Origin of the sequence: Rhodococcus sp. ACPA1 (assembly GCF_002300195.1) — a bacterium.
GTDB lineage: Bacteria > Actinomycetota > Actinomycetes > Mycobacteriales > Mycobacteriaceae > Rhodococcus_F > Rhodococcus_F opacus.
In genome coordinates, this window is the sequence record NZ_NSDX01000003.1 from 114,342 (window position 1) to 345,027 (window position 230,686).

Sequence of the window (230,686 nt, forward strand, 5' to 3'; positions counted from 1 at the left end):
ATCGTCGGCATGTACATCCGACTGAAGGTCGAGGAGTCTCCGGTTTTCCTGGAAGCAAAGAAGGAGGCGCCGGCAGAGTCCGAGCGGAGGTTGCCGATTTTTTCCCTGATCAAGGAACAGCCAGGCCGCACCGTCGTCAGCATCCTGACCTACACGGGGCCGTTCATGGCGCAGGCGATCCTGACGACCTACGTGATTACCTATGCAACAACGGAGTTGGGGTTGCCGAGGCAGGTCTTCCTCAATGCCATGATGATCTCGTTGCTGGGCATGATGGCGATGGTCCCCGTGCTCGGTGCACTCTCCGACAGGATCGGACGTAGGGCGATCTACGTTCCGGCCTGCCTGGCCTTCGGTGTCTTCTCGTTCTTCACATTCCCGATGGTGGGAACGGGCCAAACGTGGGTCATTTTCCTGCTCTTCATCGTGGGGATGAGCTTCTTGAACGCCGCAACGCTCGGCGTGGTCGGGTCGATTCTCTCCGAGGTGTTCCCTACCCGGCACCGGTACACCGGTGCGTCTGTGGCATACCAGTTCGCCGGCCTGATCGGCGGTGGCCTGGGGCCGCTCGTCGCAGCGGCAATGGTCGGAAGCGGCATGCACGTGGTGTCGGTCGGAATCATGGTCGGGGTCTTCTGCCTGATCAGCGCGATCGCCTGCTACAGCCTCGGCGACACCCGCAAGCATGAACTCGCGGACTAGCTAGAGGTCGACACGCCGGCGACGCCCCAAGTGCCCCGAGCCCATTGGCTCGGGGCACTTGGGGTTGAACGGCGGATGACATCGACGACGTGTTCGTCCTCAGGGCACTTCTGGAGAGCCATGGCGAGAAGTCCCTGGACGACTGGGCCGGACACCGTGACGCCACCGGTCAGGTGTCGGGGCCAGAATCGAAGTTCTGACCTGCGACACCAGGGCTGACACCGGATCAGCCCTGTCGGTCAGCGACGTCCTCCCAGCGCTGCGCGAGCGAATCCATCATCGAAACGACAATGTCCATCCCCAGGGGACCGAAGCCCTCCATGAGCAGGCCGTCCAACTTCTGCGCACGTCCGACCAGATCCTTCACGGCCGCCTTGCCCTCATCGGTGAGGTACAGGAGCCGCTTGCGCCCGTCGTCGGCAGGGCGGATCCGAGAGATCAGTCCGCGCTCTTCCAAACGGGTGACGATGCTGGCCATGGTCGATCGATCCAACGAGATGGAAGCTCCGACCATCCCCTGTTCGACTCCCGGGTAGGTGCGGATGGCCATGAGGACTGCCACCTGTGGTCCGGTTGTCGTCGTGTCGACATGGGCGAGCCAAGCCGCTTGGTATGCCTGGTTGAGACGACGAAGAAGGTGCCCCGGTGCCGACATCATGTCGGGTGGGGTTGGGTACTCACGCTTCTGATCGTGATGGTTCATAGCCGGAGTCTCTCGCTGCTTGGCCATGGGCGGAGGGTACGCCTGCCTGTCGGTTGCTGGATGGCTCCCCCGGCATTTGAGTGCATCGATCGTCATATCGATCGCCCGGCCCGGACTCGACTTGCCGCCTCGACGACCAGTAAAGTCCGTGATACGGAGTCGGATTCAGCAGCCCCACCCGGTACCTCAACTTCGAGAACCGGCGTCGCAACGCGGCCAGAGGGCCGAGGAACGCCTGTACCCCCGACTCGACGTTTCGAGGGTCAGACCTCGCGAACCACGTCTCACGACCGGACCCGTCCACGGACGAGTCGGTACCCGAGAACAATCACCACTGTCGCCACCGTCGCCAGCGCAGCCGCACGGAGTGCCGGGCCCGCCGCAGCGCCGAGGATGTTGAGCGAATCCTCTTCCTCCGACGCATTGGCTGAGGCACCCGGCTCGCCCGTGGCCCCGTTGAGCTTGTCGGCCAGCCGTGCGGCGAACTGGCCGATGATCTTGTCGGCGACGTCCGACATGATGCCGCGGCCGAACTGTGCCGGCCGTCCGGTGATGTTGAGATCGGTCACCATGGTGACATTGGTCCGCGCGGCACCGGCGGACTCCATGGAGCCCGTGACGACCGCGCGCGCGGATCCATTGCCGCTGGTGTCTCGCCCCTCGGCCTCGATCACCAGGCGTCGGCTCGACTCGTCACGCTTGATGTAGACCCCGGCGCCTTTGTACTTCAACGAGACGGGGCCGAGCTTGACTCGCACACCGCCCGTGAACGAGTCACCTGTGTACTCGGTCAGGTCTGCACCCGGGAAGCAGGGTGCGACGAACTCCGGATCGTTGAACGCCCTCCACACATCGTCGATCGGCGCCTCGATGGTGAACGTGTTGGTCAGTTCCATGATGCTCTCCTGGGTCTTGTCGTGTCAGCGGCGCGACGCGGGCCGGAGCTCGGGGACCGCGAGGTCGCCTCTGTCGACGATCAGTTCGTCGTCGAGGTACAGCGAGCAGTTGCGCATCGGAATGTCCATGTGGCACGGCGTGTCGTTGGGGCCGCCGAGCTCGTTGTTGGGCCCGGTGGAGATCATTACGTTGCCATAGTACGAACGGGTCTCGACCCCGATCACGTTGGGATCCTGCACCATCCCATGCCAGCGCGCGCGCTCGTCGAGGCCCCAACCCACATGGCTCATGCCGAAGCCGCGCGGATCGGCGAAACCGTCGATGTGTGCCTTGACGAAGTCGGAATCGAGGCCGGAATGCCCGTCGACCCCTCGGATGTCCACGATGAAGCCTTTCTCGATCGTGAACTTGACCGGCGACTGCACGTAGGTGTCGAAGGGATGGATGATGTCACCCGGGCTGAGCACGATTGTGCCGTCCACGCCGTCGTCGTAGGCGCCGGTGAATGCGAACCCGCAGCCCCAGTGATCCCAGCGGCCGGGGGTGTCCGTGTAGCCGTACTCGGCCATCGCCGGGTACTTTCCGAGGCGGTAGGTGACATCGGTGCCGAGGTCATTGGTGATACGAAGGGACTTCGCCTCGGCCAGGTACTTCTGGGAGAGTTCGACGCGGTCTCGCAGTTCGTGTGTCGGGAAGAGACGTGCCAGTACCGGCACAGGCTCGATCGCGGAAAGCACACGTGTGCCGGCGCCCTGGATCTCGAACTGCTCGGGGCTGAAGAGCATCAGCGCACAGTCGACGACCATGTCGGCCTTCTTCAATGCGTCCACGGCCAGCGGGTTGGAGCCGAGCCCCACGTCGCCGACCTGCCAGGCACCAGCCGGGTCGCTGGGGGCCGGCAAGCGCAAGTGGTATGTCTGGGCGCCCAGACGCTGCGCCGCCCACATGAAGGAGTCTGCGTAGGCGGTCCTCTCGTCACCGCGTGTCAGAATGGCGATCGTCTCTGACTCGTTCACTCCGCAAAGCTTCAGTTCCTCCAGGCAAAGCTCGTTGAAGGCAGTCGGATTCATCGTGAAGACCCCTCTCGTGAGGTAGTAATTCGTACACGGACTATCGCATTGGATCCGATGTTTGTTTGCCGTCAATGTTTTGTCAAGCGGTATGGCGGCCTGCTCGAAGTCTCCGCACTGTGAGGCGTGTTTCAGCGCTGTCAATTACGCGAGGCAGGGAGGGTCGGGGGGTGGGGTTTTTCGTTCGAGGATGGCGAGTGTCGAGACATCTATTGCGAAACTCGTCAGTGTGCGTACTATCTAGGTGAGATAGTCGTCCTGGGAGGTAGTCATCAGAACCTCGGCACGGCACCCACCTTGTTTCAGGAGGTTCCATTGAGCAACCATATTCACAGAGTCGTCATCGCGGGCGGAGGCCTCGGTGGTCTCACCGCGGCCTACCTGCTGCGCAGTGTCGGCATGAAGGTCACCGTGCTGGAGCAGGCCAACGAACTCGGGGAGGTCGGTGCCGGCATCCAGACTGCGCCCAACGCGAGCCGGATCCTGATCAACGCCGGCCTGCGGCCCCAGCTGGAAGCGATCAAGACGCAACCCACCAGCCAGGTGCGTCGACGGTGGAGCGACGGCAAGATCCTGGCCAGTCGGCCGCTCGGCGACACCCTGTGGCAAGAGTTCGGGGCGCCGTACTGGCACTTCCACCGCGCGGACCTTCACCAGATGCTCGTCGATGTGTGCTCGGATCCCACGTTGCCCGGACCTGTTGTCGACCTGCACACGAACTCGAAGGTGGCTACCGCCGACCAGTCGAACCCGGCGCTTCCGGTGGCAATCACCGAGGACGGCCGCCGATACGAGGGTGATGTCCTCATCGGAGCTGACGGAGTGCATTCACGGGTGCGTGCCGCCATGGGTATGAGCGAGGAGGAGGACCTCCTCTTCTCCGGGCAGATGGTGTTCCGGGCGATGGTGCCGGGTGAGAAGTTGAAGGCGGACCCTGCTACCCGCTTCCTGTGGGACAGTTTCCATTCGACGATGTGGTACGGCCCTGGTAGGCATCTGGTCCACTACTTCATTCGTGGTGGGGAGTACCTGAACGTGGCTGCGGCCCTCTCCAGTGATGTGAACCTGGACAAGGGCTGGACCGAGGAGACGACAGCCGAGGAATTCATCAGGGCATTCGGCGACTGGGACTCGCGGATCGCTTCGATCCTGGAGAAGGCCGAGGGGCCGATCCTCAAGTGGGCCCTCTTCGCGCACCGGTGCAATCCGGTCTGGGTCCAGGGGCATGTCGGGCTCCTCGGCGATGCCGCACATGCGATGGTGCCGTTCCAGGCTCAGGGTGCCTCGCAGGCGATCGAGGATGCGGCCGTGCTCGCAGAGGAACTCGCCGTCGTCGACAAGGACCAGATCTCCGCTGCGCTGCTGCGCTACGGCGCAAAGCGCGCCAAGCGTGCAGGGATGGTGCAGGAGGCCTCGGCGCAGAACGCCCACCTCTACCAGCTGCCCGACGGACCCGAGCAGGAGCTCCGGGATGAGAAGCTGGCACGATTCGAGGGAGAGTCGGACGTCTCCTACGAGTGGCTCTGGAACGGAAGGCACGAGCCGATGTCTCCCGCGTATGTCTTCAGCAAGGGGGACCGCCCGGCTCTTGCGAGATTGCAGGACGAATGATCACTCCGTTTCATGCGACATTGCCTGTGTCGAGCGACCAGGCGCTCAACGCTCTCGCCGACCGAGAGTTTCTGGCCGAGTGCGTTCCTGACGTGAAGCTGGAAACCGGCGTCGCCGATGAACTACTGCGGGGCACTTTCACCAGCGACGACCCAGCAGCGGTGGCCACTTATCAGTTCGGGCTGCGCCTCATCGACTTCGACTCGGATGGACGCAGTCTGCGGTACGAGGCGCTGGCGCGTCAGGTCGATGGACGGGGCCTTGCGTCCCTGATCGTGGACGTGGATGTAACCGTCGAGGGCGAGGGGAGTGCGCTCGTGATGAACTCCTGTCTCAGCATGGCAGGAATCGGCAACCGCCGCTCCCACGCGGAGATCGAGCGGACCGTCTCCGCCAGGCTTTCGGAATTCGGCACCAGGGCCGTTGCGCTGCTCGGCGAGGACACCGGAAGAACCTGGCGGGCTCCCGGCGCTGCAGCGCATCAGAACCCGGCACCGCTTGCCGTGGAGCCGGGGGCCGCGAAGACTCTCGTCGACCCCAGGTTGAAGCGGGTCATTCTCCCACTCGGTACCTTCGGAGGGACAGCCTTGTTCACCTACTTGATCTGGCGTGCGATCCGCGCGGTTCGGGGCGACGGACGATTGCGGGGTGCGGGCTCGTGAAGCCTTCAAGATTCGATTACCTGCGGCCGGACAGCGTTGACGAAGCGCTCCGTATGCTCGCCGAGGATCCGGATGAGTCGAAGATCCTTGCCGGGGGCCAGAGCCTCATCCCGGTGCTGAACTTCCGTATGGCATCGCCTGAGCGCCTGATCGACATCAATCGATTGATCGATCTCGCGTACCTCAGATCCGTTGACGGATACCTGCAAATAGGTGCCCTGACCAGGCATGCCACCCTCGAGAAGTCCCGGCTGATCGAGCGCCGATGGCCGCTGTTGAAAGAGGCTGTCCACTGGGTGGCGCATGCCGCGATCAGAAACAGGGGAACAATCGGTGGCAGCGTTTCGCACGCCGATTCGGCTGCCGAGCTGCCGGTCGCATTGACCGCCCTGAATGCGACCATCGTGGCGCGTTCCAGCAGCCGGGGCGAGCGGTGCATCTCCGCGCAGGACTTCTTCGTGGGAACGATGACCACAGCTTTGGAGCCGGACGAACTACTCGTCGAGGTCCGTGTACCTCCGCTCCCCGCCGGTCACGGGTTCGCATTCGAGGAGATCTCACGACGGAACGGCGACTTCGGCCTTGCCGGTTCAGCCGTCGTCCTCACGGTCGAGCAGGGCAGGTGCTCGGACGCCAGGATCTCGCTTCTCGGGGCGGCGCAGACACCGTTGCGGGTCCCCCGAGCCGAAGAACGCCTGACAGGAAGCGTCATCGACGATGCTGCTGTCGAGGCGGCTGTTCAACTTGCGTGCGAAGCCAGCGAACCCACGGGAGATCTTCATGGCTCCGCAGAGTACCGACGATCACTCATCGGGGTGGTCGTGCGCCGGGCGATAAACAAAGCAGTCGAAAGAGCAAAGGAGGGCCGCGATGCAACTCCGCGCCATGACCACTAGCTTGAACGGGAAAGACTTCACTGCAGAAGTCGAGCCGCGGACGCTTCTGTCGGACTTCATCAGACACGAAGCCGGACTCACCGGCACCCATGTCGGGTGCGAGCACGGCGTGTGTGGCGCGTGCACGGTGGAGGTCGACGGCTCGCCCGTTCGGTCGTGTCTGATGTTCGCAGTCCAGGCCGAAGGTTGCCACGTCAGAACGGTCGAGGCCGTGGCAGGCACAGACGACGACTGGACTGTGCTCCAACAGGCCTTCCACGAGAATCATGCTCTTCAGTGTGGCTTTTGCACGCCAGGTTTCCTGATGGCCCTGCAGCCGCTGCTCCTCGAGAACAAGGAATTCACGGAGGAAGAAATTCGCGAGGCACTCTCGGGCAACCTCTGCCGGTGTACCGGATACGAGAGCATCGTGAAAGCGGTGACACAGGCTCTCGACACGTTGCGTGCCGCCCGAAAGTCGAGCGGGTCCACGGATAGCCTTCCATCCGAACAGGTTTCGGGGGAGTCGATGTCATGAATGCCAGTCCTGAACAGCACTCGGGGATGGTGGGACGGGCAACGCTTCGCGTCGAAGACCGCCCACTCCTCACCGGTACCGCAACCTTCCTGGACGATGTCCGGTTGCCCGGCGACGTACTCCATGTCGTGTATGTGCGGAGCACCATCGCGCACGGCATCATCAAGGAGATCCGGAGCGAGCATGCCGCAGCCATGGAAGGAGTGGTGGGTGTCTTCACGCGCGAAGACCTCGGTGACGTCCCCGACCTGGTGACGCCTGTCGCGAACGCGAGCAAGCCTCCGCGTCCCATTCTCCCGCACGAGCGGGTGCGTTACGTGGGCGAACCTATCGCCGCGGTCGTGGCGACCTCCCGCTACATCGCCGAAGATGCCGCCGGTCAGGTCGACGTGGACATCGAACCCCTACCGGTCGTGAGCCACATTGCCGATGCGCTGGACCCATCCAAGCCGATCCTGCACGAGTCCGAGGAGATCACCTCGAACGTGCTCTTCGACCGCCTGATCGAAGTGGGTGACCCGGACGGGGCCTTCGCCGAGGCCGCCCATGTCGTCGAGCGCGTCTTCCGGCACCCGCGGGTTGTTCCGTCGCCGATGGAGGGACGCGGTGCAGCGGCGTACGTCGACGACGGTGAAGTCGTGCTCTGGTCCTCGACCCAGTTCCCGCATGCGCTCATGGAATGCGTCAGGGACCTCTTCGGGTTCCGGGTGCGAGTCAAGTGCCCCGACATCGGAGGTGGGTTCGGGCTCAAGAGTGTGGTCTCCCCCGAGGAGCTCGTGGTGGCCTGGCTGGCCGTCAAGCTCGATCGATCCGTCAAGTGGGTCGAGGACCGCGCGGAAAATCTCATCGCCTCGGCGCACGCACGCGACTTCGAGGTCAAGGTTCGTGCTGCGGCGGACGCCGACGGCAACTTGCTCGCGATCGAGTTGGACTCCCTGGGCAATGGTGGGGCGTACTCGGTCTTCCCGATCACCCACGTGCTCGAGACGGCCGGGGTCCTTTCCATGACCCCGGGCCCGTACCGTCTGTCGAACTATCGTGCCCGCGGGCGGGCCGTCACCACGAATACCTGCCCGGCGGGACCGTACCGTGGCGTCGGACTACCCGTCTCCACGTTGATCCACGAGCGGATCATGGACATTCTCGCCAAGGAGGTCGGGATCAGCGCCGTCGAGATCCGCCGGCGAAACCTGATCACGCCGGAGGAACTTCCTTACACGACGGTCACGGACCAGAAGTACGACTGCGGTAACTACCCGGCTGCTCTCGAGGCGGCTGCCGAAATGCTGCGTGTGGACGACTTCGCGGCAGAGCAGGCGGCGGCTCGTGACGACGGGAAGATCCTGGGCCTGGGCATCGCCACCTATGTGGAGTGGACAGGGAACAACTCCAAGCTCTTCAAGCAGCGCGGCATGACGGCGATGAAGGGATGGGACAGCTGCCAGCTCAGCCTCGGGCAGGATGGGCGCACCAAGATCTGGACGTCGAGCCCGTCCATCGGACAGGGCAGTGCGACGACCTATTCGCAGGTCCTGGCCGACGCCAGTGGGATCGACTACGACGACATCGACGTGATCCAGAGTGACACGGGTTCCGGCGAGGTTGACGGAACAGGTACCGGCTCCTCGCGGAGTGCGTCGGTTACCGCCGGGGCGATCGTCACGGCCGGCGAGGAACTCAAGGGTCGCCTGCTGGAGGACGCGGCGGCACTGCTCGATGTTCCGGTTGATCGCCTGCAGATCCGCACCGGTCTGGTCTCCGTGGTCGATGACCCGACGGTGTCCGAATCTGTTCGGAGCTTGGCGGCCAAGGCACCGGAGGGGCGCTACACGCTCGGCCGGACGTATGAGGCCGAGACCGTCCTGTACTCGTACGCCACACACGCTTGCCGCGTGGAGGTGGATCCCGAGACAGGCTTCGTGAAGGTTCTCGACTGGGTCGTGGCCGAAGATTGTGGCCGGGTCATCAATCCTCTTGTCGTCGACGGGCAGACCAAGGGGGCCATCGCCCAGGGTATCGCCGGGGCTCTCTACGAGTCGTTCCAGTACGACAGTGAGGGACAGCCTCTGGCCGGGTCCTTCATGGACTACCTGATGCCGACGGCGAGCGAGCTGACGAACGTTACCGTCCGGCATCTTCCGGTCGCGGCGCCGGACGGCATCATCGGTGCGAAGGGAGTCGGCGAGGGTGGAACCATCGCGGCCGGCGCATGCCTGGCGAATGCGGTCACGAATGCCCTGGAATCGGAGTTCAACGAGCTCCCGATGCATCCCGAGGGAGTGCAGAAACAGGCTCAGTTGCTGCTGAGCCGGCTGTCAAGAGTGGAGACCGCGTCGTGACCCGAGCCGAAAATGCCGCAACTGTTTCGCACACCGCGCCCTTCTCCGGGCGAGTGGGATGGGGGCGCCGTCCGGCGTTCATCGTCGTGGATCTCGTGCATGCGTACACCGATGCGGACGGAATGTTTGCGCTGCCCGGGATGGAGGCAGTGGTCGAAGCGACGGAAACGCTCGTCGGTGTCATGCGTCGAGCGGGCTTTCCCATCGTCTGGACGGATGTCAGGTACGACGAGACGATGTCGGACGCGGGCCTGTTCGGCAAGAAAGTGCCGGGACTGGCCGCATTCGCAAAGGGTGCTCCCGAGCGCGGTGGCAAACTTGTGCTGCAGCCCGAACCCGGAGACGTGCGCATAACGAAGAACTATGCGAGTTCCTTCTTCGGAACCTCCTTGGCATCGACTCTGCACACTGCCGGCGTGGACACCGTCCTGGTCGGCGGCGTATCCACATCCGGTTGCGTGCGGGCTACGGCCACCGATGCCCTCAACCACGGTTTCAGGCCCCAGGTGGTTCGCGAGACGTGTGCCGACCGGAGTCCGGAGCTGCACGAGTCGAACCTCCGCGACCTCGATGCGAAGTATGCGGACGTATGCCATCTGGATGAGGCCATCGCCCGGGTTGCCGCTCTGCCCGGCCTTGAAGGCTAGTACTGCAACCAGTGCCAGACGTGAACGAGGACGTGTCACGGGCACGCGACGCGACTGACAGCCGCGTATCTCGTTGACTGGCAGAGAGGTCAGCTCTTACACATCGGTAGACCGGTCCGCCGCAAAGCGTGTCGTGTCATCTCGATGCCCTGATCCACGGCGTGGCGCTGTTGCTCGCCCCATCATTTTCACGTCAAATTCCAATGCGTGCAAGACATCTAGCGAAAGGGAACAGCATGGCCAATATGTTGAGTCGGGAGACGGTACCGGCGCCTCGTCGGTTGCGACAGGCGCTCGAGGAAGCACCGCGAACCGGACCTGTGATCGCCCCCGGCGCATACGACGCACTCACGGCGCGGTTGATCGAACTTGCGGGATTCGACGCTGTCTACTTGACCGGTTTCGGTGCGACGGCGTCGCTGCTGGGGATGCCGGATGTCGGCCTGCTGACGGGAACCGAAATGGCTGATCAAACACGTCGCTTGGTTTCCGCCGTCGATATCCCTGTCATCGCTGATGCTGACACCGGATATGGAAACGTCGTCAATGTAGCTCGAACTGTGAGTGTCTATGAACAGGCCGGGGCTGCTGCGATTCAACTCGAGGATCAGGTGAACCCGAAGAAGTGCGGGCACATGAGTGGCAAGGCACTCGTGTCGGCAGGCGAGATGATCGGCAAGATTCATTCGGCCGTGGACGCACGGCGCAATCCGGACACGGTACTGATCGCACGTACCGACGCTATTGCAGTCGACGGTGTGGAAGCCGCAATTGCGCGAGCTAGGGCATACCATGCGGCCGGCGCTGACGCATTGTTCGTCGAGGCACCGACCAGCGAGGCAGACATCGAGCGCCTGGCCGGAGAACTCGCGGCCGAGATGCCTCTTGTTTTCAATTGGGTCGAGGGCGGGAAAACGCCCCCTCTCACCTTCGAGCGAATGCGAGAACTGCAGTTTGCAATGGTCATTTATCCGATTGGAACCCTGCTCGCAGCAACCGCGCGTGCACGTTCCTACCTGGCGGACCTGAAGGAACACGGCACGCCTACGGCGGCGTCGTTGGCTGGACTTCCAAGCTTCGAGGATTTCACTTCGGTGGTTGGTTTGCAGGATGTGCGGGCTCTCGAGAACCGCTACGTGTCCGAGGAAGCAGTTCCCGCTGTGTAACAAAGGCAATGGTGGGCTCGGCCCGAAGAACTTCCCCCACAAAACATCTGGAGATTTGGAATCCGTCGCCTCATCCGCACGGTCATCGACAGATCCGGGCCGGCCAACAGAGATTGTTCCCATAGAACGCGGGAATCGGCCCGCATCAGCACCTTGCTCGGCGTTTGTGGCACAGGCGGCGGGCGGTGGTCACGGTTCGGATGACCAACCGCCCGTTCCACGGCGGATCCGCAGTCGTCGCGGCGGGTACTGCACTGCACCCGCGGTCGACACCCGGTTGATGACTGGATTATTGTTTCCATCAATACGACTATTGCGCTTGCTGTTACAGCCCTGTGCGATCGACTGCACTCCACCAGGCGTCGCTGTGTACGGAGAACGGCTTGTCGGATATCTGCAGGGCCAACGGTGCAGTCGGCGGGGATGCGGCCACCGGCCCGCGCATCTCCAGCCAACACAAACTGCTGGGACGAGATGGGCATCATTCTCGATACCGATGCCGATTTCAGCAACGCTACGCCCAACCGGAAGCACACAGGAGTTGGAAAAGTCAGATGACGGACAAACGCGTTGCGAAAGCATTTGTTCTCGATGAAATAGGTTATGACGGACTTGTCGAGATCGAGCGCGAGGTGCCGTCAGTGGGACCGACGCAGATCTTGGTCGAGATGAAAGCCGCTTCGCTTAACTTCCGCGATCTCAAAATTCTCAAAGGCGTCTACGCTGTGAAGCCCAATTTGCCCATCGTGCCTCTGTCCGATGGGTCTGCACAGGTGATCGAAACCGGAGTCGAGGTCAGTCGATTCAAGGCCGGTGACAGAGTTCTCCCGATTTACATGGAAGGCTGGTACAGCGGTCCCGCAACGAAGGATAGACGGGGCTGGAAAGCGAAGTCTGCCGATGTTGACGGTACGGCCATCCAGTATGCAGTTTATGATCAGGAAGACATACTCCCGATCCCCGCATCGCTTTCCTATGAGGAAGCTGCATGCCTGCCTTGTGCCGGCGCGACGGCTTGGCAGGCATTAGTTTATGTCGGCCAAGTCAAGACTGGCGATACCGTCCTGATCATGGGCAGTGGCGGCGTTTCGGTGTTGGGTTTACAAATCGCACTGATGAGCGGCGCGCGTGTGATCGCAACCTCCAGCGACGACGCGAAGCTTCAGCGACTGATCGACATGGGCGCCGGCGACGGTATCAATTACAAGAAGAACCCCAATTGGGAAGAAGAGGTTCTGAGGCTGACCAACGGTCGCGGCGTCGATCTCGTACTGGACGTGGTGGGCGCGGCGACGATCGGACAGTCGATGCGTGCGACGAAAGATGGGGGCTATGTCGGGAGTGTCGGGAACTTGAGTGGGGAATTCTCATCGGCCGACGCAACAGAGCGCGGAATTCGTGTCGCAACCATTCCAGTCGGCTCTCGCGAAATGACGGAAGACCTGATGAGGGCGCTTGATCTGCACAACGCGAAACCGGTCATCGACAGAAGGTTCCCGTTCAGGCAATTGAGGGAAGCCCTGCAATACCTGGAAAAGGGCCAGCATTTCGGCAAAGTGGTCATATCTTTCTAGACACCAAGTCGACCCAGCGTCGCCGATGGTCGAGTAAAGCTCGCTGTGGAAGACCGAGGTGCGGATTTGTAGAGCCCGATCACGCACTCCATCAGGCCGTTGCCAGACGTATCGGCAACCGAACCGATCGACGGCCGGATGCCCTCGTCGGCGAGGTGGTCGATGAAATTCATGGGATATAGCCGCCACGGGTCTCGACGACGTCAGTCCTCGGCGATCGTCTCCCATCGGCTTGCCAAAGACCTCAGTAGGTCGACAATCAGTTCTTGGCCGAGGGGCCCATATCCCTCCATGAGAAGGATGTCGAGCTCCTGGGCGCGTCGGACAATCGCGTCGATTGACTCATAGCCCGCGTCGGTGAGGAATAGCAGTCGTTTACGCCCATCTTCGGCGGGCCTTTTCCTCTCGAGCCAGCCCCGTTCCACAAGGCGCTTGACGATGCTTGCCATAGTTGATCGGTCGACGGCGACTGATGCTCCGAGAGCTCCCTGCTCGACGCCAGGGTTACTCCTTACTGCCATCAGTACGGCGGCCTGGGGTCCGGTAGCGACCGGATCGACATGTTTCAGCCATGCCGACTGGTAGGCCTGGTAAAGCCGCCGCAGGAGATAACCGGGAGCGGAGACCATGTCCGGAGGAGCGTCGAGCGCATTCCGATCGTTCGTCTTCAATGTGTTGTCAAATCTATCGATTGTCACGGGTTCAGCTAACCATGTGTGACCTACGGCGGGTTGGCTCGACTTGACGGTTCGGCACGTTCGAGTGTCGGTGAGATTGGCGTGCGGTTCAGCGGCGACAGCACGCGACCTCGACGAAGAGGGCAGGGCGGGAGTGTCGTGTGCGCGTGTGCTCTCGGTACATGACAACTGCGGCCGCATAGAAGGATCGGCCGGCTGGTGTGCTGGACCATTACGGGAGGCGGCGTCGTCACTCGGTCACTTGCTGGGCGTGCCCTTCGTCGTCGGTCCACGCTGGACACGGGACAGTGGTCGGTGTCGAACTTTGCCCCGAGCTTGGGCGGCGGCACGAGTTGCGGAGCATTGTCGATCACGCCAACGGCGCACTTCTCGGTTTCCTCTGTCTTGGGTATTCGGTCGTGGCGATTTGCTTGTTTCAGCCTTGGATATGACTTTCGGCATCCTTCCATTCGGAGTCGCGAAGTTCGTTCTTACGGGTCTTGCCTGTGGAGGTTTTGGGTAGTTCGACGAGGAATTCGACCGAACGGGGAGCCTTGTACGAGGCGATCCTGGTTTTGACGTGGGCAACGAGTTCTTCGGTGCTGCCGGCGGTACCAGGGTTGAGGACGACGAACGCTTTGGGCCGTTCTCCCCATTTCTCGTCGGGAACCCCGATGACAGCTACGTCGGCGACGGCGGGATGACTCATCAGCGCTTGTTCGACCTCGATGGTGGAGATGTTCTCTCCGCCCGAGATCACGACGTCCTTGGCGCGGTCGAGTAGCTGCACGTATCCGTCGGGGTGCATGACCCCGAGGTCACCGGAGTGGAACCATCCACCGCTGAAGGCAGTAGCGGTGCCGGCGGGGTCGCGGTAGTAACCCTTCATGACGTTGTTGCCGCGCATGACGATTTCGCCCATCTCGACGCCATCGGAGTCCACATCGGTGAGGCTGCCGTCATCGGCCAGCTTCTCGCGGACCACCCGCAGGTGGTCCGCCGTGAGGAAGCCGACTCCTTGCCGGGCCAGTAGACGGGATTGCTTCCCGGGGTCGAGGTCGGCCCATTCGGGCTTTTCCTCACAGACCGAGTACGGTCCGTACGTCTCGGTGAGACCGTAGACGTGCACTAACGTGGCTCCGAGGGAACGGATTTCATCGATTGTCGTGGGGCTCGGCGGTGCGCCGGCGGTGACGATCAGCAACGGGCTCGCGAGTGGGTGCGCTTGTGGTGCGGACGCCAGCAGCGAGAGCACGGTGGGTGCGCCTGCCAGGTGATTGATGTGCTCGGTGTCGATCAGGGTCCAGATCGCGTCGCCGCGGACCGCACGCAGGCAGACGTGGGTGCCCGCCGCTGCCGTGACGGCCCAGGCCGAGCACCAGCCGTTGCAGTGGAACATCGGCAGGGTCCACAGGTACTTGGTATCGAGCGCGAATCGCTGGTGATGCAGCTCGCCGAGCGCATTGAGGTAGGCGCCGCGGTGGGTATACATGACACCCTTGGGGCGGCCGGTGGTGCCGGAGGTGTAGTTGATCGCGATGGTGCGGGTCTCGTCGTCCACTTCCCATGCGATGGCTTCGCCGTGGCCGCGGGTCAACAGCCCCGTATAGCTGGTGGTGCCGGGCACCTGCTCGTAGGTGCCGTCCTGGCTGGGGGTTTCGACGATCTCTGCGACGGTGGCGAGATTCGGGTGTTCGCCGAGCCCCCGTAGAAGTGCGGCGTCACCGATGAGGATCCTGGCCTCGGAGTGATCGCAGATGTAGGTGATCTCCTCGGCGGACAGCCGGGTGTTGATCGCGACGAGGATGCCGCCGGTCAGCGGAACGGCGAAATGGGCGAACAGCATTTCGGCGCTGTTGGATGCAAGATAGGCCACCCGGTCGCCGACACGGATTCCCGAGGCGCGCAGGGCGTGCGCGAGTTGGGTGACATCGGCCGCGAATTCGGCGTACGTCCATGTGCGATCGCCGTCGATCACTGCGGTCTTGTTCGGGTGTACCTCCGCGGCCCGAGCGAGGAAACGAAGTGGGGTGAGAGGCGTATCAAGCCCAGACATGATTGATCCTTCGAAGTGGGGGGTCCGGCAAGTATCCGTCTGTTAAATCAAAACGGTGTCCGCAGCTGGATCAGCTCTACTGCGGGGAGTTCGGCACCTGATGCCGTGCAGAATGATCACCGCCGGATTGCGGGTGTGTAGGTCGATCGGCTCGCCTCGAACGTGGCGATGTCGAACTCGTGTCGAAGAGTCAATCCTATGTCGTCGAGGCCCTCGATCAAACGCCACCGGGTGTAGTCGTCGATGGTGAACGGCACAGTCAGATCATTCGTAGTGATCAGGCGCGCACCAAGATCGACCGTCAGTTCCATACCCGGACTGTGCTCGAGCCTGCTCCACAGCAGTTCGACGTCAGCCTGTTCGACAGTCGCGGCAAGGAGCCCCACCTTTGATGCGTTTCCCTTGAAGATTTCACCGAAGCGGGACGCGATCACGACTCGAAACCCATAGTCCATCAGTGCCCACACCGCATGTTCGCGGGACGATCCGGTTCCGAAGTCGGGACCGGCGACAAGCACGCTACCGCGAGAGAAGGGCTCGACGTTGAGGATGAATCCGGGGTCCGATCGCCAGGTGGCGAATAACGCGTCCTCGAATCCGGTTCGGGTGACTCTCTTCAGATATTCACCGGGGAGAATTTGGTCGGTGTCGACATCGGACGCGCGGAGTGGTGTTCCGACTCCGGTGTGGGTGGTGAAGGCGTGCATCTTGTCTCCTGGACCTATCCGACGCGGATCGGTCGGTGAGTTTCGGCGTGGTTCACGGGGACGAGGTCCGTCGGCGAGGAAAGCGTTCCGCGCACCGCAGTTGCGGCGGCCACGAGCGGTGAGACCAGGTGGGTGCGGGCAGACCTGCCCTGGCGCCCCTCGAAATTTCGGTTGGACGTGGATGCGCTGCGCTGTCCTGGTGAAAGCTGGTCAGGGTTCATGCCGAGACACATCGAACAGCCGGCCGCACGCCATTCCGCGCCCGCCTCGGTGAACACCCGATCGAGGCCTTCCCGTTCGGCCTGGGCTTTGACCGACATTGATCCTGGAACAACGAGCATCCTGACGGAGTCGGCGATACGTCGGCCGGAGAGCACCGACGCGGCGGCACGCAGATCCTCGATCCGGGCGTTGGTGCAGGATCCGATGAAGACGACGTCGATACCGATGTCGCGCAACGGGGTCCCTGGCGATAGACCCATGTAGTCGAGGGCCTTGCGGGCCGAGGTTGCTTCACGCTCGTCCGTGATGGTCGCTGGATCGGGTACGGCAGATTCGAGTGGAAGGCCCTGCGCGGGGTTGGTGCCCCAGGTGACGAACGGCGTCAACGAGGACGCGTCGATGTAGACGACTTGGTCGAATTCGGCGTCGTCGTCGGTGTGTAGCTCCCGCCACGTCTCGACTGCCCGATCCCATTCGTGGCCGCTCGGCGCGTAACGGCGGCCGCGAAGGTATGCGAAAGTGGTGTCATCGGGTGCAACCATCCCCGCTCGACCGCCCGCCTCGATAGTCATGTTGCACATTGTCATCCGCGCTTCCATCGACATCTTCCTCACCGCCTCACCCCGGTATTCGAGGACGTATCCGGCACCGCCGCCGGTACCGATCCGAGCGATGACGGCGAGGATGACGTCTTTGCTGGTCACGCCGGGAGGCAATTCTCCTTCGATCTCGACGGCCATGGTCTTGAAGGGCCGGATCGACAGGGTCTGGGTAGCGAGGACGTGTTCGACCTCCGACGTCCCAATGCCGAAGGCGAGTGCGCCGAAGGCACCGTGCGTGGAGGTGTGTGAGTCGCCACAGACCACGGTAGTTCCCGGATGAGTGAGTCCGAGTTGTGGACCGATGACGTGCACGATGCCCTGCCCCTCGTGTCCCATCGAGAACAGTTTGATGCCGAACTCCTCACAGTTACGGCGCAGCGTGGCAATCTGTGTCGCGGAGATCGGGTCGGCGATCGGAGCAAGGATGTCGACAGTGGGAACGTTGTGATCCTCAGTGGCAATCGTGAGGTCGGGTCGTCGAACCGTGCGACCGGCGAGGCGAAGGCCTTCGAACGCTTGCGGGCTGGTGACCTCGTGCACGAGATGGAGATCGATGTACAGGAGGTCTGGTTCTTGACCGGGCCCCGGGCGAACCACGTGCCGTGACCAGACCTTTTCTGCAAGTGTTCGACCGGAACCACTCGTCGACGTGGGCTGTTTCATTCTCGGTCACCTTTCAGGGATCGCCAGTGAATACCTTCTCCGGAACGCGTCGACAGAGCGATCGGAAGCGAGCGGGGGAGCGCTACCGGGTTAGCGCGGGGTGTCATGCGTCGCTGAGGTCGACGGTGCGGTTGTCGCCGATCCGGTATGCGCAGATGGCGCTGAGTGTGCAGAATGCTGCGAGCATGATCGAGACACCGATCGGTCCGATTCCGCCGGGGGCGACGAAGATCGAGGCGAGCAGTGGGCCGATGCCACCGCCGATGAGGCCGGCGAACTGGTACGCGACGCCGGCGCCGGTGTAGCGGAATTTGGTCGGGAAGAGCTCGGAAAGCAGGGTGGCGGAGGTTCCTGTCGCTGCCGAGTTGAGTATCGCCATTCCGATGATGAAGGTGGCCAGGATGATCAGCGGGGACCCCGACCCGACCATCGGGAACATGACGAACGCGAACACGGCGTAGCCGACCGCGGCGGGGATGAAGATCTGGCGCCGGCCGACCTTGTCGGAGATGAACGAGAAGAACGGGATGGTGAAGATCATGATGACCAGCGAGACGTTGAGCAGGGTCAGCAGGGTCGACCGGTGCAGACCGTAGTGCGTGGCGGCGTACGAGATCAGGAAGGTCGACACGATCGCCTGGGACATGAAGGTGCCCGAGACGGTGCCGATGCCGAGCAGAACCTTGCCGGGTCGTTCACGGAAGACCTCGATGAGCGGGATGGGCGGCTTCTCCGTTGCCTCGGAACTGTGCTGTTCGGATTCGAAGACCGGGCTTTCCTCGACCCGCAGCCGCACGTACAGACCGACGCCGACGACGACGACCGAGAAGAGGAACGGCAACCGCCATCCCCAGGTCAGGAAGGCCTCGTCGTCCAGGTTGTTCAGCAACGCGAACGCCCCGTAGGCCAGCAGCACTCCGGCTCCCGATCCCAAACTTGCCGCTCCGCCGAAGAATCCGCGTGACTTCTTGGGAGCGTGCTCGACGGCCATCAACACCGCGCCGCCCCACTCACCGCCCACGGCGATACCCTGGATGAGGCGGAGGGTGACCAGCAGGATCGGTGCGAGTGCGCCGATCTGCGCCGAGGACGGCAGGCATCCGATCAAGAAGGTGCTCAGCCCCATCAGAATCATCGTCCACAACAGCGTCGACTTGCGGCCCACCCGGTCCCCGAAGTGACCGAAGATGATCCCGCCGAGCGGTCGAGCCGCGTACCCGATCGCGAGAATCGCGAACGAGAGGATCGTCCCGAGCGACTCGGACGTCGACTCGAAGAAGACCTGCCCGAACACCAGGCTCGCCGCCACCCCGAACACGATGAAGTCGTAGAACTCGACCGTCGTGCCGATCAGGCTGGCGAAATACACGCGTCTGAGTTGCCGTCGATTCCCGACGGCGTCCTCAGCCCTCGGGTGGGCCATATCTCGAGTGTCGGTCATGACTGCCTCTCCTTCACCACGAACGCGGTCGACGCGAATCGGATCGCCAGGGGCGAGCTGCAGTGAGCCGCTCGACTCACGCGTGGCATACGTGGCGGGTGCCTGTGAATTGATGGAGATAATACGAACACAGATGAAGTCTCCGCGCAAGGGTGCGACACCAGTTGTCAACACCGACTTCGGGAATTCACATAACAGCAGTTCAAGCCGCCATGTGTACTGGCATGTCGAGCTCGACTGCGATCGGCAGCCTCGGGGTGGAGAAGCGAATCATCAGTAGTCAAACAAAAATGTGGTTTACGGGCGATCACCGGTGGTACTGTCCGCACCTACATCGCCGAGCTGCTGAATGTCCTGGCAGGCACCGGGAGTCCGGTCGCGGCCGCTACGTCTTCGCAACACGTGCGCAATAACCGTTCCGCGTCCGGAAGTGCGCCGTACTCGAGTGCTGAAACCAACTACCCTTACTCATGGTTGCGGACTCCGGGTTCTCTTCGCTCACGGGATGCCAGCGATCCGTGCGGTCGCGAGGAGTCGGCCTCGGGCAGGTCGTCGGTCCGGACAAGGGCAGCTGCCTTGGGGCGGTAACCAGTTCCTTTGCAGGCAGGGCGGTCCGGTGGCATCGGCGGTCATTGGGACCGCCGTCGGCGTACCGACTCGGCTTACTGGATTGATATACGGAAAGGGCGGCGCGATGACGGCAGTGGAGATGGGGATTCCGTCTGTGCGGTCGGCCTCACTCGAAGGGCGCCCGGACGTCGCGCACCTCGTTGATCGTTTCGCCAGGGTGGCCAGGGACCTACGGGTGTCGATCACGGAGAAGTGCTCGCTGCGGTGCACGTACTGTATGCCCGAGGCGGGCCTGCCCGCGATCCCGGCGGAGCGGTTGCTCACCGCAGGTGAGATCGTCCGGTTGGTCGAGATCGCCGTGCATCGACTCGGGGTGCGTGAGGTGCGGTTCACCGGTGGTGAGCCGCTCATGCGCGCGGACCTCGAGCACATTATCGGCGGGTGCGCAGAGAAGGTGCCGGGCATTCCGCTGGCGATGACGACGAACGCGGTCGGGCTCGAGCACCGGGTGCGCAGGCTCGCCGACGCCGGCCTGACCCGGATCAACGTCTCCCTCGACACCATCGACCGTGACCACTTCGCGTCGTTGACCCGGCGGGATCGGCTGCCCTCGGTGCTCGCCGGGATCCGCGCCGCCGTCGCAGTCGGGCTCGCCCCGGTGAAGGTCAACGCGGTCCTCATGCCGGAGACGCTGAGCGGAGCGCCGGATCTGTTGCAGTGGTGCCTCGACGAGGGCGTCGCGCTGCGCTTCATCGAGGAGATGCCGCTCGACGCCGACCACGAATGGGCGCGGGGGAGCATGGTGCCGGCCGAGTGTCTGTTGTCGGTGCTTGGTGCGCGCTTCGATCTCGATGAGATCGGGCGGGACGACCCGTCCGCCCCGGCGGTCCAGTGGCGGGTGGACGGAGGCGCCGCGACGGTGGGGATCATCGCGTCGGTCACGCGGTCGTTCTGCGCCGACTGTGATCGCACTCGGCTCACCGCCGAGGGGACCGTTCGGTCGTGCCTGTTCAGCGACTCCGAGATCGATCTACGCGGTGCGTTGCGGTCCGGCGCGGACGACGAGGAGTTGGCGCACTTGTGGCGTGGGGCTATGTGGAACAAGTCGGCGGGGCACGGCATCGACGCCGCTGGGTTCGTTCCGCCCCTGCGGAGTATGGGAGCGATCGGTGGCTGACACGGATTCTGCGGCAACGGAATCGGGTTCCGTCCGGCACGTTGCGGAGGTCGAACTCCGGATCAGGATTCTTCGGCTTCCAGGACTGCGGTAGGAGGCCGTCGATCGGGTCGGCGGCGGGCTAGGTGTCGCTACCTTCATCGGGCCGCAGTGAGATTGGTATTTCCACCACACCCTGGCGGATCCCGGGTCCTCGGTGGGTGGATTGATAGATACTGAGACACCGGAGTGTCTGGCGACACCAGCGATGTTCGCGGTCACCCGCCCGTCTTGATTGAATTCGGATATTGAATCGAAAAGCGGAGTACTACTGCAGATTACATTCGATCGGCTCGTCGGGACCCCCGGGTAGGGTGCACACCGTGTGCTCGCGGGGTCCTGCGCCGACAGCGATCGACGGTCGGTGGATCGGGCCCGAGAGTAATCGGAGTTCTCCACCGGTACTTCCACGAATGGTCTTCATCATTTCGGCGAGAATCGACACTGCGGTTTCCTCGGGTGTCTGCGCGCCCAAGTCGAGCCCGATCGGCGAATGTAGGCGTGCAAGGTCGGCGGTGGAGAGTCCACGCTCCCGCAATGCCTTGACGCGGCGCTCATGGGTAGGCCGACTTCCCATCGCACCGATGTACGCGGCGTGCGAGCGGAGGGCACGCTCGAGGAGAGGGAGATCGAACTTCTCATCGTGGGTGAGCACTGCGATTACGGTCCGCCGGTCAATGGGCGCAGATTCGAGGAATTTGTGCGGCCACATCACCACGATGTCGTCAGCATCCGGGAATCTGGCTGGGGTTGCGAACACCGGTCGGGCATCGATGACAGTTACGTGATAACCCGCGAATGCTCCGAGCCTACAGAGGGCGGCGGCGAAGTCGATGGCTCCGAAAATATACATTCGAGGCAGAGGTACGAAGACCTCCACCATAAGTGTGCGGGTCGAATTCGCCCTTCCCGGCACCTCGACTACGTATACAGCGGAGTCTCCCGAATCCAGGCCGCGCTTTACATCTGCAACGTCGTCACGAGCGATGGATAGATCGCCGAACTGCTCATGACGAGATAGCACGCAGTGGCGGGTGGGATATTCGGCGCTTGTGTCGGTGACAACCGCCACCGGGTTTCCCTCACGGATTCGATCTGCGAGTTCGACGAATTGCGGAAAACTCGTACGATCGACGCGCTGGACAAAGACCTCGATGGTTCCACCGCAGGTCAGGCCGACACCGAACGCGTCATCGTCGGTGACACGAAATACGTCTGTCCGACTGCGTCCGTCGGCGAGCACCTCTAGGGCTGTCTCGTACAGGGCGCCCTCCACACAGCCGCCAGAAACACTGCCGATCACTTCGCCCGATTGCGATACCGCCATGGCCGCGCCGGGCGCGCGGGGTGACGACTTCCAAGTGCGCACTATGGTGGCGAGCGCGAACGGCACGTCGCGGTCGTACCAGGCTGTCAGCCCGGCCAAGATGTCGCGCATCGTTTGTTCTCCTCGGGTGTCTGTTGGCTGAGTACTGCCTGGCTGCGGCACGCCTCGTCGAGCACCTTGCGGTACATGATGCCTCGATCGAGCCATACTCGTCCAATGACGGACGAAATTTGACGTCTTCCGGATATTTGCCAATGCCTCGCATCATCTGCCGAGAGGCATTCGATGCCAACTACCAGGCATCTCCGACTTTCTGGGGCTTGTGTTAACAACTGGTGTCGCACCCTTGCGCGGAGACTTCATCTGTGTTCGTATTATCTCCATCAATTCACAGGCACCCGCCACGTATGCCACGCGTGAGTCGAGCGGCTCACTGCAGCTCGCCCCTGGCGATCCGATTCGCGTCGACCGCGTTCGTGGTGAAGGAGAGGCAGTCATGACCGACACTCGAGATATGGCCCACCCGAGGGCTGAGGACGCCGTCGGGAATCGACGGCAACTCAGACGCGTGTATTTCGCCAGCCTGATCGGCACGACGGTCGAGTTCTACGACTTCATCGTGTTCGGGGTGGCGGCGAGCCTGGTGTTCGGGCAGGTCTTCTTCGAGTCGACGTCCGAGTCGCTCGGGACGATCCTCTCGTTCGCGATTCTCGCGATCGGGTACGCGGCTCGACCGCTCGGCGGGATCATCTTCGGTCACTTCGGGGACCGGGTGGGCCGCAAGTCGACGCTGTTGTGGACGATGATTCTGATGGGGCTGAGCACCTTCTTGATCGGATGCCTGCCGTCCTCGGCGCAGATCGGCGCACTCGCACCGATCCTGCTGGTCACCCTCCGCCTCATCCAGGGTATCGCCGTGGGCGGTGAGTGGGGCGGCGCGGTGTTGATGGCCGTCGAGCACGCTCCCAAGAAGTCACGCGGATTCTTCGGCGGAGCGGCAAGTTTGGGATCGGGAGCCGGAGTGCTGCTGGCCTACGGGGCGTTCGCGTTGCTGAACAACCTGGACGACGAGGCCTTCCTGACCTGGGGATGGCGGTTGCCGTTCCTCTTCTCGGTCGTCGTCGTCGGCGTCGGTCTGTACGTGCGGCTGCGGGTCGAGGAAAGCCCGGTCTTCGAATCCGAACAGCACAGTTCCGAGGCAACGGAGAAGCCGCCCATCCCGCTCATCGAGGTCTTCCGTGAACGACCCGGCAAGGTTCTGCTCGGCATCGGCACCGTCTCGGGCACCTTCATGTCCCAGGCGATCGTGTCGACCTTCCTGATCTCGTACGCCGCCACGCACTACGGTCTGCACCGGTCGACCCTGCTGACCCTGCTCAACGTCTCGCTGGTCATCATGATCTTCACCATCCCGTTCTTCTCGTTCATCTCCGACAAGGTCGGCCGGCGCCAGATCTTCATCCCCGCCGCGGTCGGCTACGCCGTGTTCGCGTTCGTCATGTTCCCGATGGTCGGGTCGGGGTCCCCGCTGATCATCCTGGCCACCTTCATCATCGGAATGGCGATACTCAACTCGGCAGCGACAGGAACCTCCGCCACCCTGCTTTCCGAGCTCTTCCCGACCAAATTCCGCTACACCGGCGCCGGCGTCGCGTACCAGTTCGCCGGCCTCATCGGCGGTGGCATCGGCCCACTGCTCGCCTCGATCTTCGTCGCCCCCGGCGGAATCGGACCGATCGGTGTCTCGATCATGCTCGCAGCATTCTGCACACTCAGCGCCATCTGCGCATACCGGATCGGCGACAACCGCACCGTCGACCTCAGCGACGCATGACACAAACCACCCCGGCAGCCGGCCGACGTGCACATTCACTGTGCTGCTGAAGTCAGAATTGATCAGAAGACAAACGATTGCAACAGAAGAGGGATAGATCATGACTCGCATGATGAATTTGATCGGATACCTGAAGACTGGCCCGACTGCGTTGCACTCGGGTGGATGGCGGCACCCCGAGGCGACTTTGGACGACATTTTCGATCCGGTCCGTTACGAACACATGGCCCAGACATTAGAGGCAGCGAAGTTCGACGGCGCATTCTTCGCCGACCTTTTCGGTGTGGCCGACACCTACAAGGGACTCGAGATGTTTATTCGCTCGGGCGGACAGAACAGCTATCTCGATCCTCTGACGGTTCTTCCGATCATGGCGCGAGTTACGACGCGGCTTGGTCTGGGCGTGACAATCTCGACCAGCTTCCACAACGCATTCCATATCGCGCGCTCCCTAGCCTCGATCGACATGTTGAGCAAGGGGCGTGTGGCTTGGAATGTCGTAACATCCACCAGCGAACTCGAGGCAGCCAACGCCGGGCTCGACGGATTGCCTCCGCATGGTGAGCGCTACGACCGGGCGGACGAGGTACTGGAGGCATGTAGCGCTCTGTGGAACACGTGGGACGACGATCCGTTCATTTTCGACAAGCGTCGCGGAGTTTTCGGAGATACAGACAAGGTTCACTACGCCGATTATCAAGGCAAGTGGGTGAAGTCGCGCGGTCCGCTCCCGACACCACGCAGCCCTCAAGGACATCCGGTCATTATGCAGGCAGGTAGTTCTGATCGGGGACGGGAGTTCGCGGCTCGATGGGCGGAAGTCGTCTTCACTCGACCAGGCGGTCGAGCGGAGATGGTTGCCTTCTACGAAGATATGAAACGCCAGGTCGTGGAGGCCGGTCGAGATCCAATCTCATGCAAGATCCTTCCCGGAGTGACACCGATCCTGGGTGAGACCGACTCGATCGCTCGCGAACGTGCCGATTACCTGGATAGTCTGCAGCACAGCGAGTATGACCTGGCGTATGCGTCGCTATCGGTCGGTGCCGACCTGAGCAAGCATCAGACCCTCGAAGAAGTCAGCAACGTTCGAGGAAACCAGGGCACCCGGGGCAGGACTGACGAGCTCAACCAGTTCGCAGAGAAGAGTGGGGTCACACTGGCGGAGGCAGCTGCAAAGCGCTCGCGCGGAGGTTCATTGGTCGGTACGCCAGAAAGCGTCGCCGATGAACTCCAGGACCTGTTCGAATCGGGCGCGTGCGACGGGTTCGTTATCATGCCGACAACCTTCCCCGGCTCGCATGAACAGTTCTGCCGCTCGGTCGTGCCCGAGCTTCAACGCCGCGGAGTGTTCCGCAAGGAGTACAGTGCGTCCACTCTCCGCGGGAACCTTCTCAGCTGATTCGCCCCGCTGGCGGTGGTGAAAGTTGGTTCGCTTTCACCACCCACCACCAACATCGGGTGGCTCCGGTGACCCCCACGCCCCGTGCCCACAGCACGCGCGTGACCACGACCTCCTCCTCCATCAGGTGCGCCCCTTCCCTTGGGGGCGCAACTACACCGACGGTGGACCCGACTCGGAAACGTGAGGTACATATACATGGAAACGACCGTGATGACAGGCGACGCTATCCGGAAATCCTCCGGGAGGGAGCACGCATGATCGCGCAGTCGGCCCTGGACGGGCCAACCCTTCGAGAGGCGTTCGGCCAATACCCGAGTGGAGTGGTTGCGGTGTGTGCGGAGATCGGTGGTGAACGGATCGGTATGGCGGCGAGTAGCTTTGTCTCGGTGTCGCTGGACCCTCCGCTAGTTGCTGTCTGCCCGCAGAACACCTCGGCGACGTGGCCACGACTACAAGAATCGCCGCGCATTGGAATCAGCATTCTCGGGGAGACACACGATGGGGCGGTGCGATCACTGTCAGCGAAGATCGGAGACCGATTCGAGGGGTTGACCACTCAGACACATGAGGGCGGCGCCGTCTTCATCGAGGGAGCCAGTGTGTGGTTGAACACCTCGGTCGAGCAGGAACTTCCAGCAGGCGACCATACGATCATCGTGCTGCGCATCAACGATCTGAGTCTTCAGCCCAACGTCGCACCGATCGTGTTTCACCGCAGTGGTCTTCACCGGATCCAACAGGAATCAGCATGAGAGTCGATGCGGCGCTGGCCTCACTACGGGAGGGACGACCGGTGTTCACTGTTGATTCGACCGGTGCCGGCGCCGTAGTCCTGGCCGCACACGGGGTAGACATGAAGTGGGTTGCATGGACTGTGCGGCACACCTCTGGCCTGCTCTGCGCGCCGATGTCAGAAGCTCGAGCCGACGAGCTCGACCTTCCTCCGATGGTGCCGCGCAACCAAGTTACCCTCGACGACCAATACACCGTGAGCGTGGACGCCCGGCACGGAGTAACCACCGGGATCAGTGCCGTGGATCGCGCCCGCACGTTCCGCACGTTGGCGGCTCCCTGCACAAGCCCCGCCGACTTGGTTCGGCCGGGCCACGTGCTACCGCTATGCACCCACTCGGGCGGCGTGTTCGAACGCCTCACGCATCCGGAAGCTGCCGTCGATCTGTGCACACTAGCCGGACTGCCCCAGGTCGCCGTACTGGCCACGCTCGTAGCCGACCAGGGTCACGTGCTGCCGCGGGCCGGAATCGAAGACCTCGCAGCCAAACACACCCTCCCTGTTCTGGACATCGCCGAGCTGCTCACGTATCCCCGGGCGGAGTATGCCCATCGAGGGGCCCGTGGTGCAGCGAGATTGGAGAACCGCGCCGTCCCCGCACACCTCTTCCCGTAATGCCCCCCTTGCACGAGATGTCTTGTTCGACTTTGCCGGCCGCACGTGTACCGCCTCCAGCTCGGGGGCCGCCACTCCGAAAGGCGATGCAGCGGCATTTTCAATCGGTATCAGGAAGCCGAGCCAGCGGCTCCAAGGCGCTGTGAGGCCAGTTGGCTTGATCGATATCCAAGAATACTTCGTACAGCGTGACGGGATCATTCCGTGATTCGTTTTCCTCGGTGCTGTGCACACCAGTGATGACTCCGCCGAATACGACACAAGTCCCTGGCCGCGCGAATGTGACAATGCGACAGAATAGTGATGGAGAAACGCATGACCATTGACCTCGTCACGGCGAGAAGAATCATCGAGGCGGCTCGAACATGTGCCAGCGACAAAGGGTTCGAGCCGCTCACAATTGTTGTCCTCGACGCAGGGGGGCACGTGCTGGCAGCTGAACGCGAGGACGGGGCTTCGAACAAGAGATTTGACATCGCGTTCGGCAAGGCCCACGGAGCACTTGCACTCGGGATCGGCTCCCGTTCGCTCATGGGCAGGGCAGAGCAGCAGCCATACTTTATTGCCGCGGCAACCGCCGCAATCGGTGGTTCGCTGGTGCCTGTCCCTGGCGGCGTTCTCGTACGTGAGACCGAGGGGTCCCTAGTGGGTGCCGTCGGAGTTTCCGGGGACACCTCCGACAACGACGAGGCCGTCGCAGTAGCAGGCATTGAGGCCGCAGGTCTGGTCCCCCAACCTTGATCGGTCGCCATCCGACGCCTGTCAGTGGCGAACCAGCGAGCATCCGATTCCTGCCAACACGGCCGGCGGTAGGACGCGTCTGCCCCGCGCGGCACTGGTGGCGGCGGACATACAATGACGATCCTTCACTGTTGCCACACGCCTGATCTGCGGCGGCAGTTCGACTATTTGACTACCTGGACATTCGGAGGTGCAAGTTGGACCAGATCACCACTGACGACGACGTTGTGGTATCGATGTCGGAGCGCTTCGTTGGGCAAGTCCCGCATCAGGTCTACGTACAGCACTGGCGTCCGTCTCCGGGAGCCAAGGTGTCAAGGGGCCCGCTCGTCATGGTCCATGGCGGCTTCCACACCGGGACCGCGTGGACGACGACTCCCGATGGTCGCGCGGGCTGGGCACTCAGGTTCGCTGCGTTTGGGTGGGACGTCTTCGTAGTCGACTGGCCGGGAACCGGGCGCTCGAGCGGCCTCACACTGGACAACGTCGCAGTTTCCGCCAACGACGTTGTCGACGGCCTCATCGCACTTTTGGAACAGACAGGCCCGGTCGTGTTGGTCGGGCACAGCATCGGCGCCGCATTGTCTCTGAAAGTGGCCGAGCGTCACCCAGGCAAGATTCGTGCCATCGCAGCGCTTGCCCCGGCCTCCGTGGAGAGCCCTGTCGCAGGTGACGACGCTCGGCGAAAGTGCTCAGACTTGCTCGGTGAATGTGCCCACCTGTGAGCGGTGATTACTGTAGCGGTTGGCGGGGTGTGGTGGTGGCTTTGCGGAGGTTTTCGGAGCGGGCGTGATGATCCCGAAGGCGGTAGGAGTCCCCGTCCAGGTTGAGCACCACGGACCGGTGCAGGAGCCGGTCGAGCATGGCCGCGGCGACGGTGGTGTCACCGAGGACCTGACCCCACTCGCCGACACTGCGGTTTGTCGTCATGATGATCGAGGTCTTCAAATACCGTTGCGTGACAACCTGAAACAGCGCCGACGCCGCCTCGCCGGGCAACGGGAGATAGCCCAGTTCATCGACGACCAGCAGGGTGGGGCCGGCGAAGAACCGCATCGTCGTCGCCCACCGGCCCTCGATCGCGGCCCGGTGGCAGCGGGCGGCGAGGTCCGCGGCGGTGGTGAAGTAGGTGCGGTAGCCGGCGTGCACCGCGGCCCGCGCCAGCCCGACCGCGAGGTGTGTCTTGCCGACCCCCGGCGGGCCGATGAGCAGGAGGTTCGTCGCGGTTTCGAGGTAGCGGCAGGTCCCGAGCTCGGCGATCAGCTTCCGGTCGAGGCCCGCGGCGGCGTCGAAGTCGAAGTCCTCGAGCGACGCTGGTGTCGGCAGGCACGCAAACCGCAATCGTCCGGCGAGTCGGCGGGCCTCGGTAGCGTCGACCTCGATCGAGAGCAACTCCTCCAGGGTGGCGGTCATCGACAGGTTGGTTTGTTGCGCGCGGTCGAGGACCGCGGGCAGGGCTTCGGCGGCGTCGTGGAGTTTGAGTACCGCCAGATGGCCGCGCAGGCGTTGGTAGAGGCTGGCCGCCTCGGCGGTGTTCGGCGCCGGCACCGCATCGGGGATCGGGGTGGTGGTCATGCGAGGGTGTTCCTTCCGCGGGCGGCCCGCTCGTAGGTGGACAGGTCGATGACCGTCGAGGCCGTTGCAGCCGAGGGTTCGACCGCACTCGATGTTGTGGTGGTGGTGCGGCGCAACACGTCCGCGGCCTCGATCGCGGCGGGTCCGGGTGGGATCCGTTCTTTCCGGCGGTGCGGGCGCCCGGCGGACCCGGCGGCGGCCATGGCCACTTGCTCGAGCGCGTAGACATGGCCGTGGTCGCGGACGATCACCCCGGCGCCGTCCGGGGCGAGGCGGTGGCGGGCGATGGTGATCTGCGCGGTGGTGACGATGTCGATCACCTCCGATCCGAGGACTTGGGTGACGGTGACCTGCGCCGACGCCAGCTCCGGGGGCACCGAGTACCGGTTGCCGCGGTAGGACACCAGCGCCTGCCGCGATGCGGTCCGGGGTTCGGTGAGGATCGCCGGATACGGCGTGGCCGGCAGCACGGTCAACGGTTCGGCGGCCGCCACCGTCGCCACCGATGCCTTGCCATTGGCGGTGGCCCGCATCCGGGTGTCGCCCCGCAGCCGGCAGAATTCGTCCACGCGTTGTTGGGCCTGTTCGACGGTGACGTCGTCCGGAAGGGTGCGCCACCATCGTTGCGCGGCAGTATGATTGGCCTTCTCGACCACACCTTTGCGGTTCCCGGATTTGGGTGGGCAGATCGCCACCGAGACGCCGTAGTGCTTCGCGACGCCGGCGAAGCTCGCGGTCACCCGGCCCGACTCGGGATGGCAGACGGTGGCCATCCGATCGAACCGCCACACCCTCGTCACGCCGTCGAGCTTGCGGCTGACCCGGTCGAGGCCGTCGACGAGGTGCGGTTGGGTCATCGCCGGTGCCAGGATCCCGCGCCAGCGCCCCGAATGCGCCAGGGAGCCGACCAGCAGGTGCGCCATCCCGCCCCAGCCCCAGGAGGCGGGTGGATTCGGCAGATCGACCCAGTCCCACTGAGTTTCCTCGCCGGGCGGATGGTCGATCATCGCGTTCGCCCGGTCGGTGGCGTTCGCGCAGGCCTCGCACACCGGGCGGAGTTTGCGGTCGCGGATCTGTCGGGTCAGCGTCGGATACGACAACCGGTAGCCGAGATCCTCGAGCTCGTCGCACAGGGTGCGGGCCCACAGGTGCGGGTCCTCCCGCAGCCGGCAGGTGACGTACTCGACGAACGGTTCGAAGGGGTCCTCACGTGCGGGTTTGCGGATACCGGGGGTGGTGACACCGTTGATGTAGTTGCGGATGGTGCGGCGGTTGCGGCCGGTGTGGCGGGCGATCGCCGAGATCGTCCAACCCTGTTTGTGCAGTGCGTGTACTTCCACGTCTTCCTCCCATGTCAGCATGAGATTGCGGGTCTCCTTCGAATCGCTGGTGTGTGGTCAGAGACCACCAGCATCGAGGGAGACCCGCCCTCATCGGCGGAGCCACACGGGTGAGCACTTTCGGTAAGCAGAACTGAGCATTTTCAGCGAGCGCCGTCAGCAGGCTGGGATCCAGCTCCCCTGGACCAATGTGTGGTCTTCACGGATGAGATGGTTCGTTCGCTGTTCGCCAACAGCGAGTGCTTTCCACAGCAGGCGATTGGCAACTATCGATCATCACTCGTGCCGTTGACCCCCCGAATCTTCAACGCATCCCTCGGGCTGAATATGGATCTGAAAACAGATCCCGCTGTCGCGCCAGGTTGGGGGAGTCAGATCCCCGTGCTCCTACTTGTCGCGGACCAAGATCAGCTCATACCAGAGGCGAGGGCGGAGGAGACGTCGACAGCGTTAGGGGTACCGATTACCCGACTTGCCACGGACTGGGGACTGTCGGGCCATGGGCACAACTTCATCATCGAGATGGGGTCTGAGGAAATCGCACAGCGTGTCGATGCGTGGCTGAGTTCTGTCTGCTAATTGTGCAGTCGGTGGGGTTGTGATCGTTGAGGCGAGGAGTACTCCGCCGAGGTTGGTGATGGCGTACTTGTCGTAGCGGGTTGAGCACCGCGCCGGTGTTCGAGTCGGTTCAAACCACGCTCGACGGTGTTGCGGGGACGGCAGAGCGCGGTATCGGACCGGCGGTCGCCCACCTCGGGAGCCCTTCTCGGGCCGTGGTTCGGTCCGACTCCGTTTCGTTCAGGGGTTCCGCAACTAGGCAACGGGCAACGAGGACAAGCACGGTCCGTCGGATATATATCCACCCCCTGGGTCGGAAGGTCTGCCTTCAGAAAGAAGACCTAGGCCGAATAGATGACTGTGGCCTTGCCCGCGGAGTTCCTTGGCGTGCGACGACTGCGCAACCCTGGTTTCGCAATCCGGGTGGACGGGCTGTCTCGCGGCAGCGCGCCGGCTCGGCGACCTTGCTGAAGCGGTCATGTTCGCCCTCTGCCTCCTCCACTGCGACGCATCTGGCGTGGGGGTGCTCGTACGGTGCTAGCGAGTAAGAAAGGCGGTCACGTAACTGGCGAATTCCGTGCTTCGTTCTTGCTGTAGCCAGTGGCCCGTTTCCGGAAACACGAGCAATTCGGACCGCCGAAGCGCAGACAAGTAGTGAAATGCGTCGTCGGTCGGACAGAACCTGTCGTCACGCCCCCAAAGGACGAGTGTCATCTTGTCGATGGTGCCGATCCACTGAGCTGGGGTTCGGCGCTCGTAATCCTCAACCCAGCCGCCGCTGGCAAGGCGTTGGCTTGCCGCCTCGATCCCGGGCCTCAGCGTGCCTTCGTACCGCGAGGCGACAGCCGTGTCGAGGTGGGGAACCGTGCTCACGTCGGCCACCAGCCGGGTGAGCAAGTGCCGCATCTTGTTTGGCGACGGGTGGGGGTAATAGTCGTGAAGAAGCGCTGCCCCCTCTGAAGGAGGCGCAAGAAATTGCGGGCAGAATCCGCGAACGAATGGAGCTATGAGGACGATGCGGTCTACGAGATCCGGATACTCGAGCGCCATTCGCAGCGCGACGCCCCCGCCCAGCGAGTTTCCCGACACGTAAACCCGCCCGATATCGAGATGGCTGAGCAGTTCGGCCATGGCCTTCGCGGAGATGGCGTTATAAGGGAGTCCGCTGTCCTCGACGAGATGAGACTGTCCGAAACCGGGTTGGTCCGGAACGATTACTCTGAACCTGGCCCGCAGAACCTCGATGCAGGCAGCAAAGCTGTCCCATCCCGTTTCCCCTGGAGCTCCTCCGTGAAGGAGCAGGAGGGTGGGCCCCGACCCGAGGTCTCGGTACGAGATGTGAGCCTCAGAGGTCCGATAGGAATGGGCCGCGGGGATCTCAGGCACGAGTGCGTTCTCCTTTGTCACGTGGACTACGGTCTCCTTGCCTCGCATGCGCCTGTTCTGCCGGTTCGGTTGTTATCCCGTCGCCGACCAAACTAGGAGTCACTTCGATTGTCACGCGAGGCACCTCCGGCTCGCCGGTAATACGAACACAGACTATCTCCCTGGCGCAAGAGCTGCGGGCGGACAAACCCGTCGCCAAGTCGTTCGAAGCGGGGACTAGGTGTTCGGGTGCCAGGCCGGGGCTGGTCGCCCGCTCAGCTGCCGGCACCCGGCGCGCCGGCCCTCGTGGGATGGCGGCGGACGTGACGGAGACCGAACCTGCACCTGGCCGTGCGGTGGCACCTCAGGCCGATTGATCGCGGTGTCGCCGTCGCTGGGCTTCTCGAAATAGATTGCGCAAAAACATATCTTGGACACCCACCGAGGTCTGAACACGGCGCCTGCAGTTCATGGACGGAAGGGCGGCCGAGAGGATTCGTCGGCTTGCTACTGGCTCCGCCGGGGCGTGCCCTGGGCGGCCACGCAGTAAGTTGGGCACCGCCGAGACTTCGCGATTCACGCCCGGAGTGATCGGGTTGTGGGGGCTTCTTCGCGTGTTTCAAACAGGAAAAATTCTCCACGGATTTGTTTGAACCCTTGCCACCGTGGATCGTCTGTGTTCGTATTATTGTCGTAGAGGGTGGCGACAACCCGAGCGCTGGCTCGGCACCGGCTCCTCGGATGGGTTGTCAGGCAGCGGGAATCGCCTTCTTACTGCTGACAGGGGCGTTCGGGCGAGCGCTTCGCAAACGGCGAAATGCACTTGCGGTTCAAGTACGCCGACCGATCGTTTCAACAGGCCAGTTCAGCATTCGTGAGCCGGCGACAACCGGCCAGGCCGCGCAACCTCGTCTGCGCACACGCAGTACGGGGGTCGGGCCCCGCACATCGGCGTGCAGGTCGTCTGAAGCTTCGTTGTATTCCAATTCGAAAGGAAATCCGTGAAGCACATCACCAAGTCAGTCACTACGGTTGTCGGGGCATTGAGCCTCGTCGCTCTGGCATCATGCGCGGGCGGCGGTTCTGACAGCCAAAGTTCGGCGGGAGCAGACACCAACGGGTCCTCCATTGCCCTCCCGGAGAGCGTCGAGGCCAAGGGCGCGCTCGATGTCGCCGTGTACGTGCCTTACCCGCCGTACACCACGGTTGGCACCGATGGGGAGCCGGGAGGTCTGGAGCCTGACCTGTTGAGGGCTGTCGCACAGAAGTTGGGGGTCACCCCGAAGTTTCATTCGATGAAGTTCGAAGCCATGATTCCCTCTGTTGTGAGCGGACGAAACGACGTCATGATCGGCGTCATGGCCGACACGGAGGAACGCCGAGAGGTGGTCAGCTTCACTGACCTGTACACCGCAGGTTTCAAAGTCGTGACGGCCGCGGGAAACCCAGCATCTATCGATGCAACCAACCTGTGTGGGGCGACGCTCGGCGAAGCACCGGTGAGCGTTCAGCACGACATTGTCAGCCGGCTGTCCGAGGACTGCATCGCTGCTGGCAAACCGGCGATTGAGATCTTGGATCTGGTCAACCCCGCGGACAACCTGGTCACGATTACCAACGGGCGGACCGACGCCACGCTTATCGACGTCATCATGGCGGCGGAACTCGTCAAGACGAATGACGACTTCGAAGCCCTCGACGAGGTCATCGAGGGCCCGGATGTGTACACCGGTTGGCTGTACAAGAAGGACAATCACGTCATGATCAACGCTGTGTGCGAGGCGGTTTCGGCGCTGATCGAGGATGGGACCTGGGCGGACATCATGGGGCGGTACGGAGCGGGCGATGTGGCTCTGACCCCGATTCGCATCAACACCGAGACGGCGGACTGCTGACCATGATCAACAAATTGGATGCGCCCTCGCCCTCCGCAAAAGAGGGGGTGGCAGACGTGCCATCGCCCGGCGATGCGACTCTTCCTATCGTCAAGCTAGGTCACCCGTACCGGTGGATGGCGGCTGTGGTCATCCTGTTGCTGGCGGCTTGGTCTGTGCGGATCCTCGTGGTAACGCCGACGTTCGAGTGGGACGTAGTCTGGGACTACCTCTTCGACACGGACGTCCTCCTCGGTGTTCTCCGGACGCTTCAGATGACTGTTATCTGCATGGTAGTGGGAGTAATTCTCGGGACCGTCATCGCTATCATGCGTCTATCGCCGAATCCGATCTTGAAGGGCGTTGCTTCGTTCTACCAGTGGTTCTTTCGGGGAACGCCCACCCTCATCCAACTAATCTTCTGGTTCAATCTCTCCAGCGTCTTCCCATCCATCGAAATCGAGATGTTCGGGTTCACCTTCGTGAGTTGGAATACCAATGAACTCATGACGCCGTTCCTGGCGGCGGTGCTTGGACTCAGCCTGAATTTTGCGGCCTATCACTCGGAAATCGTCAGGGCGGGCATTCTTTCGGTCGACGAAGGGCAGTCCGATGCGGCCGACGCGTACGGGTTGAGTCGCGCTCAGACGCTGCGCTTCATCGTGCTGCCGCAAGCGATGCGAGTGATTATTCCCCCGACGGCGAACGAGACCATCGGGATGTTGAAGTGGACGTCACTCGCGAGCATCGTTTCGTACACGGAGCTTCTTACCACAGTAGGCAACATTTACAACACGACCTACCAAGTAATTCCGCTGCTGATCGTCGCCGCTCTCTGGTATCTGTTCATGACCACAATTCTCAGCATCGGCCAGATCTTCATCGAGAAGCGGTTTGCTCGCGGGACGACCCGGAGTGCCAAGAAGTCTGCCATTGGGGACATCCTCGGCAGTATGCGGAGAGGAGTGCGCGCATGAATCCCATGATTTCTGCCCGATCGATCAGTAAGCACTACGGTCATCAACAGGTTCTGAAGGATGTGTCACTGGACGTTTCCAAGGGTGAGGTCTGCTGCTTGATCGGACCCTCCGGGGCCGGGAAGAGCACGTTGCTGCGCTGCGTCAATCACCTCGAGCACCTCGATGGCGGACGTCTCATGGTGGACGGTGAGACCGTTGGCTACCGCGAGCGAGGGGGCAAGCTGCGGGAGATGAAGGGGCGGGACGTGGCGAAGCAGCGTGCCAAGATCGGCATGGTGTTTCAGCACTTCAACCTATATCCGCACTTGACGGCGGAGCAAAACGTAAGTCTCGCACCCCTCACGGTCCACGGTAAGGAAAAGGGGGCGGCGCGGGCGAGGAGCGTCGAGTTGCTCGAGCGCGTCGGCCTGGGCTCGAAGACTGGCAAGTACCCGCGGCAGCTTTCCGGTGGCGAGCAGCAGCGAGTCGCGATCGCCCGCGCCTTGGCGATCGACCCGAAGTTGATCCTGTTCGATGAGCCTACGAGTGCGTTGGACCCGGAACTCGTGGGTGAGGTGTTGTCGGTCATTCGCGACGTCGCGGATGAGGGAATGACCTTGCTGGTCGTTACGCATGAGATTGCATTTGCTCGCGAGGTAGCCAACCGCGTGGTTTTCATGGATGGAGGAACGATTGTGGAGCAAGGCAGCCCAGAAGAGGTCACCCTGCGCCCCCGCGCCGAGCGAACCAAGGCCTTCTTGGAGCGCGTCCTATAGGCGTAATGAGTTGCACCGCCCCGCCCGCCACGCGGTCATGTAGTCAGGCGGCATCTTTACCCCGACTGGAGGAATCCCTTGTCAAATACCGATGTGCACATGAATCTAGTCTTGTTCTTCAATCCTGGAGGCAGGCTCCCATCGAGTTGGCGTCGGCCGGAAAGCCGCGTCGAAGATCTCTACAAGCTCGACTTCGCGATCGAGGTGGCGCAGCGAGCCGAGCGCGCCGGGTTCGACGCGCTCTTCTTGGCGGACGTCTTCTACGAGGCCCACCTCGGTAGGGACCCCTTCTCCACGGGCGTCGAGCCGTTGACGCTGATGAGCGCGCTCTGTCCAGTCACCACGCAAATCGGCCTGATCGGCACGGTGTCGACGTCGTTTGTGAATCCCTACAACCTGGCCCGCTACCTGGCCAGCATCGACCACATGAGCAAGGGCCGGGTCGGCTGGAATGTGGTGACGTCGTCCGCGGGTGGCGAGGTGTTCGGTGTCGAGCTGCCGCCGCGCGCGGAACGATACTTGCGCGCCGATGAGTTCGTGCGAGTAGCCGAAGAACTCTGGGACGCCTGGGACGACGATGCGGTCGTGAACGATCGTGACTCCCGAGTCTGGGCCCGACGCGATGGTATTCACCCGGTCAACTTTCAGGGTGAGTACTTCAGCGTGCAAGGCCAGCTCAAGATGCCGCGATCACCCCAGGGCAGGCCGGTCATTGTGCAGGCGGGGCAGTCCAGCGACGGGATGGACTTCGCGGCACGCCATGCCGAGGTCGTCTTCACGGCTCAGACCGATATCGAAGAGGCGCAACAGTTCTACTCGGATGTCAAAGGCCGTGCGGCGGCCCTCGGACGCGATCCGTCGACGATCAAGATCCTTCCGGGCATAGCGCCGATCATCGGTGAAAGCTTCGCTGCGGCGCAGCAGATCGCTGCGGAGCTGGCAACGCTTGTGGACATGGAGGTCGGCCGAAAGGCAATGGAGATCACCCTGCAAGGGGCAGACCTTACCGGTCTCCCGTTGGACGCACCGATCCCGCCGGACCGCCTTGCGGATCCCGAGGTAGCAGGCTCGGCCGGAGGGCTCGGAGCGAGTCGGTACAAGAACTTCTACGCCATGGCGGTACGCGACAAGATGACGCTGAGGGACCTCATCTTCGAGAGTGAGCGAGGACTGGGTCACAGCACGGTGACCGACTCCGTGGCTCGGGTAGCAGACAGATTCGAGGAATGGTTCACCACGGGGGCCTGTGATGGCTTCGCCATCACCCCCGTTTACATGCCGGACGGGCTCGACGTCATCTGCGACAGCCTTCTTCCTGAACTGCAGCGGCGAGGGCTGCATTCCTCGGAGTACACCGGGTCCACGCTGCGCGATAATCTTGGCCTCGCGAGGCCCGAAGTCCTCAGGGGGTCCGAAGACGACCCAGCACACCGTCGGCTCGCCTGATGGCGCAGCCAGCTCGTCTGCTGGCGACAGAGGGGCTGGCCTGCCATTACTACAAGGATGTATCTCGTCCGTGTTCCCGATGAGCACATGAGCGATATCGCCGGCATCCGCGCCCAACATGGTTGACGGCAACCCCTTCGCCCAGCGTTGGCGTAGGGGCTCGGTCAAGCGGATCTCGAGGCGGTGTCGTCCAGGCGCGAGCAGACGAGGGCGGAGACGACGTTGCCGCCAACGTAGGCGGCCCGGAGCTGATCGAGCGAATGCGACACCGTGGTGCTGCGGACGGCACCGAGTCGGGACCGTTCCACGGCAAGCGGCTCGGAGGCGGTCGACATGCCCAGCGCCCACGGCGCCGACTCGACCGGTGTCAGTCCACACCGTTGGGAGTGGTCCGATAGCCGGCCGATGGCACTGTCGAGCGCGGTGATCTGCGCGGAGTCCGCGTGGGGATCAGGACCGCCTCGGTGATGACGGTCAGAGTCTCACCAATAGCCCGTCCGTGCGAACCGGGACCGAGCCGTGCCGGCGAACCCTTTCGCTCCCCACTTGTACGCGACGTACCGGTCATTCGAGCGCACCGAAAAACGCGATGACGTCCTCGGCGAGCGCCTGCGGCTGTTCCAGCGCGGCGAAATGTCCGCCCTTCGTCATGCGGGTCCAGCGACGGATGTCGCCGAAGGATTGTTCCGCGAGCGAGCGCGGCGGCGTGAGGTTTTCGCGCGGGAATTCCGCGTATCCCATCGGAGCCTCGACGATCTCGCCCTCCGGCACCGGCCACGGGCTGTGCATGCGCGCGTAATACGGCCAGAACGACGAGCCGATCGCACCCGTGAACCAGTAGAGCGAAATGTTGGCGAGCATCTCGTCGCGCGTGACGGCGTCTTCGGGGCTGCCGTTGTTGTCGGTCCACGCGCGGAATTTCTCCACGATCCAGGCCGCGAGGCCGGCCGGCGAGTCGGTCAGGCCGAACGCAAGCGTCTGCGGTCGCGTTCCCTGCATCCACTGATAGCCCGTCTCCTCTTTGACGAAATTGTCGAGCTGATCGAGATACCTTCTCTCTTCGGGATTCGGATTCGGTGGCATTTTCAGATCGCGCCGCAACGGAAGCATATTGAGATGGATGCCGGACGTGCGGGCCGCGAAACGATGGCCCAGTACCGAGGTGATGAAACTGCCCCAGTCGCCGCCCTGCGCGCCGAATCTTCCGTAGCCTAGCGTCGTCATCAGCTCGGCGAAGACTTCGGCGATCTCGACGAGGCCGAAGCGTTGCTGGCCCGGCGTGAACGACAGCGTATAACCGGGGAGCGAGGGCGCGACGACGGTGAAGTGCTCGGTGAGCAGCGGGATCAACTTGTGAAACTCGAACACCGAACCCGGCCAGCCGTGTGACAGCAGCAGCGGCATCGCGCCCGGCTTCTTGCTCGGTGCGTGGATGAAATGCACCTCGATGCCGCGGACCGGCAGTGTGAACTGTGGAAACGAATTGAGCTTCGTTTCCCACGCGCGCCAGTCGAAGTCATTCTGCCAGTAGTCGGTGAGCGATTTCAGATATGCGACGCTCGTCCCCGTGGACCATGGCGCAAGCGGCGGCTCGTCAGGAAAGCGCGTGCGTGCGAGCCGTTCGCGCAGGTCCGCGATCTCGGCGTCGGGGATCCGCAGGGTGAAGGGCTTGGGGGTGCTCATCGCTGAATCCTAGCCCGAACAATTCGTGAGGCAGCGATGGATCAGGGCGTGTACAGGAACGAAAGAGACTGTCTTGCAACGCGCCATTACAACAGTGCGGAACCCAATCAACTATAAAGTGGCTCGAAACATTGAGGCTGGGTTCTGTCTGCTAATTGCGCAGTCGGTGAGGTGTGACTGTCGAGGCGAGGAGTATGCCGCCGAGGTACGTGATGGCGTACTCGTCGTAGCGGGTTGCGACACCGCGCCAGTGCTCGAGTCGGTTGAAGCCCCGCTCGACGGTGTTGCGGTGTCGGTAGAGCGCGACATCGAAGGCCGGTGGTCGCCCACCTCGGGAGCCCTTCTCCTTCCGTCGTGCGATCTGATCGGATCGTTCCGGGATCGTGTGCGAGATGTGTTTGGTCCGCAGTAGTTTCCGAGGCGAGGGATGGGAGTACGCCTTGCCTGCCAGCAACCGCATCGTGCAACCGTGCCGATCCGGATAGATCTCGAGCAGCGGCGCCAGCTGTGGGTTGTCGCCGACCTGACCGGCGGTCAGCAACACGGCGACCGGAGGGCAGGTGCCGTCGACGAGGGCGCGGATCTTCGTGGTCCACCCGCCTCGGGAAGATCCCAGTGCGTGATCGGCGGGCTCGCTCGCAATCGTGCAATTCGACTCAGACACTGTGGGTCCCGCAGCCGGTGAACCCGCCGCGTGCTGGTGGGCCAGCACGCTAATCGAGTCGATCGCGACCAGAGCCACGCACAACTCCGCCCACTCGTCTGTGTTAGATCCTTCCTCACGCGCGAGAGGTGCTAGGCGTCAGAGAAGCGCCCGCTCCTCCGTCTTCGATCTAGTAGAGAGGCGCCGTCCAGCCGGAGGCGCTCAGCTATGAAGAGGCCGCTGGATCAAGTGCCCTGCTGGAGGTCTCGGGCGCCCAGATATAGCCCACGACGCCCCCGGCCAGCAGAACTGCAACGCACATTGCCAACGCGGCCACAACCCCGAAGTTGCCAACCACGATCGGCATGAAGAAGGTCAGCGCGGATGCACCGAACCGGCTCGATGCCACCGCAAGACCAACCCCACGCCCCCTCAGCTCGGTCGAGAACAATTCAGACGGATATACATACCCAACTGTGCTGGTTGCCTTTGTGACCAGCGCGAAGGTAGCGAAGACGAGGACAATGAACAGTGGACTCGCACCGGATATCATCAACGGAAGCAGGAGGAGCCCAGAAACAAGGAAGCCGCCGAAGGCCATCGTTCTGCGTGAAAGGCGGTCTATCACAAGGAGTCCCAGGAATGGCCCTATGGCGGCGCAACAGTAATATCCAAGTGAACCCGTGTATGGGTTTTCTACCCCCAGTGTTTCTACGACACGTGGTAGGAACGTACCGAGAGCAAAGGTGGGCATGACTGCAACGGTATACACCAAACACGCTATGAAAGTGCTTCTCGCAGTGTCGGAACGGAAAAGCGCTCGCAGGCTCGGCTCGACCGACTTCGGGGCAGTCTCCGGCAAATTGTAGTTCGCACCCATCCGGCTAGTCACAATTTTTCGAGCCTCGGCCACGCGTCCGTTCTGGACAAGCCAACGAGGCGACTCGGGTGCGCCGATACGTAGAGCGAAACTGATGATTGATGGAATTGCAGATGTGGCGAGTATCCACTTCCAGGAATCAGGCCCCAGGTCGCGCATGAGTAGCCCGACAATGTAGGCGGCCGCGAATCCCAATGTCCATGCGAATCCGAGTGCGCCCAATGCTCGGCCACGCCAATGGCGTGGGGATACCTCCGCGAGCAGCGCTTTCGACGAAACATAGTCTCCCCCGAGGAGAAGTCCCATGATGAATCGAACGATCAACAATGACCAATCGGGACTCGTCAGAAGCTGCAGGAGGGAGACCAGGGTGAAAATTAACATCAGGGGACCAAAAAATGGCTGTCGTCCGAAGCGGTCCACCAATCTTCCACAGATCAATGCGCCGAAAAATAGCCCGGCAAGTGTGGACGACCCGAGAAGCCCCTGCCACGTATCGCTGATGTCCATCGTGTCCGTTGCGACCGCCAACGCGATCCCGGTCACGCCGAGTACATAGCCGTCGGAAAACGAACCAGATGATGCGCTGAGGACGAGCCGCCTATGGAACGGTAGTACGGGGCCGGCGTCATACTCGACCATCCTGGTTGCAGTTTCTTCTGTCACTACAAAACCTTCCATCGTCTGCATCCTGTGTGGGCACAGCATTCTGAGCTGGTGTGGCAGGTGCGGATCTGTCAACGCACCGGTGCCTGTTGCAGTGTTTATACCGGGATGTCATCGGGCAAGCTAATACGGCTTTGCAAGTAATTCCATACGAAAGTCGTATGCGTGCAGGTGGGGTGCCTGTAGAGGTGCGCGGTCAGGTTGCAGGCGTTTGGGCGGAGCAACCACCGGGGCTACGTTCACAACGCGCGTGAGTTGATCACATGGTCCGAGGAAGAATGGGTTGGCATCTAATATGTCTTTGCAACAGAAGTCCGTCGACTACCGTGGCTATCGGACGGCTGGAATAAGGCTTTCCGAGGAGCTTTGGACCGATAGGTTATTTGCGTCTCGAAACCATGAACGAGCACCGTTGAAGTCGATTCTCGACTTCGATAAGGCCCACTTGGTGATGTTGGTGGAAACGGGCCTGGTGGAGAAGGGCGACGGACGCAAGATGCTGGCTGAAATCCGTGATATCGAGGCGAATGGCGTTCTGCTCGGCGAATGGGACGGGGGGATGCATTGGACCGAGCAGCAGTTGATTCAGCGCCTCGGTGAGCAAATTGGGGGATGGATCAATCTGGGAAGGAGTACGGGCGATATATCAGAGGTTTCACGGAGACTGAATGCCAGGAGACTAATTTTTTGCAATATTCACATGCTAAATAGTCTCCGGGAGGTACTACTGAAACTTGCGATGAAGTTTGTCGAGACTGTCGTGCCCGGTCAGACGTTTTTTCAGCATGCACAACCGACTACGCTCGGTCACTGGCTGAGCATGTGGGCGGCGACACTCGATCGTGACGTTCAGCGTTATATGGAGCTCGCAGTTCGGGTGAACCAGTCGCCGGCGGGTGCTGGGATATTGAGCACAACCGATTTCGAGATAGACCGAGAGCGCGTGTCAGAACTCTTGGGCTTCGATCGTCCCATCGCAAATAGCTTGGACGCGATCATGAGCCATGATGTAGGTCTGGAGACGATAAGCGTCGTGACCATCGCTGCTATGAACCTTGCGAGAATCGCCGATGATTTGGAACTCTGGATGTCTACCGAGTACCGATACGTAGACTTCCCGGACAGGTTCTGTGCGACCTCGAGCATTATGCCTCAGAAGAGGAACCCAAATATCCCGCAGCAGATCAAGGCGCAGTGCGCAAAGGCAATCGGCGCAATGTCTCTCGGAATCGCGTCGGAACGAGGTGCCACTGGTCAGCCGATGCTGGAGCGCTTCGAATGCGACGTAGTCCTCTGGGAGTTGCTCGAAGATCTGCCTCGGATCATGGGGGACTTGTCTACGATGCTCGATGCCATCGAGGTCGACGACAGGCGAATGCGGGAGAGTTCGGAACGTTACTGGGCCTCGGCTAGTGATCTGGCATCATTGATCGTTACCGAATGCGGTCTGTCTTGGCGTACCGCGCATCAGATCTGCGCCGTTGTCATCCGACTCTGTTACGAGCGTGGTCTTGAACCTCGAGATCTGACGTCGGCGATAGTGGACGAAGCTGCGTGCATGTACAGAGGAGAGCCATTGTCGCTTTCGTCGAATTCTCTTCGCTCAGCGCTCGATCCGATCACATCAGTGCACCGGCGAACGGTGCGTGGTGGCTCGGCACCGAGTGCGGTGTCTCGGGAGATCGCGTGTATGCAGGAACGCCTTGGGCACGACGTTCGTGCGGCATCAGTGTGCGAGCGCAATATCGCAGAATCTGAGGTAAGGCTCACCGCAGTGATTGACCGGATGCTTGCGGGATAGTTTGAACAAGCCTAACTACCCACAGAACCGAAAAGGTCGAGGTGCGCGATGAGCCTGACGCGTTTGAAGTACTTCGTTGTCGTCGCGGAGGAACTGAGCTTCACGAGGGCGTCCGCGCGTCTGCACATCTCACAGCCGCCACTCACGCAGCAGATCAGAACGTTGGAGCGTGAGGTCAACCAAGAGTTGTTCAAACGTAGTTCGCGAAGAATTTCGTTGACCCCGGCCGGTGAAGCGCTGTTGCCCGAAGCTAGGCGGATCCTGGAACGGTATCAGCGCTTGCCTGGATTGTTGCATGAGGCCGCCACCGAGAGCACCCGAACTCTGACGGTGGGTTGTGTGGCGTCAGCTGTGATCGGTCTTGTCCCACAGATTCTATGCGAACTCGGGCGCGCGAATCCGCGCGTTGCGGTGAGAATTCAGGAGGCGGGTGTCGAGACCCAAATGGACCGGCTGAGGTCCGGTGATCTCGACGCAGGTTTGTTGCGAGTCCGAGAGTTGGGGGAAGAGTGGTTCTGGGTAGACGCAGCGCCGGAATACTATTGTGCCGCAGTGCCGATATCGCATCCGTTGGCGCGACGAGGGGTCGTTCAATGGCGAGAGCTTGCGGATGAGGTTCTCGTAATCGCCGACCGGAGCCGCGCGTCGTTGGAATTCGATACCGTCATCGCAGCTTGCTCGAAGAATGGTTTTACGCCAATCGTGGTCGCCGAGGCCATTTCCGGATACAACATCATTCCATTGATATCAGGTAATCGTGGAATCGGGATTGTTCCCGAGCGCGTGTCCGCGTTCAAAATGGACGGGGTTGCGTACTGTCCGCTGAGCCCACGGATCGCGACTGTACCGATGCGGTTGGTTGTTCGGAAGAACAAAATCGACGCGAGCATCAATCGACTCGGCGAGCTTGTGAGAACAGCGTCGGTGCCGCTGTGTAGGTCAGAGGTATAGCAAGGATTGCCGGTGCGGGGGATTCTGCTTCACACTCACTGGGTCTCAGCCTGGATCCAACGATGTCTTGTTGGTCGGGTAGTGGGTTCGGGGGTGTCCGTTTTTGGCTCTGGGGTGTGGATGATCGTCTCCGTTCGATTTCCAGGGCCACCGGTGTGGGAGGTGCAGGGTCAGCCTTCGCGCTCGAGAACGCGATACGGGCTAGGAAGGTGATCAGGGTTGCCCGCCGTCTGCCGGTGATGGCTCGAATCGGTCTATCCGCCGCCGGTCCCCGGGGGATGTCAGGTTCGGTGGTCGTCCTGCCTCTGTCCGGGGTGCGTGGAGGGCTCGGATTCCGCGGGTGTGTGGGTGGTTGCGACCCAGCTGCGTAGCAGGTCGAGGGCGTCAGCCGACGGAGTTCCGGGGTCGGCAAGGTAGGTGGCGATTCGGACATCGGGGGTCGAGCCGAGGGCCAGGGTCTCGAATGCAACTGTGAGTTCACCGACCACGGGGTGGCGGATCGATTTGGTTCCGCTGGTGTGGACCGCGACCGTGTGCCCTGCCCACCAGGTGCGGAATTCGGGGCTGTGGGTGGCGAGCTCGCCAACGAGGGCCATGAGGGCACGGTCGCCGGGGTCGCGGCCGGCGAGGAGACGCAAGCCCGACACACTCTGCCGGGCGCTGCGTTCCCAGTTGACGTAAAACTCCCGGGAGCGGTCGTCGAGGAAGAGATAGCGCGTGTGGTTGAGCGGTTCACCGTTCTCGGGAAATAGATGTGGGAACAGGGCTCGTCCGAGGCTGTTGGCTCCGACCAAGTCGCCGAGCCGTCCGAGCGCTACGGCCGGGACATCGCCCATCGCGTCGAGGAGTTGCGTTGCTCGCTGCGGGAGGGACGACTGGGGTTTGGCACGTGACGTCCGCGCGCCTTCGGATGCTCGTGCGAGGTCGAACAGATGCTGGGTCTCCACCTCGTTCATGTGCAATGTGCGGGCCAGCGATTGCAGCACGCTCTCCGATACTCCACGGAGGTTCCCGCGTTCCATCCTGGTGTAATACGTTGTGCTCACTCCGGCGAGCTGCGCGACCTCCTCGCGGCGGAGTCCGGGTACGCGGCGTTCGCCGCCGAAGATCGTCACACCTGCCTCCTCGGGAGTAAGGCGCGCCCGCATCCCGGTGAGGAATTGCTGTACTTCGCGGCGGAGATCCATGGAATCGACGGTAGCCCTCGCGGTGGGCTGCGTGGGAGTGCATGGAAGTGCCTGTCAGCATGGACCGAGCTCGCTTCTGGGGGATAACGACAGTGACTCTCACACTGCTGGACGAGTACCTACTGTCGAGGCGTGCCTCAGAAGACGCTCACCTCGAACACCGGTGTCGAGATGCCGGCAATCGGGCTCGGTGTCTTCCAGACCCCGCCGGACTCCACGACCGCTGCGGTCGAGGAAGCTTTCCGCCTCGGCTACCGCCACATCGACACGCCCGCCGTGTACCTCAACGAGAAGCCTGCCCGCATCGCCGAGGACTTCGACGTCTTCGCCTTGGAGCTCCCACCGAGCCGCTCGCCGCGATCGACGCGTTCGACCCCGGAGTACGCGGCGGGCCGGACCGGACAGCGTCACTCTCGAAACGAACGGCAGATACCCGAGGCGTGAGTCCACGCCGTCGCCGACCGCGGTGACGACAGAGTTCAACAACTGACCAGGAGAGCGCAGTGCACAGCAACCCGACCGATCGCGGTCGCCGCAAGTTTTTGATGGGAGCGGCGGGGTTGGCCGCAGCCCCGCTGGTCGCCGGGATGGCGGCTAGCTGCACGTCGGCCGAGCAAACCCCGCAGTCCGGTGCCGTCGGCACGAGCGGCGCCGGCGAGGGTGCAGGGCTGGTGACTGCGGCCACAACGGTCACCGGGCGCCGCACAATCGGGTCCTTGGAAGTCTCGAGCATCGGGCTCGGATGCCAAACCATGCCCGGCAAGCTCTACGGCCCCGTCAGTGGTCGTGCGGACATGATCACCCTCACTCGAGCAGCTGTCGACCAAGGAGTGACCTTCTTCGACACGGCCGAAGCGTATGGGCCGCTCGAGTCCGAGCGAATCGTCGGGGAAGCTCTTGAACCCGTCCGCGATCAGGTAGTGATCGCGACAAAGTTCGGGTTCGACTTCGACCCACAATCCGGTGAGAGACGCGGCGGCCCGAACAGCCGCCCGGACCACATCCGGCAAGTGGTCGACGAGATGTTGCAGCGTCTGCGAACCGATCGCATCGACCTGCTCTACCAGCATCGAGTGGATCCCACAGTCCCGATCGAAGACGTGGCAGGCACTGTGAAAGATCTGATAGGCGAGGGCAAAGTCCTGCACTTCGGCCTGTCCGAACCAGGGCCCGATACCATCCGCCGCGCACACGCGGTCCAGCCGCTCACCGCGATCCAAAACGAGTACTCGATGCTCTGGCGTGGACCCGAGGACGTAATCCTGCCGCTGTGCGAAGAGCTCGGGATCGGATTCGTATGCTGGGCTCCTCTGGGAATGGGCGTCACGACCGGGACGATCAATCCCTACACCCGGTTCGCTGAGGGAGACTTCCGCGCCGCGGTGCCCCGGAACGCGCCCGACGCCTTGGCAGCGAACATGCCCCTGGTCCAGCTGATCCAGGAGTGGGCTGTGCGTAAGGGCGCCACTGCCGCGCAGATCTCCCTGGCTTGGCTGATGGCGCAGCGACCGTGGATCGTCCCGATTCCGAGCGCCACGAGAACCGCCCACCTTCTGGAGGATCTCGGAGCGGAGGAAGTCGCCTTCAGCGATGACGAGCTTCAGGAGCTGAACACTGCTTTGGCAGGAATCACGATCCACGGCGACCGGCTACCACCGGCAGTACTCGCCCAGACCGGTGTCGAAGCACCCGCCCTTTAGCGAAAGGCAAGAACAGCTGAGCGCCGCCCGGACGGAGATCCGGGCGGCGCTCGAGGTTCTGCTAGTCGAGATTGATGTAGACGGCCTTCGGATACAGGTAGCCCTCCACGTGTTCGCGGGCTCCCTTCCAGCCGTAACCGCTCATCTTGGTGCCGCCGAAGCCGATGGCCGGGTCGAGGACGCCGTAGCAGTTGACCCAGATCGTTCCGGCCTTGATGTTCTGCGAGACCTTGTGTGCGGTGGACAGACTGCGGGTCCACACACCGCCCGCGAGCCCGAACGGTGTGTCGTTCGCGAGCTGCAGCGCGTCGTCCATGTCGTCGAACGGGATCACCGAGGCGACCGGCCCGAAGATCTCCTCTCTGGCGATGGTCATGTCGTTGGACGCGCCGGCGAAGACGGTCGGCTCGACGAAGTAACCCGATGCGAGTTCGCCGCCGAGGCGGTTGCCGCCGCTCGCCAGCCTCGCACCTTCGTCGCCGCCGAGGTTGATGTAGTGCATGACCCGCTCGAGCTGACGCTCCGAAATCAGCGGCCCCAACTGGGTATTCGGGTCGAGTCCGTCTCCCACGCGGATGGTCTTCGTGAATTCCTGCATGCGCTCGACGAACTCGTCGTGGATCGAACGTTGAACGAAGATCCGCGTGCCTGCGACACAGACCTGGCCGCTGTTGGTGAACACACCCATGGCGGCGCCGGGCACGGCCTTGTCCAGATCGGCATCGGCGAAGACGATGTCGGGCGACTTGCCGCCCAGCTCCAGTTGCAGACGCTTGAGGTTGCCGGCGGACGCGCGGACGATGGTCTGCGCGGTGCCGATCGATCCGGTGAACGCGATCCGGTCGACGTCCCGATGTTCCGCCAGAGCCTGGCCCGCATCGGCGCCGTACCCTGTCACGACGTTGATCACGCCGTCGGGCACACCGGCTTCCATCATCAGCTCGGCCACCCGCAGCACCGACAGCGAGGCATCCTCGGCAGGCTTGAGAACCGCGGTGCATCCGGTAGCGAGTGCCGGGCCGAAGATCCACCACAGGCCGATCAGGGGGCCGTTCCAGGGAATGATCCCGCCGACCACGCCGACGGGGGCGAGGGATTTGAGCGTGAGGAAATCCCCGGGAAGCGAGTTCGGTGGTGTCGCCACGGTCGCGGCGTCGCACTGGGAGGCGAAGAACTGCAGAACCTGCGAGGTCCACTCGGCGAGTCCTCGAGTCCGGGACAGCGGCGCGCCCATGTCCATCGTCTCGATCAGTGCCAGTTCGTCGAAGTGATCGAGGACGATGTCATGAATCTTCAGTATCAACTTGCGGCGCTGATGCGGCGTCCATCGACTCCATTCACCCTCGAATGCTTGGCGGGCCGCCGAGACGGCACGGTCGACATCCGTCGCGTCACCCCTGGCGATACTGCAGAGCACTTGCCCTGTCGCCGGATTGACGGTGTCGATCTGCCGGCCGGATGTCGCTTCTATCCACTTGCCACCGATCAGATTCTTCTTCGCGCCCTGAATGAAATCAGGTACTGCAAGTGGTGTTTCGTCTTGTGTCAGCATTCGTTCTCCTCCCGTCCGGCCGCAGGCCGAAACGGTCGTGGTCGGCCGGTGCGGCCGAGGGTTGTCGTTGATTCGGTGGCCGGGCCGGGTGTCAGAATTCGAAGACCCCCTTGCCGTCGGATTGCTTGTCGAACCACTCGTACGCCTCGGCGGCCTGGTCCAGCGACCAGCTGTGGGTGTAGAGGTCGTCGATCGGGAGTCCGTGCTCGACGACGAACTCGGCGCAGCGCCGCTGCTGGATCGTGGACATCGTCCAGGACGTCATGATCGTCCACTGCTTCTTGTACTGTTCCTCGGTCCGGAAGTGCACTTCCCCGGGGAGTCCGATGAAGCAGGCCCGTCCCCACTTTCCGAGGATGCTCAGCGCGTCGCCGCCGGCTACTCCGGAGGTTTCCAGGATCAGCTCCACGCCCCGGCGGCCGGCGAGATCGGCGATTGTCGTGGCCAGGTCCACCTCGGCCGAGTTGACGACCTCACTCGCGCCGAACTTGCGTGCGCGTTCCAGTCTCGAATTGTTGACGTCGACCGCGATGACCCGGGCCCCGAGTGCCGAGGCGAGCATGGTCCCGGACAGTCCGACCGGGCCCTGCCCGAAGACGACCAGCGTTTTCCCGCCGATGTCGCCCAGCCGCATGAGACCTCCCCACGCCGTTCCGGTGCCGCAGCCGATCGCTGCGCCCGCCTTGTAGCTGAGGCCGTCGGGAAGCGGCAGGAGTGTCCTGGCAGGCACGACGGCGTACGGTGCGTGCCCGCCGTGGGTGGTGATGCTCATCGTCTGGGCGTCTCCGCGGTCGCACATCTGCGGCCATCCGGAGCGACACTGCTCGCACACGTCGCAACCCCAGTAGTGGTGGATCATGACGCGGTCGCCGACGGCAGCCGTGCCGGGGGACACCCCCTCCCCGACAGCGTGTACGTCACCGCAGGGCTCGTGCCCCTGAATGGTGTCGGCGCTCCCTCCGAAAGACACCGCGCCCCGGTAGAAATGGAGATCGCTGCCGCACATCCCGGACGCCCGCATCCGAACGACTACTTCTCCCGGCCCCGGTTGGGGTGCCGGGAACTCCTTGAGAACGACTCGGCCATCCCCCGGAAACGTGATTCCCTGCATTGTCTTCTTCCTCCTCGTGTCAGGTAGAGCAACTGCTCGGGCCGCACACACTCAGCTCGGCCGGTTTCGGAGCGCCGCCGTGGCCTGCACGTCGACGCGCAGCTCCTCGGGATCGGACCGCGGGTCGCCGATCACGACGACGCCGTAGTCGCGAGCCGCGCCCGCCACGCTGACGTACTCGTTGCGGACATCGGCGAGCACACGCTCGGGCTCGCGGGCGAACGGGTCGCCCCAACCGCCGCCGCCGTTGGTCAGGCACCGCAGGATCGACCCGGTCTTCGTCTGCCACACTTGCTGACTGGCGAAATAGTGGTAGACGCCGTCGTCCGGATCCAGGGCCTTCGTCTCGGGGTCGAGCACCCCGGCGACCGGGACGCTGTCGGTGTAGACGTCGGCGGACGTGCCGATCATCCGCGGCCGATCACCCTCCTCGTCCTCCGGCGGGAAGATCCAGATGGCGCCGTTCGGGCCCGGTTCACCGCCGTTGGCGCCGACTCCACTCGGGACCTTGGTGCGGAACGGCGACAGGTAGTGGTTGCCCTCGCTCAGCCAGAGCGTGTCCTTGAGGTTGGCGGCGCCGCCGCGGAACGTGCCGGGACCGCCGGTGTCGATCGCGTGTTCCTTGCGGAGCATCACTACGGGGGAGTCGTGCTCGATGGTTTCGGTGGCGGGGTCGAGATTGTTGAGGAAGAACAGGACGGTGTAGCTGTCACCGTCGCCCTCTTTCGTCGCGCCCCAGGGGCCGTGCTCACCGCCGCACTGGGTGGCACTGGTCCACGGCGATCCGTCGGCAGTCACGCCGGAGGCGTTGTGGGTGTTGGTGGAACCGTAGTCGCCGGCCACACCCTTCTCTCCGAGAGCGGGATTGAGCGCATCGAAGACGGCGGACACGACCGCCCCGGACGCTTCCCAGAACATCATGATTCCGCCGTCGGGCGGTAGCGACGAGACCAACGTGCCCGGCGGAGTGGCGAGGTCGATGTTGCGCCAGGTTCCGGACGTGAACGGAACCTCGGGGTCCAGCAGCATCGTCAGAGCGACGCCGACGGCCGTCTTGGTGTCGAGCACACCGCAGTTGATGCAGGTGCGTGCTTGCGGAGAGGTGCCGGACAGGTCGACTTCGACGTCCCGGCCACGTTTGCGGAGCGTCACCTTGACCGTGTAGTCGATGCTGTCGTCGACACCGTCGGCGTCGATCACGGCCGATCCCTCGTAGTCGCCATCGGGTACGAGTGCGATCGCGTCGCGCATACGTTCCGCCGACGTGTCGCAGGCGTAGGTCAGTGTCCCCAGATAGGCGTCGAGACCGTAGCGTGCGATATTCTCGAGCACGAGCTGCTCGCCCAGCTCGAGCTGCTGGTAGATGCTCTTGAAGTCGGGCAGCAGCATCCCGCCCCACCGCGTGTTGTCGAAGATCAAACTGAACGTCGAGCGGACTGGTTCGTCCTTGGACCACAACAGCATCGGCGGGATGACGAGACCGTTCTCGTACACGTTCGCCTTCGTGGCGGAGAATCCACCCGGCACGGTGCCGCCCATGTCGAGTTGGTGAGCGCGCATGTTCACGAACGAGACGATCTTGCCGTCGACGAAGACCGGGCGGATGAAACACACGTCGTTGACGTGGGTTCCGCCGCGGTATGGGTCGTTGCAGATGAGCACGTCGCCGGGGGACAGGTTTTCGGGTCCGAACTCCTCGACCGTGTTGCGCACGGCGTCGCCGAGTGTGCCGAGGAAGACCACGAGGCTGTTGCTGACGACGGCCATCGGATAGTTGTGATCGGGCGGACCGCTGATGGTGCAGGCGAAGTCGTACCAGTCGCGGATGATCGGGGAGAAGGCTTCACGCATGAATCCGGTGGACATGTGTTCCACCGCGTACCGCAGCCTGTTGAGAATCACTGCCGCCGTGAAGCGGTCGCAGCCGTAGGCGTCGGTGAACTGGGAGTCCGAGATGTCACGCAGCCGAGCCTGGTCGGCCGCATTCGCCGCGGACGTTTCGAGAGTGGTCATGGGTTCACTTCCTCCGGATGATCAGTTCGCCGTAGCGGCCGACGGTCGCCCGCTGGGTGGCACCGATGTGCGTCGTCGACAGGCCTTCGTCGACGATCGCCGGGCCTTCCACGACGTCTCCGGCGCACAGGGTGTCGCGGTCGTACACGTCGGCGGTCTGTGCTCCTTCACCGTCGGCGTCGATGTCGCCGAGGTAGCGCAGAACCGTCGTCCGGACCGGTTTCAGCGGGGCGTCGCCGCGCCGTGGGGCTTCGGGGTAGGCGACCTTCGGGGTGTCGAGGACCGCCCGGACCCGGAACGTCACGCCTTCGACGGGCATCGATTCGAATCGGTTGCCCGACCGGTTCTCGTAGGTGTCGTGGAAGGACTGGACCATGGTGGTGATCGCGTCGGCGTCGATGACGCCGTCCGGAACCGGGACGAACGGTGTCTCCCAGCTCTGCCCGGCGAGGTGGGCGTCCATGCTGCGGTGGAACGTCACGCCGGTGCCCTCGTCGAGCCCTTCGCGCAGCTGCGATTCCATCTCGCCGAGCAACGTGTCGATCGTCGGGGCGGCCTCGGGAGTGAGCAGCATGTAGGCGCTGCGGTTGGCGGTGAACACCTGGTCCGCGGACAGCAGGCCCAACGCCGAGAACAGGCCCGGATTCGGTGGCACGATCACCTGCTTGCAATGCACCGTGTCGAGCACTGCGGGCAACAGCATCGGGCCGGCCGCTCCGAACGCGACGAGGCTGTAGTCGCGGGGGTCCACACCGTTCTTGATCGCGACGTTGAACACGCCCTCCGCCATGTTGTTGACGGCCATTTCGTAGGCGTAGCGGACCTTCTGCGCCAGCGTGAACTCCGAATCGAGGTTCTCGAAGGCCTGCAGGGACAGTGCCGGATCGAGGTTCACCGCGCCGCCGGCGAACCGGGCGGGGTCGATGATCCCGATCATCAGGCACGTGTCGGTGGTGGTCGGCTGGGTGCCGCCGCGTCCGTAGCAGGCGGGGCCGGGGGAGGATCCTGCGCTGTCCGGGCCGACCTGAATTTCGCCCGCAGGCCCGATCGCGACGATGCTGCCGCCACCGGCGCCGATGCTGGAGATGTCGTTCGCCAGTGCATTCACGACGAGGTCGTGCTCGAGTTCGAAGCTGGTGTTGACGAACGGTTCACCCGCCGTGACCACACTGATGTCGATCGACGTGCCGCCGACGTCCGCGCAGAGCAGGTTGTTCTCTCCGATCAACCCGCCGAAATGGGCACACCCGACGGTTCCGGCAGCAGGGCCGGAGAAGACGATGCGGAAGGGTAGTTCCATCGCACGACTGGACGGAACGAGGGTGGCGGCACAGTCGGCGAAGTTGAGCTCCCCACTGAACCCGAGGTCGGCGAGGCTCTTCTCCAATTTGGCCGTGTAGTCGGTGTAGATGATCTTCATCAGCGTGTCGATCACCGTGGTCGATGCCCGTGCGTACTCCTTGGCGAGAGGAGAGACCTCGCTGGAGATCGAGCAGGGAACGTCGCCGAGGACCTCGCGGACCAGTTCGCGCAGGCGCACCTCGTGCGCCGGATTCACGTAGGCGTTGATCAGGCAGATGGCAACACCGGTGACGCCGCAGCTTCGGAGCACTTCCAGTTCGCTGCGGGCCTGGGCTTCGTCCAGCTCGAAGAGCACGCCGCCGTCGGCGGTGATCCGCTCGTGGATGCCGCGCCGCAGGTACCGCTCAACCAGCGGACGCGCGGCGTCACCGAAGCTTCGCCGCCAGCGCGAGTCCAGGATGGCGTGCGCCGGACGCCACACCCGTCCCATGTCGAGGATGTCGCGGTGCCCCTCGGTCGTGAGAAAACCGATCTTGGGCAGCCGCCGAGTGATCACCGCGTTCAGGCCGTGAGTGCTCGCGTGGTTGAAGACGCTGGCGTCCTCAACGCCGAGCGCCGCGGCGCCCTCGAGGACCGGCCCGAACACCTCGGCGTAATCGGTGGTGACCTTCGCGGTCTTGATCTGTCCGTCGCGTAGTGCGACAACGTCGGTGAATGTGCCGCCGACATCGACTGCAATCATCGTGGAATCCTTCGTTAGAGCAGGTCGGTGAGAAGTTGGATCGGCCCGAGCCGGGACCACGGTGACCGATCCAGGGACAGCAGGCAGTTCTGGCATTTGAGGACCTGGAACCAGCCGCCCTCGGACACCACGGGGTAGCGGCGGAGTTCCTCGGCGCCGCATCGTGGGCAGTAGCCGTCTGCGGGGGTTCGTTCGAGAACCAATGTCGTTGGGGTGTCGTGATCTTCGGTCATGGTGGGCACAGCTCCATGTGTTCGGGGGCGGCCACAACGCGGATGCGCTGGTCGTCACGACGGTAGGTTCGATGGGATCTGGGTCACAATCCTTCTGGCGAAGGTCGACGTCCACTTTTCGTACCGGGGAAACTGGAATGCGTGCGCGACCTGCACAGACTCGTGAATATGATGTATTATCCGTAGTCGAGCCGTTCGAGGCCGTCGGGCTACGACGGTCGGAGGAGGTAACAGCGCGTGCATCGCCGACACGCCGGCGCAGACCGGCAGCTCAGCTTCCGCACGGCGGATCTCGATACCGCACACGCACAGGTCGCGGAGACGTTTGCGGGCCACGACGTCCACGCCGACGGCCGCGGTGATCGGCGCCGCAACGCTCGGCGCCGAGACCAGCGTCTGGTACGGTTCCGAACAGCCGAGAACTGGATTTCCGACTCGATCTCGCTCCTGCGCCGCGGTTGACGATCGGTCGGATGTCGTACGGAGCCGCGGCGACCCTGACCGGGCCGCCGATGCGGCTCTGCTACCACGTCAATCTGCCGGTGACGGGTGAGAGCACCGTGGAGCAGAGTGGCGTACGGCGGAGCTTCGTCGCCGGCGAAGCGGGTGTGGCGTTCGGTCCGCAGGCGCCCGTGCTGGTGCAGTGGAGTGCGGATTCCTGGCAGTACCACATCAAGTTGCCGAAGGATCCGCTCGAAGCCCATGCGGCGAAGCTGGCCGGACGCCCGATCGGTGAGGAGATCCGGTTCGACCTGACGTTCGACCTGACGTCCAGTTCGGGTCAGGCGCTCGTCGCGACCGCCGGGTTCCTGTATGCCGAGCTCACCAGGCCGGATGGCATCTCCACGATTCCGGCGGCCTGTCACGAGCTCGAGTCGGCGCTCATGACTCAACTGCTCATGACCGTGCCGAGCCAGCTCACCCCGGAGTTGCACGGAAAGCCCGCCCACACCCGGCGATCCAAGATTCGCGAGATCGTCGACTACATCGACCGGCATCCGGAAGACGACATCACCACCGCCGATCTCGCGACGATGGCCGGAGTGAGCGAGCGCGCGTTGCAGGCGGGATTTCGGGAAGTGGTCGGAATGTCACCCACCGCCTACCTGCGCGGCGTACGACTCGACCGGGTACACCGCGAACTCATCTGCAGCGCAGCGGGATCTGTCACCGATATCGCGGCGCGGTGGGGCTTCTTTCATCCCGGTCGCTTCGCCCAGCAATACCGATCGCGGTTCGGATTCCTACCCTCGGAAACGGTGCAGCGCGCGCGGCGCTGAGAACGGGGACGGCGGCAGGCTGCTCATCAGCCCGCGTTCGCCTCGTCGTCGGCATCCCACAGCCCGCGCTGCTCGAGTTCCTCGATCAGGTGATCCGCGCCGTCCAGGATGTGCGATTCCATGAGCGTCTTCGCCTTCTTGCCCGCGTGCTTCCGCAACGCCTCGAGCAGCACGGGGTGCTCCTCCTGCGTGGTGGTGATGTGGCCCTCGATGGTGGCGTAGAAGCGGTTGGGAAGATTCGTGACGACGGAGCCCAGGAGGCGGGCAAGGCGCGGAGAGTCCGCGGTCAGATTGATCTTGCGGTGGAATGCGTGACCGAGGGAGGCGATACGTTCGGTGTCGCCCTTGGCGATGGCGTCCTGGTGCTGCTGGAGGATTCCCTCGAGCTCTGCGATCTGCTGGGGGGTGATGTTCTTCGCGGCCCGGGCGGCCAGTTCACCGGCCAGTTGCGCCTGAGCCCAGAAGAGGTCGCGCACGTCTTGCTTGGTGAACGGGGCCACGACGAAGCCGCGCCGGGGAACCATCTCGACGAAGCCTTCGCTCCGGAGCGCAAGGAGCCCCTCTCGCACGGGTGTCGTGCTGACTCCCACGGCTTCGGCAATCCGCTCGATGCGGAGGAAATCGCCCGCGCGCACCTCGCCGGAAATGATCATCTCGCGTACGTACGAGGCAACTTCCTCTGGAAGTTGCTGTCGCCTTGATCTGTCATTCAGGGCCATCGTCGGTCGCACCTTCCCGGATTCAGAGACTCGACATAATGTACCATTCGCGCCCCGCTGCTCGACCGCGGCGCCCGGCAAGGCTGACCTGCCGGCCGCTGTCGTGCGGCGTCGCGCCTTCCTGTGAGTCGATGCTCGTACCACCGCCGGGAAATATTGCGCATCACCTGGACATAATCCACAACGCATCATATATTTCTTCACTGTGATCCAGATCGCATGTGCCGCGGGGGTCGGTCGTTCCTGACGGACTGCGCGCGGACACGTCGACGAGTCGAGTGAGAGGGACCTGATGCCCGGTACGAAGGATGGGACGGCGAGGGCGGGTGTGCGCCCGTATCAGATTGCGACCGTGTTCTTCTGCATGTTCCTGAACATGCTGGACGGCTATGACGTCCTCGTCATGGGTTTTGCGATGCCGCACCTACCGGAAGGGTTTGCCACCAATCCGCAGAAGGGCTATCTGATCAGCGCCGCGCTCGCCGGAATGGCGGTGGGCGCGATCGGCCTCGCCCGCTTCGCGGATGTCATCGGCCGACGGCGCGTCCTGCTGGCCGGCCTTGCCGCCAACACGGTCGGACTGGCGGCGTCGGCGCTCTCGACCGGTTTCGAGACGCTCCTCGTGACCCGGTTCGTCACGGGCATCGCGATCGGGACCATCAGCGTCGTCATCATCGTCCTGTGCCAGGAGGCCGTCCCGCCCAATCGGCGAAGTGTGGCGCTCGGGCTGGTCATGATCGGGTACCCGCTCGGCACGATGCTCGCCGGGTTCGCCGGCGCGGGACTCGTCTCGGTGGCGGGTGGGGCATGGCAGGGCATGTTCTGGATCGGCTCCGTGCTGGGGGTCCTGTCGTTCGTCGTGACCGCCGCGTTCCTCCGGGAATCGGAGGACTTCCTCGCACGGAAGGGCACGAAGGGGCAGTCCGATCCGGCGGTCGCCGCACCGGATCGCGCGACCCGTTTGCTCGGCAGGGAACTGCGATCTCGTACCGTGCTCCTGGCGTTCGGGTATTCGATGCTCACCGCCGGGTACTACTTCGTGAGCACCTGGACACCGCAGCTCATCAAGGACGCCAGTGGTGACGCGGGCAGCGGCGCTCTCGCCGGCATCATGATCAGCTTCGGTGCGGTAGTCGGGGGATGCTTGTTCGGTGCCTTCGGGTTGCGGTTCCCCGGGGCGCGGATCGCGCTCGTCACCTCCGTCGTGTCCGCCGTGGCAATCGCGGGTTTCGCGGTCACGCTCCAAGGCCCGTTCGCACTGGCGATGGCGGGGTTGCTCGGCGGCGGCACCTACGCCGCCATGTCCGGGTACACCTCGACCTCGACGGCGGTCTACCCCGTGCTCGCCCGTGCCCAGGGATACGGCGCGATGATGGGTGTCGCGCGCGGTGGAGCCATTCTGTCGCCGATCATCGCGGGTTACGCGCTCAGCGTGATGACGCCGCGCACGATGTACCTCGCGGTCATCGTGCCTCTCGTGCTGGCGGCGGTGGTGGCGACGGCTCTCATACGCGTCACCCGTGCCGTCGAGACCGAGACGTCGAGCCTGGAACCCCGCTTACTCGTTGCTCCGGAGTAGCCGAAGGACCGCCCGGGATCCTCCCGGGCGGTCCTTCGGTCTCGAACGGTCATCCTCAGTCGAACAGGATGACGCCTCGGATGTTCTTGCCGTCTTTCAGATCTCGGTATCCCTGGTTGATGTCGTCGAGCCGGTAGGTGCGGGTGATCATGTCGTCGAGGTTGAGCTGGCCGGCCTTGTACATGTTCAGCAGCCGGTTGACGTCCCAGGTGCCGTTGGTCGAGCCGAAGACGCATCCCTGCAGCCGCTTCTGGGACAGGGTCAGGTCGGCGATCGGGATCGGCAGACCGACGCGGGAGTGTTCGCCGACGGCGGTGACGACGACGGTGCCGGCCTTGCGGACCGCGGCCAGTGCCTGGGCGACGTGTTCGGGTTCGAGGACGCCGACGGTGATGACGAGGGCGTCCGCGCCCTGCCCGTTGGTGGACTGTTTGGCGAGTTCGGCCGCTTCCTCGATGGTCGCGACGGCGTGGGTCGCGCCGAACGTCTTCGCGCTGTCCCGTTTGAAGGCGACGGGGTCGACGGCGATGACGTGCGACGCTCCGGCGTGCCGGGCGCCCTGCAGTGCGGCGGATCCGAGTCCGCCGATGCCCATGACGATGACGGTGTGCCCGGGTTCGACGTTGCCGAGGTTCACCGCCGATCCCCAGCCGGTGCTCACCCCGCATCCGACGAGGCAGGCCTTGTCGAGGGGGATGTCCTTGTCGATCTTGACCACCGAGTTGATGGAGACCGTCGTGGTCTCGAGGAAGGTCGAGATCCCGCACATCTGACCGACCGGCGTCCCGTCCGTCGTGTGCACCCGGAACGTGCCGTCCGTCCAGCGCGGTCCGGCGAGGATGCCGGCGGCGAGATTGCACAGACTCTGCAGATTGCTCGAACACCAGCGGCAGTGGCCGCAGGACGGGATCGCGGAGAAGACGACGTGGTCGCCGACCTCGATGCCCTTGTAGTTGGGGGAGGCCTTCGTGACGATGCCTGCGCCCTCGTGGCCGAGGGCGAACGGGTACATGCCGACCGGAATGTCCCCGGTGACGTGGTGGTCGTCGGAGTGGCACATGCCGCTCGCGACGAGCTTGACCTGCACCTCGTCTTCGCGGGGATCCTCCAGTTCGAGGTCGATGACCTCGAGTTCGCCGGGGATCTGCCGAATGACTGCGCCGCGGGTTCTCATGCTTTCTCCTTGGGGTCGGTGGATGGGATGTTCTGGGGTCAGTCGGAGAGCCGGGTGACCACGGACTTCGTCTCGAGGTATTCGGCCAGTGCCTCGGCACCGTTCTCGCGGCCCCAGCCGGACTGCTTGTAACCGCCGACCGGCATCTGCACACCGCCCGCCCGGTGGACGTTGATGCCGATCCGGCTCGCCCGCAGCCGATGAGCGATCGAATGGGCGCGGGCGACGTCCCGCGTCCAGACGCTGCCGGCGAGGCCGTACTCGGTGTCGTTGGCGGCGGCGACGGCAGCGTCGATGTCGGTGAACTTCATGACGCCGAGCACCGGACCGAAGATCTCTTCGCGGATCATCGCCATCGAGGGGTCGGCGTCGACCACCACGGTCGGCTCGTAGAAGTAGCCCTTGTCGCCGATTCGCTTGCCGCCGGCCACGACCCGGGCCCCGGCCGCGATCCCGCCCTCGACATATCCGTTCACCCGGTCGAGGTGGCGCTGCGAGATGAGGGGCCCCAGGTCGGCGTCCGGGTCGGCGCCGTAACCGACCTTCAGGTTTCGGCTGAACTCGGCGACCCCGTCGGCCACCTCGTCGGCGATGTCGCGGTGGACGAACAGCCGGGAGCCGGACGTGCAGATCTGGCCGGAATTCCAGAAGATCCCGATCCCGACGCCGGGGATCACGGTGTCGAGGTCCGCGTCCGGCAGCACGATCATCGCCGACTTGCCGCCGAGTTCGAGCGAGACCTTCTTGAGGTTGCCTGCGGCGGCCTGCACGATCTGCCTACCGACCTGGGTCGACCCGGTGAAGCTCACCTTGTCGACGCCGGGGTGCGCGGCGAGCGGAGCGCCGACCCGCGGCCCGAATCCGGTGACGACGTTGACGACGCCGGGCGGCAGTCCCGCGTCGAGGACCAGCCGGCCCACGGCCAGCGCGGTCAGTGACGCCTCCTCCGACGGTTTGAGCACACACGAGCACCCGGCGGCGAGCGCGGGCGCCAGTTTCTGCGCGATCGCGACGATCGGCGCGTTCCACGGCACGATCAGTGCGGCCACACCGACCGCTTCCTTGCGGGTGTATCCCTGGAAACGCATGTCGGCGGGGCCGATCTCGACGCTCTTCCCCTCGACCTTGTCGGCCCAGCCGGCGAAATACCGGAACTGATTGACCGCCTCGCCGACCATGAGGCGCGCCTGCGAGACCGGCATGCCCGCGTCCATGCTCTCCAGCGCGGCGAGTTCGTCGACCCTGCTCTCGAGCGTCTCGGCGATGCGCCACAGGATCACCGACCGTTGCTGGCCCGACAATCGCAGCCACCGCCCCTCGCCGAAGGAGCGGCGGGCGGCGGACACCGCGGCGTCGACGTCGGCCTCGGAGCCTTCGGCCACCCGGGCCACCTGCTCTCCGGTACCGGGATCGATCGCCGGGAACGACGCACCCTCGGCCGCGGGCACCCACGAACCGTCGATCAGCAGTCGTTCCGGCTCGATGAGTTCTTTCAACGCCTGAACACCGGTAGTCGGCGTCATCTGCTACCTCCGAGTGATTCTGTGACCGATCGCGCCACAACGTTGCAAGTGCATAGTACAGAATATATAAAATTCGTGTGACGCATGGCGCTTTGTATGTCATGCGTGGCGTAGCGCACTCGTGAGCGCGAGAAGGTCGACAAGAGCATCATGATCTTGGGCGCGGGCGGCGAGCTGGTGTCCCTGCCCGCGCCCTCGTTCCTGATCGAGCACCCGGAGCACGGATTGCTCCTCTTCGACACCGGTCTCGCCGGTGCCGGCGATCCCGCCTCCACGTACGGCCCGCTCGCGGAGATTTTCACCATCGAATTCCCTGCGGAACGCGCACTCGACCGCCAACTCGAGTCGCTCGGATTCGGCACGGCCGACGTGAAACGGGTGGTGATCTCGCATCTCCACTTCGATCACACCGGCGGCCTGGAGCATTTCGCCGGGGCGCAGGGATACATCGGATCCGGGGAGCTCCGGTACGCGCGCACGCCCGACAACCACGTCACGGCCTTCTTCCGTCAGGAGGATCTCGACGCGGCCGATCGGATCGACTGGATGGAGGTGCCCGCCGGATACGACCACGACATGTTCGGGGACGGCAGTGTCGTCGTGCTGTCGATGCCCGGGCACACACCGGGTTCACTCGGGCTGCAGCTCCGCCTGCCGGACGGGAGCACGCTGGTCCTGTCCGGCGACGTCGCGCACATCCAGGACAACATCAGCTGTTGCGTCGGCATGCCGGCCGACTCCGACACCGCCGACGCGATCGAATCGTTGAAGAAGTTGAAGTTGCTGCGCAGCCAACCGAATACGACAGTGTGCGTCAATCACGACATCGACGATTGGAACCGGCTCCGTGTGAACGGGCGGCAGGTCGTCTAGACCGACGGAGGCGACGGCTGGCCGCTTCGGCCCTCGCGATGGCTAGACTCGACTGGTGGACATCCGGGACGCCGAGTACCTCGTCGCCGTGGCCGATCACGGCAGCATCACCGAGGCCGCGCGGGCGCTGTTCATCGCGCAGCCGTCGCTGTCGCAGGCGATCCGGACTCTCGAGCGCGATCTGGGTGTCGAACTGTTCGATCGTGGAGGACGGAAGCTGCGGATCACCCCGGCGGGCACGTCGTTCGCGCATGCGGCGCGGCAGGTCCTCGCCGATGTGGAGCGGGCGCGGGCCGTCGTGCACGACGTCGCCGAACTGCGGTCCGGCACCCTCACGATCGCAGTTCTCAATTCTCTTGCCGCCGATCCGCTTCCGCGGATCGTCGGCCGGTTCCATCGGCAGTACCCGCGCGTGGTCCTGGCCACGGTGTCGGCGGACGTTCCGGACGGTGTGGGCCGCGCGGTCCGGTCGGGTGAGTGCGACCTCGGGCTCACCGAACTGCTCGTCGACCACCAGGGGCTCGAGTTCCGGATGGTGGGGGAACAGGAAATCGTGCTCGCGCTCCACGCCGATCTGGCGATCGAGCTACCCGATCCGGTGCCCGTCGACCTGCTTGCCGACATTCCCATGATCGTCGAGATCGGGTCGCGGCCACGACTGCCGGTGAACAACATCGCCGTCGAGTGTGCGCATCGTCAGTCGATGTGGGAACTGGTCGTCCAGGGCGCGGGGGCGACCCTGCTCCCGCGGCGCGTCGCCGAGCAGGAACTGCCGGGCGTCGTGGTGCGCTCGCTCGCACCGCCGGAGGTGCGCACCATCGGTCTCGTCCATCGACCGGATCCGCTTCCGCCCGCGGCGGCGGCGTTCATCGCCGCGCTCGACGAGGCTCACGGCGCGAGCGTATCGAGGAACGCGCGTCCGGCCGGAGACAGCCGGGCTTCGTCGTAGATCACCCCGTACGGGACGGTGATCGGCGGGTCGAGGGTACAGATCCGGGCGCCGCCGACCGCGGCCCGTTCCGCGAGGGTGCGTTCCATGAACGACATTCCTACGCCCTCGACGACGAACGCGCCGACGGCTTCCCGCTGCTCGACGACGGCCGACATGATCGTCCGGCTCCCAGCGGCCTGCAGTGCCTTCTCGATGACGGTGCGCGACGACGACTCCTTGGGCAACCCCACCACGGGAATATTCGGAAGGTCGTCGAGGGGGAACGGATCCCGCCAGTCGATCTCGGCGTCGTGCGGAACCACCAGCCAGTACTCGTGGATTCCGAGGACGCGCGTCGTCAATCCGGCTGCAGCGAAGGGGAAATGGCTGAAGGCGATCTCGCAGTGTCCGTCGCGGATCAGCGAGGCGATGACGTCGACCGGCCGCAGGTCGGCGAGCCGGACGACCACGCCGGGATACTGCTTGCGGAAGGACCCGATCAGTTCCGTGACAGGGCCTTCCGCGACGTGCGCCGACGCGCAGATGTCGAGCCGGCCGCGCGGCAGTCCCGAGACATCGACGAGTGAACTCTCGGCGGCCACCAGGTCTCGCACGATCTTCCGCGCCGGACCGACGAATGCCTTTCCCGCCGCACTGAGCACCAGGCCGCGGCCAACGCGGTGGAACAGTTCGACGCCGAGGTCACGCTCGAGATTGCGCAGCCCCTTCGACAACGACGGCTTGGTGACGCCCAGGGCCTCGGCCGCGAGCGCGAGGCCGTCGTTGTCGACGGTGGCGAGAAAGTACTCGACGTGACGCGACTCCACCAGTGCAGACTACTGCGTACGAGTCGTCGATCCGCCGGACGTCAGATGTGACGTCCGCCGGTGACTTCGAGAACGGTGCCCGTCATGTAGCTGGACAGATCGGACGCGAGGAACAGTGCGACGTTCGCGATCTCCTCCGGCTCGGCACCGCGGCCCATCGGGACCTCCTTGAGCTTCGCCTCGATGATGTCGGCGCGCAGGGCGCGGATCATGTCGGTGTTCACCACGCCGGGCTGGATCGCGTTGACCCGGACCCCGAGGTGGGCGACCTCCTTCGCGGCCGCCTTGGTCAGGCCCACCATGCCGGCCTTCGCGGCGCTGTAGTTCGTCTGCCCGACCATGCCGACCTTGCCCGAGATCGACGAGATGTTCACGATCGAACCCTTGCCGGCCTCCCGCATCGCGATCGACGCGATCTGAGTGCCCAGCCATGCGCCCTGCAAGTGCACGTCGATGACGGAGCGGAAATCGGCGAGCGACATCTTGCGCAGCGTCGCGTCGCGGGTGATGCCGGCGTTGTTGACCCACACGTCCATCGAGCCGAACGCGTCGAGCGCCGTTTTTCCCAGGTTCTGCATCTGATCCGGATCGGTCACGTCACAGGCGACGGCGACGGCCTGGAAGCCGTCGGCCTCCAGCTTTCCGGCGGCGGCCTTGACGTTCTCGGCGTGCATGTCGCCGAGGACGACCGACGCGCCCTCACTCGCAAACTTCCGGGCCATCTCGAAACCGATGCCCTGGGCCGCGCCCGTGACGACGGCGACCCGTCCCTCGAGAAGTGTCATTGATTCTTCCTTCCTCAGTTGTACGAACGCAGCAGCCCGCGGCTGATGATCTGCTTCTGAATGTCGCTGGTGCCCTCGCCGATGAGGAGGAACGGTGCCTCCCGCATGAGGCGTTCGATCTCGTATTCCTTGGAATAGCCGTAGCCGCCGTGGATCCGGAAGCTGTCCTGCGTCACCTCCGAGCAGAACTCGCTCGCGAGGTACTTGGCCATCCCGGCCGCGACGTCGTTGCGTTCCCCGGAGTCCTTGAGCCGCGCCGCATTCACCATCATCAGGTGTGCCGCCTCGACCTTGGTCGCCATCTCCGCGATCCGGAACGCGATCGCCTGGTGTTCGGCGATCGGCGAACCGAACGTCTCCCGAGTCTTCGCATATTTCACGCCGAGTTCGAATGCGCGCTGTGCGATCCCGCACGCGCGGGCGGCGACGTTGACGCGGCCGACCTCGACGCCGTCCATCATCTGCCGGAAGCCGCGGCCCGGGTCGCCGCCGAGGATCGTGTCCGCCGCGGCCTGGTAACCGCTGAACACCATCTCGGTGGTGTCGATGCCCTTGTAGCCCATCTTGTCGATCTTCCCGGGGATCGTGAGCCCGGGAAGCACCTCGCCGAACCCGGCGGGCTTCTCGATCAGGAACGCGGTGAGGTTGTCGTGGGGCTTCGCCGCACCCTCCTCGGTGCGGACCAGCACCGCCACCAGCGTCGACGACCCGCCGTTGGTCAGCCACATCTTCTGGCCGTCGATCACGTAGTTGCCGTCCGCTGCCCGGGCCGCCTTGGTCCGGATGGCGGCGACGTCGGAACCCAGTTCGGGCTCGGACATCGAGAACGCGCCGCGCAGTTCACCCGTCGCCATGCGCGGCAGGTAGTGGGCCTTCTGTTCGGGTGTGCCGTGATTCGCGATCATGTGCGCCACGATGAAATGGGTGTTGATCACCCCGGACACGCTCATCCATCCCCGCGCGATCTCCTCGACGCACAGTGCGTAGGTGAGGAGGGATTCCCCGATGCCGCCGTACTCCTCGGGGATGGTGAGCCCGAACAGGCCCATCTCCTTCATCTGCTCGACGATGGCCGTCGGGTACGTGTCGGAATGTTCGAGCTCCTGCGCCTGCGGAATGATCGCCTTGTCCACGAACTCACGTACCGCCGAGACGATCTCGCCCTGGGTATCCGTGAGCCCGGCGGTCTGCGCCAGTCGTGTCATCGTTCCACCTGTCCCGTATTCATCATTTCTCCGTACTCTGCTCGGCGTGCACGTCGTTCAGACGGTCGCGCAACGCGGACCGCAGGACCGCACCCCGTGGGGACAGGGGCAACTCGTCGACGAAGACCACCTCGCGCACCTTCTTGTACGGCGGCACCGTGGCCGCCACGAACTCGATCAGTTCCTCGGCGGTGATGTGCGCCGTGGTTTCTGCCACCACGAATGCGACGGGCATCTCCCCGACCCCGGGAACGGAGCGGCCGACCACCACGACGTCGAGAATGCCTCGTCGTGACAGCAACAGCTGTTCCAATTCGTGCGGATCGACGGTGTAGCCCTTGTAGAGGAGTGCGTCCTCGGGTCTGCCAACCATGTCGAATATCGAGTTCCATCTCGCCGGGAAATTTCATTGTTCGTGAATATGCCCGGACAATTCCTCCGGACACTGACACCTATTGAAGTGCCTCGGACCGCCGTGGTCAAAGACGCTGTAGGAAACCGACAGTTTCCCTCTTCCTATGGGTCGTAAATGCCGTCTGCGCTGCGCGTTCTCGTTCGTGGCACTCGCTTGACAGCGAGGCCGGGTTGCTGGATATTCACCTTCATGGCTGAACGCGAAGTGAGTGACGAAGACTTCAAGGACATTCTCGCGCAGACGAGAACCTTTATTCAGAAGGAAGTAATTCCCAGGGAAAATGAAATCGCGGAAAAGGACCTGATTCCGGACGACATTCGCCGCAAGGCGGCGGAGATGGGTCTGTTCGGGTACGCCATCCCGCAGCAGTGGGGCGGGCTCGGACTCGACCTCACGCAGGACGTGGAACTGGCCATGGAGTTCGGGTACACGAGCCTGGCGTTGCGGTCGATGTTCGGCACCAACAACGGGATCGCGGGCCAGGTGCTGGTGAATTTCGGTACGGACGAACAGAAGTCGGAATGGCTCGAGCGCATCGCGTCCGGTGACGTGGTCGCGTCGTTCGCGCTGACCGAGCCGGAGGCCGGGTCGAACCCGGCGGGCCTGACCACCCGCGCCGTCCTGAAGGACGGCAAGTGGACGATCAACGGCACCAAGCGGTTCATCACCAACGCGCCGTTGGCCGATCTGTTCGTGGTCTTCGCCCGCACCCGTCCCGCCGACGAGACCGGCACCGGCACCGGCATCGCGGTGTTCCTCGTCCCCGCCGACACCGCCGGTGTCGTGGTCGGGCCGAAGGACAAGAAGATGGGCCAGGAGGGTGCCTGGACCGCGGAGGTCGCGTTCGACGACGTCACCGTCCCCGAATCCGCTCTGGTCGGCGGCAGTGAGGAGGCCGGCTACCGCGCCGCCATGACGTCGCTGGCCCGGGGTCGCGTGCACATTGCCGCCCTCGCCGTCGGTAGCGCTCAGCGGGCGCTCGACGAGTCCGTCGCCTTCGCGGCGGTCACGAAGCAGGGCGGCACCCCGATCGGTGACTTCCAGTTGGTGCAGGCCATGCTCGCCGACCAGCAGGTGGGCGTGTCCGCGGGCCGCGCGCTGGTGCGGGACGCGGCGCAGAAGTATGTCAGCGGTGAGGATCGTCGTATCTCTCCGTCCGTGGCGAAGCTGTACTGCACGGAGATGGCCGGCAAGGTCGCCGACCTCGCGGTGCAGGTACACGGCGGCACCGGTTACATGAGAGACGTTCCGGTGGAACGGATCTACCGTGAGGTCCGGTTGCTGCGCCTGTACGAGGGCACCAGCGAGATTCAGCGCCTGATCATCGGCGGCGGCCTCGTCCGCGAAGCGAAGAAAGCACTCTGAGCCCATGTACGAAGCAGTGATCTGTGAACCCGTCCGCACCCCCGTCGGGGGATTCGGCGGCATGTACCGCGACGTCCCCGTCACCACCCTCGCGTCGACGGTGTTGAAGGGCCTGATCGAACGGACGTCGATCACGTCCGACGACATCGACGACGTCATCTTCGGTCAGGGCTACGCCAACGGCGAGGCGGCGGCCATCGGCCGGATCGCTGCGCTCGACGCCGGCCTCGACGTCACCGTGCCCGGGATCCAACTCGACCGCCGCTGCGGCTCCGGGTTGCAGGCGGTCATCTATGCGGCCATGCAGGTGCAGACCGGGATGAGCGATCTGGTGATCGCGGGCGGCGCCGAGTCGATGAGCCAGACCGAGTTCTACAGCACCGGAATGCGCTGGGGCGTCAAGGGTGCGTCGGTAGAGTTCCACGACCGGTTGGCCAAGCCCCGCACCAACTCCGGCGGCGTGAACTTCCCCGTCGAGGGCGGCATGATCGAAACCGCGGAGAACCTCCGGCGCGAGTACTCGATCAGCCGCGAGGAGCAGGACGCGTACGCCGCCGAATCCCACGCGCGCGCTGTCCGGGCGCAGGACGGCGGACTGTTCGACGCCGAGACGATCCCGGTGACCGTGCCGGGCAAGCGCGGCAAGGACCCCGTCGTCCACACCACCGACGAGCACCCGCGCCGCGACGTCACGGCCGAGTCGTTGTCGGCGCTGCGGCCCATCCGGTCGCGGGTCGACCCGGAGGCCACCGTCACCGCGGGCAACGCGTGCGGTCAGAACGACGCCGCCGCAGCCGCGATCGTCACCACCCCCGAGAACGCGGAACGTCTGGGCCTGCGCCCGTTCGCCCGGCTCGTGAGCTGGGGTGTCGCCGGAGTGGAGCCGAACCGGATGGGCATCGGCCCGGTCCCGGCCGTCGACAAGGCCCTCACCCGGGCGAAGCTCACCCTCGACGACATCGACCTCCTCGAGATCAACGAGGCGTTCGCAGCGCAGGTACTGGCGTGCGCGCGGGAGTGGAAGTTCGACGGGTCCGACATGCGAGACCGGTTCAACGTCAACGGATCCGGAATCTCCCTCGGCCACCCCGTCGGCGCCACCGGCGGTCGCATCCTGGCCAATCTGCTCCGCGAACTGGATCGTCGCCAGGCCCGCTACGGCATCGAGACGATGTGCATCGGCGGTGGGCAGGGCATCGCGGCCGTGTTCGAGAACGTCAACATCTAGCCGTTTCCCCTTCCGCCCGGTACCGGGCCGACCCGAAAAGAGTGTCATGCGTGTATTCCAGGGAATCGACGACGTCGAATCCGCAGTCGGCGAACATCTCGGCCACAGCGACTGGCTCGAGATCACGCAGGAACGCGTGAACGTGTTCGCCGACGCCACCGGTGACCACCAGTGGATCCACGTCGATCCCGAGCGTGCCGCCGAGGGCCCGTTCGGCGCCGCCATTGCCCACGGCTACCTCACGCTGTCACTGCTGCCGAAGCTCGGCGCCGACCTCATGCGCGTCGACGGCGTGAAGCTGGTGATCAACTACGGTCTCAACAAGGTTCGCTTCCCTCAGCCGGTGAAGGTCGGGGCGAAGGTGCGGGCCGGGGGCGAGATCGTGTCGGTCGAGCAGACGAAGCAGGGCGCACAAGTGGTCGTCAAGTACACCATCGAGATCCAGGGTGAGGGCAAGCCGGCGTGTGTCGCCGAGACTGTCCGCGTCCTGGTTCCCTGAGACACGAGGAAAGAACATGCGAAGAGCAGCACTGGTCGCCCCGGTCCGCACCGCGGTCGGCCGTTTCGGCGGCGCACTGCGTGACGTTCCGGCAGAGACGTTGGCCGCCACCGTGATCAAAGAGACCGTGGCCCGGTCGGGGATCGACCCACTCCTCATCGAGGACGTCGTGATGGGGCAGTCGTACGCCAACTCCGAGGCCCCGTGCATCGGGCGGTGGGCGGCCCTCGAAGCGGGACTGCCGATCCACGTCGCCGGGCTCCAGACCGACCGCCGGTGCGGCACCGGACTACAGGCACTCGTGACCGCGTCGATGATGGTGCAGACCGGCGCAGCCGACGTCGTGCTCGCCGGCGGCGTCGAGTCGATGAGTAACATCGAGCACTACACCACCGGTGCCCGCTGGGGTACTCGCGCCGGGTCGCTGAACCTCTACGATCGCCTCGACCGCGGGCGGGAACGCTCCCAGCCGGAATGGCGGTTCGGGAAGATCAGCGGAATGATCGAGACCGCCGAGAACGTCGCGTCGCGGTGCGGAATCGGCCGCGAGGAGTCGGACGCGTTCGCCGCCGAAAGCCACGCGAAGGCCCACGCCGCGTGGGAGGCAGGCAAGTTCGATGACGAGGTGATCGAGGTGAAGATCACCGACCGGAAGGGCAACGTCGCCGTCGTCTCCCGGGACGAGGGCATCCGCCCCGAAACCACGCCCGAGACGCTGGCGCGGCTGCGCAGCGCTCTCCCGGACGGCGTCGTCACCGCGGGCAACGCGAGTCAGCAGAACGACGCGGCGTCGTCGATGCTCGTCGTCGCCGAGGACCAACTCGACGAACTCGGGCTCGAGCCGCTGGGCTTCCTCACCGGGTGGGCCGCAGCCGGGTGCGAACCGGGACTGATGGGCCTCGGACCGGTCGCGGCCGCGTCGAAGCTGTTCCGCAGAACCGGCGCGAGCTTCGACGATTTCACGCTGATCGAGCTGAACGAGGCGTTCGCGTGCCAGGTGCTCGGCGTCCTGAAGGAGTGGGGTTTAGAGGATCGGGACCGACTCAACGTCAACGGGTCCGGTATCTCGCTCGGGCATCCCATCGGTGCCACCGGTGCGCGGATGACGACCACGGCCCTGCATGAATTGCGGAGGCGCGGCGGCGGCAAGGCGCTTCTCACGATGTGCATCGGTGGCGGGCAGGGAATGGCCGCCATCGTCGAGGGTGCGTAGGGCGTGTCTCCCGATCCCCATTTCGGCGCTCCTGGCGCCCAATCGCCAGGTGCATCCGAGAGGGATCGGGAAACACGCCCTATAGCCGACTGATATGCGCGTCCGCCGGCTCCGACACCGGGGTCGGCGGACGCGACATCACGTGATTGACGAGGAGCGCGACGAAGACGACCGCGCACCCGATGGCACCCACGGCGAGAGCGAGCCTGATTCCGTTTTCGGTGGGAAGTAGGTCCGGTGCCAGGTTGGCGGCGAGCACCGCACCTGCGAGGGCGCTGCCGAACGAGCCGCCGACGGTACGCAGCACCTGGTTGAAGCTCACTGCGCTGCCGAGTTCGGTGTCGGCGACGCTGCGGGCGATCAGGGCCGGCATCGCCGCGTACGTCATGCCCATCCCGGCCCCGAATCCCAACATCCCGATCAGGATTTCCCACAGCGCGTTGTGGGCGACCCAGAGGAGCATGCTCGAGGCCGTCACGAGGCCTGCACCGACGAGCAGCAGAGTCCTCATGCGGATCCGGTGCGAGACCGCGCGGACGAGTCGATTCGCGCCGAAACTCGCCACCGACAGGGGAAGCATCACGAATCCGGCCCAGAACAGGGGCAGCGCGATCCCGTATCCGGTCGAGGCGGGCGCCTGGGCGATGAGGCTGCCGATCGAGAGTCCGATGTACATCGCGGCGCCGAGGCCGATCGCGGTGCTGTTCGCGACCAGCACGTCACCGTTGCGCAGTACCCGCAGGTTGATCAGCGGGTAGGGGGTGCGCAGTTCGACGAGGGACCACGCCGTCAGCAGTGTCGCCGCCCCGGCGAAGAATCCGAGGGTCCACGGCGAGCCCCAGCCCCACCGGGAGCCCTCGCTGACGGCGACGAGGAGGGACGCGAGTCCGGTACCCACCAGCAGTGCGCCCGGTACGTCGAGGGTGTTGCGTGGTGCCTGCTCGTCGGGGCCTGCGGGAACGACACGCCACACGACGAGGATGGTGGTGATCAGGAACAGCGCCGCGAACCAGAAGGCGAAACGGAACCCGAGCAGATCGGCGAGGATGCCGGTCAGGGGGTATCCGAGTCCCAGGCCTGTCGTCACCGTCACCGACAGGCTGGAGATGCCGAGCCGGGCCTGGTTCTCGGGGAGATAGCGGCGGGCCAGAGCGATCGTCACCGGAACGATTCCGTAGGTGAGTCCCTGCAACGCGCGTCCGATCAGGAAGACGGTGAAGTTGGGAGCGGCGGCCGCAACGATCGACCCGACGAGGATCGTGGTCAGGGAGAACAGGAGCAGGCGCTTCTTGTGGGGGCCGTCGCTCAGCCGGCCCATGATCGGTGTTGCGACCGCGCCGACCAGGAGGTTGACAGTGAGCATCCATTGACCGGTGCTCACCTCGACGTGCATGTCGTGGGAGATCGTGGGCACCAGGAGCATGCCGAGTGAACTGACGATCGCGGTCGTCAGGGCGGCATACGCCAGGGCCGGCAGTAATCGGGGACGCGTGGTGGAATCAGTCGACTGGGGCATCGTCCACCAACTTGCGCAGAATCGGGACGACGGAGTCGAGAGTCTTCTTCTCCTCGTCCGTCAGCCGTTCCGCGATGGCGTGTTCCAGCCAGTCCAGGCCTTGCGACCGCTCCTGCGCCAGCCTCTCCCGACCGGCATCGGTGAGTTCGATCCAGATTCGGCGTCGATCCTGCTCGTCGGGGGTGCGCACAACCAGGCCGAGACTCTCGAGTTCGCGCACCGCATTGGCTATTGCCTGTGGGCTGATCTTCTCGGCAGCAGCGAGTGTCGAGGCAGACGTTTGTCCGTGCTTCGACAGGTAGGCGAGCACGCCGATCTTGCCGACCGAGATCGACCTGCCTGCGGTGAGCTGTCGCCAGATCGGGCGCAGTGCTTCCCGCAGGACCTGCGCGGTGGCCTGTTCGGTGATCATGAGCAAAGCGTACAATCAAATTGATCAATTTGATTGACTAAATGGGGAGGCTCACACCGGCAGCGGCCAGGATCGCCCGCACCGATCACCGTCAGCGATATCCTCAGAAGGACGCCATCGAGAGGTGAGTCCACGGTTGTATCCGCGCTGGTCGTGCCGTCGGAGCCAGGGCGCGGGATCGATGAGCCGACGGGGTGAGTAGACCGTCCGATGGGTGAAGGTGATCCGCTCGACACTCAGCGGTACCCGCCGCCGTCCCCGGCCGCCGAACTCGGTGGAGCTGGTTTCGCTGATGTTCAGGAGATCGGCCGCGGCGGTTTCGGCGTCGTCTACCGCTGCTCCCAGGCGGACCTGGATCGCACGGTCGCGGTGAAGGTGCTCACCGTCGAACTCGACGACGAGAACAAGGCCCGATTCTTCCGGGAACAGCGGGCGATGGGGCGGCTGACCGGGCACCCGAACATCGTCAACATTCTGCAGGTCGGTGCCACCGACGGCGGCCGTCCCTACATCGTGATGCCGTATCACCCGCAGGATTCGCTGGAGGCCCGGGTCCGGCAGGGCGGTCCGCTGCCGTTGGATCAGGTGCTTCGGGTGGGGGTGAAGATGGCGGGTGCGGTGGAGACGGCGCACCGGCTCGGCATCCTGCATCGCGACGTCAAACCGGCGAACATTCTGCTTTCCGAGTACGGCGAGCCGGAGTTGGCGGATTTCGGTATCGCGCACATTTCCGGTGGTTTCGAGACGGCCACCGGTGCGGTCACCGGGTCGCCGGCGTACACCGCGCCGGAGGTGCTCGGCGGTGACCCGCCGAGTCCGGCCGCCGACGTCTACGGGCTCGGCGCCACCCTGTTCAGCGCCCTCACCGGCCATGCCGCGTTCGAGCGGCGCAGCGGTGAGCAGGTGGTCGCGCAGTTTCTGCGGATCACCACGCAGGCGGTGCCGGATCTGCGTGAGCACGGGATTCCCGAGGATGTGTCCGCGGTGATCGCCCGGGCGATGTCCCGCGAGCCCGGTCAGCGCCCGGCCACTGCCGCCGACTTCGGGGAACAGCTGCGAGGTCTGCAACGCGACCACGGCCTCCCGGTCGACGAGATGGCGCTACGAGCCGAACTCGATGCGCAGGGGGACGGGGAGCCATCGACCTCGCGCGGCGGGCGAGGATCGCCGGCGCCCTCCACAGGGGGCGCGACGGGAAGTCTTCCCTTGGAGCTGACCAGTTTCGTCGGCCGCCGCTACGAGTTGACCGAGGCGAAGAATCTGCTGGCCGGGTCGCGGCTGGTGACGTTGACCGGGATCGGGGGTGTCGGCAAGACGCGGCTGGCGATGCGGGTCGCGTCCGCCGTGCAGCGCGAGTACGCCGACGGTGTTCGCCTGGTCGAGTTGGGTGAACTGCGTGACGGGTCGTCGCTGGTCGATGCGGTGGCCTCCGCCGTCGGGGTGCGGGACCATTCGGCACGGCCGTTGCGTGAGGTCCTTCTCGAGCACCTGGCGGTACAGGAAATGCTGTTGGTTCTCGACAATTGTGAGCAGGTGGTGGATGCCGTCGCCGAACTCGCCGCCCACCTGCTGCGGGTGAGTCCGCGGTTGCGGATGCTGGCCACCAGCCGTGAACCCCTCGGCATCGGCGGGGAGGCAGTGCTGCGGGTCCCCCCGCTGGCCGTCCCGGATCCCGACCGGAAGCCCTCGCTGCGGGGTTTGCCGAAATACGATGCGGTGACGTTGTTCGTCGAGCGTGCCGCTGCCGCGGTTCCGGGTTTCGCGGTCACCGAGGAGAACGCGGTGGCGGTGGCGGGGATATGCCGTCGTCTCGACGGGTTGCCGTTGCCGATCGAGTTGGCGGCGGCGCGGTTGCGGGCGATGTCGCCGGAGCAGATCCTGGGGCGGCTGACCGACCGCTATACCCTGCTGACTCGGGGCAGCCGGGGTGCGCCGACGCGGCAACAGACCCTGCGGTTGTGCATCGACTGGAGTTTCGAGTTGTGCACCGCCGGTGAACAACTGGTGTGGGGACGGGTGGCGGTGTTCGCGGGAAGCTTCGAACTCGATGCCGCGGAGCAGGTGTGTGGCGAGGGCCTCGACTCGGACGAACTGTTGGACACGCTGACCTCGTTGGTGGAGAAGTCGATCCTGATCCGCGAAGAGCACGGGTCGGTGGTGCGGTTCCGGATGCTCGAGACCCTCCGCGAGTACGGCTTCGAGAAACTCGAGCAGACCGGTGAGGCTGTGGCTTTGCGTCGACGGCACCGGGACTGGTACGAGGCATTGGCGCTCGATGCGGAAGCCGAGTGGATCAGCGCCCGCCAACTCGACTGGATCGCCCGGCTGAAGCGGGAACACGCGAATCTGCGGGAGGCCCTCGAGTTCAGCGTCGACGACGACCCCGCCGCCGGCCTACGCATCGCCGTGGCACTGTTCCTGTTCTGGAGCTCCCAAGGCCTCTACAGCGAGGGGCGACGGTGGTACGACCAACTGCTCGTCCGCCAGAGCGGCCCGCCCACCCTGGATTCGATCAAGGCGCTCTACAGCCACAGCGTAATGGCTTTCGCTCAGGGCGACCTTCAGGCCGCGACAGCGCTCGTCGAGGAGGCGCGGACTCTCACCGCCGACACGAGGGATCCCCTCCTGCGCGCCTACGTCGACTGCGCCGACGGCATGCTGGCCCTCTACAGCGGTGATCTCGCGCGAGCGTGCTCGCAACTGGACATCGCGCTCGCCGAGTTCACCGAACGCGGAGATCAACTGCTCCAAGTAGCCATCCTGTACCCGTTAGGTCTGGCCTATGGACTGTCCGGCCGGACGGACCAGGCGATCGAGTGCCACGAACGTGCGCTCGCGATCACGGAAGCGCACGGTGAGACGATGTACCGATCGCATTCGCTGTGGGCCTTGGGAATTGCTGTGTGGAAGCAGGGTGATGCAAGTCGTTCGGTGCAGCTTATCGAACAATCACTGAAACTGACCAAGCAGGTGCGCAGCCCCCGCGTCGCTGCAGCCTGCCTCGAAGCGCTCGCCTGGATCAGCTTCGAACGTCGCGAGGCACTCCGGGCCGCAGTTCTGATGGGAGCCGCGGACGGGCTGGCGCGGTCGATCAGCAGTACGGCGGTCATACATACCAATCTGATTCTCTACCAAGAAGAATATGCACAGAAGGCCCGGCAGGAGCTCGGGGACAAAGCATTCGGCGCGGCCCACCGCAAGGGCGAACAACTCGGCTTCGACGCGGCGATCGCCTACGCCCTCCACGAGCAACAGGCCGACACCTCCACACCCGCCACCGCCGCGTCGACGCGACTGACCAAGCGGGAACGCCAAGTCGCCGACCTGATCGCCGAAGGCCTGACCAATCAGGCCATCGCCGACCGACTGGTGATCTCACCCCGCACCGCACAAGGACATGTGGAGCACATCCTGGCCAAACTGGGCTTCACCTCCCGGACCCAGGTCGCGGCCTGGGTCGTGGAGCGGGCACACGATTAGGCCGTGCGAGAGCGGGAGAAATTAGCGCCGTCCGACTACCGCTCGAAAGCGTCGGCCATCTCGTACAACCGTTTTAGTTCGGGAGATGAGAGAACCATCCTCGCGGCGCGAGAGTGGAGCAACCGACTGGCAGGGAGGGGGTGATCTCGGCGAAGTCGACGAAGATGATCGTGACGACGAGGAGCCGCATGCTGATGCTCAGCGCCACTCCACGCAGGATCCCGGCGGTCAACAAGCCGATGAAGGGAATGGGGAGGATGAGCCACCACAGTCCGTGTAAGAGGATCCCGGTGGCCGCGGCGAAGATCTCGGCTGTTCCGGTGAGGACGGCTGCTCCCAGACCGGAGCGGTTGTGTGGCATCAAGGATGCGATGCCCCCGAGGAACGCACCGACACAGATCAGGACCTGCTCTCCGAAGTCGTGCAGTAAGTAGCCGCCGATCGCCGCGACGATCATGCCGACTGCCACGCGCAGCAGACGGGCAGGATCCTGGAGGGGCGGTCCGGGCTTCAGCCCCCGCAGCGCAGCGCGGCCGAGTGCCTCGCGGTGCATCACATGCCGCCTGTCGGTGGCGTGTGCCGGCCGCTCCGAGCCTGTCATGAGGTGTTTTCGCACTATTCGACCTTCGCGGGCGTGCCCTCTTCTCCAGGATCCGGCCGGTGAAAGATCTCGGTGGGATCCTGGGGCCAGTGCGTGCGCGCTGATCTGGAGGGGCAGCTGTCAGGCACTACGGAAGATCGTTTTGAGCTCCAGGTACGGTTCGAGGCTGCTGGGCCCGAGTTCTCTACCCATGCCGCTGTTCTTGACGCCGCCGAATGGAGCCTCCGTCGGGAACGACGCGCTGTTGACTCCGATCGTGCCGGTCACGATGCGTCGGGCGACGGCGGTGGCGTGCTCGCGGTCCGGAGAGAAGACCCCGCCGCCGAGGCCGTACTCGGAGTCGTTGGCGATGGCGATGGCCTCGTCCTCGTTCTCGTAGGCGATGACGACGAGGACCGGGCCGAAGATCTCTTCACGGGCGATGCGCATGTCGTTGGTGACGTCACGGAAGACGGTCGGCTCGATGTAGAAACCCCGGTCGTTCGCCGTGGATCGGCCCCCGCCGACGACGACCTTCGCTCCTTCGCGTTGTCCCAGCTCCAGGTACGACTCGACGCGATCCCGCTGCCGTTCGGACACCAGGGGGCCGAACAGGTTGGCGGGATCGGTGGGATCGCCGATCGGGATCTCGCTCATCGCGGCACTGACAGCGTCGACTACTTCGTCGTACCGCGATCGGGGTGCGAGCACCCGGGTCAGGGACCGGCAAATCTGGCCGGTGTTCGGTGAGCACGCGGTTGCCACGAACGGCTTGAAGGCGTCGAGATCGACGTCCTCGAGCAGGATGGCGGCCGACTTGCCGCCCAGTTCGAGCGTTACCCGCTTGAGGTCCCTACCGCAGGTCTCGGCGATGGCCTTGCCGGCGACGGTGGAGCCGGTGAAGGCGATCTTGCGGACCAGCGGATGCTCGACGAGGGCGGTGCCGGTCTCGCGGCCTCCCGTGACGACGTTGACGACGCCGGCGGGGATACCCGCTTCGGTGGCGATTTCCGCGAAGAGAAAAGCATCGAGCGAAGTTTCTGGTGCCGGCTTGATCACGGCGGTGCATCCTGCCGCGAGTGCCGGTCCGATCTTCCACGCGAGCAGGGGCTGGGGGCCGTTCCACGGGGTGATCGCCCCCACCACGCCGACCGGCCGCCGCTGCAGGAGCGCGTCACCGATGGACGTTTCCAGTGGTTCCTCTTCGACGAGGGTGTCGGCGAGCGAGGCGAAATACCGGTAGTACCGCGGAACTTGCTGCTGCATCGCCCGGGACACGCTGATCGGAGTGCCGTTCTGCCGCGTCACCAGCGCAGCGATCTCATCGATACGGCCTTCGTAAGTGTCGGCCAGCCGGCGCAGGGAAGCGGCTCGTTCGGACGGAGGGGTGGCGGCCCACGTGACACCGGCGGTGTCGGCGACCTGTACGGCCGCGTCGATATCGGAGGAGTCACCGTCGACGATGGAGGCAAAGACTTCCTCCGTCGACGGATTGACGACGGAGATTGTCTCGGTGGAGTGGGCGGCCCGGTACTCGCCGCCGACGTAATGGGATTCGTGGTTCGTGACCATTCTTGTGTCCTCCTGGTCCCACCGCATTGTGATGGCGGCAAGAAATGATGGATGCCCCGACCTGAACGTCGGCACGGGTAATGCGACGTCTGCCGATGTCGGATGAGGGCCGAGTGATCCGACGAATTCAATTCGGCGAGCCGATCGAGTGTGCCCTCTGGCCTGATCTTACGTATCTCGAAGCCGACGTGGGAGGGGCCACCAGCACCCCCATGGCCGCGACAATTGATCGGCTATCTTTGCCATCGACTCCACTTGCGCGCGGCGCGAAGCTCGTTCGGGTTCAGGCCACCCCAGATTCCGTGTTGCTCTCCGAAATGAATCGCGCTTGTTCGGCATTCGCTGATCACCGGGCATTGGCGGCAGATCGCCTTCGCTTGCTGCTCCTGACGGCGTGAACATGTGCGATTGTCTTCGCCATCCATATAGAAGACGGCGATGTCCATGCCACGGCAACGCGCCTGTGGTCGCCAATCGTCACGATCGACGTGTGATGCGAGATTCATGGTTCACAGTGCTTTCCTGGCTTCGCGGCGTGCGTTAGGCCTTTGGGAATTATCTCCTTCTGAACAATGATTCTCGCCTGCACGAGAAGAGTTCAGCCACAGGTGAATATTCGGCAATGCGGCGTAAGTGTCAAGAGTGGGCTTAAGCACACAGAAACGCAAGGGGGAGTGAAAGTTACGATCCATAGGGTGAGGCTTACCTCGGGTTAGCTTCCGCATCTTTGACTTTCGGAACAATTCTGCAGAAAATGCTCAGTGCGGGCACCGAGGGTGCTCGGGCGCAGGTGAACTGAGCGATGGATTGCCCGAGACGGAAACGGACGATTCACATGCATATCGCGCACGTCGATCATTTCGTGCTGACTGTTGCCGACATCGACACCACCGTCGAGTTCTATACGACGATTCTGGGGATGTCCGAACATCGCTACGGCGACGATCGCCGGGCATTGCTGTTCGGTCGCAGCAAGATCAATTTGCACCAGCACGGGAACGAGGTCGAACCGAACGCTCGGCACGCGCAACCAGGCAGTGCCGACGTCTGCTTGATCGTCGAAGAGTCCATCGACGTGGTTGTCGGCGAGCTGTCCGGCAGAGGTGTGCCGGTGGAAGTAGGTCCTGTCCAGCGCCACGGCGCTCGAGGGCTGATGACGAGTGTGTACATCCGCGATCCGGACGGAAATCTCATCGAGCTATCGGAATACCAGCCGGGCACCTCTCTCAGGGTCTGATCTTCAGCACTTCGGGAAGTTGGTCGTTGTCCGCCCCGATGTCGCGGGCCGCATGCAGGGGCGGCGGACGGCGGCCGTCGAACGACAGGGGCAGACCGACCAGACCGATCTCGTCCTCGGACGGCGAGCCGATGATTCCCAGCGCGTGGGTGTGCTCGTGGGCGAGGACTTCGGCGGTGGTCTGGATCGGTGCCGACGGGATGCCGGCACCCTGCAGCAGTTCCTGCCAGTGGGCGCGTGTTTCCTTCCCCAGTTGCTCACCGATCAGCCGGTCGATCTCGGCCCGGTTCTGCAACCGTCCCGCGTTGGTGGCGAAGCGGTCGTCGGTCGACCACTCCGGATGTCCGAGTGCCGCACAGAGGCGCGCGAACAGCGCATCGTTGGCGCAACTGACGATCAGATCGCCGTCGCTGGTCGAGTACGCGCGGTGCGGGACGATGAAAGCGACACCCGACCCGTGGCGGCCACCGGGTTCGCCGTCGGCGTTGTAGTTCGCCACGCCGATCGACATCCAGGCCATGGCAGTCTCGAGGAGCGACGCGTTGACCGTCGCACCGGAGTGCTTCACCTGACGGCGGTGCAGCGCCGACAGGATGCCGATCACCGCCCACATCGCGGACCCGAAGTCGATGATGGACACCCCTGCCCGTACCGGGGGCTGTCCCTCCTCACCCGTGATGCTCATGATTCCGGAGAACGCCTGCATCAGCGGGTCGTATCCGGGGAGCGTGTTCAGCGGGCCGACGTGTCCGAACGCGCCGATCTCGCAATAGATCAACTCCGGCTTCGTCACCCGGAGGCTGTCGGCGTCCAGACCGTATTTCGCGCTGGAACCCGGCCGGAGGTTGTGGATGAAGACGTCGGCGCGTTCGGCGATCAGCGTGTGCAGCGTCTTCAGCTGGTCTCGATCCTTGATGTCGATGCTGATGCAGCGCTTGCCGCGATTGAGCGCATGGAAGGCGGCGCCGCTGCCCTTCCAGGTGCTGGGTCCCCAGCCACGGGCGGAGTCGCCCGACGGGCGCTCCACCTTCCACACCTCGGCGCCGAGTTCCGCGAGGATCTTCCCACTGAACGGTGCCGAGGCACTGTCGCCCAGCTCGACCACGACAACTCCCGATAACGGCAGATCACGCAGCATCGTCTTACTCCTCTTGGTCAGTTGACCGTGTGTGCGGCGCGCACTTCGGGTGAGTACGTGGCGCCGGAACTCAACAGCTCATCGATTTCATCTCGGTCGAAACCCGCCTCGGTGAGCAACTCCACGGAATGTTCGCCGAGACGCGGCGCCGGGTACCGCAGGTCCGGCGCGCTCTCACTCCACCGCTGCGGAATCGCCATCGTCTTGAGCGGTCCCTCGGAGGGGTGGTCCTGGTCGACGAAGAAGCCGACCTCTCGCATGTGCGGATCATCCAGCAACGATTCTGGGGTGTTCATCTCGATGACCGGAATATCCGCGTCGGTCAGAAGCTTCATCCACTCCGCGGTCGTCTTCGTCTCGAACACCTGCCCCAGGAAGTCGTACAGGATTCCGATGTTCTGGGTCCGTCCGTTGATGTCGGCGAAACGCGGATCGTTCACCATCTCCGGGTGTCCGGAAATCTCGAAGAAACGCTGCCAGTGCTTGTCGATGTAGACGTTCACCCCGAGGTAACCGCCGTCGAGCGTCCGATACGGGCGGCGGTCCGGGTTCATCATCCGCCCGTACCCCCAATCGTCGATCGGCGGATCGAAGGTGTGCCCGTACAGGTGATCACCCATGACGAAGTGCGTGAACGTCTCGAACATCGGCACCTGGACTTCCTGTCCGACGCCGGTCTTCTCGCGCCGGAACAGTGCCATCGACACGGCCGTGCTCGCGGCCATGCCGACGACGCGGTCCGCGATGGCGGTGGCCACGTACGCCGGTGGACCCGACTTGCGGCTCTGGAGTACCGGCATACCGACCGCCGCCTGGATCAGGTCGTCGTATGCCGGCCGGTCGGCGTAGGGGCCGTTCTGACCGAAACCGTAAGCGCCGCAGTAGATGATCCGTGGATTGATCGCGCGCGCCTCCTCGTAGCTCAGCCCCAGCCTGGCCATGGCCTTCGGCCGCAGGCTGTACAGCAGCACGTCCGCGGAACGGATCATGCGCTTGAGTGCGGCGGCACCCCCGTCCGTCTTGAGATCGAGGACGAGGCTGCGCTTGTTGCGGTTGAGGTGCAGAAAGATCGCGCTCATCCCGCGGTTGCGGTACGGCCCGACACCGCGCGTCGTGTCGCCATCGCGTGACTCGATCTTCCAGACGTCTGCGCCCATGTCGGCGAGCAGGAGCGACCCGTACGGGCCCATGAAGTTCGATGTCAGGTCCAGGATGCGCACACCCTCCAACGGTCCGGTCATGTCACTGCTCCTACTGGTGGTCCGTCATGGTGAATACGGGGAGTTTCTGCTCCCCGCGCTGTACAAAGCGCATCGTGACCGGTTTTCCGATCGCGATCGCGTCCGGTTCGCCGTCGATCTGTGCGAACAGGGTGTAGCCGTCGTCCATCTGCACGAAGCCGACCGTGTACGGCACGATCGTGGACCAGACGGGTGTCGGTCCGCGCATGATCGTGCTGTACGAGTAAATCGTCCCGCTCCCGGTCGACTGTGTCCACGACAATGCCGCGGATCCGCAGTACGGGCAGGACGAGTGCGCCGGCCAGACCGCCTCCTCGCAGTCTCCGCAACGCTGGAATGTCAGTCGCTCGTCGGTGAGCGCCTCCCAGTACGGCTCGGCGTCGAGGAGTCGATACGGCTGCGGCCAGTCGTTCGATACGTGCGTGTCGGTCATGCTGTGCTCCATTTCGTGGTTCATGCAGCGGAGGACAGGACCATGACGCTGCCGGCTGCGAGCATTCCGCCGGCACCCTGGACCAGCGCGGTATCCGGCCGGCGTGCGGGCGCGAGCCCGAGCGGTTTCCCGCGCAGTTGCCGGACTGCCTCGACCAGGCTGTCCATGTTGCAGGAGATGCCGGGCTGACCGAACGACAGCCAGCCACCGTTCGTGTCGGTGGGTAGGTCGCCGTCGATTCCGGTGTGCCCACCCCGGTAGAGGTCGATTCCGCGGCCCTTCTCGGCGAAGCCGAGGTCCTCCATGATGATCGGGCCCATGTGCGCGAAGTTCATCGAGATCTGTGCCATGTCGATGTCGGACGGGCCGAGCCCCGACATCAGGTACGCCTGCCGTGCGGCCTCGACCGTCGCCGTGTGCGTCAGGTTGGGGAACGCACCCATGTCCGGAAACTTGCAACTGCGCATGTTCATGCGGTCGGTCAGATATTCGTGCGTCGATGCCGAACCGTAGCCGAGGACGTAGATCGGATCCTGGCCTTCTCGAACGTTGTCGGGCGAGGTGACGATCAGGGCGCCCCCGGTGCCGCCGCCCCAGGTAGAGCACATCCACCGCCGCAGCGGCGTCGCGACGTACGGGGACGACAGCACCTTCTCGCGGTCGATCTCACCGAACTTCGCCTTCGCTGCATGCGGATGGTGTGCGCCCCAGCGCTGGTTCGCGACGGCGACGTCCGCGAGATCCTCTTCGGTGATCCCGAACTCGTGGAAGTAACGGTGAGCGGCCTGAGCGTAGAGGGCCGGGATCGTCGGTCCGTAGGGGGCCTCGAACTGAGGATCCGCGTCCGCCTCCGCGCCCATCGCCACGGCGTCGACGAACAACTCCGTCGCATCGCTCTGCAGGCACAGCACGTACTCGGCCTTGCCTGCGGCGATCATCTGCGACGCGACGGCGATCGTCGAAGTGAGCCCTGCACCGTGCATCGTGAGCTCACTCGAGAACGTCACGTGCATCTGCATGTGTGAGGCGAAGATGTTGTTCCACTGCGAGCGCTTGTCCGCCCACGGGGAGCGTCCGGTGAAGATCGCATCCACCTGGTTCTTGTGGATGCCGGCATCGGCAAGTGCTGCGACGGTGGATTCCGCTGCGAGTTGCAGCGGATCTTTTCGGTTCTCACGCGATGCATACGCATCGCCCATGCCGACGATCGCTGCGACGGGTTTCGACGACATACTCAGTCCTTCGCGCGCTCGGTGGGCAGCGACGCGCCGACCAGGGCCTCGAGATCCTCGCGCTTGCGCAGCATCAGCAGGCTCCATTCGCTCTTCTGGCACACGTCGCCGTCCTGGTTGAGCGCCTTCATCAGCAGGGTGATGACGCCGTACTTGTCGTCCTTGTCCTTCTTGGCGAGGACCTCGGCGGTGACGTAGATGGTGTCGTTGATGTGCACCGGAGTGAGATACCGGAGGTTGTTGATCCCGTAGTTCGCCTGGATCGGCGGACCGAAGGTGATCAGGCCGGTCATGATGGAGTAGGTCAGCGACCCCTGGACCAGGCGCTCACCGAAACGGGTCTGCGACGCGTAGTGGATGTTCGAGTGGATCTCGATCCAGTTGCCGGTCAGCGCGCAGTAGTTGACCACGTCGGTCTCGGTGATGGTGCGACCACCGCTGCGAAAGACCGTGCCGACCTCGATCTCGTCGAGCGGCATGTCGATGCGGTTGTTGATGGTGGCGGGATTCGTCGTTGTCATCGCTGCTTCCTTGGGACGTGATGGTGATCGGGGCAGATTCAGGCGTTGGTCAGGCGCATCGACTTGGCGATGATCGTGCGCTGAATCTGCGACGTTCCGCCGCCGATCGTGCACTGGATGCTCTCGCGCAGGTAGCGCTCCATGTCGGCCTCGGGGAGGTTGGCGTACCCACCGAGAATCTGCATACCGTCGAGCGCACACTGCTTGAGGGTCTCCGACGCGTACAGCTTGGCCATCGAGGTCTCACGGGCGGCGGGACGATCCTGCGCCTTCAACTGGGCGGCGCGGTAGCAGAGCAGCCGCGCGGCGTCGACACGGGTCTGATTCTCGGCCAGCATGTGCTTGAGCACCTGGAACTCGTAGATCGGCTTGCCGAACTGGATGCGCTGGTGCGCATAGCGGTTGGCGTTGTTGACCGCTTCCTGCGCGTTGCCCATATAGGCCGCAGCGACCGCGCAGCGCTCCAGTTCGAGGTGCTCGGTGATGACCTTCCAACCCTCGCCCTCGGCGCCGAGCAGCGCGTCACCGGGCACCCGCACCTCGTCGAGGAAGATCTCGGTGGTGCCGGTCGCGTGCCGCGACAGAGTCGGCAGCTTGCGGATGTCCAGGCCCGGAGTGTCATTCGGAATCAGCAGCACGGACAAACCCTTGTGCTTGTCGCTGGTGTCGGTCCGCACCAGCATCGCGATGACGGTGTCCTTCGCGGCGGCGCCACTGCACCACAGCTTCTGTCCGCTGACGATCCAGTCTCCGTTGTCGTCACGGCGGGCGCGGGTCTTGGTGTTGGCGGCGTCCGAACCGGCATCGGGCTCGGAGATCGACACCGAGAAGCGGATCTGCCCGTCGATGAACGGCTTGACGTACTGCCGCTTCTGCTCGGGCGTTCCGTACTTGATGATGTTCATCGCCGTGAACGTCGGCACCAGCACCGAACACGCGAAGTCGAAACCGAACTTACCGAGCCCCTCGGCCATCAGCGAGTAGTCGAAGATGTCGCCGCCCGAACCGCCCTCCTCCTCGGGGAACAGGATGCCGAGCCAGCCCTGCTTGGCGATCTTCTCGTACGCCTCGTACGGGTACAGGCGATTCTCGTCGCAATTCCGGACGTACTCGACGGTGATTTCGTTGTCCATGAAGTCGTTGACGACGTCGAGCCACGCGGCCTGGGATTCGTCGAGGAAATTCGAGTTCATAATTCTCTCCAGATCGGAAGGAATGGTGCCCGCGTTTTCGGTTGCACCGCTTGAATAAATGTTAGAACTGCGTGACTGCCGAACCTAGTGATTCTTTTCGAATCCGCGATTCGACGAATACGAATCGTGTTCGCGGCAGCGCAACAGATCAGGTGATTGCCCCCGCCGCGCGGAGCGCAGCGAGTTGCTCGGCGGTGAAACCCCAGTCGCCGAGAACGTCGTCGGTGTGCTGTCCGGGCGCAGCCGGGGGGCCCTGGATCGCGCCCGGAGTCCGGCTGAACCGCGGCGCCGGAGCCGGCTGCACTACACCGGCGACCTCCGTGAACGTGCCACGCGCAACGAGGTGCTCGTGCCGCGGCGCTTCGGTCAACGACAGCACCGGCGCCCAGCACGCGTCCTCGCCCTCGGCGAGGGCGCACCATTCGTCGCGGGTGCGGGTCCGGAACACCGCAGCGAGCCGTTCCTGCATCTCCGGCCAGCGGGCCCGGTCGTGCTGATCCGGCATCTCGGTCTCGTTCAATCCGAGAAGTCGAAGTGTGTTGCGCCAGAACCGATACTCGTTGCACGCCACGCTCAACCAACGTCCATCCGAGGTCTCGTACACGTTGTACCAGGGTGCGCCCGAATCGAGCCGATTGGTTCCACGCTCGTCGTGCCAGTACCCGGCGGCGTGAAGGCCGTAGAACAGGGCCATCAACGACGCCGACCCGTCCACCATCGCCGCATCGATCACTTGGCCACGACCGGACAGCCGACTCTCGAGAAGCGCCGAGACCACTCCCAATGCCAGATACAGCGAACCGCCACCGAAGTCACCGGCAAGATTCAGCGGTAACGTCGGTGGCCCATCCTTGGCGCCGATGGCATGGAGGACGCCGGTCAGCGAGATGTAATTGGCGTCGTGCCCCGCGGCCTGCGCCAGCGGTCCGTCCTGACCCCACCCCGTCATCCGCCCGTACACCAGCGCGGGATTCACTGCGAGACAGTCGTCCGGGCCGATCCCCAACTTCTCCGCCACACCGGGCCGAAATCCCTCCACGAGCACGTCGGCCCGCCGCACGAGGTCGAGGACCGCCCCGACTGCCGCCTCGTTCTTCAGATCCATTGCTGCACTGCGACGCCCGCGATTGAGAAGATTGAAGCGTGGATCCACCGGCGCGCCGCCGTCGTAGCCGGGCGGCCGGTCGATCCGGATGATGTCCGCCCCCAGGTCGGACAGGAGCATGCAGCAGAACGGAACCGGTCCGACTCCACCCAGTTCGACGATCTTGATGCCCGCGAGGGGGCCTCTGGAATTTTCCATGACTTTCTGGCTCCAATCGAATACTTCCGAGCGTATCCGGCCCTATTGGCACTGCCAATTGAAGAATCGCGAAGCGGCGATTCGAACGGCCCGAATCGCATCGATGCCGATTTTCTGCATCCATTCTTGCTATTGACGGCCTCGACCGGAGACAGGCAATATAACCGGAGTCGTCTTCGGCACATTGTCACCGCTGCGATGACCCCCCACGTGCAGCTACGGTGCCCCGCGTTCGGCGCTCCGAAACTGGACGCTGTTCCCGGATCGCCCGAATGCTGCCGTCCACCAGCCAAGCTTCGTCACCGAGGAGTGCAACAGTCATGAGGAAATGCAGATATCGCACGGTTACCCACGGTTGTGGGGAGATGCGACCGTGCTGACGCGGGGAGGGGTTCTTCGGCAGTCGCCAGGTGAGTACGAGGTCGTGGAGTTGGAGGTCGACGACCCCCGGCCCGGTGAGATCCGCGTCAAGATGGTGGCCAGCGGCCTGTGCCACTCGGACGACCACTTCGCGACCGGAGACCAGCAACCCGGGATCCTGCCGATCGCAGGCGGCCACGAAGGTTCCGGCATCGTCGAAGCAGTCGGACCGGGCACCACAGGCTTCGCCGAAGGCGACCACGTGGTCTTCTCCTTCCTGCCGGTCTGCGGTCGCTGCCGATGGTGCGCCACCGGTCATCAAAATCTGTGCGACCTCGGCCGCTTTCTCGCCACCGGCGCCCGCTTCGACGACCCCACCTCGTTCCGCCTTTCGCTCGACGGCACACCGGTCGGGCAGCTCGCCGGCCTCGGTACGTTCTGCGAATACGTGACCGTCTCCACGGCATCGGCGATCAAGATCGATCCCTCGATCCCGCTGGACATCGCGTGTCTGACCGGGTGCAGCGTGGGGACCGGGTGGGGTGCGGCGGTCAACTCCGCACAGATCAGGCCGGGGCACGTTGTCATCGTGATGGGCATCGGAGGGATCGGCATCAACGCCGTCCAGGGTGCCGCACACGCCGGGGCAGGCGCGGTCATCGCCGTCGATCCGGTCGCCTTCAAACGCGAATCGGCGTTGAAGCTCGGGGCCACCCACGCCGTATCGGATATCGAGGAGGCCACCGAGGTCGCCCGGTCGATGACCAACGGTCAGGGCGCGGACGCCACCATTGTCACCGTCGGCGTCACCAGCGGACGTCACGTGGGGCAGGGCCTGCAGTCCGTCCGCAAGGCCGGGACCTGCGTCGTGGTCGGTCTCGGCGACACCCACGTGCGTGACGGTGACATCAACCTGCACGAGCTGGTCCTGTACCAGAAGCGTCTGCAGGGTTCCCTGTTCGGCGCCAGCTGTCCCACTGCCGACATCCCGGCACAGCTCGAGATGTACCAGCACGGGCAGCTTCGGCTCGACGAGCTCGTCACCACCCGCTATTCCCTCGACGACATCACCACGGGATTCGACGACATGAAAGCCAGCCGGAACCTTCGCGGCGTCATCGTCCACGACGCCTGATCATCCGAGTGTTCCCGCAACAGCAGGCGGGGCGGAGCGCGTCGCCGCTCCGCCCCGCCTGCTGTCGTCGGGTTCGTATCAGTGAATGGTCAAGCCGCCGGTGGGGCTGACAACAGTTCCGGTGAGGTAGTGCGCATCGTCGGATGCCAGGAAGGTCACCACGTCGCCGATGTCCTGAGGAGCCGCGACTCCCAGCGGACTGCGCTCGACGATCTTCTCGTACTGTTTCCGGTGATGGTCGGACACCCCGCCTTCACGCTGGAACGCCGCTTCCCACGACGGCGAATCCCGCACCACGGTCACGCACACACAATTCACCCTGATCCGATGTCTCGCCAACTCCTTGGACAGCACCTTGCTCGCCATGATCACTCCGCCGGAGAAGGTGGCGATTGCGGTCTGTCCTGGCGTCGGCACCCGGCCGCCCTCGGATGTCACGAAGACGACGCTTCCGCCGCCGCGCTCCCGCATGTAGGGAACAGCGGCCTGCACGACAAGGAGTTTCGCTGCCACCGCCTGCCCGATGAAGGCCGTCACCCGATCGAGGTCGATGTCGGAGAAGGGGCCGCGAACTGCGGGGGAGCGGGCTTCGTCGTCGTTGCCTCCGGCGTTGGGGACCACGATGTCGACACCACCGAAGCGGCGGGCGGCTTCCGCGGCGACCTCGTCCATGTCGGACTTCGAGCGCACGTCCCCGGCGATGAAACCTCCGGTTCCGCCCAGCCGTCGAATCTCGGCCAGTACTGCCTCGGCCTTGCGTTCGTCCCTGCCGTTGAGGGCCACGGTTGCTCCGCGCCCGGCAAGCCGCAGAGCGACTCCTTTGCCGATGCCCCCGGTGCCACCGGTGACGATAGCGACCTTGTCTTCGAGACTGTTCATTGCACACCTTGAATTGTTGAACGAAACGTCGACCGTGAATCACGGGACGTATACCGGCGCCCGGTGCGTGCTGCACTCGCGCCACCGATCAGACATGGCAGAGCGGCGACCGGAATTTCAGTCGAATCCGTTGACCACCAACGTAATGACCTCCGGAAGACGGGACGTCGACGCGGACCGCCAGCAGCTCGGCCGCATGCTCGACTTCGCGGACCTGGGGATCGAAGTCCGGCGCGGTGCACAGGAACAAAGTCCGCCCGTCACTTCCACCGAGAGCGCAGGCGAAGACACCTGTGGACGTCTGAATCTCGTCGACGATTCGACCGTTCTGTACCCGCACCACCCGTCCACCACCGAAGTCGGCGAACCACAATGCTCCCTCCGCGTCGAGGGTGCACCCGTCGGCGGCCACATTCATCATGGCGGTGACTGTGGCGATGTCGCGCTCACTCGTGGGTTCCCCGAACTTCGCCCACGTGTTCCGGTTCGTCAGGGAACCGTCGGTGGCGATGTCGAAGGCGGTACCATCTCGGTCCCTCCAGGAAGGAATAACCCGTACTGACAGTGGTGATCTCGCGGATCATCAAATCCTCCCGGGGAACGAACGGAGTTGTCGTCTCGACACGTAGCGAGCGGGCAACCTCATTTGCAGCGCCCACGCGGTATCTACCAGTTCGGCGCAGAATTCATTGATTTCAATATTATCGCCCGTTCCGGGAGGTTCCAATTGAAAACCTTCGAATCGGCAATTCGACCAGGCCGAATTGCTCTCGAAGTGCTCTTCCGGAGATTGTCGATTCTCCCATCATCGACGCATGGACATCGACGAATTACAAGCTATACTCCGGATTAGCGTCACTCTCGGTGCGAGCGAATATGCTTTAAGCGACAGCTCAGTCCTTTCCTGACATATCGTCACGCTCTAGGTGATCGAAGCCAAATGTGTGGAATTTCGATGTGGCGCTCATTCATACCGGACGACAAGGAAGCCCTCATGGCATCAGCTCCTTTCTCGGCGCACTACTGGAGTGCGGTCGAGGCTATTTCACCCAAGGACGCGCGAGCGGTCCAGAACGAGCGACTACAGGAGCAACTCGCCTACCTGTCCGCCCACAGCGCGTTCTACCGCACGAAGTTCGCCGAGCACGGAGTCGACGTCACGAAGGTCAGGACGGTAGAGGACCTGGCGGGTCTGCCGTTCACGGAAAAGCAGGAATTGCGGGACAGCCTGACCGCGGCGCCGCCGCTCGGAAACCATGTCGCGGCCGACCAGGCCGACATCGTGCAAATCCAGGCGTCCTCCGGTACCACCGGCAGCCCGTCCTACGTCGGGTTGACGCGGAGTGACATCGACGTGTGGTGCGAGCTGGGGGCGCGGGCGCTGTACGCCAACGGCTTCCGCCCGGGCGACCGGCTGTTGCACGGGTTCGGAATGAGCAAGGGATTCGTCGGTGGCATCCCGGTGGTGCAGATGGCCCAGTACATGGGCATCGTCGACATCCCGATCGGTGCCGAGGCCGGCGCCGACCGGCTGCTGCGGGTGCAGGCCGATCAGCGGCCGAGTGCCCTGATCGGAACGCCGAACTTCCTGGCTCACCTCGCCGAACAGGCACCGTCGATCGTGGGCCTGCCCGCTCACGAACTCGGGGTGCGCGCCATCAGCGTCGGCGGTGAGCCCGGCGGGGGACTGCCCGCGGTGCGGAACAAGCTCGAGGCCCTGTGGGGTGCCACCTCGCGGGAGATGCTGGGCGGCACCGATATCGCGTGCATCTACTGGGGTGAGTGCGAGGCCGGCGACGGCATGCACTTCCTCTCGCCAGACTTGATGGTGGCCGAGCTGATCGACCCCGACACGGACGAGCTGATCGAACCGGTCGACGGCGCGCAGGGAGAACTCGTCTACACGGCACTCCGGCGCCAGGCCTCACCGCTGCTTCGCTTCCGCACCCGCGACCACGTGGTGGTCACAGGGACCGACTGCGCGTGCGGCCGCACCGGGTACAAGGTTCGCTGCATCGGCCGAACCGACGACATGCTCATCGTCCGCGGGATCAATCTCTTCCCGTCCGCGGTCAAGCAGCTCGTGTCCGAGCTGACGCCCGCCACCACCGGGGAGATGCGCATCCGCGCAGACTTCGAGGGCCACTCCACCCAGCGTCCACTTCCCCTGGTCGTCGAGCACGCCAACGGCCTGACCGCCGAGCAGCAGTCCGAACTGCGCACCACCATCGAGCAGCGAGTCCGCTCGGCGCTCAACGTGAAAACGGTCGTCGACCTCGTCCCCGACGGAACCCTGAAGCGCCCCGACCACGTGAAGGTCGCCCTGATCGAACGAGTGAACTCATGAGGACCTACGAAGAGTTTCCGACACTGGCAATCGACCGCCCGTCCGACCACGTCCTGCGCATCGTGCTCGACGGGCCGGACCTGCACGCCGTCGGCCCGGACATGCACCGCGACCTGGCCGACGTGTGGACGGCGATCGACCGCGACGACTCCGTCCGCGCCGTACTCATCCGCGGCGCCGGCGACCGCGCCTTCTCCGCAGGGGGAAGCTTCGACCTGGTGGAGTCGATGGTGGAGGACTGGCAGGTGCGCACCCGCATCCTCCGGGAGGCCCGCGACCTCGTGCGCAACCTCATCGAATGCTCGAAGCCGATCGTCTCCGCCGTCAACGGTCCCGCGGTGGGAGCGGGACTGGTCGCCGCGCTCCTCGCGGATGTGTCCGTTGCCGGTCGGCGCGCGAAGATCGTCGACGGCCACGTCCGCCTCGGGGTCGCCGCCGGCGACCACGCGGCCATCTGCTGGCCGATGCTGTGCGGAATGGCGAAAGCCAAGTACCACCTGCTGATGAACGAAGTCCTCACCGGTGAGGAAGCGGAGCGTATCGGCCTCGTCTCCCTCTGCGTCGACGACGACCAGGTGCAGAGTCGCGCCCTGGAAATCGCCACCACCCTGGCCACCGGCGCACCGAGCGCGCTGCAGTGGACCAAGCACGCCCTGAACAACTGGTACCGGCAGGCGATGCCGATCTTCGACGCATCCCTCGGGCTCGAGTTCTACGGATTCGGCGGACCGGAAGTCGTCGAGGGCGTCGCCGCCCACCGCGAGAAGCGCGCACCGAGGTTCGCATGAGCGCGCCACTCGCGGGTGTGACCGTGGTGAGTCTCGAACAGGCCATCTCCGCTCCGCTGTGCACCCGCCATCTCGCCGATCTCGGTGCCCGGGTGATCAAGATCGAAAACCCCAACGGAGGCGACAGCACCCGCCACTACGACGGCGTGGTTCGCGGGATGGCCGCTCACTTCGTCTGGCTGAACCACGGCAAGGAATCGGCCGCGCTCGACCTCACCGACCCCACCGATCTCGAGGTGTTCACCGGACTCCTCGATCGCGCCGACGTCCTGGTCAGCAACCTCGCACCCGGTGCGCTGGGCCGGCTGGGGCTGGCACCCGCCACCCTCGCCGACACCTACCCCCGTCTCATCGTGGTCGACATCTCCGGATACGGCACCGGAGGTGTCCTCGACGACAAGCGCGCGTACGACCTGCTCGTGCAGGCCGAGGGCGGGTCCTGCTCGATCACCGGCTGGCCGGGACGGCCGGTGAAGTCCGGGATTCCGAGCGCCGACGTCGGCACCGCCCTGTACGCATATTCGGCGGTGCTCGCCGCACTGTACGACCGCAGATCCACCGGACGGGGCGCCGTCATCCCCATTGCGATGTTCGATGTCGTGGCCGAGATGATGGGTTTCGCGCTCAACCAGGTCGTCCACGCCCGCACCGAACCGGAGCCGGTCGGCATGGGGTCGCCGATGATCGCCCCGTACGGGGCGTTCGGCACGGCGGACGGGCAGACAGTGGTCCTCGGTACCACCAGCGACCGCGAGTGGCGCAGACTTGCCACCGACTTGCTGGACCGCCCTGACCTCGCCGACGACCCGCGTTACGCCCGCAATGCCGACCGGGTCACGCGTCGGGCCGAGCTCGACGAACTGCTCGGTGACTGGTGCCGGCAACGCACGCTCACCGACATCCAGTCGCTGGCCGACCGGGTGGGGATCGGCAACGCCCGCCTCAACACGGTGAGCGAACTCGCGACTCACCCACAGCTCACCGAACGTGGCCGCTGGCGTGACGTCGGGTCGCCCGTGGGCCCGGTACCGGCGCTCAAACCGCCCGCCATGGCGCTCGACTGGGCCATCCGCGCCGGCACCGTCCCCGCTCTCGGCGAGCACACCGCAGCCCTGCGCGCGGAGGTTCTGGACGCGCGGGCGAACCCGACGGTGGGCTGATCCGAGCGCACGAACGATAGACGAGGTGGGCACGAAGCACACAGGGACCTCACGATTCCCAGTGGTTCGTGCCCACGATGCGTCTCAATTGGGTGTGTCTTCTCCGGTCGTGGCAGGGGCAGGCGATGGTGACGCCGCCCCGGCGAACGGCGGTGTCGGGCCTGCAGGCGTCATGATCTTCGGAACGAGAGCGACGAAGACTGCTGCGATCAGTGCCGGGAGCGCGAACGCGTAGAAGTTCCATTCGTGTCCGATGTTCGAGCCGAGGATCCATCCGCCGAGCAAGGGGCCGAGAATCGCCCCGAAGCGGGCCAGTCCCATGACCGCACCGACGGCGGATCCTCGGCACGACGCCGGAAAATGTTCTGCGACATATCCGTACGTCAGCGTGGAAGTCCCGATCGTGCCGAGTCCGGCGCCGGCGACCGCGACCATCAGGAATACGATATCCAGCTTCTGGCTGAGCACGAGGAGCGAGAGTGCCCCCACGAGGAAGAACGGGATGACCACTCGTTTGGAGCCGAAGCGATCAGCAAGCAAGGAACCGCCGACCGCGCCGATGATGGCACCGACCTGAAGTACGAGTAGGAACTGCAACGACGAACCGAGCGGGTAGCCGGCTTCCCGCATGAGCTGCGGCAGCCAGGTATTGAGGCCGTAGACGATCAGCTGTGCGCAGAAACCTGTGAGCACGAACAGGATCGCCGACATCCGGAAGCGATGCGAGAGCAACAGGCGGTAGCCGCGCCGACCCTCCGTTTCCTCACTCGCCGCGGCGGCCTGTTCCGCATGCTCGGCCGCCATGGCGTCGAAGTCGAGGCGATACTGGTCCGCCAGCGCCCTCGCCTCCGACGTCCTGCCTTGGACCACGAAGTAGTTGACCGATTCAGGAAGCCTGAGGTACATCACGGGCAGCACCACCACATAGAGGGCTGCGATGGTGTACATCAGGCGCCAGCTGTGTTCGGGAAGAAGGGCGATCGCCGCGAGGGCGGAGATGATGCCTCCGACGGAGTACCCCGTCAGCATGAGTCCGTTGTAGAGTTGCCGGCGCCCCTTCGGCGCGAATTCGATGGTCAGCGCGACTGCCGAGGGCACCACCCCGCCGAGACCGATCCCGGTGAGAAATCTGGCGAAGCCGAAGAACTCGGGAGACTGCGCCAACGCGCACGCAGCCGAGCCGGCCGAGAACCAGAGGACGCCGACCATCATGACGTTGCGGCGGCCGATTCGATCGGTGATCGGACCCGCGAGGAGGAAACCGACCATCAGGCCGGCCAGCGTCCAGCTGCCGATCAAACCCGCACTGCCGTGCGACATCTCCCATCCGGGCTCGTCGAGCAGGCTGGGAACGGTCGCGCCGTAGACGATCAGGTCGAAACCGTCCGCAACGATGGTCATGAAGCACAGGGCGACCACGAACAGCCCACTGCGTGTGTTCGGCACAGAGGGTGCCATATTGTTCTCCTGGTTGTGCTTGAATCGGATGTTCAGAGAGAGCTTTTCAGCTACTGCCGGTCGATGTTGCGCATCGCGCGATGCCGTTTGATCGTATTTCTCGTCACACCCGCTTCCAATTGAAAAGATATGAAGTGATGATTCGAGCCTTGCGAATTATCCTGGTGCAGGACCGTATCGGAGTGGCACGAGCGACCCTGGCCGAAGCGAAGCCGCTGGAGAGCGGCGCCTCGTCACTGGGAGTACTGCAGCGTCAACCACCCCGCGTGCTTTCCTGGAAGGAAATTCTCTGTTCGCAGAATGGGAATCAGACGACTTCATTTCTGGGAAATGAGCGATTCGAGAATGTGAAATTGACGCGGAGTCTGCGGAATGGATAGCCTGAAGCGATTGTGAGACAGGCCGGATGAGTAGCGAACTCGAGTCGATACTCGCGTCGAAGCCGCGGCCGTCGACGGCCGGCAGTTGGAGTGCACACTGAAGTAGGCACCCACTCGAATCGTCCGATTCGAACTTTGACGAGGGAGATCCGTAGATGACATCCGCGTTCTTCAGTCTGGCCCCGGGTCGTGATGTGCGCTCCGAGGAACTTCTGCCCCACGCTCCCGCCGGAAGCGGTTGGGGCAGTGAGCACATGCGAGGCATGGCCGTCAGCGGGGCTCTCGCGCGTGCGGCCGAGAGGGCTGTAGAGGCGCTCGGGCGTCAGGACCTCCAACCGGTCCGGTGGACGCTCGACCTCTTCCGCCCCGCGGGGATGAAACCGTCCGTCACGTCCACCACCGTTGTTCGCGAAGGACGCCGCCTGTGCCTCGTCGACGCGGTGATGACCCAGGACGGGGAAGCGGTCGCGCGGGCCAGCGCGCTGTATCTGAGTCCCACCACGACACCGGAGGGGATTGTGTGGGCTTCGGGTAATAGTCCGCAGCCGCCCCACGACGACTGCCGGCGGTCCGCGGGCAGCGCCGAAAGGCTGTACTACAGCGCCGGCGCGGGCTGGACACCGCCCGCGGACGCACCGCAGAACGGTGATCGCAAGCAGATCTGGCAGTTTGCGATCCCGGTGGTCGAGGGCGAAGCACTGACTGCGTTCCAGATGGCCGCTAGCGTCGCGGATGCCGCGAATGTCGTAAGCAATTTGGGCAGTGCGGGACTCGAGTACATCAACGCCGATGTGACTCTTGCGCTTGCGCGTCTGCCGGAGAGTCTAGAGCTTGGACTGGCTGCACTGGACCGCTCAGAGCAGCACGGCATCTCCGTCGGCACGGGGCTGGTGTTCGACCGACTGGGTGTGGTCGGTTCGGTCACCGTCTCCGCGGTCGGTAACGCACGGCGCGCCGTCGACCTCCGGATGTTCGGACACGGTGACGACGCGCGGGGGCAGCCGAAATCGGGTGCTGCGACCTAAGCTTCCGCCGCTACTGTGCCGTCAGGCGCTCTGCGACGTGGCGTGCCTCGGTGATCGCGGCGTCGGCGATCTCCTCGAGGCGGAGGTCGATCCGTGTTCGCGGCCCGGCGACGGTCAGGACCGCAACGTGCTTCTCGCCGTGGAAGACCGGGGCAGCCACGCCGCCGAGGTCGGGGGTCACCTCTTTGCTCGCGAACGCGATTCCGTCACGTGTGATGCGCTCGAGTTCCTCGTGTGCCAGTCGGCGCTTCTCGGGCTCCTCGATGTGGGTGTCGAGATAGGTGTCGCGGAACCGCTGATCCGTGTAGGCCAGGAAGCATTTGCCGGCGGTCGATGGGAAGAGCGGGCGCCGGACGTGGAGTGCGGGCGAGAACCGAATCGGCTGCGTCGACTCGATGATGTCGATGTTCACGACGGATTCCCCGATTCGCACGCAGAGCGTGACCGTTTCGTCGAAGCGACTGTGCAAGGACTCCATGCTCTCCCGCGCTACCCGGTCCACCTGAGGCGTGTGCGCCGAGAGGAGTGTGCCGACGGCGGGGCCGAGAGTGTAGGCGCCGTTCTCGGTGAGGTATCCGGTGGCGACCAAGCCCTTCACGATGTAGTGCACCGACGAACGGGGGGCGTCCAGCGCCGCGGCGAGCTGGGCGAGCGACAGCCCGTTCGCACTCCGGGAAACGAGCTCGAGGATCGTCATGACACGGGAGACCGTGCGATGCTCTTTCGCCTCACCAGGGACCGGCGGCACGTGGCTCTCCCTCTTCTCGATCACCGATCGACTCAGACTACAGGTGGCTGGGGCACTGCCACGCCGGGCAGTGCCCCAACCGAGTCACCGCGCGGCCGGAGCGCTTTCGGTAGCACTGGTGTGATTGCTGATGCTGATGGTGCGGCACTGGTCGCCGAGTGCAGCGCCCGCGATGAGTATCGCGCCGACGATGAAGATCAGGGAGACGCCCCAGGTGGAGTGGGTCGGGGAGAGGGTGACCATGGTCAGTGCCGCGAGCGGAGCGAGGCCACCGGCGAGGGCACCGCTGACTTCCCGTCCGGCGCCGAGGCCCGAGGCGCGGACTTCGGGTGGGAACTGCCGGGCGAGGAAGGACCCGGAAGCCGCGAGCAGGGTGGGCTGGACGATGCCGACGGTGAGGATGAGTGCGAGCCAGATGTAGACCGGTCGGTCGGTGTTCAGGAGCCAGAAGAAGGGGAAGGCCAGCCCTGCCACACACCCGGCGCCGGTCAGCATGATGCGGCGTGTCCCGGCGCTGTCGCAGAGCCGTCCGGCGATGGGGATGGTCACGAGCGCGACGGCACTGGCCAGGCTGATGCCGAACGCGCCGACGTTGGCGGCGACGTCGCGGAATTCGGAGAGATAGGACAGCGAGAACGTCTTGAAGATGTAGCTGATGCCGTTGACGCCGATGGTGGACACGGCGACGACGGTCAAACCACGCCAGTGGTTCTTCAGCAGGTTACGGAACGGCTGCGCCTTCTTGCGGGTTTGAGCCTGGGCGGCGACCTTTTCGAAGTCGGGGGTCTCGGGCAGGTTCCGCCGCATCCAGTAGCCCAGAGCAACGAGGACGAAGCTGGCCAGGAATGGGATCCGCCAGCCCCAGCTGTAGAGGTCAGCTTTGTCGAGGCTCGTCACGGCAGCCACTGCCAGGGACGACGCCAGAAGGCCGACGCTCACTCCCATGGCGGGCCACGCGCCCTGCCGTCCGCGGGACTTCTCGTCGGCGTGCTCGTAGGACATCGCGATGGCGCTGCCGAATTCTGCGCCGGCACCGAGTCCCTGGACGATGCGGAACAGAACCAGCAGCACGGGTGCGGCAATCCCGATCGTCTCGTACGACGGGATCAGGCCGATACAGCCACTGGCCAGGCCCATCAGTAGGAGGTTGAACGACAGCACCGCCTTGCGCCCGATCTTGTCGCCGAGGATGCCGAACACGATTCCGCCGAGCGGGCGGGCGAGGAATCCGACCGCGAACGTGGAGAACGCGGCGAGAGTGCTGACCGTGGAGTTCTCCGAGGGAAAGAAGAGCGGGCCGAACACCAGTGCGGCCATCGATGCGTAGAGGTAGAAGTCGAACAGCTCGAGCGCTGTGCCGACCACTACGGCGGGACCGACGTTCTTCGGCTTCCGTCGGGGCGGATTAGGGGAGCTGTGGGGCGATGCCGGTGGCTGTGTCACGGGTCGAGCCTCTTCTCTTGCTTCGGACGAAGACTGTCATGTTCATATATATGAACATCGGATTCGTAACTACGATGATATGATCTGGAACACTAGGGAGTGAGCTAGGCCACGTCAACCCTGTTCCGGTACTTGTCTCTCGCGGTCTCGGTCGCGCAGACACGGCTCGATTGGCGTGGCCGAGTGCGCGTTTCGGAGATCGTGAGGGCGGCATGGCTATGTTCAACAGACTTCATCTGATTCGACAGGTCGATCTGTTCACGTTGCGACTGTTTCTTTCCGCGATCGAAGAGCAGCAGATCGGACTGGCCGCGATCAGGGAAAACATCGCCGCATCCACGGCGACCAAGCGCATCCAAGTTTTGGAGGACATTGCCGGGATCAAACTTCTCGATCGTGGCCCCAAGGGCGTTGTCCCCAGCCCCGCCGGTGCGGTCCTCGAAAGATATGTGCGCTCGATCTTCGGCAGCCTCGAGGAGATGCGATCAGAGATAGCGTCGTTGACCGAAGGCGTGCAGGGGGACCTGACGATCGTCTCGGCCCGATCGATCATCGTTCCGTTCCTGGCGCGAGAGCTGGGCGAGTACACCCGTGAGTTCCCACTCGTCGACCTGGCCGTGCGCGAGACCGAGAACGCCGAGATCGTTCAGCAAGTCGCGCGCGGCGAAGCGGACCTCGGGGTATTCGCCGCCGCACACGAACTCGATCTCGACGGCGTCGACGTCACGCCCTACCGGCGAGACCGGTTGGTCGCTGTGGTGCCGCTGGGCCACCGGCTCACCGAGCAGTCGGCTGTGACGTTTCAGGAGCTGCTGCCCGAAAACCTGTTCGCGGCACGCGCGATGGTCCCCGCGTTCCGGGCCGCGGCGAACCGGCTGGGCGAGCAATTCGATTCCAAGCACTCCGTACGGAGCGGAGAAGTCGCGATCAGTCTCGTCCAGGCGGGTATGGGTGTCACTGTGCAGCCGGAGTGCCTACTCAGTCACGAAATGACGAGCCGTGTCGCGGTGATGGAATTCGCCGAGCCGTGGGCGGTGCGCAGGATCCACCTCGCCACCGCACACGGGCGAGGCCCGAGCCCCGCGGCGCGCGCACTGGTCAAGCAGCTGCTCGACCGCCCGCACGACGAGTTCGACGACGTGAATTCGTCCTGAGCGAACCGGGGGTTTCCCGAGCGTGCGCGTTTGTCATGACGTGGACCGGGTGATCCGACTGATCGGTACTATGCTCCAACCATGCAGTGGCAGGTCGACCTTTTCAGCCTGAGGCTCTTTCTTTCGGCCGTCGAAGAACGTCAGATAGGGCTCGCGGCAGCACGGGAGCATATCGCCCCGTCGACCGCCACGAAGCGAATTCAGGCGCTCGAAGCCATGTTCGGCCTCCCTCTCCTGCACCGGGCACGAACAGGCGTGGCGCCTACCGAGGCGGGTGCGGTCCTGGCCCGGTACGCGCAGAAAATGCTCGCCGACTTCGACGATCTGCACTCGGAACTGACCACCCTCACCGCGCAGGTGGAGGATCGACTGGTGGTCGCCGCGGCGCACTCGGTGATCATCGATCTCCTGGCGCCGGCGGTCCGAATGTTCATCAACGAGCGTCCGTTCGTCGAGCTGTCGCTGCGCGAGGTGGACAACAGCGAAGTGATTCGCCAGATCGAAGCCGGGGACTGCGATATCGGTGTGTTCGCCAGCGTCGGCGAACCGCAGTGCGCCGCCGCCGAGATGGAACTCCTCGGCAGCGAGCCTCTCGTTGCCGTACTGCCACGAGAACACCGTCTCGCACATCGGAGTTCCGTGAGATTCGGCGAACTTGCCACCGAGGGGCTGATCGCAACACACACGACGGTGTCGATCTTCCAGGCTCACGGAGCAGAAGCCCGCGATCTCCGACATGTGGTGCGCACGGGTGAGGTGGCACTCGGTATGGTCCGGGCCGGCCTGGGAGCCACGGTTGTCCCGCAGCGAATGGCTGCCCAGGCAACAGACTCCGAGATGCTGGTGCGGCCGCTGGACGAGAGTTGGGCGGTGCGACGCATCAACGTCGCCACGACGACGCGGATGTTGGGTGCCCCGACGGTCGCCGCTTTCCTCGGGTGCTTGATCAGACAGGTGCCGCGGACGTCCGCAGAGTAGATTTACGCCGCAGCCATCGGCGAGCCATGCTCTGAGCTGCACACTTCGACGCCCGCGAAGGGACCTTGCCGAATCGCCAATTGACTGTCGTGATCAGCCGTTCGATAGTTGTGGAGGCGTAGGTCACAACAGGTCGGGTTTGTGAATTGAACCTGATCGCCGTGCGAAAGTATCTGACGGCCGAAGGTGAATCACAGTGCGGCAGGCGAATTCCGGGCCCTTCTTCATCGTCGGTGACTGGCAGAACGTGGCGGTGAGCTGCGCCAGGCCGCATGGCGGATAGAGCAGTCGTCTTCAATCCAACAATTGGCAGGAGTTACGTCATGGTGTGGCAGGGCAACTACACGAGCTTGTTCATCGGTGGGGAGTGGGTTGAACCCGCCACCGATGACACCATTGGAGTCGTGTCGCCGTTCACGGAACAGGCGCTAGCCCGGATTCCCGCTGGTTCGGGGGCGGACGTCGACCGCGCGGTACGTGCTGCGCGTGAGGCTTTCGACCACGGCCCGTGGCCGCGCATGAGCCTGTCGGAGCGTATGGATGTGGTCCGCAGATTCGGCAAAACGATCACCGAGAATCGCGAATCGATCGCGGCGTTGATCACGGACGAGATGGGCTGTCCGATCACGCAGACGGTCGCATCCCAGTCCGGCGCCGCCATTGCGTTGATCGATACCAACCTCGAACTCGTCGAGCAGTACCCGTGGCGGACCGTGCGCCGTTCGAACACCGGCAACGCGCTCGTCACCCGTGTGCCGATCGGAGTGGTCGCGGCGGTTGTGCCGTGGAACGCACCACTGTCGGTCGCGATGCTCAAGCTCGTCCCCGCACTACTGTCAGGCTGCACTGTCATCCTGAAGCCGTCCCCCGAGGCTCCGCTGAGTTCCTACCTTCTCGCGGAAATGGTTCAGGCCGCGGGCTTCCCGGCCGGCGTGATGAGCATCGTCACCGCCGACCGGGCCGAGAGTGAATACCTCGTCACCCACCCCGGCGTGAACAAGGTGTCGTTCACCGGTTCGACCCTCGCCGGCCGACGCATAGCGTCGTTGTGTGGCAACGACCTCCGGCGCTACACACTCGAACTGGGCGGGAAGTCCGCCGCGATCGTCCTCGACGACGCCGACCTCGATGGTGCGGTGCAGTCCCTCCGGACGCAGTCGTTCCGTTACAACGGTCAGGCATGCACGAACAAGACGCGGATCATCGTGTCGCGGCGTCGCGAGAAGGACCTGACCGACCGGCTGGCGGCAATGGTCGAGGATCTTCGCGTAGGTGATCCCTTCGACGAGTCGACGGAGATCGGCCCCCTCGTGAGCCTGCAACATCGCGAGCGCGTCGAAGGCTACATCGCCGCGGGTCGGGAGGAAGGCGCAACCGTCGTCGTCGGCGGTGGCCGCCCCGCCGAGTTCCAGCGCGGCGTGTTCGTCGAACCGACGCTGTTCACCAACGTCACCCCCGACATGAAGATCGCGCAGGAGGAAATCTTCGGTCCGGTCGTGGGCGTCCTCGTCGTCGACGACGAGGAAGAGGCGATCGCCGTCGCGAACGACTCGGCATACGGGCTCAGCGGTGCCGTCTACGGCGCGGATCCTGACCACGCACTCGCGGTCGCCCGGCGGATCCAGACCGGCACCGTCGAGATCAACGGGAACAGCGCCGGCTTCCACGCCCCGTTCGGTGGATTCAAACACAGCGGGATCGGCCGCGAGGCCGGCCTCGAAGGATTCGACGCGTTCGTCGAGCTGAAGTCCTACGGCATCTCCGCGGAGGTCGCCGACACCCTCGGCTGACATGGCCGTCGCCCACTCTCTTGTCCCGCAACCTCGAAAGGTTATGTCCATGACGGCAAATCGACTCTGGCCCCTGGCCGGAGCATCCATCACACTCGACAGTGGCTTGATCACCATGGGCCACCACGGAACGCTCTCGGTCCCGATTCCGACCTTCCTCATCGAGCACGATCGGGGCCTGGTCCTCTTCGACACCGGCCTGGCCCCGGAGGCGTGGAACGACCCCCGCTCGGTGTACGGCGACCTGGTCGATGTGTTCGCCCTCGACTGCCCGCCGGGGAACACCCTGGAATTGCAGATCCAGAAGTGCGGTTTCGAGCTCTCCGACATCACTCACGTCGTCATCTCCCACTCCCACTTCGACCACACCGGAGGCATGTACCTCTTCCCGGATGCCGAGTTCTACATGTCGGAAGTGGATCTGCGCTACGCATTCTGGCCGGACCCGCCTTACCGCGGCTTCTACCGGACGCAGGATCTCGAGCTGACACGGTCGTTCAAGTGGAATCCGCTGCGTGAGGACTACGACCTGTTCGGCGACGGAAGCCTCGTCATCTACCAGACTCCGGGGCATACCCCCGGCGAGGTCAGCCTGTTGGTCAAGCTCCCGTCGCGGTCGTTCCTGATCACCGGCGACTCGGTTCATCTCCGCTCCGGTCTGGAATCGGAATGCCCGTGCCCGGTGGACGTCAATGCGATTCAGACCGTGCAATCCATCCAGCGGATCAAGCAGATCAGTGCGAGCCTGCAGGCCGAGATCTGGGTGTTGCACGACCCGGACGACTGGGAACGGCTCGGCAATGTCGAAGGCGGCTACAAGTGACGACGCCGCGCCAGCCAATTCTTCGTCTCGGGGGCGTAGTAGTGAGAGAGAGTAATGAACACGACCGAGAATGAGTCCGGATTCGCCGGTCTCACAGCGCGACTGGCGGATCACGTCGCCCACGTGGCGAACTCGCCATTGACTGAAGAGGACGTCGAAGCGGTCCGACGGTTGTTCCTCGACGGTTTCGTCGTCTCGCTGTGGGGGAGCACCCGTCCCGCGGCCAAGCAGATCGCCGAGTGGTCGCGCAGGTTTGCGGGCACCGGGGACAGTGTCGTGCTCGGCGGTGACTGGACCACCGAGGCGTCCACCGCTGCTCTGGTCCACGGCACCGCGGGGCACAGCTACGAACTCGACGACACGCATGACGTGACGACGAGCCACCCGGGTTGCGTGATCATTCCGGCAGCGCTTGCCGTCGCCGCGGAGACGAACGCGTCGCAGTCGGAACTGTTCCGCGCAGTCGCCGCCGGCTACGAAGCCATGGCGCTGATCGGCACGACTGCCGGTGGGTTGGAGACGGTTCACCGCGGATTCCACCCCACCTCCGTCTTCGGATCGTTCGGTGCTGCGGCGGCGGTGTTGAGCCTTCGGGCATACCGGAACAAGCAGCCCGTCGATCCCGGCGTCCTCGTGACCGCCTGGGGTCATGCCCTCTCCCAAGCCAGCGGTTCCATGCAGTTCTCGGTCGAGCCGACCGGGGGCGAGGTGAAACGCGTGCACGCCGGACTGGGCGCCCGCAACGGTGTTCTCGCAGCAGACTTCGCGATGCTGCCCGATGTGACGGCACCGCAGCTGTCGGTCGAGGGAACCTACGGCGCCGCCGCCAGCTTCGGCGGGCCGCTACGCGACGTCACGCCGGACGAAAAACTGCAGATTCACCTAATCAGCTTCAAGCCCTATTCGTGCTGCCGGCTGTTCCACTCGACGATCGACGCCCTGCGGGAGGTGACCGACGACTTCAGCGCCTCCACCGACGGCATCGAGGAGGTTCTCGTCACCGGGCCCCAGCTCATCGCCGACCAGCACATGACCAAGGCCGAGTCCACGATGACGGCACAGTACAGCTGCCCGTACATCGTCGGAGCCACGCTCGCCTACGGACCCACCCGATACGACGCCTACGGCGAGGCCTTCCTCGACGACGAACGAATCCTGCGTATCGCCGGCAAGGTCCGGTTCGAAGTCGATCCCGACCTCGAGGAGAAGTACTACCCACAGCACTTCGCGACCGGCGTGCGCATGCGTTTCACCGACGGCAGCACCAGGTCGGCGACAGTGGTCGACAGCGTCGGCACGGCGCAACACCCCATGACCAAGGAGCAGATCATCGCCAAGGGCGACGGGCTTGCATCTCAGGGCAACTTTCCGACCGGGGACGAACTGGCGGCCGTGATCTGGGACGACGCCAACGGCGGCGTCGAGCTGGCCAAGGCCCTGGTTTCACGGTAGCCGACGCCGGCACCATTCGGCGGCAGCGAGGCGCGCAACGGAGCGCTGGCACCGTGTCCGCGGGCCTGCCGAAACACACGTTTCTCCACCGAGAAGCCTTGCTGTAGAACACGATTTCTTGATGCGCGCTTGGTGCTCCACCACATGGTCCTGGAAGGACTGGGTATGATCTACGCAATTTCCGTTCTCGTCCTGGCGGCGATCTTCACGGTCGCCACCGTCACGCCGGTCAACATGGGCATCCTCGCGTTCGCCGCGGCATTCATCGTGGGTGCCTGGGTTTCCGACATCCCTATCGAGGACGTGGTCGACGCCTTCCCCGCGGGAGCCTTCCTCATCGTCGGCGGCATCACCCTCCTGTTTGCGATCGCGAAGGCAAACGGCACCCTCGACTACATCATGGACAGATGTCTGCACCTCGTCCGCGGCAGACGCTGGGCCATCGTGTGGATGCTGTTCGCACTGTCCGGTCTGCTCATGTCGATGGGGGCCGTCCTGGCGGTGGGAATGCTCGCCCCGATCGCGATGCCCCTTGCCGCCAGAAACCGCATCAATCCCTTCCTGATGGGCATGATGATCACGCACGGGGGATTGGCCTGTGTATTCTCTCCGATCAATCTGTATGGCGCGTTGGTCACCGGCATCATGAAATCCGCTGGCCTGCCGACAAATCCGGGCGCCATCTTCCTGGTGCCGTTCGTGCTGAATCTGGCGATCGGTGTGGTGCTCTTCCTGGTCTTCGGTCGTGACCTCATTCGCGGCGGACGCCGCGGCGACGACGTAACAGCCTCGGATGGACCGATCGGCGGGATCGGTGTGGGGACACTGTCGTCCCCGTCCCCCGCATCCGACGGCTCGGGTGTCTCGACCGCAGTGTTGAGTCGGAGCACGACCGGCACTGCCGTCGAGGCAGCACCCCCGCGTCCCCGGCTGGACCGCCACCAGTGCGCGACCCTGGCCGGGATCCTCTTCCTGGCCGTGGGTTCGGTCGGGTTCGGAATCGACATCGGTGTCAGTGCAATCTGTGTGAGTGCCGCGTTGCTGCTGATGGCGCCCAAGTCGCACCCGAAGATCGTGGACAACGTGGCGTGGCCGGCGGTGGTCCTGGTCTGCGGAATGCTCACTTACATGACGGTTCTGACCCAGAATGGAACTTTGGACTTCCTGGGCAACACCGTCTCCGCGGCGGTAGCTCCTCTGTTCACTGCGCTGATCCTCTGCTACGCGGTCGGCATCCTCTCGGCGTTCGCGTCGTCGACGGCGACGATCGGCATCGCCTTGCCGCTCGCGATGCCGCTGCTTCTCGGCGGTGAGGTAGGCGTCCTGGGCTTCGTCGCCGCAATCGTCTTCTCGGCGACTGTTGTCGACGTGAGTCCCTTCTCCCTGCACGGAGTCATGATTCTGGCGAATGCAGAAGTCGAGGACAAGATTCGATTCCAGCGAAAAATGCTTGCCTACTGTGGAATCGTCGTGCTGTTCGCTCCCCTCATCGTGTGGGCGCTCGTCGTCGTGCCCACCTCCGTCTAGCGGATCGCGCAGGTTGGTGCTGTGTGCAGTTGCCCGAACCGACGAATCCAAAGAGAAGGAGCGACATGACAGAACAAGCAGTTACCCCGCAGGAGAGAATCCGGTGGGTGATCGACATCGAAGAAATCAAGATGTTGATGTCGAAGTACTGCCACGGCATCGACAAGCAGGACGAAGAGACGTTCATGAGCATCTGGTCCGACGACGCGGACTATGTGCTACCCCGAGGCGAGGGGCAAGGGATCGACGGAATCCGCGCACTGGTGCACAAAGTATGGGATCAGGTGCCAAAAAGCCACCACCACATCACCAATCCGATAATCGACATCGACGGTGACACCGCGAGTGCGAAAACCGACGTCTTCTACTTCCGGCTCACCGACGACGGCGTCAACCAACTGTTGTCGGGTGGCTATGCGCTGGAATTCGTCCGGCGCGAAGGCGAATGGCGGACGCGCCGAATGGAGTTCAGCCCGTTCGTCTCCACCAGCCCGATCTTCGCCACGAACGTATAGGTCGCCGCGGTCGCCTAGCGGGGACCGACCTCCGCACCACCGGTCAGGCACGTCCGAGCCCGCGAGCGGTGCGCCACGGTGGACATATCGTCGCCGATTGCCTCCCCGCCCCGCACGCGCTGACGGCAGACTCGTCACTAGTTCGGGGTCGGCCGGGCGGGCGGAGCTCCACCGGATGAAGGCCGCGGCCGCCGTCAGTGGAACGGACGTGCCTGGCTTCTTCCGAGGCGAATCCGACGGCTTCGCGAAAATGGTCGAGCAGGCCGGTCGGCTTCTCGGCTGACATTCTGCCGCGCATCACGCCGTCGATCGGTTTCGAATGGGCACCCGAACCGTATGCCTTGCGTTCCTATCTCCGGTCCCTCGAACTCGTTCGAGGTCTTCCCGATACCGCACTACTGCCTTCTCATGGCCCCGCCACCTCCAGCACCCACGATCGAGTCGACGAACTTCTCCACCACCACCGTGAGCGGCTCGACGAAGTTTGTGAGCACATCGCCGCCGGGGCGACCACTGCCTACCAAGTGGCCACGTCCATGCCATGGACCCGCCGAAGACGGCAACTCGACGAACTGCCACCCGAGCACCAACTGTCCGCCGTCATGGAGATCAGCGCCCACCTCGACGTACTCACGCTTCACGGCAAGCTGAACCAGAGTGACGGCACCACGACGCGTCATTACACGCTCTCCCGCTGATCGGCTACGTGGCAACCGGTCTGAGTTGGTCAATGCCCGAGCGCGCCCGACCGGCTCAGGGGAACCATTTCCACGGCTTGTCCCAGTGGCCGGGTGGCGGCACGAACGGCAGCTGCCCCAATTGGCCCGGCGGTGGGATGAACGGCAGCTGTCCCAGCTGTCCAGGTGGCGGAACCACGTCGGGTACCGAGATACCGGGAATCGATTGTGGCCACGGATCAGCATTTGCCGTGCCGGCGCCGAGCCCCAGTGCGCTGAAGCCCAGCGCACCGGCGATCACGGCTCCCGCCACGGTCTTCTTCGAATTCATCGTGAACTCCTTCTGCGGCTGCTCTACCTCGTGCTGTGGAGGGGCGCGCCGGTTGCACCCTTCTATTGTGCGCACTTCTGGGGGCGCTGTCGCCTGCCCGGGGCGGACGTTCCGGTGTGCTCACGCGCAGCGCGCACCTGGATCCACCTGTCCGATCCCGCTCGCCGGACGGACGCTGCGGCTTACGATTGAGATTCAAGCCCTGCGGCTCATTCCCTCTGGTCGCGTGCCCAGCCGAGTACATCCCACGGAATCCGACAGCCGGTCTCGCCCCAGAGCGAGTAGCCGGTGCGTCGAGTATCGGAGGGATGCAATGAGTGCAACACCCACCTTGAAGAAGGCGCTGAGCCAGCGGCAGCTGACGATGATTGCGATCGGCGGGGTGATCGGCGCAGGCCTGTTCGTCGGCTCGGGCGTCGTCATCGGCGACACCGGTCCGGGGGCCTTCATTACCTATGGGCTTGCCGGGGTCCTGATCATCATGGTTATGCGGATGCTGGCCGAGATGGCGGTGGCCAACCCGTCGACCGGATCGTTCGCCGATTATGCCCGCGCCGCGTTGGGCAACTGGGCCGGCTTCTCCGTCGGCTGGTTGTACTGGTACTTCTGGGTGATCGTCGTCGGGTTCGAGGCGATCGCCGGCGCGACGATCATCCAGTACTGGATCGACATCCCGTTGTGGTTGTCGGCGTTGGTTCTGATGATTCTGATGACGGCGACGAATCTGTTCTCGGTGTCGTCGTTCGGCGAGTTCGAATTCTGGTTCGCCGGCATCAAGGTGGCCGCGATCGTGGTGTTCATCGGGCTGGGCGCGCTGTTCGTGTTGGGGGTGTGGCCGAACAAATCGCTCGATTTCTCGAACCTGTGGAGCCATGACGGGTTCCTGCCATTCGGCGCCATGGCCATTACCGTCGGTGTGGTCACGGTGATCTTCTCCATGGTCGGCGCCGAAATCGCGACGATCGCCGCCGCGGAGTCGGCGGATCCGGAGCGGGCGGTGACCAAGGCCGCGAACTCGGTGATCGTGCGGATCGCCGTGTTCTTCGTCGGCTCGACGTTCCTGCTGGCGACGATCCTGCCGTGGAACGACGAGGATGCGGCCGCGTCCCCCTTCGTCGCCGCGTTCACCGAAATGGGGATTCCGTACGCCGACCACATCATGAACGCCGTGGTGTTGACGGCGGTGCTGAGCTGTCTCAACTCGGGTATGTACACCGCCTCCCGCATGTTGTTCGTGCTCGCTGCGCGCCGGGAGGCACCCGCACAGCTGGTCAGGGTGACGCGTCGAGGGGTGCCTGCCATTGCGATCCTCGCGTCCTCGGTGGTCGGTTTTCTGTGTGTCATCGCGGCGGCCGTCTCACCGGACACCGTCTTCGTCTTCCTGCTGAACTCCAGCGGTGCGGTCATCCTGTTCGTGTACCTGCTCATCGCCGTCTCCCAGATCGTGCTGCGGTACCGCACCCCCGACTCGGAGCTTCGGGTCAAGATGTGGCTGTTCCCGGTGTTGTCGATCATCACTGCGGCCGCGATCGTGGGGATCCTGGTGCAGATGTATCTGCAGGACGACGTGCGGTCGCAACTGATGCTGAGCCTGTTGTCGTGGGCCGTCGTCATCGTGTTGTTCCTCGCCAACAAGTGGTTCGTGGGCCGGCGACCCGTCGTGGAAGGGGTCGCGGCGACGACACGACCGCACCGCGTGCTGGTGCTCGCGAACCAGACCGTGCAGTCCAAGGAAATGCTCGACGAGCTTCGTCGCATCGACGCGGATCGGGATGCCACCTACTTCGTGGTCGTGCCGGCCAGTCCGATCGAGACCGGAACTGCCGCCACCCACGGTCCACTCGACGTCGCGGAAGCGACCCGAGAGGTCGCACAACAGCGGTTGGACGACACACTGGCGACACTTCGCGCGGAGAACCTCGAAGCCGACGGCGAGTTGGGCGACTACCGGCCGCTGCGGGCGCTGGCCGCCGCCGTCGACTCGTTCCGTCCGGATCAGATCGTCATCTCGACACTGCCACCCGAAGAGTCGGTGTGGCACCGCTTCGACGTCGTGGACCGCGCACGCGCCGAGCACAGCGTGCCAGTGACGCACGTCGTCGTCACCCCGGTCGCCGCAGGGAGAGCCCCCCGATGACGATCATCGCCGGCTTCAGCTCGAGCCGTCAGGGCACCGCACCCCTCAACCTGGCGGTACAGATATCACGCTGGACCGGCGACAAGGTTGTGGCCGCGGCGATCGTGGAACGGCCGTGGCCGGCGAAGGACGACCCCATCGAACGCGAATACCTGGGCTACGTCACCGAGCAGGCTTCGCAGGCACTGGACAGGGTGGTCGGCCAGCTGCCCGGGGGCCTGGACATTCCCCGCGTCGTCCACCAATCCGATTCCATTCCAACAGGGTTGATCGAACTGGTCACCGCCCACGACGCGCGTCTCGTCGTTGTCGGGTCGTCGTCGTCCGGGTTGCTGGGCAGGGTGACGCTGGGCAGCGTCACCGAACGGCTGGTCCACACCGCGGCAGTGCCCGTCGCGATCGCTCCGCGCGGCTACCCGCCGGTGCCGGAGTCCATCCGGCGGATCACGGTCGCGTACGGAGGCGAGGCCGACGTCAACGGCCTCGTTGCTGCCACCGCCGAACTGGCCAGGCAGTGGCCGGTGCAGCTGCGGATCGTGTCGTTCACGGTGCGGCCGATGACGATGTTCGGCGGCGCGATCGAGCGATCGACGGAGGACCTCGTCGTACAACAGTGGGCACGCCGGACGCGCGACGATATCGTCAAGCAACTCAATGCAGTTCGCGCCCGAATCCCGGTTTCCGACGTGGATGTCGTGGTCGGCAGCGGCCACGACTGGCGCGAAGCGGTGGAGGCCGTCTCCTGGGAAGCCGGCGACATGCTGGCGCTGGGTTCGGGCGCGGCCGGACCCGCGGCCCACGTATTCCTCGGCTCGGCCGCCTCGAAGATTCTGCGTCACGCTCCGGTGCCCGTGCTGATCGTTCCCAGAAACAAGGTGACGGCCTAGGCGTCGTTCGCGCCCATCCGGGAGAAAACATGCCGTGAAACGACTAGCCCGCTCGTTCATGGGTACTACTTCCGTACCGAACCGTGTAGCAGGGGAGGGACCATGACAGCCGAGAACGAGGGTCACCGCACCGACGTCGACAAGGCGCTGCTCGGGCACGCCACCTATCGCAGTCTCGGTGAACAGCAGCTCTCACCCGCGGAGGAGCGGTTCGAGAAGGGGCGCCGTACCATCGGGCTGTTTCTGGCGCCGCTGATCACGATCGTCTTCCTCGCCCTGCCGATCGACATACCGCCCAACCAGCAGACATTGGCCGGCGTGCTGCTCGGCGTCATCGTGCTGTGGGTGACCGAGGCGGTGCCGATCCCGATCGGCGGGCTGCTCGGGGTGGCGATCGTGGTGTTTCTGGGCGTGGCGCCGGCCGACGAAGTTCTCGCCGCGTTCGGGTCGTCGACGATCTTCACGTTCATCGGAGCGTTCATCCTCGCCCAGGCGATGCTCAAACACGGCGTCGCACGGCGCTTCGCGTTTCGGATCCTGACCCTGCCGCGTGTCGGCCAGTCCACCACCGGCGTGATCGTCGCGTTCGGCGCGATCACGTGCGGGCTCTCGGCGTTCGTATCCAACACCGCGACCGTGGCCATGCTGCTGCCCACCGCCCTGGGCATCCTCGGCGTCATCGCGAAACTCATGCAGCGCCGCGGCGTCGTCGCCGAGGACTTCGACCCGTTGCGTCTCCGGGTGGGTGCCGCGATCATGCTGATGCTCGCGTACAGCGCAAGCGTGGGCGGCCTGCTGACACCGGTCGGGAGCCCACCCAACCTCATCGGACGCGGGCTCATCGAGGAGGCCACGGGGGAGCGGATCAGCTTCGGGCAATGGATGGCGATGGCCATCCCGATCTGCCTGCTGATGTTCATCGCGCTCGCCATCATCCTGCTGCGCATCAACAAACCGGAGATCCGGCGCATCGAAGGCGTCGCCGACTACCTGGCGGAGCAGCGGGCAGAGATGGGTCCCCTGTCGCGTGCGGAGAAGAACACGCTCATCGCGTTCGGAGTCACGGTGACGCTGTGGATCCTGCCCGGTGTCGTCGCGGTGATCGCCGGCAACGACTCGGATCTCTACGGCACGATCAGCGACCGACTCGACGAGGGCATGGTCGCGGTCTTCGGGGCGGCGTTGCTCTACCTTCTGCCGACCGATTGGGAGAATCGGGAGTTCACGCTGACCTGGCGGGACGCAGCAGAGATCGACTGGGGCACGATCGTGCTGTTCGGCAGCGGCATCATCTTCGGCGCACTGCTCGCCGACACCGGACTGGCCGAGACGATCGGCACCTCCGTCGCGGACTCACTGGGCCTGACGAGCGTCGTCGCCATCACCGTGTTCGCGGTGCTGCTGGCCATCGCAGTATCGGAGACGACGAGCAACACGGCGTCGGCGGCGGTCGTGGTGCCGATCGTGATCCCGGTGGCGTTGGCGGCCGGGGTCAACCCCTTCGTGCCTGCGCTCGCGGCCACGTTCGCCGCCTCGTTCGGCTTCATGCTGCCGGTCTCGACGCCGCAGAACGCCGTGGTCTACGGCTCCGGAGCCGTCCGGATCACCACGATGATCCGAAGCGGAATAACCTTCGACATCGTCGGCGCGATCCTGATCATCGTCTTCCTGCCCTTGATGATCGCCGTGGTCGGCCTCGGCGGTGGGTGAACAGGCGGGGTAGTCGGGGGCAGTCGTCGAGACCGACTTGGCGGATCAAGTCGCGGATGTCACCTCGTGACCGCGACGACCGGTCTCTTCGATGCCGCTCCCGAGGGCCAAGAGTCGCTCCACGCGACTCGGGTGCCCGATGAGCTGGATGCCGAGCGGCATGCCCTGCCCGTCGAGGCGACCGGGGACCGTCAGGGCAGGAAGCCCCAGCAGTTGCCAGGGTCGGCTCAGAATGGGAGACCCGGTAGCGGACAGTCCTTCGGGTGCCGCGCCGGGTGCGGCGGGGCCGATGATGGCGTCGACGTCCGTGAGCAAGGTCAGTATCGCCGATCGTGCCCGTGCAGCCACGGCGAGAGCATCCTGGTAGTCGCGGTCGGTGATACTCCGGCCCTGCGTGAGGAGATCGTTGAGCGGTGCGCTCAGTTGTGTCGGATGCCGTCCTTCGGACGCCAGTGCGCGGCTTGCCTCGTACGCCATGACCGTGCCGTGTGCTTCGACGAGGCGAGGTGTCAGTGCAGGCCAGTCGAAGTCGACGAGTTCGGCGCCTTCGGCGACGGCCGCCTCGACGGTGTGTCTCACCGCCGTCTGCATGTCGTCGGAGATGTCGACGAGTTCGATGCCGGACCACGCCGCGAGTCGGGGACGCTCCAGATTCCGTACCGGATCGGCGAGCCGGTCGGAGCCCGTCAATGCCAGGTAGGCGAGTCGGACGTCCGTGACACTGCGGGTGAGAATCCCGGCCGCGTCGAGGGTGTGGGACAGGCCGGCGAATCCGGTGGTGTCGAGCGGTCCGCCGACCGGAGCGACCAGTCCCGCGACGCCGCAATAGGAGGCGGGCCGGGTCAGCGAACCGGCGGTCTGGCTGCCGAGGGCCAGGGGGACCACGCCGGCTGCGACCGCGGCCGCGGATCCACTCGACGAGCCGCCCGGGGTGTGCGAGAGCCGGTTCGGGTTCCGCGTGGGTCCGGGGGCGAAGTAGGCGAATTCGGTGGTGACCGTCTTGCCCAGCGGGATCGCTCCGAGTTCCCGGAGTCGGGCGACGAGGGGCGCGTCGTCGTCGGCCTCCACCCGTCCTCGCCGCAACGGTGATCCGCATTCGGTCGGGAGGCCGCGCACGTCGATGATGTCCTTGACTCCGAAAGGAATTCCATGGAGAGGACTTTTTCGAACCGTACTGTCGAGGCGCCGGGCGGCCTCCAGCGCCCGTGCTCGGTCGACGCGGACCCAGGCCCGGATATCGGGTTCCGTGCGGTCGACCCGCTCGAGTGCATCGGCCACCACCTCGCTCGGGCGCAATTCGTCAGAAGTCACGCTCGCAATGAGAGCGGACAGGCTGGTGTCCATCGGGGCTCTCCTCGGAATCCGTCGGTGGGCGGTCGTCATAGTTCCAGTACCAACCGTGCGGTCTTCGCCCGCGACACGCAGGTGGCGATCTGGTCGCCGGACTCTTTCTCCTTGCGAGTCAGGCAGTTGTCGCGGTGGTCCGGCACACCGTCGAGCACGGTCAGCACGCAGGTACCGCAGATGCCCTCCCGGCACGACGTGTCGACGTCGATGCCCGCGTCTCCGAGGACCTCGACGATGCTTCGCCCGGACGGGATGGCGAACACCTCACCGGTGTCGAGTTCGACTTCGAACTCGCCGCCTTCGTGCGTGGTCGGCTCGAGAGGCTGGAAGTGCTCGATGTGGACCTGATCGTCCGGCAGCGATCGGGTGGCCACCTCGACGACACGCTGCATGAACTCCTTTGGACCGCAGGAGTAGACGTGTGCTCCGGGTTCGGCACCGGCGAGAATCGACTCGAGGACGTCGGGCTGCTCGCTTCGGTCGATTCCGAAATGGAACTCGACCGAGGAGGCGAACATCTCGTTCTCGAGTACCCGAACGAACGCCGCTTGCTCCCGCCGGGATGCGAAGTAATGCAACCGGTACGGCACGCAGTCGGTAGACAGCTTGTAGGCCATGCTCAGGAGAGGGGTGATACCGATGCCGGCCGCCACCAGGACGTGGGTGTCGGCTTCCGGGGCGAGGGCGAACAAGTTCCGCGGTTCGCTGATCGTGAGTTCGTCGCCCACTGCAACCTGGTCGTGCAGTGCCGCGGACCCGCCGCGGGAGCAGTCCTCCCGCTTGACCGCGATCTGATAGCTGTCGGTGCGATGGGGTGGGCCGCACAGTGAGTACTGGCGCGTGATTCCGCCCGGGCCCGTGACGTCCACGTGGGCTCCCGCCGCGTATGACGCGAAGGGAGCGCCGTTGCTGCGACGCAATGAAAAGCGCTTGACCGAAGCGGTTTCGGTCGTGATGTCGGTAACCGTCACTGTGATCATCGTCGGTCTCCTACAGCAGGAATCCGGACGCGTTCACGGCGCCCGTAGAGTTGATCAGCCGGACGACCTTCTCCTCGATGAGTGGCTCGGCCCCGTCGACCCGGATGCGGTGGGTCACGTCCGCGCCGAGCACGAATGTCTCCTCCCGCCGGTAGCCCACCAGTACCTGTGCCGAACTCAATTCGACGGTCTCGTCGTCGCGGTGCTGGACCACGAACCGGGAGAGTGTCCGCACCGTTCGCGCGGCGGCGGTCGCCGAGATCGAATAACCGGACGTCAGCCGCTCGATCCGCATCCTCCGCATGCGGTCGTCGTCGTAGACCATGTTCAGCGCGGCCGCGAAGTCCTCGGTGTCCGGATCGATGGGGATCACATACCGGCTGCCGGGCGCCCACAAGCGGTCCCACTCCCGGTACTCCTTGCGGTCCAGCAGGTGCGCTTCGCGCCAGATCAGTTCGATCGCCGGAGCGATCCGCGGATCGGAGAGTTGCACGGCCTCATAGGTTTCAACGGACATCGGTCATCATCGCCTTCCACATCGTGTACGCCTCGCGCATGCCGGTCTCGTCGGTGGCGTGTGAGACGCGACCCTTCAATTCGTCCTGCTCCCGCCCCAGCCCGCGGTTCACCATGATCGGCAGTCCCGGTCCGGCGGCGGCGCCGCGCTGGACTCGGTCCCAGGCCTCGGAGTCGTCAGTGGTGCCGAACCCGAACGGGCCCTGGAAGTGCTCGTGGATTCGCAGCCGCTCACGGTTGACGACCTCCGGTGCACCGTCCAAACCGAGCGCCAGGTGTCGAATTTCGGTCTCGGTCACCGAGACCGGTTGCAGCACACGGAAGAACGACATCGACATCGCCACGTTCGGAAACAGGTTCAGATTGAACCCGGCGCCGTGCATCGAGCGCACGATTCGCCGCACCTTCGCCGGTTCGAACTCCTTCGACAGTTCCTCGACGATGTGGCCGAAGCGTTCCTGCAGTTGTTCGGTGCCGTCGTCCTCGTCGAGGTCGACATGCTCGGGCACCATGATCATGACGCTGTGTCCGTTGCCGAGCGAATGTGTGAGCGCCTTGTCGTCGGTCATGAAAGACAGCATGTCGGCGGTTTCCTCGTCCACCGAGGACATCCAGGACCGGTGCACGATCGGGAAGTGATACCCGTCGGTGGTGTTCTCGAGCTGGATCTTCCAGTTGCCGTTGAACCGGAACTTGTGCTCGCCCTGCACCTTGATCGGATACCCGGCCCCCTGCTTCATGAACAGGTCGATCCACTGCTTGGCCGGTCCCAGAAACTCTGCCAGGGGTTCCACGTCGTGGTTGAAGCTCGCGAAAATCATGCCCGCATAGCTGTCCACCTGTAGTCGGTGCAGTGGAAAGTCCTTCTTCTCCAGAACTTCCTCGTAGCCGTCCGGGTACGGTATGCCGCGCAGCTTCCCGTCCAGTGCGTACGACCACGCGTGGTACGGGCACGTGAATCCGTTGGCGTTGCCCCGAGGGACCTCGCACAGACTCGCGCCGCGGTGTCGGCAACGGTTCAGCAGCACGTTGATTCCGCCGCGGCGGTCGCGCGTGACGATTACCGGCTGCCTGCCGACCATCGCGGTCTTGAAGTCACCGGCATCGGGGATCTCGCTCTCGTGGGCCACCCACACCCAGGTTCGGTTGAAGATGCGATCCATCTCGAGTTCGAACAGTTCGGGGTCGGTGTAGAGGGAGACATCCACGCGGTCGCTGTGCACGAGCCCGGCGATGTCGGTGCCACTGGGGTCAATCGAGGTTGGTGTGTTCATGTCGTAACTTCCTCTGAGTTGTCAGGTTCGGGGCGTTCGTCCCATTCGGCTCGGGCGCTCCAGTAGTCACTGCCGTCGGCCCGGATGCCGTGCTGCCACTCGGTGATTCGGCGCAACGTGGGTTCGACGGACGCGCACGCGGCGTCCGCGCCGTCGGGGCCTTCCTCGGGAGTTCCCCAATGGACCCAGTTCAGTTCTCGGCCTTCGCGGTCGTGCAGAAACAGGTCCACGTGGTACCAGCCGTAGTAGCGGATGTCCCGGTAGCAGGTGAGGAGCATCGTTCGGCCGTCCTGCGCGGTCATCGCGTGGTCGCCTCCTGAACGTGGGCGGCCGTCGCCGGTACCAGGTCGGTGTCGAAGACACGTTCGGTGCGGAACCGGGAGATCCGGGCTCTGCTGCCGTCGATCCGGAAGGTCACGCTGAGCCTGGCCACGACGAGTTCGGTTGCACCGGAATGGAACCGGGACAACTGCTGCATCAGCCACCTGCCGTCGACCTCGTCGCCGTCGAGGGTCGTTGTGCCCTGGTGAAGCAGGTGGACGTTGGACAGGAAGTTCCCGTGCGGGGGTAAGTGGGCAGAGAGCATCGTCGCGATCGCCTCGGCGCCCGTCGTCCGTCCGAACTTCTCGGTGTAGAGAGGACCGACGCCCTCCCACACGGCGTCCGGCGTGAACAGGTCGTCGAGCCGACCGGTCACGGCCGGTGGTCGGGGGACGTCGCAGAGTTCCAGGTAGCGGGTCAGCACTTCGTGTGCCAGGCGCTCTGGTGACGGTGAGACGGCACTGGTGATGGGCATGCTTCTTCGGCCTCCTTTCGAGGATGGTGTGCCGGTGCCGGCGAGTGGTGTGGTGATTCCTGGTGAGAATGGTCCGAGGGCAGATCAGCCTGTCCGGACCTCGGTGTCGGCCTCTGCTGTGTCTGCACGGTCGTGCTCGTCGATGTCTTTCGCGTTGGTCTCGGGCGCGGCCGCGACGGACACGACGGTGATGACACCCATGCCGATCAGGAACAGGGCGATCGGCCACGATGCTCCTGCCCACGCGAACAGGGCGGTTGCGATGATCGGGGAGAACCCGCCGGCGACAACCGACGCGAGCTCGTGTCCCAGGGCGACTCCGCTGTAGCGCACGCGGCTGTCGAACAGCTCGGTGAAGAAGGCCGGTTGGGTGCCGATCATCGCCCCGTGGCAGATCACGACCGCCACGAGCACAGCCAGGAATACCAGTACCGGATTGCCCGAATCGAACAGCGCGAAGAACGGGTAGGCCCAGGCGATCATCGCGATCGCGCCACCCAGATACACCGGACGGCGTCCGACACGGTCGGACAGCGCTCCCCACGCAGGCATCGCGAACGACTCGATCAACATCCCCACTACGACTGCGGCCAGGACGAGCCCGCTGTCCAGACCGATCTTGGCCGCGTAGGCAAGACTGAATGTGAGGAATACATACATCGCGCCGTTCTCTGCGATGCGCGCACCGAACGTGATCAGAACCGACTTCCGGTGGCTGCGGAGCACCTCGAGAATCGGCGGCCTCGCGGGCTTGGTGGCCGCAGCGCTCTGCCGGGCCACCGGTGTCTCCATGACCCGGAGCCGGATCAGCAGACCCACGGCGGTGAGCACGATGCCGGCCAGGAAGGGGATCCGCCATCCCCAAGCGAGGAAGGCTTCCGTGGTGGTCGTCGTCTGGACCAATGCGTACACCGACGCGGAGAGCACGAACCCCAGCCCGACGCCCGTCTGGCTCCACGCCGAGTAGAAACCGCGGCGGTGGCTCGGAGCCTGCTCGCTGACGATGAGTACGCCGCCGCCCCACTCTCCGCCCACGGCGATGCCCTGCACGATGCGCAGCACTATCAGCAGTACCGCCGCCCACACTCCGATGGAATGGTAGGTCGGCAGGACGCCGATCAGGAATGTCGCCACTCCCATGATCATCAGAGTGACCACCAGCATCGATTTTCGGCCGACCCGGTCGCCGAAATGACCGAAGATCACGCCACCCAACGGTCTGGCGAGAAACCCTGCCGCGTTCGTTCCGAAGGCGGCGATCGTGCCGACCAAGGGATCGAAAGTGGGGAAGAACAGTGTGTTGAAGACGAGCGCCGCAGCGGTGCCGTAGAGGAAGAAGTCGTACCACTCCAATGCGCTGCCGACCAGGCTCGCGATCGCCGCCGTGCGTACCTGACGCGGCGTACGCTGCGTTCCTGTCATAGGGGTCCTCCATGGGCCGTTGTCGAGATCGGTAGCTGTGGTTCAGCTGCACGGAGTGTTCACGACGGATTCACTCGAGAGAATGCGATCGGTCCGGTGCTCGGACCGAAAAGTCAGCGACGGTCAGTTGTTTACATGTTCGAAATCCCGGGTGAGAGCGGCAGCTGCCGCTGTGACCACGGGAGCGAGACGCGAGACTTGTATGCGGTCGATCGGACCGACCACGGTCAACGTCGCCACGGCGACACCGTGCGAGAGGACCGGTGCCGCGACGGCCCCGTAGCCGACGACGAGTTCCTGCCGATCCACGGCAAAGCCTTGCCGCCGCGCCTGGTCCAGCTCGGCGGTCAGCCGAGCCGGATCCGCGATGGTCCACCGGGTACGGCGCGGCAGTGTCGACGCCATGACACGCTCGCGGATCGCCGCATCACCGAAGGCGAGCAGCGCCTTACCGGATGCCCCGCAGTGGAATGGAACCCGGCCCTCGACCTGGGTGAAGGTGACACCGCCTCCACGCTGGCTGAAGTACTTCTCGGCGAAGAGGACCGCCTGATCGCCGGGAAAGGCGAGCACCACCGTCTCCCGGGTGGTGAGCGCCAGGTCCTCGAGGTAGCGCGCCGCGATCAGTCGCAGGTCTCTGGTCCGCGGTACGCGCTGGCCGAGCTCGAAGAGCAACGATCCCAGCTCGTAACGGCGGCCGTGCCGGTTCAGCAGACCGACCTCGACCATTTCCGTGGCTACCCGATGGACTGTCGTCTTGGCGAGCTGGGTCCGTCGCGCCAGTTCCGACAGTCCGAGCACCGGCGCGCCGGTGTCGAAGGCGTCCAGAATTCTCCGCACCTTCCGCAGTAATGATTCGCCTTCCGGCTCGGTCGTTGCCACAGCTACCCTTCTCGCTCGGGCGCGGTACCCCAGCGGGCGTGGAGTTCGGCCATGTACGCACCGAACTCCTCGACCATGGACACCCGGCCTGGATGCAGCAGCCACTGCTGTTGCAGCCCGTCCACCAGTGCGATCGTGCGGTGAGCCAGGACGAGGCCTGGGGCGTCGGCTCGAATGTCACCGCGGGCCTGGCCGACACGGACGGCATCCGTCAGCCACGCCTCCATTCCGGCGTAGTGATCCTTGATCCACGTGTGAGCGGGATGCCCCACCTCTACCGCCTCCGCGGACAGTCGGACGAAGAGGCCGACCAGCTGCGGTCGCGTCGAGTTGCGCGCCACCAACGCCTCGAGCGCGTCGAACGCGTCCCAGCCCAGCGGCGCCTCGCCGTCCTCGTTGGTGAGGAACACGCCGTCCTCGGCGTCGCGCTCCTCGAGGACGGCCGAGAGCAGCGCCACCTTGCTCGGAAAGTGATGCAGCAGACCGGATTGAGACAGCCCGCTCTCCGCCGCCACCTTCGCGATCGACGTGCCCTTGAAGCCCGAGGTGGCAAAGAGTTCCAGTGCCGTGCGCACTGCCTTGGCCCGCGACACCTCGCCGGACAACTCACGCTGCGACTTCGCGCGCGCTGTGTGATAACTGGGTGGAAAGGACATGCACGCTCCCTATCGTTGTCCGGCTACGGGCAGAGTGACCCGGATGTCGCCGAGGCCACGAGCGATCAGCACTTCGCCGGTGAGCGGTAACGGCTGCCACCCACCTCGGTGCCACCGACGCAGTACCCGCCCATCGATGGGTACTTCGACCGAGACGGCCTGTCCTGGCTCGACGTCGACGCCGGCCCATCCGATGAGCCGCACGGGATCACCGTCCGGTCGCCAGTACGCCTGGACGACCTCATGTCCGGCTCGGGAGCCGGCATTGGTCACCTCCACCGTCACCGCGCGAATCGCATCGTCGACGGTCAAATTCGCTTCGCCGTAAGCCCATTCCGTGTAGCCCAGTCCGTGTCCGAACCAGAACAACGGCTCGGCCTGCCAGCCGCGGTACCCCACGGCGCTGCCCTCGCTGTACGGCAGTTCGCCGTGCACCGGTACCGGCGACCAGGCCGGGCCGTCCCCGTCCCGTGCCGGGAAGGTGGTGACGAGTCGACCGGCGGGTTCCACCTCGCCGGTCAGGACCGCTGCCACCGCAGCCCCCGCCTCCTGGCCGGGCAGCCCGGCCCACAGCACTGCGTCCACCCGATCCAGCCACGGCATCAGCACCGGTGTCGCCGCGTTGACCACGACAACGGTGTGTTGCGCCACGGCCGCGACCGCGGCGACCAGGGCGTCCTGCTCTCCGGGAAGGGCGAGGGTGATCTTGTCGACCTCCTCGGTCTCCTGCTCCGGGGTGAGTCCGACAACCACCACCGCGACATCGGCGTTGCGCGCTGCCCGCGTGGCGGCGCTGATCCCAACCGCGGGAGGTTTCGTCGCCACGCGAGCAGCCAGTCCGAGGACCGGTCCGCCCGGTGCGGCCGTCGCGACCGCGGTGATCGTCGCGCCAGGTTCCAGATCGAGGACCACGGTGCGGTACGGCAGTCGCAACACTTCACCTGCGTCGTCGACGCGGTCCAGGTGAACCCGTTCGAAGTGGCCCGGCGCCGCGAATGTCCAGTCCCCACGGCCGCGCACGCCGACTTGCATACGCGTCGCCTGCTCCACGACGACCTCGGCGGTGAGTTCGATTGTGGCGGCCGACTTCAACCACGGGCTCTCCCGCAGGGAGACCTCGCTCCAGTCGACGTACCGCGACTCGATCACCTCGCCCCGGGCGTCGCGAGTGGTGACGCGCATACCGAACTCGCCCGTCTCCGGGTCGCGCAGGGAGTGCTGGGCGGCGGCCAGCGGATCCGTGCTGATCTCGACTCCGTCGACGACGGATACCAGGGCCGCGCCGAGAGCCTCCACGATGCCGTCCGCGATGCTGATCGCATGGGGTGGCCGCACCTGCGACGAACCGGCGCCCTGCACAACGGTTTCCGTCGCGTGCCGTCCGATGAGTGCGACGGTGCCCTCGGTCGTCAGCGGGAGGGTCGACTGTCGGTTGACGAGCACGGTCATACCACGGGCGGCCAGATTCCGGAGAGCCTCGCGCCGGCTTGGACTGTCAGGTGCGGGCACAGTGGACAGCCACTCCCGCTCCGAGCCGAGCGCGCCGACCCGCCCTGCCAATCTCAGTAGCCGGCGCACGTGCTCGTCGACCGTCGTCTCCGCCACTTCACCGGCTCGGACTGCGGCGACGAGGGCGTCACCCCACGGACCCGAAGGGCCTGGCATCGAGAGGTCCAGTCCGGCGTTGGCGCTGTCGGCGGTCGAGCCGGTGGCGTACCAGTCGGACATGACCAGCCCGTCGTATCCCCACTCGCCCTTCAGAACTCCCTCGATGAGCGCGGTGTTCGCGGTGGCGGGAACGCCGTTGATGTCGTTGTAGGCGGCCATGATCGCCCAGGGGTTCGCGTCGGCGACCGCCATCTCGAACGGCAGGAGATACACCTCGCGCAAGGTCCGCTCGTCCACGACGGAGTTCACGGTCTTGCGGTCGGTCTCCGACTCGTTGGCAACGAAATGTTTCAGAGTTGCCCCGATGCCGTTGTCCTGCAGTCCTTTGATGTATGCCGAGGCGAGCGCCCCGGTCAGCAACGGGTCCTCGCTGAACGACTCGAACAGTCGTCCGGCCAGGGGGGTGCGATGCAGATTGACCGTCGGGCCGAGCACGACATGGACGTGCTGCGCGCCCGCCTCCTCGGCGAGCAGCGCCCCGACGTCCTCCGCGACCGCTGTGTCCCATTGCTGGGCAAGCAAGGTGGCGTTGGGTAGCAGGCAGGCGATGCGCCCGCCGGTGAAGCGCTCGCCGCGTACGCCGGTCGGCCCGTCGGAGAGTACGACCTCGGCGAGTTCTACCGTCGGGTCCGGGTACAGGGTGAAGTTCGTTGCGCCCGTCAGCAACCGGACCTTGGACCCGAGATCCAGAGTCGCGATCGCCTTGTCGATTCGCGTCTCCAGATCGTGGCGGGTGTTCGTGGAAGCGTCGTCGGCAAGCGGATTCCGAGTGTTCACCATCGCCTAGCGCACCTTTCTGATCGGGAGAATGAGGAGCGCACCCACCGCGCAGGCGGCGGCGGCAGTGCTCAACAACAGGTCGTAGTTGTGCCCGCCGATCCCGATCAGCAAGGCGCCGATTCCGGGAGCGAGGGTCTGCGGCAGGACGTTGGCCATGTTGAGCACACCCAGGTTCTTCGCCGAGTAGTCGAGTCCGGGCAGGACGTCGATGACCAGCGCGAGGTCGACACCCATGTAGATGCCGAAACCGAGCCCGAGCACCACTTCGGCAACGTAGAAACCAGCGGCGGTGTGGGCTTGGGTGAGCATCACCAACCCGATGCCGAAGATCAGGCACGCGGTGATGACGAACGGCTTGCGTCTGCCCACCCTGTCCGAGAGCCAGCCGGCGACCTGCCCCGCCGCCGCGAGCGTGATGGTGTAGAGCAGCACACCGGTGGCCATCACCGCGGTCGCTCGGGCGATCGACAGCCCCAGCTCGTGCTGCATATACAGCAGGCGGTACGTCATGAACAGGTACAACGCCATCGTGATCATGAAGCGTGACGACCAGGCGTAGGCGAAGTCGGGGTAGCGACGCGGCGAGAGCCAGAACGTCTTCAGTACCGCACGGAAACCTTCGCTCGGTGGGCGCTCGAGAAGCGGCTTGTCGGGCAGCAGGAGGAGGAACGGCAGGAGGAACACGACGCCGATCACGGCCGGTATCAGGAACATCAGCAGCATGTTCGCCACCAGGAACTGGGCCGCGTAGGCGGCACCGAGCTTGCTGCTCTGCTGCATGACACCGATGAGACCGCTCACCCTGCCGCGCTGTTGCGGTGGTATCTGGTCGGCGATGGATGCCATCAGCGCGGCCTGCGCCGCGTTGGCGAACGCCTGCGCCGCGAACCAGGCAATCGCGATTCCGATGATGCTGGGCACGAGAGCAAGGATGAGTTCGCTCACGGCGAGGCCGACGATCCCTATGAGAAGCCAGGGCCGGCGGCGGCCGAACCGCCCGGTCGTCCGGTCGCTGATCCGGCCGAAGATGGGATTCGCCAGAAACGCGGCGACGGCGCCGATGCTGCTGACCGCACCGAACACGGCGATCACGTTGTCCGTGCCGACGAGCGATTGCACCTTGATCGTCAGGCTCGCGGTCACTGGGGTGAGCAGTGCGATGGACAGACCGAACTGGGCCAGCGCCATGGACCCGACGAGTTTCGGCGTGGCTTTCTCGGTCGGTGGGGAGATGACGGCGGCGACGGGTACTGCTTCGCCTGTCGTGGTCATGGGTCCTCCTTCAGCACCCACGCAGCGGCGTGGGCGGAGAGATGAGTGTGACAGACCGAGTACTCGGTCTGCATGTTGGAGCGAGACTGCTGTGGCCCTTGGTGGGGGGTGTGAAGACTGTGGCGAGGGCGTGAACGGAAATCAAACGCAATGGTCCGCTGTGCGGGCCGGGGCTCCGGATGCAATCAATCTTTAACAGATCGGACACCAAGGGCGGCCCACACAAGGGGCGTACACCGGAAGATGCACTCCGTTGTTACAGCCCCGGCAGTTCGTTCCGGGTGACGTTTTGGCTCCCCTAGGGTGCCTGGTGTGCGTGGCGGCACGACCACATTCTTGAAACCGATCACGACGATCCCGGTCTCGAACGACCGGCATCACGGGGTACATATCCCAGTCGGGTTTTCGGAATGGAGGAATGGATGTCGCCGAATTGTCATGTCGTTTCTGCGGGTGTGGGAACGGTGGAAGGCCGTCTCGACCGGTCCCGGCTGGAGGAGGACGGGTACGTCGTCGTCCACGACGTACCCGACCGCACCGCTGCAGCGGAAGTGGTTGGCTCGCTGGGTGATCTGGTCCCGCAATACAACGGTCTGCTCACCCACGAGGTGACGCACCGCCCCGGCAACGATCATCGGGCGTACTCGCAGAGCGCGAACACGATTCTGGCGCACACCGAGGCCCCGGGCTGGGATCCCAGCCCGGCGTACCTGGCGCTGTTCTGCCACCGGCAGGCGCGCTGCGGCGGCGGCCACACCGATCTGCTCGACATCCGGCGGCTCGTCGACGCACTGGAACCGGCCGAGCTCACCTTGATGACGGACGCCGAACTGACCTTCCCGGGCCCGGACGGGGGTGTACGCACCGCGATGCTGGGCGCGGACGACACCGGCCGCACCGCCCTGCGCTTCAGCTACAACCTGCTCACCGCGGCCGACTACGACCCACACCACGACTCCGACGTCGACGACTCTCGGCTGCCGCTCGGCCGGGCCGGTCGCAGGTTGGCGCATCGCGTCAGCGACCTGTTCCACGAACTGCGCACCCGCGTGCTGATCCCCGAGAATGCACTGCTCATCTGGGACAACCAGCGCATGCTGCACGCGCGCTCGGAGTACGCCGACCGCGCCCGTCACCTCACTCGTTTCTGGGCCGGCGACCGGACTCGCGCATGATCATCGACGACCTGCAGTGCTCCGACGCCGACGGGCTGGTCCACCTGCCCGGACTGCCGTCGTTCGACCCCGCCGACGAAGCCGAGAATGCCGTCATCAGCCGCCTCGCCGGCAATTGGCACCGACGGTCGACGGTGAAGCGCGACGAGCCCGACCTCGACGAGTTGTTCGACGCCGGCCGGGCCGACTACCCCGAGGCAATCGTGCCGTTCCGCGACCATCCGACGTGGCAGGCAATGCCCGACGCGCTGCGGTCGCGGCTGCTGAGCTGGGCCTGGATCGCGTACAACCGGCACACGGTGCTCGCCGAGCAGCGCGTCGCCAACCCGGCGTTCGCGCTCGTGATGGACGGGGAGTTCCCGGGTCTCGGCGGCCAGGACATGGATATCGCACTCGCCCAGGCCATGGTCGACGAGCAGTACCACACCCTGATGCACATCAACGCGAGCGCGCTGACCAGACGGAAACGGGGGAACCCGTTCCCCGACAGCGCCTTACCCGAATCGCACACCTCGCGGGCACACCGTCGGCTGCGTGCCCATGCCGCCGAACGCTGGCAGCGCAGCCTGACCACGCTGGCCTTCGCCACGGTGTCCGAGATCTCGATCAACGCGTACCTCGATCTGCTCGCCGACGATCACGACATCCAGGTGGTCAACTCCACCACCGCAAAGCTGCACAACCGGGACGAGTACTGCCACGCATCCATTTCCGACGAGATGGCGAAGCTGGTGTACGACGTGCTGGACCCCGTCAAACGCCGCTTCTTCCTGGACATGCTGGTCGCCGGACTGGACGCGTTCGTCGCCACGGACTACTCGACGTGGGAAGCGATCTTCCGGATCGAGAAGGTCACCGGATGGGAGAAGATGCTCGCCGACGTGCGGGCCGAGAAATCCGGTTCGCGACTCGTGCGCGACTACAGCGGTCTGTATTCGCTGATGTCGGACATGAATGTTCTGGGCGATGTCGACTTCGACTGGGGTCTGGCGGTGACGGACAAATGACACTGCTCGATCTCGACACCCGCACAGCCCTCGCTCCGCGATCGATCAGCGGCGACCGGCTCCGCAAGCTCGTCGCCGAGCGCACCGGCGACCCGATCCTGGGGCACGAGGCACACGTGGTGTCCCAGGTGCTGCCGTTCAAGGTCAGCAGCTACGTCGTCGACGAACTGATCGACTGGGACCGTGCGCCGGACGACCCGATGTACCGCCTGACCTTCCCGCACCGCGACATGCTCGAGCCCGAGCACTTCGCGCTGATCGAGCAGGCCGTGGCGCAGGGAGATCGGGGCACCGTCCGGCAGGCGGTCGACACGGTCCGGGCCGCGCTGAACCCGCATCCCGGCGACCAGCTGAGCATGAACGTTCCGCAGCACGACGACATCGACGGTTCGGGCATGCAGCACAAGTACGCCGAGACCCTGCTGGTGTTTCCCCGCCAGGGGCAGACGTGCCACAGCTATTGCGGCTACTGCTTCCGCTGGGCCCAGTTCGTGGACACCCCCGACCTGAAGATGGCCATGTCCGGGCCGGAGGCGATGACCCGGTACCTCGACCTGCACCCGGGCATCACCGACGTGCTGTTGACCGGCGGCGACCCGCTGGTCATGCGGACCGAGTTGCTGGCATCGTATCTGGAGCCGCTGCTCGAACCGGGGCGGGAACACGTCGAGACGATCCGGATCGGCACGAAGGCCGTCTCGTTCTGGCCGTACCGGCTGTTGGCCGGGCCGGAAGCCGACGACCTGCTGCGGTTGCTCGAGCGGCTGACCGCCGCCGGCAAGCACGTCGCGATGATGCTGCACCTGTCGCACGTCGCGGAACTGCAGACCGATGCCGCCCGGACGGCGCTGGCCCGGTTGGCATCGACCGGCGCGGTGCTCCGCGCTCAGGCCCCGGTGGTGCGTCACGTCAACGACGACCCGCGCACGTGGGCCGACCTCTGGCAGGCGCAGGTCCGCAACCGGGTCGTGCCGTACTACATGTTCGTCGAGCGGGACACCGGTGCGCGACCGTATTTCGGTCTGCCACTGGCGCGAGCGGTCGACATCTACCGCGAAGCGCTGCAACGGGTCTCCGGACTCGGGCGGACCGCGCGGGGTCCGGTGATGTCGGCGTCGCCGGGGAAGGTCGTGATCGACGGCGTCGTCGACCTCGACGGCGGACGTGCGTTTGCGCTGCGGTTCCTGCAGGCACGCCGGCCGGATCTGGTCGGCAAGCCGTTCTTCGCGAAGTTCGACGCGCACGCGCAGTGGTGGGACGACCTCCGCCCGCACGGCCCGCGCGACCGCGAATTCTTCGGTGTCGGAGGCACCGCGTGAAGGTCACCGCGCACGAGATCAGCGTGACGCAACGGCATCTGTGGCGCTCTGCCAGAGAAGCGATTCCGGTGCAGCGGGGACTGGTGGTGGAGGTGGAGCAGGACGGTGTCGCCGGGTTCGGCGAGGCATCCGCGTTCATGACCGACCACTACAATTCGGGCCTGGACCGGATGCACGCGGATCTGCGACGGATTGCGCCGTTGCTGATCGACCTCGGTCCCGACGACCCGTTCGCGGTGTGGCGAGCGTTGTCCGCGGAGCTGCCCGATTCGCCGTTCGTCCTCGCCGCCCTCGACACCGCGGTGCACGACCTGCGGGCACGGCTGCTCGGTGTGCCGCTGTGGCAGTCTCTCGGGCTGGAACGCCCGCGGGAGTTGCGCTCCAGCTTCAGTATCGGGCTCGACGAGACCGAGGTGATGGTCCGCAAACTCCGCGAGCGGCCCGGGTGGTCGGCGTACAAGATCAAGCTCGCCGACCCGGGCGACCTCACCGTCGTCAAGGAACTCCGCTGCCACACGACCGCACCGTTCTACGTGGACGGCAACTGCGGCTGGGAGCTGTCCCGACTGCTCCCCGTCCTGCCCGCCCTGCAGGAACTCGGCGTGCAGCTGATCGAGCAGCCGTTTCCGCGCTCGGCGTGGCGCGACGCCCGGATCCTGAAGGAGCGCAGCCCGATCCCGGTGATCGCGGACGAGAGCATCGCGTCGCCGCAGGACCTGGAGGCCTGCACCGACGCGTTCGACGGCATCAACGTCAAGCCGATGAAGGCCGGAGGAATCACCCCGTCCCTCGCGCTGCTGCGCCGAGCCCGAGAACGCGGTCTGCTCACCATGCTCGGCTGCATGCCGGAATCCGCGGCCGGGGTGTCGGCCACGGCCCACCTCGGGGGATTGGCCGACCACCTGGATGTGGACGCAGTCGACCTTCTCGCGGTGAACACGGGCCGCGGACTGACGCTCGACGGCGCCGGCCGCGTCACCCTGCCGGATCGTCCCGGTTCCGGCTACCTTCCCGATCCGGCCGCCCACGGCTGGCGGGTTCGGCCGGTGTCCGCCGCCGACGTGCGACCGATCCGGCATACCGTGCTCCGGCCCGGTCAACCGGCCGAGACCTGCGTCTACCCCGAGGACGCGCACGTCGGCACCCGGCACTTCGCCACACTCGTCGCGGGGCGCCCGATCGGCGTGGCCTCGCTGTATCACGAGGATCCACCCGAAGCGCACGCCGTGCCGGGTCTTCTCCCGGGCCGGGGTTGGCGCCTCCGCGGTATGGCCACCCTCGAGGAGGTTCGCGGTACCGGTGCGGGGACCACACTCCTGCGCACCGTACTCACGAACGCCGCACTGGCCGGCGCCGACGCGGTGTGGTGTAACGCCCGCACCACCGCAGCCGGCTTCTACGTCAAGCAGGGCTTCCGGATTCTGGGCCCGGAGTTCGACATCCCGGGCATCGGGCCCCACGTCTTCATGCATTGGAGTACTTCATGATCCACCAGACACCGAACCCTGGTTCGCTGATCGACGAGCAGGAGGCGCGCTGGCTCGCCTCGATCGCACTCGTCGAGGCCGGAGTGCCGGAGGACGACGCCGATCAGGTGGCTGCCGCGCTCGTCGACACCTCGCTGTGCGGCATCGACACCCACGGTCTGCGGTTGCTGCCGCAATACCTGGACGAACTCGCGACCGGCGTAGCGAATGCAGCGGCGTGCCCGACCGTGGTCCGGGACCGTGGGGCCGGACTGCTGCTGGATGCGGACGGCGCACTCGGCGTGCTCGCCGGACTCGCCGCCGCCCGCCTGGCAGCCGACCGGGCCAAGGCTTTCGGCGTCGCGGCGGTGGGCGTGCGCAATTCCAACCACTTCGGCGCGGCGTCGGTCTACACCCGGCACCTGGCCGGGCAGGGGATGATCGGTATCGCGGTCACGTCCGCCGCGTCCCGGGTCGCTCCGTACGGCGGGGTCGAGCCGCTGTTCGGCACCAACCCGATCAGCGTGGCCGCGGGCACGGGGGACGACGGGCTCGCCCTCGACATGGCCACCAGCCAGGTGTGTTTCGGTGAGGTGAAGCACCGCCGGGCCGAGGGACGACCGCTGAACAGCGGCTGGGCCACCGATCGCGACGGGCGGCCCACCGCGGAGCCCGACGAGGCGTACGCCCTGTCGCCACTCGGCGGATACAAGGGACAGGGCCTGGCAATGGCGGTCACTCTGCTGGGGGCCGTGTTGACCGGGTCGCCGCCCGACTGGCAGCTCGAGCAAGTCGGTGAGGGAACCCCCGGTCGAAGCCGAGGGGTCGGACACTTCGTCCTCGCCCTGGACCCCGGAGCGTTCAGTGGGCATGCGCAATTCACGGCCGGGCTGGCGGATCTCCTCGGCACCGTCCGCGGGGCGACGCCCGCCGCGGGGACTCCGGTGGTGGCCCCGGGCGATCCGCAACGCGCCCACGAGCGCGAACGACGGGCGCGGGGGATACCGCTCGACGCCCGGACGGCGGAGGTCTTCGCCACGTTGGAAACAACTTTCGATGGATTTGCCGTGACGAGGAAGGAAGCTTCTCGATGATTCTCGTACTGATCAGCCCGCGTGCCGCCGGGTTGCCCTTCGCCCAGTGGCTGCCGGAGAAGCGCGGACGGCTGGTGGCGGTCTGCGCCGAGGGAACGGATCCGGGTGAGGGATTCGCCGAGATCGTCACGGTCACCGACTATCACGACGACGACGCGGTGCTGGGCGCCGCTCGGGAACTCGCCGGACGGCACCGGCCGAAAGCGGTCGTCGCCCTGGCCGAGGTCGATGTGGAACGGGCTGCCACAGTGCGCGGCGAACTCGGCCTCCCGGGCCTTGACACCGTTACGGCAGGCGGCTACCGCGACAAGATTCTGATGAAGGAATTGGCGCAGGCCGCAGGGCTTCTCGTTCCGGCTTTCGCGCCGGTGCGCCACCCGGCGGACATCGTCGACTTCATGGCCGCGAACCCGGGCCGAGTCGTCGTCAAACCGCGCAGTGGTTCCGGCTCCACCGGCGTGTACGTGCTCGATTCGCCGGCGCAGGCAGCCGGACTCGCCGACATCGTCACGGCGACACCGTACGAAGTCGAGGAATTCGTCGACGGCGCGGTGCACCATGTGGACGCGTTCCGCGTCGCCGGAGACCCGGTGGCCGCCATCGCGTCCCGCTACACCGGCCAGGGGTGCCTCGAGCACTGGACCGACGCCCCGTTCGGCTCCCGCTCGGTCGACACCACCGACCCGGTGTGCGCACGACTGGTGGACGAGACCTGGCGGCTCGTCGATGCACTGGGCTCGCCGCCCACCGTCTGCGTGCACGCCGAGTTCTTCGTCACCGCCGGCGGCGACATCGTGCTCTGTGAAGTGGCGGCACGGATCGGCGGCGGACCGATACCGACGATGCTTCGCCATGTCCTGGGCATCGACCCCCGGCATCTCTGGGCGCGGGTGGAATGCGGGCTGCCGACCGACCTGGACGCGGTCCGGGACCGGGTGGCGGCCGCCCCGCACGCAGCGTTCTACGGCGTGCCGCCGCGCCGGGGCCGGGTGCTGCGACTGCCGGACGCACCGCCGGGCGTGCACGACTTCACGCTGAACACCCACGTCGGGGACGACTGGACCCCTGCCCGGTACAACGAGCGCAAGTCGGCGGACTTCCTCGCCTACTGGGTGGTGACCGACCCCGATTTCACGGCGCTGGGAAACCGGCTGATCGCCACCGCCGAACAGGTGAGCGCCGGATTCGCATGGGACCGTGCCGAAAGCGAGGACGCAGCATGACCGCCACCGATGTCGACGGGATCACCGGCCACGTCCTGCCCCGCGGCGCCCGCCCCACCGCCGCCGACTTCGCGGGCATCGCCGACCCGGACATCATCTGGGAGGACGCGCGGTGGTGGCGGTTCACCGAACGCACCGACCTGCACGAGGTGCGTTACCTCGAGGTGCGCGCGGACGGCCGCACCGTCGCGGTCGCGCCGCTGCTGTTCACGGCGCGGCCCGGGGGCCTGCTCTTCTACGACCCGCCCCGGCTGGCGGGAACCGCAGGCCCGATGGCCGAACCGGAGTTGCTCGATCACCCCGATCGGCTGCGCTGGGCCGAGCTCACCGAGGCGCTGCCCGATGCCCGCGAGGATCAGTACCCGTCGGTGGCGCTCGCCACGTTCGGAAACCACCACGGTGTCGCGCACGAGCCCGGCCGTTCGCACGATCAGCGCCGCGCGGTCATGGCGGCCCTGCCCGAACTGCTCCATCAGGCCGGTGACGAACTCGGCTGCCGCAGTGAAGCATTGCTGTACGTCGGAGAGGCGGAGGCCGAGGACGTCGACGGTTCCGCGACCCGCGCCGGGTACACGGCGGCCCTGCTGGGCGCCGAGGGTGTGCAGGACCTGAGCGGACACAGCTGGGCGGAGTACGTCGCGAGCCTGAGCAAGCGCCGGCGCGTCCGGCTCCGCAAGGAGGTCGCGGACTACACCGCCGCCGGCCTGCGCACAGTGGCCCGCTGGGGTCCCGCGGCGATCGACGACGAGGTCGTCGCCCTCCAGGTCGCGCACCGGGCCAAGTACGGGCTGCCCGGCGGCGAGGACCGGGTCCGACGCGATTTCGACTCCGTCCGTGAGGAATTGGGCGATTCCTGTGTGGTGCTCGGTGCCGAACTCGACGGTCAGCTCGTGGGTTTCGTGCTCTACCTCCGCACCCCCGACACGTTGTTCGCCAGGACCGCCGGATTCGCCCCGGGGATTCGTGGCTGCTACCTGACGCTGACCTACCACGAGACGGCGCGGTGGGCGGTGGAGCACGGCATCCGTCGCGTCCACTACGGCCTCGCCGCCTACGAGGCCAAGATCGCCCGCGGATGCCGACTGCGACCCCGCTGGGGCTGGTTCGCCTTCCGCGGCGAAGGCGCCGACAAGTATCGCGAGGCTCTGACGCTGCAGTCGCGCAGCATCGAGCGGCGGCTGAACCTGGTCGGTGCACCGGCAGCCCCTGTCCCGTCCCGGCGGCCCGCCGCCACCGAACCGAAAGCAGAACAATGGAACTGATCCCGACCAGCACCGTCTGGATGGACGGTGAATTCGTCGCCTGGGACCAGGCACAGGTCCACGTGCTGACGCCGAGTCTGCACTACGGATGGGGTGTCTACGAGGGCATCCGGGCCTACGCGACAGACCGCGGTCCGGCCGTGTTCCGGCTGCGCGACCACCTGCGACGGCTGCACGACTCGGCACGGGTGTACCTGATGGACCCCGGGTGGTCGGTGGACGAGCTCACCGAGATCTCGCTCGAACTGCTCCGCCGCACCGGCCTGGACTCCGGCTATCTGCGACCGATCGTCTACCTCGGCTACGGCTCGATGGGGGTCGCGCCCGCACTGGACACCGCCCGGGTGGCGATCGCGGCGTGGCCGTGGGGTTCGTACCTCGGTGAAACCGCGGACCAGGAGGGCTGCCGACTCCTCGTCAGCAGCTGGCAACGCAACGGGGTCCACTCGGTCCCTCCGCTCGCCAAAGCGACCGGAGCCTATGTCAATTCGGCTCTGGCGAAGGTCGGCGCGCTGCGCGCCGGATACGACGACGCACTGATGCTCACCTCCACCGGGCACGTGGCCGAAGCGTCCGCCGCGAACATCTTCGCCGTCCGCGACGGTGAACTGATCACCCCTCCGGTCGGCGACAACATCCTGCCCGGTCTCACCCGCGACACCGTGATCACGCTCGCCCGCGACCTGGGGATCACGGTGAGGGAGCAGAGTCTGACCCGCAGCGAGCTCTACGTCGCCGACGAGGCGTTTCTCACCGGCACGGCCGCCGAGGTGGTCCCGGTGGCGTCGGTCGACGACCGCCCGGTGGCGGCGGGCGGGTGCGGCCCGATCACCAAGCAACTGCGCGACGTCTTCCACGACGTGGTCCGCGGGCGTGAGCCCACCTACCGTCACTGGCTGGAGTTCGCATGAGCACACGTTCACTGCCCTCGGCCGTACCCGATCGGGTCGCGGCGATCTGGGACGCCGAAGGCCTCGGAATCCTGGAGGGTGCCGTCACCGGATTCGCGAGCGCGGCAGACCTGCTCGACGGCAGCGCGTGGGCGAATGCGCGTCGCGAGGAGATCGCCGACCGGGTGGTCGACGTGATGGCCGTCCGGGCCTGGCACGCCCTTCCTCAGCTGTCGCACGGTCGCGCCCGGAGGGTGTCCCGGCGCTGCATCGCCTACTCGCTTGCAGCGGACACCGTCCGCGCCGACGGGAGCGGCACCGCCCGGTCGGACTGCTGGACCCTGACCACCCATGCGTTGGAACTGCTGACGATTCGCGAACACTTCGACGCGGCGGCCCACCGGCCCAGAGAGCTTCTCGGAGTCGCTCCCCGGGGAAGGTTGCTCGCTGCCTGGCAGATGGTGGACGACGCGCTCGGAGCCCTCGGCACCACCCGCCACGAATGGGTGGGTGCAGACCCCGCGACCGTCGCCGCCGCCGGGTGGGTGCTGGTCGACCGGATGAGCCGACTCCTTCTCGCGGCGGCGCTGGTCGCGCAGTCCGCGGCAGCCGAGTCGGCTCAGGATGCCGAACTACTCGTCAACGCGGCCCGTCGGTACGCGTGGAACCACCTGCGGCGTCCGGCGCCCGAGGCGGCGACACCCACCCATGTGCAGCGGTCGGCCGATCTCGTGCACGCCTTCCTGACGCCGGGGAGCATCCCGTGACCGCCCGCCTGCGGCGGCTGGGTGATGCGGTGCTTCCCGACAGCCCGGCCGGTCGCACGCTCGCCGTCGGCGCCGGCGTCGACTCGCTGGGTACCGGGATGTTCTTCGCGTCGTTCGCCCTGTACTTCATCGGCGTGGTCGGTCTCACCGCGAACCAGATCGCCCTGGCCACAACGACAGCGGGTGCGCTCGCCCTTCTCGCCCCGGTGCCCCTGGGCAGGGTGGCCGACCGGGTGGGGCCCGGCCGGTTCTACGTGGCCCTCCTGCTGTTGCGCGGCATCGGCTACGGATGCTTCGCGCTCGTATCCGATTTCACCGCCTACCTCGTGCTCACCGTGCTGCTCACCGCGGCCGACCGGGCGAGCAGCCCGATCCAGCAGGCCGTCGTGACGGCGGTGATCGGCGGCCACGACCGGACCCGGACCATGGCGACCATCCGCGCCATCCGGAACGTGGGTCTCACCGCGGGGTTCCTGCTGGCGGGCGTCGTCTTCGCGACCGGCACCTCCGCCGCGTTCACGGCGCTGTTCCTGGGCAACGGAATCTCCTTCGTGGTCATCGCGTTCGCAGTCCGGCTCGTACTCCGGAGGACGGGAACGGTCGTGCAACGCACGCCTCTCCCCGCTGGTCCCAGGCCGGCCGAAACCGCGGTGCGCTCGCCGTTCCGCGACCGGTGGTTCATGGTCTTCACGGTCGGCAACGGTGTCCTGTCGCTGTACGACACCGTGCTGATCGTTCTGCTCCCGATCTGGGTCATCGAGTACACGTCGGTGCCGCTCGCGTGGGTGCCGGTGCTCATGGCGGTCAACACCGTGCTGACGGTGGTCCTGCAGGTCTACGTCGCCCGGTTCGCCGAGGGCACGTCCGCGGCGGCGCGACTCCTGACGTGGACCGGGGCGCTGATGGCCTTCTGCTGCGGTGCACTCGCCGTCGGCCAGATGGCCGACACCGGTCCGGCGATCGCCGCTGTTGTCGTTGCGGTGGTGGCACTGTCGATCGCCGAGAACATCCACTCCGTGGCCGCCTGGGAACTGTCGGCCGTACTGTCCCCGCAGCCGGCTGTGGCCCGCTATCTGGGCGCGTTCAGCCTCGGGATGACGGGCCAGAAGGTGCTCGGCCCCACCATTCTGGTCGTCGTCCTGTTGCCGACCGGTCTCCTGGCGTGGCCCGTCCTGGCCGGGACGTTCGGGGCCGCGGCACTGGTCTCCCGGACGGCGGCGCATCGCAGTCTCGCGGAACGCGCACGGACGAAGGAACACCCGGCCGGCGACCTTCCTGCACTGTCTCCCTTCTCGATACTCGAGGTGAAGAAATGACCGAACACGTCCTCGTCGTCGGCAGCGGCCGCGACCTCCCGGGCCGGGTCCGTGACGCCCTTCCCGGCACACAGACCTCGGTGATATGCCGACTGGAATTCGTCGCCAAGCTTCGCCGTCTGACCGAGCACTCGCGGGTCATCGCCGTGCGGCACGACGCGCCGGACGAGGAGTGGATCGCGTTGGCCGCGGCCGCGCATGCACAGCATCCGTTCACCCGGATCGCCACGTTCGGCGAACGCGACCAGGACCGCTGCGCCGCGATCGGGGAGGCCCTCGGCCTTTCCACCCACTCGCGCCGCACGGTGACGTCGGTCCACGACAAGAACGCCATGCGGGCCGAGCTTCGCGAATCGGGCGTCGACGCCACCGCCTCCGCCGTCGTCGCCGACGTGGATGCGTTGCGTGCCTTCGCGTTCGAACACGGCTTTCCCTGCGTGGTGAAACCGGTGTGTGGCGCGGGCAGTGCCGGGGTGGCCGTGGTTCGGGAGGAGAGCGCACTGGCCGCGGCGTTTGCACGCGCCGGGGGCGACTTCGACGGCCTGACCACCAGCGGGGTGCTCGTCGAGCAGTTCCACGAGGGCCCGCAATTCAGCGTGGAGGCCTTCTCGGAATGCGGCGAACACCAGATCGTCGCCGTCACCCGCAAGTTCTCCGACCCGGCGAACTTCGTCGAACTCGGGCACGTCGCGCCGGCAGCCCTCTCGGCGGAGCACGAAGAACGGATCCACACGTACGTGACGAGTGTGCTCGACGCCGTCGGTGTGGAGTTCGGGGCAACCCACACCGAGATCGTGCTCACCCCGACCGGTCCCCGGGCGATCGAAACCCATGTGCGGATGGGCGGCGACGAGATTCCGTCCCTGGCCCTCGACGCCACCGGCGTGGACCTCGCCGAATGCGTCGTGCGGCAGACCGTCGGGGAGAAGGTTCTACCCGGGATCCGGGCCGTCCTCGCCGAGGAGCGGCCGGCCCGCTGTTCCGCGATCTGGTTCGCCGCCGCACCGGTCGCGGGTGTCCTCACCGACGTCAGCGGCATCGACGACGCCCGGAAGGTCGACGGCGTGACCGACGTGCAACTCCTGGTCCGCCCGGGGGGCGCGGTCACCGTCCTGGAATCGTCCGATTCACGTGTCGCGTACGCACGCGCGGTCGGGGACACCGCCGAACAGGCGCTCGACGCCGCCCGGGAGGCCATGGCACGCCTCGAATTTCAGGTGCGCGTGGCCGCCGCGAACACGGTGACGGTCTGATCCCGCAGATGTTTTCTCGAGTTCACAGTCCGACAGCGGTTTCGAGGAGATCGAGTTCGGCGTCGAGCTGATCGAGCATGGGGTGCAGGTCCGGGACGGTGCGGCGGCAGCCGGTGAGGCCGAAGACGATCTGGTCGTCGCTGCTGGTGCAGGTGATGTTGAGTGCCTGCCCGGTGGTGGGGATGGACAGCGGGTAGAGGGATTCGAGTCGGGCCCCGTTCCAGTACAACGGAGTTCGGGGGCCGGCGACGTTGGAGATGACGACGTTGAACGGTGGCCGCAGCGGACCCCGGCGGCCGAGGAACATCTCGACTCCGAGCGGGGCGGCGCCGAGTGCGCTCATCGCGAGCACCTGGGCCGGACTCATCGCCTGAAGCGCCGCCTTGCCCTCGTTCATGCAGTTGCGCACGGTCTCGAGGCGGTGCGCGGGGTCGGAGAGGTGGGTGGCCAGGTTGCACATGAGCACTCCCACCCGATTGCCTCCGGCCCCGGTATTCGGCGCGCGGAGGGAGACGGGGACCATCGCGATCAGGGGATTGTCCGGCAACGCGTCGCGGGTGTGCAGGTAGGCCCGGAGGGTGCCCGCGCACATCGTCAGCACGATGTCGTTGATGGTGGCGTCGGCGTGCTTGGCCAGCAGACGGATCCGTTCGAGGGGGAAGGACCGGGCGGCGACATGCCGGGCTCCGCTGATCGGCACGTTGAACAGGGTGTGCGGTGCGGTCAGCGACACCGCACCCCCCTTGCCGTGCAGGGCGCGATCCACGGTACCGACCGCTGCGGGCAGGAGTCCGGCCACCTCGCCGACCGCCGCGCGGGCGGCGTCCCACGCCATCGCGGGCAGTGCCGAGCCGAGCCCTCCCGAAACCACGACCGCGTCCGGCACGGCCGTCAGCGGGTTGCGGGGTTGCCAGGGCGTGGGCATGTTCCGACGATGCGGGTCCTCGCTCATGCTGTCGCGGAGCAGCCTCATCGCGGATGCACCGTCGGCGAGGGCGTGGTGGATCTTGGTGTAGATCGCGTAGCGGCCGTCGGCGAGGCCCTCGATCAGGTGCATCTCCCACAGGGGGCGGCTGCGGTCGAGCAGGGTGCCGTGCAGCCTCGACACCAGAGTCATCAGTTCGGCCATTCCGCCCGGCTGGGGCAGGGCGTCCCGGCGCACGTGGTGCTCCAGATCGACCTCGTGGTGCGGGAGGGTGTCCCAGCCCCACTGGCCGAGCGACGTCACCGAACGGCGGGCCCGCTTGCGGAACGGCGCCGCCACCTGGTCACCGATCAGCGCGGCATCGAACATCGCACGCACGTCGGCCGCGGACGCCCCCTCGGGTGGCGTGAACACTGCCAGGCCGCCGACGTGCATCGGATGCTCGCGGGACTCGCCGAGCAGAAACAGTGAATCGGTCGGTGCCATCGGCAACAGCATGTGGTGTCCTTACCGTTCCCGAATCCGGATCCACCTGCGCGGATCCGTTCCCCCCGGAACTGTTGTTCATGTCTGTGTAGTGGTGTCGCAAAGTAACGTTTAGATGTGGTTCATGTCACAAACCGGTCTCGCTGTTTGTAGTTCTACAGCACAACCACGCTTTCCGCCACATGCACGAACGTCCAACAGGACGATTGGGTACCCCGGGGTTGCCGGCCGTCAGAGTTCGATGTACAGGAAGTTGTCGGCCCAATTCGTTTCGCCGCTCGTCGTCGCGAAGTAGAAGATGCGCTCCGAGAATCCGCAATCGAAGTATTCGGCGATCTTCGATTCGCCGGGGGCGAGCGTGCCGAGGTTCCTGCTCTCGTAAACGAGCGGAGTGTGGACCGTGACTCCGGTGGCGGTCCCGTCGCCCTCATTCGTGACACGCACGGCGCACGCGTTGACACCCTCGGCGTTCGCCTGCGTGATCACGAGGTCGGGTCCGTCGCCGAGAGAGCCGAACGGAGCGGCGGACGCCGTTGCCGCCCCGGCAGTCATCAGTCCCGCGATCATGGCTCCCGCCACTGCCGTACGTCGAAAATTGCGCATGGTTGTGTCCTTTCCTCGGTTGTCCGGATTGCCCCGATCGGTACGCTACAGCCGCCCACCCGCACGAGGCGTGCACCGGGTGCGCTCACATCGTCGGGGCGGCGTCCCTCGAAGGTGGCGGGGCGCCGTCACGGATGCGGGCGAGTTCGGACCGGGCAAACGCGACACGGTCGGTGTCCGCGCCGCGGGCGGCGGCAAGTTCGTCGGCAAGTTCGTCGGCAGCGTCGAGGACATGTACGGCGCGGGTCCGCTCCTGTCGTCCGACTCCGGCCTTGCGGAACGCCTTTCGCGCCTTGCGGTCGCCGCACATCGCCTCGAGTTCGGTGGCGGTCAGCACGCCCCGGGCGACCTCGGGCGCCATGATCGCGCGCAAGAACTGTCGTTCTGCCGGGACCGTCATCGCGAAGACTTTGATCGCGACTACCAGGGCGATGACGATGACCGCGAACATCAGCACGAAGAGCAGCGCCGTGTGCCCCCGCACGAGAGCACCCATGGAGTCCCACACCCCGTGCAACAGCATCGCCGTCGCCATCAGTGCGAGTCCCCGCCCGGCCTTGCGGGGTTCGGCCGGCCGGCCGAGGAGGTAGACGAGCCCGGCGCAGAAGACGGCGCTGTAGAGAATGTGTGCGCTGACTCCGGTGGCCATCCGCATCCACACCGTCGACATCGCCGACTCGACCTGACTGGCGCCGAACTGCGAGCCCGCGGATCCCAGCGCATACGCGACGTCTTCGACGATTTGGAATCCCAGGCCGATGAACGCGCCCAGGATGAACCCGTCGAAGGCGGTACGGACCAGGCGAGGAGCCAACGAGATCAGCAGGAGCAGCCCGACGCCTTTGGCGATCTCCTCGTCGAACGGCGCCGCCAGTCCCGCGCCCCAGTCCAGTGCCCAGGACTGGCCGAATGCCTTGGCGTACAGAGCGCGAACCGCATCGTTGGCGTGCGCCGCCATGGTCCAGGTGGCGGCGAGGCCACCCCACAGGAACGCCACGACGACCAGCGCGGCGGGCTGCCGGGCGTAGCGGTCGATGTGGTGGGTGAACCACCAGAAGATCGCACCGTAGACGGCGAACAGAACCAACGCCACCACGATCGCCTGCCGGTACGCGGCGTACTGACCGGCCAGCATCGAGGCGAAGGAGAACAGGCCCGTGACGACGAGCATCAGATACGCCCAGAAAGCGAGGTTGCGGGGCTGGAAGAAAGTGAACGACCTTCCCCACCCGGAGTTGTCGATCGCTGCGACCCGGTCGGCGTCGAGATCGTCGAGTTGCGGTGTGGTCACGAGCCCTCCCCGGTGCGGTGGCCGATGCTGGTGATCATGCGGGCAATGGTGACGGTGCTGTCGCCGGAGACCTCGGCGGGGCCGGTGGCCACCACTTCGACACCACGGCCGTCGAGGACGAAGGCCGCGATCACGCCGTCGGAGTGGGTGCCGGAGTACCCGGCGATCACTCCCCGGTCACCGGTGTCGGTGACGATCGTTTCGGGGCTGCCGGTGACGTGCAATCCCTGCGCGCCGTGCAGGGCGTCGGTGGTGTCGGCGATCTGGGCGAGCAAGGCTTCGGCGTTGCCGTCGAACTCGCCGGTGTGGACGGTGAACGCCACGTCGCAGTCGACGACGGTGGCGGTGTCGGGGTATTCGCCCGAGACCGGTCTGTCGCCGACCCGCACTCCCGATGTGATGCCCCACCCGGTGGCCGGGGTGAAGGTGACATCGCCCTTGACCTCGAGCACGTCGCCGGCGGCGACCGTGTCGTCGTAGGGCACCGCGCGATCGATCGCCGGCAGAATCAGTGCCATCACCGACGCGACGGCGATGACGATCAGCGCTGGGGCGATCGTCGCGCGGTCCAGGCCGAACCATCTCCGATCGACCGGAACCCAACGGTCGTCAGGCTCGAACGGGCGTGGGGGAGCATCGCGTGGGTCGTCGATCTTTGTTCCAGTTGTCACGGTCACCATCCCTCGATGGACATTTGTTCAGAAAATACGGGCTCGATTCCGGATCCGCGATTCAGACACCGGCCGGTTCGCGAACTCGATACACGTTGATCTCCGTGTCGCTGGGAAGTCGATCACCCCTCCACTGACCGACTTGCCGAGCGTGCGAAGAGACATGGTGCTCCGGATCTGCGGACGTCTCATGGTTTGATCGAGTTATGACCGAGGAGAACGGAATTCCCACCGTCGTGACCGCCGGCCGCATTATCGCAGCCCCGGCACGGACGGTCTTCGAACTGATTGCCGACCCGGCGCAACAGCCGCGTTGGGACGGCAACGACAACCTGGCCGAGGCCGCCGCCGGGCAGCGGGTGCGCGCCGTCGGTGACGTGTTCACCATGACGCTCACCAACGGCGGCATCCGCGACAACCACGTGGTGGAATTCGAGGAGGGGCGCCTGATCGCCTGGCTGCCCTCGGTGCAAGGCGATCAGCCGCCGGGTCATCTGTGGCGCTGGGAACTCGACCGAGTCGACGAGGCGAGCGTCCGCGTCACGCATACCTACGATTGGTCGCGATTGACCGACGAGAAGCGCCTCGAGCGCGCCCGGGCCACCACGTCGGACAGCCTTCTGGCCTCCGTCGACAGGCTTGCCGAACTCGCCGAGGCGAACGACCGACGGCCTCCCGCCTGACCTGTAGCCGGGTGACGTCCGACGTCACCGACCGGGCACGACGGAAATCGTCCCCTGGCAGACGGCGTTCTGAGAATTGACGAACCACCATCCCGCGCCGGTCTGGACGGTCACGGTGAACGACACCGTCCCGGTTCCCGTCCAGGTTCGGTTGATCGGGATGCCGGGCTTCTGCTGCCAGGCTGCCTCATCGCTTTCGCTGTGTCCGGTCGCGCCGGTTGTCGTGTTGTGCCAGTCGACCGACACCCGCGTGCCGTACCAGTTGACGCCGATGCTCGGGATGAGACCGCCGGGCGGCGTCGGCAGTTCGTTGCCGCCGCTCAGCAGAATCGCCGGCTCCAGTGCGGACCCACCCGGTCGCAGCGACTCCCCGGACGCGGCGTTGATGGTCCACGTGAACGGCGGTGCCCAGACGAGGGGATTCGCGCTCGAGCACGTCATTGTCGTCGATGTCGGTGGCGCGGGCTGAGCACTCGCGACAGCGCCTCCTCCGGTCGCCACCGCGGTTCCCAGTCCGACAGCAGTGAGTGCCGCAGCACAGACCCGTCGTCCCAGTTGCTTGTTCATGAGCGCTCCATTCCTTCGTTACCGCGAGAATTGAGACGTCCGTCGCCCCCCATTCCATTTCGGCAGCGGGACAGGATCTGTTACAGATCGCGCGAACTGGACCGCCACTCACGCAGCTGTATTCGGCAACCAGCGCTGCCCGGAGGGACCTCGAACGGCGGGCTCGTAGTTGCCTGTTGCCGGTACTCGTCGATTTCACCGCGGCGTATGGATGGCTCGCACACTGACATCTTTCCTTTCGACAGCAGTGGCGGGGGAGTAGGCGGCGGGCTGTTCCTTCTCGTCTACACCGCCATCCCCGGCAGCGAAAGCCACGAAAAACTAGAGCTTCTCTCCGTCATCGGACCCCGACACGTCGTCCCGCAGACGCCCCCGAACGCGTGACCAACCTGACGATCACCGTCGTCCGAGCCCGATTCAAGGGGTGGAACTGCCCGCCAACTCGCCGGCAGTAACGGCCCACGGCGGCTCTCGATGTACATGGCAGTTGCCCGATGCAGAGCGCGGGGTGTCAGGAGGTCGGCAGTGGAGATCTGGTGTCGAAGACGGCGTGCACCTCTCGCACAAGTAATTGTTCTGGCGGTGTTGATCTTCGGGCTTGTTGCGTTCAACGCGTCTGCAGCATCTGCGGCGCCAACCGACACGACGGACGAGACCACAGTGCCGTTCCAGGTGTCGTCGCCCTATCTGTCTCGGTGTGGCGGGCTCGCCACGTGCATGCTCCCGTGGGTGGTCGCGATGACTCCCACAGCGACTTCGGGCGGGGAATCCGGAATGGTCGTATTCGAAGCGCGAGAACCGCTTCCCACGGGCGCGTACTGCGAGAGCGCATGGGTTCATTGGCTCAACCTCGAGACCGGCGCTCGCGGGTCCGTCCTACTGGAACCGGTCGCCCTCTATTCGTGCGAACGTCGATCGGCCGCGGTACGAACGGGAGACGGTCAGGTTGTAGCGGTGGCAACGCTGAACTCTCCATGGCCCGTTCTCCATCCGGCCGGTGGGACGTTCGTCGTCCCCTGACGCGCGCGGCGGAGGCCCTCGAGCAGGCAGTGATTCAGCCAAGGCAGCGATCGCGTCCCAACGTGAACGGAGTGCAAGTGAAAAGGTGTATCGCAGTGGCGATCCTATCCCTGATCCCGCTGGGCATCTGTGTGCCGGCGGCATTCGCCGACCCCGTCGATCCCGACCCGTTCGGTTACAAGGACCGGACATCCGACTTCGTCATGCCTCTGGATCCCGGGGTGTTCGGAGTGAACGCAGGCAAACCGATCATCCTGAGTCCGTACGGGACGAGCCGAACCATCGAGTGTGCGTCCTTTCACGGGCAGAGTTGGTGTCGCCAGTTCGATCACGTCGGGAATGAACACGAGCTGTACCAGGTGAAGATTCCGACGGGCCCGACCGAGTGGGATTACCGCGGTGTCTGGATCTACAACCCGTTCTGACACCGACCCCGGTGAGCCTGCGGAACGGCCGAACGTAGCGAAGTGAGTGTCCACGGCGTCCGGATCGGCGAGAATTGGTGCCGTGCGAGTTCCGGTCGGTCAGCTCCCGAGCCGGCCACACGATGAGGCATTGTCCCGCGCAACAGGGGGTATCGAGCATGGTGCAACCAGCGAGGCGATTCCGCGTGCGAAGGATCGGCAGTAGCACCCCTCTCGCCATCCTCGCGATCATCCTGGCAGGCGTCCTGTTCGCGACTGGGTGTGGGCAGCAGGACACGCAGTCTGATGCCGAATCGCAGCCGGAGGCGACGACATCCGAGGCGATCCTGTTGCCTCAGGAGGCTCTGGTGGGATTGGACGTCGTACAGACGTACTTCCCGGAGATAGAACAGCAGACGGCGACGAGCGAGAACTCCACTGCGTCCGGCACCCCCGACGCGACGAGAATGGTGATCTACGAAGGGGGCGACGGCAGAAGGATAACCGTCTCCGTCGATCGATATCCCAGCCCCGACGCAGCCGCGACCGCATTCGAGCAAGCGATCGACAAGAGTGAAGTCGTCCCGGGATTCGCGGCGCTACCGGCGCCGGCCGATGTCGGCGACAAGGCATTCGCCGGTTCCGTGACGCAGGGAGACGACACGCATGTCGGGTACGGCGCGCTCGCCGGCGAGTACATCATCGGGGTGACTTCGGCCGGCTATCCGGCTACCACCGAGAATGTCGAGAAACTGGCCGGCCTCACGCGCGACGCGGTCGAGAAGGCAACGGCATAGCCACGGCGACCCCCGCGGCGCCAACACCGCGTCAGGATCGCGGCCCACGGAGTCATGGTGCCGTCAAGAACGGCCGCGGCCTCGCGTGTCGGGGGTAGATCTGGAACTGAATCCCCGAGGAGGTTCCGATGACGCTTCATCTTCCCCACCGGTTCGTGCACGAGCAGCCACGGCAGAACACGGTGCTCGACCTCTCGGCACTCGGCACGGACAACTCGAGCATCGAGGACGCGCTGCGTGCGGTGATGGAGCAGCCGCAACTGCGGCTGATCGGTTTCCGCTGCGCTGCCGGTTCCGGGGCCATCGACGACGCGATCGGGATGATGGAACAGGTCCGGCGCGACTACGGGGTGATCCTGACGGAACTGGTCCTGCAGGACGACGACCGGGTGGATCTGAGGGCGGTCGTCGACGAGGCGCTGGACGAGGCCTGTGCCCGCAACCGGTATCCCCGCCCGAGCGTCGCGTTCACCGGGCACCCGGCCGAGCCGGGTCTTCCCGCCTTGACGAAATCTTGACGCCCTCACCCCTTGCGCCGGGTTGAACGCACGTTTAGCGTATTAAACATGCGTTCAACCAGTGCCGGTTCCGAGATTCCGCAACCCGATATGACCACGCGTGCCCGAGTGCGTGACGCGGCCATCACGGTGTTCGGCAATCACGGCTTCAGTACCGGAGTGCGGGCGATCGCCACCGCAGCCGGAGTGTCACCTGGTCTGGTGATTCACCATTTCGGTTCGAAGGACGGCCTGCGCGCCGAATGCGACGAGCACGTCCTGCGGATCATCCGGGAGCAGAAGGCGGAGGCGATTTCGACCCCCGGGCCGGCGGGTGCAATGCGCGCCCTCGCCGAGATCGAGCAGTACGCCCCGCTCGTCGCCTACATCGTGCGGAGTTTTCAGGCAGGGGGAGGTCTCGGCGAATCCCTCTTCGAGCACATGGTGGAAGACACCGAGCAGTATCTCGCGTTGGGCGTGGCGGCCGGAAGCGTCCGGCCCAGCCGCAACCCGAAGGCGCGGGCGCGCTACCTCACCCTCTACAACGTGGGCGCCATGCTGCTCTACCTGCAGATGCGCGCCGACAAGGAAACTCCGCTCGATTACGCCACGGCCATCCGCGACCTCGCCACCGACGTCACGCTGCCCGCCCTCGAGATGTACACCGAGGGGCTGCTGCCGGATTCGTCGACGCTCGAGGCATATCTGGCCACCGAAGACGGCGCCGCGCAGGCGGGCGCGGCTCCCGCAGAACATACCGACTCCCCGAACTAGGAGCAGCAGCTATGAGTGCGATCATCGAAGTGCGCAACCTGGTGAAGACGTTCGGACGAACCCGGGCGTTGGACGGACTCGACCTCGAGGTCGGCGAAGGGGAGGTGCACGGGTTCCTCGGGCCGAACGGCGCCGGTAAATCCACCACCATCCGCGTCCTCCTCGGCAGCCTGCACTCCGACAGCGGTGAGGCCACCGTGTTCGGTCGCGATCCGTGGCGCGACGCCGTCGCCCTGCACCTCGACATGGCGTACGTCCCCGGGGACGTGACCCTGTGGCCGTCGTTGTCCGGCGGCGAGACCATCGACCTCCTCGCGCGGATGCGCGGCGGACTGGACGAGACCCGCAAGCAGGATCTGATCGAACGCTTCGACCTCGACCCGCGGAAGAAGGGGCGGGCGTATTCGAAGGGCAATCGTCAGAAGGTGGCATTGGTGTCGGCGTTCTCGTCCGATGCGCGCCTGCTGCTGCTCGACGAACCGACGTCGGGTCTGGATCCGTTGATGGAACAGGTTTTCCGTGAGTGTGTCGCCGAGGCCCGCGACCGCGGTGTGACGGTGCTGCTGTCCAGTCACATCCTGTCCGAGGTGGAGGCGCTGTGCGAGCGGGTCACCATCATCCGGGCGGGTCGGACGGTCGAATCCGGGACACTGGCGTCGATGCGGCATCTCAGCCGTACGTCGATCACCGCCGAACTTCTCGGTGACCCCGGCGATCTGAGCCGCATCGACGGCGTGGCGGACATCGAGTTCGACGGGTCGACGCTGCACTGCCAGGTCGACAGCGAACATCTCGGCGAACTCATCCGGGTGCTCGGCGACACCGGGGTACGCAGCCTCGTCAGTCAGCCGCCGACCCTCGAAGAACTCTTCCTGCGGCACTACGAGATCGACGACGGTACGACGTCGTCCGACACGGTGGAGAAGGTGCGGGCATGAGTACCGCAACGGTGTCCCGGTACCGGCCGGTGGAGCCGGCGCCGGTGTCTTCCTCGGATTTCAAGGGGACACTGCACTTTCTGCGGTTGTTCCTGCGCCGGGATCGGATCGCGCTGCCGCTGTGGATCCTGATCTTCGCGTTCGCACCCGCGCTGTACGTCGCGAGCATCGCCGACATCTACACCTCCGACGCTCAGCTGGCGGAGTTCGCGGCCACCACGGCGGCCAGCCCCGCGCAGATCGCCATGTACGGGCCGATCTTCAACTCCAGCCTCGGCTCGGTGGGGGTCTGGAAGGCTGGTATCTACTACACGCTGATCGGGCTGGTGGTGATCCTGACGGTCATCCGGCACACCCGCGCGGAGGAGGAGACCGGCCGTGCGGAGCTTCTCGACTCCACCTCCGTCGGACGGTACTCGGGCCTGACCGCGGCGCTGCTCCTCGCCGGCGGCGCGTCCGTCGTCACCGGGATCCTGTGTGCGGCAGCGTTGCTCGCCCGCGACCTTCCGGCGGGCGGTTCGGTCGCCTTCGGAACGTCACTGGCCTGCTCCGGTCTGGTGTTCACTGCGGTCGCCGCCGTTGCGGCGCAGGTGAGCACCGGCGCCCGCGTCGCACGCGGCGTCGCGTTGACGGTGCTCGGGGTCGCGTTCGCGCTGCGCGCGGTCGGTGACGCCGGGTCCGGCACCCTGTCGTGGTTGTCACCGCTCGGCTGGGATCTGCAGATCCGTCCGTATGCCGACGAACGCTGGTGGGTCGTCGTCCCCAGTCTCGTCATGGCAGTCGTACTCACCTGGGCGGCATACGCTCTCCTGCGTCGACGTGATGTCGGCGCCGGTCTGATCGCCGAACGCCCCGGCCCCACGGACGCGTCGCCGGCGCTCGCCGGAACTCTGGGACTGGCGTGGCGGATGCACCGCGGGACGCTCGCGGCCTGGACCGCCGGGCTCGGACTGTACGGCCTGCTGATCGGCAGCGCCGCGAAGGGGATCGGTGGCCAGGTCGGCGACAGCCAGACGATCCGGGACATCATCACCCGGATGGGCGGTTCGCAGTCGCTGGAGGAATCGTTCATCGGCTACGCGTTCACGATGCTCGCGGTCGCCGCCGCGGCCTACGCGATCTCCGCGTCGTTGCGGCTGTACTCCGAGGAGAACGCCCAGCGCCTCGAACCCGTGACGGCCGGTTCCGTCGGCCGCGTCCGGTGGGCGTCGAGCCACATCCTGTTCGCGTTGCTCGGACCTGCGGTCGCGATGATCGTGGCCGGAGTGGCCGCCGGACTCACGTACGGCGCATCCATCGGCGACGTGGGGGGAGCCCTGCCCGACGTGATCGGGGCGGCGCTCGTGCAACTTCCCGCGATCTGGATGCTCGCCGGCGTGACGGTCCTGCTGTTCGGTGTGGTCCCGCGGTTCACGCCGGTGGCGTGGGGTGTGCTCGTCGCGTTCCTCCTGATCTTCATGGTCGGGTCGATCGCGCAGTTCCCGCAGGCGGTGCTGAATCTGGAGCCGTTCAGCCACGCCCCGAAGCTGCCGGGTGGGCAGTTCGAGGCGACGCCGATCGTGTGGCTGCTCCTGATCACGGTCGTGCTGCTCGTGGTGGGCGTGGCGGCGTTCCGGCGGCGCGACCTGCGGTGAGCGCCGGCCGGTGTGCACACTGAAGGCATGGCACGTGTGCACACCGGCGAGTCCGTCCTGGCCCGGACGGTGCGGATAGTCGAATCGTTCCGTTCGGACGATTCGCTGCTCACGGTGTCCGAGATCGCGCGACGGTCCGGTCTCCACATCTCCACGACGTCCCGGTTGATCGACGAACTGGTGGGGTGCGGCTGGCTCGAGCGTGAGGATCGGAAGGTGCGGATCGGGGTCCGCCTGTGGGAGGTGGCGTCGCGGGCGTCCCCGACACTCGGGCTCAGGGAAGCGGCGATGCCGTTCATGGAGGACCTGCACGCCGTCGTCGGGCAGCACACTCAGCTCGGTGTCCTCGAAGGTGACGAGGTGTTGTTCATCGAGCGGCTCACGGCACCGGGTGCCGTGGTCAACTACACGCGCATCGCGGGCCGGATGCCGCTCCACGTGTCTTCGTCCGGGCTGGTCCTGCTCGCGCACGGACCGTCGGAGCTTCAGGAGCGCATCCTGAGCGAGCCGTTGAAGGTATACACCGACAACACGATTCGCACCGCACGACAGCTGCGAGGTGTCCTGGCCGACGTGCGTCGGCACGGCTACATCCTCTGCGCCGGCCACCTCTACCCGGACACCACGGGCGTCGCGGTCCCGGTGCGGGACGGCAGCGGCAAGGTGGCCGCCGCGCTGTCGGTCATCGTGCCGAACGACGAGAAGGCGTACGCGCAGATCCCCGCGCTGCAGGCCGCGGCGAAGGGCATCACCCGGGTGATGGCGGCGGCGCCGAAATGAGGCAAGCCCCGGTGGCAGACGCTCACGGATCTGCCGGAATCCGGCGCAATTGCGCGGGCGGCCGACCAATGTCTGTGACGCTGTGCGCGGTGGACTATCCGCCTCGCCCGTGCCACGGTGGAATCGGAACCACTTCTCCCAGAAAGCGCAGCATCATGGAAAGCACCTCGCAACCCAGCCCCCGGGAATGCCCGGACTGCCACGCGCTCACCGCGGACCTCGAAGCACACAAACTCTGGCACTCCCGGCTCGTCCACGACATCGCCACCGCCGTCGACAAAGACATCAGCCGGAGGGCGCACACCTGATAACTCAGCCTCGGCGGCGTCCGGGCGGGCAGCCTAGTCGAGTGACCCCGGTAACATCTCGACTTTCAACTATTGAAAATGATCTGGCGGCTCACCCCCGGCTCGGAAGATCCTCGAACAAACGCGAGATCGAGGAGTCGAGATGCCACAGAACCCGGTTTGTTCCGGTGCGCCAGCGGACGCGGCGCTGCGAGTTGTCGCCAAAGAGCTTGTCGCGGACGGTGTTGTCGCACTGACCCTGCGTCACCCCGACGGGCGGCGCCTCCCGGACTGGGCCCCGGGGGCCCACATCGACCTGCTGCTCCCGAACGGGCTGACGCGGCAGTACTCGCTGTGCGGCGACCGGTGGGACGCGTACAGCTACCGCGTCGGAGTGCTGCGGGAACCGGCGGGCCGGGGCGGTTCGGCGTACGTCCACGACGCACTCGCGGAGGGTGACCTCGTCGGGATCGGCGGTCCGCGCAACAACTTCCCGCTCGTCCCCGCACCGGAGTACTTGTTCATCGCGGGTGGTATCGGGATCACCCCGCTGCTCCCGATGGTCCGCCAGGCGGAACTGATGGGCATCGACTGGCAGCTTCTGTACGGCGGCCGCACCCGCACGTCCATGGCGTTCCGGGACGAACTCGCCGCCTACGGCGATCGGGTGTCCGTCGTGCCGCGGGACGAGCGGGGCCACCTCGACCTGTCGGCGCATCTCGCCGCCGCCGACGACGACGCGAAGGTCTACGTGTGCGGGCCCGGGCCACTGCTCTCCGCCGTCGAAAAGTGTTGCGCGGACTGGCCCGTCGGCACGCTGAGGACGGAACGCTTCGTCCCGGAGGACCGCGGCGCGCCGCTGCGCGACGAACCGTTCGAGGTCGAACTCGCGCGCTCCGGCCTCGCGGTCACGGTGACACCCGGCGCCAGCGTCCTCGACGCCGTGCAGGCGGCCGGGGTCAACGTCCTGTCCTCGTGCCGCGAGGGCACGTGCGGGACCTGTGAGACCACCGTCCTCGCCGGCGCCCCCGACCACCGCGATTCCGTCCTCGACGACGAGGAGCGGTCCGCCGGCGACTGCATGCTCATCTGCGTCTCCCGGTCCTGCTCCGACCGCCTCGTGCTCGACCTCTGACACCCCCACCCCGAAGGGACTCACCGTGACGATGTTCGCCCCCGCTCCCGCGTTGCCCGTCAGCGACGCCGACCCGTTCGCCCTCGACGTCCTGCAGGACCCGTTACCGTTCCAGGCCGAACTGCGGGACGCCGGACCCGTCGTGTACCTGCGGCGATACGACGTCTTCGCGCTGGGCCGCTACGAGCAGGTCCATGCCGCGCTGACCGACTGGCAGTCGTTCCAATCCGCCGCCGGGGTCGGCCTGAGCAACTTCCGGGACGAGACCCCGTGGCGTCCCCCGAGTGTCCTGCTCGAGGCCGACCCGCCGCACCACGACGCTCCACGGGCGGTGCTGAGCAAGATTCTCGGCCCCCGCGCGCTGCAGGAGCTCAGGGTGTCGTGGTTCCAGGACGCGGAGGTTCTCGTCGACCAGTTGCTCGCGAACACAACTGAATTCGACGCGGTCACCGACCTCGCCGCCGCCTTCCCGCTGCGGGTCTTCCCGGATGCCGTCGGCATTTCCGACGCCGGACGCGAGAACCTGCTGCCCTACGGGGACCACGCATTCAACGCGTTCGGTCCCGTCAACAGTCTGGTGGAGAAGGGGGCGCCGCGGGTGGCCGAACTGGTGGGCTGGGTGAACGGGCAATGCGCCCGTGAGGCGCTCACCGGCGACGGGTTCGGTGCGCAGATCTGGGCGGCGGCGGACCGCGGTGACATCACGTACGAGCAGGCGCCGCTCGTCGTGCGCTCGCTGCTGACGGCCGGGGTGGACACCACGGTCAACGGACTCGCGGCCGTGCTCTACGCGTTCGCGACGCATCCGGAGCAGTGGGTGAGGCTGCGGGAGAACCGCACGCTGGCCCGGACCGCATTCGACGAGGCGGTCCGGTGGGAGTCGCCGGTCCAGACGTTCTTCCGCACCGCCACCCGCGACACCGAGATCGGCGGTACGACCATCCCGGACGGCAGGAAGATCCTGATGTTGCTCGGCGCCGCGAATCGGGACCCCCGCAGGTGGGAGAACCCGGACGCGTTCGACCTGGGCCGCAACCCGTCCGGGCACGTGGGGTACGGGATGGGAATTCACCAGTGCGTCGGCCAGCACGTCGCCCGGCTCGAATCGGAGGCACTGCTGACGGCACTGGCATCCCGAGTGGACTCATTGGAGATCGCCGGGCCGGTGCACCGGCACCTCAACAACACGCTGCGGTCGTGGGAATCCGTGCCGGTCAAGGTGCGGTTGTCGTAGGCGAGAAAACCATACGTACGTATGTATTGACCGTCGAACCGACGGTCCCGCCGACACGATGCTCCCCCCGGCCGCCGCGGTGATCACCGAGCAAGCCGCGGCGGCCGGGGGTAGCAGCTGGTTACGACGTGGCGGAGGTCGACTCGTCGATGTCGAAGAGTTCGCCGATCAGGCCGCCGAGGAATCGTCGGTGTTGTGACGATATTTCGGCGGCCGCTGCTTCGTCCCGGGCCGCGCACAGTGTGATCAGGTTGTCGTGGTGTTCGATGGCGTCCTGCCAGCCGCGGAGGCTGGAGAACTTGCGGTAGTAGATCCGGTGGATCTGCGGGTGCACCTGGTGCATGAGGCGCTTGAGCAGTGGGTTGCCGGCAGCGTCGACGATGACGCAGTGGAAGGTGTCGTCCGCAGCGAGGGCGGCACCGATGTTGTCGGTCCTGATCGCCTGCGCGAGGTCGTCGTTGGCGGTGCGCATCACGTCGATCATGTCGTCGGTGAGGTTGGGCACGCCCGTTTTCACGGCCAGTTGATCCAAGACCTCCATCACCGCCAGCGTCGCCTCGACATCGGCCCGGTTCAGCGGGGTGATCCGGGTGAAGGCGGCGGGTTTGGCCTCGACGAGTCCGGTGTCGATCAGCCGTGTCAGAGCCTCGCGCACCGGGGTGCGGCTCAGGCCCAGATGTTCGGCCAGCTCGCTGTCCTTGACCTTGGATCCGGGCGCGAGCTCACCGGTGACGATCGCGTCGCAGATCCGCTCGAACGCGACGTCGCTCATGCGGGGGCGCTCCACCGGATTATCACGCAACATACTGGATACTGTACTCTGCACGCCGCACGCTCCTGGGGCCCGCGTGGGTGAGTGCCGGGTGCCTTGTCGCGACGATACCGAGTGTGTCTTCGTCGACTGTTCATGGTCCGGGCCCCGACTACCCATCCGCGCTGCGTCGCCCGGCGAGAACCTTGTCGCCGAGTTCGGCGGCAGGTGTTGCGGCGGACCGAGCGGCCTTCGCCTCGGCCTTCTCCTCGGACTTGTCGATCACCGACGCGGCGAGGGAGTTTCCGACGACGTTGACCGCGGTGCGGGCCATGTCGGCGATGAAGTCCACCCCCAGCAGGAGTGCGACGGCTTCTGCCGGAAGGCCGATGGTGTTACCTGCGGCGATGAGCACCACGATCGAAGCGGAGGCAACGCCGGCCATGCCCTTGGACAAGATGACCAGCACGCCGACCATCAGCAGCAGGGTGGGGATCGAGGTGTCGACGCCGTAGGCGTTGGCGAGGAAGACCAGGGCGACTGCCTGGTAGAGGACGGAGCCGTCGGTGTTGAACGAGTAGCCGAGCGGCACGACGAACGAGGTCGTCGAGCGGCTGACGCCGAGCCCCTCGAGCTTGAGCAGCAGGGGCGCGAGCACTGCCTCGGAGCTGCGGGTGACGAACGCAAGTCCGACCAGATTTCCGATGGCCTTGAGCATGGTGACGTACTCGACGCGGAAGATCGCGGCGATGATCGGAAAGATGATGCCGAGGATGATCGCCATCCCGACGTAGACGACGGCGAGGAAGCCGAGCAGGCTCGACAGGTTCCCGAACCCGTAGTGCGCGACGTCGTAGCTGATGAAACCCAGCACCCCGAGGGGCGCGAGGCGAATGACGTAGCCGACCACCTTGAACATCGCGTTGGCGAGCGAGTCGAGCACGGCCGTCATCGGCTTCGACTGCTCACCGATCGCGGCGAGTGCCACGCCGACGAATCCGGCGAACACGATCACTGCCAGCAGGTTCCCCTCCGCGAAGGCGGCGAAGACGTTCTTCGGGACAGCGTGCAGGAGTAGTTCGTGGAAGTCGATGCCCTGCTCGAGGGTCTCGACGGAGGCTTCGTCGGCGCCGGCGACGGGGGCGCCGGAACCGATGTCGAGCAGCTTCGCCAGCGCGACGGCCATCAGCAGGATGATCGTGGTGACGACCTCGAAGTACAGGATCGCCTTGGCGGCCATGCGCCCGACCTTCTTCGCCGAATCCATGCGCGCGATGCCGAGCACGATGAGCGGGAAGACCAGGGGGACGACGATCATCTGAACCAGGTTGAGGAACACGTCGCCGGCCAGTTTGAGCTGCTCGCCGACGGCGGGGGCGAACGTGCCGATGAGTGCGCCGACGCCGACGGCGATCAGTGACTGCACACCGATCGGCAGCTTCCAGAACTTCCACCACCTGCGTGGTGTGCGAGACGTATCGGCGCCCTCGGGTGCTGTCGCCGAGTCGGCAGGGATGGCGGGGGATGTCGTCATTCAGCAGCTCCGATATATTGGATGTGGTGTACTGTGCGACAACAGTGATCGACGTCATAGGCCCTGTCAAGTAGAACGGCGAAATAGGTGTTGGTGGAAAAGTTGAGCGACAGCGATGTGCGGATCGAGCACGACTCGATCGGAGATCTGGCGGTACCGGCGGCGGCGTACTACGGCGTCCACACCGCCCGGGCGATGGAGAATTTTGCGATCACCGGGTCCACCATCGGTCAGTACCCGGCACTGGTCGCGGCGTTGGCGACGGTGAAACAGGCTGCCTGCCTGGCCAACCGGGACCTGGGTCTCCTCGATGACCGGCGGGCCGACGCGATTGTGGCCGCGTGCACGGAGATTCGCAATGGGGCACTTCTCGACCAGTTTCCGATCGATCCGATCCAGGGTGGCGCGGGCACCTCGTCGAACATGAACGTCAACGAGGTCATCGCGAACCGCGCACTCGAGATCCTGGGGTTCGGACGCGGTGCCTACACCGAGCTCGACCCCCTCACTCACGTGAACCTGGGGCAGTCCACCAACGATGTGTATCCGACCGCGATCAAACTCGCGCTGGTCGAACATCTCCGACTGTTGATCGCCTCGCTCGGTCGGCTCGCGGAGTCATTCGAGCGCAAGTCGATCGAATTCGACGACATCGTCAAAATGGGTCGTACCCAGCTGCAGGACGCGGTTCCGATGACCCTGGGGCAGGAGTTCGCCGCCTACTCGATCATGCTGAACGAGGACTGCGCCCGGCTCTCCGAGGGGGCGCTTCTGCTGTTGGAATCGAACCTCGGCGGCACCGCCATCGGCACCGGGATCAACGGCCATCCCGAGTACTCCGCGCTCGCCTGCAACTACCTGCGCGAGCTGACCGGTGAACCGGTCGTCCCGGCGGGCAATCTGATCGAGGCAACCCAGGACTGCGGAGCATTCGTGCAGGTCTCCGGCATCCTCAAACGCGTCGCCGTGAAGTTGTCCAAGACGTGCAACGATCTGCGGCTCACTTCCTCCGGGCCGACCGCCGGGCTCGGTGAGATCAATCTGCCTCCGGCCCAAGCGGGTTCGTCGATCATGCCCGGCAAGGTCAACCCGGTCATCCCCGAAATGGTCAATCAGGTCGCGTTCGAGGTGATCGGCAACGATCTGACGGTCACGATGGCCGCCGAGGGTGGGCAACTCCAGCTCAACGCGTTCGAACCCGTCATCGTCTACAGTTTGCTGCGCTCGACGACGCACCTGGCCGCGGCATCGGACGCCCTGGCTGTGAAGTGCGTCGACGGGATCACCGCCAACCGCGACCGCCTCGAGCAGGGTGTTCGGCGCTCGATCGGCATCGTCACCGCGCTCTCGCCGTTCATCGGATATGCCGCCAGCGCGGATATCGCCAAGAGGGCCCTGGCGACCGGCGCCTACGTCGGCGACCTCGCCGTCGACGACGGTCTGCTCACCCGCGCGCAGGTCGACGACATCCTGTCCCCCCGTAGACTCGCCGGCCTGCTCACCGCACCCACGGTGGACCGCGAATTCTCCGCACTCGACCATCTCACCGGTGTCGCCGCGCACTGATCGACGCATCACACCCAGCACCTCGAATGCAGGACAGCGCGTCCTCGCCCGAGGAGAAATACACATCGAGAGGAAACGAGAATCGGATGACCCTCACATCGTCGGCACAAGCCGCCATGGTCCCCGCGACACATGCGCGCTCCTGGCTCCTGGTCGCGGGCTCACGTCCGGACGGGTTCGCCGCAGCCGCGAACTCGGCGGCAGACGCGGTGATCTTCGACCTCGAGGACGGTGTCGTTCCGTCCTCGAAAACACAAGCCCGCGAAGCCGTCAGGCGTTTCCTCGCCGGTGGGGGCACCGGGTGGGTGCGCATCAACGACGTCACCACCGCGGACTGGACCGCTGATCTGGACGCGATCCGGGGGCTCCCGGGACTGAGTGGCGTGATGCTCGCCAAGACCGAATCCGCGGACCACATCGATCGCACGGCTGCGGAGCTGCCCCACATCCCGATCCTCGCCCTGGTCGAATCGGCGCGTGGCGTCGAATTCGCCTTCGACATCGCCTCTGCCGACGCCACGACCCGAATTGCATTCGGCACCGGAGACTTCCGTCGGGACACCGATGCGGGCGCCGAACCCGACGCGCTGGCCTACGCGCGGGGACGGCTCGTCGTCGCCAGTCGTGCGGCCGGCCTCCCCGGTCCCGTCGACGGCCCGTGCCTGACCGGCGAACCCGATCTGTCCGAGGCCTTGGCCGTCACCAGGTCGATGGGCATGACCGGCAAGCTCTGCATGCACGTCGGCCACACACCGATCGTCAATCGCGAACTGTCCCCGCTACAGAGCGATGTGGCCTGGGCTGCCGAGGTCATCGCACATCTCGGCGCGCAGGGTGAGAATATCGCCGACGGCAGCGATCGCCCGAAGCTCGCGCGTGCCCTGCGAATCACCCACCTGGCCGACGTCTTCTCGGTGTCGGCCTGAGATTGTCAGCGGTGGGCGCCTTCTCGGTCGGACGATCCCTCGACCTTGCGGATGCGATACATGAGGGTCTGACAACGCCACCACGGCGTCGCTGATCGTCGGATCCACCTACCCCGGTGCCGAGAAACCATGGCTACCCGGTAGCACGGTCGCGCACCTGGATCTAGCGAAGCGGCGGTCCGACGTCGTCGAGGTGGCTCCGGCCTTCGATCATTCCGAGATCGCCTGTGTTGCAGCGTCTACCGTGGTGTTCGACCTCGTCTCGCCCATGGTCGCTGTGCGACGGTATGAAACTACTCCGCGCTGTCACTGGACGGCTCGGAGCCTGCCTCCACCCGCGGAGGCAGGCTCCTCGAGGTCGTCGTTCTCGAACCGGATGAGTGGGGACTGTCACGAGGGCGGCTCTCAGCCTGTCTCGCCGGACGGGTCACGAATAGCCTTCGACGTCAGCGGATACATTGTCGAGAGGCCGGCTACGGGTGGAGGATCGAAGGTACTTCTGCGGGCCAGTTCTGGAGTCACGATCACGTCGTATGTCATGTCTCACGCACTGGACTGGCCGGTCTTCTCTGCGCCCATACCTGAGAACCCCACCGAGTAGCCGCCGTCCACTGGCATCACAACGCCGGTCATGTAGGAGGATTCATCGCTTGCCAAGAACAATGCTGCAGAGGCGATCTCATCAGATAGACCCCAACGATCCATAGGGATTCCGGCGACTCGGGATGTGCCTGGCGGCGGAGTTGGGAACAGTCGGGCGTGCGGCACAAGGCCCGTCCAGATCGTGCCGGGGCACACTGCATTCACCCGGATGTTGTCGTCGGCGTAGTCGAGTGCGGCGGCCTTCGTGAGCTGGTTGACGCCCGCCTTCGCCGCGCTGTACACGCCGTGATGCTTCCAGCCGACGACCGCCGTTGCCGATGAAATATTGACAATGGATCCGCCGCCGGACTCACGCATGGAGAGGATGCCGTACTTCATACAGAAGAAGACCCCTCTGAGGTTTACTCCATGAACACGGTCCCAATTCTCGGTGGTCTGCTCGTGCAGTGGCATCAGCCCGCCGCCAAATCCCGCGTTGTTCACAAGGATGTCGATCCGGCCGAATTCTTCCTCGGCCGTCGCGATGAAGCGCCGAACATCCGCTTCCTCGCTGACATCTGCTTGAACTCCGACCGCCGCGGCACCGATCTCGTCGGCGACGTCGATGCCATTGCGGCTGATGCTTACGCAGACGACCTTCGCCCCTTCACTGGCGAATCGATGTGTCATGGCCTTTCCGATGCCCGAACCCGCGCCGGTGATGACTGCGACCCTGTCCTCTAGACGCATTAGCGTTTCCCTCCTTCGCTGCGGACTCAGCCGGCGCGCATGTTGACTTCATCGGTCATATCCATAGCGGCGTCCGCATCTCATCGCTCATTTTTCGACAGAGGCTCTTTCCGACCTGGGAGGTGGCGAACCACACGCTATCGGGCTTGCACGTCACCTCTTCCGTGCTCGGGCTCATGGATTTCAGGACAGCGCCTCCGCGATGTGCTTCGCTCGGTAGGTTTAATGTACCGTCCGGTCGAAACTTCCGCTAGAGCGGCCGTGGGGAATCTGGAAGGGTCCGACGTGTCAGTGAGCGGAGGCATCTCGCTTCGCTCCGGCCGGGGGCACCGCTCCGGCAGTGGGGATTTGCCGGTCGGTGCCTGCGTCTGCCGGCAGGACCTGGATCGCACAGGGCGTTCGCGGGCAGATGCGGAAGTGCTGCCTATTCTCTTCACCCAGGTTCGAGGCCCGCCAACACGAGGCGGACGTGTTCACGGACGGCATCGTCATCGAGCGGCCTGTGGCCGACGACAAGGCGGAAATAGAGGGGTGCATAGAGCAAGTCGAGTACGACGTCAGGGTCGGCAGGTCGGATCTGTCCGGCGGCGATGGCTGCGCGCACAATATCCAACCCGTGGCGTCGTCGTTCGTTGATGTAGCCCTCGCGGAAGGCTTGGGCAATCTCTGGATCGAACTGTCCCGCGGCGATGAGGGCGGCCATGGCGGTGCCTGTGGCGCCGCGGAAGGACTCGGCCATCTGCAGCAGCCGGTCCTCGAGCTGATCGAGCTGGAAGTCGTCCGGGTACGGCAACATGTCACCCGATTCGCGAAGAAACGCCGACATTATGACCGCGGCTCGGTTCGGCCACCACTTGTAGACGGTTACCTTGCTGACGCCGGCTTTCGCGGCGATGGCCTCGACTGTCGCGGCCTCCAGGCCCTGCTCCAGTAGCAGCTCATAGGCCGCGTCGAGGATCGCTGATTCGGCACGCGGACCGTTCTGGGTTCGCCGTGGGCGCTTGGTCCCAGGTTTGGTCGACTCGGCTTCTGTCGGAGTTGGCATTGAGGCACCTCACTGCATTGTCTGAACGTACAGTTCAGTTCAATTGTCCGCCCGTCACCGGTAGACGGCCAGTCGTAGATTGCCTATTTTGCTCGCGCAGCCCTGAGCGGCCGTCTGATACACGGCGGTCCACGGCCGGCTCCGGTGCAGAGGAACTGCGTCGAAGCCGTCTGTCCGCGTGCTCCTGCGCGCCTCGATCGCTGTTCTCCTTCTGTCGGGTGTTGACATCGAGCCATCCGCCTCCGACAATAAGAGCACTTATATGAACTGTACGTTCAGTTCTATTCCAAGCGGGCAGACCTCCCGAAAAGAAGAGAGCCAATGTCTACTGTCACCAAATCCGGAGTACTCCACCTTCGAATTGCCAGTCACTCGAAGGGAAGACGCCGGCCCGATCTCGGATGCAGAGCTCGCCGTCCGCCGTGACTTGGCCGCCGCTTATCGACTCTGTGCACTATTCGGCTGGGACGACCTGATCTACACCCACATCTCAGCGCGCGTCCCGGGGCCGGAACATCATTTCCTTGTGAATCCTCTCGGCCTCGGCTTCGACGAGGTCACCGCCTCGAGCCTGGTCAAGATCGACCTCGACGGCAACGTCATCGGTGACAGCCCGCACCGGCCAAACGCCGCTGGCTTCGTCATCCACGGTGCGATCCACGGCGCGCGGGAAGATGCCGAGTGCGTGATGCATCTACACACCGAAGCGGGCATGGCCCTGTCCACCTTGGAGGACGGACTGCTGCCGCTGACCCAGCACGCGATGCGCTTCCACGGTCGTCTCGGATATCACGACTACGAAGGCATTGCCCTCAGCGCGGACGAGCAGCAGCGATTCATCACCGACCTCGGTGACAATATTGGTCTGATCCTGCGCAACCACGGCACCCTCACGGTTGGCCGCAGTGTGGGGCATGCGTTCACCGAAACCTATTACCTGGACAAGTCCGCTCGGACCCAGCTACTCGCACTGTCCGCCGGCCGGCCCCTGATCATTCCTCCAACGGAGGTAGTCGAACTGACCGTCCGGCAGTGGCTAAACGATCTCGGCACTTCCAACGATCGCGAGTGGCCGTCTCTGCTACGCAAGCTCGACCGCTCCGATCCGTCGTACCTGGACTGAGGCGGGTGTTGTGGATCTCGATGGCAAACTGCTGAATTCGCCGACGGGCATCGCCGGCGCCGGGCCTTCTATGCCGCTTGCGAGTAACCGACTGACCGGAGCCAAATCATGAGGGGCCAAAGCTACCGCAGAACGTTCAACGAGCACTGGGATACTGCCGTCGCCGCGCACGGCGACCAACCGTTCCTGGTGTTTCACGACGACACCGGCACAACGACGTATACCTACCGAGACTTCGACCAGATCATTGCTGGGACCGCGGGCACGCTCTTCCGGCACGGGGTCCGGCGGGGGTCCGCGGTACACGTCGCCCTGCGAAACAGTCCCGCGTTCGTGGCGCTCTGGCTCGCAACAGCCCGACTCGGTGCCTTCCTGGTGCCGGTTGACCCCGCCTCTGCGGCGCGCGATATCGCCAGCCAGATTCGACGGACCCAACCCACGGTAGGGGTCTGCGCCCAATCCCGGGCGGAGACGTACTGGGGCGGGGCACAGGGAATGGTCCCAGCAATTCTCGCGATGACCGAAACGACCGCCGACGTAGCCCCTGGCGGGCCACTTGTCGCTGACTCACCCGTCACCGTGGCGGCCGGTGACGTAGCACTGTCCGATCGGCTCGCGGTGATGTTTACGTCAGGCACGACTTCTGAGCCGAAGGGCGTAGTCCTCAGCCAGGAGAACTACAGCACGGTTGGAGAAACCATGGCAGCTGCCGTCGGTCTCCGTCCAGAGCACCGCTGGCTGGTGGCACTGCCGCTCTTCCATGCCAACGCTCAGTACTACTGCTTCGCCCCTGCCATCGTGACCGGAGCGAGTGTTGCCCTGACCCAAACCTTCTCGGCCTCGCGGTGGGTTCACCAAGCACACGAACTGAGTGCCACCCACGCCAGTCTGTTCGCCGCACCCATTCGCATGATTCTCGCTCGATGCGACATCGATCGTCCGCCGCTGCATCTCGAACATGTATGGTTCGCCCAGAGCCTCGGCCGTGGGCACTACGAGCAATTCGGCGAGCTTGTGGGTTGCCGTCCTCGCCAGCTCTACGGCATGACGGAGACGGTTGCCGCGGTGACGAGCGACACCAGCGTCCCGTTGCGTCATGACGTCATCGGACAACCGATAGGCAGTCGTGTGGTGGACGTTGTCGATGCCCGAGATGGCCTACCGAGTCCACCCGGCACGCAGGGAAAGCTGCGCGTACGGGGAATCCGAGGTTCTGATCTCTTTCAGTGCTATCTGGACGACCCGGAGACGACGAACCGAGCCTTCACCGATCTTCCGGACGGCACGAGCTGGTTCGACACCGGCGACCTCGTCGTCGCCGATCCGGACAGTGGCATGTACCGCTTCGTGGGACGTGCCGACGACGTCATCAAGGTATCTGGCGAAAATGTCAGTCTGACCGAGGTGGAGTCAGTGCTCGCGCAAGCGCCGGGAGTGTTGGAGGCCGCCGTGATCGCGCAACCGGACCCCATCCGCGATCATGTTCCTGTGGCCTACGTGGTGCCGCGGGACAGCACACAACCACCAGAGGTCGATGTCCTGGCGCAATGGGCGGCCAACAACTTGACCCCCGCAGCGAGGCCGCGATCGTGGCACGTCATTGATGAACTCCCACGTACCAGCGTTGGCAAGGTTCGGCGTTTCCGAATTACCGCGGGCACTGCGAGTGCTCACCCCGGTTGTCGACCTGGTGGGGCGGGTACCTGACCGTTGGCGAACGTCTATACAGTCGCGCCCGAGACATTTTGTGGGACAGCCCATGTCGTGGGAGCATTGGTGGGTGAGAGTTACCGTGATAGGTGTCGGCCGGTTGGGAGAGGCGCTCGTAGCAGGACTGTGTCGAGCGGGGATGCCCGCCGATTCGATCACCGTCATCGGCCGCAGCGTGGAGAGAACTTTCGAGGTCGCGCATCGGCACGGGGTACGTGTGGCCGATCTGCGCGATCTTCCCGACGAATGCGACGTTCTGGTCGTGGCGGTGAAACCGCAGCAGATCGAAGGTGTGTTGACCGGACTCGGATCGGCGTTGCACGGATCGACTATTCGCCCAATTGTGCTGTCGGTGGTGGCCGGGGTGGCCACCGATCGGATCGAGCAATTTCTTCCCTCCGTGGTGCCGGTGATACGCGCGATGCCGAACACGCCGATGACAGTGGGTGCGGCGATCACAGCGATCGCGCCTGGCGCCGCGGCAACCGAACACGATCTGCGGCTTGTCGAGTCCGTGCTGGGATCGGTCGGTGAAGTACTGCGCGTTTCCGAGGATCAACTCGACGCTGTCACCGCAGTCTCCGGATCGGGTCCTGCATACGTGTTCCTCGTTGCGGAGATGATGATCGACGCCGCGATGTCACTGGGGCTGGACCGGGTGACGGCGGACCGGTTGGTTATCGGAACTTTGGCCGGCTCATCCGCGATGCTCGGTGTCGGTGACGTCGACCCGGTCGAACTACGGGCAGCTGTGACATCGCCCGCAGGGACGACTGCCGCGGCGTTGGAGGTCTTCGAACGATCCGCGATTCGACGGACGTTCCAGCAAGCGCTGACGGTTGCACGTGACCGTTCCCTGGAATTGTCCGGCATGATGCGACCGCCCCTGGAGCGGATCTCTGCTGATCAGAACTGAGTGAAGGGCGCGGCCACATCGTCGTGGGAGCCGTCAGATGAGTTCGCCTGGGTCGGGGTGTGGAGGGTGGCGCACCTTACGGTGTAGGTACAGCAGTTTTCCTCTGGGAGAGGTAATCCCGCATACGATCCTCGAGGTCGTCCACCAGATATTCGGGAGTGCGGAATCCGGAGACGAGGGTGGCGCAGTATTCGCGGGAGAGGGTCTCTGCGTCCCACTCGCCGCCCGGTTCCACCCACTGATAGGTGTGGTTGTGCATGTTGAGGAACTGCAGCATCGCCAGGCGTGGGTCGAGCAAGCGGAACGAACCATCCTCCATCGCGGCGTTGAGCAGGTCCTCGACGATTGCCTCGAACTCCCGACGCTGGCGAAGCAGACGTGAGAGGTTTGCACCGCGCAGGCTCTTGTAATCGTGCTCGTAGACCCAGACGTGATCCAGCCTGGCCATGATGTTCTCGAGTAGAGTTTGTGACAACATCCGGAGGCGCAACACCGGATCCACGTCCAGAGCAGCGATCCGGCGAACCGAGACGAGGAGGGGGCGCATGACTCGGTTCTGAATCTCGATCAGAAGGTTCTCCTTCGATCCTATGTAGTAATACAACGCACCCCTCGCCATCCCGGTGGCTTCACCGATCTCCGCGATGCCGGTAGCGGCATACCCTTTCTTGGCGAACAGTGCGGCCGACTTGTCGATGATCTCTTGGTGTTTGATCTCGTAACTCGGTCCGTGCCCCTGTGGTCTCGGCATGAGTCAGCAGCCTGTTCTGCATGGTGTGGACGGGAAAAAGCGCGCGACCCCGGGCCGATACTGTTGTGTGGTCCGCTCGGATCTGAGTTTGTGATTCGCCTGATTCGGCGCGCATTTCACACTAATGCGGAACGTCATCGTCCCCTTCAGTTCAGTCGGGCCAAGGAAGTCGGTCTCTCCGCGACAACTTTGCGGGCGGGCGTACGAATGAGCAGCGCGAGAAGTAGAGCGGCAAGACTGCATACGCCGATGAGAGCGAAAACCTGCAGAAAGGCGCTTTCCGTGCTGAAGTTTGTTCCCGGAACAACGGACATGCTCAGAATCATCGTGGAGATCGAGGTTCCTACTCCGGCGAAGGCCTGGCGGACAACTGCGTTGACGCCGGTGGCTTCGCTGGTGTTCTCTGCCGGAACGGCTTCGACGACGAGGTTTGGCAACGACGAGAGGATGAATGATGTGGCCATCGTCAGGAACAACGCGGCGACGATAATGCCTGCGACGGTCGTGTGAAGCACCGAGAGGGCGACCGCCCCGAGCATGGCGAAAACGGTGCCGATGATCAACGCTCGTCGAGACCCAGCACGTGCAGACACCCAGCCGCTGACAGGTGAGAACAGGAATCCCAAGATTGCCGTGCAGAAGGCCAGCGCACCTGCAGCGGTAGGGCTGAGACCCAGACCCACGGGCGCCGTTGTCGGATTCTGCATGATGAGCGGAAGAAGGAAACCCGTCGAACCCATCGTGCCGACCGCAAGAAAGGCGGTCGCAAACATCGTCAGCATGAGATTGCGATGGAAGAACAGACGTAAGTTGATCATCGGATAGTCGATATGAAGTTCCCACCAAGCCCACAGCCCGAACAATGCGATTCCGGCGAGGATCGCACCGATCGTCCGGCTGTCCATCCAGGTCCACGACTTGGAGTTGGTGATGCCGAATAGCACCAAGGCAATTGCCGGTGCGAACAGTACGGCGCCGATCCAGTCGATGCGCGCGACCTGTGCGACGACCGTCGAGCGGGGGAGTGCTGTACAAGCCGCTGCCGCGAGGAGGGCGACCCCTGTGGCGGCGATGAAGATGTAGTGCCAATCCAATGTGTCGATCAGCGCGCCGGCGATGATGTTTCCGGATGCACCGGCGAGCATTGCGCTCCCCGCTATTACGGCCACTGCTACTGGAACGCGTTCCTTCGGGAGGTACTCGCGTGCGAGCCCAAAGCACAACGGCAGGATCCCTCCGGCCACGCCTTGAACCGCCCGACCGACGATAACCCCGATGAGCGTGCCTGTTGACACGCTGATGATCGACCCAATTGCCGAGATCAGCAGCAAGATGATCAGCATTCGGCGGCGCCCGTAGATGTCACCGAGTCTGCCGCATACGGCCGCTGAGGCGGCGGCGGTGAGCAGAAACGCGGTCAACACCCAGCTGACATCAGCGGGAGAGGCGTCGAACGCCGTCATCAACCGCGGAAGTGCGGTGAACATCATCGTCGATTCGAATCCGCTGACGATGTCTGCGAAGAGAAGGATTCCGATGATGACCGAAAGTGGTCGTAGCGGTCGAACGCTGTCGCTGACTTCTGAAGACATCGATACTGACTCTCTCGGACAGGCCGGTCACTCTCTTGGATAGACCGGTCGACGACCATGCGGGGATGAAGTGGGTCGAGCAACAACGAATAGCAATTGAACGTGTGTGACGGAGGCAACATTAGACCAATCGGTCGAAATATGCAATCGGTGTCTGACCTCGGAAGGTGCAGGGATCCGTGACCGGGGCGCGGGTGGCAGCTGAGGTTGCGTGGCTCGTTGCGCCAGTGTGCGATGTGTGGCCCAAGTGGGTCCGGCCGAGCTCGGTGGCGGCCGGGGTTCAGATCCATGCCTGGGTTTGGCTGCATCCCGTAGGCCGTGAGAGCCGTTGATTCGACCGATTCTGAATTAGTCTCCAATATATCAGATCATTCTGATATATTGGAGATTCTTCGACACTTCTGTGATGTACCTGCGGATCGAACGCGTACATCAAAGTCCCAAAGCTGGAAGGACTCTCATGAACTCGCGAGCATTGTCTGATCTCGGCTCATATCCGAGTATTGCCGACGTCAAGCTCTTCAAGGATGCAATGGCTTCCTTTCCGAGTGGCGTGACGATCGTGACGACGGTGGACGACCGAGGAGAATGGTGGGGATTCACGGCGTCGTCGTTTTGCTCGGTATCAATGGATCCGCCCCTCGTCCTCTCCTGCCTTGCCAAGACCGCGCAATGTCACACCGCCTTCGAGAAAGCATCGCGCTGGAACGTTCACATCATCCATGATCAACAGCAGGATATTGCGGGTCGGTTTGCAACCCGAGGTGCGGACAAATTTGCAGGAGGCGCATTCCAGGCCGACCGACACGGAATACCGGTCCTGCCTGACGCGAGCGTTCTCCTCAGATGCGTGGCTCATGCAAAGTCCGACGGCGGTGACCACACCATTTTGATTGGAAGAGTGGAAGATACTCAACTCGGCCCCCGGGTTCCGACAGTTTACTTCCGCCGGGCGTTCCATGGATTTTCTGACACCTTCGTGTGAGATAGTCGAGTAGATCGACCCCGGCTGGCCGCCGACCGGATGGACGTCACGGCATCCGGTCGATCGTCACGCTCCTTCGGAGGACCTCGGCCCAATGGCATCCAGCTTCGTGACTTCGTCTCGTCGTAGACGGATCTGCGACGGCGTGCCGGGTTCGTCCAAATTTCCATCGAATCGCAACTCGCCGAACCGATTACACTACCAAGTGGCGAAACCGTGCCGCGCACGATCGCGAACGCACTACCGATCGATGCGCTGCTACGCATGTCAACGACTCCGAGTGATGTCGGTAGCCGGCCAGCGGCGACCCGAACTCATGCTGTGTCGACGAACACTAGATCGTTCCCGCCGCCTTGAGTTTGGCGATCTCGTCGCCATCAAAGCCCAGCCATGATGTGTAGATCACCTCGGTGTCGGCTCCCAGCTCGCGCCCTAGGTGCTCCACCCTGCCCGGCGTCGCCGACAATCGAGGTACTGGTCCTTGCACCTGCATGCTGCCCAGGTCGGAATCTGATACGCGGACAAACGTCCCACGGGCCGCGTGATGCTCATCGTCGAGCAACTGCTGCGCGTTATACACCGGTGCTACAGCAACCTGCTCGCGACTGAAGGTCTCCATGACCTCACCGAATGTCCGGGCCTCTACCCAGTTCGCGACCATTTCATCGATCTCGTCAGCATGTTCGAGACGCATCTGCGGGTCCGCGAACTCCGGTACGTCGACCAGTTCGGGACGCCCGATCGCCTTGTAGACGCGCAGTGCGATCGAGGGTGCACTGCCCGACATGACGATCCATCGGTCATCTTTGGTTCGATAGGTATTGCGCGGGACGGTGATCGCCCACCGATTGCCTTGGCGGGTGGTATCGACTCCGAGTTGATCGTAAGTGAGAACGGACTGCTCGAGCAGCCGCGCGAGGGGCTCGACGAGGTTTACGTCTACCTTCTGCCCACCTCCACCTCGAAGGTCGCGGTGATAGAGCGCAATCATGGTGGCATAGACAGCGTTGAGAGAGGCGACACCGTCTGCGAGCATGAAGGAGGGGAGAGTCGGCGGGCCTCCTGCTTCACCGGTGGTGTACGCGAAACCGCTCATTGCTTCGCCGAGGGTTCCGAAGCCAGGACGGTCGCTGTCGGGGCCACCCTCGCCGAACGCCGTGATGTGTAGATAGATTAGATGTGGGTGAGTTTGGCGCATCGACTCGTAGTCGAGTCCCCACTTCTCGAGTGTGCTCGGTCTTGTATTGAAGATGATTACGTCGGCCTCGGCGGCCAGGTCTCGTATCAGCTGTTGCCCTTCGGCGGTACGCAGGTTGGCGGTGGCAGTCTTCTTGTTGCGTGCGACGCTCTTCCACATGAGGCCGATACCGTCCTTGCGGACGCCCCATGCGCGAAGTGCGTCCCCACCGTGGGGTTCTTCAATTTTGACCACTTCCGCGCCGAACTCTGCCAGGTAGGTCGCCACCAATGGCGCTGCGGCGAGCGACGCTGCGTCGATCACACGGAGGCCCTCGAGCGCCTTCGTGCTGTTCGAGTTCTCAACCATGATTCTCCTCTACATGCGAACGGTGCCCGAGTGCCGGTCGGTTGGTCTGGAACGACTTGACGCGCACCGTCTGTAACGTGGTCAGTCAACGTTGTTGACGCTATTGAATTCGATCGGAGATCAGAGAAGGGCACATCCCGTGCTCTCGGAGATCACGTCGTCAGCCCTGCGACGACGCCGCGATCGTGGAGTTTTCCGATCTCATGGTCGTCCAAACCGAGTATGTCGGTAAGGATTTCGTCCGTGTGCTCGCCCAGTTGGGGCGCACGCCGTGCAGCGAGCCGTCCCGATTCGGCGAAGTGGAGCGGAGAGGCCGGCATCGGGTACGTTCCGACGCCGGGGTGCTCGACCGGAGAAAACATCGAATTCGCCGACGACAAACGACGATCGTCGAGGAGTTCGGTGAAGGTTTGATAGGGCCCCCAGGCCACCTGTCGCCGGTCCAGGATCCTGGCGACCTCGGGCAGTGTTCGCCGCGCGAACCACGGCCGGAGGCATTCGGCGATTCGTTCGCGAGCGACATAGCGACCCGTCTCCGTTTCGAGGTCGACACCGCACTCGCGCTCGATTTCATCGCAGCGATCCGTGAGTCCGGTGGCATCGCGCAAGGCTGACCACTGTCGGCGGGTAAGCCCGACAACCATCAGATAGCGTCCGTCGGCTGTGCGGAACGGTGCTCCGAACGCGCCGTACAGGTAATTGCCGTCCTTGTCTGTACCGCTGTTTCCACCTAGTGCGGCTTGCCCGAGCCGGCCGAGATTGCCGACCATGGCGAAGGCGACATCGGAGAGTGAGGCATTGATGAGTTGGCCTTCGCCTGTGCGCGTGCGATGACGTTCCCCTGCGAGCAGGCCGACCGCCGAGAGAGTGCCGAGCGCGATGTCCCAAGCGGGTAAGACACTGTTGACGGGGGCATCGTAGTCTTTGGCGCCCGTGACGGACGGGAATCCTGTGGCGGGATTGACGGTGTAGTCCACTTCGCTGCTGCCGTCGCAGTTGCCGGTCAATACCACCATGATCAGGTCGGCGCGCTCTGCGCGGAGTCGGTCATAGTCGAGCCAGCCGCGGGCTGGGAAGTTTGTCAGGAAGATCCCGCCGTTATCGCCAGGCGCAGTGACGAGTGCCTTGACGAGCTCGCGGCCTGCGTCTGAGCGTAGATCGATCTGGATTGACCGCTTGCCTTTGTTGAGACCGGCCCAGAACAGGCTATGGCCACCCTCGGTGATCGGCCAGCGGTGGTAGTCCAAGCCGCCACCGATTTGGTCGAATCGGATGACGTCCGCACCCATCTGCGCCAATGTCATACCACCGAGAGGTGCGGCTACGAAGGCCGAACCTTCGACGATGCGCATTCCGGCGAGGACGCCTGTGGTCATGTCATCACTCCCACGACGCGCCAGTCGAGAACGTCCACTGCCGCGTTCCCATCAGGCTGTACCTTGTGTACGACCGAACGCAGGTCCACCAAGCGACCGACATCGCCGAGTGGTTCGACGTCCTCGACCTCGATTGTGCTGAAAACTGTGTCGTTTTCGTAGACCGGAGCAAGGTGATCGCAGCTCTGCCATCCAACGATGGCGGCCAAACCAGGCAGTGTTTTCGACAACTGAGCCGAGGCCAGACCGATCGTGTGGCCACCGTAGACCAGTCGCTGAGACCCCGCGGCACGGTAGTCGTGGTGGACGGACGCGAGATTGAGAGTCAAGCGCGCCAGCTCCGGGGCGGAGGTGACGACGTCTCCGTAATTCATTGTCCATTGATCACGGACCGACACCGGTGTAGTCGCCGGGAGGAGCGACAGGCGCCAGTCTGCGGTCAGGTCTCGCAGCACCTGACGATCCAGGCCCGAAGTGATGGCTGACAAATCATCTTGGTGGTTGGTCGTGATGTGTCCTGCACTCATCGGGATCATCGCGCAGCGTGAAAAGTCGAGAACAACACGGTTTTCCTGATCGACTGTCTTGATGCGTAGCGCCATCATCCCGGTGGGATGACGGTCTGCACGGCGCTTGTTTTCACGAAGTGCAATGACCTCGGTCTCTGTGTAGAGGGTGTCGCCAATTTCGGGCAGTCTGTGCAGGGCCAGCCCGCGATAGAACAGATTTGCCTTGGCGCGTTGACTGAAGTGCGTCGACTGTCCGATTGCGACGTCCCACACGAGGGCGGGGTTGGCTATCTGTCCTCTTGCTCCGGTCACTCTGCCGGCGAGGTGCGCGTCGAGGGCGAGCGGCACCCGGTCACCGAGTATCGCTTGGTGGGTGGCCGCAAGTCCCGTAGTCAACGTCAGTCCGGGCGACGTGACACGTTGCCCGATCGCGAGGTCGTCAAAGTATGGGCCTTCCCGCCGCCGGTGACTCTCGGGTGTGGCGTGCACGATTGATTCAGTTGATGACACAGTTCTCCCTCACGGCATGCGATCGATCGGTGATGGCCAGGTTCCTGGTACAGAGCGGGTCGGTCAGACGCTCGATGGGGTGGCGCAGTCGATCTCGGTGGCGAGTTCGTGTAGTCGGAGAATGCGATGGGCATCGCGAACGTGCAGACCCTCGACCATGCGACCGTCAACGACCAAGACGCTCTCACCCGCCTCACGGGCCTTGTCGTAGGCGGTGATGATCGCTCGTGCGTGGTCGACTTCAGGCCGGCTCGGTGCAAAAGCTGCGTTGGCTGGTGCGAGCTGAGACGGATGAATGACCGTCTTTCCGTCGAAGCCCATCGCTCGGCCCTGGCGTGCCTCGTTCGCGAATCCTGCGTCGTCTTCGATGCTGTTGAAGACCCCGTCGAGGATGGTTTTACCCGCAGACTTCGCCGCCAGCACCGACAGAGACAGGGCGGCCATGATTGGGGAACGCCCTGGCAAGTGCAGTGCGTGGATGTCGTTGATCAGATCATTGGTGCCGATCACGAGCACCTCGAGTTGCTCGCTGGCAGCTGCGATCTCCTCGGCGTGCAGGAACGCGGCCGGCGTCTCCACCATTACCCAGAGTTGCAGGTGTTCTGTCGCTCCGGCGGCGTCGAGTGCCTCCACGAGTAGACGAACTTCCGCAGCTGAATTCACTTTGGGGATGAGAATGCCGTGGGCACGTGATGACGCAACCGCGCGGAGGTCATCGCCATGCCAGTCCGTGCCCAGGCCGTTGATACGGACGACGAGTTCTCTGGGGTGGTAGGCGCCGGAGTCGATCAGCTCGCATACACGTTTCCGTGCTGATGCCTTGGCCTCGGGGCCTACGGCGTCTTCGAGATCGAATATGAGCACGTCAGCCGGAAGTTTCTTGGCTTTGTCGAGGACCCGTGGATTGTCCCCGGGAACGTAGAGGGCTGACCGTCGGGGACGTGAGCGGGTAGTCACAGGTTGCTCCTGTCGTACGGAATCGAGAGTAGGGATACCGCCGTGTCATGCCGTGGCTCACGCTTCATGGTTGACGTGACGCGGCAGACTCGAATATATTCGATTGTATCCAAAACGTCCGGTGAAGCAAGCAGTTGCCCTCAGCGAGCAGAAACCGCTGTGAACCCCATCTTCAGGGGCACCGGGGCCACTCCTCACGTCGGCAATCAAGGCCGGATTCGTTGCCCACCGTCTGGCTGACACCTTCCTACAGAAACTAGAGAGACAGATGACTGAAGCAACTTCGCAGCCTCCCTACGGCAGCGGCTGGTCTAGATGAAGAGCACCGCCGAAAGCAAACGAGAAGGGCGCCATCTGACATGACAGAACCACGGGCAATGCGGCCGCGCCGCTCCGAACTGGCCACGCCTGCCAGCAACGACTGGATGTTCGCGAAATCGGCGGCTTCGGGCGCCGACCTCGTGTTCCTCGACCTGGAGGACGCTTGTGCACCCGCCGAGCGGGAGAAGGCACGGGGCAAAGCCGCTGTCGCGTTACGCGACCTCGATTGGGGACATACGGCCCGCGCGATCAGAATGAACGGGATCGACACGAGGTGGGCGTACGACGACGTCATCGAGGTCGTCACCATTGCTCGCGACTCGCTCGACGTGATCATCGTGCCCAAGGTCCGCCGTGCGCGGGACGTGTGGTGGGTCGACACCCTGCTCACCCAACTCGAGGAGACCATTGGCCTGGAGAAGAGGATCGCGCTCGAGGTACTGATCGAAGAGACCGAGGGCCTGCAGAATGTCGATGAGATCGCTCACGCCAGCGACCGGCTGGAAGCGATCATCTTTGGCGCGGGCGACTTCTCGGCATCGCAGGGCGCGCGCGTCGATACGAACTTCGACCCGGTGGTCGACTTCCCCGGCGACATGTGGCACTACGCCCGGTCCCGGGTCATTGTCGCTGCACGCAGCGCGGGAATCGATGCCATCGATGCGCCGTTCCCGAACTACAAGAATCCCGATGCCTACCGCACGGCGTGCGACCGGGCGGGGGCTATGGGGTACACGGGAAAGTGGGCCATCCACCCCAGCCAGGTAGAGATCGCCAACGACGCCTTCGCTCCCACGCCGGAGGAGATCGCGCACGCCGAGCGGGTGGTTGCCGCCTACCGCGACGCCGAGAGTCTGGGCAAGGGAGCTTCTGCGCTCGACGGAATGCTCGTCGATGCCGCCCACCTGCGCCACGCCGCCACCATTGCCCACAGGGCCGAACTGCTCGGTCTCGCCGGGCAGAACAGGAGAAACCTATGACCCGCCAGATGACCCTCGTCGGCTTCATGCAGGCCGGCAACGTGACCGTGTACTCGGGCTCGTGGCGCTACCCCTCGGCCCAACACTCCTTCCTGACGATGGAGTACTACCAGCACATCGCTCGCACCTTGGAAGAGGGCAAGTTCGACTTGGTCTTTTTCGACGATCGCCTCGCCATGCCCGGTGTGTACGGCGATTCGGTTGCCGGTGCCGTCCGCCACGGCGCGCGTCCGATCAAGCTCGACCTCACTGCGGTCCTTGGTGGGATCATCGGCGCCACGAGCCGAATCGGCGTCGGTGCGACGTACTCCACTACCTATTACGAACCGTTCCACGTCGCCCGCACGTTCGCCACGCTGGATCACCTGTCGGGCGGCCGGGCCGCGTGGAACATCGTCACGTCGGTGAACGACTCGGAGGCGCAGAACTTCAGCTTGGAGAACCACCTCGATCACGACGAGCGGTACGACAGAGCTCAAGAGTTTCTCGAGGCGGTCGTCGCACTGTGGAACTCGTGGGAACCCGACGCGATGGTGCTGGATCGGGAGAGCGGCGAATTCGCCGATCCGGACAAGGTCCACGAGATCAACCACGAGGGCAAGTGGTTCAAGGTGCGCGGTCCGCTCACCGTGCCGCGCACCCCACAAGGCCGCCCCGCGCTGCTACAGGCCGGCTCGTCCGGTCGTGGCCGGGAGTTCGCCTCCGAATGGGCCGACATGATCTTCACCGCTGACCCCGGTCTGCCCGTAGCGCAGCAGCACTACCGGGAGCAAAAGGAGCAGATCGCCGCATCAGGCCGCAATCCCGATGACGTCAAGTTGCTGCCCATGGCCTACGCCGTGGTCGGCGAAACACAGATGATCGCAGAGGAGAAGGAACGGCTGTTCCTCGACGCCTACGTGCACCCGATCGCCTCGCTCGCCCTGCTCTCCGAGGCCCTGAACTACGACTTCTCCCAGCACGACCTCGACGATGTGGTGACCGACGAGATGATGGCGGCCAGCGGAGGAATCCGCGGGTTGGCTCAGGGCGTCCGGCGCCACCTCGACCGTGACGTCACCGTCCGCGACCTGGCGGCGCACCGTGCAACATTGCTGCAGGGCCCCCGATTCGTAGGTACCCCCGAACGTGTCGCGGACCAGATGCAGGAGTGGTTCGAGAGCGGTGGTTGTGACGGGTTCGTCCTCGCCGCCACCCACCTGCCGGGCGCATTCGAGGAGTTCGTGCGGATGGTCGTCCCGATCCTGCAGGAACGTGGCATCTTCCGCCGCGACTATGAGGGCCCGACGCTTCGCGATCATCTTGGAATCTCGACGCCTCCTCATCCATCCACCGGATCCTGACCCATGGCGGTATCCGGCAGGACCTTCACACTGTCGGGTTACCGATCCTTGTTGCAGTGTTCGCGCTCGGCACGGTGCGGCGCGCGGGCGGGTCGCGCTGATCCCGTTGCGGGGACCGGGGCAAGAATTGGACGCAACGAACGCAAAGAGGAGTGATACTGAACGCCAGCCTATTTCGCGAGGTGATGGCAACCAGGTACTGGTGTCGTCGTGGCGACGGCAAGGACCGGTGTCACATCCGCACCGCCGGTCCCTCCTCGCGGAAATGCTCAGGACACTCGCCGATCCATTTACGTACACCGCCGCCACGGTATATTGGCAGCATCACATCCAATCGATTGGATTCAGAATGGAGGGACGATGGCGGCATCAATGCACCTCGATGCACGATCACTCGTCTCACGGATCGCGGATTCTCTGCGTGAGCAAATCATCACCGGCAAGTTGGAACCCGGTATGCGGATTCGTCAGGACGAATATGCCGAAGCCTTTGGGGTAAGTCGCACCCCACTGCGAGAAGCCTTCCGACTGCTCGAGTCCGAAGGGTGGATCGACATGCGCCCGCGGTCCGGGGTGGAGGTAAGCAGGTTCTCGTCGGCCGAAGTCCAGGAGATCTCCGCCATGCGTCTCCTGCTCGAACCGCTCGCCATCCGCGTGGCGACGGTCAGCCATACGGACGCGGATGAGCGATCAATTCAGGACATTGCTCGACGTCTGATCGTGGAACAGCCCTCCGACGGAGTGGCCAGATTCGACGCCATCGCCGAAGCGAATCGCAAATTCCACTACGCTCTTTACGGATTCAACGATGAAGTGGTACTCGACCCTATCCAGAGCGGGCTTCGTGGATACTGGGAGCGCTATTCGAGGTACCGACGCGTGTATTGGAACGTCGACGACCATCTCATGCATTCGAATGAGGGTCATCAGCGAATTCTCGACGCGTGGTTAGCGCGCGACGCGGACCGGGCAGAGGGAGAGCTGGCGCGGCATATCTTGGGCGCGGTGCGATCCCTCGTGTACGAACTGGACGAGCACCGTGCGTCGTCGTTCTCTCTCACTCTCCATGAACTTGCGAAGCGCTACGACTTCGATCTGTCCTGATCCGGCGGCGCGAATCGTATGCGACCTGCTCGAGCATGGGCTGAGGGTGATTCGCGCCGGCGGGGCGGCCCGGTCGACCTGCGTCGGTCAACGCCGAGCCACGGCCGTCGCACATCACGAAATAGGGGCCCAGCAGGTGCGATGGGCCAGGTTCGAGGCTGGTCCGACGCGCTCGGCGGCCAGCCCCCCTTGACGTGGAGTAGAAGAAGGTATAGCGGCACACCCGCAAGTTTCTGATATATCATGACGGCATGAGTTGTGCGAATGTCCGCCCCTTCGGTATCTCGACGGGGGCGGCGGGAGATGCTGCGTTCGGCCTGCTCGGGACGCTGTGGATTCGATGATGCAAACGTCCGATAAAAGTTCTCGCGGCCGCGGCCGCGGCGGCACTAGGCGAAATCCGAAGCTTGGCGCGACGGTCCGGGACCGTATCGCGGAAGTTTTGCGTGACGAGATCATTAGCGGAAAGCTATCCAAGGGAATGCGGATCGATCTGGATGAGACCGCTGCTGAACTGGGAACCAGCCGCACTCCGGTTCGCGAGGCCTGCTTGGTGCTTGTACACGAAGGCCTGGTGGAGGTAGCGCCAAGGACTGGCGTATCAGTAGTCGGCCTGACCCCGCGCGATGTCGAAGATAACTTCGCCCTCATGGCGGTCCTGTCCGGTACAGCTGCAGCATGGGCTGCGGAACGCGGAACACCCGACCAGCACAAGGAAATCCGTCTCCTGTCGGACGAGGTTCGGGCTGCAGCGGATGCGGGCGGGGATATACGGACAGCGAATTTCTTGTTTCATCGAGCAATCAATCGGGCGAGTAATTCAGCGAGATTGCTGATTCTGCTTCGGCAGACCGGACGCCTCATCCCCACGTCATACTTCGACATGATCCCCGAACAGGCGAGCTGCGCGTTGCGCGAGCACGACGATATCGTCGCGGCTGTCACCGCCCGCGATCCAGAGAAAGCACGCCGCTTGTCAGAAGAACATCTCGTTCGAGCGGGACGAGCCTTCGTTTTGCGTATGTTCGGCGAAAGGGAGTCATCGGTCGTCGAGAAGTCCGGGTGATTGTCTCAGCGGCCCTAGTGGGACCTGTCGGACCCTCAGCCGACTGGGCCGCCGACTCGGCGGGGGTGCGGGTATGCGCTCGCTAGAACGAGTATCTCGTTTTCGACACAGTTCGATTCAGGGATGACCTGCCACAATCGCTCGATGAACCGGTGCAGTGTCATTCCGAAGTGCACGAGGAGTTCCTCCTCGGTAGCGCCCCCGAATGGTGCCCACTTGCTGGCGAACTCGATGAGGCGCTCCGCCTCGGCGTCTGGATGGTTGTGTTTGCGGTTGGCTCCGATCGGAGCGGCGCGACGCCTTTGGCGCCACTTGCGGTACTCGCGAGAGTTCATGGGAATTCACATCCAATTAGTCGGGACAGCCGAAGCCTTGGAAGTTTGGGGACCCTCGCTGCACGAGGGAAATACCTAGAGTGCCAGTCACTCTCGACCGGAAACTGCTGATGCCACGCCGCACCAGCTCCGTGAGACCGCCGGGTACGTCATCGAAAGAACTGCACAATCAGCACTCGATGTCGCGGAGAAGATATGCGAGCACAATGTTTTCGAACTCGGCTTTGCGCTCGATCATCGCCCAATGGCCGCAGTTGTGGAAGACGTGCAGCTCGCAGTTCGGGATCAGGCGCATCGGCATGAGGGAACTGTCGAGTGGGGTGACTCGGTCGTCACGCCCGAAGGTGATCAGAGTGGGCGCCTCGATCTTGGTGAGGGTCTCGACCTGGTTTACAGCGGCTGCTCCGTTCCGCCCACGCATTCCGGCGAGAGTTGCCGAATTGAACAGCTTTCTGACGTCGCTCAGCGCTGTGGGATCCGATGCTGCCTTCCACCGGCTTTCGACGAACTCGTCGGTCAAGATGGCGGTGTCGTACACCATGGATTCCATCCATGCCACGAGGCGTTCGCGCGTGGGGTCCTCGACGAACTGAACCAGGAGCTTGATTCCCTCGGACGGTGCCGGGCTGTACACCGGGGTTCCGACGCCGCCGATCGTGACCAGCCGCTTCACACGTTCGGGATGGCCGGCAGCGAGTCGTGCTGCAATGCTGCCACCCATGGAGTTGCCGACCACCGGAACCGCGCCGAGCTCCATACCTTCGAGGAAGTCGAGTACCGCCGGGAGGGCCGCCAGCATCGGGTTGTCGTCACACGAGTAGCTCTTGCCGAATCCCGGAAAGTCGAGAATCAGAGTGCGGAAATGTTTCGCGAAGATCGGCAGGTTGCCCTGGTAGTTGCTCCACCCACTGACACCGGGACCGGAGCCGTGCAGAAGAAGCAGAGGGGGGCCGTCTCCCGCCTCGTGATAGTGGAGCACGCCCTTCTTCGTCTCGAGGGTGCCGCTGGTGTTGTCGTGAGTGATTTCCTGCAATGTCGCGGTCACTGATTCTCCCCCTTGGCTGCGACCCAGCCGTAGTTGTGCCAGTAGGTCTCGAGTTCCGTCACCGGCGTCGGCCACGTCTCGATGTATGTTGCGCCTTCGCTTCCCGCGGTCATCGTGTACGCCGTCCCGGCACGGCTCACGAAGATATCGCCGGGACGCACCGTGACCGTTTCGGGTTCCTCGTTGTCGTAGTGCTCGATGTTGTACTCACCCGCAAGCATGAACAGCATCTCGTCCATGTTGTGATGGTGGCGCGGAACCGTGAATCCCGGAGTCACCCGCAGCGGATTGCGATTGAAACGAGGCCTGTCGATCGGCTTGCTGGTGACAAACATGTTCCCCTCGAAGGTCGCGCCGAAGTCGACCGGTGCGTCCTTGAGGAGCCCGCCTTCGTTCCAGAAGTAGCTGGGGCTGGCCTGTTGATCGAGACCCATTGGTACCCAATCGAAACCGTCGACAAGGTTTCCGAATACGAGTGTCATTGCTTCATCGTAGTTGCGGGTCGATCGACCCGTCTCGCGTCGATTCCGCTCGATGGAATGGCCGAGTGGGCGCTGATCGGGTGAGGTTGGGTTCAATGCGGTGCTGGGATGAGATAGGGGTTGAACGCCGAGTTCACCAGCCTGGGTGTTCCCGGAGATGTCGCCTCATTCGGAACTGGGCGAGCCCTTCGTCGCCGGCAACCATGGCGTCGACGATCGCATCGAGCTCAGCTTGGTCGGCCGGTCCCTGATCTGTCGAGCGGCAGGGATCGCTTGGTCGACGCCCGCTGCCGTACTCGTCCCAGAGAGTGGACAGAACGGAGCGGAACAGTATCAACACCGGGTCACCGCTCAGTGTTGCGACTCGATCCCGGAGGCAGGCACTGCAACGGCCGGCCTTCGAATCGCCTCGCTGTTGATCCTCCCGGAGTTCCGCTTTTCCAAGCATCCCGGACCTCATCGCGGCTGTGAGGCAGCCTAATTCGACTTCCTCGCGCACTGTGCGCAGGTGCTCGACCGTCACTCCGCGGAAGTCCAGGTACAGGGCAATCGTCCGGATGCTGGATGTCGGATCGGGCTCGAGAACGACCAGCCCTCCCCCTGGTCCTTGGCGCATACGAGCCACGCTGTAGTGCTCGAGAATTCGAATCGATTCGCGGAATACCGAGCGGCTCACCCCGTATCGTGAAACGAAATCGGCTTCCGACCCCAGGACTTCGCCGACGTACCTGCCTTCTCTGACGATGTCGTCACGAATGCGACCGGCCACGGACCCAGCCAACTTCCTCTCCCGTGGCCATTCGTCGGGAGTCAGGTCCATCGGCCCGATCGCCGTACTCTCTCCGGGCTGGGGGTGGACGAGGCCACTCAACCATGTGGCAGCTCTGTCGAGGTGGGCAACCAGGTCGCTTTGTGCTCGACTGCTGGCGCCCGCCACTATCGATTCGGCAATCGCCAGATGTTGCCTGGCGGCCGCGCAACCCTCTTCCTCGGTGTTTCCGGCGATCCCCCGTGCGCGATGGGTGTATGCCGCCGTCAAGCTGACCAGGATATCTATGTACAGCTCGAGTACCGGGTTCCCGGAGAGACGACCCAACGCTATGTGGAAGTCCTCCGGGAGACGGCCGTCCTCACCGGATGCGCTCGACCTGAGCTCTTGCACTCCGCGCTCGGTCAACGATTCCGAGACGGCCGCGATCGCCATTCGTTCGAAGACGAAACGGGCATGCACAACCTGTTCCACAGTCGCCCCGGCGTACTCGAGATAGATGACAACTCCGCGAATGGCCGGAGTCGGATCAGGGGTACCGACGACAAGCCCGCCGCCCGGTCCTTGCCGCATTTGCACCACCCGAGAATGCTCGAGTACCCGGATCGCTTCACGCAGGATCGACCGGGACACCCCGAATTGCTCACGCAGCGCAGTTTCCGAGCCGAGAACTTCGCCGATCGGCCACTGTCGTTCGGTGATCTCGTCTACGATCCGTCGAGCAACTTGGACGGCGAGCTTTTCGGGTGCAACTGCTGCCGGCTCTTTTCCCTCCGGAAGTCGCATCTACCAGGAACTCCTATCCCCTCGATCCGAGCATGGACGCTCGCGATGTGATGCACAAGCCCATACCCAGGCACGTAGCCTACGTCATCGCTGGAAGTGCGTGTCTCGCGCTCAGAACGTCATCGGCCCCCGACAACACAGTTGCGGGGGCCGACAGCGGTCATTGCGGAGGCGGTGAGAATCGATGGCCCCACAGTGCGCCCTCGGTGATCGCATAGGTCGGTTCCTCTTCGGTGACCTGCAATCCGTCCCATCCGAACTCGAAGGCGTAGTTGTCCGGCGAGTAGACGTAGAACGACACCATCTGATCATTGGTGTGCTTGCCGAGGGTGTTCATCATCGGCAGGTTCATGTCGTATGCGCGGTCGAGAGCCAGGCCGACGTCGTCGAGGGTCTCTGCCTCGACCATGATGTGGACGACCTTGCCCGCGGTGCCCGGCCTCGGCGTGATACCGAAGCTGTGGTGCCTCGGGTTGCATCCCATGAAGTAGACCGGTCCAGCGGTGTTCCGCTCGACGAATCCAAGGATTCGGTTGTAGAAGTCGAACGTCTTCTCGACGTCCTCAGCCGTCACGATCACGTGACCGAGCCCCATGTTTCCGGTGACGAACTTCGACACCAGCGGAGTGTTCACCGGCACATGATCGAGCACCGGCCCGTAGAACAGCTCGACCTGGTTGCCGCCGGGATCCGCGAATCGGGCGAAACCGGTCACTCGGCGTTCCGCGCATTCCTCCTTCGACCCGGAGGACACCTCGATACCCTCCGCACTGATCGCGCGGACCAGCTCGTCCAGCTCTCGCCGGTTCATCACCTCGAACCCGATCGCCGTGCAAGACGACTCTTCGGCGGGGGTTACCACCAGTCGGGCGGGATAGTGATCCATGCGGAAGTACAAGGAACTCGGGTCGGCGCCGTCGACGCGCATGAAGCCGACGAAGTCCTCTCCAAACCGTTTCCATGCGTCGATATCAGACGAGTTCAGTCTGATGTAGCCCAGGGAACGAACCCCCATGCTCAACTCCAATCGGGTGGCGGTGCACGATGTACGCAGTTACGCAGTTGCGTATGCGAAATTCATTTCAGTCGTTAAAGATGAACCTGTCGGCGACCCGGTGGTGGTTCCAGATCGTCATTTCCTGCTCTTCGCTCAGCCGGTGGCCGTCGAAACTGGGGGAGTGCATACCGACGGTGACGTCCTTCATGTTCGCGAAGTCCTGGGAGAAGACCTGCCCCAGGTCGGCGTCGCGGTAGTCGTCGAAGTACTGCGGTTCGAACTCGCGCTTCTTGTCATAGTCGGCCACCGGAATCTGGTCGAGACTGAAGATCTCGAACAGGCACTTGTTGGGATCGTCATCGATCGGCCGCGCCCGGTACCAGAACGCCGAGCCCTGCCCCGGAAGGATGATGCTGTTCGGGAACACGTTCCAGGAGCTGCCTGCCTCGGACCACTGATCGGGGGTGATCACCGGCCAGTCGTAGCCTTCCTCGATCGACAGCTCCCGGTAGAGCTGGAGGAAGTACTTGCCCGCAGTCATCCCTTCGGGCAGCTGGGCCGTCTTCAGCGTTTCCGCGACACGCCAGCTGCGTTCGTTCTCGAGACCGCGCATATCCTCATGGAGGTACTGGATCGAGGCTGCGATGCTCAGGCGCTCGTCGGATTTGCCGTCGCCGGTCTTCTTCGACGGATCCTTACCGTCGTTCCTCGACGACGACGCCTTGGGGCCGAGTGCCGAGTAGTGGGCATGTCGCTCGTACACGGTCGTCGGGGCCCACGACCGATTGTCGAGTTCCTTCAGCGAGGCGAGCTTGTCATCGGACTTGTCGAGGCGGAAGAGCTGGGGGTGGGTTCCCGCCACGTGGTAGGCCTCGAGGAACGCGTCCATCGCCGTCTTCCAGTTGCACGGTGCGATGATGCCCTTGCCCCACCGGTACCGGAAATTCTCGAGCTGGAACGGCGCGAAGATCCTCGCCACGGGGTCGAGGTACTCGAGCAGAGGCATGGCCTCGGGATCGAGGTTGATGAAGACGAAGCCCGCCCACTGCTCGGCCCGAACGCGGACCAGGCCGAGGTCGTCATCGGAGCGGGGAACGAACTCCTCACGGTCGAGCACCAGTCGGATGGAGCCGTCCAGGTTCCAGCGCCAGCCGTGGAACGGACAGATCAGCGAGCCGACTCGTCCGCGACCCCGGGCCAGGCGGGTTCCCCGGTGGCGGCATGCGTTGTGGTACGCCCGGATCTCGGTCTTCGACTCACGCACGAGCAGGACCGAGAACTTGCCGATCTCGTATTCGACGAAGCACCCGACGTCCCGCAGCTCTTCGACGCGGCAGGCGATCTGCCATGTGTGGGTGAACATCTTGTCGAGTTCGAGCTTCAGGAACTCCTCGTCCAGGTAGCGAGCTTTCGGAATGAAAGCCCGGTCCAGGCGGTACTTCTCGGGCACCTTCTCCGGCGGAACGTCACCTTCGAACCAGATGGGCCGATTCATCCGAAGCTCATCTACGACTGTCATCGCAACCACACTTCCTGTAACTGGCGTTCAATCGTGCGTATGTGCACGTGGGCAACTTGGCTAGGCGTACGGGCCGGCGATCTCGACACCGTCGGCGATCCGGGCGACGTGGATGCAGTTCCCCGGGCATCCGTCGGCAGCATCGATGACGTCGAGGCGAAGGCTGTCCGGCACGTTTGCGGATGCCCCCTCTTCGGTCAGTAGTGGGCCTGCTGGTTCGCTCTTGACATGGGCGACCCCGGCGTCGTCGAACTCGAAGACGTCGGGGGCGTACTGGACGCACAGACCATCTCCGGTGCACAGGTTGTGTTCGATCCACACCCGGACTTCGTCACTCATGTGATATGCCTTCCTCATCCACTAACTGCTTTGGGGCCTCGTGATCGACCGGTGCCTCGACAGCGAAACGCGACCGGTGCGGCCGGCGGTGTCCGAGCGCTGTCGGCGATGCACGGACCACCGCCTGAATCACATCTGGTCTGCACAACCGGGCGAGTCGCCTGGCCGCCAGCCGTCGAACGTTGCCTCTATCAGGCTTGAAAATCACTCTCCAGCAGTGGTTTCGTATTGTCCATTTGTCATTCCATCAAATGGAATACGCGCTGCGGGTACTTCGTGACGGCGTCTTAAGCTGTGTCGGGCACCGAGCGATTCGCATGTCGGTGTCGGGTTGCCGAACCGAGTCTCGGTAGTGGACTGCCACTGGATCGTTCCCACACCGAGGCTGTCGGGCGCATCCCACGCCGATAGACCTCCCCGCGCACTACCGCTCGACGTCCCCCGTCAGAAAGCGATCTACCGGCGATCCGGCTGACACGCACGTTCACCCCCTACCTCCCACGGAGGAACACCGATGTCACTACCCACACCGACGACTGGCAGAGATCCCGATTCCGCACAGGGCTGGACCGCCACGATGATCGTCGGAATCGTTCTCATGTCGGCAGTGCTCGAAGCGCTCTCGCTGGGCAACAGCATGGTCTCGATCGGTCTGCCCAGCATCCTGAAGGAGTTTCCGACATCGCAAGGCGGTTGGCTGATGACCGTCTACTTCCTCGTCGGTGCAGTTTGTGCGCCACTCCTCGGTAAGGCCGCAGACCTCTACGGCAAGCGGCGGGTGCTGCTGATCACCATGACGGTGGCCGGAGTGGGAGCCCTGATCTGCGCCGTGGCTCCGAGCTTCACGGTCCTGCTGATCGGGCGAATCCTCCAGGGCCCCATTCTCGCAACGCTGTCGTTGATCCCGTCCTACATCCGCGATATCTACCCGCCCAAGCAGGCCGCGTTCGCAGCGAGTATCACCGTCACCGGAATGGGAGCATTCACGATCGCAGCACCCACGGTCATCGGATGGCTGTTGGAGAACCACGGCTTCCGCGGAATGTTCCTGTTCGACGCGGTATGGACCCTCGGCCTGTGCATCGGGATCTGGGCGATCCTGCCCGAATCGACGAATCGTCGTGAGGCAAAGCCGGACTTCTTCGGTGGCCTCATCCTGACCGGTGCCGTTGTTCCCGTGCTGCTCTACGTCAGCATGGGCCGAACCTGGGGTTGGCTAGAAGCCTCGCCGCTGCTGCTCATCGGCATCGTTCTCGGTGGGTTGTTCGTGTGGCGCACGCGCAACGTCGACGAGCCCATCATCAATCTCGCGCTCTTCCGGCGTAAGCCCCTGGTGTTCGTGGCGTTCGCCGGCGCGGTTGCCTACTCGGTGTCGGCCGCGACCTACCAGTTGGTCCCGCTGCTCGCGATGACCTCGCGGGACAACGGCGTCACGTACGGTCTCGGATTGAACCCCCTGGAATTCTCCAGCATCGCCACTCCCAAACAACTGGCGACTGTCTTCGGTGGCGCTGTGATCGGCATACTCCTTGCGCGTGGACGAAACCCTCGCGCATTCCTGACCCTGGGCATCGCTGTCTTCGCGGCATCATTGGTGTCGTTCGCGCTGGCGCACGATACTTTCGCCACCGTGATGATCGGCAGCCTCCTCCTCGGACTTGCCGGTGGTGTATCCACCGCTGCGGTTCCGAACCTGGTGATGCGTGCGACGCCCGCCGGCGACCAGGGGTCGACGGCCGGCACAGTGCAGTTGTGCACCACGGGTGCATCGTCGATTCTCCCCGTCGTCATGTTCGCCGTCCTGGCTCCGTATATGGTGTCTGCACCGGAAGGTGGTGTGTTTTACCAAGATCGGGGCATCACCACGTGGCTGTGGATCTCGGCCGCGATCTGCATCGTTGCGCTTCTCGTCGGTTTCACGGTACTTCGCGAGCGGAGTGGAGAGGCCATCGAGGAGTTCTCGGTCAACACCGCGGAACCTGCCTCGGGCACTGCTGACGGAGTGTCGCCGCGTACTGGCGATCTGGAGCGCAACAAGCTCTGACTTTCCATATCCGGGCCTGCCGGCCGGTCAGGCCGGCAGACCCGGTCATCATTGCCATACCTCAGGAGGACGGCCCATGGCCGAGACCGTTACCACAGACATCCTCATCGTCGGCGCAGGTCCTGTCGGACTGTTCGGCGCGTACACGGCGGGCTTCCGCGGACTGTCCACAGTGCTCGTCGATGCCCTTCCCCAGTGCGGTGGACAGATCACCGCGCTGTACCCAGAGAAGGAGATCCGCGATATCGCTGCCGTCCCGGGGGCACTCGGGCGGGAGGTCGTCGCTGCGCTCAAGGCGCAGGCAGACGCGTTCGAACCGGTCTATCTCCTGGGTCGTGAAGCGGTCGCTCTCACCTACTCCCCGGACGGCCGACCGGTTGTCACGCTGTCCGACGGTACCGTCATCGATGCCGGAGCGGTGATCGTCACCGCGGGTATCGGGACCTTCACTCCGCGGACGCTCCCGGCCGGCGAGGAGTTTCTCGAGCGTGGCCTGAGCTACTTCGTGCCGGACCCGCAGGAACACGCCGGCCGTGACGTACTCGTCGTCGGAGGCGGGGACAGTGCAGTGGACTGGGCACTTGCACTGCGGAAGATCGCCCGCTCGGTGACGCTGGTCCATCGCCGCAGCGCGTTCCGGGCCCATGCGGCGAGCGTCCGGGAACTGAACGACAGTGGTGTCGAGATCATCACCGATGCGCAGGTGGAGTCGCTCCACGGGAACGGCACCGTGCAGCGGGCCCACGTTCGCATCGACGGTCAGAACGACCCTCGGGTTCTGCCCGTCGATGCGGTGGTCGCCGCGCTCGGCTTCATCAGCAATCTCGGACCGCTGACGGAATGGGGCATGGATCTGGATCGTCGCACAATCGTCGTCGACAGTCGTATGCAGACGACGGCGGCACGTGTCTATGCCGCCGGCGACATCACCTCCTACACCGGGAAGGTCCGGCTCATGTCGGTCGGGTTCGGTGAGGTGGCCACCGCAGTCAACAATGCGGCCGTTGCCTTGGATCCCGCACTCTCGCTCTTCCCCGGGCACTCGACAGACGCAGCCTGAGCCCGACTCGGGCGGGAACGATCGGAAACCGGAGGGCCCCCGAGGATTACAACCTCGGGGGCCCTCAGTTCTCGGGTAGGTCGCCGATCAGCCGTTCGAGTCAGCCATGTCCAGTGCGGCCAGGTAGGAGAAGACCATGGACGATCCGACAGGACCGCCCGCGCCGGGGTAGATCCGCCCGGTCATCGGAGCCATGGTGTTACCCGATGCGTAGAGGCCGGTGATGACGGAGCCGTCCTCCCGCAGAACCCGGGAATTCTCGTCGGTCTTCAGCCCACCCTTCGTCCCGAGGTCCGACAACACGATCTGCGCGGCGTAGAACGGCGGCTTGCCGATCAAACCCAGGCACGGATTCGGTCCGTCGTCATGGCTGCCGCACGTATTGACGATGTTTCGGTCCCACGGTGCGTCGCCTCGACCGAATGCTTCGTCCTTCCCGCTCAGTGCGTACTCATTGAACTGCGCGACGCTCTTCGTCAACGTTTCGGCTGGGACACCGATCAGTTCCGCAAGTTCCTCGAGGGTGTCGGCCTTCTGGAGGACTCCGGCCGCCAAGAACTTGTCGATGTCGAACCAGTCCGTGGACTGCGGCGCCACCGGCGGTGAGGAGAATGCGCGCTCGTTGTCGAACTGGCGTTGATCGAACACCCAGTGGACCGGGATGTGCGACACATCCGAATTTCGCTGTGCACGAAGAATTTCGTGGCCGGCCCTGTCGTACGGGAGTCGTTCGTTCATGAAGCGCTCACCGGCGTCGTTGACCCAGATTCCACTCCACACAGAGGTGTAGAACACCGGACGTTCGTTGGGAACCACGAGCCCGGGAGCGAACCATGCTTCTTCGAGGAGATCTGTTGCGGCACCGATCTCCATTCCGGCGACGAGGGCATCGCCGGTGTTACCGGGCGCTCCCTGGGACCATTCGCCCGTCACCTCCGGTTGGTACTTCTGGCGGAACTCGCCGTTGCGCTCGTAGCCGCCGGCCGCGAGGATGACACCGCGCCGGGCGCGCAGCGTGATCGATTCTCCGTCGGAGGTTGCCTCGACGCCGACGACCCGACCATCTTCGACGACGAGCCGCTTCAACGGCGTGTTCGTCCGGATCGCCCCGTTTCCGGTTTCCGTGAACGCGAGAAGCAGGCGAGCGATCAGTGCCTGCCCACCGGTCATCACGTCCCCGGGGTGGGCGCCGGAGCGTTCGGCCCACTGAGGCCGACGCACCAACGGCTCGAGATCTCCCAGGGCCGAACGGTCGAGGGGTTCCGGGAAGATCGTGCGGCCCCCGGCCAGGCTTCCCGGCGCCTTCTCGAAATAGTCGGGTACGCCCAGCCAGTAGAACTGTCCCAGCCACGAATTGCTCTCGAGTTCGTCGATCATGGGTGCACCGGCCCGCAGGAACGCTTCCCGCAGAGCTGACGGTGCGTCCTCACCGACGATGGCATCGAGATAGGGGCGCGCCTGGTCCGGTCCTGAATCCAGCCCGGCGCGACGCTCGGCAGCGTTGCCCGGCAGCCACAATCCCGATCCCGAGTAGGCGGTGGTGCCACCGATGAACTCGGTCTTCTCGATGACGAGTGTCCGGAGCCCACGTGAAGCTGCGGCAAGCGCACCAACCAATCCAGCACCCGAACCGACGACGATGACGTCGTAGACGTCGTCAGCCTCATTCTTCTGCAATTTCATTCCTTTCCTGCGTCGCGGGAAGCCCCGAGACCGACCTGACGATCAGTTGACAGAGTTGGAAGCCATTTCCAGTTTCGCGAACATGTTCGCGCTCGCCTCGTCGAGTTCCATTACCTCGATGAAGTGTCCGAGTTCCGCAGTCAGGTCGAGGTATCCGAACCGGATACCACCACTGACTCCGTACTGCGCCCACGTTCGACCACTTCTCGCCACCATTGCGGATGCCTCGTCGAAGTCGTCGACACGAAACCCTGCATGGTGGAAGGTCGCCGGAGTGTCGGCGCGGAGCTTGCCTCGGTAGAGGTCCACCGCACCGCCCACCGGCCGGATGATCTCGATGTTGGTCGCGCCGGCATTGACCAGAGCAACATCGATCACCCATTCTTCGGCGACTGCACCGTCGACGACGACGAACGATCCCTCGAGTGCGCGCGGATCCGTGGCCGGAGGACTACCATGTGCCGCCCCGTCGAGTGTCCGCCCCAATGACGATCGATAGCTCTTGACGCACTCGACGGTCCCCAGGCTTGTCTCCAGGAACGCTGCCGCAACATCGATATCCTCGGTCACGTATCCCAGCTGCATGCAGTTGCGCATCAGATCGCTCAACGACTTCACAATGAATCCTCGCCCTCGGCATTAATGTTCGCGATGGACTCGTCCGAGAGCGCGCTCGGAACGCCAAGTCCACACCGTGTCCACTGTCGTCCTGTCGGGTCACCCCGGTCCACCGCTCATGCCATCTGGCGGAATAGGATTCGAATCATCGATATTTTCGGATGGAGATCGGCATGCGTGGCGAGGTATCCGAGCTCCGAATGTTGACTGGTGTGCGTGATGGCTCCACCATGGGGGGGTGAACACCTTGAATGTCGCATCGAGCAGGACTCCGGATGCGGGAGTGGCCACTGTCCCCTCCGGCGTTGCGCTCTCCGACGCTGCCGAGCGGTCGTCGCGAGATGCGTACTCTCGATCGGATTCCGAGCGTATCGATCACATCTTGATCACCATGCGGCGAGCCCTCCGGCAGGTGGAAGCCATCGGCTCCGTCGATGTGGAGCTCCTGGAGCGGAACTCGACCGCCGGCCTGGTGATCGAACGCGTTCTCGCGAACTTGACGGACATGGCATTCGACATCAACTGCCACGTTTCCCGGGCGAGCTCAGGGCGTACGCCGCAGACCTTCTCCGAGTCGTGCGAAGGTGCCATCAGGTCCGGGCTGATCGACAGGGAGCTCGCTTCGGAGCTCATGCCTGCCGACGGACCCCATCACGTCGTGATGCAGTTGTGTCTCGACACCGAGCCCGAACAGGTTGAGGCGGTCGTCGCCAGGGCGCTGTCCGCCTTCCAGGAGTTCGAGCAGCGAGCCACCGAGTGGGCCGGCCGAGGTGACGTCGTCTGACGTCACGTCGGCTGGGTCGGGCACCTGCTGCGCGTGAAGGGCACGGCGGCTGGTGTGTGGTCGGGGGCCCGGCGCGGGTGTCAGTCGAGGATGTCTCGGACCTGCGTCGTTTCATTGCCGGCCAGCGTCATGGTCCGCGCCACCTTCATGTGCTTGTTCCAGTGGGCGAAGGCACCGTCTCCGTCGCGGTCGCGGAGTAGCTTGATCAGCCGTCGCAGGGAACGTACGAACAGCCTGTAGCGCTCGTGGGCGGCCTCGGCATCGACGATGGCGCGTTCACGGGCCACGTTGGTGGTGTGTCTCTCGAAGATTTCGTGGAGCATGCCGGCGATCAGGGCAAGCGTTGCGTTGCCGGACAGTTGAACCATCCGGAGGTGAAACCTTGCAGCGGCGGGGCCGAAGTCGCCCGCCGCAAAGGCGGCGGGGACCTCCTCGTCGAGCAGCCTCTCCAGTTCGTCGAAGTCGTCTTCGGTGCCGGATTCCGCCAGGATGCGAGCAGCGGCCGGTTCGATGGCCTCTCGGGCGACGAAGACGTCGGCAACGGTGGCGCCGGACAGTTCCAGTAGGAGCGACGCGGGCCGTGCGACCACCTCTGGACCGGGTACACACACGCGGGCGCCGGAGCGTGACCCGCGGCGGACCTCGACGAGGCGTTCGGCCTCGAGTACTCGAACCGCCTCACGCAGCGTCGGTCGGCTCACCGCGAAATGCTCCATCAATTCGGCCTCGTGCGGGAGGTGATCGCCGTCCTTCAGTTCGCCGTCGACGATCATTCGGCGGAGCTTGAGAGCAACCAACTCGGCAGTCTTCGGAGTGCGAATGGCACGCGTCGAGAGTGCGCGCTGCTCGAAGACTGGCGAAACGGTGGCGTCATCGGTCATGGGTGCGTACACCTTCGCTTTCAAGGGTGACTATGAGTACTCAGTAAAGCACCCAGTGTACCGGTCGTGCTGTATGCCGTGCTGACCTGCAAGGTTTCCTCGGACCTGGCCGGGGGGTTCCCGCTTTCGTAGCGATAAACGGGTCCCTGTCATCGGATGATGTCCGATCACGATCTTGCAGCCGCTCACATAGTCAACTATGTTAGCTTTGTATTAGTCGACGGTGTGGTGGATCACCGTGGTACCTGCCGCCGGATCTCCGGCACGCGCCTAGGAGCAGCAATGTTGAAGACACGGTTCACCGAGGAATTCGGGGTCGAGCACCCGATCGTGCAGGGCGGCATGATGTGGGTCGGACGCGCGGAACTCGCCGCAGCAGTGTCGAACGCCGGTGGTCTCGGTGTCATCACCGCACTGACTCAACCGACCCCGGATGCTCTCGCGCAGGAGATCGAGCGCTGTAAGGCGATGACAGACAAGCCGTTCGGGGTGAACCTGACTCTGACGCTGTCCATCAACCCGCCGCCGTACGCGGAGTTCCGCCAGGTGATCATCGAGTCCGGCGTCAAGATCGTCGAGACCGCGGGTTCGGATCCGACCGTGCATGTCGAGCACCTGAAGGAACACGGCATCAAAGTCATTCACAAGTGCACGAGCGTCCGCCACGCGCTCAAGGCGGAGCGGATCGGTGTGGACGCCGTGAGTATCGACGGTTTCGAGTGCGCCGGACACCCCGGCGAGGACGATGTGCCAGGACTCGTCCTCATCCCGGCGGCGGCGGACGCGCTGACAATCCCGTTCATCGCCTCCGGTGGGTTCGCCGACGGCCGCGGTCTCGCCGCTGCTCTCGCGCTCGGTGCCGACGGCATCAACATGGGCACCAGGTTCATGTGCACGCAGGAGAGCCCCATTCACGAGAACATCAAGAATCAGATCGTCGGGGCTTCCGAGCTCGACACTCAACTGATCTTCCGTCAGCTCCGCAACACGATGCGTGCCTCCCGCAACTCGGTCAGCGAAGAGGTTGTCGACATCCTGAACAAGGGTGGACGCTTCAAGGAAGTCAAGGATCTCGTCGCGGGTACCCGAGGCCGCAAGGTCTACGAGGAGGGTGACCCGGAGTTCGGTATCTGGACGGTCGGTGTCGTCCAGGGCCTGATCAGGGACATCCCGGCCGCGGGTGAGGTGGTTCGGCGTACCGCCGCCGACGCAGAGACGCGTCTTCTCGGCCTCTCGCGTGACGTGGTTCTCGTTCCCGCGGCCTCCGCCGCGGTCTGAGGGGGTCACGATGAGCGAAGTGGTTGTCGAAGCCACTACCGAAGATCCGCACAAGCCGCCGCTGCTCGTCGAACGTGACGGGTTCGTCACGGTTCTCACGCTTAACCGGCCCGATCGGCGCAACGCCATCAATCGGGCGATGCGCAAGGCGATCAAGAAGGAACTGTGGCGGGCGGATACCGATGACGAGGTCCGCGTCGTCGTCATCACCGGCGCCGGAACATCTTTCTCCGCGGGAGTCGACCTCCCCGAGGCGCTCTCGGGTCCGTCGCCACGAACCGAGGGGCCGACGCCCACCCAGGTGCTGCGTGGCATCTCGAAGCCGGTGATCGCCGCGGTAAACGGCCCCTGCTACACCGGTGGCTACGAGTTCGCGGTGAACTGCTCGTTCATCGTCGCCTCGGACCGCGCCGAATTCGCTGACACCCATGCACAGATCGGGCTGCTCAACGGTTGGGGTGGAAGTGCGATGCTGCCGCGTATGGTCGGGCTGCCGGCTGCGATCCAGTTCGTCCTCAGCGGCGAGCCGATCGACGGTGCGGCCGCCGCCCGAATCGGCCTCGCAAACGAAGTGGTCGCGCACGAATCGCTCATGGTGCGCACGCTCGAGATCGCGCACCGCATCGCCGACGGGCACCCCGCGGCGATCCAGCGAATGCTGCGACTGCTCAAGGAAGGCGCGGGTGTTTCCCTCTCGCACGCATTGAGTCTCGAGGCGGAGGCCGCGGTGACGTTCCGATCGAACGGCAGAGACGTGAGTACGCGCTTCGACAGTCGGCGCGGTCAGAAAATCTGACACAAAGAAACTTTCATTCCCGGTATGCAGTTCCGTACCGAACGAACAAGGGGAGGTGGCGCGGTGGAAGAGACGTCCACGGCGGTGCTCGACGCTCACACCGGTGACTGGCGGTCCCGGCTGTCCGTTCTGCTCGACGAGTATCGCAAACGCCCACGACCGGCCACGTCACGCGATCGCTTCGACGCGTCGACAGCGTGGCAGTCCGAGCTTGTCGACGCCGGCTTGGCGGCCCCGGGCTGGCCCGTCGAGGTCGGTGGAATGGAACTCTCGCTCGACGATCAGCTCGACTACTACCGCATGGTCTCCGCTGCCGGCGCACCGAAACACCCGTGTGCGATGTCCTTCATCGTGGCTCCTACGATCATCGTCCACGGCTCGCAGGAGCAGAAGAATCGGTTCCTCGAGCCGCTGCTGCGCGCCGACGAGTTCTGGTGCCAGGGATTCTCCGAGCCAGGGGCCGGTAGTGATCTGGCGTCACTGTCGACCCGGGCCGTTCGTGACGGCGATGTCTACCGTGTGACGGGCCAGAAGATCTGGACGACGAAGGCTGATAGGGCCGACTGGATCTTTGCACTGGTGCGGACCGGTCCTGCCGGTCGCGGGACGTCGGGTATCACGTACCTGCTGATCCCGATGGACTCGCCGGGCATCGAGATTCGCCCGCTTCGCGATTCGGCCGGCGGCCACCACTTTGCCGAGGTCTTCTTCGACGATGTCGAGGTCCCGGTCGCCAATCGGCTCGGCGAGGAGGGGCAGGGCTGGTCCATCATGCGAACCTCCCTCGGTCACGAACGTGCCACCGCGTTCCTCGCCGACGAGTTCCGCTACCGCGGCACCGTCGACAAGGTTGTTCGACTGGCCGTCGATCGGGGATACGCAGCCGATCCCGTGATCCGCCAGGAAATTGCCCGGATGGAGACGTCCGTACGGAGCATCGCGGCGAACAGCGCGCGAGCACTCGAGGCCGTCCTCCGGGGTGAGGACCCAGGGGGTGTCGCTTCCGTCAACCGATTGGTCAAGTCGGAGTTCGAACAGCATCTGCACAGGCTCGCCCTGCGGCTGACGGGCAGTGCCGCTGTACTGGGTGCGCAGTCCGAGGGCGCCGCCGAGAAAGGCCGCTGGACTTATGGCTACCTGATGTCGCGGGCCACCACCATCGGCGCGGGCACCGCTGAGATCCAGCGGAACACGATCGCGGAGGGGGTATTGGGGCTGCCGTCGCACCGTGGAGAGGGCCGGCGCGCCCCGGCCGTCACACCGGGTCGGCCACTCGCGGCGCCGGAGGGGGACGAAGCAGCGCTTCGGGAGGTTCTCGGCTCGGCGATCTCCTCGTACGTCGAGACCGAAAACCTCCTCGCCCGGGAGACCTCGCCGGGTGACTACGACATCGGGCTCTGGGACGAGTTGGTCAAGTTCGGACTGCCGGGTTTGGCCGCTCCGGAGCGACTCGGCGGCGGCGGCGCACCCTTGCGGCTGCTCTGCGCGGCCGTCGAGGAGGCCGGATACCGCCTTGCTCCGGTGCCGCTGGTGCCGACCGCAATCGCATTGGAAGTTCTCCTTGCGGCTGGTGCAGACAGGGCGGCCGAAGCCGTGATCAAGGGAGCCACCGCCGCGTTCGTCGCACCCGTCGACGACGGCGGCTGGGTCTGCGACACAGACTTGCCGGTGTGCGGCACGGGCCGGTTGACGGGTGTCGTCGAGCGAGTGGCTGGTGCCCCAGTCGCCGACATCTTGGTCGTGCTCGCCACCGATGTCGCCACCGGTGAACTTCTGCTGGCGACCGTGGAGCCGGGTGCGGCCTCGATCACCGTCCAGAACTCGATCGACATCACCGCGACGGTCGGTACCGTCGGCTTGGACGCGACACCGGCAACGGTGGTGGCCGCGGGAGCGCTCGTCGCAGATGCACTCGCTGCGGCTCATCGGGTGGCGCAGTTGCTTGTCGCGGCCGACTCGGTCGGCGTTGCCAACCGCGCGCTTGCCCTCGCCGTCGAATGGGCCGGGCAGCGTGAACAATTCGGGCAGGCCATCGGGTCGTTCCAGGCGATCTCGCACAAGTGTGCCAACCTACTGGTCGGTGCGGAGGGCGCACGGGGGCAGGTCCTCGCAGCAGCGGATCGGGACGGCGTGGACTCGGATGCGGTCCTGTCCGCGGAACTCGCATCGGCCGAGGCACTGAGCGCTGCGGTGTGGTCGAGCGAAGAGTGCATCCAGATTCACGGCGGCATCGGCTTCACCTGGGAGCACACCGCACATCTGTTGTTGCGCAGGGCGATCGCGAACGAAGCCTGGCTCAGTCGACCCGAGGTGATGCGCGACCGGGCGGTCACGAAGTTGCTCGACCGCGTCAGATGACCGGAGGGCAGGTGTGACGACGGTGTCGCCGATGGCAGCGTGAACGACCCTGGACGGGGTCTGGCTGCGCCGCTCGCCGAGCGTCTGAGGCGTGGTCTGCGCGATCTGGCGGCCGATGTTTCATCAGCGGAACCGCAGCAGTCCTTCCTGCATCGTGCTCGCCAGCAGCATGCCGTCCCGGTTGTAGAGACGTCCCCTGCTTATCCCACGGCCGCCACCCATCCAGTACCCGTGCTGCTCGTACAGATGCCATTCGTCCGCGCGAAACGGTGTGTGCAGCCAGACGGTGTGATCCAGGCTTGCCAGCTTCAGCCCGGGGGTGTCTATGTGCCGGGCATGCGGAGGTAGGGCTGCCGAAAGTAGGAACAGGTCCGAGCAGTACGCGAATCCCGCCGCCTGAACCAGAGGCTCGTCGTCGAGAACTCCCGGGGTCCGGACCCAGGCGCGCTGCCGGGGTGGTAGCTGCTCTCCGCGCCGGTTCGCCACGCGTGGATACTCGCCAGGGAATCGGAACTCGACTCCGACGTTGACGAGCAGTCGGCGCAGCCACTCCGCATCGCCCAGATCGGAGGCGCTCAGGCTGTGCTCGAAGCGGGGGAGATCCTCCGGGGTCGGGCTAGGTGTCGTGGTCGTGTCCTGATGGGTGAGGCCCTGCTCGTCACGATGGAACGACGCGGTCGCCAACAGGATGGTTCGATCGTTCTGAACCGCTCGTACGAGACGAGTGGTGAAGCTGCCGCCGTCCCGGACGCGTTCGACTCGGTAGTCGACCGGGAGGTCTGAGCGACCCGGATGAATGAAGTGTCCGTGGAGCGAATGGGGGTGATGGTCGCCGTCGACGGTCCGACCGGCCGCCACGAGTGCCTGGCCTAATGTCTGGCCCCCGTAGATGCGGCGGGCGGGGGTATGCGATTCACCGCGGAACAGGTCCCTGTCGAGCTGCGCGAGCGTGAGAATCTCGCCCACAGGAGGGCGCCTGAGTGATGTAAAGGACTCGGCCCCGTGTGGAAGCGGCATGGCAATTCCTCATACTTTTTCACAGATTCGGCGCCATGGCCGAATCTGAGGCCGGGGCGGGCCGGGCGACGCCGTGGCCGATTGTCGATGCGAGCCGAATCGGCCACGGCAAAAGACGCTTTGGCGGGTTGATCAGCGGGGTGCGAATCGCTGCCCGGCGTCCAGGCGCAGGGCCTGCCCGTTGAGCATCGGGTTGTCGACGATGGCGAGTGCGAGCTTCGCGAACTCCTCGGGTCGGCCCATGCGCTTGGGGAAGGCCGCATCCTCGACGAGCGGAGCGACCTGCTCGGCAGTGAACTTGGCCGTGGCGCCGGTCGCGAACAGGCTCGGGGCGATGGCAAGGACGCGGATGCCCTGCGGGCCGAGGTCGCGGGCCATGACCAGTGCCATCGCGGCAATGCCCGCCTTCGCGGCGCTGTATGCGACCTGGCCGATCTGGCCCTCGTAGGCTGCGATCGAGGAGGTGTTGACGATCACGCCGCGCTCGTCGTCCTCGGGCTCGTTGTGCGACATGTGGAAGGCCTGGAGCCGATTCAGATTGAACGTCGAGACAAGGTTGAGGTCGATGACCTTCTGGAAGCTCTCGAGGTCGTGGGGGCCGTTCCGTCCGAGGGTCTTCTTCACGGTCCCGCCGCCGGCGGTGTTCACCGCGATGTGCAGGGCGCCGAGATCGGCGACGGCGGCGGCCAGCGTCTGTTCCGCGCCCTCGTGATCGGTGATGTCGATCGGGTGGAAGATCGCGCCGATCTCGGTCGCGACGTCCTTTCCGGCGCTGCCTTCACGGTCGAGGATCGCGACCTGGGCGCCTCCTGCTGCGAGGGCCTCCGCGGTCGCCCGCCCCATGCCCGACGCGCCACCGACGACGACGGCCTTCTTGCCGATGATGTTCATTTCAACGATGTCCTTACGGTGAGGAGGTTCCACGGAATCGATCTAAGGGCACTTATAGTACTATCTAAACTATGTGACGCGCGCTACCCTACTGAAGTAGTCGGCGCTACACCCAGGGCATCGACACGACCGTCTCCACGGTCGTACAGCTCACCCCGTGAATGGAGGAATCGTGATTCTCAAGGTCGGTCAGTCGTTGGCCAGCGCAGTCGACACCACCACCCTGGTCGTGCTCCGTCCCGCCGAGGGGGACGTGACGCTGACGTGTGGTGGCGTCCCGATGTCGGAGGGAAAGACCCCGACCGGGGACGGAACGTCGATCGATGCTGCGCACATCGGTGGTGCGGTGATGGGAAAGCGCTACGTCGACGAGGCGTCGGGGCTCGAGGTGCTCTGCACCAAGGCCGGACAGGGTCAGCTCGCGTTGGGCGGCGGCAGCGTACTCGCCATCAAGGGGGCCACGCCGCTGCCCTCCTCGGACTGAGGTTGCGGGCCCCCGAACGACGAGTGGAGTGACGGATGAATATTTCCATGTTGCTGGACATGGCGGTCGACGGTTTCGGCGACCGGGTCGTGATCGGCAGCCGTGATGCGGGCATCACGGCATCACGACTGAGAGAACTTGCGATTGCGGGTGCGGACGCCATCCGCGACTCCGGCGCCGATGCAATCGTCTATCTGGCGGTGAATGGTCCCGCTTTTCCGGTGGCGATGTTCGCGGCCGCCCGCGCCGGTGTGCCGTTGGTCCCCGTGAACTATCGCCTGGGGCGTGAGCAGCTCGACGCGCTCTTGGCCAATCATCCCCGGGCTTTGGGGATTGCAGACCCGAATCAGGCGGAGGTGCTCGAGCGCGCGGGTCTGAACGTGCGCACTCCTGCGCGGTGGCTGCAGCAACTGTCCGCATCCGACGTGACCGAGGCCGGCGAGGACGAGGTTCTCGACGCGGAGGGTGCTGCGGTGGTCATCTACACGTCGGGCACGACCTCGGCGCCCAAGGGAGTTCTCCTGCGGCACGAGAATCTCTCGTCGTATGTGATCGGCTCCGTCGAGTTCGCGAACGCCGATGATGCGGACGCCGCTCTGGTAAGCGTGCCGCCGTATCACATTGCAGCGGTCGCGAACGTGATCACTAATCTCTACGCCGGCCGCCGCACGATGGTTCTCGAGCAGTTTACACCCGAGCAGTGGTTGGACACGGTCCGGCAGGAGGGCGTCACGAACGCTCTGGTCGTACCGACGATGCTCGCGCGAATCGTCGACTCCGATTCGGACAAGACGGTTCCGGCGTTGCGTGGCCTCGCCTATGGGGGAGCGCCCATGCCCACACGAGTCATCGAGCGGGCGCTGGAACTGTGGCCCGAGGTCGGATTCGTCAACGCCTACGGTCTGACCGAGACCAGTTCGACCATTGCGGTTCTCGGTCCGGAAGAGCACCGGGCCGCGATCGGATCGGGTGACGCGCCCGTGCGTGCGCGTCTCGGTTCGGTCGGACTTCCCGTCCCGGGCGTGCAGATCGAGATTCGTGACGAGAACGACGCGGTTCTCGGCCCGGGTGAGGTGGGCCGAATCTGTGTCGCCGGCGATCAGGTCTCGGCCGAGTACGCCGGTGTCGGGCGCATGGTCGACGAGCGCGGCTTCTTCGATACTCGTGACAAGGGCTTCGTCGATGACGACGGCTACCTCTTCGTCGGCGGGCGGGTGGACGACACGATCATTCGTGGTGCGGAGAACATTGCGCCCGCGGAGATCGAGGACGTGATGCTTCGCCACCCCGCGGTGCTGGACGTTGCTGTCGTCGGACTGCCCGACGAGGAGTGGGGCCAGCGGATCGAGGCGGCGGTCGTGCTGCGTCCCGGCGAGAGCGTCGACGGGGAGGAGTTGCGGTCCTTCGTTCGGAACACGTTGCGTAGCAGTAAGACTCCCGAGCGAATCGCGTACTGGGATGATCTGCCCCGCACGGAGACCGGCAAGCTCGTGCGGCGCCATGTCGTCGATCGCCTCACTGAACGGGCTGCGACGGCCTGACCCGGCCAAACCTCGGCTTTACATATATAACTAAGTTCACTTACTGTGGTAGCGGGGTATCGGTCTCACCGGCCCCGCGGCCGGTTCACTGGCGCTGACGCGGTTCGCGCCCATCGATCACGGAGGTACCCATGACCACGGCGGAGAAGGCCGAAGCCGAGATCTACGAGTTTCTCGACACCGACATCCAGCGAGCCAGGGATCTCGTCGGCATCTATCACGCGGTCACCCAGCGTGAGCAGTTCAGCCGGGCCACCCCGGACGTCATTCGCAACTTCGCGCGCTCTTACGGTGACGACAACCCGCTGTTCGTCGACGAGGAGTACGGCCGCGACACTCGCTGGGGTGGTCAGATTGCGCCGCCGATGATCAACATCGCCCTCCGGCAGGAGTTGCTTGCAGACTCGGTCCCACGCGATCAGCGCAGGCCGGCCTTCCGCGGCATCCACGTATTCGTCTCCGGCAGCACCACCGACTGGTACCGCCCGGTGTACGACGGTGACACGATCTACTCCTTCCACGGTTTCGAGAAAGTCGAACTGAAGGAGTCCGAGTTCGCGGGCCGATCGTTGCTCGTCACTCGCATACACGTCCAGTTCAACCAGCGTGCCGAGGTCGTGCAGGCGCAACGTGTGCTCACGATTCACACCGAACGGCACGAGTCGAAGAAGCGGAAGAAGTACGACGCGATCGAGGCGGCGACGTACACACCCGAGGACATCGCGGCGATCGACGAGCTCTACGCGGCGGAGAAGCCGCGCGGAGCGGAGACTCGCTACTGGGAAGACATCCAGGTCGGCGATTCTCTCGGCGACATGGTCAAGGGGCCGTTGACCGCGACGGACATGATGGTGTTCCATTCCGGCGGTTACGGATTCGCTCCGTACACGCCGTCCGCGGGGCGCCTGGCCCACAAGAACCGCAAGCGTATCGGTCCGTTCTACATTCCCAACGAGCAGGGCATTCCGGACGTCGCGCAGCGGATCCACTGGGACAGTGAGTACGCGCGTTCGATCGGCCTTCCTGCAGCGTACGACTACGGCATGATGCGTGACTGCTGGTTGTCGCACTACCTCACCGACTGGATCGGCGACGCGGGCTGGATCGAGTCGATGTCCAGCCAGATGCGAAAGTTCAACTACCTCGGCGACACTCACTACTTCACCGGTCATGTTGTCGGCAAGCGAACCGAGGGTGACCGGCACCTCGTCGACCTCGAGTTCCGCGGTACCAGTCAGCGTGGTGAGGTGACCTGCCCGGCTACCGCGACGGTGTCGTTGCCGAGTCGTGCATCCGATCTCGCGATTCTTCCCACGGCTCCCCGGGAATGGGAGCGGATCGCCGCGCAGATGCTCAAGCGGCACGGCGAGTTGCGTGCGGAGAAGCGCCGTTCCGATCAGACGTGACCGGTCGATCTATCGGACCCTCGAACTCAGGTCTGCTTGGGGCGTGCGTGCGAACCGCCCCAGGCAGACCTGCTCCAGCGCCGGGCAATCCGGCGATGGCGATCCGCAGTCCGATCGATCGACGAACCTGCCCATAACATAGTAGGTATGGGTGTGCCCGTACTCTCCAGGAGGAACTGTGGACCTGAGCAGCTTGACCACGGTGATCGCAGAGCTTGAAGACCACGTTCTGACCATCACGCTGAATCGTCCGGACCGGTTGAACTCGTTCACCAACGAGATGCGGAGTGAATTCCGGGCTCTGTGGGACTACGCGGCCGAAACCGACGACGTGCACGTCATCGTGCTGCGGGCCAGCGGCGAGCGCGCCTTCAGCACCGGCATGGACGTCAAGGAGGGTACGTACGTCTCCGAGAACGTGTTCAGCCGCCGCGATCCCGGGGCGGAACTGTCACCCAAGCAGAACGGCTGTTGGAAGCCCCTGGTCTGTGCGGTGCACGGGATGGTGGCCGGCGGTGCACTGTACTGGATCAACGAGGCGGATATCATCGTGGCGAGCGAAGATGCTCAATTCTTCGACCCGCATGTCTCCTACGGATTGGTTGCCGCTCTCGAGCCGATCGGGCTCGCGCACCGCATCCCGATCGGAGAAGTGTTGCGGATGGTCCTCCTCGGCCTCGACGAACGGATGTCCGCCCAACGTGCATACGAGATCGGACTGGTCAGCGAGATCGTGACCCGGGATCGGCTGTGGGGCCGGGCGCAGGACCTTGCCGCACGCATCGCGTCCAAGCCTGCGGCCGCGATCCAGGGTAGCGTCCGTGCAATCTGGGAGTCGAAGGATTCGACGCGCTCACAGGCGCTGGCGACGGGGATGTCCTACACGTCGCTGGGCAATCCGATCGGTAAGGCGCAAATCGTCCGATCCGAGGTTCCCACTCGGAAGTACGAGGTCCGATGACCACCTGCGCTGCCTCGTCGATCCGCCGCGGTGCGATGGGTAAGGGGATCTGAGATGGACTACGGGATGACCGCCGAACTCGAAGAGTTTCGCGGTGAGGTCAGGGCGTTCGTGGCCGCGAATGCTCCCGATATCGCGCCCAAGGCGGGAGTGCGGAGCGCCGAGAACCCCGAGGAGCTCGCGCTCCTGAAGGAGTGGACAGGCAAACTCTTCGCCGCCGGATACGTGGGCGGGTCCTGGCCGGAGCGGTTCGGCGGCCGGGGCGGCGCACACTCCGCCGAGCGGGACGTCGTCGTCGGCGAGGAACTCGCGCGCGCACGAACGCCCGCCGCCGTCCAGGGTGCGGCCAACCTCGTTGCGAATGCTCTGATCGACTTCGGAACCGAGGAGCAGCAGGCGAGGTATCTGCCGGGCATCCGCTCAGGAGAGTTGATCTTCTGTCAGCTCTTCAGTGAGCCGAGTTCGGGCAGCGACCTGGCGTCGCTGCGGACGAAGGCGGCACGGACCCCGGACGGCGGATTCCGCGTCAGCGGTCAGAAGGTCTGGACCACGAACGGGCAATGGTCCGACTTCGGCTATCTGCTTGCGCGGACGGATCCGGACGCACCCAAGCATCGCGGCATCAGCGCCTTCATCGTCGACATGCGATTGCCTGGTGTGGACGTGCGTCCGCTGCGGGAGATGACGGGGACGTCGGACTTCAACGAGGTCTTTCTGGACAACGTCGAACTCCGTCCGGATGCCCTGATCGGCGAGCTGAATCAAGGCTGGTCGATCGCGAACTCCAGCCTCGGGCACGAGCGGAGTGGGGTTGCGACCAATGCGGTCCGTCTGCGTCAGAACGTCGCTGCCCTCGTCGACCTCGCCGCGAAGGTGACGGTCAACGGGCGGCCGGCAATCGAGGACGGCGCAGTCCAGGAACGGCTCGGCGGCCTGTCCGCCTCGGTTGAGGCACTTTCCGCTTTGGTGTACGCCAACATCAGTCGCTGGTCCCGAAAGTCGGAGCGGGTATCCGACGGTCCGATGGCGAAGCTGCTCTTCAGTGAACTGGGAGTCGAGATCGCGCGTCTGGGGATCGAACTCTGCGGTGAGGCAGGTATTCTCGTGGAGGGCGACGCCGGAGCCGTCGATCACGGGCGTTGGCAGGACGAGTTCCTGTACGCCCGCGCCTACACCATCGCCGGAGGCAGTTCCGAGATCATGCGGAACATCATCGCCGAACGCGGACTTCGCATGCCACGCTGAGGTATTCGCTGCACCCGATCGCCATGGGGGACCCGTGAACACGGGTCCCCCATTTCCGCGTTCCGTCAGACAAGTTATAGATTGACCTAGTTAACTATGTGATCTATCTTGATGTGAACGCGTCCATTCGGCGCGATCGGAATTGCCGGGGCGGCGCCATGAAGGGCGGGCCGGGGGAGCTCAGGTCTTCCTCGTCGGCGGAACTGGAGGCGATCAGTGGCGGGTATCAGAGACGGATTGGGTGCCCTGTGGTCGGCGCCGGATGCCGCGAACATGATCCAACACGAGGGTCGATGGTTCACCTGGGGTGAGGTTCGAGTTCTCGTCGAGCGCATCGACGAAGCGTTGGGCAGCGTGGGTTGCGGTGAGGGGTCGCGTATCGGGGTGGTGCTCGGCAACCGCGTGGAGTCGATCGCGGCGCTGGTTGCAATCCTCGGGAAGGGGCGCACGATTGTCACGCTCAACCCGATGCAGCCCACCTCTCGGGTGACGACGGATTTGGTCAATTCGATGCCGCAGGTGGTTCTGGCGCCCGCGGCACTGTGGTCGGAATCGGAATTCGTCTCGGCGGCAGGGCGATCGGGAATCGTCGGCTTCGCGGTCGACGGATCGGTGGTCGAGCAGCGTTGCGGGGGCCCCGACGTGACGATCGAGGCTCCTCAGGACGAGCAGAACCCGGTCGCCGTGGAAATGTTCACCTCCGGCACGACCGGCCCACCGAAGCGGGTGCCACTGACGTGGCGCCAGCTCGACGCAGCGATGTCCGCGGTGCACAGTCACACCGGAGCGGCCGGTCCGGATCGGGAACCGCTCACCGGGCGGGTGTCCCTGGTGACCCTGGCGATCGTGCACATCGGCGGACTCTGGGCCGTGCTGCAGGCACTCACGGAGGCACGCCCCTTCGTGCTGCTGCCACGCTTCACGGTGGAGGGCTGGGTGGGTGCCGTGTCCGAGCACAAGCCGAGGATCGCGAGTCTGCCGCCGGCGGCGATGCGCTCGCTACTCAGTGCGGACCCACCGGCCGAGGAACTGGCGAGTTTGCGTGCCGTCACCGCAGGCACCGCGTTCGTCAGCCCGGACCTGGCGGACGAGTTCATCGGAAAGTACGGGATTCCCGTGCTGATCGTGTACGGCGCCACCGAGTTCTCCGGCGCCGTTGCGGGTTGGACCAAGCCGCTGCACATCGAATGGTGGACGCGGAAACGCGGAAGCGTCGGACGCCCGTTCCCGGGAGTCGACCTGCGGACCGTCGACGACAACGGCGAGGTGCTGCCGGTCGGCGAAACGGGTCGATTGGAGGTACGGGCCGGCCAGACCGGTGCCGGTGCAGGTGGCTGGCTGCGAACGAGCGACCTCGCGCACCTGGACGAGGACGGATTCCTCTACATCGACGGCCGGGCAGACGACGCGATCATTCGGGGCGGCTTCAAGATTCACCCGGAGGTTGTCTCGGATGTGTTGCGAGCGCACGCGTCCGTTCTCGACGCGTGCGTCTTCGGCCGGGCCGACGACCGCCTCGGGCAGGTTCCGATTGCCGTGGTCGAGTTCGCGGAAGGGGCGAAGGAAGTGTCCGAGGACGATCTCAAGACCTTCGCCCGTGGCAGGTTGACCGGCTATGAGGTTCCGGTCGCCATCCATGCGGTCGACGAACTTCCACGTGGGGTATCACTCAAGATCGACCGTCGCCGCCTGCTCGACATAGTCGCGGAGATCGAAGCCGCACGGGTCTGACCATCCAGGCGGGCGATCAGCTATGCCGCACCACTGGAAAACACTCACTCGTCCCGAGCCGATGCCAGGGACATCAAGGAGCACAGCATGACCGCAGTCATCGTGGAAGCAGTTCGTACCCCCGTCGGCAAGCGCAATGGCGGCTTGTCCACCGTTCACCCGGCCGACCTGTCCGCCGTCGTTCTCAACGCACTGGTCGAGCGCGTCGGGATCGATCCCGCCGTTGTGGAGGATGTCATCTGGGGGTGTGTCCAGCAGGTCGGCGACCAGGCCAACGACATCGCCCGCAACGCGGTGCTCGCGGCAGGTTGGCCGGAGACAGTTCCTGGCGTGACCGTCGACCGGCAGTGTGGTTCCTCGCAGCAGGCACTCAATTTCGCGGTCGCGAGTGTGGCAGCCGGACACTACGATGTCGTCATCGCCGGCGGAGTCGAGTCCATGTCCCGCGTTCCGATGGGTTCGGCCGGTACCTTCGACGGATCGCCGTACAGCCCCGCATTCATGGAGCGGTACAACGGAATCAAGCCCAACCAGGGTGTCGGTGCGGAGGCGATTGCCGAGAAGTGGGGACTGACCCGTTCGGACCTCGACAAGTTCGCGGTCCGGTCGCACGAGCGCGCCGCCGCCGCGCAGGACGCGGGGTTGTTCGACACCCAGATCATTCCGGTCACCACTCCGGAAGGCACTGTGATCTCCCGGGACGAGGGCATTCGTCGCGGTACAACCGAGGAGTCGCTGGCCAAGCTCAAGGCCGTGTTCAAGGAAGACGGTGTAATCCACGCGGGTAACGCTTCTCAGATCTCTGACGGCGCTTCGGCGTTGCTGATCATGAGCGAGGATGCCGCAGCGCGGTACGGGTTGACTCCGATCGCGAGGATTCACACCGTTTCCGTCGTCGGTGACGACCCGGTCCTCATGCTGACCGCTCCGATCCCGGCGACCGAGAAGGTTCTCGCCAAGTCCGGTCTTGCGCTCGACGACATCGGTGTGTTCGAGGTCAACGAGGCGTTTGCGAGCGTCCCGCTCGCGTGGCTGAAGGACATCGGTGCCGACCCGGCGAAGGTCAACCCGAACGGTGGAGCGATCGCTCTCGGGCATCCGCTCGGCGGATCGGGTGGCCGAATCCTCACCGACATGATCCACCACATGCGCGTCAACAACCTGCGCTACGGCCTCCAGACGATGTGTGAGGGCGGTGGGCAGGCGAACGCCACCATCCTGGAACTGCTCGACGCCAACTGAAACCTGCTATCGAACAAGGAGATATGGTGACTGGATCCAACGAACCCGTGGTGCTCGTCGAGCGCGTGGACAACGTCATGGTGATTACGATCAACCGCCCGGATGCGCGCAATGCGGTGAACTCGGCCGTCAGCGCCGGTGTCGGTGGCGCCTTGGACGAGGCCGCCGCGGATGCCGAGGTTCGTGCGATCGTTATCACCGGCGCGGGCGACAAGTCCTTCTGTGCGGGTGCCGATCTCAAGGCACTTTCTCGTGGGGAATCGGTGTATGCGCCGGACCATCGTGAGTGGGGCTTTGCCGGCTTCGCGAAGAAGTACACCGACAAGCCGACGATCGCCGCGGTCAACGGCACCGCGCTCGGTGGTGGTACCGAGTTGGCCTTGGCCGCGGACCTCGTCGTCGCATCGGAGAACGCGACGTTCGGTCTTCCCGAGGTCAAGCGTGGTCTCCTAGCGGGCGCGGGTGGAGTCTTCCGGCTTCCGGTGCAGATTCCGCAGCGTCTGGCGATGGAGATGATCTTCACGGGCGATCCGATCACCGCTGCGCGGGCCCTCGAAATCGGCCTGATCAACCAGGTCGTGTCGGCTGGCAAGGTCGTGGAGGCCGCGGTCGATCTTGCGCAGCGGATTGCCGTCAACGCGCCGCTGTCCGTCCAGGCCAGCAAGCGCATCGCGTACAGCGTGATCAATGGCGTGCAGGTCGAGGAGACCGCCCGATGGGCGCTGTCGGACGCAGAGTGGAACCAGCTCGCAACCAGTGAGGATTCCAAGGAAGGCCCCCGCGCGTTCGCGGAGAAGCGCGAGCCGGTCTGGAAGGCCCGCTGATTCGAGGCCCGCAGGCCAGAGGTGTCGGCCCGGTCGGCAGTGTGACACTGCGGACCGGGCCGTTGCCGTGTTTCCGCTGGTGGCGTCACTTCGCCCTCCAGGGTCGGGCAATACGCAGAGACGCGGGGTCCGGCCGCAGCCGGACCCCGCGTTTGTGCGTGCGGAGGCTTTGCGCTCAGGCGCTGATCAGACGGCGCCGGTGGTACCTCACCGATCCATCGAGGAGTTCGTCTACCTTGATCCGGCGGATCAGGAGGTGAACGTCGTGTTCCCAGGTGAACCCGATACCGCCGTGAACCTGAAGCGCGGTCTGCGCGGTCGTGCTGGTGCCCTCGCCCGCGTAGGCCGCCGCCGCCGATACCGCGCGCGTGCGGACCTCGAGGTCGGTGCCGTCCAGCGCCACCGCGGCGGCCCACAACGCCGCGCGGGATGCCTCGACGGAGAGCGCCATGTCGGCGCAGTGATGCTTGACTGCCTGAAAACTGCCGATCGGCCGGTCGAACTGCGTCCGCTGACCGGCGTACTCCACTGTGAGGTCGAGCAGCCGGGACGCGGCTCCAACGGCGTCCGTCGAGCGGTACGTGGCGAGTTCGTCCTGGATGAATGCCAAGGTGCCTGCCGGCACGGCCGACCACTCGCCCGTGTCGAGCGTGAGATCGAGATCGGCGACCGCCCACGATCGGGTGAGGTCGAGGGTTTCGAGGGTGCGGATGGTGACGGCGTCGACGGAGACGACAGCGGCCACTTCCGTGCCGTCCGTGGTCGATGCGAGGATGAGAACCCGCTGGGCGTCGACGAGTCCGGTGACAGGGGCAGTCGTACCGTGCAGCCGGAGGGAGGTTCCCTCGATGCCGGCGTGCAGTGCCGGCGCCTCGAGCGAGCCGACCGCGGGCACGGTCAGGGATTCACCCGACGCGGCGTCTTCGAGGGTGGGGTGGCCGATCTGTTCGAGCAGGCGGCAGGCGATCGTCAACTCCGCCAATGGAACCGAACTTCCGGAGCGTCCGTGTTCTTCACACAGCACGAGTAGATCGACGTGGGTGCCGCCCAGATCGGACGTGAGCAGGCCGATGATGCCGGATTCGGCGATGTGGCGAAGCGCGCCCTGGGGGATCCTCGCGGGACCGTCGTCGATCGTCGGTCGGCGGACGAGTAGGGGATCGTTCTTGGCGAGCCAGGCGCGCTCGGTCTCGGCAAGGGCAACCTGCTCGTCGCTCAGAGCGAAGTCCATGACACTCCTCAAGGAATCGTGCTTGTTGACGTAGTTAACCATGTGCACTAGCTTTTCGGCTAGTGCGCCGTGTCGGAGTCGCGGCGCCGATCGTGGATGTGTGGAAGATGGGAGCAACGTCGGTGGAGTTTCTGCGTGTCGAGCGTAGCGGCGGTGTCGTGACTGTTGTCATGTCCCGCCCGGAGAAGAAGAACGCCGTGAACTTGGCCATGTGGCACGAACTGGCCGAGACCTTCACCTCGATCGAGCGGGCGCACGCCGACCGCGTCATGGTGCTCACCGGCGACGGCGGCGACTTCTGTTCCGGGGCCGATCTCGCGAGCCTGACGGGTGGGGACACGCTGGACTTCATGTCCGACGCCAGTGAAGCGGCTCGCACGCTGCATGCGATGACGATCCCCACCATCGCGAAGGTGGACGGCGTTGCCGTCGGAGCGGGATGGAATCTGGCCCTGGGGTGTGACCTGGTGGTGGCAACCGAACGGGCCCGCTTCTCGCAGATCTTCGTTCGTCGTGCGCTTTCGGTCGACATGGGCGGCTCCTGGCTGCTCCCCAGGCTGGTCGGTCTACAGAAGGCGAAGGAGATCGCCTACTTCGGCGACATTTACTCCGCGCAGGAGGCGGCGGATCTCGGCCTGGTGACGCGGGTTTGTGCACCGTCCGAGATCGACATCACGGTCGATTCGATGGCCGAGCGCCTCGCCGCGGGCCCGGCTCGGGCGTTGTCGCTGACGAAGCAGCTCCTGAACACAGCGGTCGACGGCGGAAGCATGGAGCAGGCGCTGCGGCTCGAGTCGCAGGCCCAGGTCAACAATATCGGTGGCGAGGACGCTGCCGAGGCCAAGGCTGCCTTCCTCGAGAAGCGCTCGCCGGTGTTCGGTGCGCGCGCGGCGCTGTCGGGCGCTGCCGGCTGACGCTCGTGCGTCCGGCGTGGTGGAGACGGCTCGCGCGAGGTGGGGTACGAGAAGACGGAAAATGGGGACGGTGGGCGCGAGTCGCTCCCACCGTCCCCATATTCGTGCACACGTCGGGGACGGGGCGGTGTCTACACCGGCGCCATCCGAATCGCGCCGTCGATACGGATCGTCTCGCCGTTGATCATCGCGTTGTCCACGATGGCAAGCGCAAGTTTCGCGTACTCGGCCGGGTCGCCCAGTCGGGTGGGATGGGGAACCTGGGACGCGAGTGAATCGCGCACCTTCTCGGACAGACCGCCGAGGATGGGCGTTTCGAACGTCCCGGGGGCGATCGTGACGACGCGAACGAGCTTGCGTGCGAGGTCGCGTGCCGCGACGATCGTCATTCCCGCGACGCCGGCCTTCGCGGAGGAGTATGCGGCCTGACCTATCTGGCCTTCGAAGGCGGCGACGGACGAGGTCATGATGATGACACCGCGCTCGCCGTCGACCGGTTCATTCCTGACCATCCTGGCAGCGGCCACGCTGGCCACGGTAAAGGTGCCGACGAGGTTGGTGTCGATGACCTGCTTGTACAGGTCCAGGTCGCCGGGTGTGCCGTCCTTGTTGACCAGGCGCACCTTGCCGCCGCGACCGGCGCAGTGAACGACGGCTCGCAACGGCGCCGTCTGTTCGGCCGCCGCGAGTGCCGCGTCGACGGCCTCGGGATCGCGGACATCGGCGGGCATGAACGTTGCGAGATCGCCGAGCTCATTGGCGACAGCCGCGCCGTTCGAAGACGGGAGGTCGACGATGACCGTCGGTACGCCGCGAGCGATGAAGGCCTCTGCGGTCGCCCTGCCGAGGCCGGAGGCGCCGCCGGTGACCGCGGCCGACGCGTGGGTGAGGTCCATGGATTGTGCCTTTCGCTGATGTGTGAGCGAGGACCTGGTCGAAAGAACCAGCGCCCAGAGAGTCCGTTTGCTAACGTAGTTATAGAGGTTATATTTGTCTACTGTGGGTGGCGCTGGAACTCACCCCGCGTGACGGACGGAGTGGAAATGGATGCAGTGGACTCGGGTTTGTTGATCCTGCGAGTCTGTCTCGGGCTGACGATGGTCGCACACGGATACGGGAAACTCTTTCGCGGAGGGCGAATTCCGGGAACCGCAGGGTGGTTCGAGAGCATCGGAATGCGTCCCGGCTCGGTCAATGCGTGGCTCGCCGCAGTCACGGAGGTTGCCGCAGGAATCGCGCTCGCTCTGGGCCTGTTCACTCCCGCCGCCGCCGCCGCGTTCGTTTCGCTGATGTTCGTTGCCGCGTGGACGGTGCATCGAGGGAAGGGCTTCTTCATCGTCTCGGACGGGTGGGAGTACAACCTTGTCCTGGCGGTGGGTGCGGTGGTCGTCGCGATCACCGGACCCGGTGCTGCGAGTCTCGATCATCTGATGTTCGGGCACGATCTCGTCACCGGCTGGGCGGGTGGTCTGGTCGCGGCCGTCGGCGGATTGGCTGCCGCGGGGGCGCTCCTCGCTGTTGCGTACCGCCCTGCGCCCGAGAACGTTCCGGCGGACGTTGCGTGAGCACGCATGTGGCGGAAATCGGCGCTCCCGAGGGTGGGGGGTCGCAGTCGGGTTCAGCGGTGGCTGCCGTCCCACCCGCATCGGGTCTGGTCAATCTGCGCGACATCGGTGGATTGACCTTCGTCGGCGGTGGGGCGACCGCGACCGGTGTCCTGTATCGAGGAGACGCCCCGTATCCGGGTGACTCCGCGGTGCCAGACCTCGAATCGTGGCCGCCTGCGAGCGTTGTCGACCTGCGGGGTGTGCGGGAACGCGCCCGCTTTGCCTACCAGTGGGCTCCGGATTCCGTCGTGCACCACGTGCCGATGCTTGACGCTGCAGCGCCCGAAGCAGCGCCCACCGACCTGGCAGCGGTCTTCGTACGCATGCTGAACTGCGGCGAGATCTGGGCGGGTCACCTACTTCGGGCCGTTTCCCGCTCGCGCGGCGCGACGCTCGTGCACTGCACGGCAGGAAAGGACCGAACCGGTGTTGCTGTCGCGGTTCTGCTGCTCGCCGCGGGGGTCGAACCGACGGCAGTCGTCGCGGATTTCGTTCGTAGCGAGGACGCATTGGACAGTCTGCATCGGAGGTGGATCGATGCCGGTGTGAGGAAGCGCGATTCGCCCCCACTTCCGGAGAAGTACATGCACGCGCCGGCTGAGGCGATCGGGCCGGTCATCGAGCAACTGAGTGCAACTCCCGGCGGGCCGGCCCAATGGATGCTCGACAACGGAGCGGACCCGGCCGACCTCGACAACTGGCGTGCGCGGCTGCGAGGAGGCGGGGAGAAGTGACTCGCCCACCGACTCGATCGGGCAGGTCCGCTGTGGCGTGCGAACTCGTCGAGCGGTGGTATCGCGAAGGCTACTACAGCCACCGCACCTGGGTGGATGTCCTGTTCGAGGACTCCGTCGGCTCTGACGCGCCGATCGTGTACGCGGCGGCGGACGGGACCCGAACGGTGACATCGATCGGTGAGATCCGCCAGTCCGCGAAACGGGTGGCGGCGGCGCTGCTCGCGCTCGGTGTGGGCCGCGGGGACACCGTGGCGGTGCAGCTACCCAATCGTGTCGAGGCGTCGGTGGCCTATGCGGCCGTGCTGCTGGCAGGCGCGATTCTCGTCCCGATCGTGCACATATACGGGCCGAACGAGGTTCGGTTCATCCTCGAGCAGTCGGAAGCCAAGGTTCTGATCCAGCCGGATCGCTGGCGGAAGACCGACTACCGCGATCGGATCGACAACTATGTGGAGCTGTCGTCGCTCCGGCACGTGGTGATCGTAGGCGACGGCGCTCCCGCAGGCACGCTCTCCTGGGACGGCCTGTCGACGTCGGAGGAGTACGTCCGGCCGGCTGTGCATGCGGACGACATTGCTCTGCTCATCTACACCTCGGGCACCACCGCTGCTCCGAAGGGTGTCCAGCACAGCCACAATTCGTTGCTCGCCGAGGTGCGGTCCGCCCCCGGTGCATCCGGCGGACGCGCTGATTCCGTGCAGCTCGTCTCGTTCCCGCCCGGACACATCGCGGGCGTCAGTAGTGTGTTGCGCCCCCTGGTGCACGGCCGCAGTGCCGTGTACATGGAGAGTTGGGATCCCGCCCTCGCCGCAGAGCTGATCTCGCAGTATCGGGTCACCGCAACCTCGGGCACGCCTTTCCATCTCACCGGACTCATGGACGTGGACCACGTCGCGGACAAGCTCGCCACCCTGTCGGACTTCCTGATCGGGGCGGCGACGGTTCCCGAAGGTCTGGTCCGGCGCGCGGCGCAGGCGGGAATATCGACGTTCCGCTGCTACGGCTCGACCGAACATCCCACCGCCACGTCCGGTCGGGCGGGGGAAACGGAGGCCGAGCGGCTGGGGACCGACGGTGCTCCGATGGCGGGTGTTCGGGTCCGAATTCTCGACGACCGCGGTGCCGACGTCCCGGTCGGGGTCGACGGTGAGGTAATCCTTCAGGGGCCTGATCAGTTCGCCGGATACCGGGACGCGGCGCTGGACGTGAATACGTTCACCGACGACGGCTGGATGCGCACCGGCGATCTCGGACATCTGGACGCGGCCGGCCGACTCACGATCACCGACCGGATCAAGGACGTGGTGATCAGGGCGGGTGAGACGATCTCCTCCGGCCAGGTCGAGGATGTACTTGCCGCCCATCCCGCAGTCGTCGAAGGGGCTGTCGTCGCGGCCCCGGACGCGCGCTACGGGGAGGTGGTCGCGGCCGTCGTCGTAGTCGAACCGGGTGCCCGGCTCGGCCTCGACGAGCTTCGAGTGCACTTCGAGAAATCGGGACTGGCCCGGCAGAAGGCACCGGAGCGACTGGTCGTCGTCGACGAACTGCCTCGTACCGCCCTCGGGAAGGTGCGCAAGGCGGACCTGCGCGCTGCGCACTTTCGAGCCGGGTAGTTCGCGATATCGCCGGGTTTCGTTGAGCTGTGGCAGGTTCCGAGCGATCCGTTCAGTGGAACGAAGTGTTGACGCCGCGACAGGTACTCAGAATCATGTTCCCAGAATCACAATCTCACTTTTGCTCGTCTTCAAGCGAAGGATCCACATGACGAAGGAAACCGAGCACTCGGACCTCATTGCCGACATCGGCCTTCGAGCTGCCGTGGCCGGACGTCAATGGCGGCCGGGTCTCCAGGTCGACAACGTGCGCCCCCTCACCGGCGGGACCTCGAGCCTGACCTTCATCGCCGACGTCTCCGATGGCGGCAACGCGGAGTCGGTCGTCCTCAAGGTCGCCCCTCCGGGGCTCGAACCGGTCCGCAACAGGGACGTGATCCGCCAGGGTCGCGTCATGAGGGCGCTGCAGAGCATTCCGGGTGTCGCCGCACCGGCGGTCCACTTCGAGGATGCCGCCCGCCCCCCGTTCGTGGCGATGGAGATGGTCCCCGGGGAATGTGTGGAGCCGCTCCTGGTCGCGGACCGTCCGCGCGACGAGGCGACCCGCGCACAGACCCGCGCGCGTTACCTCGACGCCGCGCGGATGCTGGGGCACCTCCATTCGGTGAGCCCTGCCGACATCGGACTCGGGGACGAGCCCGTCCTCTCGCTGGGTGACGAAATCGACCGGTGGACACGCGCTTTCGAGACCATCCCGGACGATCTCCGGGGGGACTACCCCACCTGTGCGAAGGCGCTGCACGCCACGATGCCCGCGTCGGCGGCTCCGGTGGTCAACCATGGCGACTACCGCCTGGGCAACACCCTGTGCGACGGGAACCGCGTCACGGCGATCATCGACTGGGAGATCTGGTCCGTCGGTGACCCGCGCATCGACCTGACGTGGCTCACCTACTTCACCGACGAGGTTCGGCACCCGGCTGCCGCCTTCGACGAGCCCTGTGGCACACCCACGGTCGCGGAGGTCACCGCGACCTACGAGGAGACGCTGGGTCGCACCGTCGAGGACATCGAGTGGTTCCACGCGCTGACCCGGTACAAGGAAGCGGCTGCCACCGCACTGCTGATCAAGCGTGCGCGCAGGCGGGGAACCTTGAGCCCCGCATTCCAGCGGATGGAACCGGCGCTGCCCGGCTTGCTGACCGAAGCGCTCGAGTTCATCGGATACTGACCCGGTCGCTGCTGCCCTGACTGCTGGAACGAGTTGATCCGATGACCGAGGCCCTGCCCGGACAGAACGATGCTCCACCGGTGATCCCGGGCGGTCGTCAGCTGCGCCGCGTGCCGACGCCACGCAGGCAGGCCTCGTACGACGACGAGGTCAAAGTTCTGATCCGAGCGGCACAGTCGGTGATGCTGCGAAACGGGTGTACCGAACAACCCAAGATCGCGGAGATCGTCGGTGCAGCAGGAATGTCCAACCAGGCGTTCTACCGGCACTTCCGCGGTCGCGACGACGTCATCGTCGCGACCTACGAGCAGGGGTTGCTCAAGATCCACGCCTACCTCGAGTATCGGGTGCTCAAGCAGTCCGGGCTCGAGGCGCGGCTGGCCGCGTGGATCGACGGGGTCCTCGCGCAGATCGAGGATCTCCAGCTGTCCGAGCTCAGCCGGGTGATCATCTGGAACATGGGGCAGATCGCGAGAACGAAGAGTGAGATCGAACCGGTCGGCCACACCCGGATCCGGGAACTGCTCGGCCGGGTTCTCGACGAGAGCGGGGTCGCCGACGCCGAGCGCACGGCCATGTTCGTCCACACGCTGGTGATGGGGCTGACGACAACCTATCTCGAATCGGGGGAGCAGCCGACCGAGGAGGTCCGGGCGCACCTGCTGCGCTTCTGCTTCGGTGCGATCACCGCACACTGAGCTTCGTAGGACACCGCGTCGCATCGCGATGCGCGAAACCGTAAAGGAAACATACGATGTGGGAATTCCAGACTGACGCCGAGTTTCAGGAGAAGCTCGACTGGGCGGACAAGTTCGTTCGAGAAGAGTGTGAACCCCTCGACCTCTTGTTCCCTCATCTCGGCCAGCCTTACAACACCGAGAACAAGGCTGCTCGAGCGATTCTCGCGCCGCTCCGCGAGCGGGTGAAGGAGCAGGGCCTGTGGGCCTGCCACCTGGGTCCGGAGCTCGGCGGGCAGGGATACGGGCAGATCAAGCTCGCCCTGCTGAACGAGGTACTGGGCCGATCCATGTGGGCGCCCACGGTCTTCGGCACAGCCGCACCGGACACGGGCAATGCCGAGATCCTCGCCATGTTCGGCACCGCGGAGCAGAAGGCGAAGTACCTGCAGCCGCTCCTCGACGGTGACATCGTGTCGTCCTTCTCGATGACAGAGCCCCAGGCGGGTTCGGACCCGAAGGAATTCGTCTGCGCGGCACGCAAGGACGGCGACGAGTGGGTCATCAGCGGCGAGAAGTGGTTCTCGTCGAACGCGCGGTACGCCTCCTTCCTCATCGTGATGGCGGTGACGGACCTCGAGGCATCCCCGTATCGCCGCATGTCGATGTTCGTTGTGCCTGCCGAGACACCGGGCATCGAGATCGTTCGCAACGTCTCCGTGATGGGCGATCGCGAGGAGCTCGACGAGGGTACCCACGCGTACATCCGGTACAACGACGTCCGTGTCCCGGCGGATGCGATCCTCGGTGGTCCCGGGCAGGGCTTCGAGGTGGCGCAGGCCAGGCTCGGCGGTGGCCGGGTCCATCACGCGATGCGGACCGTCGGCAAATGCCAGCGCGCGCTGGACATGATGGGCGAGCGTGCCCTCTCCCGCCGCACACAGGGTGAGGTCCTCGCCAAGAAGCAGCTGGTGCAGCAGTTCATCGCCGACTCGGCAATCGAGCTCGAACAGTACCGCCTGCTGGTCCTCAAAACCGCGTGGATCATCGACACCCAGCCGCACGGGGCAGCGCGCACCTACATCGCCATGTGCAAGGTCGCGATGGCGAAGGTGTACCACGACATCATTCACCGCGCGATCCAGCTGCACGGCTCGCTCGGCAGCACCATCGAGACGCCGCTGCACATCTGGTGGACCGGCGTCATCTCGATGGGCCTCGCGGACGGCCCGACCGAGGTGCACAAGGTCGCCGTCGCCCGCGGTGTGCTCGCGAACTACGAGCCCACCGAGAACCTGTTCCCGACCGAGCACATCCCGACGCGACTGGCCGCGGCGAAGGTCAAGCACGCTGCAGTCCTCGAGGAGCACGGAATCGCGTGACCGATCACTTCTCACTTGCCGGCAAGGTGGCTCTCGTCACCGGTGGCAGTCGGGGGCTGGGCCGCGAAATGGTGCTGGCATTCGCCGAGGCTGGTGCCGACGTCGTCGTCGCCAGCCGGAAGGCGGAAGCCTGCGCGGAGGTCGCTCGCCAGGTCGAGGCGCTCGGCCGCAAGGCCCTTCCGGTCGGCTGCCACGTCGGCAGGTGGGCCGAGATCGACGCGTTGGTGGAACGGGCGTACGAGGTGTTCGGCCGGGTCGACGTCCTGGTCAACAACGCGGGCATGTCACCGGTCGCTCCGTCGTCGGCCGAGACGAGTGAAGAACTGTTCGACAAGGTGATCGGCGTCAACTTCAAGGGTCCGTTCCGCCTGACGTCGCTGGTCGGCGAGCGTATGGCCGCCGGTGACGGCGGCTCGATCATCAACATCTCGTCCTCGGGTGCGATATTCCCCCAGCCACGCTTCGGCCCCTACTCGGGGGCGAAGGCCGCACTCAACGCGGTGACGGGGGCGTTCGCTCGCGAGTTCGGGCCCAGGGTTCGCGTCAACACCATCTCCGCGGGTCCGTTCCTGACCGACATCTCCAAGGCGTGGGCGCCGGAGAAGCGCGAGAGCACGCAGAGCGCGATCGGTCGGCCGGGACGGCCCGACGAGATCGTCACGACCGCGCTGTACCTGGCGAGCCCGGCTTCGAGCTACACGACGGCGTCGCTGATCCGCGTCGACGGTGGTCTGTACTGACCACAGGCACCGGTACGCGGTGGGACGAGCTGACTCCCGACTTCTCCTCACGGCATGCCCCATTCACCAGCAGGAAGGTTCCAACATGCGTGCAGCGCGGTGTGAAGTACACGGAAAGCCGGACACGATCGTGATCCGTGAGGTGCCCGACCCGGTCGCGGGCCCCGGTGAGGTGGTAGTGGGCGTCGAGGCGGCTTCGGTGAACTACCCGGATGTCCTCATTGCGGCCGATCGCTATCAGGTGACGGTGCCGACACCGTTCACCGCCGGTAGTGAATTCGCCGGGCGGGTGCTGTCGGTGGGCCCGGAGGTCGACGACCTGGCGCCCGGAGCCGCGGTGATGGGCACCGCATTCGCAGGTGCCTTCGCGGAGCGGATCACGGTCGCGCGGACCGCGCTGTCCCCGGTCCCTGCGGGCCTGGACATGGTCCATGCGGCGGCGTTCAACGTCACCTACCGAACCGCCTACCACGCGGTGACGACCTTCGGCGGGCTCGAGCCCGGAGCTTGGGTGGTGATCCTCGGTGCGGCAGGCGGTGTCGGGAGCGCGGCCATCGACATCGCGACTCGTCTGGGCGGCAAAGTGATTGCCGCGGTGTCGACTCCAGAGCGCGCCGAGGCGTGTCGTTCGTTGGGGGCGGTGGAAACGATCGCCTACGACGGGGAGGACCTGAAACAGCGCATCAAGGAGATCACCGGAACCGGTGCCGACGTGGTGATCGACCCGGTGGGCGGTTCCTACTCGGAGCAGGCGCTCCGGGCGATCGCGTGGGGAGGACGGTTCGTCTGCGTCGGGTTCGCGCAGGGCGACATTCCGCGGATTCCGTTGAACCTGGTGCTTCTCAAGGGCGCGATCGTGCGTGGCTTCGAGATCCGGACTCTGGCATCTCACCTTCCGGACGCGGTGGACAAGGGGCGCAGGGAGATTGAGCGACTGGTCGCGCAGGGAATGACGCCGTTCGTCTCCGAGGTCTACTCACTCGACGAGGCACCGCTCGCACTGACCCGTGTGGCCGAGCGACGAACCACCGGAAAGATTGTCATCGACATGAGCGCGACCACCTAGATAACCAAGTTAGATTGACAATCTAAGTGATGTACCTCACTATTGGGTGGACTGCGGGGATCGGCCTCGGTTGGCGTTCCCCATGTGCATTCGAATTCGTGTGTTGTATCCACACTTCACGCATGGCCGGACGAAGGGTCTTTCATGTTGAGGTTCATGGCATCACGACTACTGACGGTCCTTCCGATGCTTCTGATCCTGACGATCATCGTATTTCTGCTCGTCGAAATCGCACCGGGAGACCCGGCCGCGATCATCGCCGGTGCGGAGGCCTCACCGGAGGCCGTCGAGGCAGTCCGGGTACGTCTCGGGCTCGACCAACCGGTGTGGCAGCAGTATCTGACGTACGTGTGGAACGCGCTGCACGGCGACCTCGGAGTGTCGTTCTCCACCAACGAGCCCGTCACGGACATCATCGCCCGCCGGCTTCCGAGGACACTCTCCATCGGCCTGTTCGCGATGCTCATGGTGGTGATCCTGAGCATCCCGCTCGGAATCCTCGCCGCCGTCAAACGCGACAGCGCGTTCGACCGGATCCTCACCGGCACGTCGGTGTTCATTCTCGCCGTTCCTCCCTTCGTCCTTGCTGCGATCCTGGTGAAGTGGTTTGCTCTGGACGGTCTGCAGCTATTCCCTCCCACCGGATATGCGCCGCTGAGTGACGGTCTGAGCGAGTGGCTGATGTATGCAACGCTCCCTGCCGTCGCCATTGCGAGCATCAGCCTCGCCGAACTCGTCCGACAGGCCCGCGGCGCAATGATCGACGCGCTCGAGCAGGACTACATTCGGACCGCCCGTGCGAAGGGCCTGAGCAAGATGATGCTCGTGGGCAAGCACGCCGCGAAGAACGCCGCGGTTCCCTACATCACCGTGCTCGGCCTGAACGTCGGACGCGTCGTCGGTGCTGCCGTGATCGTCGAGGCGATCTTCAATATCCAGGGTTTCGGTCAGCTCGGTGTCACCGCCGTCATCAACCGTGACATCCCCACGATGCAGGGTGTCGTCCTGGTGAGCGGTGTGATCGTTCTGCTCGTGACCTTGCTGGTCGACATCTCGTACGGCTACCTGAACCCGAGGATTCGAAACAGATGATCACAGTGACGAAGGCGAAGCGCACCAAGAAGATATTCGGGTGCACCCCCGGCCGGACATTCAGGCGTCTGCTGCAGGATCAGGTCGGGATGACCTGCCTCGTCGGCCTGATGTTCCTGGTGTTCATCGGCATTCTTGCCCAGTTCTGGACGCCGAAGGATCCGACGGCGCAGGACCTGCTGCGCAGGCTCGAGAGTCCGAGCGGCGAGTACTGGCTCGGCACCGACGCGGTCGGCCGCGACATTCTCAGCCGGCTCATGGTTGCCACCGGAGTCGACCTGGCCGCCGCCACTCTGGCGGTCAGTATCGGTCTCGTCGTCGGTGCCGGCTTCGGGCTGCTCGCCGGCTACCTGGGTGGCGCCCTCGACTCCGTGACCAGTCGCGTCTTCGACGTGCTGATGTCGCTGCCGCCGTTGCTGTTTGCGGTGGCCATCGTCGGTGCACTCGGACCGAGCCTGACCAACGCGATGATCGCGGTCGGTGTGCTGCTCGCACCCCGGTTCTACCGGCTGGTGCGGGTCAGTACGAGGGAAGTCATCAGTGAGGACTTCGTGGAAGCCGCTCGCTCCGGTGGTGCCGGTCCTGCCCGCATCATGACGCGCCACGTGGCACCGAACATATTCTCGCCCATGCTTGTTCAGATCTCTTTCGGAGTTTCCGTTGCGATCGTCGCGGAATCCGGTCTCAGCTTCCTCGGTCTCGGTGTTCAACCGCCGACCGCGAGTTGGGGCTCGATGGTCAAGGAGGGATTCGACAACCTCGCGATCAACAGTTGGACCATCGTTCCGTCCAGCGTGATGATCGTCGTCTCGATCCTGCTGCTGTCGCTGTTCGGTGACAGCTTGCGCGACGCGGTTGGCAGCCAGGGCGGGAGCAAGGCATGACGGTCACTACGGACGACGCGGTGATGCAGGATACGGTCCTCCGGGTCGACGGGTTGTGCGTCGACTTCGAGACGCCCGATCACGGCTGGACGCGGATCGTCGACGACGTCACCTTCAGTGTGCGCAGAGGCGAAACTGTGGGACTGGTCGGAGAATCAGGATCTGGCAAGACCGTCACGTCGCTTGCGATCATGCGCCTGCTGGCCCGCAACGCACGCACATCCGGCTCCACCGTTGTCAACGACCGCGACCTGAACACACTGTCGGGAGAACAGATCGACGAGGTTCGCGGCGCCGAGGTCGCGATGATCTTCCAGGAGCCCCGCCGCAGTCTCAACCCTGTGTTCCGGGTCGGTGACCAGGTCGCCGAAGCGGTGCGGCGGCACCGCAAGTGCTCGAGAAAGGACGCATGGGCGCGTGCCGTCGAACTGTTCGACCGCGTCGGGATCCCTGAACCGGCGAAGCGAGTTCACGCCTACCCGCACGAGTTCAGCGGAGGCATGTGCCAGCGTGTCATGCTGGCGATGGCACTGTCGTGCGACCCGGACGTACTGATTGCCGATGAGCCGACCACCGCGCTGGACGTCACCGTGCAGCGGCAGGTGCTCGGCCTGATTCACGAACTTCAACGGGAACTCGGTCTCGGTGTCCTGCTCATCACCCATGACCTCAGTGTTGTCGCGGAAGTGTGCGACCGGGCGGCAGTGATGTACGCGGGTCGAATCGTCGAGGATGCGCCCATCCTCGAACTGTTCGACAATCCACGGCACCCGTACACCGCCGGGCTCCTGCACGCCATGCCCGACCCGGTACGGCATGCCGAGAAGATGGGCGTCATACCCGGACGAGTTCCACCCCCGCACGAGTTCGTGGATTCTTGCCGGTTCGCTCCTCGCTGCCCATTTGTGAAGGACGCGTGCACCGATGGACACATCCCGCTCTCGGCTACGGGACCCGATCATCTCGCGCGTTGCGTCCGCACCGGCGAGATCTCGCTGGAGGACGCATTCTATGACTGACACCACCATGGCCGGTGCGCGCAACGGTGTCCGATCCGGCACCCACAACACAGCACACGACACAGCACTGGCCGTCGAGGGACTGACGAAGTCGTACCCGGCGAAACGCAATCTGCTCGGAAGGATTGCCGAATCCGTCGACGCGGTGCGGGGAGTGAGTTTCGAAGTGCGACGCGGTGAGACGCTCGCACTCGTCGGCGAGTCCGGTGCAGGCAAGTCGACCGTCGGTCGTTTGGCGCTGCGACTGATCGATCCCACGTCGGGGTCGATCGAGGTGCTCGGTGACGACATCACTGCGATGGGTGCGTCCGAACTCCGCAAGATCAGAGCCCGGGCGACGATGATCTTCCAGGATCCGTTCAAGTCGCTCAATCCCCGTGCTCAGATCCGGTATTCGATTGCCGAACCCATGCTCGCCCAGGGTGGCTACAGTGCAGCCGATCGTGCCAAGCGTGTCGCGTCCCTGCTGGACCGGGTTGGTCTGACCTCGCACCACCTCGACCGCTATCCCTACGAGATGTCCGGCGGCCAACTGCAACGCGTTGCCATTGCCCGCGCTCTCGTGACCGATCCCGAGATCGTGGTGTGCGACGAACCCGTCGCCGCGTTGGATATGTCGATCCGATCGCATGTCGTCAACCTGCTGCGCGAACTGCAACGGGAGCGAAATCTCGCATACCTGTTCATCTCTCACGACATGTCGCTCGTGCGCGTCATCGCCGATCGCATCGCAGTGATGAAGCGCGGTGAACTCGTCGAGTGCGAGGATGCTGCTGCACTGTTTGCGAACCCCACACAGGAGTACACCCGCACGCTGCTGTCGGCGATTCCGGCGTCGCACCCGAGCAGGCGGACATTTCGCCCTGCTCCGTCGTGAGGTCGTATGGCGCTGCGACCCCAAGTGTTCCCGGAAGAAAGGCTGACTATGTTTCTACGTCGCACGATCCGTGTGGCTGCCGCACTCCTCGCAGTGGGGTTGCTCGCGTCCTGCGGTTCCACCGACTCCGCTTCCGGTGGTTCGGGTAGCCCGGACACGGAGGCAACTCTGAGGACCGGATGGACCACCGGGACTCAAACCCTCGATCCACACATGGCGATCAGTGAGATCGCAACTTTCAGATTCGGCCTCAACATGATCTACGACAGGCTGTTCACCGTGAAGGCGGACGGCACAGCTGAAGGCATGCTGGTCGAGAACTACTCGTACTCCGAGGACGGCTTGGCGCTCGTTCTCGACCTGAGGGAGGATGCGACCTTCCGCGACGGCTCGTCCGTTGACGGGGACGTCGTGAAGGTCAACCTGGACCGGGCGCGCACGCTCGACAGTCCCTCGGTGAAGTCGCGGATGAAACCGGTTGTCGACGTCGCAGTTACCGGCCCTTATCAGGTCACGCTCACCCTGGCGAACCCTACCGATGTCGTGCCGTACATTCTGGCCGAGATGGCCGGCTTCATCATGCATCCCGATCTGATCGCCCACGGCAACCCGGCCGTCGAGACCAACGGCTCGGGCGCATACTCGGTTGAAAGCTTTGCTCCCGGGGAGAAGCTCGTCATCGTTCGCGATCGCACGGACTACTGGGACAGAGGCGCTGCGAAGATCGCGCGCATCGAGTACGAGGCCATTCCCGACACCCAGGCGTTCACCAATGCCATGGCCGGCGGCCAGATCGATCTGGGCCTGTTCGTGCCCGGTACCGTGGCAGCTCTCGAAGGCCGCAAAGGGTTGGTCACCGTGAACATCCCGAGCGGCACCGGTGTGGAACTCTTCCTGAACCGGAACACGGCGCCACTCGATGACGTGAGGGTGCGGAAGGCGATCAACTACGCATACAACCGTGAGGAAATCGTCGCGGCGCTCTTCCCCGGGTCCGACGCCCGCTATCAGTACTCGCGCGCCGGCCTGCCGGGCTACGACGCGTCGCTCGAAGGCATCTACAGTTACGACCCCGAGCGGGCAAAGAAACTGCTCGCCGAGGCCGGTCACCCCGACGGGATCGACCTGGGCCGGGTCATCATCGTCAACACGATCACTCCGGGTGTGGCCGACGTTCTGCAGGAGCAGTTCGCGCAGGCAGGCATCAAGATGACGCCGATCGTGAAAGACGGACTCGAGGGCCCGCAGTCCTTCAGTCGCGGTGAGGAATCGGCCATGGTGCAGGTCTCTACGATGGGGACCGGCTTCACCGCTGGTTCCAACTACCGTTGGGGGCCACGCACCAACCCGGCGGGTGTGACTCCCGAGTACGAGAAGATGCTCACCGATGCCACCGATCCGCGTCGTAGTGGGCAAGAACGCGAGGCCTCCTCGGTGGAGCTCAACAGGTACCTCGTCGAGGAAGCGTGGGGCGCACCGCTGACGTGGTCGACCGCTCCCTGGGTGATGAGCGACAAGGTTGGCAACTTCAGTGCCGAGATGGACTACGCCAGGACAATCGGGCCGTACGACCCGCGGTACCTGACGGTCTCCGGGTAACACAGTCGGACCCCGGTCGTGGATTCACGGCCGGGGGTCCTTTCACTGGCAGCTCAGTGGCGGTTCGCAGCGAACGGGCTACGAGTCAGCGATCGGCCCAGCCTTCGTCGTGCCAGTACGTTTCGAGCTTGTCGAGCGGTTCGGACCACGACTCGAGGTAGGTCACGCCCTCGGGGCCTGCGGTCATGACGTGAGGAGTACCTGCCGTGATGGTCCAGAACTCGCCCGGACCGACGGTTCGACTGGCTGCGTCGCCGGCCTCGTCCCACGTGATGGTGAACTGGCCGCCGAACACGATGATCAGCCCGTCGAGGTTGCTGTGACGACGAGGCGTCGAGAAGTTGCCCTCGCATCGAAGCCCGTTCAAGTGGAAGGACGTGTCCACCTTGGTCGAGATCCACATGTTGCCCTTGAAGGTCTTCCCCGCGTCGACAGGGGCATCGGCGAGGAGACCGCCGTCGTTCCAGAAGTTCCTGGGGGAGATCTGATCGACCGAACCGTCGACCCAACCTTCGTCGGACAGCAGACCGAAGTGCTCAATTGCCATGTCCGAAGTGTGTCGAACGCAGTTGGACGTGTCATCCGTGGGTTCCGTTGGATGGAATGAACGGCAACTCGAGGAGTGGGTGACGCCGTTCCATTTAGTGGAATATCGACGACGGTGGGATTGCGCTCTGCGCCTACTGTTTCGGTGTGACGCTCGGTGTCGACCGGGTCGCGCAGGCATCGACGGACGGAAGAACAGTGGACGATCCGGTAAGGAACCTCGGCGAGGCCGGCGACCGACGCACGACATACGAGAAGATCATGGTTACCACCAAGAGCGGTGTGTCGCCCTCCGTGCTCATGGAAGCGGGCGAGGATTTCCTCTTCGATCAGGTGTGGACGCGCCCCGGATTGTCGATCCGCGAACGTCGTCTGATCACGCTCTCGTGCATTGCGGCGGTGGGGGCTGCGAAACCGATGGCGGCGCATGTTGCCGCGGCTCTGGAAAGCGGTGATCTCACGCGCGAGGAGCTGGAGGAAGCTGCGTTGCAGTGCGCAGCATATGTCGGGTGGCCTGCGGCCTCCCTGCTGGATCAGGCGATCCGTCAGCACGCGCCATCCTCGTCGTGAATTCCCCGAATCCCCGTCCAGAGGGCATGAAAGCACGGCGCCGAAAGGAAGCGAAGGAGTCGCTGGTATGACGACCACAACAGAGATCGAAGACGTACTCACTCCGTCCGAGAGCCACGTCCGCAAGATGTACATCGGCGGCACCTGGGTCGAGGCGATGTCCGGGGAAACAATTGATTCCGTCAATCCGGCAACAGGTGAAGTTCTCGCATCGGTGCCTCGAGGCCGAGCGGAGGACGTGGACCGCGCCGTAGCTGCCGCACGCCGTGCGTTCGACGGTCCCTGGAGTCGGTTCAAACCTGTTCAGCGTCAACGTCTGTTGCTGGACCTGGCCGATCTGTTCGACAGACACTGGGACGAACTCAGCTTGACCGACACCCTCGACATGGGCAAGCCGCTGATCCGGACTCGTGCCGAGAAGGCTCGCGTCACCGGCATGCTGCGGTACTACGCCGGTATGGCAATGAATTTGGATGGCCGCACGATCAAGAACTCGCAAACGGGTGATCTGCTGAGCTACACCAGCAAGGAACCCGTCGGTGTCGTCGGCGCCATCATCCCGTGGAACGCACCGGTCGCTGCGTCGATCTGGAAGATCGGACCCGCGTTGGCCACCGGGTGCACCATCGTGCTCAAGCCTTCGGAAGAAGCGCCGTTGAGCCCGCTGCTGATTGCCGAGCTGATGGACCGCGCTGGGGTTCCCGAGGGCGTCGTCAACGTCGTCACGGGCAACGGAGTCGAAGCCGGTGCCGCCCTCGCCGAGCACCCCGGGGTCGACAAGATCGCGTTCACCGGATCGACGCAAACCGGTCAGAGTATCGTGCGGGCGTCCGCGAACAACATCAAGCGGGTGTCGCTCGAGCTCGGAGGCAAGTCACCACTGATCGTATGCGCGGACGCGGACCTCGACATCACCGTGCCAACCGTGGCCATGGCAGCATTCGCCAACTCTGGTCAGATCTGCATCGCCGGCTCACGACTGCTTGTCGATCGTTCCATTCACGACGAGTTGGTCGAGCGCCTCTCGGTCTTCGCGAGTGAGCTGCGGGTCGGACCGGGCATCGACCTCGAGACCGAGATCGGGCCGCTGGTGAGCAAGCGCCAGCTCGACAAGGTCGTCGGCTTCCTCGACGCGGGGGTGCAGCAGGGCGCCACCGTCCGAGCCGGCGGAAGCCGACTCGAGTCCGGAGCGCTCGCCGCCGGAAACTTCGTCGCTCCCACTGTTTTCGGTGACGCCGACGACTCCATGTCGATCGTGCAGGAGGAGATCTTCGGTCCTGTCATCTCCGCGCTGCCGTTCGACACCCTCGACGAGGCTGTCGAACGTGCGAACGCGACGCCGTACGGGCTGGCCGGCGGCGTCTTCACCCAGAATGTCGGAACTGCGCACCGACTTGCTGCTCGGGTTCGAGCGGGTTCGGTGTGGGTCAACACCTACCACCTCCTCGACCCGGCCGTTCCTTTCGGTGGCTCCAAGATGAGTGGATACGGCAGAGAGGGTGGCACCGAGCACATGGACGAGTACCTTGCGACGAAGACGGTGTGGGTCAACCTCGACTGACGTATCAGTAGACGACATAGATAACTAATTGCACTAAGTGTTGGGATATGTCATAGTGCGAGATGCGTAGCACTGCAGCACTGGAGAATTCAGAATCCAGGATCTGTCGAGGTCGAACGAGGCCGTCAGGGCGGAATTGCAGAGATTGGCGAGGGCCGGCGTGCAGCGCGTCCACCTGGTGACGCCGCGCAGTCAGGCCGCCGGCGCACTGCAGAACTAATCGCGGAGTGAGAGATGCACATGGTGAAGTTTCCCATCGAGTGGGGCAAGGTCAGGGAGTACGCCACCGCGACCGGTGCGGGTAGGCCGGCCTACCTGGACAACCCGGCGAGTGTGATACCGCCGACCTTTCTGGCAACCGTTGTGTACTGGAAAGCGATCGGCAATACCGTGCGCTCCGCAGAGGTCGCGGAAGCGTGTGCGACGGCGGGTGTCCCGTTCGACATAACAAGCCTGTTGTCGCTGGAGCAGGAGTATGTCTTCCACGGGCCGCCTCCGAGGGCGGGGGACACCCTGTTCACGTCCGAGCGGCTACACGACGTTCGGATCAAGCACGGCCGTAACGGACCCATGGTGATCGTTCGCTTCGTCGTGTCGTTCTGCGGCGACGACGACAAGGTTCGAGCTGAGTGCTGGTACACGTCAGCGTACGTGCAGAAGGGGAAGTCATGACGGAGTTGACTCTGGGACAGCAGCTTCCGGATCGAGTGTTCGGTCCGGTCACGATGACCGACATCGTGCGCTATCAAGGTGCCAGCGGTGACATGAACCCGATGCACCACGACGACGAACTTGCCCGATCGGCGGGGTTTCCGGCCGCGTTCAGTGTGGGGATGTTGGGTGCGGGCTGGCTGGCGGGCTATTGCACGGAGCACTTCGGGGAGGACACGGTCCGGCGATTCCGGACGCGTTTCACCAGCGTCGTGTACCGCGGTGACGAGTTGGTCGCCTCCGCCGCCGTGGCGCGACTCTTCGAACGCGACGGCGAGGAACTCGTCGAGTTGGCGATCGCATTGCGGAAGAGCAACGGTTCGGTGGTCGTCGAAGGGGCGGCCGAGTTCGTCGTGTGAAGCTCGAAACTCGGTCGGTAGAACGCTGATCGAGTTCAGTGAAGGTGAATGGAGGAACCATGGGGACTGGAGTCAGCGAGCGTCCCGATCTGCCCATCGCGTTGGTGATCGGCGGCGGCGGAATGGGTATGTCGACTGCGCGTCGCCTGGGCCAGTCGCACCGAATCGTCCTGGCGAGCCTGTCGGCGGACAAGAATCCGATTCGGGAGGCGGTGCTTCGCGAGGACGGCATCGACGTGACGGCGACGCAGTGTGACATCACCGATCCCGAATCTGTCACAGAACTCGGAAAATTCGTTGCGGAGCAGGGACGACTGCGTACCCTCGCACACGTGGCGGCACTGTCGCCGTCCGTCGGGGATTGGCACACGCTGCTGACGGTGAACCTCATCGGCGCAACGCACATCGAACGCATGTGCCTGGAGCTGGCGACGCAGAGCACCGCTGCGATCTTCGTGTCCTCACTTGCCGCTCATCGATCCGATCCGCCGACCGACGAGATCGTCTCGGTCCTGGACGATCCGCTGGCTCCGGACTTCTTCGACCGACTGGAAGCCCTGGTACCGGAGAAGCAGCCCGTTCAGGCGTACCGGCTGTCGAAGTTCGCGATCAACCGCATGTGCAGGCGCCGCGCGACCGCATGGGGCGCCAAGCGTGCACGCATCGTGTCGATGTCACCGGGTCTGATCGCCACTCCCATGGGCGCCAGGGAATTCTCCGGCCAAAGTGGCAAACTCAAGCTCGATCTGCTCCGGAACACGCCACTCGAGCGTGAGGGCACGATGGTCGAAACCGCCGATGCGATCGAGTTCCTCGCGTCGGACCGCGCATCCTTCATCACCGGCACGGATCTGCTGGTGGACGGCGGAACCCTGTCGGCGGTCCGGGCCGGCTGAACGAGCCTCGGTGGCCGTCGCTTCTGTCCAATCACGAAACAGCACAAAGGTGAATCATGACCGACTCAACTGACAGCACCAGACCTGCACCCCTTGCCGGCCTGGTCGTGGTCGATCTCTCCACGACGTTGGCCGGAGCCCAGGCCACCCAGTTTCTGGCGGACTCCGGTGCAGACGTCATTCTGGTGGAGGCGCCCGAGGGAAGCCCGATGCGGCAGGAGCCCGGTTGGCCGGGCCTGCTCCGGTCTCGGCGCAGCATCAGTCTCGACCTGGACGCCGGCGCGGATCTCGATGTGCTGGACGGTCTGTTGAGCCGGGCCGACGTCCTCGTCACCACGATGCGGCCTGCGGAGTTGGAGCGCCGCGGATTCACCGCGGAGGCGTTGGCCGCGCGGTACCCGCGCTTGGTCGCGGCGACGATCACGGGGTGGGGAACCCAGGGACCCTGGTCCAACTACAAGAGCTATGAAGCACTGGTCATGGCCAAGTGCGGAATCTTCCACTCCAAGCGGCAACTCGCGCCGGGGCCCGATCCCACATACGTTTCGGTGCCGTACGCGTCGTTCGGTGCAGCGCATTCCGCCGTGCAGGGAATCCTGGCGGCCCTGATCGAGCGTGAACAGAGCGGCCTGGGTCAGGTGGTCGAATCCAATTTGGTGACGGGTGTCGGTGCCTACGATCCGTACAACTGGTTTTACGAGATGATTCTTCACCGCTACCCGGACGCTTTCGAATCCCAGGTTGCGGCATTCGACGATCAGGGTCGCCCCCAATCCCGTTTGATGTTTGCACTACTCGTGGCCACGACGAAGGACGGGACGTGGTTGCAGTTCTCACAGAGCGCACCGCGGCTGCTGCAAGCGTGGGTGGAAGAGCTGGGTATGGCGGAGGAGCTGACCGATCCCAAATGGGCGGGTTTCCCGGTGCTTCCCGATGCGGATCTGCGCTTCGAGTGGTGGAACAAGATGATTTCGAAGGTCGGGGAACGGACTCTGGCCGAGTGGGAGAGTACGTTCGAGCGTAACCCCAATGTGGCAGCCGAACAGTTCCGGAGCCCCGACGAGGCGCTCGATCATCCACAGCTTGTGCACGAGAGACGAGTTGTCACCGTCGACGATCCCAACCTGGGGCCTGTGCGTCAGCCCTCAACTCTTGTGCATTCGGGCGGAAACCCGCTGACCGACGTGCGGCCCGCTCCCGGGATCGGTGAGCATTCCGATGAGTTGCGAGCGTTCGCGAGCTCTGCCCGTCCCGAGACGACTCCGGTCGATGGGAACGCGGACGGTGTCAAGAAGTACCCGCTCGAGGGGGTGACGGTGCTCGAGCTCGGAGCGATGTATGCCGGTCCCTACGGTGCAACCTTGCTCACGGACCTCGGTGCACGAGTGATCAAGATCGAACCCCTCGGCGGAGATCTGATCCGAGGAATCATGGCCTTTCCCGAGGCCGGCGGTGCGAAGGTGCTGCAAGGCAAAGAGAGTATCGCCATTGATCTCGGTACCGAAGAGGGCCGAGATGTGCTGCATCGCCTTGTGAAACAGTGCGATGCGGTACTCCAGTGCTTCCGCGCCGGCGCGTCCAGGAGGATCGGCTTCGACGAGGCGTCCTTGCGGAAGATCAATCCAGATCTGGTGTACCTCAACGCGGTCGGCTACGGCGTCGACGGGCCCTACGCTTCCCGGCCGGCTTACGCGCCATCGATGGGTGCGGCGTCAGGTGTGTCGGTCACCGATTCGCCGTTGGTCAGGCAGGGGCCGGAGGATCGTGAGGAGCTCCTGACCGGTGCACGCAGTCTCTACGCCGGGGGAACGGTTCCGGCGGTGCAAGCCGATGGTGTCGCCGCTCTGGGCACGGGATCCGCCTTGCTGCTGGGCATCTACGCGAAGCGGCGCGGGATCGTGCTGGCCGACCTCGTCACGACGATGTTGGCGAGTTGCACGCAGATCCTGATCTCGCGGAACACCAGCTATGCGGGCCGCCAGGCGGTAACGCGTGTGGACGACGAGTTCCGTGGTCTCGGCCCGCTCTACCGCATGTACCGGGCCGCTGACGGCTGGGTCTTCCTGGCAGCACCTGAACCCGACGAGTGGGCCCCGCTCGTCCGCGCACTCGCCGAGTACGACGGGATCAAAGACGAGCGGTTCGCAGATCCCGAGTCCCGGAGGGTGAACGGCGCAGCGTTGGTAGCCGCCCTGAGCAGTATTTTCGGCACGCGGAAGAAGGACCAGTGGGAGTCACTTCTGACGGCGCAGGATGTGGGCTGTGTGGCAGTCGCGCAGGAAACGGCGGAGTGGTGCATGCAGACGGACGACTTCCACAATGCCGGATACACGGCCACCGCTGTCAGCCCTGTGTTCGACGAGCATCGGCGGCTCGCACCGCTCAACAGCTTCTCTCGGTCCGACGTCAAGGCCGACGCGGGGTGCACTCTCGGCGAGCACACCGATGCCCTGCTGAACGAGATCGGCTATGGCGCCGCGCAGATCGCGGCGCTCAGGGACAAGTCAGTCGCGGTGTGATTCCATCGAACGGTGGTGGGTGCGTGGGACGGTCGCGTCGGTCTCCAGGAGACTGGAAGTTGTCGCTGAGACCGGGGCGGTCAGCATCCCCACCCACCCGTCCACGTAGTTGCTCAGCCGCGCCTCGCTGATGTGATGTTGTCGACGTGCGTGATCGCCGAGCATGTGCAGCACGCTGTTGTAGAGCTGGACCTCGCGGCCGCGTCGAACTCGATCAGGCATGTCGGCAACCACTTCGAGCGGTATCTGATTGAGGACGTCGACAGTTGTATCCTCGAGCTGCCTGGGCCAGTACTCACCATGCGAGCGAGGGTTCTCGTTCAGTTTGGCGAGGAAGGGCACAAACATCTCGCCGGACTCGATGCTTTCTACCAGTGGGCGGACTATGAGCCACACCGCGGTCCGGGGGTCACTGATGTTGTTCGCGGCACGAGCCTCCTCCAGCAATTCGGTTCGCCGCGCGTCGATGGTCTTGTACCGAAAGGCGATCAGTGCTCGAACGAGCCCGGCTTTCGATCCGAAGTGGTAGGCGATGACCGAAGAGTTCGACTGACCAGCTTGAATCTGGATCTCCCGCAAAGTGACTCCCTCCACGCCGTGCGACGCGAACAACCGCTCGGCCGATGTCATCAGCAGTTCTCGAGTTGCTTCACCTGTCGTGTGCCTGCGCCTGGTGCTGGTGGAAACGTTCTCGGGTGGCATGGACTGGCCTCTCCGCTGGTCGGTTGTGCAGGGTTCGTCGACGTGATTCTCCCTCGCTGCAAAGATAATAGACAAGTCTTAGAAAGTATGGACACTTCGCTAACTTAGTGAGATACTTGGTTGACCCCAACGCCGCGTGCAAGCGGCCTGAAGTTCGGAGGATTGCGCAATGCAGAAGATCTGGACCAACTCCGGCGATTCGCACTTTCTCGAACCGGCTGATCTGTGGACGGCCCGGTTGCCGAAGGCGCTCGCGGACTTGACGCCGATTTCCGAGAAGGATCCGGACGGTGAGTACGAGACTGTTCATGTGGACGGTCAGACGTTCCGTCGGAAGCTGCCGACTTCGGCGGCCGTCGACTTCCTGGCCGAGAGCCGGAAGGCGGTCGGAATCCGGGATGCGAAGGCTCGCCTCACCGACCTCGATCACGAAGGCGTGTGGGCCGAGGTCATCTTCCCGTCGCTCGGGATGTGGTCCTCGACGTTCCGGACGCCCGAGCTGCTCAAGGCGTGCATGCGGGCAAGCAATGAGTGGGCGTTGGAAGATCTTGTGTCCGTCTCAGATCGCTACGTGGTGACTGCACAGGTTTCGACACTGATCGTCGAAGACGCGGTTTCCGAACTCGAATGGGCGGCTGAGAACGGCTTCCATGCGGTCTTCCTGCCGACCACGCCGCACTCGAGTGCACCGGATTGGCACCGTTCTGAATGGGAACCGTTCTGGGACGCTGCGGAACGCGCTCGAATGGTTCTCGCTTTCCACATCGGCACGGATCCGGTGGACGTCACGTCCGGCGGTGCCGGTGTGGTGTACCGCGGACCCGGCGGTGCCGTGATGAACTACGCCGAGACGACCTTCTCCGGCCAGCGGGCCGCGATGAAACTGGTCGCGTCCGGTGCCCTGGATCGGCATCCCGACCTGCGCGTGCTGATCTCCGAGGGCGGTGCGACCTGGATTCCGTTCCTGGGCGATCGCATGCTCGAGGGGTACCGCCAGCACAGCATGGTGGTCCGTCCGAAGCTGAAGCGCGATCCGAAAGAAACCTTGATGGCGCAGGTCTACGCATCGTTCCAGCATGACGAGACAGCGGTCGCGGCTCACGATGCCATGGGCTACAAGAATGTGATGTTCGGCTCCGACTACCCCCACATGGAGGGCACGTTCGGGCATACCCAGGACACCCTCAAGCAGTTGTTCGACGGCGTCTCCGACGAGACTCGCCTGAGGATTACCCAGGGTGCGTTCTTCGAGCTGTTCCCGCACGTTCCGGCTGCTCCAGCCAGCGGGGTGTGAGTCGATGCTGAAGGATTCGGGAAGCCGTGACGTCGCGATCGTCGGTGTCGGAGCGACGCCCTACTACCGCAGGGGTGAATCGGCAGGCAAGAGCATCACTCAGCTTGCCGGCGAAGCCATCCTGGCAGCCTGTGACGATGCCGGAATCTCGGTCAAGGAGATCGACGGCTTCGCGTACTACTCGGGAGCCGGCGCCGGATACGGCGACAAGATGGAGACGGTCGACTTCATGGAGACCTTGGGAATCCCCGAGGTCCGATTCACCGCAACACTGACGGGTGGCGGCGGCGGCTCGGCCGGAGCTATCGGCCTCGCCCGTGCTGCGATCGTGGCCGGCGACGCGTCGGTCGTGGTGACGGTCATGGCGCTGCAACAGCAGCAGCAACGGCTCGGAACCGTGATCTCGGCCAAACCGCCCACCCCGCTTGGTTCTTTTGTACAGCCCTCCGGACTGGCGGGACCCGGACACCTGATGTCGGTGCTCGCACGCCGTCACATGTACGAGTTCGGTACTACCCGTGAAGCGTTCGCCGAGGTTGCGATCTCGACGCGCAACAACGCACTGAACAGGCCGAAGGCCATTCAGAAGACGCCGCTCACCCGCGAGGAGTATTTCAACGGGCGAATGATCGCGGAACCGCTCTGCGTGTACGACTTCTGTCTGGAGACCGAGGGTGCAATCGCGATCGTCACGACGTCGGCAGAACGCGCGCGTGACATGAAGCAGAAGCCGGTCCCGATCGTGTCGGCCGCTCACGGCGGATCACGGGACTGGGGTCGCGGATTCACGTGGTACGGCATGCCTGCGGACACCTTCACTTCCTCCGGCCACAGGTCAGTGGCAGACCGTCTGTACAAGCAGGCCGGGCTCACCGCGCAGGACATCGACGTTGCTCTGATCTACGACCATTTCACTCCGATGGTCGTGATGCAGCTCGAGGATTACGGCTTCTGTGAGAAGGGCGAGGGTGGCCCCTTCGTGGAGAGTGGTGCAATCCGCTACTCCCGTGAGAAGAAGAAGGGGGCGGTGGCCGTCAATCCCCATGGTGGACAACTGTCCGAGGCGTACATCATCGGAATGACCCATATTCTGGAGGGAGTCGAGCAAATGCGCGGGACTGCGATCAATCAGGTTGACGATGCCGAGTACGCGCTGGTCACCGGGGGGCCCGCGGCTCTTCCGATCAGCGGCCTCATCCTGGGGCGTGACCGATGACCGAATCACGCCTCGCCTCGGTGCTTCCGACCGAAAGGGTCAGAATCGCCACCGATGCCTCGACCGAGCCGTTCTGGCAGGCTGCGAAGCAGCGTCGGTTGGTGGCGCCCAAGTGCAGTGACTGCGGGACCTTTCGACTGCCTCCGACGCCGTTTTGCCCGGAGTGTCAGTCGACGTCGATGGACTGGGTGGATCTGTGCGGCCGAGCGACTGTCTACAGTTTCGCAGTCGTGCACAAGTTTCCCGGCCAACCGAACCTGACCCTGGTGCCGGCTGTCGTCGAGCTGCCCGATGCCCCGGGAACGCGGCTTGTCACGAACATCGTCGACATCGCACCCGAGAAGGTGCAGATCGGCATGAGTCTG

At 64.7% G+C, this 230,686-nt stretch carries 208 protein-coding genes and 1 pseudogene (2 of these 209 only partly in view); 120 read left to right on the plus strand and 89 right to left on the minus strand.

All coding sequences use genetic code 11. The features are described 5' to 3' along the window. On the plus strand, positions 1 to 702 hold the 3' portion of the coding sequence (locus CJ177_RS11090) for an MFS transporter (RefSeq protein ID WP_095867745.1). It extends 633 nt beyond the left edge of the window; 702 of the gene's 1,335 nt are visible here — the last part of the coding sequence; its start codon lies off the left edge, out of view; its stop codon occupies positions 700 to 702. Between the two features lie 226 nt (positions 703 to 928). On the opposite strand, the gene CJ177_RS11095 is transcribed toward CJ177_RS11090, so the two are convergent. The 3 genes from CJ177_RS11095 to CJ177_RS11105 all read right to left on the minus strand — a co-directional run bounded on the left by CJ177_RS11095 (position 929) and on the right by CJ177_RS11105 (position 3,516). Beyond that, positions 929 to 1,501, minus strand: a complete 573-nt coding sequence (locus CJ177_RS11095; RefSeq protein WP_306453388.1) for a MarR family winged helix-turn-helix transcriptional regulator — start codon at positions 1,499 to 1,501, stop codon at positions 929 to 931. A gap of 188 nt (positions 1,502 to 1,689) precedes the next feature. Then, the gene (locus tag CJ177_RS11100; protein WP_095867746.1) at positions 1,690 to 2,301 is read right to left on the minus strand and encodes an SRPBCC family protein; all 612 of its coding nucleotides are present in this window, start codon (positions 2,299 to 2,301) and stop codon (positions 1,690 to 1,692) included. A gap of 24 nt (positions 2,302 to 2,325) precedes the next feature. Then, on the minus strand, positions 2,326 to 3,516 hold the full coding sequence (locus tag CJ177_RS11105) for a leucyl aminopeptidase (RefSeq protein ID WP_257014480.1): 1,191 nt from the start codon (positions 3,514 to 3,516) through the stop codon (positions 2,326 to 2,328). 171 nt (positions 3,517 to 3,687) lie between these two features. Between CJ177_RS11105 and CJ177_RS11110 the strand changes: the two genes are divergently transcribed. From CJ177_RS11110 to CJ177_RS11145, 8 genes are all read left to right on the plus strand, one after another. Continuing rightward, positions 3,688 to 4,983, plus strand: coding sequence for an FAD-dependent monooxygenase (locus tag CJ177_RS11110; protein WP_025433441.1), 1,296 nt, complete (start codon positions 3,688 to 3,690; stop codon positions 4,981 to 4,983). Next, complete coding sequence (locus CJ177_RS11115) at positions 4,980 to 5,645, plus strand: hypothetical protein (protein ID WP_005250308.1); 666 nt, start codon at positions 4,980 to 4,982, stop codon at positions 5,643 to 5,645. The genes CJ177_RS11110 and CJ177_RS11115 overlap by 4 nt, the downstream gene beginning before the upstream one ends. Then, a complete protein-coding gene (locus tag CJ177_RS11120) occupies positions 5,642 to 6,541 on the plus strand; it encodes a xanthine dehydrogenase family protein subunit M (protein WP_025433439.1) in 900 nt (299 codons plus the stop codon). Before CJ177_RS11115 ends, CJ177_RS11120 begins: the two co-directional genes overlap by 4 nt. Continuing rightward, a complete protein-coding gene (locus CJ177_RS11125) occupies positions 6,516 to 7,058 on the plus strand; it encodes a (2Fe-2S)-binding protein (RefSeq protein WP_005250313.1) in 543 nt (180 codons plus the stop codon). The genes CJ177_RS11120 and CJ177_RS11125 overlap by 26 nt, the downstream gene beginning before the upstream one ends. After that, positions 7,055 to 9,397: a xanthine dehydrogenase family protein molybdopterin-binding subunit gene (locus tag CJ177_RS11130; RefSeq protein WP_095867748.1), complete on the plus strand. Its 2,343-nt coding sequence runs from the start codon at positions 7,055 to 7,057 to the stop codon at positions 9,395 to 9,397. Before CJ177_RS11125 ends, CJ177_RS11130 begins: the two co-directional genes overlap by 4 nt. Then, the gene (locus tag CJ177_RS11135) at positions 9,394 to 10,044 is read left to right on the plus strand and encodes an isochorismatase family protein (protein ID WP_005250317.1); all 651 of its coding nucleotides are present in this window, start codon (positions 9,394 to 9,396) and stop codon (positions 10,042 to 10,044) included. Before CJ177_RS11130 ends, CJ177_RS11135 begins: the two co-directional genes overlap by 4 nt. A gap of 236 nt (positions 10,045 to 10,280) precedes the next feature. Next, entirely contained in the window at positions 10,281 to 11,210 is a 930-nt protein-coding gene (locus CJ177_RS11140; RefSeq protein WP_061045001.1) for an oxaloacetate decarboxylase, read from the plus strand. 554 nt (positions 11,211 to 11,764) lie between these two features. After that, positions 11,765 to 12,784 carry an NAD(P)-dependent alcohol dehydrogenase gene (locus CJ177_RS11145; RefSeq protein ID WP_095867749.1) on the plus strand — a complete coding sequence of 340 codons (1,020 nt, stop codon included), beginning with the start codon at positions 11,765 to 11,767 and terminating at the stop codon, positions 12,782 to 12,784. Here the strand turns inward: CJ177_RS11145 and CJ177_RS47370 are convergent. The 6 genes from CJ177_RS47370 to CJ177_RS11170 all read right to left on the minus strand — a co-directional run bounded on the left by CJ177_RS47370 (position 12,781) and on the right by CJ177_RS11170 (position 19,152). Beyond that, entirely contained in the window at positions 12,781 to 12,957 is a 177-nt protein-coding gene (locus CJ177_RS47370; RefSeq protein WP_179443200.1) for a hypothetical protein, read from the minus strand. The genes CJ177_RS11145 and CJ177_RS47370 overlap by 4 nt on opposite strands. Positions 12,958 to 12,987: 30 nt before the next feature. Beyond that, positions 12,988 to 13,482: a MarR family winged helix-turn-helix transcriptional regulator gene (locus CJ177_RS11150; protein ID WP_226955590.1), complete on the minus strand. Its 495-nt coding sequence runs from the start codon at positions 13,480 to 13,482 to the stop codon at positions 12,988 to 12,990. Between the two features lie 415 nt (positions 13,483 to 13,897). Beyond that, entirely contained in the window at positions 13,898 to 15,517 is a 1,620-nt protein-coding gene (locus tag CJ177_RS11155) for an AMP-binding protein (RefSeq protein WP_061045003.1), read from the minus strand. Between the two features lie 116 nt (positions 15,518 to 15,633). Then, positions 15,634 to 16,224 carry a 3-isopropylmalate dehydratase small subunit gene (gene leuD / locus CJ177_RS11160; protein WP_005250326.1) on the minus strand — a complete coding sequence of 197 codons (591 nt, stop codon included), beginning with the start codon at positions 16,222 to 16,224 and terminating at the stop codon, positions 15,634 to 15,636. Positions 16,225 to 16,238: 14 nt separating this feature from the next. Then, positions 16,239 to 17,711, minus strand: coding sequence for a 3-isopropylmalate dehydratase large subunit (gene leuC / locus CJ177_RS11165; protein ID WP_095867750.1), 1,473 nt, complete (start codon positions 17,709 to 17,711; stop codon positions 16,239 to 16,241). Positions 17,712 to 17,814: 103 nt separating this feature from the next. Further along, entirely contained in the window at positions 17,815 to 19,152 is a 1,338-nt protein-coding gene (locus CJ177_RS11170) for an MFS transporter (protein WP_005250331.1), read from the minus strand. Between the two features lie 694 nt (positions 19,153 to 19,846). On the opposite strand from CJ177_RS11170, the gene moaA reads away from it, so the two are divergent. Further along, on the plus strand, positions 19,847 to 20,899 hold the full coding sequence (gene moaA, locus CJ177_RS11180) for a GTP 3',8-cyclase MoaA (RefSeq protein ID WP_095867751.1): 1,053 nt from the start codon (positions 19,847 to 19,849) through the stop codon (positions 20,897 to 20,899). Between the two features lie 307 nt (positions 20,900 to 21,206). Here the strand turns inward: moaA and CJ177_RS11185 are convergent, their stop codons facing one another. After that, complete coding sequence (locus CJ177_RS11185; RefSeq protein ID WP_095867752.1) at positions 21,207 to 22,376, minus strand: XdhC family protein; 1,170 nt, start codon at positions 22,374 to 22,376, stop codon at positions 21,207 to 21,209. Positions 22,377 to 22,761: 385 nt separating this feature from the next. Here CJ177_RS11185 and CJ177_RS11190 point away from each other — a divergent pair, with 385 nt between their 5' ends. The 6 genes from CJ177_RS11190 to CJ177_RS49365 all read left to right on the plus strand — a co-directional run bounded on the left by CJ177_RS11190 (position 22,762) and on the right by CJ177_RS49365 (position 28,378). Next, positions 22,762 to 24,099: an MFS transporter gene (locus CJ177_RS11190; RefSeq protein ID WP_005250331.1), complete on the plus strand. Its 1,338-nt coding sequence runs from the start codon at positions 22,762 to 22,764 to the stop codon at positions 24,097 to 24,099. Between the two features lie 100 nt (positions 24,100 to 24,199). After that, a complete protein-coding gene (locus tag CJ177_RS11195; protein ID WP_005250332.1) occupies positions 24,200 to 25,501 on the plus strand; it encodes an LLM class flavin-dependent oxidoreductase in 1,302 nt (433 codons plus the stop codon). Positions 25,502 to 25,758: 257 nt separating this feature from the next. Beyond that, positions 25,759 to 26,256, plus strand: a complete 498-nt coding sequence (locus CJ177_RS11200) for a flavin reductase family protein (RefSeq protein WP_005250333.1) — start codon at positions 25,759 to 25,761, stop codon at positions 26,254 to 26,256. Beyond that, positions 26,253 to 26,912, plus strand: a complete 660-nt coding sequence (locus tag CJ177_RS11205; RefSeq protein WP_095867753.1) for a 3,4-dihydroxy-2-butanone-4-phosphate synthase — start codon at positions 26,253 to 26,255, stop codon at positions 26,910 to 26,912. Before CJ177_RS11200 ends, CJ177_RS11205 begins: the two co-directional genes overlap by 4 nt. A 315-nt stretch (positions 26,913 to 27,227) precedes the next feature. Further along, complete coding sequence (locus CJ177_RS11210; RefSeq protein WP_061045662.1) at positions 27,228 to 27,653, plus strand: heme-binding protein; 426 nt, start codon at positions 27,228 to 27,230, stop codon at positions 27,651 to 27,653. Positions 27,654 to 27,889: 236 nt separating this feature from the next. After that, positions 27,890 to 28,378 carry an alpha/beta fold hydrolase gene (locus tag CJ177_RS49365; protein WP_095868202.1) on the plus strand — a complete coding sequence of 163 codons (489 nt, stop codon included), beginning with the start codon at positions 27,890 to 27,892 and terminating at the stop codon, positions 28,376 to 28,378. 7 nt (positions 28,379 to 28,385) lie between these two features. Here CJ177_RS49365 and istB read toward each other — a convergent pair whose 3' ends face one another. The 3 genes from istB to CJ177_RS11235 all read right to left on the minus strand — a co-directional run bounded on the left by istB (position 28,386) and on the right by CJ177_RS11235 (position 32,560). Continuing rightward, complete coding sequence (gene istB / locus CJ177_RS11220) at positions 28,386 to 29,228, minus strand: IS21-like element helper ATPase IstB (protein WP_005245523.1); 843 nt, start codon at positions 29,226 to 29,228, stop codon at positions 28,386 to 28,388. Further along, positions 29,225 to 30,589: a DDE-type integrase/transposase/recombinase gene (locus tag CJ177_RS11225; RefSeq protein ID WP_005245521.1), complete on the minus strand. Its 1,365-nt coding sequence runs from the start codon at positions 30,587 to 30,589 to the stop codon at positions 29,225 to 29,227. Before CJ177_RS11225 ends, istB begins: the two co-directional genes overlap by 4 nt. Before the next feature lie 1,074 nt (positions 30,590 to 31,663). Then, positions 31,664 to 32,560 carry an alpha/beta fold hydrolase gene (locus CJ177_RS11235; protein WP_095867755.1) on the minus strand — a complete coding sequence of 299 codons (897 nt, stop codon included), beginning with the start codon at positions 32,558 to 32,560 and terminating at the stop codon, positions 31,664 to 31,666. 932 nt (positions 32,561 to 33,492) lie between these two features. Between CJ177_RS11235 and CJ177_RS11240 the strand changes: the two genes are divergently transcribed. From CJ177_RS11240 to CJ177_RS11255, 4 genes are all read left to right on the plus strand, one after another. After that, positions 33,493 to 34,386, plus strand: coding sequence for a transporter substrate-binding domain-containing protein (locus CJ177_RS11240; protein ID WP_095867756.1), 894 nt, complete (start codon positions 33,493 to 33,495; stop codon positions 34,384 to 34,386). Between the two features lie 2 nt (positions 34,387 to 34,388). After that, the gene (locus CJ177_RS11245) at positions 34,389 to 35,342 is read left to right on the plus strand and encodes an amino acid ABC transporter permease (protein WP_095867757.1); all 954 of its coding nucleotides are present in this window, start codon (positions 34,389 to 34,391) and stop codon (positions 35,340 to 35,342) included. A gap of 5 nt (positions 35,343 to 35,347) precedes the next feature. After that, positions 35,348 to 36,100, plus strand: a complete 753-nt coding sequence (locus CJ177_RS11250) for an amino acid ABC transporter ATP-binding protein (protein WP_179443239.1) — start codon at positions 35,348 to 35,350, stop codon at positions 36,098 to 36,100. Between the two features lie 111 nt (positions 36,101 to 36,211). After that, positions 36,212 to 37,546 (plus strand): NtaA/DmoA family FMN-dependent monooxygenase, encoded by a 1,335-nt coding sequence (locus CJ177_RS11255; RefSeq protein WP_179443202.1) that lies wholly within the window; start codon positions 36,212 to 36,214, stop codon positions 37,544 to 37,546. Between the two features lie 164 nt (positions 37,547 to 37,710). Here the strand turns inward: CJ177_RS11255 and CJ177_RS48280 are convergent, their stop codons facing one another. The 4 genes and pseudogenes from CJ177_RS48280 to CJ177_RS11275 all read right to left on the minus strand — a co-directional run bounded on the left by CJ177_RS48280 (position 37,711) and on the right by CJ177_RS11275 (position 41,433). Further along, positions 37,711 to 37,881 carry a hypothetical protein gene (locus CJ177_RS48280; RefSeq protein WP_005250348.1) on the minus strand — a complete coding sequence of 57 codons (171 nt, stop codon included), beginning with the start codon at positions 37,879 to 37,881 and terminating at the stop codon, positions 37,711 to 37,713. Positions 37,882 to 38,110: 229 nt separating this feature from the next. Next, complete coding sequence (locus tag CJ177_RS11265) at positions 38,111 to 39,229, minus strand: alpha/beta fold hydrolase (protein WP_005250351.1); 1,119 nt, start codon at positions 39,227 to 39,229, stop codon at positions 38,111 to 38,113. 151 nt (positions 39,230 to 39,380) lie between these two features. Beyond that, positions 39,381 to 39,989: pseudogene (locus CJ177_RS11270) on the minus strand (IS5 family transposase); the annotation flags it as partial. A 109-nt stretch (positions 39,990 to 40,098) separates the two neighbouring features. Then, a complete protein-coding gene (locus tag CJ177_RS11275; protein ID WP_179443204.1) occupies positions 40,099 to 41,433 on the minus strand; it encodes an MFS transporter in 1,335 nt (444 codons plus the stop codon). A gap of 280 nt (positions 41,434 to 41,713) precedes the next feature. Between CJ177_RS11275 and argH the strand changes: the two genes are divergently transcribed. Both argH and CJ177_RS11285 read left to right on the plus strand, forming a co-directional pair. Further along, complete coding sequence (gene argH, locus CJ177_RS11280; RefSeq protein ID WP_095867762.1) at positions 41,714 to 43,219, plus strand: argininosuccinate lyase; 1,506 nt, start codon at positions 41,714 to 41,716, stop codon at positions 43,217 to 43,219. A 48-nt stretch (positions 43,220 to 43,267) separates the two neighbouring features. Continuing rightward, on the plus strand, positions 43,268 to 44,170 hold the full coding sequence (locus CJ177_RS11285; protein ID WP_095867763.1) for a LysR family transcriptional regulator: 903 nt from the start codon (positions 43,268 to 43,270) through the stop codon (positions 44,168 to 44,170). Positions 44,171 to 44,451: 281 nt separating this feature from the next. Here CJ177_RS11285 and CJ177_RS11290 read toward each other — a convergent pair whose 3' ends face one another. Next, positions 44,452 to 45,285, minus strand: a complete 834-nt coding sequence (locus CJ177_RS11290) for a helix-turn-helix domain-containing protein (protein WP_373560044.1) — start codon at positions 45,283 to 45,285, stop codon at positions 44,452 to 44,454. A 204-nt stretch (positions 45,286 to 45,489) separates the two neighbouring features. Between CJ177_RS11290 and CJ177_RS49370 the strand changes: the two genes are divergently transcribed. Together CJ177_RS49370 and CJ177_RS11300 are read left to right on the plus strand one after the other, a co-directional pair. Further along, positions 45,490 to 45,801: a hypothetical protein gene (locus CJ177_RS49370; protein ID WP_005250362.1), complete on the plus strand. Its 312-nt coding sequence runs from the start codon at positions 45,490 to 45,492 to the stop codon at positions 45,799 to 45,801. 59 nt (positions 45,802 to 45,860) lie between these two features. Then, the gene (locus tag CJ177_RS11300; protein WP_095867764.1) at positions 45,861 to 47,057 is read left to right on the plus strand and encodes an aldo/keto reductase; all 1,197 of its coding nucleotides are present in this window, start codon (positions 45,861 to 45,863) and stop codon (positions 47,055 to 47,057) included. 61 nt (positions 47,058 to 47,118) lie between these two features. Here CJ177_RS11300 and CJ177_RS11305 read toward each other — a convergent pair whose 3' ends face one another. The 5 genes from CJ177_RS11305 to CJ177_RS48295 form a co-directional block, all read right to left on the minus strand. Then, a complete protein-coding gene (locus CJ177_RS11305; protein WP_005250367.1) occupies positions 47,119 to 48,609 on the minus strand; it encodes an aldehyde dehydrogenase in 1,491 nt (496 codons plus the stop codon). Between the two features lie 91 nt (positions 48,610 to 48,700). Beyond that, positions 48,701 to 49,720, minus strand: a complete 1,020-nt coding sequence (locus CJ177_RS11310; RefSeq protein WP_179443206.1) for a zinc-binding dehydrogenase — start codon at positions 49,718 to 49,720, stop codon at positions 48,701 to 48,703. Between the two features lie 51 nt (positions 49,721 to 49,771). Then, the gene (locus CJ177_RS11315) at positions 49,772 to 51,733 is read right to left on the minus strand and encodes a hydantoinase B/oxoprolinase family protein (RefSeq protein WP_005250370.1); all 1,962 of its coding nucleotides are present in this window, start codon (positions 51,731 to 51,733) and stop codon (positions 49,772 to 49,774) included. Between the two features lie 4 nt (positions 51,734 to 51,737). Next, positions 51,738 to 53,777 (minus strand): hydantoinase/oxoprolinase family protein, encoded by a 2,040-nt coding sequence (locus CJ177_RS11320; protein WP_095867766.1) that lies wholly within the window; start codon positions 53,775 to 53,777, stop codon positions 51,738 to 51,740. A 14-nt stretch (positions 53,778 to 53,791) separates the two neighbouring features. Beyond that, a complete protein-coding gene (locus CJ177_RS48295) occupies positions 53,792 to 54,010 on the minus strand; it encodes a hypothetical protein (RefSeq protein WP_025433425.1) in 219 nt (72 codons plus the stop codon). Between the two features lie 237 nt (positions 54,011 to 54,247). On the opposite strand from CJ177_RS48295, the gene CJ177_RS47375 reads away from it, so the two are divergent. Both CJ177_RS47375 and CJ177_RS11330 read left to right on the plus strand, forming a co-directional pair. Further along, positions 54,248 to 54,472, plus strand: coding sequence for a hypothetical protein (locus CJ177_RS47375; RefSeq protein WP_179443207.1), 225 nt, complete (start codon positions 54,248 to 54,250; stop codon positions 54,470 to 54,472). Further along, the gene (locus tag CJ177_RS11330; RefSeq protein ID WP_257014481.1) at positions 54,469 to 55,290 is read left to right on the plus strand and encodes an AraC family transcriptional regulator; all 822 of its coding nucleotides are present in this window, start codon (positions 54,469 to 54,471) and stop codon (positions 55,288 to 55,290) included. The genes CJ177_RS47375 and CJ177_RS11330 overlap by 4 nt, the downstream gene beginning before the upstream one ends. A gap of 26 nt (positions 55,291 to 55,316) precedes the next feature. Here the strand turns inward: CJ177_RS11330 and CJ177_RS11335 are convergent, their stop codons facing one another. After that, on the minus strand, positions 55,317 to 56,009 hold the full coding sequence (locus CJ177_RS11335) for a GntR family transcriptional regulator (protein ID WP_080578304.1): 693 nt from the start codon (positions 56,007 to 56,009) through the stop codon (positions 55,317 to 55,319). A 292-nt stretch (positions 56,010 to 56,301) separates the two neighbouring features. Between CJ177_RS11335 and CJ177_RS11340 the strand changes: the two genes are divergently transcribed. Further along, the gene (locus tag CJ177_RS11340; protein ID WP_095867767.1) at positions 56,302 to 57,588 is read left to right on the plus strand and encodes an MFS transporter; all 1,287 of its coding nucleotides are present in this window, start codon (positions 56,302 to 56,304) and stop codon (positions 57,586 to 57,588) included. A gap of 55 nt (positions 57,589 to 57,643) precedes the next feature. On the opposite strand, the gene CJ177_RS11345 is transcribed toward CJ177_RS11340, so the two are convergent. Beyond that, positions 57,644 to 58,762: an NDMA-dependent alcohol dehydrogenase gene (locus CJ177_RS11345; RefSeq protein ID WP_095867768.1), complete on the minus strand. Its 1,119-nt coding sequence runs from the start codon at positions 58,760 to 58,762 to the stop codon at positions 57,644 to 57,646. A gap of 38 nt (positions 58,763 to 58,800) precedes the next feature. Continuing rightward, positions 58,801 to 60,285 (minus strand): aldehyde dehydrogenase, encoded by a 1,485-nt coding sequence (locus CJ177_RS11350; protein ID WP_095867769.1) that lies wholly within the window; start codon positions 60,283 to 60,285, stop codon positions 58,801 to 58,803. A gap of 150 nt (positions 60,286 to 60,435) precedes the next feature. Between CJ177_RS11350 and CJ177_RS11355 the strand changes: the two genes are divergently transcribed. Then, positions 60,436 to 61,158: an N-acyl homoserine lactonase family protein gene (locus CJ177_RS11355; RefSeq protein WP_257014482.1), complete on the plus strand. Its 723-nt coding sequence runs from the start codon at positions 60,436 to 60,438 to the stop codon at positions 61,156 to 61,158. A gap of 55 nt (positions 61,159 to 61,213) precedes the next feature. Further along, on the plus strand, positions 61,214 to 62,107 hold the full coding sequence (locus CJ177_RS11360; protein WP_025433423.1) for a LysR family transcriptional regulator: 894 nt from the start codon (positions 61,214 to 61,216) through the stop codon (positions 62,105 to 62,107). Here the strand turns inward: CJ177_RS11360 and CJ177_RS11365 are convergent. The 4 genes from CJ177_RS11365 to CJ177_RS11380 are packed head-to-tail and all read right to left on the minus strand — an operon-like array spanning position 62,047 to position 65,279. Beyond that, on the minus strand, positions 62,047 to 62,916 hold the full coding sequence (locus CJ177_RS11365; RefSeq protein WP_005250384.1) for a LysR family transcriptional regulator: 870 nt from the start codon (positions 62,914 to 62,916) through the stop codon (positions 62,047 to 62,049). The two genes, CJ177_RS11360 and CJ177_RS11365, sit on opposite strands and share 61 nt — an antisense overlap. Before the next feature lie 41 nt (positions 62,917 to 62,957). Further along, positions 62,958 to 63,701, minus strand: coding sequence for a 3-oxoacyl-ACP reductase FabG (gene fabG, locus CJ177_RS11370; RefSeq protein WP_005250385.1), 744 nt, complete (start codon positions 63,699 to 63,701; stop codon positions 62,958 to 62,960). A 14-nt stretch (positions 63,702 to 63,715) separates the two neighbouring features. After that, the gene (locus CJ177_RS11375; protein WP_005568547.1) at positions 63,716 to 64,906 is read right to left on the minus strand and encodes an acyl-CoA dehydrogenase family protein; all 1,191 of its coding nucleotides are present in this window, start codon (positions 64,904 to 64,906) and stop codon (positions 63,716 to 63,718) included. Between the two features lie 22 nt (positions 64,907 to 64,928). Further along, the gene (locus CJ177_RS11380) at positions 64,929 to 65,279 is read right to left on the minus strand and encodes a 4-coumarate--CoA ligase (protein WP_005250389.1); all 351 of its coding nucleotides are present in this window, start codon (positions 65,277 to 65,279) and stop codon (positions 64,929 to 64,931) included. Positions 65,280 to 65,510: 231 nt separating this feature from the next. Here CJ177_RS11380 and CJ177_RS11385 point away from each other — a divergent pair, with 231 nt between their 5' ends. The 4 genes from CJ177_RS11385 to CJ177_RS11400 are packed head-to-tail and all read left to right on the plus strand — an operon-like array spanning position 65,511 to position 69,626. Continuing rightward, a complete protein-coding gene (locus CJ177_RS11385) occupies positions 65,511 to 66,686 on the plus strand; it encodes an acyl-CoA dehydrogenase family protein (RefSeq protein ID WP_095867770.1) in 1,176 nt (391 codons plus the stop codon). A gap of 4 nt (positions 66,687 to 66,690) precedes the next feature. Continuing rightward, positions 66,691 to 67,914, plus strand: coding sequence for an acetyl-CoA C-acetyltransferase (locus CJ177_RS11390; protein WP_095867771.1), 1,224 nt, complete (start codon positions 66,691 to 66,693; stop codon positions 67,912 to 67,914). Between the two features lie 46 nt (positions 67,915 to 67,960). Continuing rightward, the gene (locus tag CJ177_RS11395; RefSeq protein ID WP_073366442.1) at positions 67,961 to 68,413 is read left to right on the plus strand and encodes a MaoC family dehydratase; all 453 of its coding nucleotides are present in this window, start codon (positions 67,961 to 67,963) and stop codon (positions 68,411 to 68,413) included. A gap of 16 nt (positions 68,414 to 68,429) precedes the next feature. Continuing rightward, positions 68,430 to 69,626 (plus strand): acetyl-CoA C-acetyltransferase, encoded by a 1,197-nt coding sequence (locus CJ177_RS11400; protein WP_095867772.1) that lies wholly within the window; start codon positions 68,430 to 68,432, stop codon positions 69,624 to 69,626. Positions 69,627 to 69,705: 79 nt separating this feature from the next. On the opposite strand, the gene CJ177_RS11405 is transcribed toward CJ177_RS11400, so the two are convergent. Next, positions 69,706 to 71,142: an MFS transporter gene (locus CJ177_RS11405; protein ID WP_095867773.1), complete on the minus strand. Its 1,437-nt coding sequence runs from the start codon at positions 71,140 to 71,142 to the stop codon at positions 69,706 to 69,708. Continuing rightward, on the minus strand, positions 71,126 to 71,554 hold the full coding sequence (locus tag CJ177_RS11410; protein ID WP_005250400.1) for a MarR family winged helix-turn-helix transcriptional regulator: 429 nt from the start codon (positions 71,552 to 71,554) through the stop codon (positions 71,126 to 71,128). Before CJ177_RS11410 ends, CJ177_RS11405 begins: the two co-directional genes overlap by 17 nt. A 210-nt stretch (positions 71,555 to 71,764) precedes the next feature. Between CJ177_RS11410 and CJ177_RS11415 the strand changes: the two genes are divergently transcribed. Then, complete coding sequence (locus CJ177_RS11415; protein WP_095867774.1) at positions 71,765 to 75,034, plus strand: protein kinase; 3,270 nt, start codon at positions 71,765 to 71,767, stop codon at positions 75,032 to 75,034. Between the two features lie 73 nt (positions 75,035 to 75,107). Here CJ177_RS11415 and CJ177_RS11420 read toward each other — a convergent pair whose 3' ends face one another. The 3 genes from CJ177_RS11420 to CJ177_RS11430 form a co-directional block, all read right to left on the minus strand. After that, positions 75,108 to 75,587, minus strand: coding sequence for a hypothetical protein (locus CJ177_RS11420; RefSeq protein WP_143548683.1), 480 nt, complete (start codon positions 75,585 to 75,587; stop codon positions 75,108 to 75,110). A 168-nt stretch (positions 75,588 to 75,755) separates the two neighbouring features. Next, on the minus strand, positions 75,756 to 77,186 hold the full coding sequence (locus CJ177_RS11425) for an aldehyde dehydrogenase (protein ID WP_061042135.1): 1,431 nt from the start codon (positions 77,184 to 77,186) through the stop codon (positions 75,756 to 75,758). Positions 77,187 to 77,419: 233 nt separating this feature from the next. Next, the gene (locus CJ177_RS11430) at positions 77,420 to 77,692 is read right to left on the minus strand and encodes a WhiB family transcriptional regulator (protein ID WP_005250408.1); all 273 of its coding nucleotides are present in this window, start codon (positions 77,690 to 77,692) and stop codon (positions 77,420 to 77,422) included. Positions 77,693 to 78,021: 329 nt separating this feature from the next. On the opposite strand from CJ177_RS11430, the gene CJ177_RS11435 reads away from it, so the two are divergent. Further along, positions 78,022 to 78,423 (plus strand): VOC family protein, encoded by a 402-nt coding sequence (locus CJ177_RS11435; RefSeq protein ID WP_005250410.1) that lies wholly within the window; start codon positions 78,022 to 78,024, stop codon positions 78,421 to 78,423. Here the strand turns inward: CJ177_RS11435 and CJ177_RS11440 are convergent. The 7 genes from CJ177_RS11440 to CJ177_RS11470 form a co-directional block, all read right to left on the minus strand. Continuing rightward, positions 78,413 to 79,561 carry a CaiB/BaiF CoA-transferase family protein gene (locus CJ177_RS11440; protein ID WP_025433419.1) on the minus strand — a complete coding sequence of 383 codons (1,149 nt, stop codon included), beginning with the start codon at positions 79,559 to 79,561 and terminating at the stop codon, positions 78,413 to 78,415. The two genes, CJ177_RS11435 and CJ177_RS11440, sit on opposite strands and share 11 nt — an antisense overlap. Before the next feature lie 17 nt (positions 79,562 to 79,578). Next, on the minus strand, positions 79,579 to 80,802 hold the full coding sequence (locus tag CJ177_RS11445; protein ID WP_095867775.1) for a CaiB/BaiF CoA-transferase family protein: 1,224 nt from the start codon (positions 80,800 to 80,802) through the stop codon (positions 79,579 to 79,581). 10 nt (positions 80,803 to 80,812) lie between these two features. Then, positions 80,813 to 81,235: a Zn-ribbon domain-containing OB-fold protein gene (locus tag CJ177_RS11450; RefSeq protein ID WP_082764524.1), complete on the minus strand. Its 423-nt coding sequence runs from the start codon at positions 81,233 to 81,235 to the stop codon at positions 80,813 to 80,815. Positions 81,236 to 81,255: 20 nt separating this feature from the next. After that, entirely contained in the window at positions 81,256 to 82,467 is a 1,212-nt protein-coding gene (locus tag CJ177_RS11455; protein ID WP_095867776.1) for a thiolase family protein, read from the minus strand. Positions 82,468 to 82,469: 2 nt separating this feature from the next. Beyond that, entirely contained in the window at positions 82,470 to 82,988 is a 519-nt protein-coding gene (locus CJ177_RS11460) for a MaoC/PaaZ C-terminal domain-containing protein (protein ID WP_005250419.1), read from the minus strand. Positions 82,989 to 83,026: 38 nt separating this feature from the next. Beyond that, entirely contained in the window at positions 83,027 to 84,181 is a 1,155-nt protein-coding gene (locus CJ177_RS11465) for an acyl-CoA dehydrogenase family protein (RefSeq protein WP_005250421.1), read from the minus strand. A gap of 148 nt (positions 84,182 to 84,329) precedes the next feature. After that, positions 84,330 to 85,484 carry a CaiB/BaiF CoA-transferase family protein gene (locus CJ177_RS11470; RefSeq protein WP_095867777.1) on the minus strand — a complete coding sequence of 385 codons (1,155 nt, stop codon included), beginning with the start codon at positions 85,482 to 85,484 and terminating at the stop codon, positions 84,330 to 84,332. A 373-nt stretch (positions 85,485 to 85,857) separates the two neighbouring features. Here CJ177_RS11470 and CJ177_RS11475 point away from each other — a divergent pair, with 373 nt between their 5' ends. Next, positions 85,858 to 86,979 (plus strand): NDMA-dependent alcohol dehydrogenase, encoded by a 1,122-nt coding sequence (locus tag CJ177_RS11475; RefSeq protein WP_095868203.1) that lies wholly within the window; start codon positions 85,858 to 85,860, stop codon positions 86,977 to 86,979. Between the two features lie 78 nt (positions 86,980 to 87,057). Here CJ177_RS11475 and CJ177_RS11480 read toward each other — a convergent pair whose 3' ends face one another. Together CJ177_RS11480 and CJ177_RS11485 are read right to left on the minus strand one after the other, a co-directional pair. After that, positions 87,058 to 87,858 (minus strand): SDR family NAD(P)-dependent oxidoreductase, encoded by an 801-nt coding sequence (locus CJ177_RS11480; protein ID WP_005250424.1) that lies wholly within the window; start codon positions 87,856 to 87,858, stop codon positions 87,058 to 87,060. 88 nt (positions 87,859 to 87,946) lie between these two features. Beyond that, positions 87,947 to 88,423, minus strand: a complete 477-nt coding sequence (locus CJ177_RS11485) for an SMP-30/gluconolactonase/LRE family protein (protein ID WP_095867778.1) — start codon at positions 88,421 to 88,423, stop codon at positions 87,947 to 87,949. A gap of 429 nt (positions 88,424 to 88,852) precedes the next feature. Here CJ177_RS11485 and CJ177_RS11490 point away from each other — a divergent pair, with 429 nt between their 5' ends. The 3 genes from CJ177_RS11490 to CJ177_RS11500 are packed head-to-tail and all read left to right on the plus strand — an operon-like array spanning position 88,853 to position 92,153. Continuing rightward, entirely contained in the window at positions 88,853 to 90,205 is a 1,353-nt protein-coding gene (locus tag CJ177_RS11490; RefSeq protein WP_025433415.1) for a phenylacetate--CoA ligase family protein, read from the plus strand. After that, positions 90,202 to 90,993, plus strand: coding sequence for an enoyl-CoA hydratase/isomerase family protein (locus CJ177_RS11495; RefSeq protein WP_095867779.1), 792 nt, complete (start codon positions 90,202 to 90,204; stop codon positions 90,991 to 90,993). The genes CJ177_RS11490 and CJ177_RS11495 overlap by 4 nt, the downstream gene beginning before the upstream one ends. After that, positions 90,990 to 92,153 (plus strand): CaiB/BaiF CoA-transferase family protein, encoded by a 1,164-nt coding sequence (locus tag CJ177_RS11500; protein ID WP_095867780.1) that lies wholly within the window; start codon positions 90,990 to 90,992, stop codon positions 92,151 to 92,153. The genes CJ177_RS11495 and CJ177_RS11500 overlap by 4 nt, the downstream gene beginning before the upstream one ends. A gap of 84 nt (positions 92,154 to 92,237) precedes the next feature. On the opposite strand, the gene CJ177_RS11505 is transcribed toward CJ177_RS11500, so the two are convergent. Beyond that, on the minus strand, positions 92,238 to 93,611 hold the full coding sequence (locus CJ177_RS11505; RefSeq protein WP_005250430.1) for an aromatic acid/H+ symport family MFS transporter: 1,374 nt from the start codon (positions 93,609 to 93,611) through the stop codon (positions 92,238 to 92,240). Between the two features lie 535 nt (positions 93,612 to 94,146). Here CJ177_RS11505 and CJ177_RS11510 point away from each other — a divergent pair. Then, a complete protein-coding gene (locus CJ177_RS11510; protein ID WP_095867781.1) occupies positions 94,147 to 95,016 on the plus strand; it encodes an acyl-CoA thioesterase domain-containing protein in 870 nt (289 codons plus the stop codon). A gap of 10 nt (positions 95,017 to 95,026) precedes the next feature. On the opposite strand, the gene CJ177_RS11515 is transcribed toward CJ177_RS11510, so the two are convergent. Next, positions 95,027 to 95,764 carry an IclR family transcriptional regulator gene (locus CJ177_RS11515; protein WP_061042140.1) on the minus strand — a complete coding sequence of 246 codons (738 nt, stop codon included), beginning with the start codon at positions 95,762 to 95,764 and terminating at the stop codon, positions 95,027 to 95,029. Between the two features lie 84 nt (positions 95,765 to 95,848). Further along, on the minus strand, positions 95,849 to 97,207 hold the full coding sequence (locus tag CJ177_RS11520; RefSeq protein ID WP_061042126.1) for an MFS transporter: 1,359 nt from the start codon (positions 97,205 to 97,207) through the stop codon (positions 95,849 to 95,851). A 212-nt stretch (positions 97,208 to 97,419) separates the two neighbouring features. Here CJ177_RS11520 and CJ177_RS11525 point away from each other — a divergent pair, with 212 nt between their 5' ends. The 8 genes from CJ177_RS11525 to CJ177_RS11560 all read left to right on the plus strand — a co-directional run bounded on the left by CJ177_RS11525 (position 97,420) and on the right by CJ177_RS11560 (position 106,144). Further along, positions 97,420 to 98,361 (plus strand): LysR substrate-binding domain-containing protein, encoded by a 942-nt coding sequence (locus tag CJ177_RS11525; protein ID WP_061042125.1) that lies wholly within the window; start codon positions 97,420 to 97,422, stop codon positions 98,359 to 98,361. 81 nt (positions 98,362 to 98,442) lie between these two features. Then, on the plus strand, positions 98,443 to 99,339 hold the full coding sequence (locus CJ177_RS11530) for a LysR family transcriptional regulator (protein ID WP_061042124.1): 897 nt from the start codon (positions 98,443 to 98,445) through the stop codon (positions 99,337 to 99,339). Positions 99,340 to 99,662: 323 nt separating this feature from the next. Continuing rightward, entirely contained in the window at positions 99,663 to 101,129 is a 1,467-nt protein-coding gene (locus CJ177_RS11535) for an aldehyde dehydrogenase (protein WP_179443208.1), read from the plus strand. Between the two features lie 49 nt (positions 101,130 to 101,178). After that, the gene (locus CJ177_RS11540) at positions 101,179 to 101,952 is read left to right on the plus strand and encodes an N-acyl homoserine lactonase family protein (protein WP_218835101.1); all 774 of its coding nucleotides are present in this window, start codon (positions 101,179 to 101,181) and stop codon (positions 101,950 to 101,952) included. A 54-nt stretch (positions 101,953 to 102,006) separates the two neighbouring features. After that, a complete protein-coding gene (locus CJ177_RS11545) occupies positions 102,007 to 103,404 on the plus strand; it encodes an MmgE/PrpD family protein (RefSeq protein WP_095867782.1) in 1,398 nt (465 codons plus the stop codon). Between the two features lie 165 nt (positions 103,405 to 103,569). Next, positions 103,570 to 104,931, plus strand: a complete 1,362-nt coding sequence (locus CJ177_RS11550) for an SLC13 family permease (protein ID WP_095868205.1) — start codon at positions 103,570 to 103,572, stop codon at positions 104,929 to 104,931. A gap of 65 nt (positions 104,932 to 104,996) precedes the next feature. Further along, positions 104,997 to 105,446, plus strand: coding sequence for a nuclear transport factor 2 family protein (locus tag CJ177_RS11555; RefSeq protein ID WP_095867783.1), 450 nt, complete (start codon positions 104,997 to 104,999; stop codon positions 105,444 to 105,446). A 341-nt stretch (positions 105,447 to 105,787) separates the two neighbouring features. After that, entirely contained in the window at positions 105,788 to 106,144 is a 357-nt protein-coding gene (locus CJ177_RS11560) for a hypothetical protein (protein ID WP_143548684.1), read from the plus strand. Positions 106,145 to 106,199: 55 nt separating this feature from the next. Here the strand turns inward: CJ177_RS11560 and CJ177_RS11565 are convergent, their stop codons facing one another. Then, entirely contained in the window at positions 106,200 to 106,454 is a 255-nt protein-coding gene (locus tag CJ177_RS11565; RefSeq protein WP_095867784.1) for a hypothetical protein, read from the minus strand. Between the two features lie 313 nt (positions 106,455 to 106,767). On the opposite strand from CJ177_RS11565, the gene CJ177_RS11570 reads away from it, so the two are divergent. The 3 genes from CJ177_RS11570 (at position 106,768) to CJ177_RS11580 (ending at position 111,188) form a co-directional block, all read left to right on the plus strand. Next, positions 106,768 to 108,591 (plus strand): amino acid permease, encoded by a 1,824-nt coding sequence (locus CJ177_RS11570; protein WP_005250455.1) that lies wholly within the window; start codon positions 106,768 to 106,770, stop codon positions 108,589 to 108,591. Continuing rightward, a complete protein-coding gene (locus tag CJ177_RS11575) occupies positions 108,588 to 109,478 on the plus strand; it encodes a universal stress protein (protein ID WP_095867785.1) in 891 nt (296 codons plus the stop codon). The genes CJ177_RS11570 and CJ177_RS11575 overlap by 4 nt, the downstream gene beginning before the upstream one ends. 102 nt (positions 109,479 to 109,580) lie before the next feature. Then, positions 109,581 to 111,188 carry a DASS family sodium-coupled anion symporter gene (locus tag CJ177_RS11580; RefSeq protein ID WP_095867786.1) on the plus strand — a complete coding sequence of 536 codons (1,608 nt, stop codon included), beginning with the start codon at positions 109,581 to 109,583 and terminating at the stop codon, positions 111,186 to 111,188. Between the two features lie 45 nt (positions 111,189 to 111,233). On the opposite strand, the gene CJ177_RS11585 is transcribed toward CJ177_RS11580, so the two are convergent. From CJ177_RS11585 to CJ177_RS11635, 11 genes are all read right to left on the minus strand, one after another. After that, positions 111,234 to 112,532, minus strand: a complete 1,299-nt coding sequence (locus tag CJ177_RS11585) for an amidase (protein WP_257014483.1) — start codon at positions 112,530 to 112,532, stop codon at positions 111,234 to 111,236. 35 nt (positions 112,533 to 112,567) lie between these two features. Continuing rightward, positions 112,568 to 113,515: a PDR/VanB family oxidoreductase gene (locus tag CJ177_RS11590; RefSeq protein ID WP_095867787.1), complete on the minus strand. Its 948-nt coding sequence runs from the start codon at positions 113,513 to 113,515 to the stop codon at positions 112,568 to 112,570. A gap of 10 nt (positions 113,516 to 113,525) precedes the next feature. Next, positions 113,526 to 114,032 (minus strand): aromatic-ring-hydroxylating dioxygenase subunit beta, encoded by a 507-nt coding sequence (locus tag CJ177_RS11595; protein ID WP_005250461.1) that lies wholly within the window; start codon positions 114,030 to 114,032, stop codon positions 113,526 to 113,528. Next, positions 114,022 to 115,305, minus strand: coding sequence for an aromatic ring-hydroxylating dioxygenase subunit alpha (locus CJ177_RS11600; protein ID WP_095867788.1), 1,284 nt, complete (start codon positions 115,303 to 115,305; stop codon positions 114,022 to 114,024). The genes CJ177_RS11595 and CJ177_RS11600 overlap by 11 nt, the downstream gene beginning before the upstream one ends. Then, complete coding sequence (locus CJ177_RS11605) at positions 115,302 to 115,607, minus strand: hypothetical protein (protein WP_025433407.1); 306 nt, start codon at positions 115,605 to 115,607, stop codon at positions 115,302 to 115,304. The genes CJ177_RS11600 and CJ177_RS11605 overlap by 4 nt, the downstream gene beginning before the upstream one ends. Beyond that, entirely contained in the window at positions 115,604 to 116,101 is a 498-nt protein-coding gene (locus CJ177_RS11610; RefSeq protein WP_095867789.1) for a nuclear transport factor 2 family protein, read from the minus strand. The genes CJ177_RS11605 and CJ177_RS11610 overlap by 4 nt, the downstream gene beginning before the upstream one ends. 84 nt (positions 116,102 to 116,185) lie before the next feature. Beyond that, positions 116,186 to 117,523 carry an MFS transporter gene (locus tag CJ177_RS11615; RefSeq protein WP_061042111.1) on the minus strand — a complete coding sequence of 446 codons (1,338 nt, stop codon included), beginning with the start codon at positions 117,521 to 117,523 and terminating at the stop codon, positions 116,186 to 116,188. A gap of 123 nt (positions 117,524 to 117,646) precedes the next feature. Beyond that, positions 117,647 to 118,405: an IclR family transcriptional regulator gene (locus tag CJ177_RS11620; protein WP_179443209.1), complete on the minus strand. Its 759-nt coding sequence runs from the start codon at positions 118,403 to 118,405 to the stop codon at positions 117,647 to 117,649. A gap of 2 nt (positions 118,406 to 118,407) precedes the next feature. Continuing rightward, positions 118,408 to 119,061: a TetR/AcrR family transcriptional regulator gene (locus CJ177_RS11625; protein ID WP_061042110.1), complete on the minus strand. Its 654-nt coding sequence runs from the start codon at positions 119,059 to 119,061 to the stop codon at positions 118,408 to 118,410. Between the two features lie 9 nt (positions 119,062 to 119,070). Next, positions 119,071 to 121,509, minus strand: a complete 2,439-nt coding sequence (locus tag CJ177_RS11630; protein WP_095867791.1) for a glycoside hydrolase family 3 C-terminal domain-containing protein — start codon at positions 121,507 to 121,509, stop codon at positions 119,071 to 119,073. Between the two features lie 3 nt (positions 121,510 to 121,512). Beyond that, positions 121,513 to 122,781 (minus strand): MFS transporter, encoded by a 1,269-nt coding sequence (locus CJ177_RS11635; RefSeq protein WP_257014484.1) that lies wholly within the window; start codon positions 122,779 to 122,781, stop codon positions 121,513 to 121,515. A gap of 422 nt (positions 122,782 to 123,203) precedes the next feature. On the opposite strand from CJ177_RS11635, the gene CJ177_RS11640 reads away from it, so the two are divergent. The 11 genes from CJ177_RS11640 to CJ177_RS11690 are packed head-to-tail and all read left to right on the plus strand — an operon-like array spanning position 123,204 to position 135,553. Then, entirely contained in the window at positions 123,204 to 123,956 is a 753-nt protein-coding gene (locus CJ177_RS11640) for a TauD/TfdA family dioxygenase (RefSeq protein ID WP_005250472.1), read from the plus strand. Next, a complete protein-coding gene (locus tag CJ177_RS11645; protein ID WP_005250473.1) occupies positions 123,953 to 124,963 on the plus strand; it encodes a diiron oxygenase in 1,011 nt (336 codons plus the stop codon). The genes CJ177_RS11640 and CJ177_RS11645 overlap by 4 nt, the downstream gene beginning before the upstream one ends. Next, a complete protein-coding gene (locus CJ177_RS11650; protein WP_095867793.1) occupies positions 124,960 to 126,282 on the plus strand; it encodes a KamA family radical SAM protein in 1,323 nt (440 codons plus the stop codon). Before CJ177_RS11645 ends, CJ177_RS11650 begins: the two co-directional genes overlap by 4 nt. Beyond that, positions 126,279 to 127,769: a GNAT family N-acetyltransferase gene (locus tag CJ177_RS11655; RefSeq protein ID WP_095867794.1), complete on the plus strand. Its 1,491-nt coding sequence runs from the start codon at positions 126,279 to 126,281 to the stop codon at positions 127,767 to 127,769. The genes CJ177_RS11650 and CJ177_RS11655 overlap by 4 nt, the downstream gene beginning before the upstream one ends. Beyond that, the gene (locus CJ177_RS11660) at positions 127,766 to 128,842 is read left to right on the plus strand and encodes an Ldh family oxidoreductase (protein ID WP_095867795.1); all 1,077 of its coding nucleotides are present in this window, start codon (positions 127,766 to 127,768) and stop codon (positions 128,840 to 128,842) included. Before CJ177_RS11655 ends, CJ177_RS11660 begins: the two co-directional genes overlap by 4 nt. Beyond that, a complete protein-coding gene (locus tag CJ177_RS11665; protein ID WP_095867796.1) occupies positions 128,839 to 130,065 on the plus strand; it encodes an acetyl-CoA carboxylase biotin carboxylase subunit family protein in 1,227 nt (408 codons plus the stop codon). The genes CJ177_RS11660 and CJ177_RS11665 overlap by 4 nt, the downstream gene beginning before the upstream one ends. Then, positions 130,062 to 131,327 carry a GNAT family N-acetyltransferase gene (locus CJ177_RS11670; protein ID WP_095867797.1) on the plus strand — a complete coding sequence of 422 codons (1,266 nt, stop codon included), beginning with the start codon at positions 130,062 to 130,064 and terminating at the stop codon, positions 131,325 to 131,327. Before CJ177_RS11665 ends, CJ177_RS11670 begins: the two co-directional genes overlap by 4 nt. Then, on the plus strand, positions 131,318 to 132,238 hold the full coding sequence (locus CJ177_RS11675) for a branched-chain amino acid transaminase (RefSeq protein ID WP_005250481.1): 921 nt from the start codon (positions 131,318 to 131,320) through the stop codon (positions 132,236 to 132,238). Before CJ177_RS11670 ends, CJ177_RS11675 begins: the two co-directional genes overlap by 10 nt. Further along, a complete protein-coding gene (locus tag CJ177_RS11680) occupies positions 132,235 to 132,984 on the plus strand; it encodes a hypothetical protein (protein WP_005250482.1) in 750 nt (249 codons plus the stop codon). The genes CJ177_RS11675 and CJ177_RS11680 overlap by 4 nt, the downstream gene beginning before the upstream one ends. After that, positions 132,981 to 134,300 (plus strand): MFS transporter, encoded by a 1,320-nt coding sequence (locus tag CJ177_RS11685; protein WP_095867798.1) that lies wholly within the window; start codon positions 132,981 to 132,983, stop codon positions 134,298 to 134,300. The genes CJ177_RS11680 and CJ177_RS11685 overlap by 4 nt, the downstream gene beginning before the upstream one ends. Next, complete coding sequence (locus CJ177_RS11690) at positions 134,297 to 135,553, plus strand: ATP-grasp domain-containing protein (RefSeq protein WP_095867799.1); 1,257 nt, start codon at positions 134,297 to 134,299, stop codon at positions 135,551 to 135,553. The genes CJ177_RS11685 and CJ177_RS11690 overlap by 4 nt, the downstream gene beginning before the upstream one ends. 22 nt (positions 135,554 to 135,575) lie before the next feature. On the opposite strand, the gene CJ177_RS11695 is transcribed toward CJ177_RS11690, so the two are convergent. The 4 genes from CJ177_RS11695 to CJ177_RS11710 all read right to left on the minus strand — a co-directional run bounded on the left by CJ177_RS11695 (position 135,576) and on the right by CJ177_RS11710 (position 139,538). Continuing rightward, positions 135,576 to 136,976, minus strand: coding sequence for a wax ester/triacylglycerol synthase family O-acyltransferase (locus CJ177_RS11695; RefSeq protein WP_095867800.1), 1,401 nt, complete (start codon positions 136,974 to 136,976; stop codon positions 135,576 to 135,578). Positions 136,977 to 137,195: 219 nt separating this feature from the next. Continuing rightward, positions 137,196 to 137,567 (minus strand): hypothetical protein, encoded by a 372-nt coding sequence (locus tag CJ177_RS11700; RefSeq protein ID WP_061042100.1) that lies wholly within the window; start codon positions 137,565 to 137,567, stop codon positions 137,196 to 137,198. An 85-nt stretch (positions 137,568 to 137,652) separates the two neighbouring features. Then, entirely contained in the window at positions 137,653 to 138,858 is a 1,206-nt protein-coding gene (locus CJ177_RS11705) for a PrsW family intramembrane metalloprotease (RefSeq protein ID WP_095867801.1), read from the minus strand. After that, positions 138,855 to 139,538, minus strand: coding sequence for a hypothetical protein (locus CJ177_RS11710; RefSeq protein WP_095867802.1), 684 nt, complete (start codon positions 139,536 to 139,538; stop codon positions 138,855 to 138,857). The genes CJ177_RS11705 and CJ177_RS11710 overlap by 4 nt, the downstream gene beginning before the upstream one ends. Positions 139,539 to 139,735: 197 nt before the next feature. Between CJ177_RS11710 and CJ177_RS11715 the strand changes: the two genes are divergently transcribed. Further along, positions 139,736 to 140,212 carry an SRPBCC family protein gene (locus CJ177_RS11715; RefSeq protein WP_061045608.1) on the plus strand — a complete coding sequence of 159 codons (477 nt, stop codon included), beginning with the start codon at positions 139,736 to 139,738 and terminating at the stop codon, positions 140,210 to 140,212. Positions 140,213 to 140,236: 24 nt separating this feature from the next. On the opposite strand, the gene CJ177_RS11720 is transcribed toward CJ177_RS11715, so the two are convergent. Then, positions 140,237 to 140,779 carry a hypothetical protein gene (locus tag CJ177_RS11720; RefSeq protein WP_095867803.1) on the minus strand — a complete coding sequence of 181 codons (543 nt, stop codon included), beginning with the start codon at positions 140,777 to 140,779 and terminating at the stop codon, positions 140,237 to 140,239. A 1,115-nt stretch (positions 140,780 to 141,894) separates the two neighbouring features. Here CJ177_RS11720 and CJ177_RS11730 point away from each other — a divergent pair. From CJ177_RS11730 to CJ177_RS11770, 10 genes are all read left to right on the plus strand, one after another. Beyond that, a complete protein-coding gene (locus CJ177_RS11730; RefSeq protein ID WP_257014487.1) occupies positions 141,895 to 142,224 on the plus strand; it encodes a hypothetical protein in 330 nt (109 codons plus the stop codon). 158 nt (positions 142,225 to 142,382) lie between these two features. Further along, a complete protein-coding gene (locus tag CJ177_RS11735; protein WP_095867804.1) occupies positions 142,383 to 143,000 on the plus strand; it encodes a hypothetical protein in 618 nt (205 codons plus the stop codon). A 128-nt stretch (positions 143,001 to 143,128) separates the two neighbouring features. Further along, positions 143,129 to 143,518 carry a decarboxylase gene (locus CJ177_RS11740; protein WP_095867805.1) on the plus strand — a complete coding sequence of 130 codons (390 nt, stop codon included), beginning with the start codon at positions 143,129 to 143,131 and terminating at the stop codon, positions 143,516 to 143,518. Positions 143,519 to 143,566: 48 nt separating this feature from the next. After that, positions 143,567 to 144,271 carry a TetR/AcrR family transcriptional regulator gene (locus CJ177_RS11745; RefSeq protein WP_061045604.1) on the plus strand — a complete coding sequence of 235 codons (705 nt, stop codon included), beginning with the start codon at positions 143,567 to 143,569 and terminating at the stop codon, positions 144,269 to 144,271. Positions 144,272 to 144,282: 11 nt separating this feature from the next. Continuing rightward, the gene (locus CJ177_RS11750; RefSeq protein ID WP_005250502.1) at positions 144,283 to 145,209 is read left to right on the plus strand and encodes an ABC transporter ATP-binding protein; all 927 of its coding nucleotides are present in this window, start codon (positions 144,283 to 144,285) and stop codon (positions 145,207 to 145,209) included. Further along, positions 145,206 to 146,843, plus strand: coding sequence for an ABC transporter permease (locus CJ177_RS11755; RefSeq protein ID WP_095867806.1), 1,638 nt, complete (start codon positions 145,206 to 145,208; stop codon positions 146,841 to 146,843). The genes CJ177_RS11750 and CJ177_RS11755 overlap by 4 nt, the downstream gene beginning before the upstream one ends. A gap of 27 nt (positions 146,844 to 146,870) precedes the next feature. Further along, entirely contained in the window at positions 146,871 to 147,623 is a 753-nt protein-coding gene (locus CJ177_RS11760) for an IclR family transcriptional regulator (RefSeq protein ID WP_025433400.1), read from the plus strand. A gap of 155 nt (positions 147,624 to 147,778) precedes the next feature. Further along, positions 147,779 to 147,931: a hypothetical protein gene (locus tag CJ177_RS47380; RefSeq protein WP_005256569.1), complete on the plus strand. Its 153-nt coding sequence runs from the start codon at positions 147,779 to 147,781 to the stop codon at positions 147,929 to 147,931. 142 nt (positions 147,932 to 148,073) lie between these two features. After that, positions 148,074 to 149,045, plus strand: a complete 972-nt coding sequence (locus CJ177_RS11765) for a PDR/VanB family oxidoreductase (protein ID WP_095867807.1) — start codon at positions 148,074 to 148,076, stop codon at positions 149,043 to 149,045. Positions 149,046 to 149,076: 31 nt separating this feature from the next. After that, positions 149,077 to 150,279: a cytochrome P450 gene (locus tag CJ177_RS11770; RefSeq protein ID WP_179443240.1), complete on the plus strand. Its 1,203-nt coding sequence runs from the start codon at positions 149,077 to 149,079 to the stop codon at positions 150,277 to 150,279. 121 nt (positions 150,280 to 150,400) lie between these two features. On the opposite strand, the gene CJ177_RS11775 is transcribed toward CJ177_RS11770, so the two are convergent. Both CJ177_RS11775 and CJ177_RS11780 read right to left on the minus strand, forming a co-directional pair. Further along, the gene (locus tag CJ177_RS11775) at positions 150,401 to 151,051 is read right to left on the minus strand and encodes a GntR family transcriptional regulator (RefSeq protein ID WP_095867809.1); all 651 of its coding nucleotides are present in this window, start codon (positions 151,049 to 151,051) and stop codon (positions 150,401 to 150,403) included. A gap of 151 nt (positions 151,052 to 151,202) precedes the next feature. Then, complete coding sequence (locus CJ177_RS11780; RefSeq protein ID WP_095867810.1) at positions 151,203 to 152,564, minus strand: dicarboxylate/amino acid:cation symporter; 1,362 nt, start codon at positions 152,562 to 152,564, stop codon at positions 151,203 to 151,205. Between the two features lie 117 nt (positions 152,565 to 152,681). Here CJ177_RS11780 and CJ177_RS11785 point away from each other — a divergent pair, with 117 nt between their 5' ends. Together CJ177_RS11785 and CJ177_RS11790 are read left to right on the plus strand one after the other, a co-directional pair. Further along, entirely contained in the window at positions 152,682 to 154,130 is a 1,449-nt protein-coding gene (locus CJ177_RS11785) for an aspartate ammonia-lyase (protein ID WP_005250518.1), read from the plus strand. Positions 154,131 to 154,216: 86 nt separating this feature from the next. Then, positions 154,217 to 155,056, plus strand: a complete 840-nt coding sequence (locus CJ177_RS11790; protein WP_095867811.1) for a CoA ester lyase — start codon at positions 154,217 to 154,219, stop codon at positions 155,054 to 155,056. Between the two features lie 543 nt (positions 155,057 to 155,599). Here CJ177_RS11790 and CJ177_RS11800 read toward each other — a convergent pair. Beyond that, positions 155,600 to 156,388, minus strand: a complete 789-nt coding sequence (locus CJ177_RS11800) for an SDR family NAD(P)-dependent oxidoreductase (RefSeq protein WP_095867812.1) — start codon at positions 156,386 to 156,388, stop codon at positions 155,600 to 155,602. A 433-nt stretch (positions 156,389 to 156,821) separates the two neighbouring features. Further along, positions 156,822 to 157,433, minus strand: coding sequence for a TetR/AcrR family transcriptional regulator (locus CJ177_RS11805; protein WP_063819698.1), 612 nt, complete (start codon positions 157,431 to 157,433; stop codon positions 156,822 to 156,824). A 178-nt stretch (positions 157,434 to 157,611) separates the two neighbouring features. Here CJ177_RS11805 and CJ177_RS11810 point away from each other — a divergent pair, with 178 nt between their 5' ends. The 3 genes from CJ177_RS11810 (at position 157,612) to proC (ending at position 161,182) form a co-directional block, all read left to right on the plus strand. After that, on the plus strand, positions 157,612 to 158,556 hold the full coding sequence (locus CJ177_RS11810) for a class II aldolase/adducin family protein (protein ID WP_257014490.1): 945 nt from the start codon (positions 157,612 to 157,614) through the stop codon (positions 158,554 to 158,556). A 108-nt stretch (positions 158,557 to 158,664) separates the two neighbouring features. Beyond that, positions 158,665 to 160,263, plus strand: a complete 1,599-nt coding sequence (locus CJ177_RS11815) for a class I adenylate-forming enzyme family protein (protein ID WP_095867814.1) — start codon at positions 158,665 to 158,667, stop codon at positions 160,261 to 160,263. A 52-nt stretch (positions 160,264 to 160,315) separates the two neighbouring features. Continuing rightward, entirely contained in the window at positions 160,316 to 161,182 is an 867-nt protein-coding gene (proC, locus tag CJ177_RS11820) for a pyrroline-5-carboxylate reductase (RefSeq protein WP_061045621.1), read from the plus strand. Positions 161,183 to 161,258: 76 nt separating this feature from the next. Here proC and CJ177_RS11825 read toward each other — a convergent pair whose 3' ends face one another. Both CJ177_RS11825 and CJ177_RS11830 read right to left on the minus strand, forming a co-directional pair. Beyond that, positions 161,259 to 161,933, minus strand: a complete 675-nt coding sequence (locus tag CJ177_RS11825; RefSeq protein ID WP_095867815.1) for a TetR/AcrR family transcriptional regulator — start codon at positions 161,931 to 161,933, stop codon at positions 161,259 to 161,261. A gap of 146 nt (positions 161,934 to 162,079) precedes the next feature. After that, entirely contained in the window at positions 162,080 to 163,525 is a 1,446-nt protein-coding gene (locus CJ177_RS11830) for an MFS transporter (RefSeq protein ID WP_061045592.1), read from the minus strand. 460 nt (positions 163,526 to 163,985) lie between these two features. Between CJ177_RS11830 and CJ177_RS11835 the strand changes: the two genes are divergently transcribed. Further along, positions 163,986 to 164,510 carry a flavin reductase family protein gene (locus CJ177_RS11835; RefSeq protein WP_095867816.1) on the plus strand — a complete coding sequence of 175 codons (525 nt, stop codon included), beginning with the start codon at positions 163,986 to 163,988 and terminating at the stop codon, positions 164,508 to 164,510. A 334-nt stretch (positions 164,511 to 164,844) separates the two neighbouring features. On the opposite strand, the gene CJ177_RS11840 is transcribed toward CJ177_RS11835, so the two are convergent. From CJ177_RS11840 to CJ177_RS11855, 4 genes are all read right to left on the minus strand, one after another. Next, a complete protein-coding gene (locus CJ177_RS11840) occupies positions 164,845 to 166,056 on the minus strand; it encodes a CaiB/BaiF CoA-transferase family protein (protein ID WP_061045591.1) in 1,212 nt (403 codons plus the stop codon). Positions 166,057 to 166,208: 152 nt separating this feature from the next. Further along, a complete protein-coding gene (locus tag CJ177_RS11845; RefSeq protein WP_095867817.1) occupies positions 166,209 to 167,432 on the minus strand; it encodes a CoA transferase in 1,224 nt (407 codons plus the stop codon). Beyond that, positions 167,429 to 168,289, minus strand: a complete 861-nt coding sequence (locus CJ177_RS11850; protein ID WP_306453390.1) for an acyl dehydratase — start codon at positions 168,287 to 168,289, stop codon at positions 167,429 to 167,431. The genes CJ177_RS11845 and CJ177_RS11850 overlap by 4 nt, the downstream gene beginning before the upstream one ends. A 225-nt stretch (positions 168,290 to 168,514) precedes the next feature. Next, positions 168,515 to 169,408, minus strand: coding sequence for a CoA ester lyase (locus CJ177_RS11855; protein ID WP_061045588.1), 894 nt, complete (start codon positions 169,406 to 169,408; stop codon positions 168,515 to 168,517). Between the two features lie 359 nt (positions 169,409 to 169,767). Between CJ177_RS11855 and CJ177_RS11860 the strand changes: the two genes are divergently transcribed. The 4 genes from CJ177_RS11860 (at position 169,768) to CJ177_RS11875 (ending at position 174,222) form a co-directional block, all read left to right on the plus strand. Beyond that, positions 169,768 to 170,709, plus strand: a complete 942-nt coding sequence (locus CJ177_RS11860; RefSeq protein ID WP_082764907.1) for a CoA ester lyase — start codon at positions 169,768 to 169,770, stop codon at positions 170,707 to 170,709. Next, positions 170,706 to 172,052 carry an LLM class flavin-dependent oxidoreductase gene (locus CJ177_RS11865; protein WP_197436372.1) on the plus strand — a complete coding sequence of 449 codons (1,347 nt, stop codon included), beginning with the start codon at positions 170,706 to 170,708 and terminating at the stop codon, positions 172,050 to 172,052. Before CJ177_RS11860 ends, CJ177_RS11865 begins: the two co-directional genes overlap by 4 nt. Positions 172,053 to 172,412: 360 nt before the next feature. Further along, positions 172,413 to 173,156: a GntR family transcriptional regulator gene (locus CJ177_RS11870; protein WP_082764906.1), complete on the plus strand. Its 744-nt coding sequence runs from the start codon at positions 172,413 to 172,415 to the stop codon at positions 173,154 to 173,156. 343 nt (positions 173,157 to 173,499) lie between these two features. Next, positions 173,500 to 174,222, plus strand: a complete 723-nt coding sequence (locus tag CJ177_RS11875; protein ID WP_095868208.1) for a GntR family transcriptional regulator — start codon at positions 173,500 to 173,502, stop codon at positions 174,220 to 174,222. A gap of 504 nt (positions 174,223 to 174,726) precedes the next feature. Here CJ177_RS11875 and CJ177_RS11885 read toward each other — a convergent pair. The 6 genes from CJ177_RS11885 to CJ177_RS11910 form a co-directional block, all read right to left on the minus strand. Beyond that, positions 174,727 to 175,602 (minus strand): alpha/beta fold hydrolase, encoded by an 876-nt coding sequence (locus CJ177_RS11885; RefSeq protein WP_231913740.1) that lies wholly within the window; start codon positions 175,600 to 175,602, stop codon positions 174,727 to 174,729. Then, entirely contained in the window at positions 175,599 to 176,084 is a 486-nt protein-coding gene (locus tag CJ177_RS11890; protein WP_061045584.1) for a cupin domain-containing protein, read from the minus strand. The genes CJ177_RS11885 and CJ177_RS11890 overlap by 4 nt, the downstream gene beginning before the upstream one ends. Before the next feature lie 133 nt (positions 176,085 to 176,217). Beyond that, entirely contained in the window at positions 176,218 to 177,639 is a 1,422-nt protein-coding gene (locus tag CJ177_RS11895; protein ID WP_095867820.1) for a FadR/GntR family transcriptional regulator, read from the minus strand. 160 nt (positions 177,640 to 177,799) lie between these two features. After that, positions 177,800 to 178,654 (minus strand): VOC family protein, encoded by an 855-nt coding sequence (locus CJ177_RS11900; RefSeq protein WP_061045581.1) that lies wholly within the window; start codon positions 178,652 to 178,654, stop codon positions 177,800 to 177,802. Positions 178,655 to 178,721: 67 nt separating this feature from the next. Then, complete coding sequence (locus CJ177_RS11905) at positions 178,722 to 180,131, minus strand: SRPBCC family protein (protein WP_061696792.1); 1,410 nt, start codon at positions 180,129 to 180,131, stop codon at positions 178,722 to 178,724. Between the two features lie 84 nt (positions 180,132 to 180,215). Further along, entirely contained in the window at positions 180,216 to 180,494 is a 279-nt protein-coding gene (locus tag CJ177_RS11910; RefSeq protein WP_095867821.1) for a ferredoxin, read from the minus strand. A 514-nt stretch (positions 180,495 to 181,008) separates the two neighbouring features. Between CJ177_RS11910 and CJ177_RS11915 the strand changes: the two genes are divergently transcribed. Continuing rightward, the gene (locus CJ177_RS11915) at positions 181,009 to 182,538 is read left to right on the plus strand and encodes an MFS transporter (RefSeq protein ID WP_095867822.1); all 1,530 of its coding nucleotides are present in this window, start codon (positions 181,009 to 181,011) and stop codon (positions 182,536 to 182,538) included. Between the two features lie 76 nt (positions 182,539 to 182,614). Beyond that, positions 182,615 to 183,598 (plus strand): NAD(P)/FAD-dependent oxidoreductase, encoded by a 984-nt coding sequence (locus CJ177_RS11920; RefSeq protein ID WP_061045577.1) that lies wholly within the window; start codon positions 182,615 to 182,617, stop codon positions 183,596 to 183,598. Between the two features lie 87 nt (positions 183,599 to 183,685). Here CJ177_RS11920 and CJ177_RS11925 read toward each other — a convergent pair whose 3' ends face one another. Further along, a complete protein-coding gene (locus tag CJ177_RS11925; protein ID WP_231913743.1) occupies positions 183,686 to 185,275 on the minus strand; it encodes an FAD-dependent oxidoreductase in 1,590 nt (529 codons plus the stop codon). A 48-nt stretch (positions 185,276 to 185,323) separates the two neighbouring features. Further along, on the minus strand, positions 185,324 to 185,899 hold the full coding sequence (locus CJ177_RS11930; protein WP_231913745.1) for a VOC family protein: 576 nt from the start codon (positions 185,897 to 185,899) through the stop codon (positions 185,324 to 185,326). 283 nt (positions 185,900 to 186,182) lie between these two features. Here CJ177_RS11930 and CJ177_RS11935 point away from each other — a divergent pair, with 283 nt between their 5' ends. Beyond that, positions 186,183 to 186,683, plus strand: coding sequence for a hypothetical protein (locus tag CJ177_RS11935; RefSeq protein WP_061696794.1), 501 nt, complete (start codon positions 186,183 to 186,185; stop codon positions 186,681 to 186,683). A gap of 80 nt (positions 186,684 to 186,763) precedes the next feature. On the opposite strand, the gene CJ177_RS11940 is transcribed toward CJ177_RS11935, so the two are convergent. Further along, positions 186,764 to 187,564 (minus strand): FadR/GntR family transcriptional regulator, encoded by an 801-nt coding sequence (locus CJ177_RS11940; protein WP_061045574.1) that lies wholly within the window; start codon positions 187,562 to 187,564, stop codon positions 186,764 to 186,766. A gap of 282 nt (positions 187,565 to 187,846) precedes the next feature. Here CJ177_RS11940 and CJ177_RS11945 point away from each other — a divergent pair, with 282 nt between their 5' ends. The 3 genes from CJ177_RS11945 to CJ177_RS11955 are packed head-to-tail and all read left to right on the plus strand — an operon-like array spanning position 187,847 to position 191,996. Then, complete coding sequence (locus tag CJ177_RS11945) at positions 187,847 to 188,842, plus strand: nitronate monooxygenase family protein (RefSeq protein WP_061045573.1); 996 nt, start codon at positions 187,847 to 187,849, stop codon at positions 188,840 to 188,842. 10 nt (positions 188,843 to 188,852) lie between these two features. Then, positions 188,853 to 189,638 (plus strand): enoyl-CoA hydratase-related protein, encoded by a 786-nt coding sequence (locus CJ177_RS11950; RefSeq protein WP_095867823.1) that lies wholly within the window; start codon positions 188,853 to 188,855, stop codon positions 189,636 to 189,638. A gap of 24 nt (positions 189,639 to 189,662) precedes the next feature. Continuing rightward, positions 189,663 to 191,996: an acyl-CoA dehydrogenase family protein gene (locus CJ177_RS11955; RefSeq protein ID WP_082764905.1), complete on the plus strand. Its 2,334-nt coding sequence runs from the start codon at positions 189,663 to 189,665 to the stop codon at positions 191,994 to 191,996. A 123-nt stretch (positions 191,997 to 192,119) separates the two neighbouring features. Here the strand turns inward: CJ177_RS11955 and CJ177_RS11960 are convergent, their stop codons facing one another. Beyond that, the gene (locus tag CJ177_RS11960; protein ID WP_179443211.1) at positions 192,120 to 192,962 is read right to left on the minus strand and encodes an acyl-CoA thioesterase II; all 843 of its coding nucleotides are present in this window, start codon (positions 192,960 to 192,962) and stop codon (positions 192,120 to 192,122) included. Positions 192,963 to 193,145: 183 nt separating this feature from the next. Next, entirely contained in the window at positions 193,146 to 193,904 is a 759-nt protein-coding gene (locus tag CJ177_RS11965; protein WP_061045569.1) for an SDR family NAD(P)-dependent oxidoreductase, read from the minus strand. Positions 193,905 to 194,076: 172 nt separating this feature from the next. Here CJ177_RS11965 and CJ177_RS11970 point away from each other — a divergent pair, with 172 nt between their 5' ends. The 8 genes from CJ177_RS11970 (at position 194,077) to CJ177_RS12005 (ending at position 203,338) form a co-directional block, all read left to right on the plus strand. Beyond that, positions 194,077 to 194,388 carry a hypothetical protein gene (locus CJ177_RS11970; protein WP_373560045.1) on the plus strand — a complete coding sequence of 104 codons (312 nt, stop codon included), beginning with the start codon at positions 194,077 to 194,079 and terminating at the stop codon, positions 194,386 to 194,388. 35 nt (positions 194,389 to 194,423) lie between these two features. Further along, positions 194,424 to 195,929: a class I adenylate-forming enzyme family protein gene (locus tag CJ177_RS11975; RefSeq protein WP_061045568.1), complete on the plus strand. Its 1,506-nt coding sequence runs from the start codon at positions 194,424 to 194,426 to the stop codon at positions 195,927 to 195,929. A 131-nt stretch (positions 195,930 to 196,060) separates the two neighbouring features. Continuing rightward, positions 196,061 to 197,335: a MaoC family dehydratase N-terminal domain-containing protein gene (locus tag CJ177_RS11980; RefSeq protein ID WP_082764904.1), complete on the plus strand. Its 1,275-nt coding sequence runs from the start codon at positions 196,061 to 196,063 to the stop codon at positions 197,333 to 197,335. A gap of 178 nt (positions 197,336 to 197,513) precedes the next feature. Next, positions 197,514 to 198,296 (plus strand): enoyl-CoA hydratase/isomerase family protein, encoded by a 783-nt coding sequence (locus CJ177_RS11985; protein WP_095867825.1) that lies wholly within the window; start codon positions 197,514 to 197,516, stop codon positions 198,294 to 198,296. Positions 198,297 to 198,350: 54 nt separating this feature from the next. Further along, positions 198,351 to 199,541, plus strand: coding sequence for an acyl-CoA dehydrogenase family protein (locus CJ177_RS11990; protein ID WP_061045566.1), 1,191 nt, complete (start codon positions 198,351 to 198,353; stop codon positions 199,539 to 199,541). Between the two features lie 216 nt (positions 199,542 to 199,757). After that, positions 199,758 to 201,272: a class I adenylate-forming enzyme family protein gene (locus CJ177_RS11995; RefSeq protein ID WP_179443212.1), complete on the plus strand. Its 1,515-nt coding sequence runs from the start codon at positions 199,758 to 199,760 to the stop codon at positions 201,270 to 201,272. Positions 201,273 to 201,359: 87 nt separating this feature from the next. After that, a complete protein-coding gene (locus CJ177_RS12000) occupies positions 201,360 to 202,514 on the plus strand; it encodes a thiolase family protein (RefSeq protein ID WP_061045565.1) in 1,155 nt (384 codons plus the stop codon). A 23-nt stretch (positions 202,515 to 202,537) separates the two neighbouring features. Further along, a complete protein-coding gene (locus CJ177_RS12005; protein WP_061696795.1) occupies positions 202,538 to 203,338 on the plus strand; it encodes a crotonase/enoyl-CoA hydratase family protein in 801 nt (266 codons plus the stop codon). 175 nt (positions 203,339 to 203,513) lie between these two features. Here the strand turns inward: CJ177_RS12005 and CJ177_RS12010 are convergent, their stop codons facing one another. Next, the gene (locus CJ177_RS12010; RefSeq protein ID WP_095867826.1) at positions 203,514 to 204,569 is read right to left on the minus strand and encodes an acyl-CoA dehydrogenase family protein; all 1,056 of its coding nucleotides are present in this window, start codon (positions 204,567 to 204,569) and stop codon (positions 203,514 to 203,516) included. Between the two features lie 107 nt (positions 204,570 to 204,676). On the opposite strand from CJ177_RS12010, the gene CJ177_RS12015 reads away from it, so the two are divergent. Continuing rightward, positions 204,677 to 205,483: an enoyl-CoA hydratase/isomerase family protein gene (locus CJ177_RS12015; RefSeq protein WP_095868210.1), complete on the plus strand. Its 807-nt coding sequence runs from the start codon at positions 204,677 to 204,679 to the stop codon at positions 205,481 to 205,483. Positions 205,484 to 205,614: 131 nt separating this feature from the next. Here the strand turns inward: CJ177_RS12015 and CJ177_RS12020 are convergent, their stop codons facing one another. Then, positions 205,615 to 206,379, minus strand: coding sequence for an SDR family NAD(P)-dependent oxidoreductase (locus tag CJ177_RS12020; RefSeq protein WP_061045562.1), 765 nt, complete (start codon positions 206,377 to 206,379; stop codon positions 205,615 to 205,617). A gap of 147 nt (positions 206,380 to 206,526) precedes the next feature. Between CJ177_RS12020 and CJ177_RS12025 the strand changes: the two genes are divergently transcribed. The 13 genes from CJ177_RS12025 (at position 206,527) to CJ177_RS12085 (ending at position 219,947) form a co-directional block, all read left to right on the plus strand. Beyond that, positions 206,527 to 207,048 carry a DoxX family protein gene (locus tag CJ177_RS12025; RefSeq protein ID WP_061045612.1) on the plus strand — a complete coding sequence of 174 codons (522 nt, stop codon included), beginning with the start codon at positions 206,527 to 206,529 and terminating at the stop codon, positions 207,046 to 207,048. Next, a complete protein-coding gene (locus CJ177_RS12030) occupies positions 207,045 to 207,824 on the plus strand; it encodes a tyrosine-protein phosphatase (RefSeq protein ID WP_061045561.1) in 780 nt (259 codons plus the stop codon). The genes CJ177_RS12025 and CJ177_RS12030 overlap by 4 nt, the downstream gene beginning before the upstream one ends. Continuing rightward, positions 207,821 to 209,440 (plus strand): AMP-binding protein, encoded by a 1,620-nt coding sequence (locus tag CJ177_RS12035; protein WP_257014491.1) that lies wholly within the window; start codon positions 207,821 to 207,823, stop codon positions 209,438 to 209,440. Before CJ177_RS12030 ends, CJ177_RS12035 begins: the two co-directional genes overlap by 4 nt. Before the next feature lie 148 nt (positions 209,441 to 209,588). Beyond that, entirely contained in the window at positions 209,589 to 210,611 is a 1,023-nt protein-coding gene (locus CJ177_RS12040) for a phosphotransferase family protein (protein WP_061045559.1), read from the plus strand. A gap of 41 nt (positions 210,612 to 210,652) precedes the next feature. Beyond that, the gene (locus tag CJ177_RS12045) at positions 210,653 to 211,309 is read left to right on the plus strand and encodes a TetR/AcrR family transcriptional regulator (RefSeq protein WP_061045558.1); all 657 of its coding nucleotides are present in this window, start codon (positions 210,653 to 210,655) and stop codon (positions 211,307 to 211,309) included. Between the two features lie 56 nt (positions 211,310 to 211,365). After that, complete coding sequence (locus CJ177_RS12050; protein ID WP_061045557.1) at positions 211,366 to 212,670, plus strand: acyl-CoA dehydrogenase family protein; 1,305 nt, start codon at positions 211,366 to 211,368, stop codon at positions 212,668 to 212,670. Next, entirely contained in the window at positions 212,667 to 213,410 is a 744-nt protein-coding gene (locus CJ177_RS12055; protein WP_095867828.1) for an SDR family NAD(P)-dependent oxidoreductase, read from the plus strand. Before CJ177_RS12050 ends, CJ177_RS12055 begins: the two co-directional genes overlap by 4 nt. An 85-nt stretch (positions 213,411 to 213,495) precedes the next feature. Beyond that, complete coding sequence (locus tag CJ177_RS12060) at positions 213,496 to 214,476, plus strand: NADPH:quinone oxidoreductase family protein (protein ID WP_061045555.1); 981 nt, start codon at positions 213,496 to 213,498, stop codon at positions 214,474 to 214,476. Between the two features lie 156 nt (positions 214,477 to 214,632). Further along, on the plus strand, positions 214,633 to 215,568 hold the full coding sequence (locus CJ177_RS12065) for an ABC transporter permease (RefSeq protein ID WP_179443213.1): 936 nt from the start codon (positions 214,633 to 214,635) through the stop codon (positions 215,566 to 215,568). Next, the gene (locus CJ177_RS12070; protein WP_095867830.1) at positions 215,565 to 216,452 is read left to right on the plus strand and encodes an ABC transporter permease; all 888 of its coding nucleotides are present in this window, start codon (positions 215,565 to 215,567) and stop codon (positions 216,450 to 216,452) included. Before CJ177_RS12065 ends, CJ177_RS12070 begins: the two co-directional genes overlap by 4 nt. Next, entirely contained in the window at positions 216,449 to 217,471 is a 1,023-nt protein-coding gene (locus CJ177_RS12075; protein ID WP_231913750.1) for an ABC transporter ATP-binding protein, read from the plus strand. Before CJ177_RS12070 ends, CJ177_RS12075 begins: the two co-directional genes overlap by 4 nt. Continuing rightward, complete coding sequence (locus tag CJ177_RS12080; RefSeq protein WP_061045552.1) at positions 217,464 to 218,348, plus strand: ATP-binding cassette domain-containing protein; 885 nt, start codon at positions 217,464 to 217,466, stop codon at positions 218,346 to 218,348. Before CJ177_RS12075 ends, CJ177_RS12080 begins: the two co-directional genes overlap by 8 nt. Before the next feature lie 72 nt (positions 218,349 to 218,420). Beyond that, a complete protein-coding gene (locus CJ177_RS12085; protein ID WP_218835102.1) occupies positions 218,421 to 219,947 on the plus strand; it encodes an ABC transporter substrate-binding protein in 1,527 nt (508 codons plus the stop codon). Between the two features lie 85 nt (positions 219,948 to 220,032). Here the strand turns inward: CJ177_RS12085 and CJ177_RS12090 are convergent, their stop codons facing one another. Further along, the gene (locus CJ177_RS12090) at positions 220,033 to 220,494 is read right to left on the minus strand and encodes a cupin domain-containing protein (protein ID WP_061045550.1); all 462 of its coding nucleotides are present in this window, start codon (positions 220,492 to 220,494) and stop codon (positions 220,033 to 220,035) included. A 197-nt stretch (positions 220,495 to 220,691) separates the two neighbouring features. Here CJ177_RS12090 and CJ177_RS12095 point away from each other — a divergent pair, with 197 nt between their 5' ends. From CJ177_RS12095 to CJ177_RS12120, 6 genes are all read left to right on the plus strand, one after another. Continuing rightward, positions 220,692 to 221,063: a carboxymuconolactone decarboxylase family protein gene (locus tag CJ177_RS12095; protein WP_156682149.1), complete on the plus strand. Its 372-nt coding sequence runs from the start codon at positions 220,692 to 220,694 to the stop codon at positions 221,061 to 221,063. A 67-nt stretch (positions 221,064 to 221,130) separates the two neighbouring features. Then, positions 221,131 to 222,624, plus strand: a complete 1,494-nt coding sequence (locus CJ177_RS12100) for an aldehyde dehydrogenase (protein WP_061045548.1) — start codon at positions 221,131 to 221,133, stop codon at positions 222,622 to 222,624. A gap of 234 nt (positions 222,625 to 222,858) precedes the next feature. Continuing rightward, on the plus strand, positions 222,859 to 223,296 hold the full coding sequence (locus CJ177_RS12105) for a MaoC family dehydratase N-terminal domain-containing protein (RefSeq protein ID WP_095867831.1): 438 nt from the start codon (positions 222,859 to 222,861) through the stop codon (positions 223,294 to 223,296). Next, a complete protein-coding gene (locus CJ177_RS12110) occupies positions 223,293 to 223,694 on the plus strand; it encodes a MaoC/PaaZ C-terminal domain-containing protein (protein WP_095867832.1) in 402 nt (133 codons plus the stop codon). The genes CJ177_RS12105 and CJ177_RS12110 overlap by 4 nt, the downstream gene beginning before the upstream one ends. Before the next feature lie 59 nt (positions 223,695 to 223,753). Further along, on the plus strand, positions 223,754 to 224,590 hold the full coding sequence (locus tag CJ177_RS12115; RefSeq protein ID WP_095867833.1) for an SDR family oxidoreductase: 837 nt from the start codon (positions 223,754 to 223,756) through the stop codon (positions 224,588 to 224,590). A gap of 56 nt (positions 224,591 to 224,646) precedes the next feature. After that, positions 224,647 to 227,109: a CaiB/BaiF CoA-transferase family protein gene (locus CJ177_RS12120; protein WP_095867834.1), complete on the plus strand. Its 2,463-nt coding sequence runs from the start codon at positions 224,647 to 224,649 to the stop codon at positions 227,107 to 227,109. Here the strand turns inward: CJ177_RS12120 and CJ177_RS12125 are convergent. Then, positions 227,095 to 227,739 (minus strand): TetR/AcrR family transcriptional regulator, encoded by a 645-nt coding sequence (locus tag CJ177_RS12125; RefSeq protein WP_231913751.1) that lies wholly within the window; start codon positions 227,737 to 227,739, stop codon positions 227,095 to 227,097. The genes CJ177_RS12120 and CJ177_RS12125 overlap by 15 nt on opposite strands. A gap of 241 nt (positions 227,740 to 227,980) precedes the next feature. Between CJ177_RS12125 and CJ177_RS12130 the strand changes: the two genes are divergently transcribed. The 3 genes in view from CJ177_RS12130 to CJ177_RS12140 are tightly spaced (at most 4 nt apart) and all read left to right on the plus strand, a layout consistent with a single transcriptional unit that may run on beyond the window. Beyond that, a complete protein-coding gene (locus tag CJ177_RS12130) occupies positions 227,981 to 229,105 on the plus strand; it encodes an amidohydrolase family protein (RefSeq protein ID WP_095867835.1) in 1,125 nt (374 codons plus the stop codon). Between the two features lie 4 nt (positions 229,106 to 229,109). Continuing rightward, positions 229,110 to 230,321: a thiolase gene (locus CJ177_RS12135; protein ID WP_061045541.1), complete on the plus strand. Its 1,212-nt coding sequence runs from the start codon at positions 229,110 to 229,112 to the stop codon at positions 230,319 to 230,321. Continuing rightward, positions 230,318 to 230,686: the 5' portion of a Zn-ribbon domain-containing OB-fold protein gene (locus CJ177_RS12140; RefSeq protein ID WP_061045540.1), read on the plus strand. It continues 75 nt past the right edge of the window; 369 of the gene's 444 nt are visible here — the first part of the coding sequence; its start codon is at positions 230,318 to 230,320; the stop codon falls past the right edge of the window. Before CJ177_RS12135 ends, CJ177_RS12140 begins: the two co-directional genes overlap by 4 nt.

Bases quoted from the DNA above. Each gene is read 5' to 3' on its own strand.
- CJ177_RS11095 (WP_306453388.1), bottom strand. From the start codon at position 1,501: ATGACGATCGATGCACTCAAATGCCGGGGGAGCCATCCAGCAACCGAC.
- CJ177_RS11100 (WP_095867746.1), bottom strand. From the start codon at position 2,301: ATGGAACTGACCAACACGTTCACCATCGAGGCGCCGATCGACGATGTG.
- CJ177_RS11115 (WP_005250308.1), top strand. From the start codon at position 4,980: ATGATCACTCCGTTTCATGCGACATTGCCTGTGTCGAGCGACCAGGCG.
- CJ177_RS11125 (WP_005250313.1), top strand. From the start codon at position 6,516: ATGCAACTCCGCGCCATGACCACTAGCTTGAACGGGAAAGACTTCACT.
- CJ177_RS11130 (WP_095867748.1), top strand. From the start codon at position 7,055: ATGAATGCCAGTCCTGAACAGCACTCGGGGATGGTGGGACGGGCAACG.
- CJ177_RS11140 (WP_061045001.1), top strand. From the start codon at position 10,281: ATGGCCAATATGTTGAGTCGGGAGACGGTACCGGCGCCTCGTCGGTTG.
- CJ177_RS11145 (WP_095867749.1), top strand. From the start codon at position 11,765: ATGACGGACAAACGCGTTGCGAAAGCATTTGTTCTCGATGAAATAGGT.
- CJ177_RS47370 (WP_179443200.1), bottom strand. From the start codon at position 12,957: ATGAATTTCATCGACCACCTCGCCGACGAGGGCATCCGGCCGTCGATC.
- CJ177_RS11155 (WP_061045003.1), bottom strand. From the start codon at position 15,517: ATGTCTGGGCTTGATACGCCTCTCACCCCACTTCGTTTCCTCGCTCGG.
- leuD (WP_005250326.1), bottom strand. From the start codon at position 16,224: ATGCACGCCTTCACCACCCACACCGGAGTCGGAACACCACTCCGCGCG.
- leuC (WP_095867750.1), bottom strand. From the start codon at position 17,711: ATGAAACAGCCCACGTCGACGAGTGGTTCCGGTCGAACACTTGCAGAA.
- CJ177_RS11170 (WP_005250331.1), bottom strand. From the start codon at position 19,152: ATGACCGACACTCGAGATATGGCCCACCCGAGGGCTGAGGACGCCGTC.
- moaA (WP_095867751.1), top strand. From the start codon at position 19,847: ATGACGGCAGTGGAGATGGGGATTCCGTCTGTGCGGTCGGCCTCACTC.
- CJ177_RS11185 (WP_095867752.1), bottom strand. From the start codon at position 22,376: ATGCGCGACATCTTGGCCGGGCTGACAGCCTGGTACGACCGCGACGTG.
- CJ177_RS11190 (WP_005250331.1), top strand. From the start codon at position 22,762: ATGACCGACACTCGAGATATGGCCCACCCGAGGGCTGAGGACGCCGTC.
- CJ177_RS11195 (WP_005250332.1), top strand. From the start codon at position 24,200: ATGACTCGCATGATGAATTTGATCGGATACCTGAAGACTGGCCCGACT.
- CJ177_RS11200 (WP_005250333.1), top strand. From the start codon at position 25,759: ATGATCGCGCAGTCGGCCCTGGACGGGCCAACCCTTCGAGAGGCGTTC.
- CJ177_RS11205 (WP_095867753.1), top strand. From the start codon at position 26,253: ATGAGAGTCGATGCGGCGCTGGCCTCACTACGGGAGGGACGACCGGTG.
- CJ177_RS11210 (WP_061045662.1), top strand. From the start codon at position 27,228: ATGACCATTGACCTCGTCACGGCGAGAAGAATCATCGAGGCGGCTCGA.
- CJ177_RS49365 (WP_095868202.1), top strand. From the start codon at position 27,890: ATGTCGGAGCGCTTCGTTGGGCAAGTCCCGCATCAGGTCTACGTACAG.
- istB (WP_005245523.1), bottom strand. From the start codon at position 29,228: ATGACCACCACCCCGATCCCCGATGCGGTGCCGGCGCCGAACACCGCC.
- CJ177_RS11225 (WP_005245521.1), bottom strand. From the start codon at position 30,589: ATGCTGACATGGGAGGAAGACGTGGAAGTACACGCACTGCACAAACAG.
- CJ177_RS11235 (WP_095867755.1), bottom strand. From the start codon at position 32,560: ATGCGAGGCAAGGAGACCGTAGTCCACGTGACAAAGGAGAACGCACTC.
- CJ177_RS11245 (WP_095867757.1), top strand. From the start codon at position 34,389: ATGATCAACAAATTGGATGCGCCCTCGCCCTCCGCAAAAGAGGGGGTG.
- CJ177_RS11250 (WP_179443239.1), top strand. From the start codon at position 35,348: ATGATTTCTGCCCGATCGATCAGTAAGCACTACGGTCATCAACAGGTT.
- CJ177_RS48280 (WP_005250348.1), bottom strand. From the start codon at position 37,881: ATGTCGACCGCCTCCGAGCCGCTTGCCGTGGAACGGTCCCGACTCGGT.
- CJ177_RS11265 (WP_005250351.1), bottom strand. From the start codon at position 39,229: ATGAGCACCCCCAAGCCCTTCACCCTGCGGATCCCCGACGCCGAGATC.
- CJ177_RS11275 (WP_179443204.1), bottom strand. From the start codon at position 41,433: ATGGAAGGTTTTGTAGTGACAGAAGAAACTGCAACCAGGATGGTCGAG.
- argH (WP_095867762.1), top strand. From the start codon at position 41,714: ATGTCTTTGCAACAGAAGTCCGTCGACTACCGTGGCTATCGGACGGCT.
- CJ177_RS11285 (WP_095867763.1), top strand. From the start codon at position 43,268: ATGAGCCTGACGCGTTTGAAGTACTTCGTTGTCGTCGCGGAGGAACTG.
- CJ177_RS11305 (WP_005250367.1), bottom strand. From the start codon at position 48,609: ATGCTGACACAAGACGAAACACCACTTGCAGTACCTGATTTCATTCAG.
- CJ177_RS11310 (WP_179443206.1), bottom strand. From the start codon at position 49,720: ATGCAGGGAATCACGTTTCCGGGGGATGGCCGAGTCGTTCTCAAGGAG.
- CJ177_RS11315 (WP_005250370.1), bottom strand. From the start codon at position 51,733: ATGACCACTCTCGAAACGTCCGCGGCGAATGCGGCCGACCAGGCTCGG.
- CJ177_RS11320 (WP_095867766.1), bottom strand. From the start codon at position 53,777: ATGATTGCAGTCGATGTCGGCGGCACATTCACCGACGTTGTCGCACTA.
- CJ177_RS48295 (WP_025433425.1), bottom strand. From the start codon at position 54,010: ATGACCGAAGATCACGACACCCCAACGACATTGGTTCTCGAACGAACC.
- CJ177_RS11335 (WP_080578304.1), bottom strand. From the start codon at position 56,009: ATGGCCCTGAATGACAGATCAAGGCGACAGCAACTTCCAGAGGAAGTT.
- CJ177_RS11340 (WP_095867767.1), top strand. From the start codon at position 56,302: ATGCCCGGTACGAAGGATGGGACGGCGAGGGCGGGTGTGCGCCCGTAT.
- CJ177_RS11345 (WP_095867768.1), bottom strand. From the start codon at position 58,762: ATGAGAACCCGCGGCGCAGTCATTCGGCAGATCCCCGGCGAACTCGAG.
- CJ177_RS11350 (WP_095867769.1), bottom strand. From the start codon at position 60,285: ATGACGCCGACTACCGGTGTTCAGGCGTTGAAAGAACTCATCGAGCCG.
- CJ177_RS11355 (WP_257014482.1), top strand. From the start codon at position 60,436: ATGATCTTGGGCGCGGGCGGCGAGCTGGTGTCCCTGCCCGCGCCCTCG.
- fabG (WP_005250385.1), bottom strand. From the start codon at position 63,701: ATGACACTTCTCGAGGGACGGGTCGCCGTCGTCACGGGCGCGGCCCAG.
- CJ177_RS11375 (WP_005568547.1), bottom strand. From the start codon at position 64,906: ATGACACGACTGGCGCAGACCGCCGGGCTCACGGATACCCAGGGCGAG.
- CJ177_RS11380 (WP_005250389.1), bottom strand. From the start codon at position 65,279: ATGGTTGGCAGACCCGAGGACGCACTCCTCTACAAGGGCTACACCGTC.
- CJ177_RS11385 (WP_095867770.1), top strand. From the start codon at position 65,511: ATGGCTGAACGCGAAGTGAGTGACGAAGACTTCAAGGACATTCTCGCG.
- CJ177_RS11390 (WP_095867771.1), top strand. From the start codon at position 66,691: ATGTACGAAGCAGTGATCTGTGAACCCGTCCGCACCCCCGTCGGGGGA.
- CJ177_RS11395 (WP_073366442.1), top strand. From the start codon at position 67,961: ATGCGTGTATTCCAGGGAATCGACGACGTCGAATCCGCAGTCGGCGAA.
- CJ177_RS11400 (WP_095867772.1), top strand. From the start codon at position 68,430: ATGCGAAGAGCAGCACTGGTCGCCCCGGTCCGCACCGCGGTCGGCCGT.
- CJ177_RS11405 (WP_095867773.1), bottom strand. From the start codon at position 71,142: ATGCCCCAGTCGACTGATTCCACCACGCGTCCCCGATTACTGCCGGCC.
- CJ177_RS11410 (WP_005250400.1), bottom strand. From the start codon at position 71,554: ATGATCACCGAACAGGCCACCGCGCAGGTCCTGCGGGAAGCACTGCGC.
- CJ177_RS11415 (WP_095867774.1), top strand. From the start codon at position 71,765: ATGGGTGAAGGTGATCCGCTCGACACTCAGCGGTACCCGCCGCCGTCC.
- CJ177_RS11420 (WP_143548683.1), bottom strand. From the start codon at position 75,587: ATGCACCGCGAGGCACTCGGCCGCGCTGCGCTGCGGGGGCTGAAGCCC.
- CJ177_RS11425 (WP_061042135.1), bottom strand. From the start codon at position 77,186: ATGGTCACGAACCACGAATCCCATTACGTCGGCGGCGAGTACCGGGCC.
- CJ177_RS11430 (WP_005250408.1), bottom strand. From the start codon at position 77,692: ATGAATCTCGCATCACACGTCGATCGTGACGATTGGCGACCACAGGCG.
- CJ177_RS11435 (WP_005250410.1), top strand. From the start codon at position 78,022: ATGCATATCGCGCACGTCGATCATTTCGTGCTGACTGTTGCCGACATC.
- CJ177_RS11440 (WP_025433419.1), bottom strand. From the start codon at position 79,561: ATGCTGCGTGATCTGCCGTTATCGGGAGTTGTCGTGGTCGAGCTGGGC.
- CJ177_RS11445 (WP_095867775.1), bottom strand. From the start codon at position 80,802: ATGACCGGACCGTTGGAGGGTGTGCGCATCCTGGACCTGACATCGAAC.
- CJ177_RS11450 (WP_082764524.1), bottom strand. From the start codon at position 81,235: ATGACCGACACGCACGTATCGAACGACTGGCCGCAGCCGTATCGACTC.
- CJ177_RS11455 (WP_095867776.1), bottom strand. From the start codon at position 82,467: ATGTCGTCGAAACCCGTCGCAGCGATCGTCGGCATGGGCGATGCGTAT.
- CJ177_RS11460 (WP_005250419.1), bottom strand. From the start codon at position 82,988: ATGACAACGACGAATCCCGCCACCATCAACAACCGCATCGACATGCCG.
- CJ177_RS11465 (WP_005250421.1), bottom strand. From the start codon at position 84,181: ATGAACTCGAATTTCCTCGACGAATCCCAGGCCGCGTGGCTCGACGTC.
- CJ177_RS11470 (WP_095867777.1), bottom strand. From the start codon at position 85,484: ATGGAAAATTCCAGAGGCCCCCTCGCGGGCATCAAGATCGTCGAACTG.
- CJ177_RS11480 (WP_005250424.1), bottom strand. From the start codon at position 87,858: ATGAACAGTCTCGAAGACAAGGTCGCTATCGTCACCGGTGGCACCGGG.
- CJ177_RS11490 (WP_025433415.1), top strand. From the start codon at position 88,853: ATGGCATCAGCTCCTTTCTCGGCGCACTACTGGAGTGCGGTCGAGGCT.
- CJ177_RS11495 (WP_095867779.1), top strand. From the start codon at position 90,202: ATGAGGACCTACGAAGAGTTTCCGACACTGGCAATCGACCGCCCGTCC.
- CJ177_RS11500 (WP_095867780.1), top strand. From the start codon at position 90,990: ATGAGCGCGCCACTCGCGGGTGTGACCGTGGTGAGTCTCGAACAGGCC.
- CJ177_RS11505 (WP_005250430.1), bottom strand. From the start codon at position 93,611: ATGGCACCCTCTGTGCCGAACACACGCAGTGGGCTGTTCGTGGTCGCC.
- CJ177_RS11510 (WP_095867781.1), top strand. From the start codon at position 94,147: ATGACATCCGCGTTCTTCAGTCTGGCCCCGGGTCGTGATGTGCGCTCC.
- CJ177_RS11525 (WP_061042125.1), top strand. From the start codon at position 97,420: ATGGCTATGTTCAACAGACTTCATCTGATTCGACAGGTCGATCTGTTC.
- CJ177_RS11530 (WP_061042124.1), top strand. From the start codon at position 98,443: ATGCAGTGGCAGGTCGACCTTTTCAGCCTGAGGCTCTTTCTTTCGGCC.
- CJ177_RS11535 (WP_179443208.1), top strand. From the start codon at position 99,663: ATGGTGTGGCAGGGCAACTACACGAGCTTGTTCATCGGTGGGGAGTGG.
- CJ177_RS11540 (WP_218835101.1), top strand. From the start codon at position 101,179: ATGACGGCAAATCGACTCTGGCCCCTGGCCGGAGCATCCATCACACTC.
- CJ177_RS11545 (WP_095867782.1), top strand. From the start codon at position 102,007: ATGAACACGACCGAGAATGAGTCCGGATTCGCCGGTCTCACAGCGCGA.
- CJ177_RS11550 (WP_095868205.1), top strand. From the start codon at position 103,570: ATGATCTACGCAATTTCCGTTCTCGTCCTGGCGGCGATCTTCACGGTC.
- CJ177_RS11555 (WP_095867783.1), top strand. From the start codon at position 104,997: ATGACAGAACAAGCAGTTACCCCGCAGGAGAGAATCCGGTGGGTGATC.
- CJ177_RS11565 (WP_095867784.1), bottom strand. From the start codon at position 106,454: ATGAATTCGAAGAAGACCGTGGCGGGAGCCGTGATCGCCGGTGCGCTG.
- CJ177_RS11570 (WP_005250455.1), top strand. From the start codon at position 106,768: ATGAGTGCAACACCCACCTTGAAGAAGGCGCTGAGCCAGCGGCAGCTG.
- CJ177_RS11575 (WP_095867785.1), top strand. From the start codon at position 108,588: ATGACGATCATCGCCGGCTTCAGCTCGAGCCGTCAGGGCACCGCACCC.
- CJ177_RS11580 (WP_095867786.1), top strand. From the start codon at position 109,581: ATGACAGCCGAGAACGAGGGTCACCGCACCGACGTCGACAAGGCGCTG.
- CJ177_RS11585 (WP_257014483.1), bottom strand. From the start codon at position 112,532: ATGGACACCAGCCTGTCCGCTCTCATTGCGAGCGTGACTTCTGACGAA.
- CJ177_RS11590 (WP_095867787.1), bottom strand. From the start codon at position 113,515: ATGATCACAGTGACGGTTACCGACATCACGACCGAAACCGCTTCGGTC.
- CJ177_RS11595 (WP_005250461.1), bottom strand. From the start codon at position 114,032: ATGTCCGTTGAAACCTATGAGGCCGTGCAACTCTCCGATCCGCGGATC.
- CJ177_RS11600 (WP_095867788.1), bottom strand. From the start codon at position 115,305: ATGAACACACCAACCTCGATTGACCCCAGTGGCACCGACATCGCCGGG.
- CJ177_RS11605 (WP_025433407.1), bottom strand. From the start codon at position 115,607: ATGACCGCGCAGGACGGCCGAACGATGCTCCTCACCTGCTACCGGGAC.
- CJ177_RS11610 (WP_095867789.1), bottom strand. From the start codon at position 116,101: ATGCCCATCACCAGTGCCGTCTCACCGTCACCAGAGCGCCTGGCACAC.
- CJ177_RS11615 (WP_061042111.1), bottom strand. From the start codon at position 117,523: ATGACAGGAACGCAGCGTACGCCGCGTCAGGTACGCACGGCGGCGATC.
- CJ177_RS11625 (WP_061042110.1), bottom strand. From the start codon at position 119,061: ATGTCCTTTCCACCCAGTTATCACACAGCGCGCGCGAAGTCGCAGCGT.
- CJ177_RS11630 (WP_095867791.1), bottom strand. From the start codon at position 121,509: ATGGTGAACACTCGGAATCCGCTTGCCGACGACGCTTCCACGAACACC.
- CJ177_RS11635 (WP_257014484.1), bottom strand. From the start codon at position 122,781: ATGACCACGACAGGCGAAGCAGTACCCGTCGCCGCCGTCATCTCCCCA.
- CJ177_RS11640 (WP_005250472.1), top strand. From the start codon at position 123,204: ATGTCGCCGAATTGTCATGTCGTTTCTGCGGGTGTGGGAACGGTGGAA.
- CJ177_RS11645 (WP_005250473.1), top strand. From the start codon at position 123,953: ATGATCATCGACGACCTGCAGTGCTCCGACGCCGACGGGCTGGTCCAC.
- CJ177_RS11650 (WP_095867793.1), top strand. From the start codon at position 124,960: ATGACACTGCTCGATCTCGACACCCGCACAGCCCTCGCTCCGCGATCG.
- CJ177_RS11660 (WP_095867795.1), top strand. From the start codon at position 127,766: ATGATCCACCAGACACCGAACCCTGGTTCGCTGATCGACGAGCAGGAG.
- CJ177_RS11665 (WP_095867796.1), top strand. From the start codon at position 128,839: ATGATTCTCGTACTGATCAGCCCGCGTGCCGCCGGGTTGCCCTTCGCC.
- CJ177_RS11670 (WP_095867797.1), top strand. From the start codon at position 130,062: ATGACCGCCACCGATGTCGACGGGATCACCGGCCACGTCCTGCCCCGC.
- CJ177_RS11675 (WP_005250481.1), top strand. From the start codon at position 131,318: ATGGAACTGATCCCGACCAGCACCGTCTGGATGGACGGTGAATTCGTC.
- CJ177_RS11680 (WP_005250482.1), top strand. From the start codon at position 132,235: ATGAGCACACGTTCACTGCCCTCGGCCGTACCCGATCGGGTCGCGGCG.
- CJ177_RS11690 (WP_095867799.1), top strand. From the start codon at position 134,297: ATGACCGAACACGTCCTCGTCGTCGGCAGCGGCCGCGACCTCCCGGGC.
- CJ177_RS11695 (WP_095867800.1), bottom strand. From the start codon at position 136,976: ATGCTGTTGCCGATGGCACCGACCGATTCACTGTTTCTGCTCGGCGAG.
- CJ177_RS11700 (WP_061042100.1), bottom strand. From the start codon at position 137,567: ATGCGCAATTTTCGACGTACGGCAGTGGCGGGAGCCATGATCGCGGGA.
- CJ177_RS11710 (WP_095867802.1), bottom strand. From the start codon at position 139,538: ATGGTGACCGTGACAACTGGAACAAAGATCGACGACCCACGCGATGCT.
- CJ177_RS11715 (WP_061045608.1), top strand. From the start codon at position 139,736: ATGACCGAGGAGAACGGAATTCCCACCGTCGTGACCGCCGGCCGCATT.
- CJ177_RS11720 (WP_095867803.1), bottom strand. From the start codon at position 140,779: ATGAACAAGCAACTGGGACGACGGGTCTGTGCTGCGGCACTCACTGCT.
- CJ177_RS11735 (WP_095867804.1), top strand. From the start codon at position 142,383: ATGGTGCAACCAGCGAGGCGATTCCGCGTGCGAAGGATCGGCAGTAGC.
- CJ177_RS11740 (WP_095867805.1), top strand. From the start codon at position 143,129: ATGACGCTTCATCTTCCCCACCGGTTCGTGCACGAGCAGCCACGGCAG.
- CJ177_RS11745 (WP_061045604.1), top strand. From the start codon at position 143,567: ATGCGTTCAACCAGTGCCGGTTCCGAGATTCCGCAACCCGATATGACC.
- CJ177_RS11750 (WP_005250502.1), top strand. From the start codon at position 144,283: ATGAGTGCGATCATCGAAGTGCGCAACCTGGTGAAGACGTTCGGACGA.
- CJ177_RS11755 (WP_095867806.1), top strand. From the start codon at position 145,206: ATGAGTACCGCAACGGTGTCCCGGTACCGGCCGGTGGAGCCGGCGCCG.
- CJ177_RS11760 (WP_025433400.1), top strand. From the start codon at position 146,871: ATGGCACGTGTGCACACCGGCGAGTCCGTCCTGGCCCGGACGGTGCGG.
- CJ177_RS47380 (WP_005256569.1), top strand. From the start codon at position 147,779: ATGGAAAGCACCTCGCAACCCAGCCCCCGGGAATGCCCGGACTGCCAC.
- CJ177_RS11765 (WP_095867807.1), top strand. From the start codon at position 148,074: ATGCCACAGAACCCGGTTTGTTCCGGTGCGCCAGCGGACGCGGCGCTG.
- CJ177_RS11770 (WP_179443240.1), top strand. From the start codon at position 149,077: ATGTTCGCCCCCGCTCCCGCGTTGCCCGTCAGCGACGCCGACCCGTTC.
- CJ177_RS11775 (WP_095867809.1), bottom strand. From the start codon at position 151,051: ATGAGCGACGTCGCGTTCGAGCGGATCTGCGACGCGATCGTCACCGGT.
- CJ177_RS11780 (WP_095867810.1), bottom strand. From the start codon at position 152,564: ATGACGACATCCCCCGCCATCCCTGCCGACTCGGCGACAGCACCCGAG.
- CJ177_RS11790 (WP_095867811.1), top strand. From the start codon at position 154,217: ATGACCCTCACATCGTCGGCACAAGCCGCCATGGTCCCCGCGACACAT.
- CJ177_RS11800 (WP_095867812.1), bottom strand. From the start codon at position 156,388: ATGCGTCTAGAGGACAGGGTCGCAGTCATCACCGGCGCGGGTTCGGGC.
- CJ177_RS11805 (WP_063819698.1), bottom strand. From the start codon at position 157,433: ATGCCAACTCCGACAGAAGCCGAGTCGACCAAACCTGGGACCAAGCGC.
- CJ177_RS11815 (WP_095867814.1), top strand. From the start codon at position 158,665: ATGAGGGGCCAAAGCTACCGCAGAACGTTCAACGAGCACTGGGATACT.
- proC (WP_061045621.1), top strand. From the start codon at position 160,316: ATGTCGTGGGAGCATTGGTGGGTGAGAGTTACCGTGATAGGTGTCGGC.
- CJ177_RS11825 (WP_095867815.1), bottom strand. From the start codon at position 161,933: ATGCCGAGACCACAGGGGCACGGACCGAGTTACGAGATCAAACACCAA.
- CJ177_RS11830 (WP_061045592.1), bottom strand. From the start codon at position 163,525: ATGTCTTCAGAAGTCAGCGACAGCGTTCGACCGCTACGACCACTTTCG.
- CJ177_RS11835 (WP_095867816.1), top strand. From the start codon at position 163,986: ATGAACTCGCGAGCATTGTCTGATCTCGGCTCATATCCGAGTATTGCC.
- CJ177_RS11840 (WP_061045591.1), bottom strand. From the start codon at position 166,056: ATGGTTGAGAACTCGAACAGCACGAAGGCGCTCGAGGGCCTCCGTGTG.
- CJ177_RS11845 (WP_095867817.1), bottom strand. From the start codon at position 167,432: ATGACCACAGGCGTCCTCGCCGGAATGCGCATCGTCGAAGGTTCGGCC.
- CJ177_RS11860 (WP_082764907.1), top strand. From the start codon at position 169,768: ATGACAGAACCACGGGCAATGCGGCCGCGCCGCTCCGAACTGGCCACG.
- CJ177_RS11865 (WP_197436372.1), top strand. From the start codon at position 170,706: ATGACCCGCCAGATGACCCTCGTCGGCTTCATGCAGGCCGGCAACGTG.
- CJ177_RS11870 (WP_082764906.1), top strand. From the start codon at position 172,413: ATGGCGGCATCAATGCACCTCGATGCACGATCACTCGTCTCACGGATC.
- CJ177_RS11875 (WP_095868208.1), top strand. From the start codon at position 173,500: ATGCAAACGTCCGATAAAAGTTCTCGCGGCCGCGGCCGCGGCGGCACT.
- CJ177_RS11890 (WP_061045584.1), bottom strand. From the start codon at position 176,084: ATGACACTCGTATTCGGAAACCTTGTCGACGGTTTCGATTGGGTACCA.
- CJ177_RS11895 (WP_095867820.1), bottom strand. From the start codon at position 177,639: ATGCGACTTCCGGAGGGAAAAGAGCCGGCAGCAGTTGCACCCGAAAAG.
- CJ177_RS11900 (WP_061045581.1), bottom strand. From the start codon at position 178,654: ATGGGGGTTCGTTCCCTGGGCTACATCAGACTGAACTCGTCTGATATC.
- CJ177_RS11905 (WP_061696792.1), bottom strand. From the start codon at position 180,131: ATGAATCGGCCCATCTGGTTCGAAGGTGACGTTCCGCCGGAGAAGGTG.
- CJ177_RS11910 (WP_095867821.1), bottom strand. From the start codon at position 180,494: ATGAGTGACGAAGTCCGGGTGTGGATCGAACACAACCTGTGCACCGGA.
- CJ177_RS11915 (WP_095867822.1), top strand. From the start codon at position 181,009: ATGTCACTACCCACACCGACGACTGGCAGAGATCCCGATTCCGCACAG.
- CJ177_RS11920 (WP_061045577.1), top strand. From the start codon at position 182,615: ATGGCCGAGACCGTTACCACAGACATCCTCATCGTCGGCGCAGGTCCT.
- CJ177_RS11940 (WP_061045574.1), bottom strand. From the start codon at position 187,564: ATGACCGATGACGCCACCGTTTCGCCAGTCTTCGAGCAGCGCGCACTC.
- CJ177_RS11945 (WP_061045573.1), top strand. From the start codon at position 187,847: ATGTTGAAGACACGGTTCACCGAGGAATTCGGGGTCGAGCACCCGATC.
- CJ177_RS11950 (WP_095867823.1), top strand. From the start codon at position 188,853: ATGAGCGAAGTGGTTGTCGAAGCCACTACCGAAGATCCGCACAAGCCG.
- CJ177_RS11955 (WP_082764905.1), top strand. From the start codon at position 189,663: ATGCAGTTCCGTACCGAACGAACAAGGGGAGGTGGCGCGGTGGAAGAG.
- CJ177_RS11965 (WP_061045569.1), bottom strand. From the start codon at position 193,904: ATGAACATCATCGGCAAGAAGGCCGTCGTCGTCGGTGGCGCGTCGGGC.
- CJ177_RS11975 (WP_061045568.1), top strand. From the start codon at position 194,424: ATGAATATTTCCATGTTGCTGGACATGGCGGTCGACGGTTTCGGCGAC.
- CJ177_RS11980 (WP_082764904.1), top strand. From the start codon at position 196,061: ATGACCACGGCGGAGAAGGCCGAAGCCGAGATCTACGAGTTTCTCGAC.
- CJ177_RS11990 (WP_061045566.1), top strand. From the start codon at position 198,351: ATGGACTACGGGATGACCGCCGAACTCGAAGAGTTTCGCGGTGAGGTC.
- CJ177_RS12000 (WP_061045565.1), top strand. From the start codon at position 201,360: ATGACCGCAGTCATCGTGGAAGCAGTTCGTACCCCCGTCGGCAAGCGC.
- CJ177_RS12005 (WP_061696795.1), top strand. From the start codon at position 202,538: ATGGTGACTGGATCCAACGAACCCGTGGTGCTCGTCGAGCGCGTGGAC.
- CJ177_RS12010 (WP_095867826.1), bottom strand. From the start codon at position 204,569: ATGGACTTCGCTCTGAGCGACGAGCAGGTTGCCCTTGCCGAGACCGAG.
- CJ177_RS12015 (WP_095868210.1), top strand. From the start codon at position 204,677: ATGGGAGCAACGTCGGTGGAGTTTCTGCGTGTCGAGCGTAGCGGCGGT.
- CJ177_RS12020 (WP_061045562.1), bottom strand. From the start codon at position 206,379: ATGGACCTCACCCACGCGTCGGCCGCGGTCACCGGCGGCGCCTCCGGC.
- CJ177_RS12025 (WP_061045612.1), top strand. From the start codon at position 206,527: ATGGATGCAGTGGACTCGGGTTTGTTGATCCTGCGAGTCTGTCTCGGG.
- CJ177_RS12040 (WP_061045559.1), top strand. From the start codon at position 209,589: ATGACGAAGGAAACCGAGCACTCGGACCTCATTGCCGACATCGGCCTT.
- CJ177_RS12045 (WP_061045558.1), top strand. From the start codon at position 210,653: ATGACCGAGGCCCTGCCCGGACAGAACGATGCTCCACCGGTGATCCCG.
- CJ177_RS12050 (WP_061045557.1), top strand. From the start codon at position 211,366: ATGTGGGAATTCCAGACTGACGCCGAGTTTCAGGAGAAGCTCGACTGG.
- CJ177_RS12060 (WP_061045555.1), top strand. From the start codon at position 213,496: ATGCGTGCAGCGCGGTGTGAAGTACACGGAAAGCCGGACACGATCGTG.
- CJ177_RS12065 (WP_179443213.1), top strand. From the start codon at position 214,633: ATGGCATCACGACTACTGACGGTCCTTCCGATGCTTCTGATCCTGACG.
- CJ177_RS12070 (WP_095867830.1), top strand. From the start codon at position 215,565: ATGATCACAGTGACGAAGGCGAAGCGCACCAAGAAGATATTCGGGTGC.
- CJ177_RS12075 (WP_231913750.1), top strand. From the start codon at position 216,449: ATGACGGTCACTACGGACGACGCGGTGATGCAGGATACGGTCCTCCGG.
- CJ177_RS12080 (WP_061045552.1), top strand. From the start codon at position 217,464: ATGACTGACACCACCATGGCCGGTGCGCGCAACGGTGTCCGATCCGGC.
- CJ177_RS12090 (WP_061045550.1), bottom strand. From the start codon at position 220,494: ATGGCAATTGAGCACTTCGGTCTGCTGTCCGACGAAGGTTGGGTCGAC.
- CJ177_RS12100 (WP_061045548.1), top strand. From the start codon at position 221,131: ATGACGACCACAACAGAGATCGAAGACGTACTCACTCCGTCCGAGAGC.
- CJ177_RS12105 (WP_095867831.1), top strand. From the start codon at position 222,859: ATGCACATGGTGAAGTTTCCCATCGAGTGGGGCAAGGTCAGGGAGTAC.
- CJ177_RS12110 (WP_095867832.1), top strand. From the start codon at position 223,293: ATGACGGAGTTGACTCTGGGACAGCAGCTTCCGGATCGAGTGTTCGGT.
- CJ177_RS12115 (WP_095867833.1), top strand. From the start codon at position 223,754: ATGGGGACTGGAGTCAGCGAGCGTCCCGATCTGCCCATCGCGTTGGTG.
- CJ177_RS12120 (WP_095867834.1), top strand. From the start codon at position 224,647: ATGACCGACTCAACTGACAGCACCAGACCTGCACCCCTTGCCGGCCTG.
- CJ177_RS12125 (WP_231913751.1), bottom strand. From the start codon at position 227,739: ATGACATCGGCCGAGCGGTTGTTCGCGTCGCACGGCGTGGAGGGAGTC.
- CJ177_RS12130 (WP_095867835.1), top strand. From the start codon at position 227,981: ATGCAGAAGATCTGGACCAACTCCGGCGATTCGCACTTTCTCGAACCG.
- CJ177_RS12135 (WP_061045541.1), top strand. From the start codon at position 229,110: ATGCTGAAGGATTCGGGAAGCCGTGACGTCGCGATCGTCGGTGTCGGA.